We start from the raw sequence: 195,371 nt of genomic DNA on the forward strand, positions 1-195,371 counted from the left end.
GACCGCAGACATCGAGGTCGGCGGCTTGCCCGAGGCTGCTGTCTTCACGCCCGACGGCAAGTACCTTCTCATCGGCAACTATCTGACGCAGGACTTCTCCATTCTGAAGGTCGATGGCAGTAACATCACGGACACAGGCAAGCGCTTCCAGGTGCCCGGACATCCCGCTTCGGCGAGGATGGGACCGTAAAAGCCTTCATCCATCCGTCGAGGGCTCATCGTGGGGCTCAGGTTTCGTTGGCAATGATAATTAGCTGTTGAACTGGGCAGTTTGCGGTCGACCCACGATCCGGCCCTCGGACGCGAACTCCCGGCCTGTCCCTGTGAACGGACTCCTAGCTACACCGCGTCAAAGGATGCAATGGGCCGTATCCGGACCCTTGCACGTGCCATTCCGAAGGATGGAAATTCACTGGATTTCCGCTATTTTGTGTTGAGCCGCAGTTCTGTAACGGCGATCTCGAAACGAGGTTCGCGATGACCTCCAGGTCCTCGATCAGGCGGCTCGGCGCGCCGCTCGTCGTTTTTTTTCTGACCATCTGGTCGTTGGTTCCTCCGGTCCATGCGATTGCGGACGCTGGAAAGGTTGGCGTGGTGTCCTTTGGCCTGTACGGGGATCAAGGCGTGTTTAGATCCGAGGCGACCGGCGCGGCTCAGGTCGTGGCCGGCCGTTTCGAGACGGGACCGATCAACGTGGAGTACAATTCCAAGAAAGGGGGAAATGCAACGATCGAAGCTCTGGCCAAGTCGTTGCAGACGGCAGCCAACCGCTTGGATGCCGAGAAAGATGTTCTCTTTTTGATTCTCACCTCGCATGGCTCTCCTGATGGCCTTGCAATCAAGGCGGGGCGGCTCACACAAACGCTCACACCATCTCATCTCCGCGACATGCTCGCGAAGACAGGTGTGCGACACAAGGTGGTGGTGATCTCGGCTTGTTATTCCGGGGTTTTTATCCCGCGCCTGGCGACTCCCGATGTGCTGGTCATCACCGCGGCCGATGACAAGCATTCGTCGTTCGGCTGCCAGGACAAGGCCAAGTGGACCTATTTTGGCGACGCTTTTTTCAACGTCGCGCTCCGGAAAGCCGTCAGCCTGAAGGATGCGTTTCTCGATGCGCGCTCACTCGTCCGGAAGCGAGAATTGCGGGAACATTTCGAGCCGTCGAATCCGCTCATGGCGGGCGGTGCAGACGTGCTGCCATTGCTTGTCGGACGTCCTTGAACAACCGGCCGCGAGCGCAAAGGCTATCGCTCGCGGGCGCATCGCCATTTCCGGTCACCCCCGACAAGCAGACTGTTTGGCGCTTAGACTTCGCATTCGGGCCAGTAGGCGACATGGCGCGGGTGGCCTGATATGAACGAGGCCGCCAACTGAGGCGGCCTTCGCGATGACGAGTGCGCGGGGCAGTGCCAAGCGATGCCGGACCACTCCGCCACCCTGAAAATTGGCGAGACCTTTACAGGCGCCCCCGACAAGTCTCGCGGTACCTGCGGCAATTTCCTGCGCCTTGTTCGCCCAGCTCGTTCTTGTAGAGGCAGGCCTGTCTCAATTCGGCGCACACATCCCTGCGTACTGGTCTTTGGCAGGTCTCCCGATACCTGCGGCAATTTCCTTCGCCCCGTTCCCCTAGCGCGTCCTTGTTTTCGCAGGCAAGCCGCAATTGCTCGCATTGCCCGCCCCCTCGACGGTCGTACCCTCGGACGCCTCCCGGTCCAATCTCAAAGGATTGGGAAAAGGCCGAGATCGGGATTACAAAAAGCGCAGTTGCCGCTGCGGCGCTGAATGCATACTTGCGCATTCCTTTCAACATGGCTGATCCTCCAGTTGGTATGTTCCGATGAATAGAGGGGGCCACTTCGGCGGCCTCTCTCTTGTCGATGGGAGCGGACGGAGTGGGAGTCATCGCTTCTCGCCACCGCTCCCTTAGTGCGCGCAGACCTTGATGGTCTTCATCCCGGTCTCAGCTTCAGTGCGTGTCTTGAACACCTTGCCGTCGCCAACAATGACGGCGGTTGTGGTGGTCGGCTTCTTGTCCATGATCGTGCATTTCTTCGTGGAGGTGTCTTGCACTACATAAAATTCCGTCTGGGCGGAGGCAGCGCCGGTCATGATTGCAGCGGCAGCAGCCGAAATGAGAAGCTTCTTCATTGTGTCTCCTCCATTGTGAGTATGTCCCTGCGCAAATTATCGAGCGCGTGATTCGGTTCCACGGCTGCAAACTACGGCTGGGGTTCACTACTGTGTGGAGATCCTAAAGGGATGATATGAACGCCGGCCGAACGGGCAGTTCAGAGATCGTTTATCTCGAGGTTACCGATCTTCGCCTCCGCAAGCGCACCACCCCCCAGGGGCCGACTTCGGGTTTGGGGTCACATGCTGAAGCGAAGAGACTTCACGGCCCTAATCCGCTCTCCACCTGAAAGCAGACGGTCGTTGGATGGTTGGGCGAGGCAGCTACGGGCCAACATGAGACGCTGTTCTGCTTGCGAAAGGAACTTGCGACATCTGTTCTTTGCGCGCTGAGGTAGAGGCTCTGGAGGCTGCATAGTGTGACTGATATTGATGATCCATCACGAGATACGAAAGGCCTCGACGGCCGATGCAAGTGCACTGAGCACGCTCATTCAAGATGCGGTGCGCGTATCGAATTCGCGCGACTACAATCAGGCGATCATTGAATTGATTTGTGCGAATTTCGCGCTCGACAGGGTCATCGAAAAAATGGAGCAGCGGGACGTATTCGTAGCCGCGAGTGATTGCGTCGTTGTCGGGACGGTCAGCCTTGGCCAGGGAAAGCTGCACTCTTTGTTCGTCGCTCCGGAACACCAAGGTGGAGGCATCGGAAGACGCTCAGTCGAGTATCTGGAGAGACATGCTGTCGGCAAGGGCTTGTCTGAGCTCTGGTTATCGTCCTCGATTACGGCAAAACCGTTCTATACAAAGCTCGGATACGAACTTGTTCACTTCGAAGAACGTCCGGACGGATCGACTTTTCTGATGAAGAAGCCATTGCTCTGATTACGCCCGCTTCGGGTCAACAGCGCAGGTCACGCGAATGGCTTGTCATTTCCGGTTTTCCCTGATGAGCGGACCCTTGAACGTTGCGTCCGGAATTCGCATTCGGGCCAACACCAGATCTCAGCCGATAACTTCGTGCGGCTGTCCGGCGGTGGCCGAATGATCGCACCAAGTGCTTTGGCCGTCTTGAGACTGATAGCGAGAGCGAGTCAGTCCTCTATTCCACAGGTACGTCCGCGCACGTTGGCTTCGCAGGGAGCCTCGCAAACTGTCAACCATACCGTCGATTGATTCTACTCGGGCCATAGGCAATCAGCGAGCGTTCTCTGCTCCCTGCGGGCCACTCCGACATTGGCTCAGCGCGCCCAATTGCGCTGTGCGGTCCAGTAGCCTGAACAGCGCGCGTTTCCTGAATGGCCGCTCCACGTCCCGCGGCCAACATTGCTCGAGAGTCTACCTGAGCCGGAGGCGAATTTGTCCTGAACTGTCACCGAGGCCCGAACCGCGCCGGAACGCGCCACGTGGCCTCTGAACCTGACTAGATTCGGATGTGTAACTATTCCGTCGGTGATGTTGACGGTGAAATTATAGGTCGCATCGCAAGGTCCTCTTTGCGTCACGAAAATGAGGTCCCAGGATCCGTCGAATGCAGAGCGGGCTTGCGCGACGGAGTGGAAGGTGACCAGGCAGCCCACGGTCGCCACACAGGTGAAAAGCTGCTTCATTGTTTGCTCCAAGCTGTCTCCCACACATGGCGAGCGGAGCTGGAGAGTTCAATGCGGCTCGCCGGAGGCCGGAGGAGTGTTGTCGGCTGCGGGTCGCGAGGCGACGGTCCCGGAGGCGGGACCGCGTATCCGCTTTACCTCGCAAGTGGATATCGCGGACCCCGAGTCCGCGCCTTAGTTCAGACTGCACGCTAGCAGGCGCAGGACGATCGCAAACAGCTCGCTCTGCGAGGAGATGCCGAGCCGCTCATAGGCACGCTTGCGATAGGTCAGGGTCGAATGCAGGCTGACGCCGAGGTCTTTCGAGATCGCCTCGGAGCTGAAGCCGGCGAGGATGCGCCGGCAGACCTCCTGCTCGCGCGGCGTGAGGGCGGCAAGCGGCGCGCAGCTCGCGAACAACCCGGCGAGCGTCCGGTCTGGCGTTGCAGTGTGCTGAAAATGGCGGGCAACGCTCGCGGCGATCGCCGGCGCGATCGCCTCAAGGCGCTCTCGCTGCAGGGCGCTGAAGCGACCTTGCGCGGCGATGCGGTAGAAGTTGACGTAGAAGCAGGTGTCGCCAGTCCAGATCGCAGTCGCGCATTTGTCGACGATGCCCGAATCCTGGAAGAAGATTTTCCGGTAGCGCGCGCCATACATGCGCGGCGCGAACGCAGGCAGCATGATCGGCGCGCCGCCCTCGCGCTCGAACAGCGCATCGCGGTTGGGATCGGATTCGTGGAACTGTCCGGCATAGGCCGCGCCGAGATCGCCGCCGATCGGGATGTTGCCGGCATCGAGCAGGCAGCGCGCAGCGCCGGCACGGGTCAGCGCAAACACCATGCAATGGCCGACATCGGCCTGCCGCCGCAGCGTATCGATCAGGACATTTGGGAAATCGGGGCGTCCGATGGCGAGCACCGCCGACGTTGTATCGCCAGCCGCTGGATATGCGGGCACCGGCTGAGACCGCATCGTTTTCCTCCGCAAGATGTTCTTTTGTTGGAGGATAGCAGGAACGGGATTTCGCCGGAAGTTGGAGAGCGGAACACGGCCGGTATTGCACCAGCAGCTGCTGCCTCATCCTCGCGATCAGATGGAGCGGTATCCGCCCGTTGGGCCGATGGGTTCGCAAAGAGCTCAATCAGGCGCTCGAGAATCACTCCTTTCGCAAAATCTTGTCCATCGTTTTTCCCCGGGCCAGCTCATCGACCAGCTTATCGAGATACCGGATCTCTCGCATCGTTGGTTCTTTGATATCCTCCACTCGGACGCCGCAAATCACGCCTTTGATCAGGGATCGGGAAGGATTGATCTTGGGGGCCTTTGCAAAGAAGGTCTCGAAGTCCGTCTGTTTTTCCAGTTCAGCTTCCAGCTCCTTCTGACCATAGCCCGTCAGCCAGGAGATGATCTGATCGATCTCGGCTTTGCTGCGTCCTTTCTTCTCTGCTTTCGCGACGTAAAGTGGGTAAACGCTTGCGAAGCTCGTTGTGTAGATCCGATGTTTTGCCATGGCCATTCCAGGAGTTCGCTTGTTGCAGGACTGAGACTCGAGACGATCAGGTGCTCGGCGGCGCCCCAGGTCATACGGAGGCTTGGGTCAAGAAACGCAATTCCGGCGATGCACATTTTTATTTCAGCTCGAGAATCGCCACCTTCCCGCTTCTCCGTACAGGTCCTGCGCCGCCGCCGCGTCCGGTAATCTAGCGTCGGCGCGGCGACCCTCTCATATCGATGGCGACGCAACATCTGCGGCAAGGGCGGTCGCGACAAGGCGCTGTCTGCACCAAACTCACCTGTTCCGCCGCGAGGAACCATTACATCAGCCCTGCTTTATTCGTCTGCGCCTTCAGAATTGATCAGCGGTTTGCGTTCCCCGGGGCGACCAATTGAGGGACCAGTCGATGCGCATCCTGCTCGTTGGGGGGACGGGGCTTATTGGATCGGCAATCCACGCCAGGCTCTCCGCCGACGGGCATGAATGCGTATTGGTGTCGCGTCATCCGGCGGCACCCAATGCGCACCACATCACCCTCGATGTTGCCCGGACCACCGACGCTTCGAAGTGGAAGGGCATTCTTGCGGGCGTCGATGCCGTCATCAATGCGGCGGGTGCCCTGCAGGGGCAGGACATGCAAGGCGTTCATGTCGCCGGCAGCGCGGCACTTTATGCTGCGTGTGAAAGCGCCGGCGTCCGCCGTGTCATCCTCTTCTCGGCGATCGGCAGCAATCGCGATGCCCGGACCGATTTTTCGCGCACCAAACGCGACGGCGAAGCCGCCTTGATGGCGCGGGACCTCGATTGGGTCGTGCTGCGGCCTTCAGTCGTTGTAGGGCGGCCCGCCTATGGTGGCAGCGCATTGTTGCGAGGACTGGCCTCCCTGCCGGTCCTACCGATCATGCCCGATACGGCAGCTATTCAACCTGTGCATCTCGACGACGTCGTCGACACGGTCCTGTTCTTCCTGCAACCCGGCGCGCCTTCTCGTCTCGCACTCGATCTGGCCGGTCCGCAGCGGATGGCCTTCAGCGACGCGGTCGCGCTGTTTCGCTCGTGGCTGCGCTGGAGGCCGGCTTACCGGCTGCACCTGCCTTCCTGGGCGGCTTCGGCAGCTTACCGCGCCGGGGACGTTGCCCAGATGCTGGGCTGGGCAACGCCCGTCAACTCGACGGCGCAGGCCGAGATGCGGCGCGGCGCGACCGGCGATCCCGAGCCCTGGCGTCAGGCCACGGGCATCGTGCCGCGTGACCTTGCAGCCGCGCTCGCAAGCGAGCCCGCCTCGGTGCAGGAGCGTTGGTTTGCGCGGCTGTATGCGCTGAAGCCGCTGATATTCGGCGTTTTCGGTCTGTTCTGGATCGTCACCGGCATCATCTCCCTGGGACCGGGCTGGGAGATCGGCATGTCGTACGTCCGGGAAGGCGGATTGGGAGAAAGGTTCGCTGCCCTCACCGTCATTGCGGGAGCCCTCGCCGACATCGTCATCGGTCTCGCCATTCTGTGGCGGCCGGCTAGCCTTTACGGGCTCCGGGCAGCACTGATCATCTCGCTGACCTATGTCATGATCGGTACGGCGCTGGTGCCGCGGCTGTGGGCCGATCCGCTCGGACCGATGCTGAAGATCTGGCCGGTGCTGATGCTCAATCTGGTCGCCATGGCGATCCGAGAGGATCGCTGATGCTCTATTTTCTGGTCAAGATGGTGCACATCATCGGTGCTGCGGTCCTGCTCGGCACGGGTGCCGGCATCGCTTTCTTCATGTTGGTGGCGCATCTGCGCGGCGACCTGCGCGAGATCGCGGGGGTGGCGCGGACGGTCGTGCTGGCCGACTTCCTGTTCACGGCGAGCGCCGTGGTCCTGCAGCCGATCACCGGCACATGGCTCGCTTGGTCGAGCGGGTATTCTCTTCGCGAGGGGTGGATTGCGGCGTCCATCGCACTCTATGTGGTGACCGGCGCTTTCTGGCTGCCGGTGGTGTGGATGCAGATGCGAATGCGCGATCTCGCCGTGCGTGCGGTCGAGACCGACGCCAAGCTGCCTGCCGAGTATGACCGTCTCTTCCGGTGGTGGTTCGCCTTTGGATTTCCGGCGTTCGCAGCCGTGCTGGCTATCTTTTGGCTGATGATCGCCCGCCCGGCTATTCCATATTGGGATTGAACTGACGCGGCGCCAGCTCGATTGGCCGCTCATCACGCCCGCTTCTGTTTCGCCTGCACCGGCTCCGGCGAGCTGCGAATGCACGCCTAGGAACAGAACCGGACTGGCCGAGTTCGAGCTGTCTAACCTTATCACGGAGTTACAAGATGAGCCGCGGAATGCCGTCCATGACCGCACTGCTCGGACTGCTAGCCATCGCCGGGTATCAGAACCGCGACAAGCTGGCGGAGTTGCTCAGAGGACCGGGATCTGGCTCGCTTGAACCCGCCAACACCCGCCAGCCGCTGGGCGGCCTGCTCGGCAATCTCACGGGCATGCTGAGCGGGGCGGGTGTCGGAGGATTACTGCAGGGCGGAATTGGCGAGCTGCTGGAGAAATTCGACCAAAACGGCCACGGGGACGCGGCTCGGTCTTGGGTCAGTTCAGGTCCCAACAAGGACATCTCGCCCTCGCAGTTGCGGGAAGCAATCGGCCCCGACGTGCTGGACAAGCTGGAGCGGGAAACCGGGCTGTCTCACGAGGAGATCCTCGCAAGGTTATCGCGCGAGCTTCCCCAGGCAATCGACAAGTACACGCCTGAGGGGCGTTTACCCACCTCATAGCCTTCGCACTGCCATCGTCGTTGTTTGTTCAGGAGGAGTGGAGAATGAGCATTATTTGGACCATCATTATCGGCTTTATCGCGGGGGTGATCGCAAAGTTCATCATGCCAGGTGACAACGAACCCTCCGGGTTCATCCTTACGACCATCCTCGGGATCGTTGGCGCCTTCGTAGCCACCTACCTCGGCCAAGCCCTTGGCTGGTACCGTCCTGGAGAGGGTGCCGGACTCATCGGCGCCGTGGTCGGGGCCATCATCGTGCTCTTTGTGTATGGCCTCATCGCCGGACGACAACGGCGCACGATTTGAAGAACAAAAGGCCGGGCTTTTCTCGCAGCGACCTGCGTGCGAAGCATCCTGCCTGATCAAGCTTGAGCAAAGGGCGCGCGCCGTTGACGGCCAGCGCGCCCCCTTTCTGGTCTCATCAAAGAGACTTCACCTCGGCACGGGCAGCTGCCGCAGCGTCCGTGCCGGCCTGCTTAACTCGGTCCACAACTTCGGCGCTGGTGTCGCTGATTTCTGCGACAACCGTGTCCGAGGCCTCACGCATGGCCTGCGACACCGCGCCGGCGCGCCGGTTCAGGTCGGCTTTCACATCGTCGCTGACCTCGCCGATATACTTGTTCTCGATCTCGGAGGCGCGAAACGCGCCCGCAACCGCCGCACCGATCGCGATGCCCACGAGCCCAAGCACGAGCGGCTGCCGTTCGAGCATATTGGCGAGTGATGACTTCGCGTTGTTTATGGCCTCCCTGTCCGGAAACGCATTGCCGAGCCTGCTGAATTTCTCCTGCGCGAAAGCGACGCCCTCGTCGAAACGATCTCGGACGTTGTCGGCCGCTCCCGAGACCGCATCGGAAGCGGCAGCGGTCGCGCCTCCCAAGGTTTCTCCGACGCCCGTCGACCGATCGTTGTCCATTTCAGGTGCGGTTGGGGGAGCCTCGGTCTGCTTGATCGCGGATGCCGCCGACCTGAGACCGCTCGTCCCAAGGTCGACGACAGGCGCGACGGCATCCGCAGCCGAACGCGCCGCAGTCTTAAGCTGCCGGTCGCCGGCCAACAGCCAGAGCGCTCCACCTCCGATCAGCGCGGCGGCAAGCGGGTTTTCCCGGGCAGCGGCCACCAAATTGTCCATAAAGCTGGTTTTTGTGCTGCTCATCGCACCATTCCCTTCACAGTGTCCTTATCCTTTTCGAGCTGGCCGATCGTTTCCCTGGGGGCCAGATGACGCGCATCAAGCCGGTTGATGCCAACGGCGACCAGCACGGCGGCGATGGCCGCCGCGATAATTGCCGACGTCAGATAAGAGACCGGCTCCGACCATCCCGCGGAGATCAATGCGGCGGACAGGGCGAACAGTGCCATGACGATCGCCGGGATCACCAGAACGGCACCGCCTACGATCAAGCCTAGCGCGCTGCCGATCTTTTGAAGCTTTTCGCCAACCTCCGCCTTTGCCAGCTCTATCTCGTTCTGGAAGAGCTTGGCGAACTGCGACATGGCATCGCCGAGCAGGGTCGAGATCGCCCTGAACTCGCTTTGACTGGTTTTGATATCGCGCTCGATGCTCATGGTACTGTGTTGCCCTGCGTGGATGAGGTTTGTTGGGGATTAGGGCCACGCCGCACGGACCCCTGAGACCAGGTCTGTTCTCCCGCCGAAAACGAGGTCCCGCCCGGCTTCTGACCGCTTCCCGGCGACGATCTGTTCGTCGTGTCGCGCTGCCCTGGGGATGACGAGTGTCCGCCCGATGCCTTCAGGAAGCGGACGGCCGCAAAGCCTGCCAGCACCGATATTCCGAGGAAGGCCGCAGGCTGACGTTTGGCGAAGTCGGTTGCGCCTTCGACGAGATCCCGGAAGCTCCCTTCCCGGATCTTCTGGGCGGCGTCCTCGACATAGTCGGCAGCGGAATCGATGCCACGTGCCGCGAACGGTACGTCGGTCTCGAAAGCTCGGCCGGCTTCGCGGATATTGCCCGCCAGGCGCTCGATGAAATCGGCGCCGGACCGCTGCTGCTCACGGGCCTGGCTCTGGATCTGGTCCACGGTTCCCTCCGCGACCCCCTTTGCTGCATCCGCGGCCTCACTGAATTTGTCACGCGCAAGATCAGCCGATGCCTGGAGAGCATCACCGGCGCGCTGCTTCATCTCCGCTCCGGCATCGCCGATCTGTCCTTTCAGATCCTTCGCGGTGCCTTTGTCCTGGTCCTTTGCGAACTGCGTTACGTTGTGCGGGTCCAAATCGCTCATGATGGTTTTCCTTCAAGTGTTGGTTTGAGAGGGACTAAAGGCAGCTTTGACCACGTCGCCGGCAGCCTCTTTCAATGTGTCCGCCATGTTCTGCGTCATACGGCTGGCGTGGGCGCCGAGATCAGCCTCGCCGACCTTTTGCGCCGCAACATCGGCTGCCGATGTGGTCGCGTCTTTCGCTGCCTCGAATCCGGATTGCGCCGCAGCCGCCGCGGCCTGCTTCACTCCGTCGCTTGCTCTCCCCATGACCTTGGCTTCAGCCCTGGTCTCGGGAAGAGCCGCAGCAATGATGGCGCCGACCGCGATCCCCAAGCCTCCGATGAGGGCGGCATTGTCGCCAATGGTCTGACGGGCCTGGTCAGGCGCGCTGGCAGCGGCATCCTTGGTTGCATCCATGCCGCTCTTGAGCTTTTCACCCGCGAAACTGGCGGCCCGAGCCGCGCCCGCCCGCAGATCAGCGGCAATTCCAGCGGCCTTGTCCTGCGCGTCACCAGCCATCTCGGCGGCTCGGCTTTGAGCGGAGGATAGCGTCTCCTTGGCATCGCCCTGCATGGCCCGGGCGCCCTCCGTCACCTCCTCTAGCATTCGCCCCGCATTATCCATGACCGGACCGGCGGCGTCTGCAGCGCGATCCCGCACTGTCTTCGAAGTCAGGGCAAGCCCGGCGCCGATCATCAGAAGTGGCAACGGCACACCTCGCGCCAACCGCAGCAACGGAACTCCCACTGCGGCGCCCGCGGCCACTGCGCGCATCGGATTGTCCATAATCTGTTGCTTGAGCCCTTCGACCCAACTCTGGGTCTTGTGGCTGACGTATTCGGTGACTTCGGATTTGATGTGCTGCGGCGAGACCTTGTGGCGAATGTCGTCGGCGGTGTCCGATATCTGCTCCTTTAGTCGCCCTACCGTAGCCGCCAGTTCTGCACGGTTGCGCTCGGACTCGCGTCTCAACTCCTCCACAGATCGTGTCATCGCCTTTACCCTCTTGCTTTATTTCTTGGATTTAGGGTCGAACTCACGCTTTGTTGAATCGTTCCTCGCGCTGCCTGGCGCTTGCTGGTGACGACGAGAGCGGGGAGACCAGCGCGATAAGGAGCGACGTTGACCGTCGGAGACGCGCATTGCGTTAGGGCTAGGCGCTCGTGCGTGCCGCTTTGCTCTCGATCGACAGCACGCGCCACGCGCGCCGATATCGGCCGACGCTCGAATTGCTAAACAAGGATGACGTGCGCCAACCGAGCTCGCCGCTAGAGGCAGCGCGTTGGCTCGCGAAGCTGATCGCGGCCGTCTGACGGGCCGATTGCGTCAGGCGCCGCAGTGGGCATCGCCATTTCCGCAACAACCCAAAGGGGACAAAGTTGCAATGATCGCCATCTAGCCATGATTGGATACGAAACGGGCTGCGAGGTCTGCTCCGGGTCAAAACGCCGCGCTTGTGCACTGATCACCGCATACCGGTTCAGCTGCACAGGCCCGCTAACCCGCCGCCGCCTTCCCCGCCGCGACGTTGATCGCGAGCTTGCCGCAGCGGCCGGTGAAGGACCTGCGTATCGACTTCCTCCAGCTTGATCTCGCCGTTCCTTGCGGCCTGTTTCCACGCCGCCTGCGCCGGACGTTCTGGAGCTCCGGCATCACCTCGCGGCCGAACAGCTCGAGCGATTGGCAGATGTGCTCGTGGCTCATCTTGCCGGCCTGCTTGAGCAGGGTGATCTGGTCGATATGCGTAGACTTTAGACCGTCAAGGCGGCCCCGCCGTCCCGGGACGTGCACTGCCTCTTCCAACTTGGATTCTCAGCCCACCGGTCCCAGTGTCCAATTGTCCCCTGAAAGCGGACTAACTTTTACGTCCTTAATGACTCCGAGCTCCAGGCTTGGATCGAAATGGCGCATCGTCCGCTCGTTGAAGTCAATGATGCGGCCGGGCCTGAGTGGTCCGACGTCATTTATCTTGACGATGATCTTCTTGCCGACGGCCTCGACGAGGGCAAACTTTGGCCTCACGCCAAATGGGACCCCGCCAAATCTCCGACGCAAACTCGTCTTGATGGCAGCCGTCCAGGCAGAGGGATCATAACGCTCGCCGGAGGCTGTGCGCGGACCGCCCTCCTCCTTGCCGGGCTTAAAGGGATTGTACATGGAGGCAGCGCCGACGAGCGCATTCTCGGAGCTAGCATCGACGACGGTGCTTGAGTGAACTCCCCGCGTTTCACCACGAGCAACGGTAACAGAAACGGCAAGCGCAACCAGGGCGCCGCAAAGTGCGGCGCTCGAGCGGAACAGCATCATAACTCCTATGATTTTTTCGATCGCCGGTTCCCGGCACCGCAAACAGAGCAAGCAAACGCGGAAGCGTTCATAAAGCTTGCGCCGATGTTTTGCGGATTCGTGCCAACCCCTTGGCTATGGAACCGTCGTGGGGAACCAGAGCGGTTCCCACGCAGTGTTTTAGGTTGTCGCCGACTAAGACAGAGATTGCGTCAGCAGCATGACTTACAGCCTAGCCCGCCGCGGCCCTCACCGGGGCGACGTTGATCGCGAGCTTGCCGTAGCGGTCGGTGAAGGCCTGCGTGTCGATTTCCTCCAGCTTGATCTCGCCGCTCATGACGCCCTGCTTCCAGGCCGCCTGCGCCGGATCGTTCTGGAACTCCGGCATCACCTCGCGGCCGAACAGCTCGAGCGATTCGCAGATGTGCTCGTGGCTGTTCTTGCCGGCCTGATTGAGCAGGATGACCTGATCGATATGCGAAGACTGGAATCGCTTCAGCTTCCTGCGGATGGTCTCGGGCGAGCCGATCAGGCCGCCGCGCAACGCCGCCTCCTGGGCTTGCGGATTGTCGCGCTTCCACTTGTTGTACTCGTCCCACATGTTGACCGTGCCGGGCGCGGGCCGCTGGCGGTTCTGCGCGGCGCCGTAGAAGCGCAGCGCGAACTGGAAGAAGGTGGCGCCGTCGGCGCGGGCACGCGCCTCCTCGTCGGTCTTGGCGCACATGAAGAACGAGACCAGCGCCATGTTCGGGTTGATCTCGTAATCGGCAAGCTTGGTGAGCCGCTTGGTCATCGCATTGTAGTAGGCGTGCACCCAGGCGTGGGCGGCATCGGCGCTGACGAACTGAAAGCCGAGCGCGCCGAAGCCGTGGCGGCCGGCGCGCTCGATGGTCGGCAGTTGCGAGCATGCCATCCACAGCGGCGGATGCGGCTTCTGCACCGGCTTCGGGACGACGTTGCGCAAGGGGATGTCGAAGTACTTGCCGTGATGCTCGCTGCCGCCGTCTTTGAACATCGGGAAGATCGCGGCCACGGCCTCGTCGAACACCTCCTTCTTGCTTTCCATGTCGCGCCCGAACGGCTCGAGCTCGGTGATCGACGCGCTCTCGCCCATGCCGAATTCGCAGCGGCCGTTGCTGAGCAGGTCGAGCACCGCGACGCGCTCGGCGACGCGTGCCGGGTGGTTGGTGGTGAGCTGAAGGATGCCATGGCCGAGCCTGATCTTCTGCGTGCGTTGGCTTGCAGCGGCCAGGAAGGATTCCGGCGAGGGCGAGTGCGAATATTCCTCGAGGAAGTGATGCTCGACCACCCAGGCATGGTCGTAGCCGAGCCTGTCGGCGAGCTCCATCTGCGAGAGCGCGTTCTGGTAGAGCCTGAGCTCGTCACCGGCCACCCAGGGCCGCGGCAATTGCAGCTCGTAGAAGATGCCGAACTTCATGGCGTCGCTCTCCCACATTGTTCTTGTTGGCCTCATCTTAGTGCGTGAGGCAACGCTGTCTACGGAGCAGCAATTCCGCCGTGCGGGAGAATGACTTGATTGCAGCGAACGAACGGTTAGTTTGCCAGTGGCGACTCATTTAAGTGTGGCGCCCGCTCTTCCTGGAAAGCCATGCCGACATTCACCCCGCATCAAGACGCCGCGCTCAAGGCCGTTGGCGATTGGCTGAAAGCAAAACCCGGCCGCGGCGGCACGCCGCCGGTGTTCCGCCTGTTCGGCTTTGCCGGCACCGGCAAGACCACGCTGGCGCGGCACATCGCCGAGGGCGTCGACGGTGAGGTGAAGTTTGCCGCTTTCACCGGCAAGGCGGCGCTGGTGATGCGCAACAAGGGTTGCGACGATGCCTCCACCATTCACTCCCTGATCTATCGCGCCCGCGAATCCGGCGAGGAGCAGCCGAGCTTCGAGCTGTGGGACGACGCGCCGGCCTCAAAAGCCAAGCTGATCGTGATCGACGAATGCTCGATGGTCGACGCCGAATTGGGGCGGGACCTAATGTCGTTCGATTGCCCGCTGCTGGTGCTGGGCGATCCCGCGCAGCTTCCTCCGATCCAGGGCGGCGGCTTCTTCACCAATTCGGAGCCCGACGCGATGCTGACCGAGGTACATCGCCAGGCCCAGGACGATCCGATCGTGCGGATGTCGATGGATGTGCGCGAAGGCCGCGAGCTCGACATCGGCCGTTACGGCGAGAGCGAGGTGGTGTCGCGCAAGGAGCTCGATCCCGACCGGGTCATGGGCGCCGACCAGGTGCTGGTCGGCCGCAACAACACCCGACGCGCCTACAACATGCGGGTGCGCCAGCGCCAGAACATCGAGGACGCCTTTCCGGTCGCCGGCGACAAGCTGGTGTGCCTGCGCAACAACCGCAAGAAGGGCCTGTTCAACGGCGGCCTGTGGCGCGTGAAGTCGCGCAACACGTCGCGCTCGAAATCGCGCATTCTCAGCATGCGGCTGTCGCCGGACGAGGATTTCGGCCACAAGGTGACGAAGGTCTCGGTGCGCGCCGACTGCTTCGAGGGCGGCGTCGAGCAGATCGCCTGGGAGCAGCGCAAGCCCTATGACGAGTTCGACTACGGCTACGTGCTCACGGTGCACAAGTCGCAAGGCTCGCAATGGGACGACGTCGTGCTGTTCGACGAGAGCTTTGCGTTCCAGGACTCCAGGGCGCGTTGGCTATATACGGGGATCACGCGCGCGGCGAAGCGGCTCTCCATCGTCGTTTAAGGTTCGGGGCCGAAGCGTCGTGACACTGGCCATTCCGAGCAGCTCGAACTATGGCGTGCACTTGCGCAGCTGAGAATCTCGAGCCGCCCGGAATGACGAGTTGCTCACTTCACGGACTCGTGTCCGGCATTAAGTAATAATGGCCCGGCCGGCCCGTATCTCGGGTAACGAACTGCCGCCAAGCGGGCTGTTCGCTTGACGCCAATCGCCCTACACTAACGCCTTCGAACGAGGATGCGCCATGAGCCGAATTCCTTTCCGTACCCTGTCCCTGTTTGCCGCGACCGCCGCATTGGCGTTTTCGTTCACCGTGCCGTCGATGGCCGCGGAGGATGCGGTCGTGATCCCCGCTCCCGCTATGGATGCAGCGCCCGCGAGCGGAATCCAGACCGCCGTCGTCGCCGGCGGCTGCTTCTGGGGCGTTCAGGGCGTCTTCCAGCACACCGCGGGCGTCGTCAACGCCGTCTCCGGCTATGCCGGCGGCACCAAGGCGACTGCCGACTACCAGACCGTCTCGAGCGGCCGCACCGGTCACGCCGAGTCCGTCGAGATCAAGTACGACCCGAAGAAGATTACGTACGGAAAGATTCTCCAGATCTACTTCTCGGTGGTGCACGATCCGACCCAGCTCAACCGGCAGGGCCCTGACGTGGGCCCGCAATACCGCTCGGCGATCTTCACCACCTCCGACGAGCAGAAGAAGGTGGCGGAGGCCTATATCGCCCAGCTCAACGCGGCCCGGGTCTTCAACAAGCCGATCGTAACCAAGGTCGGCGCGCTGGAGGCGTTCTATCCGGCCGAGGCCTATCACCAGGATTATCTGACGCTGCACCCGAACCAGCCTTACATCGCCTATAACGACATCCCCAAGGTCGAGAACCTGAAAAAACTGTTCGCGGATAATTACATTGAAAAGCCGACGCTGGTGAATGCCAGCAAGGCCACCAACTGATCACGACATGACGCGAGAAACGGGAGACCCATGCCCGATCCCAAGACGAAAACAACTGACGACAAGCTCATCAAGAGCGAAGAGCAGTGGCGGCGCGAGCTGACGCCGATGCAGTACGCGGTGCTGCGCGAGAAGGCGACTGAACGTCCCTTCTCCGGCGAATATGAGCACGACGAGCGCGCCGGCACCTATGTCTGCGCCGGCTGCGGCAACGAGCTGTTCTCTTCGGATGCCAAGTTCGATTCCGGCTGCGGCTGGCCGAGCTTCACCCAGCCCGCCGTCGAGAGCCATATCGACGAGGAGCGCGACACCAGCCACGGCATGATCCGCACCGAGGTGCTGTGCGCCAAGTGCAGCGGCCATCTCGGCCATGTCTTCCCCGACGGCCCTGGGCCAACCGGCCTGCGTTACTGCATCAACTCCGCCGCGCTGAAGCTCGAGCCGAAATAAACTCGGGGCATCACCGGTTCCGTTACGGAACCCGGCGAACGCAATGGGCTTTTCTTTCGTGGCGGTGCGGCCATCGCATTTGGCGCCTGTCAGGGGAGAATGCCATGTCACTCGGGACCATCCTGATCATCCTGGTGATCATCTACCTGCTGGGCGGGCTCTCCGGCCGGATCGGCGGTTATGGCTATGGCCTCGGCCATTCCGGCATGGGGATCGGCGGCGTCGTGCTCGTGGTGCTGGTCGTGCTGTTGCTTCTCGGCAAGTTGTAAATCATGCAACGCTTTGAAATTGTTTGATTTATCGCGCGCGCGGGGCTGCCATGCGCGGATTCATCATCTCGCATCGCGGGGGTCGCATTTTTGTCAAATCGGCCTATATTAGTGGACGAAAATGCCATGTGCGGCGGGCCCGCTCGATTGCGGCCTCTGCCCTCCCCAACCCCACGCGCTTAAAGCCCCAGAGAAGATCACGAGGTCTTTGACCATGCGTCCACTGCGTCCGTTCAACTTCAACACCTCCGCCGAACTCTTCCCCGCCGCGATCCGCAAGAAGAAGCGCGCGGGCTTCACCTATCGCCGGTTCGGCACCGCGGCCGAAGCCGTGCAGTTCGCGATGGAGCAGTTGCCGACGGATTCGCTGAACGGCGCCTATCTCCAGGTCGAGGAAGCGCGCTTCGACCAGAACGGCATCCGCTCGCTCTATGAGAGTGAGGCCTTCCCGTTGCCCCGCCGTCGCAAGCCGGCGGAGACCGATGCCGACGCGGCGTAAGCTTTCGTAAAGCCATGTGACGCGGCGTAAGCTTTCGTAAAGCCATGTAATGTGCGCTGAAAGTAATGTGCGCTGAAAGCGCGATGGCCGAAGGGCCGTCGCGCTTTTTGCGTTTCCCCCCGCCCCGCTTGCGGGGATGGGCGAAGAATGCGCGCGACGCTTAAATCCGCGGCTGCTTCTCCAGCCAGCGGCGGAGCAGCCGCACGTTGCGCATGTTGGCGCGGAACATGACGTCGAAGGCGTCGCCCGCGAACGGGACCAGGCCGAACACGCCGTCAACCGCGACATTGCCGAGCATGCGCGCCGTGATGTACCAGGGCGCGCCCAACGCCCTCGCCTCGCGCACCAGCCACAACGAGATCGCGGTGGTGATGATGTCGCCGACGACCGGGATCAGCCCGATCAGCCCGTCGATACCGTAGCGGATATTGGTGCCGGGCAGGATGAAGGCAACGTCGAGCAACTTTGCGATCGCCTCGAGCCGCGCGATCCGCTGCTCGCGCGTCAGATTGCCGAACGGATTGCCTTGCCCGAATTCGAAGCGAAACTCGCGAAATCCCTGCTCCAGCGTCTCAGGGCGGATCTCGTGACCCTCCTGGTCGATGATCGGCCCGCGCGCTTGCTTAGCCGCAAAGGTCGCATGCGAGCCGCTTCCCGAACGGGATCGGCGCGGAGCAAGGATGTCGTCGTCGGACATGGACATGGCTTCCAAAGAACGCGCCGCGGCGGCGGAGGTTGCTGGGCCGCGCCCGAAGGTCGCGCACTCAGGTTGGTGCGGTCACTGCCTGCGGCTCCTCGACATATCTATGCACGAACCAGGATGAAATCACTGCCGGTACGAACCCGACGAGGCCGTACAGGATGAACTGCACGGCGCCCGAATCCGGCCCGCGCGAGCTGTAGGTCATCGAGGCCAGGACGAAGGCGAACAGACCGACCAGCAGCATCCGCAGGACCGGGCCGATCCGTCTGATGTGGATTAGGATGTCGTCGACCGCGCCGATCATCAGCGAGGGCAGGAAGCCGAACAGATAGCTGTATTGCAGGGTCTTGAAGAAGACTGCGAACAGCTTGCCGACCTCGCCGAGGCTGGTCTGGGTCCAATAGCCGGACTGATAGGTCGTCGTGAGCAGCAGCAGGAACCCGCCGACGAACGGACCGACCAGCGCAAACACCAGATAGCGTTTCATCGAGCACCCTCTTAACTTCGACAGCCTTATAGCAGCGCCGGCGGGAACCTTGAATAGCGGGGCGCAGGCTGCGCCTGAAGGGAACAAGTGGCAAAGCGACGAGTTCATGCAGGACCTGAATTGTCCCTGTCAGATTGGAGCCCCGATGCCCCGTAGACTTGTTCTGGCGACATTCGCGCTGGCAGCCCTGACGGGTCTGTCGAACGCACCTGCTCTCGCCCAAGGCCACATGGGCACGCCGCAGGAGCAGAAGGCCTGCTCGCGGGATGCATCGCGCCTGTGCCGCAAGGACCTCGGCAATGACGGTGCGGTTCAGAGTTGCCTGCAAGCCAACCGGGCCAAGCTGTCGAAGTCTTGCAGCAAGGTGTTTCAGAGTCACGGAATGTGAGGACCGGAACCCGCGAACGGAGTGTGAAGCCATGCTGCGCGATGAACAACTCTCGATCCTGCGGGACATCAGCCAGTCCGTTGCCTTCGCCGACGATCGCCACGGCAAGATCGGCGAACTGATCGCCGATGGTTATGTGATGAAGGACGGCGATCTGTTCGAACTCACGGCCAAGGGCGTCAGCGCGGTCGAAGAACACGCCGCATCACTCGGCACGAGCGATGCGGCGCAAGCGAGCCCTCGCCCTGATCGGTTGATCTGACCGCGCGCGCCGGCTTTGCGTGACTCGCGCGCAACAATTGCAAATTCCTTCACGCAGACCATTGCAGCTCCGTGACAATGGCGCATACTTCGCTCGGGCGGCGCAGCACTTTCGATTCGAACATCAAGTAATCGAGCGACCACATGCGGGACCAAAGTTCCCGACGTGAAGGCTGTGACATGCGGCAGATCAAGCCGCGTGCGGCGCCCCAAAATCAAGTGGCTCAAGCCCACGAACTCGGGGACCCATTCCGCATGACACGCTATCAGACGATCGCAACTCTCTTCGCCGTCGCCGCCACCGCCATCGCATTCCAGACATCACCTGGTCTCGCCTTCTCGTCCGAAGCGCAGCAGATGTGCTCGGGCGATGCGATGCGGCTGTGCTCCAGTGAAATTCCCGACATCCCCCGGATCAGGGCCTGCATGGTGCGGAACAAGGCACATGTCAGTCCCGGCTGCCGCGCCGTAATGGACCGCGAGCACGCCGCATCGCGCAAGCGGGAAGCCGCCGCGCAGTAAGGCCGTTCAATTTCGATTGCACCGCTGACCGCGAGAGAGCTCGCTTCACCTCCCGTAGGGAGAGGTCGGAGCGCATCGCAGATGCGATCCGGGTGAGTGGTTGCAGTCTCACAAAATGGCGCGGCCCCTCACCCGGATTGCTGCAATCCGAGATCTCCCTGCTGGGGAGAGGTGAAGAGCTCAATCGCCCCACTGCGCGAACGCGTCGTTGAAGACGCGCTCGCCGGGGGCGCCCTTCTCGATCGCGATGATGGCGCGGCGCTGATTGGCGTAGACCAGCGGCACGTCGAACCAGGAGCGCTCCTTCAGGAGCTGGACGTTGCGGGCGCGGTCGGCGTCGACATTGGAAAGGCCGACCAGGAAGAAGCCATCGGTGACCTTGACGGCGAGGCCGGCGAGCGGCGTACCGCGCGCCTGCTCGTTCGACTTCATCAGGATGCCCGGCACGTTGGAGACGCTGCCGCCCGGAAAGTCCTGCGGAAGGATGAAGGTCAATTCCGCGGTGTGGCTCGCCGGCAGCGAGGAATCGGTGTTACGGCGGAACGACATCGTCATCTTGAACTTGCGGTCGGGGATCTCGATGTCGGCGCGCACGGCGATGTCGGCCTTCTGGTTGCCGGACGCCTTGATCGGCTCCAGCCGCCATACCACCGAGCCGACATATTGCTTGCCCTTCGGATCGGACGGATCCTCGTCGTAGAGCACGACCTTCTGCGCCACCGGCGCGACCGGCTGGTCGCTCGCCGAAGGCTGGCCGACCCGATCCGGGATCTTCGGCTTGGTCTGCGGCTGGGCCGGATTCGGCGCCTCCACCACCTGGGTCGCGGACGGCTTGAGAAAGCCGTTGACGATCTGGACCAGCTGCTTGCCCCAGAGGATGCCGGCCCCAACCAGGATCAGCACGATGCCGACCGCGATCGCGCTCTTGAACGGGAAGGCGGAGCCGGTGCGGACGCGCTTCTTGGCGTCGCGCTCGGCTGCAATGCGCGCACGCTGCGACGGCGGCTGCGGCGTGTAGCGCTCGGCCTCCTCGACCGACTCGTCGTAGGAATAGGGCGCCTCGGACTCGCCGGTGCGGTCTTCCAGGCTCGGCTCCAGCCGGTCGAACTCCGGCGAGGGCGAGGGCACGTTGGCGTAGGTGCGGCGCGCGGCGCGGCTCGCCTGCGCGGCGGCGCCGCCGAGATCGTTGGCATCGGCCGTGATGTCGCGGAAGCCGCGCACGCCCGGTGCGGGTGGTAGCGGTGGCGGCGGGCCCATGTCCGGCGGGCGGCGCGCACCCGCGCGATCGCGTCCGGCCGGTGGAGGCGTCTGCGGCTCCGCCGTCGGCGGCGGAGCGGACGGGCCGGGCTGGCGCGGGGCGTCGAAACGCGGCGCACGCGGCGGCCGCGGCGCGTCGCCCTGATCGTCAGCACCAAAGGACGGGCGGTCGGCACGCGGCGGCGTCGGGGCCGGACGCGCGCGCGGCGGGGCCGGCTGAGATGCGGGAGCGTTGCCTTCGGCCGCGCGGGCGCTAGCCCGGCGGAAGGCATCGCCGCTGCCGCCAGGGCGAGTGCCCCCACCGGGGCGCGAGGCCTCGCGGGCGCGCTGGGCGGCCTCCGATTCGACCTTGCGGACGGCCTCTTCCAGCGACAGCCGTTCGCGGGTGATCTCGGATTCGGAGAGCGGCGGCTGCACGCTGCGGAGCTGCGCGATCAGCGCCGTGCGCGCCCGCTCATAGAGCGCGCGACGGCTTTCGCCGGGAGCGTTGGGGTCCAGGGCGGCAATAGCGCGGGCGATCAGCGGATAGTAATCAGCCATTTCAACTCAACTATACGCGCGTCCTGGTAAGATATCGTTAAGCTTCAAACGGATTTTGCACCAGGATAGTATCTTCGCGTTCGGGGCTGGTGGAAAGCAGCGCGACCGGGCACCCCACCAATTCCTCGATCCGGCGGACATATTTGATGGCCTGGGCCGGCAGGTCGGCCCAGGACCGTGCGCTGGCGGTCGGCTCCTTCCAGCCCTCGATCGTCTCGTAGATCGGCTCGACCCGGCTTTGCGCGCCCTCACCGGCGGGGAAATGGTCGATCTCCTTGCCGTCGAGCCTGTAGCCGGTGCAGACCTCGATCGTGTCGAAGCCGTCGAGGATGTCGAGCTTGGTCAGCGCCAGGCCGTTGATGCCGCAGGTCCGGACCGCCTGGCGGACCAGCACGGCGTCGAACCAACCGCAACGGCGGGGCCGACCGGTATTGGTGCCGAACTCGCGGCCGCGCTCGCCAATCTTGCGGCCGGTCTCGTTGTCCTGCTCGGTCGGGAACGGGCCCTGGCCGACGCGGGTCGTATAGGCCTTGCACAGGCCAAGCACGTAACCGACCGCGGCCGGCCCGAGGCCGGCGCCGGTCGCCGCCTGCGCCGCCACCGTGTTGGACGAGGTGACGTAGGGATAAGTGCCGTGATCGACGTCGAGCAGCGCGCCTTGCGCGCCCTCGAACAGCATGCGCTTGCCTTCGCGCCGCTTGATATCGAGCAGCCGCCAGACCGTCTCGGCATAGGGCAGCAGCTGCGGCGCCATCGCCATCAGTTCTTTCAGGATCACCGCGCTGTCGAATTCCGGCAGGTTGAGGCCGCGGCGCAGCGCGTTGTGATGCGCCAGCAGGCGATCGATCTTGTGCGGCAGCGTCTGATGATCAGCAAGATCCATCAGGCGGATGGCGCGGCGGCCGACCTTGTCCTCATAGGCAGGTCCAATGCCGCGGCGCGTGGTGCCGATCGCGGTCGCTGCGCTGGCGGATTCGCGGTGCGCATCGAGCTCGCGGTGCAGCGGCAGGATCAGCGTGACGTTTTCCGCGACGCGCAGATTGTCAGGGCTGACATCGACCCCCTGCGCCCTGAGCTTGGCGACCTCGTCGAGGAAGGCGGCGGGATCGAACACCACGCCGTTGCCGATCACGGACAGCTTGCCCTCGCGCAGTACGCCGGAGGGCAGCAGCGCGAGCTTGTAGGTCTTGCCGTTGATCACGAGCGTGTGGCCGGCGTTATGGCCGCCCTGGAAGCGGACGACGATGTCCGCCTGCTCCGACAACCAGTCGACGATCTTGCCCTTCCCTTCGTCGCCCCACTGGGCGCCGACGACGACAACATTGGCCATTCGCGGGTAATCCCTGTTCAATCTGTCTCTAGGAGGCATGATCCTCGCGGAAAACCGGTGCCCACTCTTCCGGGATCATGCCTGCGCCCAGCCCAATCGGCGGCCGGAGCCGCCCGCACGCAAGGCAGCCAACCGGATAAAGGAAGCAGCCCCTCTAAGCAAGCAAGAACGGGGCTTTTTCGGGGCTCGGAAGGCCATCCAAGCCTTTGATATCCCCCGAAAATCCAGAGACCTTCCAGAGCCGAGCCAAAGCCTCGACCAAAGCGCTAGACGCGATCTCGGCCGCTGCATGGTCGCGATGCATCCGTCCCCCATTGATGCAACCTCGATTTCCGTGTCTTTGAACGGCGCCGGGCTATGAACCGGCCCGGATCTCGCCGGGCCGGACGCCTCGGCGCATGACGCGGGGCCATAGCCATCACAATGTCTGCCACGGGCCAGAGCACAGGCGCCGAAACCGCCGGCCAAACCTGGATTGCCAACCAGCCTTATCTGCTGCTCAGCATCACCGCGCTGTGCTGGGCCGGCAATGCCATCGTCGGTCGGCTCGCCGCCGGCCACATCCCGCCGGTGACGCTGTCATTCCTGCGCTGGTCCTTCGCCTTCCTGCTGGTGCTGCCGTTCGCCTGGAAACATCTTGCGCAGGACTGGCCCGCGATCCGCGGCCGGCTCGGCCTGATGATCACGCTCTCGATCACCGGCATCGGCGCCTTCAACACGCTGCAATATTGGGCGCTGGAGCATACCCAGGCCCTGAACACGCTGCTGCTCCAGTCTGCCGCCCCGCTGATCGTGGCGCTGTGGTCGCTGGCCATTCTGGGGATCAGGCTCACCGCGGCGCAGGCATTCGGCGTGCTGCTGTCGATGTGCGGCGTGCTCACGATCCTGCTGCATGGCGATTTCACCACGCTGTCGAACATCGAGTTCAACAAGGGCGACCTCATCTTCATCGTCGCGCTGGTCATTTTCGCGCTCTATTCGGTACTGACCCTGAAGCGTCCGCCGATGCACGGCCTGTCCTTCCTCGCCTTCACCTTCGGCTGCGGCGCCGCCTGCCTCATTCCGCTGGAGATCTGGGAATTGATCGAGCGCCCCGTGATGAAGCTCGACGGGCCGAACCTGCTGACCCTATTCTACGTCGCAGTGTTCCCCTCGGCGCTCGCCTATCTCTGCTTCAATCGCGGCGTCCGCCTGATTGGCGCCAATCGCGCCGCGCCGTTCTTCCATGTCGTGCCAGTGTTCGGCTCGATCATGGCGATCGTGTTCCTGGGCGAACACCCGCAGGTCTTCCATTTCCTCGGCTTCGCGCTGGTGCTGGCGGGCGTGTTCGTGGCGTCACGCAAGCAGGCGAGTTAGCAACGTATCCAAGCGGAGCGCTGCCATCACCTCTCCTCTTGTGGGAGAGCGGATGAGCACATTGCGTCCAACATATTAACCGCCAATGACGCGTCCCCGGGTCATGCCTGCATTGTAGCATTGCGGCCGCGTGACTTGTGTCATGACGGCAATCCGGCGCAAGCTCGTATCCGACGCCAATGACGATCGCTTCCCCCGCGCCAGCGGCCTCCAATACGGCCAGTTGGCTCAACAACCAGCCTTATCTGCTGCTGAGCCTGAGCTCGTTGTTCTGGGCCGGCAACATCGTGCTCGCGCGTCATGTCGGCGCGCATGTGCCGCCACTGACCGTGACCACGATCCGCTGGTTCGGCGTGTTCCTGATCCTGTTGCCGTTCGCCTGGCCGCATCTGAAGCGCGACTGGCCTGCCTTGCGCAACAGCCTGCCCCTGATGCTGTTCCTGTCGCTGGTGGGATTTGCCTTCAACAACGCGATCTCGTACTGGGCAATGCAATACACGGAGGCGCTGAACGCGTTGCTGATCCAGTCGGCAGGTCCGCTGTTCGTGGCGCTGTGGTCGCTGGTGCTGTTTGGGGTGCGGCTGACCGGTGCGCAGTTCGCGGGCATCGCGATCTCGCTTCTCGGCGTGCTGATCATCATCCTACGCGGCGATCTCGCCGCACTCGCGAGCATCAGCTTCAACAGAGGCGACATCATGTTCGCCTCCTCCCTGGTAGCGTTCGGTCTCTATTCGGCCTTCATCCCGCGCCGGCCAAAAATTCACCAGCTCTCCTTCCTGTCCTTCACCACCTGCTGCGGCGCGACGATGCTGCTGCCGACTGCGATCTGGGAGGCTCTAAGCGGCCGCGTGCTGCAGTTCGACGGCACGACGCTGGCAACGCTCGGCTATATCCTGATCTTCCCCTCGACGCTGGCCTATCTCTTCTTCAACCGCGGCGTCGCGCTGATCGGCCCGAACCGCGCCGCGCCGTTCTTCCATCTAGTGCCGGTGTTCGGCTCGGCGATGGCGATCCTGCTGCTCGGCGAAAAGCTCCAGCCGTTCCACCTGATCGGCTACGCGCTGGTGCTCGCCGGCGTCGTGATCGCCTCGCGCCAGGGTTCGGCGGCGAAGTAAATTCCGCGGCGCGGAGACACGGCGACAAACTCACCGCTTCCGATTTCAACGAGGAGACGCTAGGTTCCCCGCCAACGACAAAGAGGGAACGTCCAGACATGATTTCAGCGTTGACTCGAAACCTGCGTGCCATCGGCGCGGCCGCATTGTGCCTCGCCGCCGCATCCACGGCCGAGGCCGACAATTATCCGAGCCGCAACATCACGCTGGTGTTGCCGTTCGCGGCCGGCAGCGGCACCGACACCACGACGCGGCTGATCTCGCAGCATCTGTCGCAGGCGCTCGGCGTCGGCATCGTGATCGAGAACAAGGCGGGCGCCAATGGTATGCTCGCCGCAACCTACGTCGCGAAGGCCGCTCCCGACGGCTACACGCTGCTGGTGACGACCAACACCACGCATTCGGCCAATCCCTATCTGCTCAAGAGCCTCACTTACGATCCGGTCAAGGATTTCACGCCGATCGCGCGCACCGGCGACCTGCCTTTCATGCTGGTCGTCAACCCGGAAGTGCCGGCCAAGACTGTCGGCGAGCTGGTCGCCTATGGCAAGGCCAATCCGGGCAAGCTGAGCTACGCTTCGGGCTCGTCCTCGGCGATCGTGTCCGGCGCGACCTTTGCCCACAATGCCGGGCTCGACCTGTTGCACGTGCCCTACAAGAGCTCGCCGCCGGCGCTCAACGACGTCATGGGTGGCCGCGTCTCGATGATGTTCGTCGACATCCTGACCGGCCTGCCGCATGTCAACGGCAACGCGCTGCGCGCGCTCGCGGTCACCACCAAGGAGCGCTCGCCGCTGGTGCCGCATCTGCCCTCGATGCAGGAGGCCGGCGTGCCGGACTTCGACATCTCGTCATGGCAGGGCTATTTCGGCCCGGCCGGCATGCCCAAGGAGATCGTGACGCGGCTCAATACCGAGATCAGGAAGATCGTCGAGAATCCGGAGATCAAGGCGAAGCTCGCCACCCTCGGCATGGACGCCTTCTCGGGCACACCGGAGCAGCTCGGCACCTTCGTGAACGAGCAGCTCGTGCTGTGGGAGAAGCTGATCACGAACGCGAAGATCGAGAAGCAGTAGGCGTGCTCCTCGGACGATGTCATCGTCCGCGGAGGCGGACGATCCAGTATTCCGGAGGTGCCTGTATTTGAACCGAGAGGCCGCGGCGTACTGGATGCCCCGCCTTCGCGCGGCATGACAGTCGAGAGAAAAGGGTGGGCACGACGCTTTGCGTCTTTGCCCACTCTACGAGTTCAGCGCACGGGCTTACGCCGCGCGCACCTTGACGAGGAAGCTGTCCACGGCGCTGCGCAGCGCGCCGGACTGGTTGTCCAGCTCGCGGGCGTTGGTGAGCACGTCGCTGGCTGCACTGCCGGTCGCTTCCGCGGCCGACGTGACGCTGCCGATATGGGCGTTGATCTCGCTCGAGCCGGCCGCAACCGACTGGATGTTGCGGGCGATCTCGCGGGTCGCTTCGCCCTGCTGCTCGATCGATGCCGAAATGCCCGCGGTGATTTCGCTCATCTCGGCGATCGTCTGGGTGATGCCGGTGATGGCCGTGACCGCGTCGCTGGTCGAGGTCTGCATCGCCGCGACCTGCGCGGAGATCTCCTCGGTCGCCTTCGCAGTCTGGTTGGCGAGCGCCTTGACCTCAGAGGCGACGACCGCGAATCCGCGGCCGGATTCACCGGCGCGTGCCGCTTCGATGGTGGCGTTGAGCGCGAGCAGGTTGGTCTGCGCGGCGATCGAATGGATCAGCTTGACGACCTCGCCGATCTTCTCGGCGCCGGTCGAGAGCACCTGCACGGTGGCGTTGGTCCGCTCGGCGTCGCTGACGGCGCGGCTGGCGACTTCGGTCGAGCGGGTGACCTGGCGGGAGATTTCCGCAACCGAGCTCGACAGCTCTTCGGCGGCAGCGGCAACCGTGCCGACATTGCCGGAGGCCTTTTGCGAGGCAGCGCCGACCGTTGCGGCACGCGAGGAGGCATCGGTCGCGGTCGCGGTCATCGACTGCGCCGTGCTCTGCATGCCGGCGGCGGCCGAGGAGACCGAGCGGACGATGCCGTTGACGCTGCGTTCGAAGTCGTTGGCGATGTCTTCCATCGCGCTGCGACGTTCCGCCGCGGCACGCTCCTTGGCGTCCGCCTCGGTCTTCTCGAGGTCGCGGATGCGGACCGCATTGTCCTTGAAGATCTGCACGGTCGAGGCCATCGCGCCGACTTCGTCGCCGCGGCCGACGCCGGGAATGTCGCCCTCGAGCTTGCCATCCGCGAGGTCCTTCATACGGGCGCCGAGCAGCGCCAGCGGACGGCTGATGCCGCGGCCGATCAGCCAAGCGACGCTGCCGGCAACGATGACGATGCCGAGCAAGGCCAGGCCGAGCAGCCAATAGACCGGGCCCATTCTCGCGTCGATGTCGTCGAGATAGGCGCCGGTGCCGAGATACATGTCGAAGCCAGGCACGGCGACTGCATATCCGATCTTGCGGATCGGCTTCTCCTGGCCGGGCTTCACATATTCATAATACAGCAGGATCGAACCCTTCGCCTTGACGCCGTCCATCAGCTCGAGCGACAGCTTGCGGCCGTTGGTCACGACGTCCATGCGGTTGGTGCCGATCTGCTTCGGATCGGGCGCAAGCTGGGTGATGCCGTCGTACGACGTGCCGAACAGGTAGCCCGCGCCGTTGTCATAGGTCATCGCGTTGCCATAGCGGCGAAGTTCGGCCAGGGCCGCATCCTTGGTCAGCTCGCCGGCATCGACGCGCTTCTTCAGAGCGCCCGCGTAGTTGCATGCCAGCTCGACGATAGCCTTGGCCTGATCGATGCGTGCATTCACCATCTCCTGCTTCATCAGGTAGCCGGCAAGGACACCGGAGATGCACAGGCCCAACAAGGTGACCCCGACAAGAATGCCGAGCTTCGGGGCGATCTTCAGATTGCTCAATTTCACGGGGTGGCTCCGGCAATGACGGGATACGGGCACGCGACCAGTTCGATCAAAATCGAATCAACTTTTATGTGTGAGCCCTTATCAAGTTACTTACGGTCATCCGTAGAAGCCCGGACGCAGCCGCACAAAGCGGCAATTTATCTCCGCGCCAACAACCGGGAATTGTACGCGGCCGCGTCGATTTCGCGTAAAAGACGCAAAGGTCAGCCACGAAGGCAGGCCACAACAAGAAACCAAATCGGGAGCAGAAAATGCCGAAATACAGGGTGGTGACGCCGAAGGGCGCGAGCTTCACGGTCGCGGGCAGCGATTACTCCTATGAGCGCGAGGCGCTCGATCCGATCGATGCAGAGATCGTCGAGGCGCCGGCCGACGAGGCCGGGTTCGTCGCCGCCGCGAAAAACGCCGACGCCATCTATGCCAAGGGCATCCCGATCACCAAGAGCATCATCGACAGCTTAGAAAACTGCAAGGTCATTACGCTCGGCTCGGTCGGCGTCGACAGCGTCGACGTCAAGGCCGCCACCGCCCGCGGAATTCCCGTCACCAACATCCCCGACACCTTCATCGAGGAGGTCGCCGACCACGCCATGATGCTGTTGCTCGCGGGCTTCCGTCGCCTGGTCGAGCAGGATCGCATGGTGCGCGACGGCCGCTGGGCCGAGGGCCGGCCGGCGCTGCTCAAGATCCCGCGGCTGATGGGCCAGACGCTCGGCTTCATCTCGTTCGGCCGCGTCGCGCGCGCGGTTGCGAAACGCGCAGCGCCCTTCGGCCTGCGCATGATGGCCTATGATCCCTTCATCCAGGAAACGCTGATGTACGACCACGGCGTGATCCCGGCGACGCTGAACGAGGTGCTGTCGCAATCCGACTTCGTCTCGATGCACGCCCCCGCCCGGCCCGAGGTCCATCACATGCTGACCGAGAAGCACTTCCGGCAGATGAAGAAGGGCTCGATCTTCATCAACACCGGGCGCGGTGCCACGGTGGACGAGGAGAGCCTGATCAAGGCGCTCCAGGAGGGCTGGATCGCGCATGCCGCCCTCGACGTGCTGGAGAAAGAGCCGCCCTCGCACAACAATCCCCTGCTCGGCATGGAGAACGTGACCCTGACCGCCCACGTCGCTTCGGCCTCGGCACGGTTCGACGAGGCGCGCAAGCGCCGCGTGGGCTACGAATTGTCACTGGTGCTTCAGGGCATGTGGCCAGTAAGCTGCGTCAATCCGTCGGTGCTGCAAAGCACCGCGCTCCGCCGCTGGCAACCGATCAGCATGGATCGCGGGCCGAACAGCTAGGCGGCCGGCGCAAAGGCGCCGGAAACCGGAACGGCCCTTCACCGGCGATCAACGCCGGGGAGGGAGACATCAAGGGAGGAACTGATGAGGAACGACATCACGCGTCGTGATGCCTTGGCGCTGGGCCTGTCTGCTGCAACGCTCGCGGCCACCGGTGCTGCAGCGCAAACAACGCCATCAACGATCAAGGCTGCCGATGTGGCGGCACCGAAACTCGCGATCGAGAAGGGCGCGTCCTTGCGCATGCTGCGCCCGGTACGCTTCGTCCAGGCCGACGAGGACGTGTTCCGCGCCAATGCGGCAAAGTTCACCAAGGATACCGGGGTCGAGGTCAAGGTCGACTTCGTCGGCTGGGAAGATATCAATCAGCAGACCGCAGTGACCGCCAATTCCGGCGCCGGCCCCGACATCATTATCGGCTTCTCCGATGCTCCGCACATCTATATCGACAAGTTGATCGAGCTGACTGATGTCGCCGACTATCTCGGCAAGCGTTATGGCGGCTGGCTGCCGCTGGCGCAGCGCTACGGCAAGAAGAACAAGAGCGATACGTGGATCGGGCTGCCGTTCGGCGCCACCGCCGGCCCCCTCATCTACCGCAAGTCGGTCCTGCAATCGGTCGGCTTCGACAAAGTGCCGGAGGACCATGCCGGCGTCCTCGACCTGTGCCAGAAGCTGCACAAGGCCGGCAAGCCGGCCGGCTTCGCGCTCGGCAATGCCAAGGGCGATGGCAACGGTTTTGCGAGCTGGGCGCTGTGGTCGCACAACGGATCCCTGCTCGACGAAGAGGGCAACGTCACGATCAACAGCAAGGAGACCATCGCCGCGTTGAACTGGGTCAAGCAGCTCTACCCGACCTTCATCGCCGGCACGACGTCGTGGAACGACGTCAGCAACAACCGCGCCTATTCCTCGCAGGAGATCTCCCTGACCGCCAATGGCGTTTCGCTGTACTTCTCGCTGAAGAACGATCCTGCCACCAAGGCGATCGCCGAGGACAGCGAGCATCAGCTGCTGCCGAAGGGCCTGGCCAAGGTCTCTCCGATGGCGGGCCTGACGCTGAACGCAATGGTGTTCAAGCACAGCCAGTACCCCAACGCGGCGAAGGCATTCCTGCAATACATGCTGGAAAAGGACCAGTACGAGCCGTGGCTCAATGCCAACTCCGGCTACTGGTCGCAGCCGCTGGCCGCCTACGCCGAGTCCGCCGTGTGGTCGCAGGATCCCAAGGTGAAGCTGTTCAAGGACACGATGAACAGCACCTATTACGACGGCTACAAGGGCCCGATCTCGACAGCGACGGGAGCCGTCAGCGCCGACTACGTGCTGATCCAGATGTTCGCGTCCGTTGCGACCGGCGCTGCCACGCCGGAGGCGGCTGCCGCAGAAGCCGAGCAGCGGTGCAAGCGGTACTTCCGGCGGCAGGGGCGGTAAAAACTCACGACAAGGCAGCCGTCATTGCGAGGAGCGAAGCGACGACGCAATCCAGACCGTAACCGCGGAGACAGACTGGATTGCCTCGCTTCGCTCGCAATGATTGCGGTAGCGACAGCCCAAGACAGGACGCCGAACCGATGTCCGTGACCACCTTCTCCTCCCCCGTTCTCGCGCAGCGGCAGCCGAACTGGCTGGTGCGGCTGTTCGACTACAAGCCGTTCCTGATCATGATGTGTCTGGCGCCTGCGATTGGGCTGCTCGCGGTGTTCCTGACTTATCCGCTCGGCCTGGGCATCTGGCTCGCCTTCACCGACACCACGATCGGCCGGCGTGGCATCTACGTCGGCTTCGAAAATTTCCAGTATCTCCTCACCGATTCCCTTTGGTGGAACGCGGTGTTCTACAGCGTGGTCTACACGGCCGTCGCGACCTTCGGAAAGTTCGCACTCGGTTTCTGGCTCGCGCTGCTGCTCAACAACCATTTTCCGTTCAAGAGCGTGCTGCGTGCGATCATCCTGCTGCCCTGGATCGTGCCGACCGTGCTGTCGGCGCTGGCGTTCTGGTGGATCTACGATCCGCAATTCTCGATCATCTCGTATCTGCTGGTCGACGTGCTGCATTGGCGCTCCAGCAACATCGACTTCCTCGGCTCGGCCTGGCCGGCCCGTTTCTCGCTGATCGCCGCCAATATCTGGCGCGGCATTCCCTTCGTCGCGATCTCGCTGCTGGCGGGGCTCCAGACCATCTCGCCCTCGCTCTACGAGGCTGCGATGCTCGACGGCGCCAGCGCCTGGCAGCGTTTCCGCTACATCACGTTCCCGATGATGATGCCGATCCTCGCCATCGTCATGACCTTCTCGATCATCTTCACCTTCACCGACTTCCAGCTGGTCTACGCCATCACCCGTGGCGGGCCCGGCAACTCGACCCATCTGCTGGCAACGCTTGCCTTCCAGCGCGGCATCGCCGGTGGCGAGCTCGGCGAGGGTGCCGCGATCGCGGTGTCGATGATCCCGTTCCTGGTGTTCGCGACGCTGTTCTCTTATTTCGGACTGGCGCGTCGCAAATGGCAGCAGGGAGAGAGCAATGACTGATACAGTCGCCCAACCGGCTGTCGCCGACGCGAAGGCAGCGCCCGACACGATGGCGTGGGATTCCGGGCTGCGGCGGCTGATGATGATCTATCTGCCGCTCGGCTGCTTCGTACTTATCCTGCTGTTCCCGTTCTACTGGATGGCGATCACCTCGTTCAAGCCGAACGCGGAGCTGATGAATTACAAGGAGCACAATCCGTTCTGGATCTCGTCGCCCACGCTGGCGCACATCAAGCACCTCTTGTTCAACACCGCTTATCCGCATTGGTTGTGGACGACGATGCTGGTCGCGATCGGCTCGACCACGCTGTCGCTGATCGCGAGCACGCTTGCCGCTTACGCCATCGAACGCCTGCGCTTCCGCGGCAGTCCCTATGTCGGTCTCGGCATTTATCTCGCTTATCTCGTGCCGCCGTCGATCCTGTTCATTCCGCTCGCCACCGTCGTCGTGCAGTTCGGCCTGTTCGACTCACCGCTTGCGCTGATCCTGGTCTATCCGACCTTCCTGGTGCCGTTCTGCACCTGGCTCCTGATCGGCTATTTCAAGTCGATTCCCTACGAGCTCGAGGAATGCGCGCTGGTCGACGGCGCCACGCGGCTGCAGATCCTGAGGCGGATCACGCTGCCGCTGGCGGTACCCGGCTTGATCTCGGCCGGCATCTTCTCCTTCACGCTGTCCTGGAACGAGTTCATCTACGCGCTCGCCTTCATCCAGAGCGGCGCCAACAAGACCGTGCCGGTCGCGATCCTGACCGAGCTCGTCACCGGCGACGTCTATCAGTGGGGTGCGCTGATGGCCGGCTCGCTGCTCGGCTCGCTGCCGGTTGCGATCTTCTACTCCCTGTTCGTGGATTATTACGTGTCGTCGCTGACGGGCGCGGTAAAGGAGTAGATGGGCAACTGCGGCGTTTGGCCCGGCTTCACAAAACTGCAATGTGCCGTCCGCATAAGGCGTGCGTCCGCCAACAGGAGACGTACATGCGCGCGACTTTTCTCGGCACCGTCGCAACGATCATTCTCACCGCGAGCGCCGCGCTCGCGCAGAGCGAAGGTGAATTCCCCGCCAAACTCGTCGGCCACGTGGTGATGCCGGCCGAATCGTTCATCGACGCACCCGCCGATGCGCCAGCCGATCTCAAGACCTCGGGCAAATACACGACGGGCAAGCGCGTCGACGCGCTCGGCACCGTGATGGGCAAGTCCTATGAGCGGGCGACGGGCGTGTCGCTGCCGTTCAGGGGCCAGCCGCTGCAGGGTCATTCCGGCATCAAGACCATGCCGGACGGCACGTTCTGGGTGATCACCGACAACGGTATGGGCGCGCGTGCCAACTCGCCGGATTCGATGCTATACCTGAACCACTACAAGATGGATTGGACGAGCGGCAAGATCGAGCGGCTGGAGACCATCTTCCTGCACGATCCCGACAGACGCGTGCCGTTCCGCATCGTTCATGAGGATACCCAGAAGCGCTATCTCACCGGCTCGGACTTCGACACCGAGGGCTTCCAGATCATCGCCGACAGCTTCTGGATCGGCGACGAGTTCGGCCCCTATATCCTGAAAGGCCGACAAAACCGGCAAGATCTTGGCCGTGTTCGAGACGGTCGCCGATGGCAAGCCGGTGCGCTCGCCGGACAATTGGGCAGTGGGAACGCCGGCCGCGCCGGGCGCGACCTACACTAATGTCAACCTCCGCCGTTCCAAGGGTTTTGAGGGCTTTGCATCGTCCAAGGACGGCAAATTCCTCTACGGCCTGCTCGAAGGACCGCTGTGGGACGCCGACAAGAAGGACTGGGAAAAGGTCGACGGCAAGGAAGCCTCCCGCATCCTCGAATTCGACGTCGCTGCCGAGAAATTCACCGGACGCTACTGGCAGTATGTGTTCGAACAGAACGGCAATGCCATCGGCGACTTCAACATGGTCGACCCGACCAGCGGCCTCGTCATCGAGCGCGACAACGGCGAAGGCACCGCGGACAAGTCTTGCCCGCAAGGCACCCGCGGCGAGAACTGCTTTCCTGACCTCGCCAAATTCAAGCGCATCTACAAGATCGAGCTCACCGATGCCAATGTCGGCAAGCCCGTGCGCAAGATCGGCTATATCGACCTCTTGAAGATCAGGGATCCCGACAAGAAGGCGAGGAAGCCGCTCAATGACGGCGTCTACACCTTCCCGTTCTTCACCATCGAGAACGTCGATCGCGTCGACGACACTCACATCATCGTCGGCAACGACAACAATCTGCCGTTCTCGTCCAGCCGCGACCCCAACAAGGCCGACGATAACGAGTTCATGCTGCTGGAGGTCGCGGATTTCCTGAAGGCGAAGTGAGGCGACGCTCTCTCGATACGGCCATCGCCGGGCTCGACCGGGCGGTCCAGTCCGCCGCGGCGGCGGTGTGATACGGAAATGCCGCGGCGTACTGGATGCCCCGCCTTCGCGGGGCACGACAACGGAGACTTATCGCACCGTAAACTCCACCGGAATCGTAAAGCTCATCGCGCCGTTCTTGACCTCGTCCGGGATCGGCGGAAACGGCGAGGCCTGGCGGATCATCGCCATGGCCTGAGCGTCGAAAGCGGCGACGCCGGACGAACCACTGAGGCGGCTGGATGTGACCTGCCCGCTACGGGCAATCGTAAAGCTCAGCCTCGCGATGCCACGCTGACCGCCGCCAGAGGACGGATATTGGTGGAAGCGCATCAGATGCGCGCGGATTCGCTGATTGTAGGATGCGATCACGGAGGCCACCGCGCCGGCGCTCTGGGCTGATGCCATCGCCGCCTCGCGCTCCGCGCGCGGGGCTGCGCTGGTGCGCGGCGCCGGCGGCGCCTCAGACGGCTTTTTCGCCTCGCGGCGAACCACCTTCGGCTTCGCCGGCGCCGGCTTTTCGACCGGGACGATCTTCGCCGGCTCGGGCTTGGCCGGGGTCGGCTCCAATCTCTGCTCGGGTGGCGCGACAACGTCCGGCTTTTCCTGCGGCGGCGTCGGCGCGATCGTCTCCTCGGCCATCTGCTGCTGCACGGGCTGCGGCGGCGAAGCATCGGCCTCCTGCATCACGGGCCCTGGCGCGATGTCGTCCTGCATCGATTGCGGCGCCGAAGTCACCGGTGCCATGTCGATCATGATCGCCGGCAGGCTCACACCTTGCTCGGGCTGCGACTTGAGCCAGCTCATCGCAAGCAGTGCCGCGGCCATGTGAAGCGCCACGATTACGGCCGCCGATAGGCTCCAGCGCATGGTTTCCCTTTCGCCGAGCGGCTCGTGCAGGGCAAACGCGTTTGCGGAGGTCATCAGCTGCGCCCGTCGAGGCCGACCAGCGCGACCTTCAGGTAGCCGGCATTGCGCAAGCTGTTCATCACCTCCATCAAGTCGCCATAGGAGACCGCCTTGTCGGCGCGCAGATAAATGCGCTCGTCCTTGCGGCCCTTGGTGGCGGCAGCGAGCGAGGTGCCGAGCGCATCGCGGGACACAAGATCCTCACCGACGGCAATCGAAAGATCCGGCTTCACGGTGACGAAGATCGGCTTGTCCGGCCGCGGCGCGGGCTCGGCGGCGCTCGCCGGCAGATCGACCCCGATGTCGACGGTGGCAAGTGGCGCCGCCACCATGAAAATGATCAGAAGCACCAGCATCACGTCGATGAATGGCGTGACGTTAATCTCGTGGGTCACGTCGAGATCACCCGGGTCACCGCGCGACCTGACCGAGGAGCTTGCGCCGAGCTTTGCGGACATGGCCCTACTCCGCCGCCCGCGCCAGGCGGAATTCTCTGTGGTCGCGCTGGCGGCTCACCAGCAGCGTAAGCTGTGCCGAGGCATCGCTGAGCAGCGCGCGGTAATTGGCGATGCCGCGAACGAGATGATTGTAGATCACGACCGCCGGGATCGCGGCGACGAGGCCGAGCGCGGTGGCAAGCAATGCCTCCGCGATGCCGGGCGCGACCACCGCAAGACTCGTGGTGTGGCTCTCGGAGATGCCGATGAAGGAATTCATGATGCCCCAGACCGTGCCGAACAAGCCGACGAACGGCGCGGTGGCGCCGATGGTCGCGAGCACGCCGGTGCCGCGCGCGATCTGCCGGGACATGGCCGCCTCGACCCGCTCCAACCGCAGCGCCACCCGCTCCTCAAGGCCGTTATCGAGCACGCCGCCGGAGAGCTCCGCCTCCTTGGCGCAGGACTGGATAAGCTGGGCGACCGCATCATGCGCATCGCCGGCCCGTGCCGCGGCCTCGGCCAGCGTCATGTTGCCTTCGAGCGCGCGCGTCCGGTGCAAAGCCAGCGCGCCCTTGCGGCGCAGCTCGATGGTCTTCGCAAGCCACACCGTCCATGTCACCAGCGAAGCCACGGCGAGGCCGACCATCACCGTCTTCACGATGATGTCGGCGCTGACGAACATGCCCCAGGGCGACAGATTGCGCGGTAACAGCGCTTCGTCGATCGCGAAGGCCGGTGTCGGCGCGAGCGCCAGCACGGATGTTACGATCATGTGCCGAAGCCTGGAATTGCTTTGCATCCTGATCTCCCGTCAGACAGAAGAAGCTACGCGGTTGGCTGCGGCGCGATCCGGTCCGCGAGCTGCCTGAACCGCGCCAGTTGGTCCGCACGCAGCGCACGGGTCTCGTCGCGGCCGACGAAGACCTTGAACATGATGCCGCCATCGGCATTGACGAAGGCGACGAAGGCGGACGTCTTGCCCATGAAGGGACGCTCGACGAAGACGACGGCCGCGCATCGCTCGTGACGGAGATGGCCGTGCAATCCCTTCGGCTGCATCAGGTTGAAGTAACCGCGGCCGATCTCCCCCGCGGGAAGCGCCCCGGTGAACTCGAAGATCCCATCGTCCGTGTGGACGATCAGCGTGACCTCGCCCCATTCGGCGATATCCTGCATGGCGGCGGCGAAATGCTCACCGCCGCCCATGCGCACCATGGACGGCGGCAGCGCCTCGATCACAGCGCGCGGGGTGACCTTGCGCTCGCGCGCAACGTCCTCGATCACGGCGTCGGGATTGTCGGCCATATACGCCTTGAGATCGGCGAGATCGGTGCTCAACATGTCCAGCTCCCTTCATGATCGGCCGGCTCAGGCGGCCGCGTTCGCCTTGCGCTCAGTCATGATGACCTCGAACCCCTCGAACTTGGGATGGCCGAGATAGAGGCTTGCGCCGGTCTTGTTGTCGGCACGCGCATGTGCGCGGCGGAATTCCTCTGAGCGCGTCCAGGCCTCGAAAGCGGACTTGTCGACCCACACGGTGTGCGAGGAATACAGCGTGTGGTCCTCCAGCACCGGTCCTTTGAGCAAATGAAATTCGACGAAACCGGGCATGCTGCCGAGATAGGACTCCCGGCTGCGCCAGACGGTCTCGAACGCGGCTTCCGAGCCGAGCTTCACCTGAAAACGATTCATAGCGATGAACATGAAAGTCTCCTCTTCTGATCTAGACGAAAACGCGCCGAAGCCGCGCTGGAGCATCAGCGCGGCCCGGCGGAAGTTGTGGTGTTGCGGTGCCCTGCGGCTCACGCACCCCCAAAGTGGATCTTCAGGCCGGCCTTGTAGACCCTGCCCGGTCCCGGGCTCGTCCACAGCACGTCGTTCTGCGAGGTGCCATCGGTGGAGCTGCCGGGAATGGCATAAGGCCGGTAATACTGGTTCAGAAGATTGTCGATCGAGGCCGAGAACACGATATCCCTGGTCGCATTGTAGGTCAGATACAGATTGACGAGATCGTAGCCGGTCGAGCGAATATAGTTGGCCGGCACGTCGTTGTTCGGACCGAACGAAGCCCACTGCGCCGACACGATCAGGGTGCGATCAAGCAGGCGGACACCGCCGGTGGTGACGACCTTGGTCGGGCTGATGGTCGCAAGCCCGATATTGGTGGCGACGTTCTTGCCCTGGATGTAGTGACCGGCGACACCGATGAACCAGCTGCCCGCATCGTACATCGTCTCCGCCTCGAAGCCCTGGATGCGGGCATTGGCGATGTTCTGATACTGGTAGTATTGGCTGAACGAGCCGAATGGCGGCACCAGGACCGCCGCCGAAGCGACGAGGTCGATATAGTCGCTGACATCGTTGCGGAACAGGTTGATCTTTCCCCTGAACGAGTCAGACGCGCTGAAGATGTTGTCGTACTTCAGGTTGATACCGACTTCCTTGTTCTTGCCGACCTCGGGACGAAGGTTTGGGTTGGGGAGGAAGCAGAACAGGCCGACGGTGCCGTCGGGGCAGGGAAAGAACGCTGGTCCGCCCCCGGTCGCGTGCGCGCCGGAAATCACCGTCTCGGTGATCGACGGGGCGCGATAGCCTTCGGCATAGCTGACATAAGGCTGGAAGCCCGCGATCGGCGTGACGCCCAGGGTGATCTTGGGTGAGAAGCGGTCGCCGCCGGCGCTAGTCCTGCCGGAATCGAGGTCGTAGCGGTCATAGCGGATCGCGCTCACCGCCTCGAACCAGGTGCCGTAGTTCTGCTTCAACTGAACGAAACCGCCCGACACAGTACGGATGCCACTCGGCGTGGTGATGTTGGAGTTGCCGCGGCTGTCGGTCGTGATGACGTCGTCCTGAAACGCGTCGACGCCCCAGGTGACGGCGTTGCGCCAGTCGCCGACGTTGAAGCGCGTGGTGTTGTTGACGTCGATGCCGTAGGTGTTGAGGACATAGCCGCGTTTGTCGCCGACGCAGCCCGAGATGTTGTTGCCGAAATTGCCCGCGCCGCAATAGGTCGCGCCTCCGGTTGAATAGTGATAGGTCTTGGTCTGGTCGTTGTCGACGCGGTTGCCGTAGACCGACATGTGCCAATCGAACAGATTGTCGCTCGGCAGCGAATAATTCCAGGTAATCGTGCCGGTGTAATTCTTGGCGTCGGAAGCGTAAACCGAGGAGCCCTGATAAAGCGCGCGCTGCGCCGCAGTTAGCACCGGGCCCCGGTTGAACTGACCAATATCGTACTGATAATCCTGGAAGATGGCACCGAACTTGACCTCGTGACCGAGGGCCGGCCGCACCGTGAGCTTCATCAGCCCGCTTTCGACCTGGTTACCGGTGTTGCCGATCTCGGTGCCATTGCCGTCCTTGTAATTGCCCTGCGTGCGATAGACCGCGCCGCCGAAGACATCGATATCGGGCGTGGCGCGCACGCCGCCGAAGACCGAAGCGAGGCCGCGATTGTTATTGGAGCCGTAGGAGCCGGAGAGATCGACGCCCCAGCGCTCGCCGGGGCGTAACACGTCGTTGATGTCCTTGGTGCGGAAGGAGACCAAGCCGCCAATCGCACCGGAGCCGTAGATATTGGCAGTCGGTCCCCGCACGACATCGACCCCGCCGATCAATTCAGGGTCGAGGAAGAAGGAGCCGTTGGCGTTGTGGCCGGTGCGCTGGTAGTTCTGCCGCGCACCGTCGACCACGACCGCGACGCGGCCGAAATCCTGCAAGCCGCGGATGTTGATGACGGTTGCGGGATCGTCGCCGCGCTCCTGGAACGACACGCCGGGCACGGCATAGAAGATGCCCGACAAACGGTTGGGCTGAAGCCCCTGGATCTGGTCGAGCGAAATCGAGCTGACTGGCGCGAGCGCATCGATCGTCCGCTGCGGTGTCTTGGTCGCGGCGACCGTAATCGTGTCGAGCGTCTGAACAGGCGCCGCGCCTCCAGCCTGGGCGCGGGCGTTCATGACGTCGGGCGCTGCCGGCTGCGCAACTGGCGGCTTCACCGGCTTGCGCTTCGCTTGCTTCGGCCATTCCGACGACGCACTTTCGGCCTGCGGCTGGGCGGCCTGTGCAAGCCCCCTCTCCGCCGTCATTGCCGCGATTGAAACCACCGACGCGCCCAAAATCAGGGCGCGCGAATACCTAGCCCCGTCAGCCATATCAGCCCCAGCCTGCACTTCACTTTAGTTTTGGAGTTTTATTGGCTGGCGTGCGTTCGCAACGCGAACGACTGGCTGGCTGTCTTTCGAAAGCACGCGGGGCACTCCCCACTGCCATAATCGGTTACGTGGCAACACTCTGACCGTCAATGACATCCGGTTACAGTTTATATCGATTGTAAATTGCTGCCGTTGGAATGCGCCTCGCGCCCCTTATACAAAGCAAGACGCATCTGAATTTCGAAAGCGCATCACACCAACAATGTCAGCAACATCAGGAGACAGCAGCAGCGGCGCGGCGGGGGCGGCAGGAGGCCCTTCTGCAGCAACGAGAACCCTCACCATGCGAGGAAGCCGGATCGACAGCCGCGAGCTGTTTGCGGCCGAGCGCGAGATCATCATTGCGCATGGCGAGGACAGCTATCGCCTGCGCCTGACCTCGCAGAACAAGCTGATCCTGACCAAGTGAACGCAATGACATTTTGTCGCACGCTTGCAAGCCTCCTGCTCTCCGGCACGTTCGCGCTCGTGTCCGGCGCGCACGCCGCCGGTATCACGGTGCACGACGCGCGCAATCGCGACGTCGCCATCACCGATTTCGCACGCACGGTCTCGATCGGCGGCGCCATCACCGAAATCCTCTATGCACTCGGCCTGGAGAGCCGGCTGGTTGGCGTCGACACGACGAGCCTCTATCCGGCGGCGGCGCTGCACGACAAACCCAATGTCGGCTACATGCGCCAGATTTCCGCCGAAGGTGTGCTGGGCCTCAACCCGACGCTGATCCTGGCGATCCAGGGATCGGGCCCGCGCGAGACCATGAACATCCTGGAGGCGGCGAAGGTGCCGCTGGTGCTGGTGCCCGAGACCTTCTCCGAGGAAGGTCTGATCGAGAAGATCAAGCTGGTCGGCCACGCCATGGGCGTCGATGCGCGCGCCGAATGCCTGAGCGCTGCGGTCGGCACCGATCTCGCGCAGCTCCGCGCGTTGCGTGCCAAGGTGACGAAGCCGGCGCGCGTGATGTTCGTGATGTCGCTCCAGAACGGACGCGCCATGGTCGCCGGCCGCAAGACCGCGGCCGACGAGATCATCCAGCTCGCCGGCGCCGCCAACGCCGTGGACGATTATGATGGCTACAAGATCATCGGCGACGAGGCGATCGTGGCAGCCAAACCCGATGTCGTGCTGTCGATCGAGCGCGGCAACGATTCGCTCCAGGCCGAAGCGGTCTATGCCCATCCCGGCTTTGCGCTGACGCCGGTTGCGTCCAACAAGAGTTTCATCACCATGGACGGACTCTATCTGCTCGGGTTCGGGCCGCGCACGGCCGCGGCCGCTCGCGATCTCTCCGTCAAGCTCTATCCGACGTTGGCCGAACAGGGCGGCGCGTTCACGTCGGCCCTGTCGGCGGCGAATTGCCGGCAATGAGTGTGGCGGTCGGGACGGATGCGCAAAGCCGGCGACGACGCGCCGCACGACGACGTGCCGCATCGTTCGCGCTTCCCCTTCTGGTCGTGCTACTCGTGCTCACCGCCATCGTTGCGCTGACGGTTGGCGCGGCCGGTATTCCTCTCTCGCGACTGCCTGCTGCGCTCGGCTTTGCCGGCAATACGATCGCCGACGCCATGACGGCGCGTGACCAGCTCGTGCTGTGGTCGATCCGCATTCCCCGGATCGCAGCGAGCGCGATGGTTGGCGGTCTGCTCGCCGCGGCCGGCGCGATCATGCAGGGGCTGTTTCGCAATCCGCTCGCCGATCCCGCGCTGGTCGGCGTTTCCAGCGGCGGCGCGCTCGCGGCGGCGAGTGCGATCGTCTTCACCGATTCACGCTTCGGCGAAGCGCTGCGCTTCCTCCAGACCGAGCTGTTGCCGCTCGCGGCCTTTACAGGTTCGCTGACGACGACCGCGATCCTCTACGGCATCTCCAGCCGTGCCGGGCGAACCTCCATCGCGATCTTCCTGCTCGCCGGCGTCGCCATTGCCAATGCCGGCATCGGGCTGCTGGTGTTCGTCGCCGACGACCGCCAGCTCCGCGACATCACGTTCTGGCTGCTGGGCTCGATGGGCGGCGCGACCTGGACCAAGGCCGCCGTGCTCACGCCGATCCTGGCCGTCGGGCTTGCGGCCTGCGCCTTCATCGCGCGCGGGCTCGATCTCCTGGTGCTCGGCGAAGCCGACGCTTTTCACGGCGGGGTCGACGTCGAGCGCCTGAAACGGATCTCGATCGTCGTGGTTTCCGCCATGACCGGCGTTGCCGTGTCGATCAGCGGTGTCATCGGCTTCGTGGGCATCGTCGTGCCGCATCTGCTCCGCCTCGTCGTCGGACCGGCGCATCGCCTGCTGCTGCCCGCCTCGGTGCTGCTTGGCGCTATTCTGATGGTCGGCGCCGACACGCTGGCGCGCACCATCGTGGCGCCTGCGGAGATGCCGATCGGCATTTTGACCGCGGCCGTCGGTGCGCCGGTCTTCCTGGCCATCCTGCTGCGGCAGCGTGGGCTCGCCTCGCTATGAGCGCCGTGATCGAGGCGCGATCCTTAAGCAAGCACGCCGGCCGCGCGACGCTGCTCGATGGGGTTGGCCTGCATGTCGCGGCCGGCGAGATGGTCGCCATCATTGGCCCGAACGGCGCCGGAAAGTCGACGCTGCTGCGGCTGCTCTCCGGCGATCTCCGCCCGAGCGAGGGCGAGGTGCGGCTGAAGCAGCGCGACATCAGCAGCTTCACGCCGCGCGCCGCGCGCCGCGCCATGCTGTCCCAGCACATCAACGTCACCTTTCCCTTCACCGTCGAGGAGATCGTGCTGATGGGCGCGGGCGATCGCAGCTCGCGCGAGGCGAGCGCGCTCGTCGATGCCGCGCTGGACGAGGTTAGCCTCGCCCATTTCAGAGACCGGCAATTGCCGACACTGTCTGGCGGCGAGCAGCAGAGAGCCCATTTCGCCCGCGTGCTGGTGCAACTCGCCTGCGGCGAGGCCGAGCACGGCCCGGGACTTCTGCTGCTGGACGAGCCGACCTCGAGCCTCGACCTGCGCCACCAGATCGACCTCGTGGAAGCCGCGCGCCGCCGCGCGGCAGGCGGCACGGCCGTGGTCGCAATCCTGCACGACCTTAACCTCGCAATCCGCTTCGCGGACCGACTGATCGTGCTGAACCGCGGTAAGCTCGCCGTCGACGGCCCGCGGGCCGATGTCGTCACGCGCGAGATCATCCGCGACATCTTCGAGATCGATGCCGCCGTGCACCAAGGCGACGACGGCGTACCGTACGTGCTGCCGCAATCGATGCGAGCGGCTGGGCCTGCGCGATGATGCCCAGTTGGTTGGCGCAGAGCTTGCGGCGCACTTCACCTGTCCCTACGGGAGAGGTGAAGAGACACCGTCTAGCCGGCCGGTGCGATCACCATGCTCTTGTCCTTCGGCCAGCGGATGCGCCAGGCGAAGTTGATGTCCTTGGACTCGCCGGGCTTGGCGTCGAACGACCATTCCAGCACGCCGCGCTTGTCGCGAATGTTGCTCGCGGTGGGCGGCGTGCTCGCGGGCAGCATCTCGACCACTATGTCCTCGTTCTCGCTGACCGGAAGCTGATCCTCGATCGCAATCTTAATCGGGAAGTCGTGTCCATTGCGGATCGTCGTCTTGAACGCGCGCTCGTCGGTCTTCGACGTCGTGACAAGGAGACCCGCCGACCCCTCGTTGCGCTTGAGCACCGCGCGCTCGATCTTAACCTTGTCGTCGGCGCCGAAGCCGAGCCGCACGATGTCGTCCTTGGCCGACGCCGTGATCTTGCCGCGGCCGACGAAGACGCCGTCGCGGTAGATCGCGACCTTGCCCGGCAATAGAGTCGCCTCGTCGCTCTGCCTGAAGCTGGCTTCGAGGAAGGCGGTCGGGTCCATCACCGGGGCGGCCCGCACCGCCAGATCGGCGGGCACATTCACCGAAGCGATACGGAGGCTCTTGGCGCCTTCGGCGGCGCCGAGGCTGACGCGCCCGGGAATCTTGAAGGTGGCCTGGAAGTCACCGATCTCGGCAACCGCCTGCTGCTCGTCAGCGCGTTCACGCGGCTCGGCCGATTCGGCCATTTTCGAAAGATGGGGTTGCATCTGACGTGCAACCGGCGCGGGCCGCGCCGGATCTGAGACCGTTCCTGCAGCCACCGGTCTCGCCACCTGCGGATATTGCGCGACCAGCGAATTAAGCTCCGGGGCGCTGCCGCCGCGGCTGATGCGAACGGTAGAGACGCCGAGCGTGACGTTGGACCAATCCTCGCCGGTTGATTGCGTGACCTCGGCGCGGCGCACCAGCTCGAGCTGCGGCTTGCGGTCCTTGGCGCCGGTGTCGAGCCGGGCGTCATAAAGCGGCAGCCAGCGCGCATTGCGCACGGTATAGGTCACCCGCAGCGTCGCCTTGGTCGCGGCTGCCGAGGCGACGTCGATCCGCACCTCCAGCTTGCTCGGCGGCTTGGCCGAACGCTCGGCCTCGAGCTGCGCGATCTGCCGATCGATCTCGCGCTGTTTTCGCGCGGCCTCGCGGATCGCAGTGTCGGCGGTCGCGATCTCCTCGGCGACGGCGGCAAAGGCCGCGCGCCATTCGGTGATCGGCCGGGCGTCGCCCTTGTCGCCGAGACCGGCAGGCGAGGCTTCGGCAAAGTGCTGCGCAAATTTGCGCCGGGCGGTGGCCGAGTCGATGACACCTTGCAGATCGGCGCGCTGATCCTTCAGCGCCTCTATGCGCTTGTCGAGCTCCGGCAGGTTCACCGGCGGCGCCGCACGCGGCGGTCGCGCGTCGATGGTGCCGATGGTCAGCTTGGCGCCCGCCTCGCCTTCGACGCGGAGGGAGGACGGATCGAGCGAGAGCGGAAAGTCCTTCGCGACCAGCGTATTGTCACCAGAGGCCAGATCCAGCGCGATGACCCGGGTCACGGTGGCACCATCGGGATAGACGGTGACGGTGTCGATAGCCGATGTGGCGTCCACGTCGGCGGCCCATGACGGCAACGCCGCCGCCGTGGCCACCAGGACCAGACTCGTCGTCGCCAGATATTTCGCGATGGTACGCATAAATTTCCTCCCTGCCGATATCGACGCGTCACCAGCCGGACGCGCGAAAAGATGCCTCGCCATCGTGATGAGACGCGGCAGGGAAGGAACCGGTTCGATTGGGGTTTCCGTGGGACGCTGCGGCGGCGGCAGGGTGGCCGCGGAACGCGTTGTGGTCCCGCCAAGCCTCGGACATGGGCAGCCGAGCCCTGACCGAACATGCGGCGAAGCAGATCGGCCGGGTTGCGGGCGGCTTTCGGCAACACGCTGGCGCCGTAGCCCTCGATCGTCCGCGCGCTCAGATGCGTGCGCCGACGGTTTTTGTTGGTGAGGCGCGCAGCGAGATGTTCGAGCCGTCGCCTGCGCGCTTGGTCGGCGGTTCGCAGCCGGCCAGCCAGCGCTGGCGGTTCGCGCCGGGCTTGCGCGAACTCGTCAACGGCAGCATCGATCCGATCGACCATGTCGCGGGCGCGGAACGGCTTTCCGATGAAATCGGCCGCGCCGCAGGCTAGATTGTCTGCATGAACATGCGAAAGCCGGGCGCGCCGATCAGCGCCTCGAAATCGGGATCCCGCTTCTCCTCCGCGAACACGAATCCGGCCTTACTATAGGCACGTTCGGCGGGCTCGTTGCCGATCAGAAACGATATCGTCGCCCGGCCAAATCCAGCCGCCCGCCCTTTATCCAGCGCGTGCCGGATCAGCGCCTGCACCAGCCCGCGACCGCGATAGGCGGGATCGGTTGCGATATATTCTATCATCCAGTCGCCCTCGCCGCCCTGAACCCAGCAGGCGCGCGTATAGGCGCCGCGTCGACGGATGGCTTCCAGCTCCGGCGCGGCGAGCCCGGTTGCAGCGGCGACTTCCTCGATCGCGCGCCAGGCCGAAGGTCCGGTGCCGGCCGCCGGCAGCGCGGATAGCGCGGCGGCAGGCATGCCATCGATCTCGGCGATCAGGAATTGCGAGACGTGCCACATCGACACCGCGTCTGCGACGGTGATGCGCGCGATGAAATCGAGGCACTGCACTTCGGGCCAGCCGAGCGCGACGTCGAACCAGCCACGCGTGCGGTAGCCGCGCTGCGACGTCAGAATGGTTCGTGCGACAACACCGACGTCGTCGGGACGCGCTGACCGTATCGTCATGCGCGCCTCCATTGCGACGGCCTTACGTATTCTTCAGCGCAACGCGGAATTCGGCTTCGGTCTTGGCCTTGACCTCCTCGAGCGAGACGCCGTCGGCGAGCTCGATCAGGGCCATGCCGCCGTCGCCGTGCTTGTCGATGGTGAAGACGGCGAGATCGGTGACGACCATGTCGACCACGCGCTCGCCGGTGAGCGGCAGGTTGCACTGCTTCAGTAGCTTCGGACCGTCCTTGGCGGAATGCTCCATCACCACGACGACGCGCTTGACGCCGGCGACGAGATCCATCGCGCCGCCCATGCCCTTGACCATCTTGCCCGGGATCATCCAGTTGGCGAGGTCGCCGTTTTGGGCCACCTGCATGGCGCCGAGGATCGACAGATCCATGTGACCACCGCGGATCATGCCGAAGGAATCGGCGCTCGAGAAATAAGACGTGGAGGGCAGTTCGCTCACGGTCTGCTTGCCGGCGTTGATCAGGTCCGCGTCCACCTCGTCTTCATAGGGGAACGGGCCCATGCCGAGCATGCCGTTCTCGCTTTGGAGGCTGACGTCAATGCCGTCGGGGATGTAGTTCGAGACCAGCGTCGGGATGCCGATGCCGAGATTGACGTAATAGCCGTCGCGCAGTTCCTTCGCGGCGCGCGCGGCCATCTGTTCACGGGTCCAGGCCATCTAACTCTCCTGTAGTGCTTCATTGCGCATGATCTTGCCGGAAAATCGGTATCCACTTTTCCGGATCATGCGCGCCTTAAGCGGCGGGGCGCGGGCGGGTGTTGCGGAATTCGATGCGCTTCTTGGCCGTGCCGACCTCGACGATGCGCTTCACGAAGATGCCGGGCGTGTGGATGTGGTCGGGATTGAGCTCACCGGCCGGAACCAGATGCTCGACCTCGGCCACCGTGATCTTGGCGGCGGTCGCCATCATCGGGTTAAAGTTGCGCGCAGTCTTGCGGTAGATGAGATTGCCGGCGGTGTCGCCCTTCCAGGCATGCACGATGGCGAGATCGGCGAACAGGCCACGCTCCATCAGATATTTCTCGCCGTCGAATTCCTTTACTTCCTTGCCTTCGGCGATCAGCGTGCCGACGCCGGTCTTGGTGTAAAAGGCCGGGATGCCGGCGCCGCCGGCGCGAATGCGCTCGGCCAGCGTGCCCTGCGGATTGAATTCGAGTTCCAGCTCGCCGGCGAGGAATTGCTGGGCGAACAGCTTGTTCTCGCCGACATAGGACGAGATCATCTTCTTGATCTGCCGGGTTTCCAAGAGGCGGCTGAGCCCGATACCGTCGACGCCAGCATTGTTAGAGACCACCGTCAGGCCCTTGACGCCGGACTCGCGGATCGCGTCCGACAGCTCCTCGGCGATGCCACAGAGGCCGAAGCCGCCCGACATGATCATCATGTTGTCTTTCAGAATGCCTGACAGAGCCGACTTGGCGTCGGGATAGACCTTGTTCATGCAAATGACCTTCGACTGAACCTTCGGCTTGCGGGCGTCGCGCCTTATTGGCGGCGATTATTAGGCGAAATTCTCCGAAGCCGTCAATGATACGGGGTTCTCCGATCCGTGGCCGGGTGATAGAAGCTGCCCACGCCGTGGGCAGAATCGTCCGCGGCCTTGAAAGCGACAAGAAAACCCATCAAGTTGCGGGACTTAACATAATAAGGCTTGGGCATGGGCACGCAGGTTTCCCGACCCGCCCTTCTGGCTCCAATGACCAACCCGATCAGGACATGCCATTGACCATGGCCCAAGGAATGAAGCGCCTCGGGACGCCGATCGCGGCGCTGCTCGGCCTGGCGCTGATCGCCCTGATCGCGACCTCCTGGCTCATTAACCGTGACGCGCTGCGCCAGGCGGTGGAAGCGCAGATCCGCGACGTGACCGGGCTCGAGCTCAGTGTCGCAGGCAACATCGACATTTCGGTCCTGCCGGCGAGCTACATCTCCTTCCGCGACGTCGGTCTCAAGGGCGGCGGCGCCAACGATCCCGCGCTCCATGTCGACGTCCTCACCGCCAATTTGCGGCTGCTGCCGCTGCTGCTGCAACGGTTCGAAATCGCCGACCTGACGCTGCTGCGGCCGCGCATTCATGTCAGCCTGAAGCCGGACGGCGAGAGCAACTGGACGCCCTTCATCCAGACCATTGCGCGCACCATGAAGCCCGGCGCCGACAATCAAGTGTCGTTCTCCGAGATCAGGATCCAGGACGGCGTGCTCAATTACGAGGACGTTGCCACGCGCGCCACCGAGAAGCTAGAGGACATCGACCTGTCGCTGGCCTGGCCCTCGATCTCGCGCTCCTTCGCCGCGACCGGACAGTTCGACTGGCGCGGCGAGCGCGTCGATGGCTCGATCACCTTTTCCGATTTCGTCGCCGCCCTCTCCGGCGAGCGCTCAGGATTGAAGGCGCGGATCGCGAGCGCGCCGCTCAAGCTCGCCTTCGACGGCAGCGTCGCCAACCGCACCAGCCCGATGATGGAAGGCACGCTCACCATCGACAGCCCGTCGTTGCGCAATGCGCTGCGCTGGACCGGCCAGCCGCAGCCCGCCAGCGGCGGCTTCGGCCGTTTCGCGCTGAAGGCGCGCGCCAATGTCGTGGGTGCCTCGATCGCGCTCACCAACGTCAATGTCGAACTCGACGGCAATGCCGCTGAGGGCGTGATGACCTACGCCAATAACGGCCGGCAGACGCTGCAGGCGACGCTCGCCGCCGACGCGCTCGACTTCACACCCTATATCTCGACCTTCCGCCTGCTCGCGAGCGGCGCGCGCGACTGGAACAGGCAGCTGTTCGATCTTAACGGGCTCTCGACCACTGACCTCGACATGCGCCTGTCAGCGGCAAAGCTGACGGTCGGCCCGTCGAAGCTCGGCCGCACTGCGATCGGCGCCAATTTGCGGAACGGCACGCTGGCGCTCTCGGTTGGCGAGGCCCAGGTCTATGGCGGCATCGCCAAGGGCTCTTTCGGCATCGCGCGCGCCGACAGCGTCGCCGACATCAAGGCGCAATTCCAGTTCACCGACGTCGATCTCCAGGCTTGCGCCTCCGAACTGTTCGGCCTCAACAAGCTGTCCGGCCGCGGCAACATCAACGTGTCGCTCTTCGCCTCCGGCTCGAGCCCGTTCGGCCTCGTGCAGTCGCTCGACGGCAGCGCCACCGTCACCGGGCATGACGGCGCGATCTCCGGCTTCAATGCCGAGCAGCTGCTCAAGCGGCTGGAGCGGCGGCCGCTGTCGGGCGGCGGCAATTTCCGCAACGGCTCGACCCCCTACGACAAGCTCACCATCGCAGTGAAATTCTCCGACGGGATCGCCACCGCCGAGGACATCCGCATCGAAGGACCCGCGGCGAAGATCACGCTGACCGGCACCGCCTCCGTGCCGACACGCGAATACGACATGAAGGGCGTCGCGAGCCTCAACACGACGTCAGGCTTTCAATTGCCCTTCATGGTGCAGGGGCCCTGGGACGATCCCCTGATTTTCCCCGACCCCGAAAGCCTGATCCGGCAGTCGCCCGCAGCATCTCCCTTCCTCGATCTCCTGAAGCAGCGCATTACCGGTGGCGGAAAGCGCCCGGCGCAGGACGGATCGCCGACGGCGGAGAACGCGAAGGAGGGCGCCAAGTCCAACTAGAGTGATCAACCTCGCTCTCTTAGGCTTGGCAGCCTGCGCGCGACAGGCTCGATTTGCCAAATCCAACAGTGCGACGGATTTCATGCAAACGCGGCGTCAAGCGGCCGATTGCGTCGTCGAGATCCAGCTCTTGTCCTCGTGCACCATGGTTGCCCCGTCGATCTTCGTCCCGGCCGCGACCTTGATAGTGCCGCTCTGTCCCAGTTCACGGGCCAGCACCTCGCGGTCACAGGCGTCCTCCCACAGCGAAATGGTGATGGACGCGACACAGTTGCTGATCATGCTGGTCAGCGCCCGCGCCTCCGACATGAAGCGGTCGATGCCAACAAGCAGCGCCAGGCCGGGCACCGGCAAATCCGGCATGACCGAAAGGGTCGCGACAAGCGCGACGAAGCCGCTGCCGGTGACGCCTGCCATTTCAACAGGGCTGAAGGGGAAACGCTGACAGTTTGCCCGCTAAGCGGTGCAAGTCCGTTCCCCGACGAACCTGAGTTCCTGGATCAATCGGCCCGTTTGCTTCAGAGACATTTTGGCTCCCGCAGCCGGAGCGCCGCGTCGCTGCGAGCCGGCTGCGTTGCGTTCAGTCCTCATACCGCTTACAACAGCTGAGTCTTTCGCTGGCGGCGAGCAGGTGTGTGGAGCTGCGCATGGGCAGGCCAAGCCAGAACGCACAAGGCGAATTGATCGCTGCGAATTGATGCGGCGATTGGATCGATACGCGGGTCAAGCATCTCCGCGAGGCTCCATCCCACGACATTGGTCTGACAACATGGCGCTAGATCAGACTTCCGCCATGCGCTAGTGTTTTAGACGGCCGGCTAAAAACACCGGCCGTTTGAGGGAGAAAAACGTGAGATCCAAGGTTATTGGCGCAGTATCATTGGCGGTCGCTGCGGTTGGGCTTTTCGCCGCCACTGCACCCGCCTTTGCGCAGCAGAAGACGATTACGGTCTGGTGGGGCAAGGGCTTCTATCGCTCCGAAGACGACGCGCTGATCGAGACGATCAAGAAGTTCGAAGCCAAGACCGGCATCAAGGTCGAATTGTCGCAGTACGCGATCCAGGACATGATTCCGAAGACGGTCGCGGCGCTCGATGCCGGCACGGTGCCCGACGTTGCCTACTCCGACTCCTATGACGTGCAGGCGCAGGGCAAGTGGGCATACGAGGGCAAGCTCGAGGACCTCACGGATGTCATGGAGCCGATCAAGGGCCGGTTCGTGCAGAACACGCTGGACGCGTCGATCCTCTACAACGACGTGACCAAGAAGAAGGCCTATTACGGCTTCCCGCTGAAGCAGCAGAGCATGCACGTCCAGATCTGGAACGACATGCTGGAGAAGGCCGGCTTCAAGCAGAGCGACATTCCGACCGATTGGACGGGCTACTGGTCGTTCTGGTGCGACAAGGTGCAGCCGGCGATCCGCAAGGCGACCGGCCAGCGCATCTATGCCGTGGGCCAGCCGATGGGCGTGGAATCCACCGATGCCTTCCAGTCGTTCTACACCTTCATGGACGCCTACCACGTCAAGCTGGTCGACGACGACGGCAAGCTGCTGGTCGATGATCCCAAGGTCCGCGAGAACCTGATCAAGGCGATGAAGGACTACACCGACACGTACATCAAGGGCTGCACGCCGCCGTCCTCGACGACGTGGAAGGATCCTGACAACAACGTTGCCTTCCACAACAAGACGATCGTGATGACCCACAACTTCACGATCTCGATCGCGGCGAAGTGGTTCGAGGATTCGCAGAACCAGGCCCTCACCCAGGAACAGCGCGACGCCGGCAAGAAGGCCTATGAACAGGACATCATCACGGCGTCCTTCCCCAAGGCGCCGGATGGTTCGACCATCCGCTACCGCTCCGACGTCAAGACCGGGCTGATCTTCACCGCGGCCAAGAACAAGGCCGAGGCCAAGCAGTTCATCAGCTTCCTGCTCCAGGAAGAGAACGTCCGTCCCTATATCGAGGGCGCGCTCGGCCGCTGGTTCCCGGTGACGAAGGAAAGCCAGGAAAGCCCGTTCTGGCAGGCTGACAAGCACCGCAAGGCAGTCTACACGCAGTTCAAAGGCGGCACCGCCGCGTTCGACTTCACCAAGAACTGGAAATTCACGATTCTCAACAACGAGAACGTGTGGGCGAAGGCGATGAACCGGGTGGTGAGCGAGAAGGTTCCGGTCGACAAGGCCGTCGACGAACTGATTGCCCGCATCAAGCAGGTCGCGGGTTAAGTCGTCCGCCCCTCTCCCCGCGTTGCGGGGAAAGGTATAAGAACAACACCGGCCGCGTTTCGCGGCCGGCTTCTCTTTGAAGAGTTCGAAAAGAATGGCGATCACGCTCTCTGGCGATCAGGCAATTCCCGGCCCGCCTCTGTCGTCGCGGCTGACCCCGGCGCAGGTCTGGGGCATCGTGCTGCTCGCGCCCTACCTGCTCGTTTTCCTGGCCTTCGTCGTTTATCCCGTCTGCTATGGGCTGTGGCTGGCGCGCGCTCCGGCGAACTACGTCGCGCTGTACAACGACCCGATCTTCGCCCGCGCCGCGGTCAACACGCTGATTTTCCTGGTCATCGGCATCAATATCAAGATGCTGATCGCGCTGTTCTTGTCCGGCTTCTTCGCCCAGCAGCGCACCTGGATCAAATGGCTCTCGGTGATCTTCATCCTGCCCTGGGCGGTGCCGTCGATCCCGACCATCCTGTCGGTACGCTTCATGCTCAATCCCGAATGGGGCATGATCAACCACCTCATCTTTTCCTTCACCGGCGATGACGGCCCGAACTGGCTGAACGATCCGACCGTGGCGCTGAGCATGGCGATCGCCGTGCACATCTGGAAGTCGCTGCCGTTCTGGACGCTGATCCTGATCACCGGCCGACTTGCGATCTCGCACGATCTGTTCGAGGCCGCCGAGGTCGACGGCGCGAGCTGGTGGCAGAAATTCCGCTACATCACCTGGCCGTCAATGCAGACGCTGTACGTCACCTGCACGCTGCTCTCGATGATTTGGACGCTCGGCGATTTCAACAGCGTCTATCTGCTCACCGGCGGTGGCCCGGCCGACCTCACGCACGTGCTGTCGACGCTCGGCATCCGCTATCTCCGGCTCGACCAGCTCTCGCTGGCCATGGCGTCGATCGTCTGCGCGATGCCGTTCGTCCTGCCGCTCGTGTACTTCATGATGAAACGGTTGTCGCGATGAAGCTCCCCGGCGTAAGCGAATTTTCTTGGCGTGACGTCGCGACCGAAGCGCGGCTGCTGCTGATCGGCATCCCCGTCTTCCTGTGGACGATGATCCCGATCTATCACATGTTCCTGTTCGCGATCTCCCCGAAGGAGGACGCGTTCTCGGGCAAGCTGTGGCCGGATCATCCGACGCTGCATAACTTCGAGATCGTGTTCAAGCAGCAGCATTACTTTCTGCGCGACTTTTACGTTCAGTTCTGGAATTCGACGGTGATCGCCGTCTCCGTCGGTGTGCTGACGCTGTTCATCGCAACCGCGGCGGCGTTCTCCATCTCACGGCTGAAGGTGCCGGGCGGACGCACCGTGCTGAACCTGGCGCTCTTCACCTATTTCATCCCCGCCGCGTTCCTCGCCGTGCCGATGTACCGCACCATGGGCAATTACGGCCTGCTCAACAATCACTGGTCGCTGATCCTGGCCATGGTGACGATCGCCTCGCCTTACGCGATCTGGGTGCTCAAGCAGGCCTCCGACAAGCTGCCGGTCGAGCTGGACGAAGCCGCCGTGATGGACGGCGCGACGACGCTGCAGATCTTCCGTCTGGTCTACCTGCCGCTGATGATGCCCTCGCTGGTCGCGATCGGCACCTATGCGGTGCTGCTCGCCTGGAACGAATATCTCTACGCGTTCCTGCTGCTCTCCAACGACCGCGAGATCACCCTCCCCGTCGCGCTCGGCAACTTCCTCGCCGCCGACGATTCCCCGTGGGAACTGCTGATGACCACCGGTTTCATCTACGCGCTGCCGCCGGCCGCGGTCTATTACGCCTTCCGCCGCTACATGGTGGGCGGACTGACGGCGGGTGCGGTGAAGTCGTAGGCAAACTGGTCATTCCGGTGCACGCGCAGTGCACCCGGAATGATGCCTTCGCTACAGCGGCGCCGCGCTCTCGCCCTGTGAGCTCGACAGTTTCGAGACGAGCGAGGCAATGACGATGACCACCGCGATCAGGGCGATCACCAGCGTGCAGATCGCGTTGATCTCCGGCTTCACCCCCAACCGCACTTCGGAGTAGATCCGGATCGGCAGCGTCGCCGAGCCGGGACCCGTGGTGAAGCTCGCGATCACGAGATCGTCCAGCGACAGCGTGAATGCCAGCATCCAGCCGGCGACGATCGCCGGCGCGATCAGCGGCAGCGTGACGGCCACGAACGCGCGGACGGGATCGCAGCCGAGATCCATCGCGGCCTCCTCCAGCGAGCGATCGAGCGAGCCGAGGCGGGACTGCACGACCACGGCGACGAAGCACATCGTCAGCGTGGTGTGGGCGATCGTCACCGTCCAGAAACCGCGCTCGGCGTTGAGCGCGACGAACAACAGCAGCAGCGACAATCCGGTGATCACCTCCGGCATCACCAGCGGCGCATAGAGCATGCCGGAGAACAGCGTACGTCCGCGGAAGCGTTCACCGCGCGACAGTGCGACCGCTGCGAGGGTGCCGAGTAGCGTGGCAATGGTTGCAGACGAGACCGCAACCCGCAGGCTCATCCAGGCCGCCTCGATCATGGCGCGGTCATTGAAGAACTCGTGATACCAGCGCAGCGACCAGCCACCCCACACCGTCACCAGACGCGAGGCGTTGAAGGAATAGATGACGAGGATGAGGATCGGCAAATAGAGAAACGCCAGCCCCAGCGCGAGCGAAGCGATGTTGAAGCGGGAGAGACGGGAGAGCTTGCGCATCGTATCAGCGCCCCTGTTCCAGTTGCCGCTTCTGGAGCCGCTCATATAGCAGAAGCGGTAGCAGCAGCATCACCAGCAGCACGATGGCCGCCGCGGACGCGACCGGCCAGTCCTTGTTGGTGAAGAATTCGAGCCAGAGGGTCTGGCCGATCATCAGCGAATTGGAGCCGGCGAGAAGATCCGGGATGACGAACTCGCCGACGATCGGAATGAAGCACAAGAGCACGCCGGCGCCGACGCCGGGCAGCGACAGCGGGAATGTGACGAGCCAGAACACCTGCCACGGCGGCGCGCCGAGATCGCCGGCCGCCTCCTCCAGCGCCCGCTCCATCTTGGCGAGCGTGGCATAGAGCGGCAGGATCATGAACGGCAAATAGGAATAGACGATGCCGATATACATCGCGCTGTCCGTGGAGAGCCACACCACGGGCTGGCTGACCAGATGCAGCGCCAGCAGGATCTGATTGAGCAGGCCATCGTGCTGGAGGATGTTGATCCAGGCATAGATGCGTATCAGGAACGAGGTCCAGAAGGGCACGATCACCAGCACCATCGCCACCGCCTGCCAGCGCTTCGGCAGCCGCGCCATGCCATAGGCGATGGGGTAACCGATCAGGAGCAGGAGCGCGGTCGCCGTGACCGCGACGATGAGACTGCGCGCATAAGCGAATACGTAGATGTCGTCGGAGATCAGCAGCCTGAAATTGTCAATCGACAACGCAGCAAGGGCCGTCTTCAGCGCTTCCCATCCCGCCGTCAGGTCGAACACGGGCTCGTAAGGTGGCTGAGCAATCGCCGTCTGCGACAGGCTGATCTTCAGCACGAAGCCGAACGGCACCAGGAAGAACAGCGCCATCCAGAGGTAAGGCGCGATGGCAGCAAAACGCGCCGGCCGCGCGAAGATACGGCGGGAGCTCATGACGACAGCACCACGCAGTCGTCGGGCGTAAACCAGGCGATGACTCTCTGGTTCACACTGTAGGCATCGACGTCGAGGCGCGCGCTGTTGACGACTGAAGCTTGCACCATTCCGCCGTCGTCGAGCTTCACCTTATAGGTGGTGGTGCCCCCGAGATAGCAGATGTCGGCGATCACGCCGTCCAGACTGTTGATCGCCGTTTCACGGCCGGCCTCAAACACCGGCCCGCGGCGTGAGAGCTTGACCTTCTCGGGCCGGATTGCGACCGACAGTTTCGTCTCGCTCACCGGCTCGCGCGGCTCCGCCGCTACCAGCGTGCCCGCTTCACGGGTGGCGATCACCAGGCGATGCCCGTCGCGCAGCCTGAACTCGCCGTCGAACAAATTGACGTCGCCGACGAACTCGGCGATCCAGCGCGAGCGCGGCGCCTCGTAAAGCTCGCGCGGGGTCGCGACCTGCGCCAGCTTGCCGGCGTTCATCACACCGATCCGGCTCGCCATCGTCATCGCCTCTTCCTGGTCGTGGGTGACGATGATGAAGGTCATGCCGAGCCGGCGCTGCAGCTCCATCAGCTCGGCTTGCGTGCTCTCGCGCAGCTTCTTGTCGAGCGCGGCGAGGGGCTCGTCGAGCAGCAGGAGCTGCGGTCGGCGGGCCAGCGCACGGGCGAGCGCGACGCGCTGGCGCTGGCCGCCGGAGAGCTGGTCGGGCTTGCGTTTCTCCAGCCCCCCGAGCTTCACCAGCGCGACCATCTCCGCAACGCGCGCGGCAATGTCGGCGCGCGCCATACCGGCGCGCTTCAGGCCGAAGGCGATGTTGTCTTGTGACGACAGATGCGGGAACAGCGCGTAGCTCTGGAACATCATGTTGATCGGACGCTCGTGCGGCAAGGCCTGCGCGATATCCTTGCCCCCGAGCAGGATGCGCCCCTCGTCCGGCGCCTCGAAACCGGCGAGCATGCGCAAGAGCGTGGTCTTGCCGCAGCCGCTCGGACCAAGCAGCGCGAAAAACTCGCCGGCCCTGATGTCGAGCGACACGCCGTCCACGGCACGGAACGTCCCGAAGTTCTTGGAGACGCCCTCAATGCGCAGCAACGGCTGCCCGGCCACCGGATGTTGATCTCCGCTGGCCGCATTCGCCGCGGCGTCTGTTCTGGGCAACTCGTCCGTCATGTTCCCTGCCAACCCCGATTCCGCCGCACGCTAGCGGCCGATCCTGCCTAGCTCAACCGGTTCGGGATGAATCGTTCACACCCGCCATGAACGCGGCCAGCGCGTCGCGATCCGCTGCGGGCATGGTCAGACCAAGCTTGGAACGGCGCCACAGGATGTCCTCTGGGAAGCGCGCCCATTCGTGGGTCATGAGATAGCGCACCTCGGCCCCCGTCAGCTCGGGACCGAAGGCGGGACCGAGCTCTTCACGGATCTTGGCCTCGCCGAGCACCGCCGCTAACCGCGAGCCGTAGGCGGCAACCAGCCGCTGGGCCTGCGGCTCCGAGAGAAAGCGCCACCGGTCGCGCGCGAGATCGACCTCGGTGTCAAAACGATTCCAGGCAAAATCCCCGCCGGGCAGCGCTGCGCCGGCGGTCCAGCGCGGCGACATCGGATAGAACCGCGCCAACTTCGTCACCGCCCTCTCCGCGCGCAGGCGCGACGTCGTAATGTCGCCGCCGAACATCGTGATCAACGGCGCCTTGCGCCGGCGCGCGTGGAACAGGGTCGTGCCATCACGTCTGCGTGCGGACGCCAGCGCCAGGTTGACGCCGGAGACCGTCCGGACCACGTCGGACGGGGTAACGCGCTCGCGGAAATAGCGGCTGGCCGCCTCGCAGAGATAGCTGATATCGGCCCCAGGCATCGCCACGATCGCGGGATCGCCGGTGAACTCACGCGTGACCGTGCCGATCAGGGTGAAGTCGCGCTCGAAGGGCCGGGCAAAGATCAGCCGTCCATCGTTGTTCTGCGAGACGTAGACGTTATCGGATTCGAACAGCCGCGGCACGATGATCTGGCTCATCTGCATGGCGGCCATGGCGAGCAACGGCTGCCGCAGCACAGTCTCCGCCACCACCGACGTCCAGGCCCCGGTCGCGTTGGCCAGTGCCCGGGCCGTGATCGTGCGGCGCTGGCCTCGATCGACCACCGCAAGCCGCCAGGCGTCGGTTCGATCGGCGCGGACGCAACGCGCGCCGGTCCGGATCACCGCGCCACGCTCGGCGGCATCGAGCGCCGTGACCACCACCAGGCGGGAATCATCGACGACGCAATCCGAATATTCGAACGCCATGCTGAACGGACGCTTCAGCGCGTTGCCAACCGGATGATGCGTGATGTCGAGGGTTGTCGCGACAGGCAGCCCGCTCCGGCTGGAGAGGCTGTCATAAAGGAATAGGCCGGCGCGCAGCAGCCATGGCGGACGTTCGTCCGAATGGGCGGGAATGACGAACTGCATCGGCCGGACCAGATGCGGCGCGATCCTGAGCCAGGTCCGCCGCTCCATCAGCGCCCGGCGCACCCGCCAGAACCCGCGCCGTTCCAGAACCGACAGATCGCCGTGGATCAGCCGCGGCGTCGCCGACGACGCCCCGGCGCCGAGATCGCCTGCTCGAACAGGACGACCCGCAGACCACGGCCAGCCGCATCGCGCGCGAGGCTGACACCGTTCAGGCCGCCGCCGATGATCGCAAGGTCGTAATCCGCCATGAGCCGACGAGAAGGAGCGAAGCGCCCCATCATCATTAGCCGGTCTTGAGCGCAAGCTCCATGACCTCAGCACGGCCGACGAGGCCGGCATATTTCCCGATCGGCAGGGGCTTGCCGAGCAGATAGCCCTGCACGCCGTCGCAGCCCTCCTTGGCAAGGAAGGCGAGCTGGTCGGTGGTCTCGACGCCCTCGGCGATGATCGACATTTCGAGGCCGTGGCCGAGATCGATCACGGCGCGCACGATTGCCGCCGATTGCGGGTTGCGGCCGAGATTGATGATGAAGGCTCGGTCGATCTTGATCTTGTCGAACGGGAACGCCTGGAGATAGCTCAGCGAGGAATAGCCGCTGCCGAAATCGTCCATGGAGATGCGCACGCCGAGCGCCTTCAGCCGGCGCAGCAGCGCAAGGCCTCGATCAAAGTCCTCGATCAGCACGCCCTCAGTGATCTCCAGCTCGAGCCGGCCGGGTGCAAGGCCGGTCTCGATCAGGATCGAATGGACGAGGCCAACCACGTCACCGTGCATGAACTGCGCCGGCGACAGATTGACGGCGACCTGGAGCGGTTTTGGCCAGGACGCCGCCTCACGGCAGGCCTCGCGCAGGATCCACTGGCCCATCTCGACGATCAGGCCGCTCTCTTCCGCGATCGGGATGAATTCGGCCGGCGAGACCTGGCCACGCACCGGATGCTGCCAGCGCGCCAATGCCTCGAAGCCGATGATCTCGCTCTCGGCGACGCTGTGGCCGGCGGCGCCCTGCGGCTGGAAGGCGAGCGAGAGCTCGCCCTTCTTGATCGCCATCGATAGGTCCTGGTGCAGCACGCGGCGATCGCGGATCTGCTGGTCCATCTCCGGCTGGTAGAGGCTGATCGTGCCGCGCGACTTCTGCTTGGCGCGGAACAGCGCCGCGCCGGCATTGGCAAGCAGCGAAGCGCCGTCGGCGCCATTGTGCGGGAAGACCGACATGCCAGTGGTGATACCGGCGCGAACCGGCCGGCCATCAATCTGGAATTCCCGGGCGACGGCTTCGCCGATCTGCTGCGCCAGCGCCATTCCGGCGTCCGGCTGCTTGCCGTCGATGATGAGACCGAATTCGTCGCCCGACAGGCGCGCCACCACGCCGCCGCGCGCGGAGTCCTGGAGCCGCTGGGCCACCTCGATCAGGAGCTTGTCTCCGAGCGCATGGCCGAAGACGTCGTTGACCTCCTTGAGGCCGTCGAGGTCCACGCACAGGACGGCAAACTCCTCGACCGTGCCTTCGCAGGCCTCGATCATCTGGGTCAGCGCCTGGAGGAAGGCGGCGCGGTTCGGCAGATCGGTGAGGCCGTCGTGATAGGCCATGTGCGCCATGCGCGACTCGGTCTGCCGGCGATCGGTGACGTCCTCATGGGTCTTGATCAGATATTGCGGCTCGCCGGCATCGCTCAACACGGTGGCGCGGCGTGTCAGGAACAGACGCAAGCCGTCCTTAGTGGAGATCGGATGCTCCTCGGTGATCATCCCGCGCTTCTTGATTGCGGCCTCGTCGCGCGCGATGATCAGCTTGGCTTCCTTGGGATTGAAGATATCCGCGGCAGTCAGGCCCGTGGCTTCCTCCCGCCTGCGGTTGAGAATCGTCTCGGCGCTGCGGTTGGCGAGCAAATAGCGGCCGTCCTTGACTTGCTCGACGATCAGCGCGACCGGAATGTTGTCGACCACGAGCTCGAGGAACTTCTTGGTGCTCTCCAGTTCCTGCGACAGCGAGCGGCGGTCGGTGATGTCCTCGAATACCAGCAGCAGGAATCCGGGCCTGTTGCTTTCATTGCGGACCGCGATCCGGATCGAGGCGACCATGCGCTGCTCCCCGCCACGCTCGACCTCGAAGTCGTTGCGGAATTGACCGTCCGGCGAGTTGAGCGCGGCCTGGTCGGTCGCCTCGATAGTGGCCGCCGAGGCGGGCGAAAACAACTCGCGCGCATTCTTGCCGACCACGTGATCCCGCGAGAAGCCCCAGAAGCGCTCATAGGCGGTGTTCGCGAAGATGTAGCGGCCGTCCTCGATGCTCTTCGCGGCAACACAGGCCGGCACATTGTCCAGCACGGTTTCCAGGAACTGCTTGGTGGAGGCGAGCTGTTGCGAAAGCCGCCGCTGTTCGCTGACGTCGAGATGCGTCGCCACCGAGCCGCCGTTCGGCAGCACGTAAAATTTCACCAGGATGGCCCGTCCATCCGGCAGCTCGGTGATCAAACCGTTGCTGCTTGCCGCCTTCTCGTAGAACTCGTCAACGGAGGCGCCGCCGAGCACCCCGCGCTTGCGTCGCAGCTCGAGGAGTTCGGAGCCGTTCATGTTGGCCCGGATATCCGACCGCGTCAGGCCATAGATCTCGAGATAGCGGTCGTTGCAGAAGATGACGCGCCGCTGCGCATCCGTCATCACCACGCCCTGGTTGAGATTGTTCATTGCCGAGGAGACGAAGGCATTGCGCCGCATCTGCGAACGCCTGGTCCGCCGCAGCGAGGAATGGATCCATAGCGCGATCGCGGCGAGGAACGAGCAGACGACGATGCTCGCGATCAGGACTTCCCAGATCACGTTGGGATCGAGCTTGGCGAGATCACTCGGAGCGGTGAAGCTGTCCGACAGCGCAAAGGCGTGCGCAGGGCCGACCGCGCCAGCCAGGCACACGACGGCCTGCACAGCAATCGGAAGCGCACTGCCCACGTGCCAGTTTTTCTCAGCCATCCGCCACCCGCGATTTCAACGCCGGATTGTCTGGCTTCGCGGGTTTGGATCGGGTAAACGCCTGTACGCGCAACGGAAAAATGTGACGCGAAACACGGCAATTGCCCTGACATGATAAATGCTTCCTTAACGGAAAACGGCCGCGCGCCGTCGCCTCAAGGCCCACTGCCACCGGCTCTCCCAACTGACGTCCTGCACGACCATGGATAGGGTCGATTGCGTCGTCATCGGAGCCGGCGTGATCGGGCTCGCGGTGGCTCGAAGGCTCGCTCAGGCCGGGCGCGAGGTCGTCGTGCTCGAGGAAGCCGAGGCCATCGGCACCGTCACCTCCTCGCGCAACAGCGAGGTGATCCATGCCGGCATCTACTACCGCGCCGGGAGCTGGATGGCGCGCATGTGCGTCGGCGGCAAGCAGGCGCTGTACCGCTACTGCGCTGAGCGCGGCATCCCGCACAAGAATTGTGGCAAGCTGATCGTCGCGACCAGCGCGAAAGAGACCGAGAAGCTGCAATCGATCAAGGCGCATGCCGAAGCCAACGGCGTGCTCGACATGCAACTGCTTTCGGGCGAGGCCGCACGCGCGCTGGAGCCGGCGCTCGCCTGCGACGCCGCACTGCTGTCGCCGTCGACCGGCATCATCGACAGCCACGCCTACATGCTCTCGCTACGCGGCGAAGCCGAGGAGGCCGGCGCGGCCTTCGCGTTCCACACGCCGCTGGTCCGTGCCAAGGCCGCCGCCGACGGCATCGAGATCGAGGCCGGCGGTGAGGCGCCGATGACGCTGCAATGCAGCCTTCTCGTCAACGCCGCGGGACTCTCGGCGACGAATGTGGCGCGTAACATCGACGGCATGCCGCTGGACCGGATTCCGCCGGCCTATCTCGCCAAGGGAAATTATTTCAGCTGCAGTGCCAGGGCGCCGTTCTCGCGCCTGATCTACCCGGTGCCCGAGCCCGGCGGGTTGGGGGTGCACCTGACGCTGGACATGGCAGGTCAGGCCCGCTTCGGCCCCGACGTCGAGTGGATCGAGACCATCAATTACGAGGTCGATCCGGCACGCGCCGAGCGCTTCTATCCCGCGATCCGCAAATACTGGCCGACGCTGCCCGACGGGGCGTTGATGCCGAGCTATTCTGGCATTCGCCCGAAGATCGTGCCGCCAGCGGTGGCGACGCAGGATTTTCTGATGCAGGGCCCGCGCGATCACGGCGTGGCAGGCTTGATCAACCTGTTCGGCATCGAATCGCCGGGACTGACGTCGTCGCTCGCAATCGCGGATCACGTCGCTGAGCTCGCGGACATCTAGAGCGTTTCGAGCAAAGCGGATACCGGTTTGCGTCAAGAAAATGCGTCGAAGCAAAAGGCTGACGCCGCACAAATTTGCACGACGCGCGCTCCTTGCAGCAGGGATGAGCGCAAAGGCGCTCATCCCTGCCTAAGGAGTACGATCAACTCTACGCTGTTGCGGGGATCACTAGTGGAGCGTGTCGCCTTGCTTCAGACGCTCGATCTGGTCCTTGACCATCAACTTCCGGCGCTTCAACTCAACAATTTGCAGGTCGTCTGTTGAAAGGTGCACGAGAGCTTCGTGCAATTCGTTTTCGAGAAGTTTGTGCTTCCGTTCCAATTCAACAAGATGTGCCTGAATTGTCATTCGAAACCTCCTCGGTAGGGTTGAACCTCAGGATTCGATCCGGACGAGGGAAGTCTACATCACCGATTCGTTCTGTCGATGGGTATCCGTGGTTGCGCCGTCATTTTTGAAAATTCATATGTAACGAAGCGTGAGTAAGGGAACCACGCAGAAAAAATCCATGATATCAATGCGCTTGCGCAGCGCCGCGGCGACCCGCAGAAATATGTTGCGGAAGATCGGCGGCCGGCGGCCGCAGATCGCTTGCGGTCACGCCGCGCAAGGACGATAATTTCCACAGGGCATCCACAGCCCAGATCTCACGGCTATCGGTTTTCGGCCACCGCAGACATGACCAATGAAGACGAGCGTGAGCTCGAAGCCGAGCTCACCCGGTTGCAGCAGGAACACCGAGACCTCGATGCGGCGATCGATGCACTGCATCAGTCGCCCGCCCCCGACCTGTTGCGGTTACAACGGTTGAAGAAGCGCAAGCTGTTGTTGCGCGACCGCATCGCCTTCATCGAAGACCAGATCACGCCCGACATCATCGCCTGATCCGCAAGGCGGCCTTGCCGCGGCTTGCGGGTGCGTGAATCTGCTTGACTCAACGAGAACAAAATAGGAACATTCTGCCTTCCAACGCCCCAGGAAACGCCAAGGACAACGCAGATGTCGGCAACCGCCCTTCTCGACAACAGCCATTATGAACAGGCCTGCGATCAGGCGATCGCGATGTGCGACGGCAATCTGCGCAGCACCATCAAGGCGCTGATCATGGCCAATGAATATCTGGAAGCCGAGCTGGAGGAATTGCAGGCGGCGATTTCCGCCGGCTGCGTTCCGGAGATCTCGCCCGGCAAGATGCGAAGCAAAAGCAGCGCCGCCTGAGTTCAACATCGGAGCAACGCCATGTCGGATGTAACCTACTACGTTGCAATGCCCTTCCTGATCGATGCTGACGGATCGCCCGTCGCGGGCGCCGCAGAGGAGTGCCAGAGCTCGACGGCCGCGTTGCGGCGCGCCGAAATCCTATCGCGCGGCGCTGGTCACATCGGCGCGATCGCGTTCAGCCGCAGCGGCGATCCCATGACCGGCGAATTCGGCGACGCCACATTGCTGCGCAAGTTCGGCAATGTGCCACAAGATCTCACCGCGCTGTAGGATTAGCTCCCGGCCAACCTGGTCCGCGGCTCGTGCCGCCGGCACGCCTTGCGCACATACATGGCGGCATCGGCTTCCTCGAGGGCGCGGCCAGCGTCGGACTGCGCCCCCAGCAACGCGACGCCGGCGGAGGCGCCCGCAGCCACGTGCTGGCCCCGAAAGGTGAAGGACAATTCGTCGATCGCCTGCTCGAACGAGGCGGCCTTCGCTTTGGCGTCGGTCTCGCTGAGATTCCACAGCAGCAGCGCGAACTCGTCGCCGCCAAGACGGCCGACCACGTCCGAGGCGCGGACCTGCCGCGTCAGGGTCGCGGCAATCGCCTTGAGCACTTCGTCGCCGGCGGCGTGTCCGAAGGAATCGTTGATCGGCTTCAGCCGATCGACGTCGAGCACGATCAGCGCGCCGCTGGCGCGGTAGCGCTTCATGTAGGCGATGGCGCGGTTGAGCTCGCGCTCGAAGCCGCGCCGGTTCGGAATCTCGAGCAGGAAATCGGTGTCAGCGGCCGCTTCGAGCTCCGCGACCCGCCGCTCCGCCGCCTTCAGCTTGCTCCGCAAGCCGCGGATGGTCGCCTTGATGCTTTCCGTGGCGCCATTGGCCTGCGTTCGGCGCCGCGACGGTCTGGCCGGAGGCTTGGCAGCGGCTTTGGAACGGCTGGCGCTGGTCTTCCGGCCCTTTTCGGCCTTCGCAGCACTCGCCCTTTTTGGTTTCTTCATGGGCATCCTGCTCAATGAAGGCTTGCGGGGATTCACCAAGACAGGATAGTGCATTCCCTTCTCCTTGCCACCGCCTTGCGAGCCGCCGGCCGGAACCTTTAATCTGGCCTATCTTTCTGTTTTCCGGGCACAATTGACGTCATGACCGCGCCGATCGCCATCATCATGGGAAGCCAGTCGGACTGGGACACGATGCGGCATGCCGCCGACACGCTTGCCGCGCTCGGCGTCGCCGCCGACACCCGCATCGTTTCGGCCCATCGCACGCCCGATCGCCTGTTTGCCTTCGCCAAAGGCGCCAAGGCGGCGGGATACAAGGTCATCATCGCCGGCGCTGGCGGCGCCGCGCATCTGCCCGGCATGGCGGCGGCGCTGACGGAGCTGCCGGTGTTCGGCGTGCCCGTCGAATCGAAGACGCTCAAAGGCCTCGATTCGCTGTATTCGATCGTTCAGATGCCCGCGGGTATCCCGGTGGGCACCCTCGCCATCGGCAAGGCCGGCGCGATCAACGCCGCGCTGCTGGCAGCTTCCGTGCTGGCGCTGTCCGATCCCGCCCTGTCCGGTCGCCTTGCCGCCTGGCGCAAGGCGCAGACCGAGGCAGTTGCCGAGCGCCCGGAGGACAAGGCGTGACTGACGCAAAGCAGGTGACGCTGAAGCCGGGCGACACCATCGGAATCCTCGGCGGCGGACAATTGGGCCGGATGCTGGCGATGGCTGCGGCGCGGCTCGGGCTGCGCTGCCAGGTCTTCTCGCCCGATCCGGACTCGCCGGCCTTCGACGTTGTCCTCAATGCAACCTGCGCCGAATATGCCGATGTCGAGGCGCTCGAGCTGTTCGCCAACGACGTCGACGTCATCACCTACGAATTCGAGAACGTGCCGGCGGCCGCCGCGATGGTGCTGGACGCGCGCCGCCCGGTGCTGCCCAACCGCAAGATCCTCGAGACCACCCAGGATCGATTGGCCGAGAAGGATTTTGTCACCCGGCTCGGCATCGGCACCGCCGCTTACGCCGACGTCACCTCGGTGGCTTCGTTGCGCGAGGCGATCGTCGGGATCGGCCTTCCAGCCGTGCTTAAAACCCGCCGCTTCGGTTATGACGGCAAGGGCCAAGCCATCATCCGCGAGGGCGACGATATCGCCAAGGTGTGGACCAGTCTCGCCACCAAATCGGCGATCCTGGAGGCATTCGTGCCCTACGAGCGCGAGATTTCCGTGATCGCCGCCCGCGCGGCGACGGGTCAGGTCGAGTGCTTCGACGTCACCGAGAATGAGCACCGCGACCACATTCTCAAGATATCGCGCGCGCCCGCACCGATCGCGGACTCGCTCGCCGAAGAAGCGCGCAGCATCGCCAGCAAGATCGCCAGCGCGCTCGACTATGTCGGCGTGCTCGCCGTCGAGATGTTCGTGCTCACCAATGGCACCGGACCGAAGGTGCTGGTCAACGAGATCGCTCCGCGCGTGCACAATTCCGGACACTGGACGCTGGACGGCGCGTCCGTGTCGCAATTCGAGCAGCACATCCGCGCCATCGCCGGCTGGCCCCTCGGCAAGCCCGTGCGCCACGGCGAATGCGTCACCATGACCAATCTGATTGGCGACGAGATCAATGACTACGACAAGTGGCTGACGGTTCCTGGCGCCACGGTGCACATCTACGGCAAGGGCGCGCCGCGCCCCGGCCGCAAGATGGGACACGTCACCGAAGTCAGGCCGACAAAAGCCAAATGAGGGGACCGCAGCAATCGCTGCGATCCCCTTGCGATCACGCCGTCTTTGCGCCCGCGACGACACCTGTAGGCTCCTCGCTGAGCCAGCGGTAGATCACCCCGCCTAGCGCGCCGCCGATCAATGGCGCGACCCAGAACAGCCAGAGCTGCGACAGCGCCCAGCCGCCGACGAACAGCGCGGGGCCGGTGCTGCGCGCCGGGTTCACCGAGGTGTTGGTGACGGGGATACTGACGAGATGGATCATCACCAGCGCGAGCCCGATCGCGAGCGGCGCGAAGCCCGCGGGCGCACGGCCATGGGTGGCGCCCATGATGATGAACAGGAACATCATGGTCATCACCACTTCGGTGAGGAAGCACACGATCATGCTGTACTGGCCGGGCGAATGCGCGTCATAGCCGTTCGACGCGAAGCCCTTGGTGACGTCAAATCCGGGCGCCCCGCTCGCGATGACATAGAGCAGCGACGCGGCAACGATGGCGCCCGCCACCTGTGCGATCACATAGGGCAGGATCTGGCCGGCCGGAAAACGGCCACCGGCAGCGAGGCCGACCGTGACGGCCGGATTGAGGTGGCAACCCGAGATGTGGCCGATCGCATAGGCCATGGTGACGACGCTCAGCCCGAACGCCAGCGACACACCGACCAGTCCGATGCCGACCTGGGGAAAGCCGGCGGCAATGACGGCGCTGCCGCAGCCTGCGAATGTGAGCCAGAAAGTGCCGATGGCTTCGGCGGCGTATTTTTTCATGTCCATGTGTCGTCCCCTGATTTCAAGTTTCCGGAACAAAGCTCCGGAAACGACCCCGCCATGGACGTCAAATCGCCCAAATCGGGGCCGCACAGAGGTATTTTCGCCGCATTTAGTGGCCGAAATTGGCCCGAAACCCCGCTTGGCCGGTGGACATCTGCAGTTTTGTCTGATACATCCGCGCGCTCAAGGTTAAGGGCTTGCGCGTTTTGCCATCCCCTTAATTCTTACCAGAATTCAAATCCGATCCACCTGAAGAGGATGCCGCGTGCAGGTTCTCGTCCGCGATAACAATGTCGATCAAGCCCTCAAGGCGCTGAAGAAGAAGATGCAGCGCGAGGGAATTTTCCGCGAGATGAAGCTCCGCGGTCATTACGAGAAGCCGTCCGAGAAGAAGGCCCGCGAAAAGGCCGAAGCCGTGCGCCGCGCACGCAAGCTGGCCCGCAAGAAGCTGCAGCGCGAAGGCCTGCTGCCGATGAAGCCGAAGCCGGTGTTCGGCGCAGGTCCGGGCGGTGATCGTGGCGGTCGCGGCCCGGGTGCAGGTCCGCGCGGACCGCGCTGATCTAGCGGATCTTGCAAGACTTTAGTCTTCGATAACGCGGGCCCCTGGCCCGCGTTATTGTTTTGAGCGGTGCCTATTCTGGGACAGGGGCGCCACCGATGCGGCACTAAAGCACGATGAGATTGGGATTGAACGTCATCGCGCTTTGGTTTGTTGTTTGAGCATGATCTCCGCGCAAACGCATTTCCGCGTTTGTCGCGAGGGAGAACCGCTTTACATTTTTTCGGACCATGCTCTAGCGCGAGCGAACCGTAGATGGCCTCCCCTTTCCCCGAGCGCAGCTTGGCGCGGCTACGCCAGATCTGGCAGCAACCGTTCGTGTTGGCTTTGATCGGGATTGCGCTGTGCAGCTGCTCCTTCGATCTGGGATCGCTGATGCCGGAGAAGGAGAAGCCTCAGGAGGCGCCGAAGGCGATCGCGACCGCCGAAAGCGCGGTCAGCGCCGGCAACGTCAGCGAAGCTCAGGCGCACACGGCAAAGGCCCAATCCTTGGCGAAGTCAGGCGAGGCCGCAGCTGCGCTCGACGAATTCAATCGCGCGGTCGGGCTCGATCCCTACAACGCGCAGGCGCTCTATGGCCGTGCCTTGATCTATCAGGGCAATAACCAGCACGATTTCGCAATCGCCGATTTCAGCGCTGCGAGCGGGCTCAACCCGCAGAAGGTCGAGCCACTGCTCGGCCGCGCCACCAGCTATCTCGCGCTCGGCAAGATCAAGGAAGCCGCAGCCGATCTGGACGAGGCCTCCGAGTCCGATCCGCACAACGCCCAGGTCTGGACCACCCGCGGACAGGCCTATGAGCGGCTGGGCGACAGGGCCAAGGCAGCGGCGTCCTACACCAAGGCGGTCTCGCTTCGCCCACGCGACGATGCCGCCCGCAGCGGCCTCGCCCGGGTCGGCGGCTGACAGCGCGGCTCAGATGCCGTCCTAATCGGGAGTGGCGGGTTTTGGCAAAACGGCGTGGAACATCGACTTCACGCCGGACAGCATCTCATCGGCGACATTGGTCTTCGGCCGCCGCATGGTCGTGGTCGCGGCGGCGTCGGCGCGCAGATCGAGCGGCGGTGCGATCACCGGCACGGGAATGTCAGCCGGCGGCGTGATCCGATTCGGGTCGTCATTTCCGACCGAGGCCGTGTAAGGCGGGTTGAGCGGCGACGAGCCGCTATTGCCATAGGCCTCGGGTGACGGCGTCGACACGGTGATCGGCGGCGGCAGCGGACGCACCGTGGACGGCTCCGCGGTGATCACACGCGGCGCCTCCGGGGTACGGGTTGCTTCCCGTATCGCAGGCTCTGCCGGCCTTTCAGCCGGCTTGGTCTCGGAAGACTTGGTCTCGGAAGACTTGGTCTCGATTGATTTGGCCTCAGCGGCTTTGCCCTCAGGCGACTTGCGCAGACGCTCGATCGCGGCACGCACGAGATCGTTGGCGTCGGGGGCCGCGGCCGGGGAAGCCGCAGCCGGCGCCGAATTGGCCTCCACCATCGGGGCGGTGGCGGGAACCGCAGCAGCCGGAGCGGACTTGGCGGCCGCCTTTTCGCGCGCGGCGGTGCGGCCGCGCGGGCTGGTCTCGGCGGGAGCAACGTCTGCGGCCTTGGTCTCGGCAGAAGGCTGATGATCGGCAGGTTTCTCGGCCGCCGGCTTGTCCGCAGCGTTCTTCTCGGAGACGCTCTTCTCGGAGACACCCTTGGCCTTGACGCCGGGCGCGGGAAGGCTGGCGGTATCCGCCGGCTTGCCCTCACTGCCAGCCTGGGCAGGCACCGCCACGGCCGCAGGAGTATCGGGTGCGGGCTTGGCATTGATGTAGTGATTAACGATGTAAGCCCCGATGATCGTCGCGAGCACCGAGGGGAAAATATCCATCGAGATTTTAGCGAGGTATTTCAGCATTTCTCGGCCACTCCCCGCGCGATCTGATGCGGGAACTTTGGGGCATTGTGAGGGATCAACTGCGACGGATCGATGGCAAACAGCAACGCCAACCTACGGTTTTAGCTCGACTTCAAGGAACACGATCTCGGTTGAGGTTTCGTTAAGTACGTCATGCTGGACGCCAGCCTTGCGGAAATAGGATTTCCCGGCCGCAAGCTGCGCCTTGGATCTCTCGCCGCCGGGCGCCACGATGGTCATCTCCCCCGCCACCACGGGTACAATCACATAGTCCATGCCGTGCGTGTGATGCCCGGTGGCGCTCCCCGGCGCAAGTCGCCACTCGGTCACGCGGACCTGCGCGTTGTCGACCTGAACCTCGGACTGGGCGGCAAGCATCGGGAACTCTCCTTGTCGCGCTTCAGGGCACGAAGACCATGAACACGTAGACGGCAAATACCACCATGTGGACCAGACCGAACAGGACATTGGTCCTCCCGGTGCCGAACGTCAGCATGCTCAAGAAGAAGGTGAGGAGCAAGAGCACGCTGCCCTGGGCGTTGAGGCCGAGTTCGAGCTCCTTGTCGAGCGCGTAGGTGGCGACGCCGACGGCCGGGATGGTCAGCCCGATGGTCGCGAGTGACGATCCGAGCGCGAGGTTAATGCTCTTCTGGAGGTCGTTCTTGCGGGCAGCCGCGATGGCCGCGACGCCCTCGGGCAGCAGGATCAGGAGCGCGACCAGAAGGCCGGCGAAGGCCGGCGGCGCGCCGATCCTGGCGCCCACGGCATCGACCACCAGCGAGAATTTCTTGGCGAGCAGCACGACCGCCAGAAGTGAGACCAAGAGCAGCGCCACGGTGAGCGCGAGCGCCCCACTTGACAGGTGCACCTCCCCGCCCTCGCCCTGCGCCCGTTCATGAACGAAGTAATCCTTGTGCAGGACGGTCTGGGTGTAGAGAAACACCGCATAAAGCGCGAGCGTGACCACGTCGACGAAACCGAGCTGAACCGCCGAATAGACCGGCCCGGGCGTGGTGGTGGTGTAGTTCGGCATGATCAGCGTGATGGTGGCAAGCGCAAACAGGACGCTGAGATAGACGTTGGCCCCGGAGAGCTGGAAACCCTGCTCGCGATAACGCAGACCGCCGATGAAGATGCAGAGCCCGACGAGGCCATTGCAGACGATCATGACCACGGCGAACACGGTGTCGCGCGCGAGCGCCGGGGCGGGCTTGTCGCCCAGCATGATCGTGGTGATCAGCGCCACTTCGATGATGGTCACCGAGAGCGTCAGCACCAGCGTGCCATAGGGTTCGCCGACCCGCTCAGCGATCACTTCGGCATGATGAACCGCGGAAAATACGGTGCCGAACAGGATGATCAGAAGGACAATGGCGAAGACGAGCCCGCCGAGCGACAGCGTGAACACGTAGTCCGTCGCGCTAACAGCCGCGAACAACAGCACGGCCAGCGCCGGGAAGGTCCAGGCCGACCGGGGCATCGGGTTATGTGCGCTCATCCACCGCTTCCATTTGCTGGCATGAGCAGTAGCAAATCAGGCGTGAGATTCAATGCCAGTGCAGGATCGGCGCGACCGGCAGCAGCGTCAGCAGCAGGAACAGCGGAATCAGCACGGCGCCGGCGCGCAGCATATAGCCGAAGAAGCTCGGCATCTCGATGCCGTTCTCGCTGGCAATGCTGCTCACCATGAAGTTCGGCGCATTGCCGATATAGGTGAGCGCACCCATGTAGACCGCACCCATGGAGATCGAGGCGAGCGTACCCGAGAGTTCATGCATTAGCACTTGCGGGTCGCCGCCGGCGAGTTCGAAGAACAACAGATAGGTCGGCGCATTGTCGAGGAACGCCGACATCAGGCCGGTGAACCAGAAATAGGCGACTTCGCGCGGCGCACCGTCCGGCGCCGTCACCGCCGACAACAGCCAGGCGAAGGCACCGTGATGGCCGGCATTGAGCATGGCAATGACGGGAATGATCGCGACGAAAATGCCGGCGAACAGTTTCGCGACCTCGCGGATCGGCTCCCAGGTGAAGCCGTTGGCCAGTCTGTGCTCGTCCGGCGTCAGCCAAACCGACAAGGCCGCAATGGCCAGCAGCACCAAATTGCGGACGACGTCCTCCAATTGCAGCTTGGTGCCGAGAATGTCGAAGGCAATGCCGGGCTTCCACATCGCCGACGCCAGCAGGCTCGCGACGATGGCCGCGATCAGCACCAAATTGACAAGGCCGCGGATGCGCAGCGGCTCCCCGCAACCTGTGTCGCCGGGCGGCGACTCGCTGCGGAAGCGCCTGACGTCGATGGCGACGAAGATGGCGAGCAGCAGTCCGGCCACGATTGCGGTCTGCAACCAGATGGTACGCGTGGTCCAGAAGAAATCGACGCCATGCAGGAAGCCGACGAACAGCGGGGGATCGCCGAGCGGGCTCAGCGCGCCGCCGACATTGGCAACCAGGATGACGAAGAAGATGACGACATGGGTATTGTGGCGCCGCAGCCGGTTGGCGCGGATCAAGGGACGGATCAGGATCATCGCGGCCCCCGTGGTGCCGACAATGCTCGCCCCCAATGTGCCGAGCGCGAGGATGCCGAAATTGGTCGCCGGCGTGGCCTTGATGTCGCCGGTGATGAGGATGCCGCCGGCCACGACATAGAGCGAGAACAGCAGCACGATGAAGCCGAGATATTCGGCGAGCATGGCGTGAACGAGCGCCGCCAGCGTTGCCATGCTCCCGGCAAAGATGACGAGCGCGGCGAGTGCCAGCAGCGACCAGGCCGCGGCGATCTTGCCGTAGTGATGATGCCAGATTTTTGGAAACAGCAGCGGACCCAATGCGATCGATAGCAACAGGCCGGCAAAGGGTAGCGCATAGGGCCAGCGCATGGCAGCACCATCGAGCCCGGTCGCTGCCCATGCGTGTTGCGGCGATAACGCGAGGATCGCGGCGAAGGCCAGGCGCCAGGGCCACGTGACGAACTGCTTAGGATTCAATGAAGCGCCTTGCCGTTTCGATCGCACCGAAAGCATCGAGATTGTCGTGTCCGCCGCCCGCGAAGCGAACGAACTGCTTGGGTCCGCGGGCGAGCGCAAACAGACGCTCTCCGAACACGATCGAAATGACAAGGTCATTGGTGCCATGCATGATCAGCAGCGGCACCGTGACGCGCGCGATCCGCTCGTCGGAGCGAAACGGGTCGCGCATCAGGAGGCGCACCGGCACGAACCGGAACGCCGATGCGGCGATATCGACCGCCGAGGTATAGGGCGCCTCCAGGATCAGCTTGCCGATCGGATGCTCGGATGCGAGCGCGACGGCCACGCCGGTGCCGAGCGAAAAGCCCCAGGCGACGATCCGTTCCGCGGCATAGCGCCCCGACGTGAAATCGTAGGCAGCTGCGGCATCGCGCAGCAAACCCTCCTCACTCGGCGCACCGCTCGAGCCGGCATAGCCGCGATAGGACAGCGCGACGAGGCCGGTGCCGTCGGCCGTCATCGCCCTGAAGCGGCTGACGCGACCGGCGAGAAAATCGCCATTGCCCGGAAAATACAGGATCACGGGACGGCCACGCTTCGCCGGCACGTGCCAGACGATGACCTTCTCGCCGTCCGACGTGGTCAGGACATGCTCTTCCGCCTCGGGAAGGCCCGCGGCATCGGGTGCGGTGCGACCGGCGGGCGGGATCGGAAACATCATCTGGCGCTGCCGGACATACAGCACGAGGAGACCGGCGCAATAGACGGCCGCGAGCAGGATGGCGATCCACTTGACGATGGTCATGATACGCGGCCGGCCTTTCGGCTCACGGCTTGCGACGGCTCCGCAGCAATTTCATGACATGGGGCCGGAGGCTGGCCGGAACATCGCGGCAGCGGCACGCCGCCTTGCGGGCGGCCTGCCGGCTGCACGCTGCGCGCGCATCGCTTTGGGAGGCATGCGACGGGACCGGTGCCATTCCTTTGTTGATGGCCACGGTCCGTTTGCTTCCGCCTACATCGCCTTGACGATGTTCTCGGTGACCTTCTTGGCGTCGCCGAGCAGCATCATGGTGTTGTCGCGATAGAACAGCGGATTGTCGATGCCGGCATAGCCGGAGGCGAGCGAGCGCTTGATAAACATCACGGTGCCGGCCTTCCAGACCTGGAGCACGGGCATGCCGTAGATCGGTGAGGTCTTGTCCTCTTCGGCGGCCGGGTTGGTAACGTCGTTGGCGCCGATCACGAAGGCGATGTCGGCCTGCGCGAATTCGGAGTTGATGTCCTCGAGCTCGAACACCTCGTCATAGGGCACGTTGGCTTCGGCGAGCAGCACGTTCATGTGGCCGGGCATGCGGCCGGCGACCGGGTGAATGGCATATTTCACCTCGACACCTTCCTTCTTCAGGATGTCGGCCATCTCGCGCAGCGCGTGCTGGGCCTGCGCCACCGCCATGCCGTAGCCGGGCACGATGATGACCTTGGAGGCGTTCTTCATGATGAAGGCAGCATCGTCGGCCGAGCCGAGCTTGGCGGGCTTCTGCTCGCCCGTACCGCCGCCGGCCGCAGCGGTCTCGCCGCCGAAGCCGCCGAGGATGACCGAGATGAAGGACCGATTCATCGCGTGGCACATGATGTAGGACAGGATCGCGCCCGAGGAGCCGACCAGCGCGCCGGTGATGATCAGCGCGGAATTGCCGAGAGTGAAACCGATGCCGGCAGCGGCCCAGCCGGAGTAGGAGTTCAGCATCGAGATCACGACCGGCATGTCGGCGCCGCCGATCGGGATGATCATGAGCACGCCAAGCACCAGGGCGAGGATGACGATCAGCCAGAAGTCGAGCGCGCTGCCGGTCAGCACGAGGCCGACGATAAAGAACACCAGCGCCACGGCGAGCGCGATGTTGATGACGTGGCGGAACGGCAGGATGATCGGCGCGCCGCTCATGCGTGCGGAGAGCTTCAGGAAGGCGATCACCGAACCGGTGAAGGTCAGCGCGCCGATGGCGACGCCGAGCGACATCTCGACCAGGCTCTGCGGATGGATGTTGCCGGGAGTGCCGATGTCGAAGGCCTCGGGCGCGTAGAACGCGCCGGCGGCGACCAGCACCGCGGCCATGCCGACCAGCGAGTGGAAGGCGGCGACCAGTTCCGGCATCGAGGTCATCGGCACGCGGCGGGCGATCACGGCGCCGATCGCGCCACCGATGGCGATACCGAGGATCACGAGGATCCAGGCGACGCCGTCCGCAGGCGGATGGCTGGCGAGGGTGGTCGCAACCGCGATGCCCATGCCGATCATGCCGAACAAATTACCCTGGCGCGACGTCGCCGGGCTCGACAGCCCGCGCAGCGACAGGATGAACAGCACCCCCGCCACGAGATACAAGAATGCAGAGAGATTGGCGTTCATCTCAGGTCCCCATCTGTCCCTTCAGCCCGAGGTGGCCGCTTACTTCGACTTCTTCTTGTACATCGCAAGCATGCGCTGCGTGACAAGGAAGCCGCCAAAGATGTTCACGCAGGCAAAGATGAGCGCGACGAAGCCGAAGCCGCGCGCCCAGCCCGAGCCGCTCGAGATCATGCCGACGCCGACCGCGAGCAGCGCACCGACCACGATCACCGACGAGATCGCGTTGGTCACGCTCATTAGCGGGGTGTGCAGCGCCGGCGTCACCGACCACACCACGAAATAGCCGACGAAGACGGCGAGAACGAAGATCGACAGCCGGAAGATGAAGGGGTCGACGACCTGTGCAGCATGCTCCATGGCGACTCTCCTTAAACCTTCGGCTGGAAGTTCGGGTGGATGACGGCGCCGTCTTTCGTGAGCGCAGTGGCCTTGACGAGCTCATCGTCCCAGTTGACGGCGAGCTTCTTCTCATTCTTGTCGACCATGGTCTCGATGAAGGAGAACAGATTGCGTGCGTAGAGGCTGGAGGCAGAGGCCGCGACGCGGCCGGCGACGTTGGTGTAGCCGACGATCTTGATGCCATCGAGATCAACGACCTCGCCGGCCCTGGCGCCCTCGACATTGCCGCCGCGCTCGACGGCGAGATCGACTAGCACCGAGCCCGGCTTCATCGACTTGACCATCTCGGCACTGACGAGCTTCGGCGCCGGCCGGCCCGGAAGCAGCGCGGTCGTGATCACGATGTCCTGCTTCTTGATGTGCTCGGCCGTGAGCGCGGCCTGCTTGGCCTGGTATTCTTTCGACATTTCCTTGGCGTAGCCGCCGGCGGTCTGCGCGTTCTTGAACTCCTCGTCCTCGACGGCAAGGAATTTCGCACCGAGCGATTCCACTTGCTCCTTGGTGGCGGGACGCACGTCGGTGGCGGTCACGACGGCGCCGAGACGGCGCGCGGTCGCGATCGCCTGGAGACCGGCAACGCCGACGCCCATCACGAACACCTTGGCCGCGGGTATAGTGCCGGCCGCCGTCATCATCATCGGGAAGGCGCGGCCGAAGGCCTCGGCGCCCTCGATCACGGCACGATAGCCGGCAAGATTGGCTTGCGAGGACAGCACGTCCATCACCTGCGCACGGGTGATGCGCGGCATCAATTCCATCGCGAAGGCGGAGACGCCGGCATCGGCCATCGCCTTCAGCGCCGCCTCGTTGCCATAGGGATCCATGATGGCGATGACGAGCGCGCCGCGCTTGTATTGCGAGAGTTCCGACGCCTCGGGGCGCTTCACCTTGATGATGATGTCGGCGTCCTTCAGCGCATCAGTGCTGACGGCCGCGCCCACGGCGGTGAATTCGGAATCCGGCAGGCCCGACTTGAGGCCGGCGCCCGGCTCGACGGCGATCTCGGCGCCCAGCGCCTTGAATTTCTTCACCGTATCAGGCGAAGCGGCGACCCGCGGCTCGGACGGATCGATTTCCTTGGCAACGGCAATCTTCATGAGGCCTCCGGCGGCGCAGGACAGCGCGCGCGCAAACTAAAGCGTTACTCCCGCGGCGTTCGATACCGGTTCTGGGACCGGTTTGTATGCAAATTTTCTGGGCAGCTGCTGCCGCTGGCGTGTGCAGCTGCCGATCGATCAGGTGAGGAAGATCGCCATCAGGATCACGATGAGCGCGACCGAGGCCGTGCCGTACTTCACCAGCTTGATGAAGCCCTCGTAGGTCTGCTCGTGCGCAACGTAGTCGTTGCCGTCGGCGGTGGTGTACGCCACTTCGCTATGGTCAGCCATGGATGTCCCCAGTCGAAAGTCGAATTGTTGGGCTGGGATACCGCAAACTTTCGGGCAGGGCAACGGCACGCGGGCGCGGTTTTCCCGCAAATGAGGTCATTTGGAATTCCAATTGTCGCGGATCCAGCGCGCCAGGCTCTGCTCGCTGACTTCGCCCGCGGCAAGCGAGAGGATCATCGTTGTCGCTTCCGCGGGAGCGGGACTGAAGGCGACGCCGTTCTTGTGAAGGAAGACCATCATCGCCATGAAGGCGATGCGCTTGTTTCCGTCGACAAATGCATGGTTCTTCGCGAGGCCGAACGCGTATGCTGCAGCGAGTTCTTCCATTGGCGCCTGTTCATAGCGCCATTTGTTGATCGGACGCTCCAGCGCCGAACGCAGCATGCCCTCGTCGCGCAATCCGGGCGCGCCACCGAAGCGCCGGAGCTGTCGGCTATGAATTGCGACAGCCTGCTCGTAGATGACCCAGAGTGGCTCCTGAGGATCACTCATGCGCCGGCCGCTATTTTGCCAGCGCAGCGAGCGTATCGCGATACTTATCCATCACCTCATCGGCAATTTCCATCGTCCGCTCGAAGTCGGGGTCGTAAGGCAGCAATTGAAAACCCCCACCGGGCAATTCCACGACATGCAATTGCTGCCCGCGCTTGAGATCGAGTCGCTGCATAAGCTCGCGGGGCAGCAACAACCCGTCCGAATTGCCGATCTTCTTGATCTCGATCTTCATGGCTAACCTCCAGCGGTTATACGGGTGTATAACATTGCTGGACTCTTGGTTCAACAGACGTTTTACGCCCCGCAAGAAGCCAGCCACTCAGGCCATCTTCTCCAGCTCGTCGATCATTCCGGCGATGACGCTGAGCCCGCCATCCCAGAATTTTGGGTCCTTGGCGTCGAGCCCGAATGGCCGCAGCAGCTCGGAATAGTGCTTGGTGCCGCCGGCGGCAAGCATGTCGAGATAGCGCTCGGCAAAGCCCTCGGCCGCATTCTCGTAGACCGCATAAAGCGAGTTCACGAGACAATCGCCGAACGCATAGGCGTAGACGTAGAACGGCGAGTGGATGAAGTGCGGGATGTACATCCAGTAGTTCTCGTAGCCCGCCTTGATCTCGATCGCGGGCCCCAGGCTCTCGCCCTGCACCGACAGCCAGATCTCGCCGAGCCGGGTCGCGGTGAGCTCGCCGTTCTTGCGCTCGGTATGAACTGCGCGTTCGAACGAATAGAACGCGATCTGCCGCACCACGGTGTTGATCATGTCCTCGACCTTGCCGGCGAGCAGCGCCTGGCGCTGTTTTGCGCTCTTGGTCTGCGCCAGCAGCCGCCGGAAGGTCAGCATCTCGCCGAACACGCTCGCGGTCTCCGCCAGCGTCAGCGGCGTCGGTGCCATCAGCGCGCCGTTCTTCGCGGCGAGCACCTGATGCACGCCATGGCCGAGCTCGTGCGCGAGCGTCATCACGTCGCGCGGCTTGCCCTGGTAGTTCATCAGCACGTAAGGGTGCGCCGACGGTGTGGTCGGATGCGAGAACGCGCCGGGCGCCTTGCCCGGACGCACCGGCGCGTCGATCCAGCGATCGGTGAAGAAGCGCTCCGCAATGTCGGCCATCTTGGGCGAGAAGCCGCGATAGGCCGTCAGCACCATGTTCCGCGCATCGGGCCAGCCGATGACGTCGGTCGCGGCAAAGGGCAGCGGCGCGTTACGGTCCCAATAAGCGAGCCGCTTCTTGCCGAACCACTTCGCCTTCAGCCCGTAGTAGCGATGCGATAATTTTGGATAGGCCGCGCGCACCGAGGCGACAAGCGCATCCACCACCTCGCGCTCGACGCGGTTGTTGAGGTGCCGGGAATCCGCAACATCCTGAAAGCCGCGCCAGCGGTCGGAAATGTCCTTGTCCTTCGCGAGCGTGTTGGTGATCAGCGCAAAGGTGCGCTCATTTGCCTTGAAGGTCTTCGCCAGGGCTTCGGCGGCGGCCTTGCGCTTTGCGCCGTCTCGGTCCTGCAACAGATTGAGCGTCGGCTCGATCGCGAGCTCTTTTGCGCCCACCTTGAAGCGCAGGCCCGAGATGGTCTGGTCGAACAGCCTGTTGAAGGCGGAATAGCTGGTCTGCGCCTTCTCCAGGAAGAGCTGCTCGAGCTTGTCGTCGAGCTGATACGGCTTTTCCTTGCGCAAATCCTCAATCCAGGGGCGATAGTGTGCCAGCTCCGGTGTCTGCATCGCGCGGTTCAAAATATCGTCATCGATCCGATTGAGCTCGAGCGCGAAGAACAGAAGATGTGTCGACGCCGCCGTCAGGCGCTCGGACACGTCGCCGTAAAATTTTGAAATCGCAGGGTCCACGCTGTCGCCGGCGTGGACCAGGCCGGCATAGGAGCCGAGACGGCCGGCGAGGTCGTCGATCGCCTCATAGCGTCGCACGGCTTCAGCGAGCCATTTTCCGCCATCTTCGTTTGCTGTCCCTGTCGCGAGCTTGCCCTTGTAGTCCGTCTCGAACGCGACGCAATCGGCATCCATCTTGTCGAGGTCGCGCGCCACTTCCGGCGCCTCGATCCCCGAAAAGAGATCGGCCAGGTTCCACTCCGGAAGCTTGCCGGTCTTGCTTGCAGGCTTTGCAGGCGGAGACTTTGCGGAAGGCCTGGAGGACTTTGCTTTGGCGGCGGATTTCCTGGTGCTCGGCTTGCGGGGAGCGGACTTGCTGGAAACGGGCTTCTTGAGAGCAGACTTTTTGAGAGCGAGCTTGGAGCGCGAATTCATTGTGCGGGAAACCTGTGTTCAACCGTCGCGACGGCGGGCGTGGGCATCAAGGTTTAAGAGTGCGTTAATCGGCTTCGGCCAGAGTGCCCCGATTCGAGACAGATAGTTGTAGCGTGCAGGGAAAACCATGGCTGCCAGTATTTTGATCGCCGACGACGACGCTGTAGCCCGCCGGCTGGTCGAAAACATGGTGCAGAAATGCGGCTACGAGACGGTCGTCGTGGATTCCGGCGACGCCGCGATCGCTGCCCTCACCGCTCCCGACGCCCCGGCCATCGACGGCGTCATCCTCGATCTCGTGATGCCCGGCCTCGACGGCATGGGTGTGTTGGCGAAAATCCGCGAAGCGGGCCTCAGCATCCCGGTCATCGTGCAGACCGCGCATGGCGGCATCGACAACGTGATCTCGGCGATGCGCGCCGGCGCGGCGGATTTCGTCGTCAAGCCGGTCGGCTTGGAGCGGCTTCAGGTTTCACTGCGCAACGCGCTTAACGCCTCCGCACTGAAGGGCGAATTGCAGCGCATCCGTCACAGCCGCGAGGGCCGTCTGAGCTTCTCCGACATCATCACCCGCTCCGAGGCGATGGCAGGCGTGATGCGCACCGCGCAGAAGGCGGCGAACTCCTCGATTCCCGTGCTGATCGAGGGCGAGTCCGGCGTCGGTAAGGAGATGTTCGCGCGCGCCATTCATGGCAGCGGCGAGCGTAAGGCAAAACCCTTTGTCGCCGTGAATTGCGGCGCGATCCCCGACAACCTCGTCGAGTCCATCCTGTTCGGCCACGAGAAGGGCGCCTTCACCGGCGCCACCGAGCGGCACATGGGCAAGTTCGTCGAGGCCCATGGCGGCACGCTGTTCCTGGACGAGATCAGCGAGTTGCCGCTGACGGCGCAGGTCAAGCTCTTGCGCGCGCTCCAGGAAGGCGCGGTCGAGGCGGTCGGCGGCCGCAAGCCCGTCAAGGTCGACGTGCGCATCATCTCCGCGACCAATCGCAAGCTCCTGGAGCGGGTCAAACAGGGGCACTTCCGGGAAGACCTGTTTTATCGCCTGCACGTGCTGCCGTTGACGATCCCGTCGCTGCGGGCCCGGCGCGAGGACATTCCGCATCTGCTGCGGCATTTCCTGGCGCGCTTTGCCGCCGAGGAGAACCGCACCATCACCGGCATCAGCGGCGAAGCGGTGGCTCACCTCGCCCAGCTCGACTGGCCTGGCAACATCCGCCAGCTCGAAAACGCGGTCTACCGCGCGGTGGTGATGAGCGACGGCGACCAGCTTGGCCTCGGCGATTTTCCCCTGCTCGCTTCGCAGCCGCATCCCGCAACCGACATTCCGACTGCGCCACTGATGCTCGAGCCGATCGCGGCGCCTCCCTTGGTGTCGGGTAACGAAATACCGATTGCTCCCCTCCCGTCGGCGGGAACTCTCTGCATGCTGACCGCGAGCGGCGATGTCCGCCCGCTGGAGGACATGGAGAGCGAAATCATCCGCTTCGCGATCTCGCATTACCGCGGGCAGATGTCCGAAGTCGCCCGCCGCCTCAAAATCGGCCGGTCCACGCTCTACCGCAAACTCGACGAAGCAGGCGTGCCTGGCCATGGCGGGAAAAGCGACGAGGAGACGCACTGAGCCGTATCTGCACAGCGGATTGCCTGTTGCCGCGAAGAGGCCGCAAGCCCTTCGCAACACGGTGAAATTTCGTCGCGACGTGAACCGTGACCTGGAAGTGACAGACACAGGGAAAAGCGCGTGGGGCATGCGCATAATTCGTTGCCAAAAAGGCTGCCTTGACGTCAGTTTGTCGTGAGTTGTCCCGGGTAGCGCTGGCCGCAAAAACGGGGCCCGTATATCGTCTGCGTATGAATCGTTGCGTGCAGGCGTGCGACTCTCGAGAGGCCGGCGCGTTCAGCCGAAGATTTAGCGACGATAACGAAGCTGTTCCACGAGGGACAGTTCACCCGAGGGGTGTGACACAATGCGTGACTGTTTGAACCACCGCGCAGGCTTTGACCGTGTCTTGATGACAGTCGCGGCAACCTTCCTCACGGTGTCCGCCAGCTCAGCCCTGGCGCAGGATCAGGCGCGCAGCAGCGCCGCCGAGCTCGCGATCGAGGCCGCGATCCCGCGCCCCGAGCCGGCCAACGTCCCGCCCCCAACCGCCTCCGACATCAAGCTCGATACCACCGCCACCGTTCAGGCCACTGCGAAGGAGCCCGTGAAGACCGAAGTCGCACCGGCGCCCGACAAAGTCGAGACCAAGCCTTCCGACGTCGCCACCTCGCCCGCCACTGAGGCGCCGACGAGCGAGACGGCCAAGACCGAACCTGCGAAGACCGAACCTGCGAAGACCGAGCCTGCCGCATCTGAGCCCGCCAAGGCAGACACGGCGACGGCAACGCCGGTCGCGCCTGCGGCCCCCGCTGCGGCTCCGGCCGCCGAGCCGGTGAAGGCCGCGAGCAACGTTCCCGCTGCCGACCAGCCGGTCGCCGACAGGCTCAAGGACATCATCGGCGCCAAGACGTCGCGCCATTTCGACCGCAAGAACGAGCGCGCGGCGATCGAGAAGTTTTACGGTGCGCGCGACTTCGCGCCGGTCTGGACTCAAGGCGGCAGCCTGACCGCTGCAGCCAAGGGTGTGATCGCACGGCTGAAGGACGCGGCCTCCGACGGCCTCAATCCGGCCGACTATCCGGTGCCGGATTTCGCCGCCGCGACCACGCCCGATACGCTCGCCGATGCCGAGCTGAAACTCACCGCCAGCATGTTCGACTATGCGCGGCACGCCCAGAGTGGCCGCATGCACTGGTCGCAAGTCAGCGGCGACATCCTCTATCCCGAGCACCCGGTCGACCCGAACGAAGTGCTTGCCAAGGTCACGACCGCGACGGATGCGTCCGCCGCGCTCGACAGCTACAACCCGCCGCACAAGCTCTATAAGGAGCTGAAGGCCAAGCTCGCGGAGCTCCGCGGCCACGGCAGCGGCCCGTTGATCGAGATCGCCGACGGTCCGGCGCTGAAATACACCCCGGCCGGCAAGAAGCAGGCCGAGATCGTCGTGGAAGATGCGCGCGTGCCGCAGCTGCGCGCCAAGCTCGGCATCACCGAGAACGCGAACGACACCCGCTATGACGCGGCGGTCGCCGACGCCGTGCGCAGATTCCAGAGCGGCGCCGAGATGAAGGCGACTGGCATCCTCGACGACAAGACCGTCAAGGCACTCAACACCCCCAAGCGCGACAAGCAGATCGACGTGGTGCTGGTGAACATGGAGCGCTGGCGCTGGCTGCCGCGCGACCTCGGGGCGCCCTCACTCGGCGATGCCTATGTCATCCTCAACATTCCCGACTATACGCTGAAGGTGATGCAGCGGGGCCAGCAGGTCTGGACCACCCGCGTCGTCACCGGCAAACCGGGCACGCATGCGACGCCGCTCCTCACCGAGACGATGAAGTACATCACGGTCAATCCGACCTGGAACGTGCCCCCGTCGATCGTCTACAACGAATATCTGCCGGCGCTTCAGCAGGACCCGACCGTGCTTCAGCGCATGGGCCTCAAGCTCGAGCAGAACCGCGACGGCTCGGTGCACATCTCGCAGCCGCCGGGTGAAGCCAACGCGCTCGGCCGCATCCGCTTCAATTTCCCGAACAAGTTCCTGGTCTATCAGCACGACACGCCGGACAAGCATTTGTTCGCCCGGGACGAGCGCGCCTTCAGCCACGGCTGCATGCGTGTGCAGAATCCGGATCAGTACGCGTCCGTGCTGCTCAATATCACCATGCCGAACGACAAGTACACGCCCGAGCGCGTCCGCAGCATGTACGGCAAGAGCGAGATCGACCTGAAATTCCCGACCCCGATCCCGGTCAACATCACCTATCAGACCGCGTTCGTGGATGACGCCGGCAAGCTCCAGTTTCGCAAGGATATCTATGGCCGCGACGCGACCATGATCAACATCCTGAAGAACAACCGCGGCAAGGACCTCGAGGCCGTCGTGGCGCATTCGCAGCCGAGCTATTCGCGCCCGGCGACGACGCTGCCCTCTGGCGTGGCGGTGGCCAACAATGGCGGTGGCTTCGGCTCGTCCGGACCGAACTTCTTCGAGCGGCTGTTTGGGGCACCAGCCCCGACCGCGCCGCCCGCACCGGTGGGCCGCCGCCCGCAGCGGGTGTTTACCCGCTGAGGCTCAGCTCCCTCTGTAAAATTCTGCAATAAAATCAGCGACCCCGTCCCTGGACGGGGTCGCTTAACGTTAACCACCCTCAACCTCGGCCCGGACAGCGGGCGTTTTTTTGCCACAGTCAACCGTTTAGGATTGTATTCTGACTTGGTTTGGGGGCGGGAAGGTCAACCTCGAATTAACCTTCTCGCTTTAAGAAAGCGTTCATCCTCTTTCGCGCTGCTACGGGGTTGGCGGGAGAGTCCATTTTGAACGCTCGTCGACTGGGTGGGCTCATACGTGCTGACTGGTCTCGCACGCCAATTCGCTGTGCTGTCGTTGTCCCATGCGGGAGTGAAGGCCGGATCCAGGATCGGCCTCGCTGCTGCACTGCTGCTTGCTGCCGCAGGTTCGGTTCATGACGCCGCCGCGCTGAACGAAACCAAGACGCTCTCCTTTCATCACACCCATTCCGGCGAAGACCTCACCGTCACCTTCAAACGAGACGGCCGGTATGACGAAGCCGCGCTGAAGCAGCTCAATCACTTTCTGCGCGACTGGCGCACCCAGGACGAGACGGTCATGGACCGTCGCCTGTTCGACATCCTCTGGGAAGTCTATCGCGACGTCGACGGCAAGCAGCCGATTCAGATCATCTCCTCCTACCGCTCCCCCGCTACCAACGCCATGCTCCGCCGCCGCTCCTCCGGTGTGGCGCGCTTCAGCCAGCATATGCTGGGCCACGCGATGGACTTCTATATCCCCGGCGTGCCGCTGGAGCAGATCCGCTTCGCCGGCCTGCGCCTCCAGCGCGGCGGCGTCGGCTTCTATCCGACCTCCGGCTCGCCCTTCGTGCACCTCGATACCGGCAGCATCCGGCACTGGCCGCGCATGACGCATGACCAGCTCGCCCGCGTTTTCCCGGACGGAAAAACAGTGCATCTGCCGACCGACGGCGTTCCGCTGAAGGGTTATGAGCTCGCCAAGGCCGAGATCGAGCGACGCGGCAGCGGCGACGATTCCGGCAGCAAGACCAATTTCTTCGCCGCCTTGTTCAAGGGCAGGTCGGCGGCTCCGGCCGCCAGCAGCGACGAGGATGACGAGGGCGCACCGGCGCCGGCCGCGAAACCGGCGACGCCGACCGTGGTCGCCGCCGCGGCCAAGTCCGCCGAGCCGGTGCCGACGCCGCGCGCCAAGCCGCAGATCGCTGCAACGCTCCAGCTCGCCTCGGCCGACGCGCAGATCGTTGCGCCACCCAAGCCGAAGCCGGGGGCTGACAAGCCGGCGACCGCCAAATCTGCCGATGCCAAGCCCGAGACCCCGGCCGACATCATCAATGCCCGCGGTTTCTGGGATGATATACCGGCCGCGCCGCAGCAGGCGACGCCGGCACAGGTCGCAGCGTTGAAGGCGCGCCAGGCACTTGCCGCCGCCACCGATCCGCAAGCCACCGCGAGCGTTTCCAGCGCGGCCTATCAGGCGCTGGCCTTTGCCCCCGCTTCCGCCTCGCCGGTCGACCGCGCCAATGTCGTCGCCGCCTCTGCCCCGATCCCGCGCTCCGCTCGTCCCGCTTCCACGACGCGCAGCCTCGCTCAGGCCGAGATCAACACCGTGGTCGGCAAGAGCATCGATGGCAGGATCGCAACCGCGACCCGGCTCTCCGCGGCCAAGGGCGACAGCATCTGGCTCAAGATCGTGATGCTGTCACCGAGCGCCAGCCGTGCGATGTCGGTGACGCTGATGGGCGAGCTCGATACGGCGGCGCTGCGCCGCTATTTCGTCAAGCCGCAGGCCGTGATCGCGATGGGCTTTGTCGAGGACCCGATGCAGGGCCTGTCCTGCGACAGTTTCTCGGGTAGCGCCACCGCCAAGCTCGAGACGACGTCCTTCGTCATGCGCACTGCCGCGCTGCGCTGAGAGCCGCGGCCCAGCCAAGCTCTCGCCTGCCCTGTTCTTCCTGCGCGTATCGATCAAGCCGGCAGGCCAGCCCTGAGGAGGCCGGATTCGTGACGCTCGCGATCGATCTCGCGCTTGTAGTGCAGGGTTGCAAGATAGGCTGCCACCGAGAACCCGGGTTCGCGCTTCAGAACCTCCGCGGCGTGAGCGCCAGCCGCGACGGCATTGTTCATCTGCGCGAATATCGCTGCAAGGAACGCGTGATGGGTATAGTCGGGCCGCGTGATCCTTGAAAACGCCTCGGCGGCCTCGGCGTATTTCTCCGCGCAATAATACGCGCGACCGAGATGGCTCCAGAATCGCTCGGGATGATGAGGGTTGAGCCGCATCGCTTTCCTGATCCAGTCGATGCCCTCCTCAGGCAAGCCCAGCCAGGTCAGGAGCTCTCCTTGCTGCACGACAACCAGATCGTAGTTCGGGTTGAGGGCCAACGCACGCTCCTGATGATAAGTGGCTTTTTCATAGTCGTGGCGCGTCAGATTGAGCGCGGCGAGGATGCGGTGCACATCTGCATCATTGTCGTCGAGTGCCAACGCGATCTCGAGTTCTGCAGCCACCTGCTCGAAAGTCGCGTCGCGGTCAGCGCACCAGCCATAAATCCAGCACTGGCCGAGCACACACGCCTTCCAGGCGTGAGCGTGGGCGTAATTCGGATCCATCGCCAGCGCCCGGTTGAGCAGTATCTGCGCCTGCGCGTTGTCCTCGCGTGTTGAACGGTGATGCAGGAGCTTTGCAGCCAGCACGCATTCGTAGGCGCGCATGTTCTCGGTCGGCTTGCGCTTGGTGCGGTCATGCGCTGCCGCTTCGACGCGACCAGGCAACGTCGCGACGATCGCGCGGGTCATCTCGTCCTGGATGGCGAAAATATCCTGGAGCTCGCGATCGTAACGTTCAGCCCAGATGTGGCGATCGGTTTCCGCGTCGATCAGCTGCACGGTGACGCGGACACGCCCGCCGGCTTTCCGCACGCTGCCCTCGATGACATAGTCGACCCCGAACTCACGGCCGATGTCCTGGACCTTTACGGCCTTGCCCTTGTAGACGAAGGTCGAGTTTCGCGAGATGACGAGCAGGTCGTGGAAGCGCGAGAGCTCGGTGATGATGTCTTCCGTGAGACCGTCGGCGAAGAACTCCTGTTCCGGATCGCCGCTCATGTTGGCGAACGGCAGCACGGCGATGGACGGCTTCTTTGAGACAGTTGGTGACGTAACAGCCTTCGTCGCCTCTGGCAGGCTTGCAGGCCCTTCCGCCAGCCGCATGCGGAAGATGCGGATCGGGCGAGCGATGTTCTTGACGTTCTGCTCGCCGAGATCTTCGAATTGAACTCCGTCGAGCCGGTCGCCCACCTGATCGCGCACCGCGCCTGAAACGCAGATCCCTCCAGGCTCGGCCAGCGCCTCCAGTCGTGCTGCGACGTTGACGCCGTCACCGAAAATGTCGTTTTGATCAACGATGACATCGCCAAGATTGATGCCGATGCGGAATTGTATCCATCGCGGCGGCGGGACATCGGCATTGCGCCGCGCCATGCGGCGCTGAACCTCGGCGGCACAGAGCACGGCATCGACGACGCTGTGGAATTCGGCGAGCATGCCGTCACCCGTCGTCTTGATGATGGTGCCGCGATTCTTGGCAATGGCCGGATCGATGAGCTCGACCCGATGGGTCTTGAGGCGCGCAAGGGTACCCGCCTCGTCGACTTCCATGAGCCGGCTAAAGCCGACCATGTCGGCGGCGAGGACCGCGGCAAGCCTGCGCTCTGGTCCCGGCACATCCATCGCTCGGTCCCTTCACCGGGCACTCTAGCAGATGAAGGGATTTCGCCCAAGCTTGGTGCGCTGCAACGCCCCCGGGCGCCTCAGATCATCCCCAGCGCCTGCATGTAGGTCTCGAGAATGGTCTCGGCGTCAGCGCGCTCGTTAGGGTCCTGCTTGCGCAGGCGCACGATGGTGCGCAGCGCCTTGACGTCGTAGCCGTTGCCCTTGCTCTCGGCATAGACGTCGCGGATGTCGTCCGAGATCGCCTTCTTCTCCTCCTCCAGCCGCTCGATGCGCTCGATGATGGATTTGAGCTGGTCCTTGGCAAATTTCGTCGCGGGCTCGTCGTCGCGGACGGCGGCGGAGGTGGCCATCTTGGTACTCCCAATGGAACTGGCAAAAACAAGGTGACGCCGGCATCCTTACCGCGCGTGCTGGGTAGACCCTTAGGGTTGGCGCTCCCGGCGTTCAAGGCAGCATCGCGCTCGTCCACAGCGCGCCCACACCTTCCTGCGGCTGCTTGAAGAAAGCTGTTGTGTGGCGCGACTCAGCAGGCCGTCGTTCAGTGCCCGTGGCGATGGACTTTCTTCATCGCCTCGATCTGCTCCGGCGTGGCTGTGCCCTGGTATTTCGACTTCCAGGTCTCGTAGGGCATGCCGTAGACGGCCTCCCGGCTCTCGTCCTTACTCAAGGCGACGCCTTGGGCGTCGGCGGCGTCCTTGAGCCAGTTGGACAGGCAGTTGCGGCAAAAGCCGGCGAGGTTCATCAGGTCGATGTTCTGGACGTCCGTGCGTGTCCTCAAATGATCGACCAGGCGGCGGAAAGCGGCCGCCTCGAGCTCCGTTCTGGTTTTGTCGTCGATTGCCATAGCTGGATTCCTTGGCCCTGAATTGTGCTCTGCCGCCCGATGGCGGTCACCCTTACGGGATCAGGTGGGTCCTGTCACAGATTTTGCCATATCACGGCGCAAACGAGCCGGCAGCCGGCCTTACCGCTCCTTGGGGCGGTTCTGCGGCGCCACGCCAAATCGTCAATGATCTGATATAGCTTCCGCGCCAATGATCGCCGAATCTCCCCGCTCCCCCCTTTGCGTGCTCGCCCGGTTGGTCCCGGTGCTGGCGGTCGCGCTGCTGTGCCTCTGGACCAGCCCGGCGTCCGCCGATTTCCGCCTCTGCAACAACACATCGAGCCGGGTCGGAATCGCGCTGGGCTACAAGGACGCCGAGGGCTGGACCACCGAGGGCTGGTGGAACATCTCGTCGCGCACCTGCGAGACGCTGCTGCGGGGAACGCTGGTCGCCCGCTATTATTACATCTATGCCATCGACTACGACCGTGGCGGTGAATGGTCGGGCCAAGCCTTCATGTGCTCGCGCGACAAGGAGTTCACCATCCGCGGCACCGAGGATTGCCTGGCGCGCGGCTACGACCGCACCGGCTATTTCGAGGTCGATACCGGCGAGCAGCGGGCTTGGACGGTCCAGCTCACCGACGCCAACGAACAACCGGCGCAGCAACGCGTACCTGGCCTGCCCGGCACGGTTGGCCCGGGCGGGGTTCCCGGTTTGCCCAACAGCCCGCCCGGTGGTACGCCGCCCGCGACTGGCCTCCCGCCAGCGCCCTCGCCCCCGTCTGGAAGTAAGCAATGAGGCGCCTTCGCCGTATCAAGATTCTCGCGACCCTGGGACCTGCCTCGTCGGACCTCGCGATGATCCGCCGCCTGTTCGAGGCCGGCGCCGACCTGTTTCGCATCAACATGAGCCACACACCGCATGATAAGATGCGGGAGCTGGTGGCGACGATCCGCAACGTCGAATCGAGCTACGGCCGGCCAATCGGCATTCTGGTCGACCTCCAGGGCCCGAAGCTCAGGCTCGGCGCCTTCAGTGACGGCGCGGTCCAGCTCCAGAACGGCCAGACCTTCACCCTCGATTCCGACAAGGCGCCAGGCGATACCACGCGCGTCCACCTGCCGCATCCGGAGATCCTGGCCGCGCTCCGGCCCGGCCATGCGCTGCTGCTCGACGACGGCAAGGTGCGGCTGATCGCGGAGGAGACCACGAAGGAGCACGCGGTGACGCGTGTCGTGGTCGGCGGCAAGATGAGCGACCGCAAGGGCGTCAGCCTGCCCGACACCGACCTGCCGGTCTCGGCGATGACCCCGAAGGACCGCGCCGACCTCGAGGCGGCGCTCGTCACCGGCGTCGACTGGATCGCGCTGTCCTTCGTGCAGCGGGCTGACGACGTGCTCGAAGCCAAGAAGATGATCCGTGGCCGCGCCGCGGTGATGGCCAAGATCGAGAAGCCGCAGGCGATCGATCGCCTCGCCGACATCATCGAGGCTTCCGATGCGCTGATGGTGGCGCGCGGCGATCTCGGCGTCGAGCTACCGCTGGAGCGGGTGCCGAGCCTGCAGAAGCAGATGACGCGGATGGCGCGCCGCGCCGGCAAGCCGGTGGTGATCGCGACCCAGATGCTGGAATCGATGATCCAGTCGCCGGTGCCGACCCGGGCCGAAGTCTCCGACGTCGCCACCGCCGTTTACGAGGGTGCCGACGCCATCATGCTGTCGGCGGAATCGGCGGCCGGCAAGTTCCCGGTCGAAGCGGTCTCGACCATGAACCGCATCGGCGAGGAGGTCGAGCGCGACCCGACCTATCGGTCCGTGATCATGGCGCAGCGCCCCGCGCCGGAATCGACCGCCGGCGATGCCATCGCCGACGCCGCGCGCCAGATCGCCGAGACGCTCGACCTGCCCGCCTTGATCTGCTGGACCAGCTCGGGCTCAACCGCCGTGCGCGTCGCGCGCGAGCGGCCGAAGCCGCCGATCGTGGCGATTACACCGAACATCACGGCCGGCCGCCGCCTCGCCGTCGTCTGGGGCGTGCACTGCGTCGTGGCCGAGGATGCCCGCGACCAGGACGACATGGTCGGCCGCGCCGGCCAGATCGCGTTCCGGGACGGCTTCGTCCGGGCCGGCCAGCGCGTCATCATTGTCGCCGGCGTGCCGCTCGGCATCCCCGGCACCACCAACATGGTGCGCATCGCCTCGGTCGGCCCCGAGGGCGATGCCCATATCTGAGTCCGGCTGCTCAAACAAAAACTGCGAAAACAACCCCATGCACAGTAGAAGGCCCATTCGGCGCCCGTGCTGCGGTCTTTCGAAAAGCCCTGTTCGAGCAACGGCCTGAGCGCAATCAGGCCTCCGCCCCGATCGCGCGGCGGATTTACGCCCCAACCAGCGCCTTCGCGGTCGGCAGCAACGTCTGCTGCACCACCAGCCCCCTGGCCCGGGCGTCCATGACGCCGACCGCACGCAGCGCCAGCAGCGTCACCGTCTGCACCGCGTCGCGCATCTTGACGGGATCCTCGAGATTGTCGGGCGCGAGCGGCCCGACCAGGGCTTCATGCAGCGCGCCGAGCAGCGCGGTGGCAGCGAGCGCGGTTTCCTGCGCCGGCAGATGGCCGGCGCGCACGGCGGCGTCGATCCGTGACGCAATCTCGCCGGCGATCTCGCGGCGGCTGGCAAGGCGCGAGGCACTGACATCGACATCAACGGGCTCGGCCAAGATGCCCCAGGCCAGCCTGCGCTGCGACAGCGTATGGACCGCCACGGTGGTGACCGCGGCCGCCAGCGCCGAGGACGGCCCCGGCGCGCCGTCGGCCGCCCGCCGGATGGCGGCGAGTTCGTCGCGCGAAACCTCCGCAATCAATTCGGAGATCAGCTCGGCCTTGGAGGGGAAGTAGCGGTAGACCGTCCCCGCCGCAACATTGGCCCGGAGCGCGACCGGCGCGATCTGCACAGCCGCCATCCCGCCTTCGGCCGCAGCCTCCCGCGCCGCCGCCAATATCGCACTGCGCCGGGCTGCAAGGCGCTTCACCACTTGATGCGTCCGCCGATAAACCATGGCGCGCTTCCTGTCCCCACGCGCCAGCCACGCCCCGCGGCCGAACGCTTCGTCACGTCGAAAGATGCAAATTGCCCCGCAAGGACTGAACAACTATTCAGGGTGGATGACAAGATACAAATGAGCATACGAGCGCCACGCAACTGGGGCTGCAAGCAAGCAAGTAGTAGTAAAAGCATCCTTGCACCGCTGGGCCGCGGCAAGCCGGTCCAGTTTACCTCAACTTAAAGGCGATCATGTTCAGGTGCTGACGCGCTGTTGTGCGTGGTCATTCAACTCCGAGAGTGCAATGTCGATCTCCATCACGAGCAGCGTTCCCGTCCGCGGCGTTGCGCGCTGGCTCATGCCGTTCTGCATTGGCGCCATTGTCTACGTGTTCTTTCTAGGCATCGGCGACGTCATGCTGCGCGACTCCGATACGCTGTGGCAGATCAAGATCGGGCAGTGGATCCTCGAACACCGCGCACTTCCCTACAACGACATTTATTCCTTCACGCGGGCCGGCGAGGCCTGGATCTCGAGTTCCTGGCTGTCACAAGTGCTGTTCGCGCTTGTTTACGAACCATCGAACTGGTCGGGCGCAGTGATCCTGACATCGCTCGCGATCGGTGTGACTGCGGCGATTTTCGTCTACCTGCTTGAGCCCTATCTGGAACCTGCGCGCGCCTTTCTGCTCCTCACTCCGCTGCTCGCGATGTCGGTCGGCCACTTTCTCGCCCGCCCGCACATGCTGGCCTTGCCTGTCATGCTTGCCTTTGTCGGCGGGTTGCTGGCGGCCGCCGATCGGCGCACTGCGCCCTCCTGGCTGTTGCTGCTCTTGATGGCGTTGTGGGCCAATCTTCACGGCGGTTTCGTCATGGGGCTGGTCCTGATTGGCCCCATTGGCCTCGATGCAATCGTGGCCGCAGATCGCAACGACCGGTTTGCAGTGGCGGCGCGCTGGGCCTTGTTCGGACTTGCTGCGCTTGCCGCGAGCTGCTGCACGCCCTACGGCTGGGACACGCTTCTCGGCGCCACGAAAATCCTCAGCCTCGGTAAGCTGCTCTCGTTGATCTGGGAGTGGATGCCGGCCGACTTCAGCTCGTTCAGCCCGTTTGAAGCCGCCCTGCTCGGTTTGATCGCTATCGGCTATTGCAGCGGACTGACGCTGCCGTGGACCCGCATTCTTCTGCTGCTAGGCCTGACCTGGGCGGCACTCACCCACGTCAGAAACATCGAGGTCTTTGCCCTGTTGACCCCGCTCGTGGTCGCAAAGCCGTTCGCCGAACAATTGGGACTGACGAGAGCTGTGGCGCAAGAACCGCGGTTCTCCTTTACAATGACCGCAATTGCGGCGCTCGTGATCGTCGTCGCCGGCTGGAGCATCACCCGCTCCTATGCGACGCCGCACCGGTATGCTTTTATTGCCAATCAGAGTCCCGCGGCTGCGGTCGACCTGCTCGAACGGCGGCACGCGCAGCGGATCTTCAGCACCGCTCCGATCGGAGGCTATCTGATCACCCGCAACATCAAGAGCTTCATCGATGGCCGCGCCGAGCTGTATGGAGAGCAGTTTGTGCTCGACTACTTCGATGCCGTTGAGGGCAAGAACGTGGAGACTCTGCTGCGTCTGCTCGAGACCTACCGGATCGATGCGACGTTGCTGAACACCAGCATTCCCGCCGCTAGAATTATGGACCATTTGCCGGGGTGGAAGCAGCTCTATGCGGATGATATCGCCGTGGTTCACGTCCGCGATGACGCACCGGTGCAGCTACCTCCCGCGTCACGGTGAGCCAAACAAGGCCGCTGGCTCTCGCGACCTTGCGCGTAAGAAGAAAACCCTGGCGGAAGCTTGCCTTCAGCTCTCCTTCGAAGCGTCCGTCTGGGGCGGACTCTCAAGTGGTTTGCGGCGGGATATTTGAGCCGCATGGTGAGGCGCCTGCCAAGCGGGCGACTTGAACGATACACCTTAGGCGGTCGTCCGACTGCAGCTGCATCGCCCAAAAGAAAAGAGCCCCATCGGGGACGGGGCTCTCGAAATTCTTAAGTCGTCCAGTCTTACTTCAGGCTGGTCGAGATCGAGCCGAACTTGCCGTTCAGCGTGCTGCCGAGGTTGGTGACGACGGTGATGATCGCGAGCGCGATACCGGCGGCGATCAGGCCGTATTCGATGGCGGTGGCGCCGGATTCGTCTTTCACGAAACGCGAAACGAGGTTCTTCATAGACTGCTCCAAAGAGTATACGGGCTATAACTGAATCTGGTCTTCTCGGCTTCCCAGCGCCGCCCGACCATGAAACCCAACTTAGGGGCAAAGAATTTCGCCGCAGTTAATTCGACTGCGCAAACACGGAGCGGTTTGCGTGTATTGGCCGATGGTAAACCGAAATTGAAAACAACCGGTTAAATCGTCGGGAGATGAGACTGACCGGCGCCAGTTTACCCGAAGTTATCACCGCCGTGGTCCAATGCCGCCCGCTCGGACTGAAGCGCGACCAGATGAATCGTTCAGCGCGCTTCAAGTTATTGTTTCGAGCATGATCTTTCCGGAAAACTGCTACACACTTTTTGCGGATCATGCTCGGACCGACAAGAAACAACAGGACGACGAGGCGGCATGTCCCTTTCCTTTGCCAACGGCATCGCGGTGCAGGGCCGCGCACGAGCCCTGACGCCGCTCTGCGTCGGTGCCGGCGCCTATCTCTTCTTCCTCTTCGTCGGCGACACGCTGCTTCAGGACTCCGACTCGTTCTGGCAGATCAAGATCGGGCAATGGATCCTCGATCACGGCGCCGTGCCCACCACCGACTTCTATTCCTTCACGCGGACGGGCGCGCCCTGGATTTCGACGTCGTGGCTGTCGCAGGTGATGTTCGCGTTCTGCTATGCGCAATGGGGCTGGGCCGGGCCCGTGATCCTCACCGCGGTCGGGGTCGCGCTCTCGGCCGCAATCTTCGTCTATCTGCTCGACGCCCAGATCGAGGCACCGCGCGCGGTGCTGTTCGCGATGCTGGCACTGCTGTTGTCGCTGCATCACGTGCTGGCGCGTCCGCACATCCTGGCGTTGCCCGTCATGGTGGCGTGGGTCGGCCTCTTGATGGCCGCTGCCGACCGCAGAAGCGCGCCGTCCTGGGCCTGGCTGCCGCTGATGGCGCTCTGGGCGAATTTGCACGGCGGCTTCGTGCTGGGCCTGGCGCTGATCGGCCCGATCTCGCTCGAGGCGGTCGAGCATGCCGAGAAGGGACGACGACTCCAACTGTTCCTGCGCTGGGTGCTATTCGGCATCGGCGCCCTGGTCGCGAGCTGCTGCACGCCTTACGGCTGGAAGACGTTGATGGGTGCTACCAACATCCTCAGCCTCGGCGAACTGCTGTCACTGATCTTCGAATGGATGCCGGCGAATTTCGCCACGTTCACCTCGTTCGAAGGCGCGCTGCTCGGTCTGATCGCTCTCGGTTACTATCGCGGCCTCGTGCTCTCGGCGCCAAGGATCTTCCTGATTCTGTTCCTGACCTGGAGTGCGCTGACGCATGTCCGGAGCATCGAGGCCTTTGCCTTTCTGGTGCCGCTGGTGTTGGCAAAGCCGCTCGGCGAGATGTTTTCGCGCCCGCAGATCGACGCCACTGATGGCGACCGCTGGCCGGCCCGCTACGTCACCGCGCTCGGCGCGCTGATGATCGTGGCCGCAAGCTGGAGCTCAACCTCGATCTACATGGGGCACCACCGCTTCAGCTTCACGATGACGCAGACGCCGGTGGCAGCGGTCGACCTGCTCGAACAGCGCAAGGTGCAGCGCATCTTCAACGCTTATCAGTTCGGCGGCTATCTGATCTCGCGCGACATCCCCGTCTTCGTCGACGGCCGCGCCGAGCTCTATGGCGAGAAATTCGTCATGGACTTCTTCAAGGCAACGGAGGGCAAGAAGCCGGATCTGCTGCCGCGCCTGCTCGACGAGCACAAGATCGACGCAACGCTATTGGTCGCCGATGCGCCGGGCCCGCAGATCCTCGACCAGCTCAAGGGCTGGAAGCGGATCTACACCGATGACATCGCGGTGATCCACGTGCGGGAGAATGCCGAAGGCTCGGCGGCGGTGCTGACGAAGTGAGGACGTAAGCCGATGGCGTCCGGCCCAGGTGGCTGGCTAGCAGCTACACCGCCCGTTTGCGCATGCAACCTATCGCATTGCAGATAATTCGCGCGACAGTAGTTGCTCCAATATTTTGCAAATCGCGATGCGGGACGAACTCGACCACGTCTAATCCGACGATCGTAGACTTTGACGCAATACCTTGCAGCAGTTCAATAACGTCGAAATAGTGCAGACCGCCCGGCTGAGGGATGAGCACACCCGGGACGACTGACGGATCAAGACCGTCACAATCGATGGTGATGAGGCACTTACCGTCGTCTTCTATTTCTTCGAGAACGCTAGCGATTCCGTGACGTCGGAGCTCTCTGGCAGTGAAAATCTTCGCGCCCCATGCTTTCGCATCGTCAAATTCACCGCGACCAGAGCCGCCAATGCCCCGCAAACCGACTTGGACGATGCGCTTCACCCAAGATAATTCGCTGGCTCGCCGCATTGTGCTGGAGAACGTATAGCCTGATCCGTCTCGCTGATCGCGCCAATCGAGATGGGCGTCAATCTGCAGGATCGTCAGGTCTTTGGTCTTATGGAATGCCTCGAAGAAGGGTATCGGAACCGAATCATCACCGCCCAGCAGGAGCGGGACAGCTCCGACGGAAAGTATTGCTTGTGTAGTTGCTCTGATCGCGTCTCGATTGCTCTCGGGTGTTGTTGGGTCCGTCAGCAGGTTCCCACCGTCGAGGACCTTCATGCTTGCTGATTCGAGCAATTCGGCGTCTTGATCAAAATCCCAACGGGTGAGATCGCTCTCATAGTGGCGCAGGGCACGACGAATGACATCCGGCGCCTTAGCGGCATGGCTCGTCTGACCTGCAAGATGAGGCGTGGCATCTGAAGCGCCAAACAAGATCACGTCGGCAGCCGGAAGCGCGGCGGCCAAGTCGCAGGCCTCAACGCCCAAAAAAGTCGCCATGTCGGGACGCACTCCGAGTATCCCGCGATAAGCTATGATCTCCAACGTAAGTTGCCCGGCTGTGTTCCCATAAGACCAGACGTCCTCGGATTTCCTGAGCTAGAGCCTGGCCGCCGCCACTTGTAATTTGAGGACCGATCGGTCTATATATCACGCATGAGCCGCCAGCCCCTAGCGCAATTGCCTCGCGGCCGCCCGCGAAGCTTCGACGTGGACGCCGCCGTCGAACACGCGATGAACGCGTTCTGGTCGCGCGGCTATCACGCCACCGCGCTGCCGGACCTGCTTCGTGCCACAAAATTGTCGCGTGGTAGCCTTTACGCCGCGTTCGGTGACAAGCACTCGCTGTTCCTTCGCGCGCTCGATCGCTACATTGCCGATGCGGTGGCACGGATGGATGTCGAGCTCAGCCCTCGCAAGGGGCCGATCGACGGCCTGCGAACCTTTCTGGCCGGCTACGTCGAGCGCACCAGCGGTGCCAACGGCCGGCGCGGGTGCCTGCTGGTGGCCACGGCCATGGAGCTAGCCGGGCAGGATTCCGAAGTAAACCGCCGCGTCGCGGGCTTCTTTAGGGCGATGGAGGCCAGGGTGGCGAGCGCACTATCCCGCGCAAAGACAGCAGGCCAGTTGGCGGAGGATGTCGATCCCTCGAGTGCCGCCAAGATTCTCGTCTGTTTCGTCGAGGGGCTGCGCGTCGTTGGCAAAACCGCGCCGGCAAGGACCACGTCGCAAGCCATCGCTGACGCTCTTCTCGATCGCTTCATCAGGTAGACGACTCTTCAGGCACGCACCGCAATTGGTGCGCCTATATTTGAACCAATCGGTCTTGAAAGAAAACACGCCATGTCTGCCATCCAGATCGTCTGCGCGGTAGCCGTCCCCCTGCTCTGGGGCTATCAGTTCGTGGCGATCAAGGTCGGCGTCGCGGAGTTTCCGCCGCTCTTCTTCCTCGCGCTGCGCTTTCTGGCGATCGCGCTGGTGCTCGTTCCGTTCGTCAAAAGACCCATGCGCGAGCAGCTCCGTCCTATCGCGGGCATTTCGATTTTCCTTGGCGCTTTGAACTTCGGCCTCTTCTATGTCGGCCTTGGGCTCGGCTCGGGAAGTATGTCGGCCGTCGCCTATCAGCTCGCCACGCCCTTCACCGTGCTGTTGGCCTGGCCGCTGCTCAGCGAGCGGCCGTCTCTCACCACCTGCGCCGGAGTGCTGCTGGCCTTCGTCGGCGTGGTCGTGCTGGCGGCGGAGCCGGGCCTGTCCACCAATTGGCTTCCTCTGCTGCTCGTGGTCGGGGCAGCCTTGGCGCGACCACTTCGCCAACGAACTGTTCGACTATCTCGTATACTACAACAACCACAGACCCCATCAGGCCTTGGCAGGACAAACTCCCAAGGCCTTCGCCGCTACCAAGACCACCGCGATCCAATCAGCGAATTATTGAACATCGACAGCAATGACGGGCAAGAATGTCCGCTCCCGAACGCGCGCTCGACCAACAAAAAAAACGCGGCGTTGCCGCCGCGTTTTTCGAGTCGATCTGCCGTTCGCAGCTTACGCCTGCGGCTGCGGCTCCAGGCCGGGATCCGGATCGGGGCGCGGGCGCGGCTTGCCGGCCGGAGGCACCGCGGAGGCGCGCGGCGTGGTCGGCTCGAGCACGGATTCGCGGTTCGGCTTCTTGCCCTTGAGCAGGTCGACGATCTCATCGCCGGTCAGCGTCTCGAACTCGAGCAGGCCCTTGGCAAGCGTCTCGAGGTCGGCGCGCTTCTCGGTGAGGATCCGGGTTGCTTCCTTGTAGCCTTCCTCGACCAGGCGCTTGATCTCGGAATCGATCTTCTGGACCGTCGCCTCGGAGGCGTTCTGCGTGCGCGACACCGACATGCCGAGGAACACCTCGTCCTGGTTCTCGCCGTAGGAGACGGTGCCGAGCTCTTCCGACAGGCCCCAGCGCGTCACCATCATGCGGGCAAGGCGCGTCGCCTGCTCGATGTCGGAGGCCGCGCCCGAGGTCACCTTCTCGCGGCCGAAGATCAGCTCTTCGGCGACGCGGCCGCCCATCATGATGGCGAGGCGCGAGGTCATCTGCTCCAGCGACATCGACAGCTTGTCGCGTTCCGGCAGCTGCATGACCATGCCGAGCGCACGGCCGCGCGGGATGATGGTCGCCTTATGAATCGGATCGGTCGCGGGCACGTTGAGGCCGACGATGGCGTGGCCGCCCTCGTGATAGGCCGTGAGCAGCTTCTCTTCCTCGGTCATGACGAGCGACTTGCGCTCGGCGCCCATCATCACCTTGTCCTTGGCCTCCTCGAACTCGGCCTGCGTCACCATCCGCTTGTTGCGGCGGGCGGCGGTCAAGGCGGCTTCGTTGACGAGATTCATGAGGTCGGCGCCGGAGAAGCCGGGCGTGCCGCGCGCGATGGTCTTGAGATTGATGTCCGGCGCCAGCGGAACTTTACGAACATGCACCTTGAGGATCTGCTCGCGGCCGACGACGTCAGGATTGGGCACCACGACCTGGCGGTCGAAGCGGCCGGGACGCAGCAGCGCGGGATCGAGCACGTCGGGACGGTTGGTCGCGGCAATGAGGATCACGCCCTCGTTGGCCTCGAAGCCGTCCATCTCGACCAGCAGCTGGTTCAGCGTCTGCTCGCGCTCGTCATTGCCGCCGCCGAGACCGGCGCCACGGTGACGACCGACGGCGTCGATTTCGTCGATGAAGATGATGCAGGGCGCGTTCTTCTTGGCCTGCTCGAACATGTCGCGCACGCGGGAAGCACCGACGCCGACGAACATCTCGACGAAGTCGGAACCGGAAATGGTGAAGAACGGCACGTTGGCTTCACCCGCGACCGCACGCGCGATCAGGGTCTTGCCGGTGCCGGGCGGGCCGACCAGCAGCACGCCGCGCGGGATGCGGCCGCCGAGGCGCTGGAACTTGCCGGGGTCGCGCAGGAACTCGACGATCTCCTGGAGGTCCTGCTTGGCCTCGTCGACGCCGGCGACGTCCTCGAAGGTGACGCGGCCATGCGCTTCGGTCAGCATCTTCGCACGCGACTTGCCAAAACCCATCGCCTTGCCGGCACCACCCTGCATCTGCCGCGACAGGAAGATCCAGACGCCGATCAGCGCGATGAAGGGCAGCCAGGAGACCAGCAGCGAGACGAACCACGGCACGTTGTCGCCGGGCGGCTTCGCCGTGATCTGCACCTTGCTGTCATAGAGGCGCTTCACCAGCGTCGGGTCGTTCGGCGCATAGGTCTGGAAGCTGGAGCCGTTGGTGAAGGTGCCGTGGATGTCGGGACCCTGGATCACGACGTCGCGCACATTGCCGCGGTCAACCTCGCTCAGCAGCTGGGAGAAGGCGATGTCCTGCGAGGAAGCGCGCTGACCCGGATTCTGGAAGAGCGTGAACAACGCCAACAGCAGCAAGACAATGATGACCCAGAGGGCGAAATTGCGCAGATTGGCGTTCATCGATCTTCCTTCGTGGTCGCGCGGATCGCGGCCGTGATCCTTGGGCAGTTACTTTGGTCAATGCGAGGAAATCCCAAGGAATCCTCTCGGTTAGACGCATACAATTTAGGTGCCGCCCCGGTCGCTGCCAAGGGAACGAGATGGGACTATTTATCCCATCTTAGCGCGATTCCCGCTGAAATAATGGCGCCCGAGCCGGGGTTTTTCCCGCCTGGTTAAGGTCGCCTGAGGCGCAGAGCCGAACCGGCCGGTGTCATGATCCCGACCTCATGCAGCGTTCATACACAGTTCAAGCGCCCTTGCGGCGCCGCGACGGCGCCGGCGCGATGCGGATACGCCCGCCGGCCAGGCTGATCAAGGCTCCCGCGAGCGTTTGCTTCAGAACCGGCCGGCCATTTGCGGCGGCACGGGGACCTGCGGCGATGGCCCGATCGAGCACGGCCATCAGGCTTTCGACCTTGCCGAGTTCCGCCGGCCCCTCGTACCCGAGCGCGTCGATGGCCCGCAGCAGGAGCCGCAGCCGGACCTCCTCCGGCAGGGCGGCAAATGCCGAGGCCTCGAAGCTCCGAACGCCCGCCTGCGGCGCAACGTCGCGATCCCGCAAGCGGAGGAAGCGCTCGGCGCCGTCGGCGAGCACCTCGACCGCCGCATTGGCGCGCGCCAGCCTTGACGCGAGCCGCACCAGCGTGCGGGCATCGCCGCCCTCGGCCGCGAGCTGTGGCAGCAGCGCGCGCAGCCGCGGCCGGGTGAAGGCGGTGTCGCGGTTGGAGGGGTCATCGGCAAAGCCGACCTTCGCCCGCTTCAAGGTCGCGATCAGCTGCGCCTTCGGGACGTCGAGCAGCGGACGCGCCAGCACGATGCCATCGCGCTCGCTGACACCAGCCATCGCCGAGAGCCCGGCAAGTCCGCTGCCGCGGAGCATTCGCATCAACAGGGTCTCGGCCTGATCATCGCGGGTGTGGGCGGTCAGCACATGTCTTGCGCCGACGGCGCGCGCGGCCTGTGCGAGCAGACGGTAGCGGGCCTCGCGCGCCGCGGCAGGCAGTCCCGTCTTCGGCTTTGCACCGCGCCAGCGCAAAGTCCGGTGCGGCAATCCGAGCTCGGCGGCGAGACGCTTGACCTCGCGCGCCTCGCGGGCCGCTTCCGGGCGCAGGCCGTGATCGACGGTGACAACGGTGAGTTGCGGGCCGCGCGCAAGACTGCGCCGCCAGCGGGCCGCGAGCCACATCAGCGCGACCGAGTCGGGCCCGCCCGAGACCGCGAGCACCAGCGCCGACGCAGTTTTGAGGCCGGCGAACAGCCGCCTCGCCTCACGTGCCGAGATCGGAGAATTGTCGTCGTCTGACATGACGCGGCCCAGAAATCGTCAGCGGATGATTGCGATGTTTAGCGCAGCACCATCCGCATTGTCAGGACTCAAACGCCAGGCGTCAGCACTTCACCCGCTTCTGCTCGCGATCGACCGCGGCTTTGACACCGGCCGAGGCGCGCGGATATTTGCGGCCGACCTCGCCGAGGGCGGCGCAGGCGGCCTCCTTCTCCTTCAGCGCGGCGAGCGACTGGCCGAGTCGCAGCAGGGCATCCGGCGCCTTGGCCGATTTTTCGTATTTGGTGGTGACGGCGAGGAAGGCTTCCGCGGAATCGCGATATTGCTGGCGCTGGAAGTAGCTCTCGCCGAGCCAGTATTGCGCATCGCCGAGCAGCGGGTCGCTCGGATATTTCTGCGCAAAATTCTTCATGGTCTGCTCGGCGAGCGCATAGTCCTTGCGCTGCATGTAGCCGATGCCGAGGTCGAACTCGTCGCGCGGCGTTGCCGAGGGCGGCAGCGTCGTCAGGCCAGCGCCGCCTGATGGCGCGGGATAGCCGGATTGGGCCGGCGGATAGCCGGGCTGGGCGGCCGGGGGAGCGGCCTGCTGCTGATAACGGGGGCTGGTGTTGGCAAGATCGAGCGGCTCGCCGGCACCGCGTCCGCCCGGTGCTCCTGCCGGCATAGGCTGCTGCCCACCGCCGAGCGCACGTGGCGCACCGGGCGCGGTCGGGTTCTGGTTCGGATCGAAGGCATCGCCGCGGCGGCGCGTGCCCGGTGCGCCAGGCGCCGGCTGCTCCTGAACGATCGGCGCGGGAGCCGCGATCTGCGGCTGCTCGTAATTCGGCTGCACGGCCGGTTGTTGCGGCTGCTGCTGGCGATAGCCCGGCGCGACTTGGCTGGGTGCGATCTGGGCAGGCGGCATCGCCGCGACGCTGGGCGCCTGTCCGGGCGGGGCTTGCGCGCCGCTTTCGAGCGCCCGCAGCCGCTCCTCGAGCTGGCGGTTGCGATATTGCAGCTGCTCGTTCTGGCCGGTGAGCTGGCGCAGCTGGTTCTCCAGCCGCTCGATCCGCATCTCGGGGTCGGCATCATCCGACTGCGCGAAGACCGACTGCGCAAGTGCGGGCGAGCACAAAGAGAGCAGCGCGGCAATCGCCGCGGTGCCGGTAAAGACCTTAAATCTGGATGACATCTTGCCCTGACGACAAAAGCGAAATGGCCTGCAACGGAACATTCGACGCGCCACACATTGAAGTGGAGTACGCCAAAAATGTGACTGGTACCAAGGGGTTTCCGTCACAGAATGCTGAAACGAAACCGGCGCCCGAGAGGGCGCCGGCATAATCGAGTTCTGAAGCTGAACGGCACCTGACTGAAGCGTCAGGAGCTCGCGTTCAAGACGGTGACGGCGCGCCGGTTCTGCGACCAGCAGGAGATGTCGTTACAGACGGCCACCGGCCGCTCCTTGCCGTAGGAGATCGTGCGCATGCGGTTCGGATCGATGCCGCGTGAGGCGAGGAACGAACGCACCGACTGGGCTCTCCGGGCGCCGAGCGCGATGTTGTATTCGCGGGTGCCGCGCTCGTCGGCATGACCTTCGATGGTGAAGCTGTAGCGCGGATAGGTCTGCAGCCACTGCGCCTGCTTCTCCAGGGTCACGATCGCCTGCGGGGTCAGATCGGTCTGGTCGCTCTCGAAGAACACGCGGTCACCCACGTTGACGACGAAGTCCTGCTGGCTGCCCGGCGTCGCCGCGTTGGCCATCGCATCCGTCGCAGCATTCTTGTTGGCGCAGGCGCCCATCGACAGCGCGACAGCAAGCACCGCGACCAGCTTCAATCCCTGGAGGATACGCATAGGATGTTTCATTCCGGAGCCTCCACGCTCGCGTTAGTCCACTGCTGTCCGGTCTACAGGGGGTTGGTTAAGCGAACGTTCCGTCAACCTTGACGGAACCTTGCCTCAGCCAGTCAAATGCCCCCAACCAGCGAAAAGCACCCGTCATGGTTAATGGGTTGTAAATGTGGCGCAAGGGTGAAGGCAAGCGGTGCTTATGACCAGAACGCGCGCTTGCACCAGGATAGAACCCCCGCTGCCAGCGCCTGAAAACACATGAACCACAAACGAGGCGGAGGGATCAGGCCTGGGCGGCCACAGCGCCGGCAACAAGAACCGGCCTGGGTGCGGCGATCCGGTGGGTGCCCCGTTCAAATAGCATCCGCCGCTCAAACGCGCTCGAGCGCATGATCGGGAAACGCGTCAGGATCTTTTCCCGGACCTTGGGATAATTCGAGGCCATCAGGACGGCTTTCTTCGTCGGCCAGCCCGGAAATGAACGCGGCTCAGTGAGAGTCTCGGACAGGAACACGCGGCGGTAGAACGCCTGATGATCGGTCCGCACCATCGAAAGTCCGACATCGGCATTGAAATGCTCGCAAGCTACGAAAGGCAGCCGCACCGTCAGATAGGGCAGTTCAGGGAACCGCTGCTGCATTTCGGGATCGGCAACAAATCGACACGGATCGACAAAAACCTCGCCCCGGTCCAGGCGAGGATGCAGGACGTCGCCGAACACCTCCGTGGTGTAGGACATCCGCCATTCGGAGGTCAGAACGTGGATGCGCACGGCAGCGCAAAGCTCGTCTGCGACGTAGACGCCGAAATTCCAAACGTTGGGCGCGCTATCAAAACGGTCAGTTACCCGCTGGGACTCGGACGGTGGGATCAGTCCTGCTTGCAGATAGGCGCGGTAGCGCATCCGATACAGGGTTTCATTGTCCTCCGGCGTTTCGAGGAGGCGATAGTCGATGCGATCGAACAGCGCGGCTCCGCGCGGAAGGAGCGCCGTCTGCGGTTCGGCCCCGGACTTCATCTGCAATCTCTACGCTCCGAACAACCTCTGCGAGTAGGTAGAGATTAATGGTTCATTAACGGAATTGCAAAGACTTGAATCGGTTACGGTTAACCCCGTACGACTACGGTGATGCTGAACGAGCGGAAACGAAGGGATATTGAGAACTGGAAGTCAGGCGATCGATCGCGATACGGCGACCACCTGATCCTTGCCGCCGCGAATGCCGTGCGAGGCATTGAGCAATTGGCGCACCCGCACCGCCGGTACCGGCCGGCTGAACAGATAACCCTGTCCCTCGGTCACCGTACCGTCGGCACTGATCAGTTCGAGCTGCTCGTTGGTCTCGATTCCCTCGACCACGACGGACATGCCAAGGTCCGCCGACAGTCTTGCCACGCCGCGCAAAAGCGTCAGCGGCCGGTCGGCGTCGATGCCCTCCAGGAAGGAGCGGTCGATCTTCACCTTCTGCATCGGGAAATTGTGCAGATAGCTGAGGCTGGAGTAGCCGGTACCGAAATCGTCGAGCGAGATGCGCACGCCGAGCGCATGCAGTTGCGACAGGATGTCGTGCGTGAGCTGGGTGTTGCGCAGCAGCGAGGACTCGGTGATCTCGATCTCCAGCCGATGCGCCGGCAGGCCCGACACTTCGAGCGCGTAGCGGATTTCGCTCAGCACGTCCCGCTGGTGGAATTGCTGCGGCGAGAAGTTGACGGCGACGCTGACGCCCTCCGGCCACTTCGCGCATTCCATGCAGGCGCGGCGCAGGATCCAGCGGCCGAGATCGACGATCAGGCCCATGTCTTCGGCAACCGGGATGATGTCGACCGGCGAGACCGTGCCGCGCACCGGATGATTCCAGCGCAGCAGCGCCTCGCAGGTGGTGATCTTGCCGGATTTCAGATTGACCAGCGGCTGATAGAACAGCTCGAACTCCTCGTGAGCGAGCGCCTTGCGCAGGTCGAGCTCGAGGATGCGGCGGGCCTCGACGGTCGCCGCCATCTCGTCGCGGAAGAAGCAGAAGGTGCCGCGGCCGTCGGCCTTGGCGCGGTACAGCGCCATATCGGCGTTCTTGAGCAGCGTATCGGCGCTGGTGCCATCCGGCGAGGTCAGTGCGATGCCGACGCTGGCGCCGATCTCGACCAGATGGTTGTCGATGCGATAGCGCTCGCTCAGCCGCTCGACGATACGGCGGGCCAGCGCAGCTGCGTCCTCGGGCGAGGAGAGGTTCTGCTGGAACACGACGAACTCGTCGCCGCCGAAACGGGCGACGAAATCCTCGGGGCGCAGCATCTCGCGCAGACGGTTGGCCACCGCGCACAGGAGCTGGTCACCGCAGGGATGGCCCAGCGTATCGTTGACTTGCTTGAACTGGTCAAGATCAACGAACAGCAGAGCGGATAGACGCGCTGAATTCCGCGCGACGGCGAGCAACCGCTCGATCTCGTCGCGAAAATTGACACGGTTCGGCAGCGCTGTGAGGTCATCGTAGCGAGCCAGATGGCTGATCCTGGCCTCGGCGTTGCGCCGCTCGGTGATGTCCTCGAGCAGTACCACCGCGCCGCCATCAGCCATCGGCTGGACGGTCCATGACAGCGAACGGTTCCTTCGCGGATCGGGGTCGGTGGTGATGATTTCCTTCGCCTGCGCGGTTTCGATGTCGGCAATAATCAGGTCGCCGCTCGCGGCCGATATCGATCCCGCTTCGACGCATGCGGCGACGACGCCGCGCACGCTCGTGCCGTTCTGGGCGAGATTGTCGGGCAGGTCCATCATCGCGCCAAAGCGGTGGTTCATCACCGCGAGTTGGCCGTCGATGCGAAACATGCAGAGTCCGTGCGGCATGTTGTTGAGGGCCGTGTCGAACTGGCCGGCGAGCGCAGCCTCGCGCTCGCGTGCGATAACCGCGCGCAGAAATATCTTGTGCAGATTGCCGGAGAGCCGCATGACCGAGAGCAGGAACGCGGCGCACACGACGGACATTGCCACGTAATAGGGCGTGCCGCGCAGCGCCAGCGCGACCACAGCCGGGCCGAATATCAAGGTGGCTTGCAGACGAAATATCGACTGCCGTCCGTAAGCTCTCCCCGCTCCTCCGGCCACGATTCCGGTGGTGACCGAGAGGGCAATCATGTGAGCGATGGCGTCGTCATTGCTCAGCAGGGTCGTGGAGCACCATAGACCAATCACGACGGCCTGGATGAGCGCTCCGACTTGGTAGCGCATTTGCAGATTTGCCGCTTGTTCCGCGCTCAGGACCGATTTTCGGGCCTGGTACCGGCTCAAATCGAAGGCCCGTATAGCTCCTGCGAGAATGAGAAGAGGAACAAATCCCCAAATCAGCGTCTGTCCCGTCTTCAGCGCCGTCAAGGATGCCGCGAACGCCGAGAAGATGATGCCGGTAAGCACCGTGCCAGGAGCCTCGAACAGCGAATCGGTCAGCGCCGCCGAAATCGTCGGCGAGGCCTGCTCCTCAGGTTCTCCGCTCTGGCTTGCGAACTGCATTTGTATCTGTACGCGCGTCCTGTTTGGCGCGTAGTTTTACTCAACCCAGATGAAGCCTTTCTGAGGGAACATCGTTAAAGTGGAGTTGTTTTTCGGCAATGGCGGACCTATTTCTGCTGATATTTCAAGCTACTAGGCAAGCCTTGCCGAGCGCAAGGCGAAGGAAAGCTTGCTTTCCTCAGCGAAGCCGAAAAAATCTGCCCGCATTTTCGACAACGTTGCGCGTCTGACCGCGTAACTCTTTATTGGCCCGCCGTCGAAGACAATAGCGGCGACCACGCCGGGTCTGAGGCGAAGCCTGGCGTCGGCACCTTCAGCTCGTTGCGCCCCGAAATGTCGACGCTGTACAGCGACGGTCCGCTGTTGCCGCCGGGGTCGCGAAAGAACATCAGCACGCGGCCGTTCGGCGAGAAGGTCGGGCCTTCGTTGTGGAAGCCGGAGGTGAGCAGCCGCTCGCCGGAGCCGTCCGGCTTCATGACGCCAATCGCGAACTGCCCGCCGCCTTGCCTGGTGAAGGCGATGTAATCGCCCTTCGGCGACCACACGGGTGTCGAATAGCTGGCGTTGGTGTCGTCCTTGGAGAAGGAGATGCGCTGCGCCTGCCCACCGCCCGCCGCCATCACATAGATCTGCGACCTGCCGCCGCGATCGGATTCGAAGCAGATCCGGCTGCCATCTGGAGAATAAGAAGGAGAAGTGTCGATCGCCGGCGTGTCGGTGAGGCGCGTGGTCGAGCGCGAGCGCAGATCCATCACGAACAGGTTGGAATTGCCGCCCTGCTGCAGGCTCATGATGACGCGCTGGCCGTCCGGCGAGAAGCGCGGCGCAAAGGTCATGCCGGGGAAATTGCCGACGATCTCGCGCTGGCCGGTCTCGATGTTGAAGAGATAGACCTTCGGATCGCCCTGGCCGAACTCCATGTAGGTGATCTCTTGCGAGTTGGGCGAGAACCGCGGCGTCAGCACGAGGTCGGAGCCGCGGGTCAGGTAGCGGACATTGGCGCCGTCCTGATCCATCATCGCAAGTCGCTTGACGCGGCGCTCCTTCGGCCCGGTTTCGTCCACGAACACCACGCGGCTGTCGAAATAGCCCTTCTCGCCAGTCATCCGCTCGTAGATCTGATCGGAGATGATGTGGGCGATGCGGCGCCAATATTCCGGCGAGGTGAAATATTGCTGGCCGGCGAGCTGTTGGCCGGAGACGACGTCCCACAGGCGGAATTCGGCCTTGAGCCTTCCGTCGGGCTGCCGCGTCATGCGGCCGGTGACGAGGGCCTGCGCGTTGATGGTCTTCCAGTTCTGGAATTGCGGCGCGACGTCGATGTTGCTGATGCGCTCGATGAAGGCGGCCTGGTCGATCGGCGCGAACAGCCCCGAGCGCTTCAGGTTGTTGGTGATCACCTGCGTGACGCCGTTGCCGACGTCGCCGTCGGCGGGCGAGCCCGGCACGAAGTTGGTGATCGCGATCGGGATCGGCTGGAACGCCGTGGGATCGATGCGAAGGCGGGGCTCCTGGCCCTGCGCGCAGGCCCGGCCGCCCCCGAGCATCGCGAGCGTCGATCCGGTCAGGGTCATGAAGCGGCGGCGGTTCATCGATCGGACGTCATTCATTGCAAAATTCTTTTGTTCGGATGTCACAACATATCTTTCAGGCCGAAAGTCATGGGAATGAGCTTCCAGCTCTCGTACTGCTGCTTCGGCATGAACGAGTAGACCTGACACTGCACGATGGCGCGCTTGGCGCTCTCCGCCACCGCCTGGGCGATCGACCGCGACGGTCCCCTCACCGCGACGACGATCGGCTCGGAGGCGAGCGATCCATCGATCTTCATGGGAATGTCGATGTCGGCCTCATACTGCTCGGCATCCTGCCCGTTATAGGTCGGCGTGAAGCAGCGCTTGACTGCGCCTTGGAATGCACCACGCCAGGTCGCGACGTTGTTGGCGGCCGTCCCCGTCGCCGCTCCTAGCGAGGCCGACGCGTTCAACGTCGAGCCGGCGAGCTCGTGCCGGGTGGCAGCGCGCTTGTCGAGGTCGCGCTGGATCTGGGCGGGATCGAAGGTGCGCTCCTTGGGCTTCGGCTGCTGCTGCGGCTGCACCGCCGCGACCTTTTGCTCAACCGGCTTTGGCGGCGGCTTCTTGGTCTCCAGCTTCTTCTGGAGCTCGGCGATCGGATCTTCCTTGGCCGGATCAGGCTTCTTTTCCTGCGGCTTCGGCTCTTCCTTCGGCTTTGCCTCGGCAACGGGCTTCGGCGGCTCGGGCTTCTTTTCGACCGGCTTCTCGACGGGTTTTGGCGGCGGCTCGGGCGTCGAGTTGGTCTTGATCAGCTCTTTCTTCTCGGTGACCTTGCCGACAGCGTCTTCCTCGGGCTTGGGCTCCGCGATCTTCTCCACCTTCGGCTTCGGCTTGTCCTTGTCGCCGGTCTTCTGCCCTGCCATCATCTTCGCGAGCTGATCCGAGGAGATGATGTCGATCGGAAGCGACTCTTCCGGCGCCACATAGGCCTTGCTGCTAAAGGTGACGAGCCCCCATCCCAGCACAAGGACGTGGAGAGCAATCGACGCAACGAGTGTCTTGTCGACCTTCACCTTCACGGCCTACCCCTGATCCGCTTCCGTGACGAGCGCCAGCTTCTTGAAGCCCGCGCCGGATAACAGGCCCATCACCCTGGCAACCGTTCCGTAATCGGCCTTCTTGTCGGCGCGCAGATAGATGCGTTCCTCGAGCCCTCCGCGGGCGTCCGTGATCGCCTTGAGCTTCGGCACCAGCTCGTTGATCGCGATCTCGGCGTCGTTGATGAACACCTTGCCCTTGATGTCGACTGACATCTGGATCGGCTTCTGGTCGTTCTGCTCGAGGCTTTTCGCCTGGGTCTGCGGCAGATCGAGCGGCACGCCGACGGTGAGCAGTGGTGCCGACACCATGAAGATGATGAGCAGCACCAGCATGACGTCGACCATGGGAGTGACGTTGATCTCGGCCATGACCGGCTTGCGCCGGCTGCGGCGCCCGCCGCCTCCGGACGAACTCGCGACGTTCATGCCCATGGTCTGGTGCCCAATTTGCCCTTCACACTATACATGCCGTCGGTCAGCCCCGCTCGTCGATCTGACGCGACAGGATGGCGGAAAATTCATCCGCGAAGCCCTCGAGCCGCTGGGCCTGCCGGTTCACCTCGGAGGTGAACTTATTGTAGAAAATAGTGGCAGGAATGGCGGCGATAAGGCCGACGGCGGTCGCAAACAGCGCCTCGGCAATACCGGGAGCCACCACCGCCAGAGAGGTATTTTTCGACGCCGCGATCGACTGGAAGCTCGACATGATGCCCCAGACCGTGCCGAACAGGCCGACGAAGGGGCCGGCGGAGCCGACCGTCGCGAGCACCAAGAGCCGGCGTTCCAGCCGCTCGACCTCGCGCGCGATCGACACGTTCATCACCTTGTCGATGCGCATCTGGAGGCCCGCGACCGAGCGGGCATGGCTCTCGAAGGAACGCTTCCATTCGCGCATCGCCGCGACGAAACAGGCCGCCATGGAATGGGTCGGCTTGGCCGAGAGCGTGCGATAGAGCTCCTCGATCGATTCGCCGGACCAGAAGGCCTGCTCAAATCGGTCCATCGAGCGCCGCGTGCGCGCGTAAAGAAAGATCTTGTCGATGGCGATCGCCCAGACCCAGACCGAACAGGACAGAAGTCCCAGCATCACCGCCTTCACGATCCAGTGAGCCTGCCAGAACAGCGCAATCAGCGACACGTCGGCGGAGGCAGCAACCGGAAGGGCTGACTGAGCCACGTCGGCCGGATTCATAAGCAGTATCCTCTCAAGGCGATCGTTACCTGACGTCCTTCGGCCAGCAAATGGCTGCCGGTGTTCCCCAACAGCCGCGCTAGAACCGGCGCGGCTGGCAAGCCCGCTCAAAGCCTTGTCTTTTTGGGGTGCAGGGCTCGTCCAAAGGCTCTTCCAAAGCCGGTCGCCTGCATTCCCCGCCAAGATGTCAAAACTATGGGCTTCGACACGGCTTCGGGCGCGACTGTCCGCAATTACCAGAGCCCGGCGTTGGTTAATGCCGGGTTACCGCCAGCGAGTTTGGCTACGGGAAAGGCAGGCAACGCAGGGGGATGGAGGCAGGCAGGGTCCGCGGCGTCGGGACAGGGGAGTTCCGCCTCCTCCGTCCCGTGCCTGCAGGAACCAGCTCTCGCCCGGAAAAGTTGTCCCAGAAATTCATTTTTGCGAGGTTTTCCATGAGCATCAACCCCAAAACGACCGCCGCAGTCGGCGACCACCCTCTGCACCCCATGCTGATTCCATTCCCCGTCGCGTTCCTGGTCGGCGCGCCCATCGCCGATCTGGCATTCATCGGAACCGGCGATACTTTCTGGGCGCGCGCCGCGATCTGGCTGATCGGAGCCGGCATCGTCATGGCGCTCGTTGCTGCTGCGGCCGGCTTTACGGACTTCTTCAGCGAGCCCCGGATCCGCCGCCTGAATGATGCCTGGTACCACATGGTCGGCAATCTCGCGGCGGTCGTGCTGGCGCTGGTGAACTTCTATCTCCGCTACGCGCAAGGCACTGAAGCTGCGGTCAAGCCGTGGGGCGTGGTGCTGTCGCTCATCGTCGTCGGTATCCTCCTGTTCACGGGATGGAAGGGCTGGGAAATGGTGTATCGGCATCACGTCGCGGTGCTGGACGCGCCAGGCCAGACCAGTTCGGAGCCGGTCACGCCACATCGTGGCGGCGAGAGCCACCGGCGGGCCGCCTGACGCCGTGCCGATGCTGATGTTCTGAAAGGCTTGTGACCTCCGCCGATCGCCACATTGGCGCCGATCATCATGCCGGTGGCACGGTCGAAATCCTCGGCGATCGGCCGCTGCGCTCGACCTGGCGTGCGCTCGGTGCCGTTTCCGTGAGACTACGTGCTTGCATAGCAGGCATTCAGGACCATATGTTCGTCGAGCTTCGGCCGACTGCTTTGGCCGAATGTACCAGCAAAGCATCTCGTTCGCGACCCCGCGGTGGCACGCCATCAGCGGGGTTTTTCAGGCGGCCGACTTTGGCGCCGCCGGAGCGAAACGCATCATCTTCGTTCAAGGTCACTCTGAAAACATGTCGCCCAACACCGCCGCCGACGACCAGCATGAGGACATCATGTATCCCTCCGCCCTGCCGTTTCTGCTGGTCCATCTCGGCTGCGTTGCAGCGATCTGGTCAGGCATCGATTGGCAGGCACTCGTGATCTGCGTCTTACTGTATTGCGTGCGGATGTTTGCGATCGGAGCCGGCTACCACCGCTACTTCTCACATCGGGCGTTTGCGACCGGCCGAGTGTTTCAGTTTATCCTGGCCTGCCTCGCGCAGAGCAGCGCGCAGAAGAGCGTCCTGTGGTGGGCGGCCAAGCATCGGCACCATCACCTGCATTCCGATACGGAAACCGACGTGCACTCGCCGCGTCACCGCGGCTTCCTCTACAGCCATCTCGGCTGGATTTTTTCCCGGCAGCACGACGCCACCGACCTCGTCAAGATCGCCGATTTCGCCGCTTATCCGGAGCTGATGTGGCTGCATCGGCTCGAGCTGCTGCCGGCCTTTGTGCTTGCAGCGCTTTGCTTCCTGGTGGCGGGCTGGTCAGGTCTGGTCGTCGGCTTCCTCTGGAGCACGGTGCTGGTCTATCACGCGACCTTCTGCATCAATTCCCTCGCCCATGTGCATGGACGCAAGCGGTACGTGACGGGTGATGATTCCCGCAACAATTGGCTGCTGGCGTTGTTCACCCTGGGCGAGGGCTGGCACAACAATCACCACGCCTACCAGAGCAGCGTGCGACAAGGCTTTCGCTGGTGGGAGATCGACGTGACCTATTACGTCCTGAAGGTCTTGTCGTGGGTCGGCGTCGTCTGGAACATGAAGGCGCCGCCCGAACAGGTGCTGCGCAACGAGCAACCGCTCGGCTCGCGGGTCATCAATCGGGCGGCCCGCGAACTTGCCGGACGTTTCGATGCGCAGACCTTGGCGCATGCGATCTCGTCGGCGCGGCGCCGGGCCGACCTCGCCCAGCTGCAACTGCCGACGCTGCACGACATCCTCAACCGCGCGCACGAAGGCGTCGATGCGCTGACGCATCTGCATCTGCCGAAGATCCCGAGCCGGGACGAGTTTCTCGCCGAGGCCAAGGCGATGTTCGCGCGAACACGATCGCTCAACGAAATCGTGGACCACGCCTACGAACACTTCCTGGCGTCGGTCCGCGCGCAGCTCGCGACCACGACCTGAACGTTGCGGCTGACCGCCGCGCTTCCCTGAAAACCAAACCGCCCGCCTGCGGGTTGCGCAGGCGGGCGGCTCGGGGCCATCAGGACTTTGGGGGCATGCGCCTGAAGGCTTTGAGAGGTGTCAACCCTGCTGCTGGTCTGTCGGCGGCGGGGTCGGACGCGTCTTGTGCTGCGCCATGAACTGGTCGAACTCTTCCTTGTCCTTGGCGTGACGCAGCCGGGTCAGAAAATCCTTGAACTCGCGCTGCTCTTCCTCGAGCCGCTGCAGCGTCTCGGCGCGATATTCGTCGAAGGCGCGGTTGCCGGATGACGGCGGGCCGAAGCCAAAGCCGAAGCCACGGCGCTCCATGCGATCGCGCATGCGGTCCATCCTGTACTGCATCTTCTCCATCTTGTTCTGCCAGCGATCCTGGTGGCTCCAGCACGACATTCTTCTGCTCCCGAGTGTGAAAAAGAGAAGGGCAAGTCCGATCGGCCACCAGATGATGAAGCCGAGAATGGTCACGGCGATCCAGCCGGGATGCCAGGGCGTCTCCAGCATGTGAGGACGCTGGTACTGTTGGTATTGGTCCGAGGGGCCGCGCCATCGATTGACATCAGCGGTGTAGGCCATTTCCATCTCCATGACGGCATCAGCGCCGTTGTGAATGTAAATAACATTTACATAGCTAGACCATCCCGCGATTTTGTCAAGCCAGCCGCCAGACAGGGGCGCCGAATTATTTGCGCAATTTTATTTCGGCTTGCCCCAGGGGCCGCCGGGCGGCACGCCTGAACCGGAGGACGCCTCCGGTGGCACCGGCGGCGGCTCGGCGCTCTTCTTCTGCGGGCGGCGATCGGTTGGGAAGCCGAGACCGCGCAGATAGATCAGCACCTCGGCTTCGAGCAGTTCATCCGGCGACATCGGCAGTTTTCGTCGCGCGGCATCGCCGCGGGAAAACAAGGAGGCCACGCCATGCGCCATCGACCAGATGTGCAGCGCCATCATCATCGCCGGCGGCCGCGGCGTGCCAGGAGGCGCCAATGCCGCGAGCCGCTCCGCGGCGGCGCGAATGATGTTGAAGGCGCGCTCGCTGGCGGCCTGTAGCGCCGGATTGGCATCGACCGGCAGGCCGGACTCGAACATCGCGTTATAGAAAGCGGGCTCATCGCGGGCGAAGGCAAGGTAGGCCTTGCCGACGCGCTCGAACGCGGTGACCGTGTCGGGACGCCCATCGTCCCAGGCCGAAGTCAGGCGCGCCTCGAACTGCTCGAAGCCGCGCTGGGCGATCGAGGACAACAGCTCGTCGCGGTCACGAAAATGCCGATAGGGCGCCGCCGCGCTGACCCCGGCCATGCGCGCAGCATCGGCAAAGGTGAAGCCGGCCGCGCCCTTCTCGGCAATCAGCCCGAGAGCGGCCTGCAACAGGGCCTCCTTCAGATTGCCGTGGTGATAGCCGCGCTCGGCGCGGCGTTGCTCCTTGCGCCAGCTCATGTGAACGACTTTTACATGAGCCGGGCGTGAAGGTCACTAGCGGCGATGAGGCATCATTAACCCGTATTTCGCACGTCCAGGCCGGTCCGATGCGTCAGTATCGGGCCCCGGAAGGAAGTTCGGCCGAAAGCTACATCTGCGGAATGGGCAGCACGGGCATGACTTCGATCGCCTCGCCCGGGAAGATCGCAAAATGCGGATGGTTCTCGAACAGCCTGGCAGCTTCCTCTTGCGAGGCAGCCCGCACGACCGTGAAGCCGGTCAGGGCATTGCTGACCTCGGTGATGCCGCTCGCGTCGATCCTGCGGGTCTTGCCAAGCGGGCCGCCCATCTCGACGATGACGGCTTGGTGCTTCTCGACCCAGCCGTGCCAGGCGGCCATGCCCTCCTGCTCCCTTGCTTTCCGTTCGGCCTCGGGCAGCGCGCGCCAGGCCGCCATTTTCGTACCCGTCATGCTGCCGAGATAGACAGCGAGAAATTTCTGTTCGGTGCTCATCGGTTCTCTCCTTGTTGATCGATTGACGCTAGCCGCGATTCATCGCGACCCGCTGTGGCTACTTCTTCAGGTCGTCGAATCCGGCGGCGGCGTGCTGCACGTCGGGGGGAAAGTCGCTCATCTCCTGCACCTGCCGGATCTCGATGATTTCGTTCGGCGAGGCCGGACACTTCTTGGCCCATGCGATCGCTTCCTCGCGCGAGGCGACCTCGATCATCCAGTAACCACCCAGGACCTCCTTGGCCTCAGTGAAAGGCCCGTCGGTCACGACAGGCACGCCGGTCGCAAACGAGACCCGTGCGCCCATCGAGGGCGGATGCAGGCCGTCGAGCGTGATCAGCACGCCGGCATCCTTCAGCGCCTCGTTGTAGCGCATCATCGCAGCAACGCGTTCTGGATCGAGCTGCACGTCCGGCGGAGCGCTCTCGTAACCGAGCGGGATCATGAGCATCATAAATCGCATGAGAGTTCCTCGTTATTCGCTATCATTTCCGCGGCGCGACGAAGTCACGAGCCCGGAATCCATTCATCCACCATTGCTGCCGCGCAACGGATTCCGGACCGCGCTATCCGCGCCCCGGAATGACGGCGGCGGAGAGCTATTTTTTCGCCGCATGGGCGCGCGTGCGCTCTTCCTGCTCGCGCAGTTCGGGGGTGAAGGCTTCGCCAAAATCGTCGGCCGAAAACACTTGGCGGATCTCGATCTCGGAGCCGGAGTCGAACGGCGCACGCTTCATCCAGGCGATAGCCTCGTCGAGCGATGCAGTCTTGATCAGCCAGAAGCCGGCGATCAGATCGGGGGAGAGATCGAACGGACCGCGGGTGACGCTCGCCTCCGACCGCGCTGAATATCTGACCCGGGCGCCCTTCACCGTCGGATGCAGGCCCTCGCCGGCCTCGATCACGCCGGCCTTGGCCATCTCCTCGTTGAACCTGCCCATGGCCGCCAGCATCTCCGTGCTCGGCATCTTGCCGGCCTCGGTATCCTGGTTTGCCTTGACGATCACCATGAAACGCATCGACGTGCTCCGTGATATGCATGGAAGGGGGCCGGTCCGGCCCCTGCTCCCAAGTAAGACGAATGCGATCTCCTCGAGCCGACACCGAGCTGGAGATAATTTGGTCGCTCTGGAAGCCAGTCGCCGCGGCTTCGGCGAAAACGGCTGTCGATGCGGCCGAGCCCCAGTTTCCGACGTGAAGAACTCGACCTTGCGAAGCCTCGATCCGCCACGCGGGGAAACTTGACAAGACCTGATGCCGGTGAACCGAGGCCAGGCGCGGCATCGGCGGCACCAAGTGATCCCCCGTCCCCCCCCCCCGGCAACCGCGAGGTGACGGGGATTGACTGTCGGTTGCCCTTCTTGTCGGAACGAAAGCAAAGTAAAAGGCATGGGCCGCCGTGCGGCTTACGTTTCCGACAGAAAGACAGATCGGCCAATGCCGCAAGCCCCACAAAAAGTCGCCCTCGTCACCGGAGCCGCGCGCGGCATCGGGCTTGCGACCGCGAAGAAGTTCCTCGCCGAGGGCTGGCGCGTGGCGCTGCTCGACGTCGAGAGCGAACTGCTCGGCCGCGCGGTCGCCGAGATCGGCCAGAGCGAGGCGACGCTGGCGCTGACCTGCGATGTCTCAGACAAAGCTGCGGTCGGCACTGCAATGGCCGCGCTCGAACGGCAATTCGGCCGGCTGGATGCGCTCGTCAACAATGCCGGCATCGCGGTGTTCGCGCCGCTGATGGAGACGTCGGAGGCTGACTGGCGCCGCGTGCTCGAAGTCAACCTCACCGGCCCGTTCCTCTGCACGAAGGCGGCGGTGCCCTTGATGCGCGACGGCATTGGCGGCGCCATCGTCAACATCACCTCGATCTCGGCGGTGCGCGCCTCAACGCTGCGCTCGGCCTACGGCACCAGCAAGGCGGGGCTGGCGCACCTCACCAAGCAGCTCGCGGTCGAGCTCGCCTCCTTCAATATCCGCGTCAACGCGGTCGCTCCGGGGCCTGTCGACACCGCAATGGCGAAGCAGGTGCACACCAAGGAGATCCGCGCCGACTATCACGACGCCATTCCGCTCAATCGTTACGGCCTGGAACAGGAGCTCGCGGACGCGATCTACTTCCTGTGCTCGGCAAATGCGAGCTACATCACCGGCCAAATTTTAGCCGTTGATGGCGGCTTCGATGCGGCGGGTATCGGCCTGCCGACACTGCGCGGCCAGCGGCGCAACGGGTAGGCACAGGATATGTAAGGTGGGCAAAGGCGTACGCGCCGTGCCCACCCTCGTTCCGGACTAGCGGTGCCAATGCTGGCACGCGGAGCCTGTCATCGGGCGCGCATTCGCGCGACCCGGTGGCTTTGCCACCCTATGATGTCGAGAGTTCGGAGAGTGCCATGCGACGCGTCACTTTCAAAACCTGGCTGCTCGCGACAGCTCTGCTCGCCTCTGCGCCCGCGGCCGCGGAGATCCGCATCATCCAATCGCCGGGCGGACAGGTCGGGCCGTTCCTCGACCTGTTCGAGCAGGTGCGCGAGAGCGGCGAGCGCGTGGTGATCGACGGTCCTTGCCTGTCCGCCTGCACCCTGGTGCTGAGCATCGTGCCAGGCGAGCGCATCTGTGTCACCAAGCGCGCGGTGCTCGGCTTCCATGCCGCGCGTTCGGTCGACCGGCGGGGGCACATCTATGCCGAGCCGGAGGCATCGGTCGCGGTGCTTGCCGCCTATCCCGGCCCGGTGCGCGACTGGATCAGCCGCCGTGGCGGCCTCACTTCGCGGTTGCTCTTGCTCAAGGGGCGTGATCTCGCCGCGATCTATCCGCGCTGCCGCTGACGAATTTGGCAGCCGCCGCTCTAACGGCCCTTGGCTCGGCTGGTCCGAGGCCATACGGCCGGTTCCCTGTGCTCGCACGCTATGTGCGCACCGGGGTCGTTCGCCATCACGCGCTGGCCGGCTTCAAAAGAGAGTCTGAATCACCGGCACCAGCTTCATGCTGACGCAGATGAGCATCCCCCAAAGAGCAAAATTGATCTGTAGCGCCGCCGCCATCGGTCGCTCCCCTTCCAAGTGACGTCCATCCCAGTTTGTAGATTTTATGACTCACAAATAGCGATTCTGGCGTGCAGATCACAGCCCAATATTGCGTCAATTGTTGTGCGATGCAGTCCGCATCGTTTCACGAAGCGGCCTCACTGCTCGCGCAAAGTGATGCGAATCGTCAATTCATTCCTCGGCCATGCCGGCCAACTGGTTTGCCTTAAGTTCCATTTGACCGACGCGATGCAAGTTTTCCCGCGCGGATCTTGCGCATCGCGCACCGAACTTCGGGTCCGGCATGATACGACATGGCTTCATCTTGCTCACTTCCTGCACAACGCTGCTTGGATGCGCAGTCGCACCGGCGCAGGAGCGTCGCCCGATCGCGTGGGATGGCCTCGGCCAAGACCCCAACAGACGCCCGAACCGCCCTCACATCGCGAAACGGCACGCAACGAATCCCGTCCCCGCGGCAAATGATCCCAATCGGGAGCGGGAACGCGTGCTCGGCACCCTGCGGCCATACTCCGAGGCGTGGTGGGCGGTCCATGACGAGATCGAAGCGGAGAATGACAGGCAGCTCGGCACGAAGCTCGTGATCTGCCCTCGCTGCGTGCAAGCGTCGCCGGCGGGCGCGGACGTGACCGGATCAATCCGATGAGAGGGAACGGCCGATCCGCGCGTGACGGAGCGGCTCCGCGCTCCGTACGATCCATTATGTGTATGTGTCCCCTCTCCCGCGGCTTTGGAGAGAGGGGATCACATTCAATCGATCATGTGGGCGATCGCGCCTGTCACATTCCTTCCGCCGGGCAGTTCACCATCCAGGGAATGCCGAACTTGTCGACGCACATGCCAAAACCCTTGGCCCAGAACGTCTTGCTGTATGGCATGGTGACGCTGCCGCCGTCGGCGAGCGCGTTGAACTTGCGCTCGCCATCCCCGGGGTCCTTGACCGTGAGCGAGATCGAGAAGCCCTGTGGCTTTTGAAAATGCTCGGGCGGCGCGTCGGAGGCCATTAATATGCTGCCGTCGGGCAGCGACATCCGCGCATGCATGATCATCTTCTCGCGCCCGGGCGAGGCGGGCACCTCCGGCGGCGCGTCCGAGGCGCGCATCATCGCATCGATCTTGCCGCCGAGAACCTTGACGTAATAGTTGAACGCAGCTTCGCAGGTGTCCTGATAGAACAGATAGGGATTGAGCATCGTTTCTCTCCTCTTCGCTTCCAGTGAGACTTATTGTTTCTCCGTGAGCTTCTTCAGGCTGACGAGGCCGACCTCGAAATCCTTGCCGATCATGCTGTCCATGTTGATGAACACCTGCATCAGCTTGGACAGGAACGGGGCCGGACCATACATCGCCCATGTGATCAGTGTGGCATCACCTTGCGGCACAAAGGTGAACTCGGCGCTGTTGTGGCCTTCGAACGGGCGCTCGAAATCAAGCTTGATGCGGAGCCTCAAAGGCGCGTTCGCCTCGAGGATCTCCATGTGGCCGGCGCCGACATTGTTGTTCCCGTCCCAGGCATAGGTCGCGCCCTTGCCTTCCGCGGCTCCGCCGAAGGTCCGCCTCATGGCGGGATCGCGGCTCTCGTAGGGCGACCAGGCGGTCCAGCGGTGGAAATCGGCCACCTGCGGATAGATCGCGTCGGCCGGCGCTTTCACGGTGAGAGTGCGCTCGACACGGAATGTGTCGGGTTTCGTCAGGGCAAAGACGAGCACGGCCGCAATTCCGGCCGCGAGGACGATTGCGATGACGGCAATGGCTTTCAGCATGGAATGGCTCCCGGGGTACAGGTATAGGACGAACGAGCGAGGCCCCGGCCGACAAGATCGAAACGAAATTTTTGGCACGCTGCCCGCCCCACGTCATGGCCGGGCCATCCACGTTCTTCGACGCCGATGGCAAGACAGGGATGCCCGGGACAAGCCGGGCATGACGACCGCGACGGTTTGCGCCCTATTTCGCCTTGGCGCTTTCCTTCGGCTTCGGCTGGCTGTCCCGGATCAGGCGATCGAGATGCATGCGGATGTGGGCGGCTTCCGCGGAGGTGTTGGCGAGTGCGATGGCGCGGTCGAAGGCGATGCGGGCCTCGTCGTTGCGGCCGAGCTGCATCAGGAAGGCACCGCGCACGCCGTAGAAATGGAAGTAATTGGCAAGCTTCGGCGCCAGCGGCTCGATCAGGTCCAGCGCGGCCTGCGGTCCGCGCACCTTGGAGACCGCGACGGACCGGTTGAGCGTCACCACCGGCGAGGGCTGCAGCACTTCGAGCGCGCCGTAGAGCAGGTCGATCTGCGTCCAGTCGGTCTCCTCTGGCGTCGGTGCCCGCGCATGCAGCGCGGCGATCGCGGCCTGGATCTGATAGGGCCCGCTGTGGCGGTGGCGCATCGCCTTGTCGATCAGGGCAAGGCCCTCCGCGATCATGGTGCCGTTCCACAGCGAACGGTCCTGGTCCTCCAGCAGGATCAGCGACCCGTCCGGGGCAAAGCGGGCGGCGCTGCGCGCATGTTGCAACAGGATCAGCGCCGTCAGGCCCATGATCTCCGGCTCGCTCTGGAACAGCCGCAGCAGCAGCCGCGCCAGCCGGATCGCCTCTTCACACAGCGGCTTGCGGAGCTCCGCGGTTTCGCCGCTCGCCGAATAGCCCTCGTTGAAGATCAGGTAGATCATTGCCGCGACGCCGGCGAGCCGCTCGGAACGCTCGACCGCGCCGGGCGCTTCGAAGGGTACGCCGGCGTCGGCGACCTTTGCCTTGGCGCGGGTGATGCGCTGCTCCATTGCGGCTTCCGAAACCAGGAAGGCGCGCGCGATCTGCTTCACGGTGAGACCGGAGACGATGCGCAGCGCCAGCGCGATCTGCTGCGTCGCCGGCAACTGCGGATGGCAGCAGATGAACATCAGGCGCAAAATATCGTCGCGGTAGTGCGAGCCGTCGAGCCGCTCCGCGAGCGCGCCCTCGGCGTCGTCGAGATCGGAGATCGCTTGGTCGTCCTCTGGCAGCGGTTGCTGCTTGCGGGCGCGGCGGACCTCGTCCATCGCGACGTTGCGGCCGACCATGATCAGCCAGGCTGCGGGATCGCGCGGCGGCCCATTCTGCGGCCAGGTTTTCAGCGCGCGCAAGCAGGCGTTCTGAAAGGCCTCTTCGGCGGTGTCGAGATCGCGGAAATAGCGCAGCAGGGCGCCGACCGCCTGAGGGCGCGCCGAGGTCAGCGCAGTCTCGATCCAGCCGGTGTCGGCCTCGCTCACGTCAGATCCCTCCGGGCCTGAACACGCCGACGGGGCGCACCTCATAGGCGCCGCCGGGATTGGCAGCGCCGAGGTCGCGGGCGACATCGAGCGCGTCGTCGAGGTTCTTGCAGTCGACGATGTAGAAGCCGAGGAGTTGCTCCTTGGTTTCCGCATAGGGGCCGTCGAGCACCAGCGGCGGGTCTTCCTTGCGCAGCGTCGCCGCCGCGGTGGTCGGCAACAGCCGCGCCACCGGCCCGAGCCGGCCCTGCTTGGTGAGCTTCTCCTGCACCACGGCGAGCTTCTTCATCACGGCCTCGTCCTGGTCCTTGCTCCAGGAGCCGACGAAGTCCTCATCGTGGTAGCAAAGAATGGCATAAAGCATAGGCGACACTTCCCTCGTCTGTTCTAAAGACGCGCCAATATGCCTCGCCCCGACAGGGCTGCGGAAAAAATTTGCAAGAAAAATCCGGCAGATCGTGCCAAGGAGGGCCTTCTCAAGCGGAACTCGACGAGGCACTTCGAATGACCCTGGGCACACTGGCCGTCCTGATCAACAGCACGCAGCAGAACTGGCTGCCGGAGCGCTGGAAGACCCGGTTCGAGACGGTCTGCGGCGGCCGTCCCGTGGTGCTGCTGCCTGATGCGGGGCTCGATCCGGCCGAGGTGCACTATGCCGCCGTGTGGAAACCGGTGCCGGGCGATCTCGGTGCCTTCCCCAATCTGCGTGCGATCTTCAATCTGGGCGCCGGCGTGGACGCGCTGATGGCCGACAGGAGCCTGCCCGATGTGCCGCTGGTGCGCGTCGCAGTGCCCGACCTGACCAACCGCATGACTGAATATGTCGTGCTACATGTGCTGATGCACCATCGCCAGGAACTCTATTTGCGCCAGTGCCAGCGCGAGAAGCGCTGGGAGCCGATTTATCAATGGCCTGCAAGCGCGGTCACAGTGGGCATCATGGGGCTCGGCACGCTGGGCAGTGATGCGGCCGACGTGGTGCGCCGGCTCGGCTTCCGCGTCACCGGCTGGAGCCGCAGCCCGCGCGCGATCGAGGGCGTGGAATGCTTCCACGGCGCAGCCGGAATCGACGCGTTCCTGCGCGCGACCGACATCCTGGTCTGCCTGCTGCCGCTGACGCCTGACACGCACGGCATCCTCAACGGCGACGTCTTCACAAAGCTCAACCGCAGCAGCCCGCTCGGCGCGCCGGTGCTGATCAACGCCGGCCGCGGCGGCTTGCAGAACGAAGCCGACATCCTGGCCTGCCTCGATGACGGCACGCTGGGCGCCGCCTCGCTCGACGTTTTCGTCCAGGAGCCGCAGCCAGCGGATAGCCGGTTCTGGGCCCATCCCAAGGTGCTGCTGACGCCGCACAATGCGGCCGACACTGACGCGGATGCGATCTCGGCCTACGTCGCCGAGCAGATCGCGCGGTTCGAAGCGGGCGGCGTGCTGGAGAACGTGGTGCATCGGGCGAGAGGGTATTAGCGCTCCGTCCGGTTTGGCAAGACGCACGACCGCGCCTCACCCTCGATCCGGCCTGCACCGGACGGCTCAGTTTTTGGCCCCAGTCCCCACCATCACGTCGATCGCGCCGCTTACGATCGCCTCCAGCTCCTTGCGCGGAACGTGGGCGCGGGAGCGGATGGCGATCGTGTGCACGGTCGCGGATGCGACCTGCGCCAGCACCGCCGGCTCGGCGCTATCAGGCAGTTCGCCCTTCTCCTTGGCGCGGCGGAAGCAACTGGCAAAGGCCTTGTCGAGTTCAGTGAGACCGTCGAGCACCATGGCGCGGATCTCGGGATCACTCACTGCCTCGGATGCCGCAGTCACCACCGTGAAGCAGCCTCGCGGACCAGTGTCGCCCGAAAGATAGATGTTTAGCGCGGAGGCGAAGATGCGCTCGAGGCGCTGACGCACCGGCATTTCCTGACGAAAGATCTCCGCCATCGACGCGCGCGCTTCCTCCCGGTAGCGCTGGTAGCTCTTGATGTAGAGCTCGCGCTTGTCGCCGAACGCCCCATAGAGGCTCGGCCGGTTCATGCCGGTGGCTTCGCTGAGATCGTCCAGCGAGGTTGCGGCAAAGCCCTGCTTGCGGAACAGGTCGAGCGCCCTGCCAAGCGCGACGCCGGGCTCATAGGCACGCGGCCGGCCGCGGCGCCTGGGTCCACTGGCAGAAACTGGCGGCTTCGATTTTTGTACCATTTCGCAAGATAATCCTTGACCGGCCTTATATTATGCAAGACAGTATAAAAATCAATCTGGCCAGGTTGAGCAACACCCCAGAACGAATTGCCCCAGGAGGCTACAGATGGATCTCTATTTCTCGCCGCTCGCCTGCTCGATGGCGACCCGCGTCGCGCTGTACGAAGCTGGCGCTGAAGCGAACTATCTCGAAGTCGATCCGCCGACCAAGACAGTGCTGAGCGACGGCTCCGACTTCCGCACCGTGAACCCGATTGGCCTCGTGCCGACTCTGCGCACGGACGAGGGCGTGGTGCTGACCGAGAACGCCGCGATCCTGCAATATGTCGCCGATCGTTTTCCGCAATCCGGCCTCGGCGCCGCCGCCGGTATCGAGCGCACGCGGCTGCATCAATGGCTCTGCTTTGTCGGCACCGAGCTGCACAAAGCCCTGTTCGTCCCGTTGCTCGACCGCAAGGCGCCGCAGGAGGCCAAGGCCTATGCGCTGGAGAAGAACCTGTCGCGGCTCGACTATCTCGACAATCATCTCAAGGGACGTGAATTCCTGCTCGACCATTTCAGTGTCGCCGACGCCTATCTCGTCACGGTCATCAACTGGACCATGGCGACGCCGCCGATCGAGCTCGCGAAATGGCCGAACCTGAAGGCCTATTACGAGGGCCTGCGCCAGCGGCCCTCGATCGCACGCGCGATCGCGGAGGAGTTCGAGCTGTACAAGGCCGAGCTCGCGCGGAAGAAGGCCGCGGCGTAAGCCTGAGGCATCGAAATGCCGTCCCGACAGCTGCCGGGACGGCGCGAATCTATCCGTAGAGCACCCGCGGCAGCAGCGTGACAATGCCGGGCCACAGCGTCAGCAGCAGCACGAAGCCGATCATGATCATCAGATAGGGCATCGTCACGCGGGCGATGTAGCCGAGACCATCTTCGGTCAGGCCCTGGATCACGAACAGGTTGAAGCCGACCGGCGGGGTGATCTGCGCCATCTCGACGGCCAGCACCAGGAAGACGCCGAACCAGATCTCGTCGAAGCCCGCCGCCTTCACGATCGGCAGCACGATCGGCAGCGTCATCACGATCATCGAGAAGCCGTCGAGGAAGCAGCCGAGGACGAGATAGAAGACGACCAGCACCACGATCAGCATGAAGGGCGACAGGCCCAAGCCCTTCACGAAGGCGGCAATCGCCTGTGGGATTCCGAGGAAGGCAGCCGCGTTGCCGAGGATCGAGGCGCCGAGCACGATCAGCGCGATCATCGAGCAGGTGACCACCGAGCCGATCAGCACGTCCCGCATCACCTGCTGCGACATCGCTCCTTGCGCCCATGCGACAAGCGCGGCGCCGAGGACGCCGACAGCCGCAGCTTCCGACGGGGTCGCGAGACCGCCATACATGGAGCCGAGCACACAGACGATGAGGAACAGGGCCGGCGCAAGATCCTTCAGCGCCGCAAAGCGCTCGCTCCAGGGCAACTGCGAAAGCTTTGCTTCCGTCTCCGGCACCATGCTGCGGTTGAGGCTCGTGTGCAGCATCACCCAGGCCATGAAGGCGGCGGCGAGCAAGAAGCCGGGCAGCACGCCGGCGGTGAACAGTTTCAAAATCGAGACGTCGCCGAGCACGCCGTAGATGATCATGATGTTGGACGGCGGGATCAGGAAGCCGAGCGTGCCGGCGCCGGCGAGCGAGCCGATCGCGATGTCGCGCGAATAGCCGCGGCGCAGCAGCTCGTTGAGCGACATGCGGCCGATCACCTGCGTAGTCGCGGCCGACGAGCCTGAGATCGCGGCGAAGATGGTACAGCCGATCACGTTCACATGCAGCAGGCGACCGGGCAAAAGCCCAGCCCACGGCGCGAGTCCCTGAAACAGCGAACGCGACAAGCGGGTACGAAACAACAGCTCGCCCATCAGGATGAACAGCGGCAGCGCCAGCAGCTCCTGCGTGGTCAGGATGTTCCAGGCATATTGCGGCAGCAGCTTGTCGAGCGGGATCGAGCGGAACATCGCGAGCAGCAGCGTCGCGGTGAGCGCCAACGTCAGGCCGATCCAAACGCCGCAGGCCAGCAACGCGAACAGGATCACGAAAAGGGCAACGACTTCGATGGTCATGGGATCCGCTGTCCGGAGGCTGGCGCGTGGGCGATCATTCGACGGGCGAGGCCTTCATGCGGTGATCCTCCAGCGGCAGGCCGAGCACGGCCTGGATCGCGCGCGCCAGGAACTGAAGCGTCAAGAGCAGCATGCCGAACGTAACGACGGCTTGTGGAAACCATAGCGGCGTATCGCTCGAGGTCGAGACCTGGCCGCGCACATAGGCGCCGAAGGCAAACTTCGCCATGGCTGAGGTCAGGAACGCCATGAAAGCGAAGCCGGCAGCCGCCGACAGGACCTCGAGTACGCGCTGCACCGAGGCCGGCGCGTTCTTGAGCAGCAGGACGACTCGGATATGACCGCCGACACGCAGCGTCATCGCGGCGCCAAAAGTGAAGGACGCCGCCATCAGATAGGACGAGTATTCCCAGGCGATCGAGATCGACGGCGGGAAGAATGAAAAGAAGTTCGAGAGGAAGCGCGTTGCGACCTCGCACAGCATCAGCAGTGCCAGCATCAACAGACAGCCGCCGCCGATCCAGCCGTCGAGCCGGCCGAGGCGGTCGATGCCGTCGAGCAGGATGCGCAGCGGCGCCGGCGCCGCTGCATTGAGGCTCTGCGGAGCTTCGGGCGAGACGCTCACGACGCCTTCACCATCAGCCACGCTTCATTTCGGCGAGATAAGCCCGCACCGGCTTGTCGGCTGCCGGCACGCGTTTGAGGAACGCGTCGAGCTGCGGCGCGGTCTTGGCCCGAATGTCGGTCATCATCGCGTCCGAGACCGGCACCACCTCCATGCCGCCCTCCTTCAGACGATTGAGGCTGTCTACATCGGCCTTGAGCGAGTTGGCCCAGAAGCCCGGCTCCATCTTGCCGGCGATGCCGGCGATGAGCTGCTGCTGATCGGCGCTGAGCGCCTTCCAGGAATCGAGATTGACGGTGAGCATCTGCGACGACCAGACGTGGTTGGTTGGGTAGACGTATTTCAGGAACTCCCAGAATTTTCCGTCGACACCCGACACCGACGACGTCGAGACGCCGGCCACCGCGCCGGAAGCGAGCGCAGGGATGGTCTCGCCCCAGGGAATCATGACCGCGGCCATGCCGATCGCGTTCAGCATGTCGACGGCGTTCTTGTCGGGGACGCGGATCTTGATGTTCTTCAGGCCCTCGACGTTGGCGACCTTGACCTTGAGATGCAGATATTGCGTCGGCCACGGCACGATGTAGAGGATCTTCTGGTTGTTGCGGGCGACGACCTTCTCGTATTCGGGCCGCACATATTTGTGCAGCACCTTCAGCTCGTCCATCGAGCCGCACAGGAAGGGGATGCTCTCGACGCCCATGAAGGGCTCGTCGCCGACCTGCTGGATGTTGAGGACGTCGGCGAGTGGCACCAGGCCATCGCGCACGGCGCGCAGATGCTCGGGGCCCTTGAAGCCGAGCTGGCCGCCGGCCTTCACCGTGATGTTGACCGTGCCGCCGCTCTGCTTCTTCACCTCCTCGGCGAAGGCAAAAGCGTTCTGGGTGTGGAAATTGCCGTCAGGCCAGACCGTCGACATGTCCCAGCTCACGCCCGCCGCCCGGGCGCGAGTGGAGATGTGGCCGGCCGCAAGCAGCGTGGCTGCGCCCGCGGTGAAGCTTCGTCGCGTGATCATTGCACCCCTCCGTTCGCTACGCGCGCGACGCCTGACGCGTCACCGCGTGTACCCGTAAACTGCAACCGCGTTGTCGGCAGACACGAGGCCGCTCTCGACATCGTCCTTGACGGCCGCTCGATCGCGTTCGATGGGCGCGCCGATCCCGGCACCGCCCGGTGTCAGCACCACCAGTCGATCCTCGGGCGGCACCTGCTGAAAGCCCTTGCCCCGCAGCTTCTTTCCAGACTTCAGGCCGACATAGCCGGCCTCGCCGTCCTTGCCGCCATCACGACCGCGCGGCGGATGATCGATACGGTCGAACGCGGCGAGAATGTCGAACGGGGCATCGACGCCGCTGCCGACCTCGATGATCTGACCGAGCCCGCCGCGGGTGCGCCCTGCTCCGCCGGAATCCGGACGCAGCTCCTTGCGCCAGAAGATCAAAGGCGTCTGCGTCTCTGCGATCTCGACCGGCGTGCCGCGCACACCGCTGGGATAGGCGGTGGCCGACAGCCCGTCCTTGTCGAAGCGCGCACCGGTGCCGCCATTGGAGGTCACCGCCATCGAGAACCCGTAATTGCCGCCGGCGCCGCTTCGCGTCTGTCCGCGGACGTTGAGATTCCACAGGCACGAGGTGCCTTCGGCCGGCACGCGCTCGGGGATGATCTGGCGCAGGCAGCCGAACACGACGTCGGGCAACATCTGGCCGATGATGTGGCGCGAGGCCACCGGCGCCGGCTTCGGCGCATTGAGGATCGCACCCGCCGGCGCCGACACCGTCAGCGGCGAGAGCGAGCCGGCGTTGTTCGGGATCTGCGAGGCAACGACGCAGCCGAGGCCGAACACCGTGTAGGCCGTGGTATAGGACAAGGGCACGTTGATGCCGAACTTGGAGGCGGCCGAGGTGCCGTCGAAATCGACGTGAATGCCTTTGTCCGAAATCGTCAAGGTCGCGGCAAGCGTGACCGGCGCGTCATAGCCGTCGACAACCATGGTGTTGCGCCAGCTTCCTTTCGGAAGTTTCGCGACCTCGGCCAGCACGGCCTCGCGCGAGCGTTCGCAGATGTAGTCGCCGAGCTCGTCGAGCGTATCGATGCCGAACTCCGTCATCATCTCGACCAGGCGCTCGCAGCCAACGTCGTTGCAGCCCGCGAGCGAATAGGTGTCGCCCTCGGTGTCTATAGGCAGCCGCGTGTTGGTGCGGATCATCGCCATCAGCGTCTCGTTGACGACGCCCTGATCGATCAGCTTCAGCATGGGGATGTAGAGCCCCTCCATGAACACGTCGGTGGCATCGGGACCGAAACCGATGCCACCGATGTCCATGAGATGGCTGGTGCAAGAGAAGAGTGCGACGACCTTGCCATCCTTGAAGCACGGCGTGGTGACGACGAAGTCGTTGAGATGGCCGGTGCCCATCCACGGATCGTTGGTGATGTAGGCGTCGCCTTCCTTCATCGTCTGAAGCGGGAAGTGGGCGATGAAGTGCTTGACAGATTCTGCCATCGAATTGACGTGGCCGGGCGTGCCGGTCACCGCCTGCGCCAGCATGCGGCCCTTGAGGTCAAACACGCCGGCAGAGAGGTCGCCGCATTCGCGCACGATTGGACTGAAGGCGGTACGGAGCAGGACCTGCGCCTGCTCCTCGACCACGGCGATCAGCCGGTGCCACATGATCTGGAGGTCGATCAGGCTCGCGCCGCTTGCCTTGTTCATGATCAGGCCGCCTTTCGTTCCATGACGATGCTCCCGGCACCATCGATATGGGCGTCAAAACTGGTCGAGACGAAGGTGGAGGTCTCGTCCTCCGCGATCACGGCAGGGCCTGCAATGGTCGCGCCGGGCGCCATGTCTTCGCGGCGATAGAGCGGGATCTCGATCACCTCGCCTGCGCGGCCATCGAAGAACTTGCGGCTGCCGGCTGCCTTTCCGGCGGGCTTGAGCGCGACGGCCGCGACCGCGGCTGGATTGCGCGCCTCGGTGGTCGCGAGCACCGACCAGCTCAACACCTCGATCGCCGCCCCCGGGATCGGCCGCTCGAACATCGCAGCATAATCCGCCTCGAATTTCTGGCGCAGGCCGGCGAGATCTGCGGTCGTCAGCCGCCGGTTCGGCAGCTCGACCGAGATCTCGTGGCCCTGGCCGACATAGCGCATGAAAGCGGCGCGCCGCTCCCGCACGGGCGCACCGGCGGCGCCGGGTTCGACCAGCGCACGCGCTTCGGTCGCCGTCTCCTGCAAGAGATCGGAGACCGCCTCGGTGTCGAAATCATCGAGTCGGACATGACGACTGCGCACCAGCTCGTAAGCGATGGGCGCCGCGAGGAATCCGACGGCCGATCCGACCCCGGCATTCGAGGGCACGATCACCCGGGAGACGCCGATCTTCTCGGCGACGCGCGCCGCATGCAACGGTGCAGCGCCACCGAACGCGATCAGCGTGTGCTGGCCGACCACGGCGCCGCGCTCGACCGCATGCACGCGCGCCGCGCTCGCCATGTTCTCGCAGACGACCTCGTGCACGGCATAAGCGGCGGTTTCCGCAGACAGGCCGAGCGGCTCGCCGACATCGCGCAGCAGCGCCTGTTTGGAAAGCTCCGGGTCGAGCTTGATAGTACCCGCCGCAAAGGCGTCGGGATCGATCAAGCCGAGCGCAACGTCCGCATCGGTCACGGCCGGACGCTGGCCACCGCGGCCGTAGCAGGCCGGCCCCGGCTCCGATGACGCACTTTCCGGACCCACGGTGACGCGCTTCATCGCGTCGACATGGGCAATCGAGCCGCCGCCGGCGCCGATCTCGACCATCTCGATCACGGGGATGCGCACCGGCAGGCCGGAGCCTTTGAGGAAGCGCGCTGCGCGATCGACCTCAAACACGCGCGAGGTCTCAGGCTGATACTTCTCGATGAGGCAGATCTTTGCGGTGGTGCCGCCCATGTCGAAGGACAGCACCTTGGTCTCGCCAAGACGCGCCGCAATCTGCGCCGCGAAAATCGCTCCGCCAGCCGGACCGGACTCGACGAGACGCACTGGAAAGCGCCGCGCCGTCTCGATCGAGGTGACGCCCCCGCCGGAGGTGACGAGATAGATGGCGCCGCGGAACTGCTCGACCTGCAAGGCGTCCGCCATGCGGGCCAGATAGCCGTCGATAAGGGGTTGCACATAGGCGTTCGCAACCGCGGTGGAGGTGCGCTCATACTCGCGAATTTCCGGACACACGGCCGACGACACGGTCACGGAGATGCCGGGCATCTCCTCGCCCAGGATCGCGGCAGCGCGGCGTTCGTGCTCGGGATTGGCGTAGGAGTGCAGGAAGGCGATCGCGACGCTCTCGACGCCTCGCTCGCGCAATTTCGGCGCGAGTGCGCGCACAGCAGTCTCGTCCAGCGGGAGCCGAACGGCACCGTGCGCGTCGATACGCTCGGGGACGGTGAAGCGCAGACTGCGCGGCGCCAGCGGCTTCGGCTTGTCGATGCTGAGGTCATATTGGTCGTAGCGGCTCTCGGTGCCGATATCGAGCACGTCGCGAAAGCCCTCCGTCGCAATCAGCGCGGTTTTCGCGCCGCGCCGCTCGATGATGGCATTGGTCGCGAGCGTGGTGCCGTGAATGAAGACGTCGATGTCGCTGATATGCGCGCGCGCGTCAGCGAGGATGAGGCGCATGCCGTCCAGCACCGCCTGCTCGGGCCGCTGCGGCGTCGTCAGCACCTTGCGCGTCTTGCGCGCCTCGCCCACGTCCAGCACGATATCGGTGAATGTGCCACCGATATCGACGGCAAGCCGCACCTCGGCTCCCTCAAGCATTCCAAATTCTCCGCGCTGATCGTCAAGACTGAGGTCGAAAGCGCAGCAATTTCCATGCCATGGACGACGAGGACAACGCCGCGCCTGACTATTCTGCTTGGCACCTATGCAATAGGCAAGACGTGTTCGACGCCTGCGCGATCAGAGCAGGAATGCAAGCGCCGACTCGCAGCGCTCCTCGACCTTCAGCGTCAGGAGATCGTCGGCGCGGGTGCGGCCGAGATTGACTGCTGCAATCGGAATTTTGCGTTCCGCGGCAGCCTGCACGAAGCGGAATCCGGAATAGACCATCAGCGAGGAGCCGACAATCAGCATGGCGTCGGCCTGCGCCAGATGATCGTGCGCGGTGGCGACAATATCGCGGGGGACGTTCTCGCCGAAGAACACGACGTCGGGCTTGAGGATGCCGCCGCAGGCTTCGCAGGCCGGCACTTCGAAGGACGAAAACTCCTCGTGCTCCAGATCGGCGTCGCCATCAGGTGCATCGGCGGCATCGAGCCTCAGCCAGGCCGTATTCGCGCGACCAAGCGCGTGCTGAAACTCATCGCGCGGCGTCTTGCAGCCGCAGCCCATGCAGCGGACCAGATCGAGTCGGCCGTGCAGGTCGATCACCTGCCGGTGGCCGGCAGACTGATGCAGCCGGTCGACGTTCTGGGTCAGCAGCATCCCGCACCGGCCGTTCGCCTCGAGCCGGGCCAGCGCATGATGCGCATCATTCGGCTTGGCCTGGCCGAACCGCCGCCATCCGATCAGACTGCGCGCCCAATAGCGCCGGCGCGTATGCTCGTCCGACATGAAGGCCTGGAAATTCACCGGCTGGGTGCGCTTCCAATTGCCGTGGCTGTCGCGATAGTCGGGAATGCCCGAATTGGTGCTACAGCCCGCGCCGGTCAGCACGAACAGACGTTCGTGTCGGCCGATGAAATCCTGGAGCGGAAGGTTTGGCAGCGGAGCATTTATCATGGCGCAGATGTAGTTCGTGCGGGCGGGCTTTGCCAGATGATGATAGTCCGCAGCGCCCGGCCGCCTGCAGAGGTGGCTATCTCGGGGACCGGCGCACTGTGCTATCGAGGAGACGAGTTTTCTCTTCTGCTGCAATGCGGGCGGCTTGCTGCAATGTCAGCCGAAATTCGTCCCGTTTCTCGTGCACCGAGGCGATCGCAGGCCCGACCGCGACTCCGAGGCCGATCAGTGCGGCTTCGGAAAGTTGCAGGCTTGCCTCGATGGTTTCCGGCACCGCATCGGTTGCGCCGATCGCATAGAGGTGGCGGGCATGATCGGCGTCCCGCGCACGTGAGACGATCAACACGTCCGGCCGCACTGCGCGGATCCGCTCAACGACAGCATCGATTGCTGGTCGCGACTGAATGGTGATGATCACACCGGTCGTCTGCATCAGGCCGCAGGCTTCGAGAAAGCCCGGTTCTGTCGCATCACCAAAATAGACCTTATGACCATCGCGGCGGTCGCGCGCCACGGCGACGGCTTCGTTGTCGACCGCGATGTAGTTTAGGCCGTGGCTGGTCAGCAGCGAACAGACGACTTTTCCAACGCGGCCGTAGCCGACCACGATGGCCTGCGCCCGGTCCCCGGGTGGCCGAACCGTCAGTTCGGGATCGAGGGTTCGCTCGCCACCCAGTTTCGCGGCCAATCGTCGCCCGAGCATGCCCAAAAACGGCGTCAATGCCATCGTTACGGCGGTGATGGCGATGGCAAAGCTCGACACGCGCGGTTCAATCAGGCCGAGGGCCGCCGCCATCCCGATGCTTACGAAAGCGAATTCGCCAACTGGAGCCAGCAGGCAGCCGACCTCGATCGCCGACGGCCACGAGAGCCTGAAGAGGCGGCCCAGGATGATGAGCACGATCGCCTTGCCGGTCAGAACCCCGATGACGGCGGCCAGCAACCAACCAGGCTCGCGCATGAACACGCGGACGTCGATGGCCATGCCGACGGTGAAGAAGAAGATGCCTAGCAGCAGGCCCTTGAACGGCTCGACGGTGGCCTCAATGGCCTTGCCATACTCCGTTTCAGCCAGCATCAGCCCTGCAACGAATGCTCCGAGCGCCATCGATAGGCCGGCTTGGTGCGCGGCAAGGCCTGCGCCGACGATGACGAACAAGGTTGCCGCGACGAACAACTCCGTCGAATGAGTGCCCGCAACCATCTGGAACAGCGGACGCATCAGCAGCCGTCCGATCAGAATGAGAAAAGCGACCGCCACTACAGCCTTCAAGGTCGCACTGGAGATGTGCGTCACGACGGAGCCGTCGCTGCCCGCGCCGAGCACCGAGACGAACACGAGAATGGGAACCACTGCAAGATCCTGGGCCAGCAGCACCGAGAAGCTGGCGCGCCCCGCAACGGTCGCGAGCCGCCTGTCGCTGGACAGAAGCTCAAGCACGATAGCCGTCGAGGACAGCGCAAGGCTTGCGCCGAGGATCACGGCGGTATGGGAATTCTTCCCCGCGAGAAGCGTCGCGCCGAAAATGATCGCGGACGTCGCCAGCACCTGCAGGCCGCCAAGCCCGAACACCAGGCGCCGCATCGTCACGAGCCGCCTGAAGGACAGCTCGAGCCCAATCAGGAATAGCAGGAACACGACGCCGAGATTGGCGATACCTTCGACGTTCTGCGCGTCCACCACGGTGAACCAGTACAGGAACGGGAGGTCCTGAACGAGCGAGCCGAGTCCGAGAGGGCCGAGGATGGCGCCGGCACCAAGATAGCCCAACACCGGATTGATGCCCCAGTGGCGGACGATCGGCACCACGACGCCGGCAGTGCCGAGGACCACCAGCGCGTCACTGTAGGCATTGATGTTTATGGTTGTGGTCACGAAGCCTTCATGTGTCGGCGCTTACCACTAGCGGCAGCGTCGTCCACGATCGATAGCACACGGCGCCGCAGACCCCTACCGGGCTCCGACGGCCTTTGCCGCGCGGGCGTTGGTGGCCAGCACGCCCAGCGAGAAGGCTTGCCTCGCGACCACGATCTAATCGTTGCAACCGGTCGGGCCGTCGCAGATGCGCACGCTCCCAAGCTGACGTTCAGCTCGCCCAATTCTCCCGGAATTCGGGGAACAGCGTCAGGCCTCCGCAGGCATAGATGGTCTGTCCGGTGATGTAGCTCGCATCATCCGAGGCGAGGAAGGCGAACACCGCGGCGATCTCTTCCGGCGTGCCGACACGTCCGAGCGGAATGTGGGAGGTGACGATGCCGCGCTTCTCGGGATCACCGGTCCAGGCCGCGTTGATCGGCGTATCGATCGCGCCGGGTCCAACCGCATTGACGCGAATGCCGCGGCCGGCGAATTCGAGGGCCAGCGTACGCGTCAGATTGGCCATGCCGCCCTTGCTGATCGAATAAGCGAGATAGCCGGGCTTTGGGATGATCTGGTGGACGCTGGAGCAATTGATGATACTGCCACCTCCGCCGCGGGCGACGAAATGCGCGAGCGCCTTCTGGGCGCAAAGCACGGCGCCATTGAGATTGACGTCAATGATGCGACGATAGGTTTCGACGTCGAGCGCATCGCTCGGCGATTCCCGCTGGAAGCCGGCATTGTTGACCAAGCAGTCGAGGCGCTTCCAGCGCGCCAGGACCGTCTCGAACATCGCGGCGATGTCCTGCTCGTTGCCGACATCGGCCTTGACGATGATGTGATCGAGCCTGCCATGACCCCGATCGCCCGATGCCGTCCGCGCCAGCGCAAGCGTCTCCTCGGCTCTTTCAGGATGATCGAAATAATTGATGGCGACGGTCGCGCCTTCCTGGGCGAGCCGGATGGCGACGGCGCGGCCGATGCCTTGCGAGGCGCCGGTCACCAGCGCGTATTGGCCCACGAGGCGCGAGGGAAAGGAGGTTGAGGTTTGTGGCATGAGTTCTCTCCGGGATGCTTGATCATCGGCGGAACTGGCTTTTTGTTCCATCCCTCAGCGCATTGCTTCGATTCGCTCGGCGCCGCGTGCGAGTGGCGAGGTCAGAATCTGATGCAGGATGATGGCGCCAAAGGTCGCGGTGCCGATTCCGCCGATGGTGAACGCACCGAATTTGAGCGTGAGATCGCCGGCGCCTGCCGTGAGCGCCACCGCGACGGTAATCAGGTTCGCGGGATTTGCAAAGTCGACCTTGTTCTCGACCCAGATCCGTCCCGCCATCGCCGCGATCAACCCGAACAGCACGATCGAGAGCCCGCCGATGACGGGACCTGGGATCGACAGGATGAGCGCGCCGAATTTCGGCGAGAAGCCGAGCAGGATCGACACCGTGGCCGCGAAGGCGAACAACAAGGTGGAATAGACCTTCGTCGCCGCCATGACGCCGATATTCTCGGCATAGGTGGTGACACCGGTGCCGCCGCCGCAGGCGGCCACGATGGTCGCGAGGCTGTCGGCAAACAGGGCGCGGCCGAGATAGCGATCGAGGCTCCGGCCCGTCATGGCGCCGACCGCCTTGATGTGACCGAGGTTCTCGGCGACGAGAACTATCGCAACCGGCGCGATCAGGAAGATTGCATCGGCATGGAAGCTCGGCGCGGTGAAGTTGGGCAGGCCGAACCACGGCGCGGCCGAGAGTTGCGCGAAGTCGATCGGTTTGCCGAAACCGAGTCCGTTCGCGAACAGCAAGTACAAAAGATATCCGCCGATGGCGCCGGCAATGATCGGCAGGCGGCGCCACAGGCTTGGCGCGGCAACGGCGACCACGCCGATCATCAGAACGGTCGCAAGCCCGATCCAGGTGTCGAACGTGCCGGCGCTCACCGCCTTGACCGCCACCGGCGCAAGGTTGAGCCCGATCGCGGCGACCACGGCGCCGGTGACCGCCGGCGGCAGCAGCTTCTCGACCCAGCCAACCCCCGACCACATCACGATCAGCGCAATCACGCCGTACAGCACGCCGGCTCCGACAATGCCGCCGAGCGCAACTGACAGGTTCGGGTTCGGCCCCTGCCCCACATAGCCGGTGGCAGCGATGACGACGGCGATGAATGCAAAGCTCGAGCCGAGATAGCTCGGCACGCGCCCTGCGACGATGACGAAGAAGATCAGCGTGCCAATGCCGGAGAACAGGACCGCAACATTGGGATCGAACCCCATCAGTAGCGGCGCGATGATCGTTGATCCCGACATTGCGACGCAATGCTGGAGACCGGAGACAACGGTCTGGCCCCAAGACAGCCGCTCCTCCGGCATGATCACGCCCGAGGTCTTGAGTTTCCATCGCGGAAAATAGCCTTGCACGCGTTCTTCGGAGCCTGTTGTCGACATGTTTCCCCCGACTTGCGGTGCAGCAGTCGATCTTCGTGCGATCCGACAAAAATGTGATTGTCGCTTCCGCGGCGGCCATCACATGATGCAAATCAAGCAAGATCGATACATTCCCGGCCTACAATATGACACAAGTCGCGGTCCAGCCAGCCGTCCTCCGCCGGCACCAGCCCTGGTACAAGATCCTCTACGTCCAGGTCCTGATCGCGATCGCGCTCGGCGTGCTGATCGGTTATTTCTTTCCCGATCTCGGCAAGGCCTTGAAGCCGCTCGGCGACGGTTTCATTGCGCTGATCAAGATGATGATCGCACCGGTGATCTTCTGCACCGTGGTGCACGGCATCTCCTCGATGGGCGATCTCAAGCGTGTCGGCCGGGTCGGGCTGAAGTCCCTGATCTACTTCGAGACGGTCTCGACCGTCGCGCTCGCGGTCGGTCTGCTCGTCGGGGAGATTCTCCAGCCCGGGCACGGCTTCAACATCGATCCCGCCACGATCGATCCGAAATCGGTGGCCACCTACGTCACCAAGGCCAAGGAAGAGGGCATCGTCGCCCATCTGATGGCGATTATCCCCGACAGCTATCTGGGCGCCATCGCGCGGGGCGACCTGCTTCAGGTGCTGTTGATCTCGATCCTGTCGGGCTTCGCCATCGCCTTCCTGGGCAAGGCCGGTGAACCAATAGCGGACGCGATCGACAAGGCCGCAAAAATGTTCTTCGGTATTATCCGCATCATCGTGCGCGTGGCGCCAATCGGCGCTTTCGGCGCGATGGCATTCACCGTCGGCGCCTACGGTCTCGGCTCGCTGCTCAACCTCGCCGCCCTGATCGGCGCGTTCTACCTGACCAGCATCCTGTTCGTGCTGATCGTGCTCGGTGCGATCGCCCGGCTCGCCGGTTTTTCGATCCTGCGCTTCATCGCCTACATCAAGGACGAGTTGCTTATCGTGCTCGGCACCTCGTCCTCGGAGACTGTGCTGCCGCAGATGATCCAGAAGATGGAGCATCTCGGTGCCTCGCGCTCGGTCGTCGGCCTGGTCATCCCCACCGGCTACAGTTTCAACCTCGACGGCACCAACATCTACATGACACTGGCAACGCTGTTCCTGGCGCAGGCGACCAACACCCATCTGACGATCTGGCAGGAGCTCGGCATTCTCGGCATCGCCATGATCACCTCGAAGGGCGCCTCGGGCGTCACCGGCGCCGGCTTCATCACGCTCGCCGCGACGCTCTCGATCGTGCCCGACATCCCGATCCAGTCGATCGCGATCCTGGTCGGCATCGACAAGTTCATGAGCGAGTGCCGCGCATTGACCAACCTGATCGGCAATGGCGTTGCCTGCGTCGTCATCAGCATCTCCGAAGGCGAGCTCGATCGCGACGCGCTGCACGAGACCATGGCCCACCCGCTGGAGATCGGCGAGGCGTTGGAACCGGTCGGCAGGGCGTAGCGGTTCCGACGCGGTAGTTTCCCGGAATGGAAAAGCGGTGAGATACGCGTCACAACAATGGCATTGGGATCACCGATTGATAGTCAATCTTTCCGCCCGACGCGCTGGGGGCAGGGCGTCGGGCTTTTGGAGATCTTCACCATGATCAGCCGCCGTGTCGGGAGGTAAGGCGGGATCAGATGATCCCGTCTTTGACGCGAATCTCCTTGCCGGCAAGTTCGAGCCGGCGCGTGATCCCGATCGCCTGCAGGAATGCCTCGTCGTGACTGACGACGAGCAGTGCGCCGTCATAGGCCCTCAGGCCAGCTTCAACGGCTTCGATAGACTCGATATCGAGATGAGTGGTCGGCTCGTCCATGATCAGCAGGGACGGCGGCGGCGTCCCACCCAGCACGCAGGCGAGGCCAGCGCGAAACATTTGCCCGCCGCTCAGGCCTCCGACCAGCTGCAAGGCAGCATCGGCGCGAAACATGAAGCGAGCCAGGGCTGCATGGCAGGCGTTAGGATCCGCTTTCGGATTGAGACGCCTGAAATTCTCAAAGATAGAGATCGCAGGATCAAGCAGGCTGACCTTCTGGTCGAACAGCGCGAAGTCGGGCCTGACCCGGACCGTACCCGCGACAGGGTGCAACTCGCCTGCAATGAGTTTCAGCAGCGTTGTCTTGCCCGAGCCATTCGGTCCGACGACCGCAACGCGCTCCGGACCGACGATCGTGAGCGAGAGATCGCGCAAGACGGGCTGCTCCGGCCGATAGCCGGCGCTGACCCCGTCGAGCCAAACCATCTCCCTGCCCGCCGGCAGGCCGGTCGCGGGCAGCTTGACCGACAGCGGTTGAAGAACCTCGATGCGTCGGCGTGCCGTATCGACGGCCTCGACCGCTTCCGCGCGCCGCCGCTCGGCGATTTGTGCATTCTTGCCCCCGCTGTCCTCGCTGCGGTCCTTGCGCGCGCCGGCCAGGATACGCGGCATGTCACCCTTGGCGCGCTTCTTCCTGCCGCCGCTATCCTTGCGCGCCTTCCGTTCAGCTGTTTCCTGCGCCTTGCCGTCAATCTCGGACAGGTATCTCTCGGCATGCGCGAGGTCGTGCCTGACCGCAGCGAGCTCGACGGCCTTCTGCGCGCGAAAACTGCTCCAGTTGCCGCCGTATCGGGTTGACCCGAGCGATGTCAGCTCGACGATCGCATCCATCGTTTCGAGCAAGTTCCGGTCGTGGCTGACGACGATCGCGCCGCCGCGCCAGGCAGCAAGGAGATCAGTCACCGCCCCGCGTCCATCCTGGTCGAGATTATTGGTGGGCTCATCCAGCAGCAGGAAGTCGGGCTCGGCAAACACCAATGCGGCGAGACGCACGCGCGTGATCTGGCCGCCGGACAGGCGGGCGAGCTCCGTATCGGGACAGGGATCGAAGCCGAGGCGCCCCAGGGCCTTCTCAAGCCGCCCTTCGAGCGTCCAGTCGATCGCGGCGATCTCGTCGGCCGAGGCGTCGCCCCGCTCAGCGCGGCTAAGCAGCTCCAGAGCCCGCCGCGCGCCGAACACATCGGCCACCGTCGCATCTGCAAGCGGTTGGACGTTCTGGCGCAACAGGCCGACGGTCCCGTTGACAAGAATGCGCCCGGACTGGGGAACATGCTCGCCCAAAATCGACGCGAGCAGCGTCGTCTTCCCGACACCATTGCGGCCGACGAGACCGGTCCGTTCGGCCGCGAAAGTCAGATCGATGTTGGAGAGAAGAGAACGGCCGTCAGGCGTGGACAGCGACAGATTCGACAGGATGATCGAAGCAGGCATGGAATTCCCCGTGAGCAAGGCGGATGGGCTTTGCGGTTGGGGTAAAATCCATGGCTGCGAAGTTCCTGATTGAGAGCTCCCTAGTAGTCCCGCAGAAGCGCAAGATCAAGCGCAGCTCGAAGGGCGCGACAGCGCGAGGAAAGCGCTGACGTCCCTATCGGTCTGCACGATCAGCCCTTCACGGCGGTGACCACCACCTCGATCAGCGCGCCGCCGCCGAGATCGGCGACGCCGACCGTGGCGCGGGTCGGCAGATCGTCGCCGAAGAACTCGGTCCAGGCCGCGTCCATCTCCTTCTTCTTGGACAGATCGGTGACGAAGATCGAGGCGCTGACCACTCGGCTCTTGTCGGTTCCCGCTTCCTTCAGATAGCCGGCGATCTTGCCGAGGATGTTGCGGGTCTGGTCGCCCATCGAGACCGAGGTGTCGTCGGCGATGGTGCCGCCGAGGAAGACGAATCCATTGGCTTCGACGGCGCGGTGCATGATGGGCGTGCGGATGCTGCGGGTGATGCTCATGATGTCCTCTTGTTCTAGAGCGTGGAAGGATGGAAGCGGTCGATGCCGAGATCGCCGACGCGGGTCTGGGTGCCGCCGTTGACGATCAGCTCCGCCATCACGGCGCCGGCGCCGGGGCCGAGCTGGAAGCCATGCAGCGAAAAGCCGAACTGGTGATAGAGGCCCACGTGACGTGAGCTCGGGCCAAATACGGGGATGTCGTCCTTCATCCTGGCCTCGATGCCGGCCCAGGCCCGCACGATCATCGCGCTGCGCATCACCGGAAACAGCTCGAACACGGTGCGGGCGCTGATGGCGAGGCTCTTCCAGTCGAGCACCGTCTCGTTGCGATCCTGGTTCGGCGTTGCCAGATGGCCGCCGCCGATCAGCACGGTGCCGTTCGAGAATTGCTTGAAGGACAATTTGCGGCCGCGCAGGATCACGACGGGATCGATGAAGTGCGGCACGCGCGAGGTGATCATCAGCATCGGCGCCACGGTTTCGACCGGAACGGGTTCGCCGAGGGCGGCGGCGATCTTCCCGGCCCAGGCGCCCGCCGCGTTGACCAGCACCGGTGCGGCATAGGTGTCCGGGCCGACATCGACGTGCCAGAGACCGCCGCTGTGACGGATGTTGCCGGCCGCCTCGCCCTCGCGCACGATGGCGCCGAGCTGCTCGGCCTTGCGGCGGAAGGCGGTCGTCGTCTGCGCCGGATTGGCTGCGCCGTCACGACGCGACACGACGCCGCCGGGACAGGTCTCGGCCACGGCCGGCACCAAACGTCGCAACTCGGCCGCATCGATCAGCTCTTCATGGGTGAAGCCGAGCGCGTTGAGCTCGGCCACGCGCGCGCGGCAGACGGCCAGCTCCTCTTCGTTCTCCGCGACGAGGACCTGGCCGTAGCTTTCAAAGCTGCAATCGTCGTCGACGAGCTCCGAGATCCTCTCCCAAATTCCCATCGAACGGACTGAGAGCGGAATCTCTGGGATGTGCCGGGCGAGTTGGCGCACGCCGCCGGCGTTGACGCCGGAAGCGTGGCGGCCGGCATAATCCTTCTCGATCAGCACCGGCTTCATGCCGGCAAGGCACAGATGCAGCGCGGTCGAGCATCCGTGGATGCCGCCGCCGACGACGATTGCATCCACGTTTCTGGTCATCCGCGCACCACCGCCTTGACGTCGGCCTCGCTCTTGGGAACGGCGGCGAGCTCGGCGAGCGTGATCGGCTTCACCGGCGCGCGCAGCCGGTAATAGCCGATCTCCTGCGGGGTCTTCCCGCGGGCCTGCGCCATCAGCTCGGTGACGGTGAGACCGCAGAGCCGGCCCTGGCACGGACCCATGCCGGTGCGGCGATAGGCCTTGAGCTGGTTCGGCCCAGTCGCGCCGATCGCGACTGAGTCGAGAACGTCCCTTGCGGTGACCTCCTCGCAGCGGCAGACGATGGTATCGCCCGAGGGAATGCGGAACTGCGGCGACGGGCGGAACAGCGTATCGAGGAAGATGCGGCCGCGCTCGGCCTTAGCGAGATCGGCACGAAGCGCCGACATTGGCGCGAGCTTCGCGGCAGCCGCGGGCGCCAGTGCTTCCACTGCCGCGCGCGCCGCGATGCGGCCGCGCGCCACGGCCGCGCTCGCGCCGCCGATGCCAGCGCCGTCGCCGGCAATCGCGATGCCGGCGACCGACGAATCCCCGTTAGCATCGAGCACCGGCGACCAGCACAATTGCAGCTCGTCCCAACGATGCTCGACGCCGGCCGACATCGCCAGATTGACGTTGGGCACAACGCCCTGATGCAGCAGCAACAGATCCGAAGGAATGGTCTCGCGCTTGCCGCCGGCGACATAGCTCACGCTCGCGAGCTGACCGTCGCCGGATGCAGAGAGCTCGGTAACGCCGGAGACGACCTGCACTTTCGCCTTCACCTCGCGCATCATGGATAGCCCCTTGGTGAAATAGGGCGAGGTCAGAAAGGCGAAGGCGTGCGGCAGCGCGGCGAAATAATTGCCGCGCTCGGTCGTGTCGAGGATGCAGTCGATGCGGCCGCCGAGGCGCAGGATCTGCGCGGCGAGCAGCCAGAGCAGCGGCCCCTGCCCTGCGATCAAGGTGCGTCCGTCAGGCACCAGCGCCGACGATTTCAGCATCGTCTGCGCGGCGCCCGCGGTCATCACACCGGGCAGCGTCCAGCCGGGAATTGGAAACGGCCGCTCCAGCGCGCCGGTCGCGACGATCACGCGCTGCGCCGTAACGAAGGCAGAGGCGCCGCCGATCGAGACGGCGATCTCGAGGTTGCGATCGAGGCTCCAGACCGTCGCGCGATGGATGACCTCGGCATTGCTGGCGCGCAGCGCCTGCACGAGATCGGCGCCCGCCCAATAATCGGCGCCGAGCTGATTGCGCTCTGTCAGGGGCGTCGAGCCAATGGCGCGGAAAACCTGACCGCCCGGACCGATATTCTCATCGAGCAGCAGCGTCGACAGGCCGGCTTCGGCTGAGGTCGCAGCGGCCGCGAGGCCGGCGGGACCTGCGCCGATCACCACGATGTCGTAGGCTTCGCGCTTGGGAGCCACAGTCATTTGCCGATCTCCCGCTTGCCCTTTTGGATCTCGATTCTCATGCCCTCTGCGACGGGCACGAGACACCCCTGGCGATTGCCGATGCCATCGATGGTGACGAGGCAATCGAAGCACACCCCCATCATGCAATAGGGCAGGCGCAGCGCGCCGCTCACTGCGGTGGACCGCCGCGCATCAACGCCGGAGGCCAATAGCGCCGCAGAGACAGTGTCGCCCTGACGTGCTGCAACGGCAGCGCCATCGACGAAAATCTGCACTTGTGGCCGTTTGTCCTGTTCGGATCGCCTAAACATGGGGAATGCCTCTTGGCTCCTTAAGAAGTTCTAGAGCGTGATGGAATCTTGTTCGGCTGCGCGAGGGTTCACCTCTGCCCAACGGGGAGAGGTGATTTGAGCTCTGGGCCAGCATCGATTCAAATCGAGCCTCCTATTTCTAATAACCGCTGTGGTTCGCAGCGCCCGCACCGCCAAAACGACTCGCCGAGAACGCGCCGACCAGCTCCGGCTCGAGCGCGCCCTGCGCCACCATGCGCGCGATCTCGAACGCGTGGTTGGAGGCGAGCGTCACGCCGGAATGACAGCAAGCGACGAAGGCGCCGGGATGCGTCTCCGACTGGTCGTAGATCGGAAAGCCGTCTTGCGGCATGACGCGGATTCCGGCCCAGCTCCTGATAACGTTGAGCCGCGACAGATGCGGAAACATCCGCTGGGCGCGATCGGTCATCACGGCGCTGACGGAATGCTTCAGCGCGCGGTCGTCGAGCTCGTCCTCCTTGCTGTCGCCGATCATCACCGTGCCCTCGTCGGTCTGGCGGATCGTGGTCAGCGGATGTGGCAGGAACGGCATGGTGCGCTCGGTCACCACGATCTGGCCGCGGGTTGGGCCCATCGGCGCGTAGAGCCCGACCATCGGCGCCAGCGTCTGGTTGGCATTGCCGGCGGCAAGCACGACCTTCGCGGCGCGCAGCTCGCCGTTCGGCGTGGTCAGGCGGAATTCGCCGCCGCTCTTGCTGATCGCCGACACCGGACGTTCCGGAAAATAATCGATGCCGAACGCCCTGAAACCGGTGTGGAAGGCGCGGAACGTGCGCAGCGAATTGACGTGGCCGTCGAGCGGGCAATAGCTGCCGCCGGAAACTTCGGGGCCGATCAGCGGCAGCGACTTCTTCACTTCGGATGCGGAGAGCATCTCCATCTTGTAGTCGGCCGCGCCGACCTGGTTGTGCATGCGTTTGACCAGCTCGGTGCGCTGGCCGAGTTCGTCCTCGCCGAGGGTGAGATGGAAGCCGCCATTCTGCTGAAGAGAGACGTCGAGCCCGGTCTGCTGCTTCAGCTCCGACGCAAGTCGGCTCCACGCCTGCGACGCCTGCACGGTCCACACCGTATAGGCGGGCATGCCGAGCCCCTTGCTCTGCACCCAGACCAGCGCGAAGTTCGCGCGCGAGGCGCGCTTGGCGATGTCGCCTTCGTCGAGCACCGCGACTTTTTTGCCGAGCCGGCCGAGGCCCCAGGCAATGGCGGAGCCGAGCAGCCCGCCGCCGACGACGGCGACGTCGTATTCAGATTTTTGCTTTGACGCGTTGTCTCTACGCGAGCCGGCGTCCACTTCGCTCGAAAACGCTTTAGACATAGATTTTCCTATCGTCCCGTATCGCCCTTGCCGGCGAGCACACGGTCGAGCCCGTAGAAGCGGTCGAGCAGAATGAGGGCGGTCATGGTGATCGCGATCACGCAGGCCGAGACCGACGTCACCAGCGGATCGATGTTGTCCTGGATATAAAGGAACATGCGCACCGGCAACGTCTCGGTACCGGGCGCCGCGAGGAAGACGGTCATGGTGAGATCGTCGAAGGACTGGATGAAGGCGAGCGCCCAGCCGCTGATGACGCCGGGCAGGATCAAGGGCAGCGTCACGCGGCGGAACAACGTCCAGCCGTTGGCACCGAGCGAAATCGCGGCCATCTCGACAGAAAGATCCATGCCGGTGGCCGCCGCCAGTGTTAGTCGCAGCGCGAACGGAAACACGATGATGACATGCGCGATGATGAGCGCCGCGAAGCTGCCACTCATGCCGGCGGAGGTGAAGAAACGCAGAAAGGCGATGCCGAGCACGACATGCGGAATCATCAGCGGCGACAGGAACAGCGCGGCGAGCGCATCGCGGCCGCGGAAGCGGTAGCGCGCGATCGCCAGCGCCGCCGGCACCGCGAACAGCAGCGCCACCAAGGACGACAACGCGCCGAGCCCAAGGCTGACCCAGAACGCATGGACGAATTCGGGGTAGTTGGCGATCGTCCTGAACCAGCGTAGCGAAAATCCGTTGGTCGGCAGCGACAGGAAGCCCTCGGGTGTAAACGCGACGAGGCAGACCACCAGGATCGGTGCCACCATGACGATGACGAAGATGGTGTGGAAGATCAACGCCAGCGGCCCGTTCCGTCTCATCGGAACACCTCCGCATAGCGGCGCTCGATCAGCGCATTGCTGCCGACCACGATCAGCACCAGCGCGACGAGAAGGAGCGTCGCGACCGCTGCACCGAGGGGCCAATTCAGCGTGTTGAGAAACTCGTCATAGGCGAGCGTCGCGGCGACCTTGAGCCGGCGGCCGCCGATGATCGCAGGCGTCGCAAAGGCGCTGGCCGAGAGCGAGAACACGATGATGGCGCCCGACAGCACGCCCGGCATGATCTGGGGCATGATGATGCGGCGGATGATGGTCGCGGGTCCCGCGCCAAGCGACGTCGCGGCGTTCTCGATCTGCGGATCGAGCCGCTGCAGCGCGGCCCATACCGACAGCACCATGAACGGCATCATCACATGCGCGAGCGCAACGACCATGCCGGTTTCAGTGAACATGAAGGGAATGGGGGAGCGGATCACCCCGAGCGACATCAAGAGCTTGTTGACCAGTCCGTTATTGCCGCCGAACAGCAGCGCCCAGCCGAGCGTGCGCGCCACCACCGAGATCAGCAGCGGCCCGAGGATGATCAGCAGGAAGAAGCTCTTCCAGCCACCGCTCATGCGGTTGAGGATGTAGGCTTCAGGCGCGCCGAGGACGGCGGTGAGTAATGTGGTCAGGATCGCGATTCGAAAGGTCCGCCAGAACATTTCGGCGTAATAGGGATCGGTCGCGATCTCGTGCCAGTTCTTGAGGATGAAGACCGGTTCGATGCCTTTGTACTGGCCCCAATCGTGGAACGACAGCATCACGGTCATCGCCAGCGGAATCAGCAGCACGCCGACGAACAGCATCAGGGCGGGCGCAGTCAGAGCCCACGGCGCACGCGCGTTACGTTCCTCGGCGGCCGCGCTCATGCGACGCCCCTCGCACGCACACTCATGTCCTCGGGACGCCAAGCCAGACGCACCGCCTCACCTTCGGCCGGCTGCGCCTTGCCGTCATTCTGGCGGATCACGATCGCCGGACCGCATTCGCTCTCGCACTGGAACAGCCAGTGATTACCTTGGAAGATGCGGGTGACGATCTTGGCGCTGAGGCCGGCATCGCCGAAGCCGATCCTTTCAGGGCGAATGCTGACAGTGACAGGGCCGCTGAGACCCGCCGGCGCCGGCGCGCTCCAGGAGCCCGCGGTCAGCCGCGCCGGCGTGACGGTCCGATCGATCGCCGCCGCAAAGTCGTTGGTCTTGCCGAGGAACTGCGAGACGAAGGCCGAGGACGGCTTCTCATAGGTCTCCTGCGGCGTGCCGATCTGCTCGATGCGGCCCTGGCTCATCACCACGATGCGGTCGGACAGCGACATCGCCTCGTTCTGGTCGTGAGTGACCAGGATCGTGGTGGTGCCGATCGTGCGCTGGATCTGGCGCAGCTCGATCTGCATCTCCTCGCGCAGCTTTGCGTCGAGGTTGGACAGCGGCTCGTCGAGCAGGAGGACGCTCGGCTTGATCACCAGCGCGCGCGCCAGCGCCACGCGCTGCTGCTGGCCGCCGGACATGCGGCGCGGATGACGGTCCTCATAGCCGGCGAGGCCGACCATCGCCAGCGCGGCACGGACGCGCTCGGCTTTTTCAGCGCGCGACACCTTGCGCATCTCGAGGCCGAAGGCGACGTTCTCCGCCACGGTCATGTGCGGAAACAGCGCGTAGCTCTGGAACACGATGCCGAGGCCGCGCTTGGCCGGATGGATCGCGGTGAGGTCCTTGCCCTCCAGCCGGATCGCACCGCGGGTGGGATCGAGGAAGCCCGCGATCATCTGCAACGTCGTGGTCTTGCCGCAGCCGGAAGGCCCGAGGAAGGAGATGAACTCCCCCTTCCTCACCGACAGACTGAAGTCATCGACCACGGTCTGCGCGCCGAACTGTTTTGCGACCCGATCAAGCTCGAGATAGGCCATGCGCTGTCTCCGCTACGGACGATCAGATCAGCGCTCGACCTCGCGATTCCAGCGCTTGGTCCACTCCTCGCGCTTCTCGTTGATGACGGTCCAGTCCGGATTATAGAGCTTCGCCGCGCGCTCGCCGATCGGCGCCATCTTGCCGAGCTCGGGCGGGATCACCAGCGATTTCAGCACCGGGCCGTAGCCATAGTCCTTCAGCATCACCAGCTGGATCTTGGGATCGAGCAGCATCTTGACGAAGCTCGCGGCCAGAGGAGAAGCGTTGGGCTTGGCGATTGGACATGCCGTCGTCAGCAGCGTCGCGGCGCCTTCCTTCGGATAGACGAAGTCGACGGGAAAGCCGGTATTGGCGAAGCTCTGCACGCGGCCGGTACCCCACACCGCGATCACGGCCTGGCCGGACTGGAACAGCTCGGTCATCTTGCCGGGCGACGGCTCATAGGCGAGCACGTTCGGATTGATCTGCTCCTTGAAGATCTTGAAGCCTGAATCGACGTTGGTCTCGCCGCCGCCATTCATCTTCGACAGCATCACCAGGGCTTCGAGGCCGTAGGTGTTGTTGATCGGGGGGATGACGAGTTGCTTCGCGTATTTCGGGTCCTTCAGATCGTTCCACGAGGTCGGCGGCGCCCAACCTTTCTCTTTGAACACCTTGGTGTTGTACATCAGGCCGGTCGCGACGATGCCGATCGCGACCGCACGATCATCCTTGAAGCGGGCGGTGTCGTAGAGATCGGCCGGCAATCCGTCGAGCTTGCCGCAGAAGCCGAGCTGCATCGCCTGGTACATCGGGCCGTCATCGACGATGGCGACGTCGATCTGCTGGTTGCCCTTCTGCGCCTGGAGCTTTGCCAGTGTGTCGGTCGAGTTGCCGGCGACGTACTCGACCTTGACGCCGTTCTCCTTCTCGAAAGCGGGGATCACCTCGTCGCGGATCGTCTTCTCGAACGAGCCGCCATAGCCGGCGACATAGAGCGTCTTTTGCTGGGCCGAGGCGGCCGACGGGGCGGCAATCAGCGCCGCGATGCTGACCGCGGTCAGAAGGCGAAAAGTCTTCATGTGGACCGATCTCCGTACCGGAATGAGGTGACGTGCCGACAAGTCTCCGGCCGAAGCACCTTCCGCATTTCCTTCCGCGCAAATTCCTCTCCGACCAGGGCTCCGGCCCCTGCTCGGCGGGTTTTGGCGCGATTTGGAGGTTTGAACGTCTCCAATCTGCCGAAAAAGCGGGCTGGCTCCAGCTCTGATGAAAAAGATCGCAAAACCAAGCTTCCATCGTCCAATGAATAATGGCACCCTCTGCATGCCGAAATGTTATGAGTGGAATTCGAGATGGCGCGGATCAATTCGCGGCAGGTTGAGGCCTTTCGGGCGACCATGCTGACCGGCAGCGTCACCGAGGCGGCAAAGCTGATGGTGGTGACGCAGCCCGCCGTCAGCCGGTTGCTGCGCGACTTCCAGGCGCTGCTGAAGATGGAGTTGTTCGAACGACGCGGCACCGGTCTCGTGCCGACCGCGGCGGCCATGGCGCTCTACACCGAAGTCGAGCGCTCGTTCGTCGGTCTCGAACGCATCACCGCGGCGGCCGAAGAAATCCGCGGCCGGCGCACCGGCTCGCTGCGCATCGCCGCGCTGCCGGCGCTCGCGAACGGCTATCTGCCGCGGCTCGCCGGGCAGTTCTTGAAGGAGCGGCCCAACCTCAACCTCGCCTTCTTCGGCGTGATCTCGCCGATCGTGGTCGACTGGGTGCTGAACAATCAATGCGACATCGGCTTTGCCGAGGTGCCGATCGCCCATTCCGGGCTGCCGAGCCTGCGGCTGCCGGCGTTGGCGCGTGTCGCGGTGCTGCCGACCGGACATCGTTTGGCGGAGAAGGAAGTGCTGGAGCCGGGCGATTTCGAGGGCGAGACGTTCATCTCGCTGTCGGCGGGATCATCGAGCCGGCACCTGGTCGACCAGGTCTTCCATCGCAGCGACGTTCGCCGCGTGCTGCGGGTGGAGACCACGCTGTCGGAGATCATGTGCGGCATGGTGTCGTCGGGGCTTGGCGTGTCGATCTGCGATCCCTTCACCGCACAGGAATTTGCAACGCGCGGCGTCGTCGTGCGCCGCTTCCTGCCGCGCATCGACTTCGAGTTCTCGGCCGTCTTCCCGGCCCAGCGCAGCCCCTCGCCGGTGGCGCTGGATCTGGTCGAGACCATGCGCAAGGCGCTCACTGAGCTCGAGGACAAGTCCGCACATGGTTTTGCGCCTGGTTGATTTGGACGCCGTGCGGGTCCTGTTGTATGCTGCCTGCCTCCGCAGGTAGCATATGGCACGCATCACCATCGTCGAGACCGGGCTCGTTCCTCAAGAGCATCGCGAGCGGCACGGCTCGTTTCCGGACATGTTCGAGCGCATGATCCTCGCCGAGGACCCTATGGCTACAATCGACATCGTCAGCATTCCGAATGGGGATGCGCTGCCCGATCCGCGCGGCTTGGAGGCCATCCTGATCACCGGCGCGGCGGCCGGCGTCTATGACAGGCTCGACTGGATCGCGCCGCTGGAAGATTTCGTGCGCACGGCTTACGCCAACAAGACGCCGATGGTGGGCGTCTGCTTCGGCCATCAACTGATCGCACAAGCGCTCGGCGGCACTGTACGCAAGTCGGAGAAGGGTTGGGGCATCGGCCGGCACGTTTATCAGGTGCTGCCGGAGAATGGCGTCGTCGACGGCGAAGCCATCGCAATCGCCGCCTCGCATCAGGACCAGGTGATCGAGCCGCCGAACGAGGCGCTGACGATCCTGTCGTCGGACTTCACGCCGCATGCCGGCCTGCTCTACGCCAACGGCACCACGCTGACCGTGCAGCCGCATCCGGAGTTCGACGTGGCGTTCGCACAGGTGTGTTGCGACCTGCGCGACGGCAAGGCGCCGGATGATGTCGTCGCAACGGCGCGAGCGTCACTGACGCAGCCGATGGACAACGCGAAGCTCGGTGGGGCGATCACAAGGTTCTTGACGCGCAAATCCATCCCCTCATCCTGAGGAGCGCGCTCTCGCGCGCGTCTCGAAGAATCGAGGCCCCCACCGCAACGGCGAGGCCTGCATGGTTCGAGACGCCGCTTCGCGGCTCCTCACCATGAGGGTTGAGGGCTCAGAACGGACTCTCGCCCAGCCCCGGCACATCTGCCGGCCGCGGCCCCGGCGCGGGCCAGTGAAAGCGGCGGTCCTTCTCGGCGATCGCAATGTCGTTGATCGAGGCCTCGCGCCGCTTCATCAGGCCGTGCTCGTCGAATTCCCACTGCTCGTTGCCGTAGGAGCGATACCACTGACCTTTGCCATCATGCCATTCGTACTGGAAGCGCACCGCGATACGATTGCCGTCGAAAGCCCAGAGGTCCTTGATCAGTCGGTAGTCGTGCTCCCTCTCCCATTTGCGGGTGAGGAATGCAACGATTGCCTCACGGCCCTGAAAGACTTCAGAACGATTGCGCCAGCGGCTGTCCTCGGTATAGGCGAGCGCGACGCGCGCCGGATCGCGCGAATTCCAGGCGTCCTCGGCCATGCGCGCCTTTTGCGCAGCGGTCTCTCTCGTGAAGGGCGGAAGCGGCGGGCGCGACATGATGGCCTCATCGGTTGGTTGGGGCCGCAATCTATCGCTGCAATTGGTGGAGTCGATAGGCCACTGCAAATCGGGCGATCACGAAATCAGATCGGCCTTCATCAAGGTCCGGATCGATTTCGGAATCGGCTGCGCGCGACCGCCGCTGATGAAGGCGACGCGCACTTCCGCTTTCACCAGCACGTCCTCAGCCCGGCGCACCTCCTGCGCCAGCATGATGGAAGCGCCCTTCACCGCGATCGGCCAGGTCACGACATCGAGCACGTCGTCCATCCGCGCGGGCTTCAAAAAGTCCAGATGCATCGAGCGCACCACGAAGGCGAAGCCGGCGCCGTCGGTCTCGGGCTGCTCGAACAGCGCCTGCTGCTCGGCGCCCATCAGCCGCAGATGATTGGTCCGCCCGCGCTCCATATAGCGCAGATAATTGGCATGATAGACGATGCCGGAGAACTCTGGCTTGCCAACATCGCAACACAGCGCCTTGATTTCATTGGGGCGTTGGAGGGCTATAGCGTGAACAAGCGTAGATTTATCCATGCCCTTCCATGGCGAGCCGCAGTGACTTCGGGATGCGCTGTGCTTTTCCGCCCGAGATAAATGCCACGCGTACGCGGGCCGTGACTAAAAGATCGTCTCCGCGCCTACATTCCTGGAGCAAGGCAATCGATGCGCCCCTCACCTCTTCTGGAACTGTGACAACCTCAAGCAGGTCGTCCAAGATTGCCGGTTTTAGAAAATCGATGGTCATCGAACGGACCACAAAGGCAAAGCCTGGCGCATCGTTCTGCGCTTCTTTGAGGAGCTCTCGCTGATTCGTTCCGAGCAAACGCAAGTAGTTTGTTCTGCCGCGTTCCATGAAGCGCAAGAAATTCGCGTGATAAACAATCTGGCCGGAGTCCGTATCTTCGAAATAGACGCGGACCTGCATATGATGGTGACCGCCGCGAATTTCGCCATCAAGAGAAGCTGTCACGGTACGATCCCCCCAATTGTGGTCCCGAGAACCAATTGTCTTGCATACAGGCAATTTACTGAGCAATCGTCAAAGCTCTTGGGCTCGGCTCCTGCAATCTGAAAATTCAGCGCCTACCGTGTGAATGCTGCCTGCACTTTGGGGATCTACAGCGGCGCCGGGCTGCCATCGTGCCAACCCAACCGGACTGAAAATCCAACGCTCTTGCCGACCGGCAAGAGCGCAACGTCTGCGATCCAACTGCGGCTTCGAATGTTCCCAGGGAAGTCCAAATCCCGGGCTTGCAACACTCAATTCCTTCGGTTGGCCGAAGGGCAGATACCGCGGCTCGCGGCGTAGATAAAGTACGCTATCGCCCGACTGAGCACAAAGCCCCAAGACGCATGCGGGCATGTGGTAGGGATGCTTTGTCGATTCCAGGGCGTTCTGCCTGTACATATGGAATGGCGCAGCTCCGTCCCACTACTCAATGGTTGCGGCGCGCCGGTTCGGGCTAGCGACCGCAGATTGTAACAGTGTATGCTTTAGCCTCTTCGTTAATCTTATTTGAGTCCTTCCGTGGCCCGCATCCGCGTCGTCGACATTCGCAACTTTCGTTGCCTCAAGTCCTTCACCTGGCGACCGTCGAGCGGCATCAACTGCCTGATCGGTTCCGGCGATGCGGGCAAGTCGTCAGTTCTTGACGCGGTCGATCTCTGCCTTGGCGCGAGACGCAGCCTTTCGTTCTCAGACGCGGATTTCCACGGGCTGGACGTTTCAGCGCCGATATCTATCTCGATCACGCTGGGCGAACTGGATGACAGCCTCAAGAGCATGGAGGTGTACGGCAACTATCTTCGGTCCTTCGACGCGGCGGCGGGCGAAATCGACGATGAGCCCGAAAGCGGTAAGGAGACGGTGCTGACCCTGAACCTTTCCGTGAAAAATGATCTCGAGCCGGTATGGACGCTCATTTCGGAGCGCTCCGAAGCACAGGGACAGACTCGGTATCTTACCTGGAGCGACCGCAACCGGCTTTGCCCAACGCGCATCGGCGCGTTTGCCGAGAACGATCTGGCATGGCGGCGCGGCTCGGTGCTGACGAAGCTTTCCGACGAGAAGGCCGAAACCTCGGGCGCGATGGCCGAGGCGGCGCGCCAAGCGCGGGCCGCCTTCGGCGATATCGCAGAACAGCAACTCTCCGCCACGCTCGGTATCGTCGGAACGACCGCGCGCGAACTTGGCATCGACATCGGCACACAGCCCAAGGCGCTTTTGGACGCGCATTCCGTATCGTTCAGCGGCGGCATGATCGCGCTTCACAACGAGGCCGGAATTCCGCTTCGTGGCCTCGGCACGGGCTCTGCCCGCCTGTTGGTCGCGGGTCTTCAGCGGAAAGCCGCTAAGGAAGCGACGGTCATTCTGATTGACGAGGTTGAGCATGGCCTCGAACCGCACCGGCTCGTCAGGCTGTTGCAGTCGATCGGATCGAAGGAGACCCCGCCGCCGCTGCAAGGCTTCCTGACAACGCACTCGCCCGTCGTCGTGCGTGAGTTGTCGGCGGAGCAACTCACGGTGTTGAGACGCGGCAAGGATGGGCACCATGCGAGGGTTGTTGGCACTAAGGCCGAAATCCAGGGCACGTTGCGGTTATTTCCTGAAGCCTTCCTGAGTTCGTCCGTTCTGATCTGCGAGGGTGCAAGCGAAGTCGGGTTGGTGCGCGGTATCGACCAGTTTCGAACGGCTGGCGGTAAAGTGCCGATGCAGGCGGTGGGCGTGACGCTGGTGGATGCCAACGGGTGCGATAATCTTTATCGCCGCGCGAACGCATTCCACAGCCTCGGCTACCGCACCAATGTTCTGCGCGACGATGACAAGCAGCCTGACAGGGGTATCGAAGAGACATTCAGTAAAGCCGTGGGGGCTATTTTCCGGTGGCGGGAAGGCTGTGCGCTCGAAGATGAGCTGTTCGCCTCCCTCCCGGCCGACGCCGTAACCGCGCTTCTCGCGCATGCCGTCAAGCTTCATGGTGAAGAACTCGTTGGTGCCCACATCACCTCGGCCTCCGGCGGCAAGATCGCGCTCGCCGCATGCCGCAAGGCTGTCACACCGGAAACCCGCACCTGTCTTGCTAAGGCGTGTGCCACAAAGAACAATCCGTGGTTCAAATCCGTGACCGCGATGGAGCATTGCGGCCGTGAAATCGTGGGGCCGGCTCTCGCGCAATGCGATGCGGGCTTCCGCGCTATCGTCGAGCGCATTTTCGCGTGGATCGACGATGGTCGCGCCTGAAATCGACCTGCTGGAAATCGAGCGCGGCGCGATCACGGCTCCCGCCGGCTGCGGAAAGACGCAGTTGATCGCCGGCGCGCTATCGCGCCACTCCAAGTCCAAACCGATTCTGGTCCTGACGCACACAAACGCGGGCGTGGCCGCCTTGCGCGGACGCCTCGACCGCGCGCGCGTTGCGTCGTCGCGTTATCGCCTTGCGACGCTCGATGGCTTTGCTATGCGGATCATTTCAATGTTTCCGGCGCGCAGCGGACACAACCCGGCAATCTTGCAACTGGCGAGCCCTGGATCGGACTATCCCGCGATACGCAAAGCGGCGGTCGCCCTCTTAGAAGCGGGACATCTCAGCGACGTCCTGCGGGCGACCTACGACAGACTCTTTGTCGATGAATATCAGGATTGCTCGGCTGTGCAGCATGCGCTGGCGAAGGTTATGGGAGATGCGCTTCCGTCCTGCGTCCTTGGCGATCCGATGCAGGCAATTTTCGGATTCAAGGGAGACACGCTCGTCGATTGGGATAACGACGTGCATGCGACTTTCGGAAGTGCGGGTGAGTTGGGCACGCCCTGGCGATGGAAAAACGCAGGAGAAGAGGCATTCGGTCACTGGCTGCTGGAAGCCCGCAAGACGCTTCTTGCCGATGGGAGCATCGACCTTACCTCGGCGCCCAAGAACGTAGTTCACGTTCTTCTCGATGGATCTAACGATCATGCCATAAGGCTCAAGGCGTGCCTGACCAAGGCACCCACGGCGGACGGTTGCGTGCTGATCGTCGCGGATGCGACGAAGCCAGCGGAGCAGCGGCGTTTTGCCAGCCAGACGCCGGGCGCCGTCGCGGCGGAAAGCGTTGACATGCGCGATCTCGTGGAATTCGCGAACGCATTCGATCTTGGCCACGCGCAAGCCTTGGATCGCCTTGTTAATTTCGCCGCCCTCGTGATGACGAATGTGGGGCCGGACGACCTTCTCACGCGCGTCAAGACGCTTCGGGCTGGGCGCGCCCGGAAGGAGCCATCGGAAGTTAAACGTGCGGCAATGGAATTCGCGGGCAAGCCGAGTTACGCGGGTGCGTCTGCGGTCTTGGCCGCCATCAGCAAGGACGCGGGCGTTCGAACACACCGGCCACCTGTGCTGCGTGGTTGCCACCGGATGTTTCAAGCTTGCGGATCGCACGACGGGCTTTCGCTCCTCGATGCCGCGGTGCAGGTTCGAGAACAATCTCGCCTGATCGGCAGGCCCCTTGCTAGGCGGACGGTTGGCAGCACGCTCCTGCTTAAGGGGCTGGAAGCCGATGTCTGCGTAATCCTCAATCCTGATGTGATGGACAGCCGGCATCTTTATGTTGCGATGACGCGCGGCTCGCGCCGTCTTGTGATCTGCTCGGATAAAGCGACGATCAACCGCTAGCGCGGGTTTCCTGGTTCGCGAGGCGGTGCGTTTAGCTTTGGTTAGTCGCAATGAAGCACTGGGGCATCAGCACCAAGAGCTTGATGGATCATGCTCTTGCTCTTCTGCCACTGCGCACGACGGCTCGGTGGCGGTGCAGCATCCGCCTGCAATCGCCATCGACGAATAACTGAATGATTCTTCCACTGTGGCGAGATGTTGTCGGCACAAACATGCGCGTGACAAATATTCGGTGACTTGCTGGCAAGGTGCCCTACCGATCAACAACTCTCACCGCTGATATTGTCGGGCTTGGACGCTTCAAGATCGACCTCCTCCACAACGAGGATAGTCGGCAAGCTTTCTGTCAGTTTTGGAAAAGCTTCGTAGATGCTCTTTGCAATCTGAGCAAGAATGCGTCGCGTCGGCTTATCGATTGCCAAAGTGCGGTGCTTGCTTTCAAACGTGACGGTATAAACACGGTCTTTGATCGTGCCGAAAATGAAGGTTCCGTCCTCGGAATGTTTATTAAGAGATTGGATTGATGCCGTGCTCTCGGCGCGATGTCCGGCTCCATGCCTGATCAGCGCATAATCCGGAAAGGATCGGTGGAACTGCTTGCTGGCCGCGCGCAATCGGTCATGATCGACACCGTTCAAGATTGTCGGCAATTTGCGCATGCCACTGCGAATAGCGTCGATGGTTTTTCCAAAATGAAAAATGGTAGCGGCGGCATCCCTCCCTGCCATTTCGCTCCATATCTTATACATGTGCAGCGCGCGGTTGAATAAGACCGACTGTGTCGTCCTCAAGACCTGAATTTTCTTTACCTCGATCTCGACGTGATCGAGAAGCGCGACGGCACCACCGAAATCGTTGACCAGGCGGTGAAGCTGCACAAGATTGAACAGCACGACCATTCCGCTGCGCTGTTCCTCTTCAGGCAGAGCATCCACGAACGGCTGCAGGATGCCGACGTCGTACACACCGGGTGAGTCGGCCGGCAAATCAGACATTACAGATCACTTTCCAGCCGGCCAGGCTCTATAACCCGTCAAGAAAGGCCAGTTATGTTGGGGGCCAGACGTCATCGCCTTGCGAAAGCCGTTGCTTGACCGTCGCGAACTGCGCATTTGCCTGCCGCCGTAGACGTGCACGAGCGCGATCTTGTGCGAAGCCCGTCTTGGGCCGGATCTCGGCATCAAGATCGTCGATCACGGACTTCGACATATTGAAGGTCGTGTTGGGCGTGTCGTACCCGAGATCGTCAACATGCTCCTTACAGTTGAAGCCCAGATGCACGGCGGCAGCGATAAGCATGCCATTCGGCACGTAGTGGGGTCCGAGCTTGCTTCCTTCCGGATACGAGCATTCGTAATTTTCCGCGACATGTTTCAACCTGTAACTGCCGGTGCCGGACCTTATCGTCTTTATTGGCTTGACCCGTGCGAGCAGCGCCAGCGACAACAAGAATGCGCGTGTCGCATGTGGACCCAGGCATTCCTTCCGACGCTCGACGAATTCGGCGTATTGCTGTTCGGGTGTTTGCCGTGAACAGTCGGCGTTGCGCTGCGGCCGCCCGAACCCAATTCCATGGACCTACAATCGCGGCATGGCATCGAGAACACCACGAATTGCAACCCGCGCGGCTGCCGCGTAGAACTCGGCCGGATCGGCGTCGAAGCTGTGATTTTCCAGATAATGGACGAATGCCTTCCCGGAGACAGTAACAACAGGCGGCTCCGGCGACCGCGACGCGGAGAGCAGCGCCGCATAAGTCTGAAATCCGAGGCCTCTCCCCAAGGCCTCGACACGATGCAAGGACTTGACCGCGGCGAGTACCTTTGTGAGGTCTGATTTAATCTGCTCGACAGCAGAAGGCGAGACGGGAATACGAAGCACAAACATGTGCATCCTCCTGAACGGGCATCGCTGTTCGCCGATTACGCAGCAGCCCACAGGGTGAGATGCCAAGATATGCTATGTTCCGAAATGAGTGAGACGTTTGACCCGGCGACAGGTCGAAGGTGTCCAGCCCTACGTTAGGGTAGGACTGATTCGGGTATTCTTACAAGCATGGCACCGGCTTCGGCCCGAACCGGGCACGACGGGTCGAATAGAGCAGGATAGCCCTTGGCTTGGCGGCGGATAGGTCACGCATGACAATCGAGGACGTCGTTTTCCGGATCGAAAAATTGAACAGCGGATTGGCGACCTTTTGGGCCGCAAGCAACGGCTGGGCGCCTGTTGAAGCCGCGGGTCTGCTAACCAAGAGCCGCCTCGACTGGCAGGCGTCGCTGTCAAAGACATTGCGCTTGTGGCTACGCGAACCCTCCACTGCGCTGTCGGACGGAGAACTCATTCTCGCCTGGTCGAACCTCGGCAGTCTGGTCGAAGGAACGCTGAAACTCCTCCTGTCGGTGTTTTACATGGACTATAAAGCCGACCTGGATATGCTCAAGAAGGCAAACGCGTTCGATCACAAAAAGCAAAAGGCTCTCAGTCCTGACGGACTTACGCTCCAGCCTCTGAAGATCTTCGTGAAAGAGCACGACCTCATCGGCGCCGACGGAAATGCACTCGTTGATCTGGTGCAGGAGCGGCGCAACACCATTCATGCCTTCAAAGACAAGCCCCTGGGTGATGGCGCCGAATTCCAACTGGCCGTGCGGGCCTATCTCGTGCTCCTACGGCGCGTCAACGAAAGGCTTCCCTATCCGGACAACTTGTACGCACCGCGCGAAATCTAACGATTTCACGAGCTGCGAAAGACCTATTTGTAGTCGAAGTCGTTTGGCCCGATCGCGACCCAGACGAAATCATCGTCATCGAAAGAGAACTCGGCAACCGATGTCGGCTTGCCGTGCTGGTCGACGGTCAGGGTCATACTGAAATTCGCTTCCACATCTATGTTCTTCTCGCCTTCCACCGTGCGGTGCGGTAGCAGTACCTTGTCTTCGCTGTCGTAAGTGGCGGTGTCCCAATCGGGATGGTGGTAGGTGACTTTGACATCCATCTCGATGCGCCCGACCACGAGAATCTCCTTGCCTGGGCCGGCCGTCCGAAATGTCTGGAAGTCGACAAAGCTCACGCTTTCCACGTCCGCTTCGTCGATTTCTGCATCGTCAACATCGCTGACCTGCAATCCCCACTGATTGAGTTCTTCATGAACGATCCCGACGATCGCATCTCGATTATCATCGACAAAATCATTGACGTCCGGGGCCGCTTCGATTGTTAGTCCGAGCTTGGCGAAGAGATGCGCGATCGATCTCAGCCCGGTGATATGCTCGGCGTTCTTGATGACCGCTGCAAAGTCCTTGTCGTCCGAGACGATCGTCAGCGGATCGCTTTTCGTGGCGGCCGCCTTTAGGGCTTCGAAGATGAAGGCATCCGGAAATTGATCCTTCTTGGCGTCGTCGCCAAACAGGCCGGTCCTGCGCGCGTATGCGTCGAAGACGACGGACGGCTTCACGCTATCGATCGAGAGCGTCTCGGCTCGCAGCGAAGTAAACATGCTCTCGACCCCAGCATGATATTTCTCGATCAGCTTTCGGTGCAGCTCAGCCGGAGAAATCTCGGGTAGTTTAACGGCGAGAATCTCATCGGCTAGGTCGCGGACTCGTCTCTTGGTCAGGTCGCCGATGACCTCGAAATCGTTGGCCGCGTGCTTTTTTGCGATCTCCATCTTTGTGAGATCGGTCGTGACTACTTTGATATAGCCCGCGTCTACCAGGTCAGCGACCCGCGGGATCAGCGGACCGCCGGGCGGCTTGCCGGCCCGGATCACGACGTTTGCATCAAGGAAAACCCGACGGGGGCGTTCACCAGCCATTTCAGAAATCCTTGCGAGAAAAGCTCTCACATGTTTGGTGCGCGTCGCGGATAAGAATCCGTATTGCCGATTGCCTCATCGTCCACGCTATCGCAGACGTCTCAGTCCAACTTCTCCGCCGGAAGGTTGGCGCTCGCCAGCATCTGATCATAGAGCCGACGCTTCAAACGCAGCTCGCGAAGGTCCGTTGCCACAGCTTCAGCGAATTTGTTGATCGCCGCTGACGCCTCATCAATTCGGGCCGGCAGATCTTCGCGTGCTTTGTTCTCGGCTGCGTCAATCTTCGCCCGGTCGCCGTCGGAGAGATCGTACTCTGGATCGTCGGTATAGACAGACCCATTGTAGTCTGACATGCACTTGCTGAGCCGCCCGAGGATGTCGATGAGGTTTTGACGGGCGACTGTTATCTCGGGAGGCCCGAAGTTTCTGTCCTGCCGTCGAATTAAACGGTCGCGGGCGTTGTTGACCGTTTGGTTCATATCCCATACCCAGTGAGGAAGCACCCCATGGTCATCCTCGCGTTCGTAGTAGCCACGCGCCAGTTCTTCGGACAGTTTTTCCAGCGCGGCCAATTCTGGTTTGAGCCAATTCTCCAGCCGTTTTTCACGATCTGCGTGAACTTGCTGCAAAGCAACGGCGGTGTGCACCGAGGAGAGCCTGAGCTGCTTCAGAACAGGTTGGACGCTAAGCCAAGCAACGAAAATCGCGCCAAACATTGCGATCAATGTCTGATAGCGGGAAAACCACCATTCGAGACAACCAAATTGGGCATCTTTGATTTGCTCGCAACCACCGTTAAAGGTGGCGCCATAGGCAAACCCCAACACAAGGGCCAGGGTGGCTGCGGCTGCGACAAGTGCGAGTGTATTCCGATTGTCAGCCATTCGGGGCGCCAATCATCATGCGATCACGATGGCGCGCGTCATTTCTTCTCTCTCCTGCTTTGACTATCAAAGAAGATCGGAAAGAAACTGCGCTGCTGTTTCAAGCGCAGGATGTCGCTGATCTTGATCGTGTTGGCTTTGCGGCGCTCCCCGCCGCCTTGTTCGGTGATGACCTCCAGGTCAGGGTTCTCGATGATCGCTGAATTGATGTCGAGCATGTGGGCCGGCGTCGCGTTGTAGATACTCGCGTAAAAATCTCCGACTGGAAGCGCATCGCCGTAATTTGTGATGAGCCGTGGAATATCATCGTGAAGCTGCTTTCTCGCTTGCGCCCTTCCCGCCGCATCGAACACGTAGAGCATGCTATCGGCTTCACTTGGGTCGTAGGACAGCATGTGCAAACCGGACCGTCCGTAGTGCGCCTGGGTGCTGCTGTTCTGATGGAGAATGTTATTGTATTCTTGGCGGGCACGAACCGAATTTGCGAAGTGGATAAGCCAATAACGCCATCCGTCCGGGTTGTGGATGGAAAACGGGCTGACATAGTTCGCGCAGCGCCGGAACGACTCAAACACGATGCGTTCCGCGGCGCCAAGCCAGGCGTCCTTGGTCATCAAACCATCGAGCTGCGATAGATCATCTGGACTGACGCCAAACGGCGCAAGCTGCTTGGCCAGCGCGGCCCGATCCGTCTGATGCAAGAACGTCAGCAACGTCTGGATGCCGAATGTGTAGAAGATCTCAACCGATGTGAACGACGCAACGATGTCGCCGATCGTGTTGATTTCAACACTGCCTGTTCCGCATTGATCCAGGTTGAAGAGGACATTGTGATAACTGCCGCGTTCCAGCAGTTGCTTCACCTCGGGATAGAGTTCGTCGAACTTCTCATTACGATACTCGACGCGAAGGTGGAGCTTCGGCACGTTCTCCTTGATTTCGGCGACGAGCGAAGCGGCATTCGTTTTCAGCAACTCGACAGTCTCTTTGTCGAAGTCATTCAGGATGAGCAGGCATTCGATGTCGAGCGGCGACATCCCCTCGGCCCGACGCTTGATGTTGAATTGCTCCGTCGCGACACGAAGCTCGTTTATAAAGATCAGTGGAGAACCTGGACTGCCGCACTTGTATCGGCCGCCGCCCGCAAAACCATCGACGATGGCAAGACGAAACCGGGACTGCTGAGGAAGCTGGCAGCGCACAGCCAGGTATCGCGCGACGTATTCGGCGATGACCTTGTGCTTGCGTTTTGAGTGCTCCTCAAGAATTGCGCCCGTGACCCATGAATACGGTTTTTTCGACATTCGCCCCCAAATGAATCCTGCTATCCAGAGGCGTCATTCTCATAGCGCGAGCGAAGCCTTCGGCATTTCGTCCCAGACCTGATCGCGATATACGCGCCCATTGGCCTTTTTGGAACGACGCTTGTTGTCTTTCCCCCATGTCCCCCACTGCTTAAAGAAGAACGCGGTGTTGTGCATCGCACACCGATCGAAGATTTCATCGATCCATTCTTCACGGATCGGGCGAGCCGATCTTCCGCTTTCTCCGCCGACGATGGCCCAATGGATGTCGCGAAGATCGACTGACCCTACCGGGCCGATCAGCGGCTCAAATGAGATGAAACGGATCGCAGCCGGGATGGTGCGCAAATGATCGATGCGACCCGCGACGTTGGCGCTCTCGACGCTGGTGCCGAGCCATACGTTCGGCAGAACTTCGCCGATCTTGGAGCGAACCAGCGCCCCCATCCGCTCCGGACGCTTGGTAAGGATCTGATAGTGATGGTGGGGCGTGGCACGCATGACGGCCCACACTCTCAGGATGAAGGCGTCCGTCACCAGATCATGAAACAGGTCAGACATCGAGTTAACGAAGATTTTTCGCGGCTTCTTCCAGCGCAGCGGAATGTCCAAGGCGGCCTTGTCTTCACGGACCACGCCGTTCCAAACGGTTCGTTTTCCGCTGCGGCGCGTGAGTCCTTTATATTTCGGGACATTCATCGCCTGAAGTCGTCTCGCCATTTCCATGGCATAGCAATTCGTGCAGCCGGCGCTGACGATGGAGCAGCCAGCAACTGGATTCCAGGTGGCGTCGGTCCATTCAATTTGCGTCTCGGCCATGACCGTCCCCATATTGTGCTGTCGATGACGTCGTCTGTCGATCACAGCCAATATCAGCTTAACCGTTAATACCGAGTTGGAAGGCGCCGGTCGCGGACGGTTACCCGCTGCAGCACTTGAAGCGTCCGTATTGGACGCCCCTGATGAAACCTTGCGAGACTTTCGCCTCCAATCGCCACTGCACTATAAGCAGGCTCCGGGTCGTACGTCGCGGATCGCCATCCTGCGCCGCAATCGCCTGGTCCACGGCCATATCAAGCCATTTCGATTCCGACATGGAATCGGCTTCCGCCGCTTCTGACATTTCGAGTTCCTGATTGACCTCGCTCGGTCTATGTTCTTATTTTGTTCTCATGTCAAGCAACAAAAAACGCAGATTTACACCCTGGCGGGTCGAAGAGGAAAATGCCGAAACATTCGTCGTCACTGACGCCAACGGAACGAAGGTCGTGTAGGTTCATCATCGCGAGGCCTCGTCACGCTACTAGCTGGGCACGTTGGCCACGGCGCTGACACCGACGAGACCGATCGGGATCCAGCAATGCTGATCGAAGCTGTCGTTGAAGAACGATCGAACCATCGCGCCGACGAAAATCGTGAAATCACACAGACGTGCCCACCGCGACAGGAATGATTTATCCAGAAGCATGCGGCGCAAATCGTAACTGCCGCCCGCCCATAGCGCGGCGCGAAAATTTCCATTAACCCGTGCGGCTGTGTAGTGCGCGCCCCGATACGATCGTCTCGGGAACAGAAGGCGATCATCCGACCGCGTGGCCTTCTCCGCCGTCAGAGCTGGGACAATCCCGACAATAAGGACGTTTGGCTTGAGTTAGCGCGCGCCATAGGACGGCAAATTGCACGGAGATGAAAAAGACGGTTCGGGACAGCCGATAAGGGGGAACGGCATGACGACAGTATCACCGAAAATGAGGGCCGCACTCTATGCCCGTTATTCCAGCGACATGCAAAAGGCCAGCTCAATTGATGGTCAGCTATTGCTTTGCCGAAAGGTCGCCGAACGCAACAACCTGGATGTTATCGGTGAATTCGTCGACGCCGCGAAGTCTGGTCTTACCGAGGATGCGCGGGATGGCTACCACCGACTTCTCAACGGTGTGCGAAATCATGACTTTGACGTGATTGTCGTCGAGCACTTCGATCGACTATCGCGCGATCCCGCTACGATCCAACGCCTAAAGCAAATTTTCGAGTTCAACGGCGTTGACCTGATGGATCAGAAAGGCATTTACGCGACCGCCACCAATATCAGCATCGCGAGCCTCTACAACACCATCTACAAGCCGCAACTCGCTGAAAAGGTTCGACGCGGGCACGACAACGCCGTGGCGGATGGAAAAATTCCCGGCTCGTATGCGTACGGTTATCGGATGAAGCCTGGCGCACCTGGTGAGCGCTTGATCGACAAGAAGGAGGCGAAGATCGTATTCCGCATTTTCAGGGAATATGTTGCGGGCCGTTCAACCCGAGTGATTGCCGCCGACCTCACCAGCGAAGGGGTGCCCTCGCCCGGTGCCACCCGCCACAAGAACAAGGCCGGGCGCACTACCTGGAATCATCAGTGCATTACGGCCGGTCGTCATGGTCGCGGAATTCTCAGCAATGAGCTGTATATCGGCGAAATACATTGGAATGTTCGTTCGACCATTCTCAATCCGGAGACACAGAAGAAACAAAAGCGCCGCAATCCTGATGAACGCCACCTCTTGGTCAAGAACCCCAAGATGCAGATCGTTCCGCAAGAGCTTTGGGACGCAGCGCAGAAAGTTCGCGGAGAACGTGCAATCCGTAAGTTTGGCCCGACCGGCAAGCCACAGCGCCGGCCACTGATGCCGCGCAATAACGAGCATCCTCTTGCCGGCGTCCTCCGATGCGGCGTTTGTAATGGCCACATGCGAATCGCGCAGTCGTCCCGGAACGGCGCACCACGTGCCGCATGCGCCACCGCGCATAAGCGAGGCGCCTGCGAGCATAGCCGTAGCTTTAACATGGACGTTCTCCTTCGGACCAATGTCGGGGGTCGTCAAGCATGTCGAGAATTGCTTCATCCCGCGAAAACGCACCCGACAGTCGTTCTCTTCCGCGTGCCAGGTTGCGGGACACGGCAGCTGCTTTGGCGGTTTTCAAAATCCAGCGTTCGAGGTCATGCCCGGATAGAATGGCGTGTCGCGACCCGGCATCGTGTTCGAGATAAGATTTGAGGGAGGCGAAGAAGTAATGTGCAGAGGCTTCGAGCGGGCTCAGCGCGCTGTTGTGCTTGGTACAGAGGCATTTTGTCTGGAGAGGCGGCATGATCTTCGTTTCGCCCGCTTCCAGCCAGGGAACGCCTGAGATCGAGAACTCACCGTCGCCCATCAATACGCGGCAGACGGAATCCGAAATGATATGCTCGGCCGAGATGGGGGGAACGCATTATCCCAGCTCCTTCATGTAACATTTTTCGACACGTCCCGTGGCAGGCAGCGCTTTGAGTCCAAGGACTGCGGACGGCTTGTGCCAGCCCTGCCCGTTGAAGCAACAAAGGCGCGCGGTCTTCCCCGAGCTGCATGGACACGGCCCGTCTAAGACGGCTTCCCTTTTTCGCCTCGCTTCACCCATGGCTGCGCATTGGAGATCGAAATGTGATTGGGCGTGCCCCCGCAAGCCGGGTTTTGATCATGAGATTTCTGCATAGTCAGCCTTAGCAAATTTGCAAATCTATAAACTTGCCATTGGTTTGAAATGTTGCTATATTGCTTAATATGACTGAGCATTCAGGCGGTAAACTAAACCACCTTGAACGTACCCTCCCGGAAGGCCTATTGGTCGATGCTGGGTGGATGACGAAACATGGCTATTCGACAGGTCTGCGCAGCCAGTATGTCTCGGCTGGCTGGCTGGTTCAGCCGACGCGTGGAACTTTCAAGCGTCCGCTTGGCACTCTGACATGGCAGAAGGCCGTCATATCGCTTCAGACGCTGCTTGAGCGCCCCCTGATCGTCGGAGGGCGAACCGCGCTCGAATTGCAGGGCTTCTCGCACTACCTCCGGGCTGAAGGGCCGACCGTCGTTTATCTATATGGTCCCACTGCTCCGCCCAGCTGGCTGTCCAAGCTTCCGCTCAAGGAACGCTTCACATTCCGCAAGAGCACAACGCTCTTCAAAGCCGATCCGGTGACGAAGGGGCTCAAGAACTTCGCCTGGAATGTCCAGAACAATACCGGCGCAGCCGCCGATGAATTCCAGGCAGGCCCATTCAAGCAGATATGGGGCCAGGGCGAATGGCCGCTCACCGTCTCATCGCCCGAGCGCGCGTTGCTCGAACTGCTCGACGAGCTGCCGAATAGCGAGAGCTTCCACCAGGCTGACATGCTTGTTGAGGGCTTGCGCAACCTCAGTCCCCGCAAGCTGCAAAAGCTGCTGGACGATTGCCGAAGCGTGAAAGTCAAAAGGCTGTTCTTCTGGTTTGCCGACCGGCACAACCATTCATGGCTGAAGCAAATAGACCGTGACAAGGTCGATTTGGGGAAAGGAAAGCGCATGCTGGTGAAAGGCGGAAGGCTCGATCCGAAATATTTGATCACCGTGCCGGAGGATCTCAGTGCCCCTGTCTGAACGCTATCGGCATCAGGTTGCGCTGCTAATCGAGACCTTGCCATTCGTTGCGGCGGAAAAGGATTTTGCTCTCAAAGGCGGGACTGCGATCAATCTATTCGTGCGCGATATGCCGCGTTTGTCAGTCGATATCGACTTAACCTACCTGCCTGTCGCCGGCCGGCCGGAATCGCTGGCCGCGATCGATGCGGGCATGAAAAGAATGGCTGTCGCCATTGGCAAGGGAATTCCGGGCGTCAAGTTGAATGAGGTCGTGAACCGCGCGGAAGGCATCGTTACCAAGCTGACACTTCAAAGGGCTGGCGCTCAGATCAAGATCGAAGTCACTCCCGTCCTTCGTGGTTGCGTCTTCGATCCCGAGATGCGATCCGTACGTCCCAACGTCGAGGAGAGCTTTGGTTTTGCGGAGACACAAGTCGTCTCGTTTTTCGACCTCTACGCGGGAAAAATCGTCGCGGCCCTTGACCGTCAACATCCTCGCGATCTTTTTGACATCCACGATCTTCTGGCGAATGAGGGAATCAGCGACGACCTGAGGCGCGCTTTCATCGTGTATCTCATCAGCCATGATCGGCCTATTTCGGAGGTTGTGGCGCCGCGGCGAAAGGATATCCGCCAGGAATTCGAGCACGGCTTCGAGGGTATGACCTCAGATCCGGTCTCGCTGGATGAGCTATTGAGAGCCCGCGAGAACTTGATCGCCGAGGTATCTGGAAAGATGCCGAAGGAGCATCGGGAATTTCTGATCGGATTCAAGCTCGGGAAGCCAGATTGGACTCTGCTGGGCGTCGATGGAGCGGCAGAGCTTCCCGCAGTCCGATGGAAGCAGATCAATCTTGATAAGCTGCGTGCCGCAGATCGCGAAAAGCTTGTGGGTCAGTTGATCGCAGTTCTTAAGTGACTGCATTGTGCTGCATTCGGGTCGTAAGCGGATGGGCATGCAGTAGGGATGTGGAGTAGGCTCGGTCGCTATAGGATAAAGCAGGAGCCCTCATCGTATAATAGCGTAGAGAACTCTGGCTTGCCAACATCGCAACACAGCGCCTTGATTTCATTGGGACGTTGGAGGGCTATAGCGTAAACAAGCGTCGATTTTTCTACGCTCCTCCTATGGCGAACCGCAGCGCCTTCGGGATACGTTGCGCTTTTCCGCCTGAGATAAACGCCGCGCGCACGCGGGCCGTGACCAAAAGATCGTCCCCGCGCCTGCATTCCTGCAGCAGGGTAATCGACGCACCCCTTACCTCTTCTGGAACCGTGACAACTTCAAGTAGGTCGTCCAGGATTGCTGGCTTTAGAAAATCGATACTCATCGAACGGACTACGAAAGCAAAGCCTGGCGCATCTTCCTGCGCTTCTTTGAGGAGCTCTTGCTGATTCGTTCCGAGCAGACGCAAGTAATTTGTTCTGCCGCGTTCCATGAAGCGCAAGAAATTCGCGTGATAAACAATCTGGCCGGCGTCCGTATCTTCGAAATAGATACGGACCTGCATATGATGGCGGCCATCGCGAATTTCGCCGTCAAGAGATACTGGCACAGGGGGATTTCTCTTATTGCACTTCTCGCACTTCGGGGCCGATTGTCTTGCATAGAGGCACCTTCCTCAGCAAGCGCCATCGCTTTGGGTTTGAACTTTGCTTGGGATGCACCTAGAACCACAGTCGCCGGCGAACTTCATCAGAAATGAGTCAGAGCCCAACATTGACCCCACGCTCGATGTATTTTCGGCAATTGTTCAACGGCTTCGCCATTGCCCGCCGGGGTCAACCTTCTTCGGCGCCGACAAGGGGTCAATCAGCGCGCCGAATGACAGGCAGAGCTCGTATGCCATACGCATGTGCCTAAGATAAGCGATCCGGCAGGACATTGCGACTGTTCCCCTGGGAACAACTCGGGCTGGCCAATGGCGGGCTAGTAAGTAGGGGCGTCTAATGAGTACCCGCAGTCGAGCAGTCATTCCTGCTGCTGCTATTCGCAAACGTCTTCAGAGCATCGTTTCTGCACTCGTTGAATTAGAGGAAGTCCGAGCCCGAGTTCTCGCGGCTGAGAAGAGCGCAAAACCAACGAGGCTCAAACAGAAAAGCAAGCGTCCACGCCGAGCCAAGCTTACCGGCCGAAGGCGCTAGTGGCCATCGGCATTGCTTGCGGCCCCCGCGGCCGGCTTCAGGAACGATTGAGTTCGCACTCGGTTCGACTGTTTGTCTTGCGTGCCATCGTCTTGCAAGACCTGTTGCGAACCTTAGCTCCAGCGCGTTCTTTCGCATCGGATTCACAACTTTGAATCCCTGGAATAATTTCTGGGTGCTGTCCTAGTCAGACACCCCTCGTTTGGAGCGATTAATCGTAAGCGTGGCGTTGAGGCCCTTGAGAATTTTTGTACTCAATCCTGAGAGCACCGCTAGAAGAGTCATCTTCTGCAAGGGTGCTCACAATGGACGACCATTCGGACGACATAAGACGACCGTTGTCACCGCGTATCGAAGTGTACGCAGGCGCAGGTCGAAAGCGCTGGCCGGACGATTTGAAGGCACAGATTGCCGCGGAAAGCCTTGAGCCGGGGGCGATTGTCACAGATGTCGCGCGTCGCCATGGGTGCCGGCCCCAGCAGGTGCACGACTGGCGGCGCCGGGCGCGTTTGGGCCAGTTGGTACTGCCGGCTTCGGCGGACACGCTGTCGTTCGTGCCGGTGGTATCGGAATCAGCGCTACCGGCGGCCGCAGAGCCCACCGGGTCGCCGGAAGCAGCTGTAGTGACGGTTGAACTCCAGGGGGCACGCGTGGAGGTGCGAGGGACGCCTGGCCTTGCTGTGTTGAGTGATGTGTTCTTGGCGCTTCGACGGACACGTTCATGCTGACGCCGCCCGCGAGCCTCATGATTTACGTGGCGACGCAACCTGTGGACTTCAGAAAAGGTGCGGAGGGCTTGGCGCTGTTGGCGAAGGAGACGCTGGGCCATGACCCGATGAAGGGCGTGGCGGTGGTGTTCCGTGCGAAGCGCGCCGATCGGGTGAAGATTGTCGTCTGGGATGGCAGCGGCCTTGTGATGTATTGGAAGCGGCTCGATGGCAGCGGCTTCAAATGGCCTCCCATCGTGGCCGGCGTGATGCGGATGAATGCCGCCCAGCTGTCCGCGCTTCTGGCCGGCATGGATTGGACGCGGATGCACGCGCCTCGAATCCCGCAGCCGAAAGCACTTGCATAGGACATAAAATCTTCGCTGCATCGGGCCGCGAAGCATGGCAGACTCGGGCCAATGAGTGATTTGCCTGATGTGCTGCCGAGCGATCCAGCCGAGTTGCGTGCCTTTGCCGCGGCTCTGCTGGATCGTTGCGCCAGGCTCGAGCGGTTGCTCAAGCTTGCGAAAGATGCGCAGTTCGGTCGATCATCGGAAAAGCTGGACGCTGATCAGCTACAGCTTGTTCTGGAGGATATCGAAGAGGCCGTCGCGGCTCTCGAAGCAGCTGAGGATCGCGCCAATCCCAGAGCCCGCGAGAAGAGAACTGCCAAGCGCAGAGCCAACCGTGGTCAGCTTCCGGAGCATTTGCCGCGCATCGTCGAAACCCTGATGCCGGCTGCAACCTGCTGCCCGTGCTGCAAAGGCGATCTCGTTGAGATTGGTCACGATGAGAGCCAGAGGCTCGACGTCGTTCCGGTACAATACAGAGTGATCGTCACCCGCCGGCCCAAGCTGGCCTGCCGCGCCTGTCATGGCGTCGTCCTCCAGCACGCTGCGCCCGAGCGATTGATCAAGGGGGGACTGCCCACCGAGCGTCTCGTCGCGCATGTCATTGACGCCAAGTATCATTGGCATTTGCCGCTCTATCGTCAGGCGCAGATGCTGGCGACCCACGGTATCGCCATCGACCGTTCCACGCTCGCCTTCTGGGTCGGCTACGCCGCCCAGGAATTGAAGCCCTTGTGGCATCGTCTGCGCCAGCTTCTGCTCGCTTCTTCGAAGCTCTGTGTCGATGAGACCCCGGCACCGGTGCTAGATCCGGGGCGCGGCAGGACCAAAACCGGCTACTTCTGGGCGCTGTCACGCGATGACAGTCCCTGGGCCGGACCTGACCCACCTGGCGTGGTTTACGCCTATGCACCGGGCCGTGGGGCGGTTCATGGCTTGAGGCTGCTCGAGGGCTATCGCGGCATCATCCACTGCGACGGCTATCAGGCTTACAAGACTATGACCCGAGAGACGCGTGCGGACGCCTTGTCCGGAACGCTCGCCTTCTGCTGGTCGCATCTGAGGCGCCAGTTTGTGAAGATCGAGCGCGAGGCTGCTCCGGCGCCAGCTCCGGTTGCCCGCGAGGCTCTTGAGCGCATCGCCCAACTTTACGCGGTCGAGAAAGCGCTCCGCGGCCGATCGGATGCCGAGCGCCGTGCTGGCAGGCAGGCGCATGCCCGACCTCTGGCTACAGCCTTGAAGCAGTGGTTTGAGGCCAAGCTTGATTACCTTGCACAAAAGAGCGACACGGCGAAGGCCTTGCGTTACGCGTTGCGTCATTGGGACGGCCTGACGCTCTACCTTGATGACGGGCGCATCGAGATGGACACGAATGCTGTCGAGCGTGCGATGCGGCCCATCAAGCTCAACGCCAAGAACTCCCTTTTTGCCGGTTGCGACGAGGGCGCCGAGAATTGGGCAGTTCTGGCTTCGTTAATCGAGACCTGTAAGCTCAATGGCGTCAGTGCCGAGCACTGGCTCGCTGATGTTCTCGCGAAGCTCGTCAATGGTTGGCCTGCGGCGCGACTGGACGAACTGCTCCCTTGGGCGTCGATCTACACGATGCATGCACACGATCCGAGGCTGGCGGCATGAGCCTGAACACGACCGCGGTCCGGATCAAGGTGACCCTCAAGGACGTGAAACCGGAGGTGATGCGATGCCTTGTCGTGCCGCTTACGCTGCGCCTTGATCGGCTGCATCTGACGCTTCAGGCGGCGTTTGGCTGGACGAACAGGCATCTCTTCGAGTTCCTGGCCGGCGAAGGAAGTTGGGGTATCCCTGATCCCGATGGAGATTTTGGCCCTCAGCCCATCGATGCCCGCAAGACGCGGCTCTCTAATATCGTTCAGGAGACCGGCGCGAAGACGATCCATTATCTCTACGACTTCGGCGACAGCTGGGATCACGTGATCAAGCTTGAAAAGTGGTTCGACAACACGACAACGGAGGGACTTCCGTTCTTGCTCGAGGCCGCCGGCCGTTGTCCTCCGGAAGATGTCGGCGGTGCGCCAGGCTATGCCGAATACCTCGACGCCATCAGCGACCCCACCCATCCGGAGCACGAACATATGCGCCTCTGGGGCCCGGAGCAGTTCGATCCCAACGTCGTCGACCGGAAGGTGCTTGAGGCCGCTGTCAATGCGTTGTCCGACATATGGAAGCCGCGCCGGCGCACCACGCGCTCAAAATAGACGTCAAGCGCCAATCAAATGGGCCTCAGAGCTACGCTTACGATTAATCCCCCAGCACCTGCCGAACAACAGGTGCTCCCTAACGTTCGCAGAATCCGCAGAAAGCCGCCCGCCTCCCCCGCAAGCGGCGCCAAGAAAGATACGATCGCGACTATGTCAGCCCACGTCGCGAGTTGACTGAATGATCGAACCGGGTGCCGGTCGACGAGGAGGCGTGCTGAAAAGTCAGCAAATATCATTCGCCGAATAGTACATCGAGCGTCTCCATGATCTCACTGGGGTGCAGGAATGAGGTCGCGATGATGAACAGCAATCGAGGACGAGTTTCAATTGATGCTTGAAACCGCCATCGATCTTGCGATGCAAGGTTTCGATCCGACCAACGTGCTTCGCGCGTTCGCCTAAGTTGCGGAATTTCATGCCCTGTTCGGAGAGCTATCCCATGCGTTGCGCGTTTACGAAAGCGTTATCAGCCGATCGCTGGAGCCGAACACTATTACGTTCGCAGAGTTGCCCGAGAACTACCGTGGCGGCTGAACACTCGGTTCACAGGGATCGGCTGCGTTAAGGTAATGAGAAAACAGTGATCTGCCCTCCCAGCGTCGTAAAATCGCGTAGCCCAGCGTAGCCCCCAACAGCACCCAAACCCGCAGTTGGCTCGGTAAGACCGGCTGCAAGGCCGATACCGGCCCAGCCGCCGACGCCCGATAGAACGGCAATGTACTGCTTGCCTGCATACTCGTACGTCGTCACGTTTCCAATGATTCCTGAGGGCGTCTTGAACTTGTAAAGCTCGTTGCCCGTCTTCGCGTCGACAGCTTTGAGATACCCTTCGAGTGTGCCGTAGAACACAACGTTTCCCGCCGTTGCTAGTGCGCCGGACCACACTGAGAACTGCTCTTTGTTCGACCAAACGATTTTGCCAGTACGTGCGTCCCAAGCAATGAAGTTGCCCATATGATTCTCGCCACGAGGCGGATACATTGACAGTGTAGCGCCGACATAAGGCTGCCCTGCTGTGTAGCTCACCTTGAATGGCTCGTAGTCCATGCAGACGTGGTTCGTCGGGACGTAGAACAGGCCCGTATCAGGCGAGAATGCGGCCGGCTGTTGGTCTTTGGTTCCAAGTGCAGCTGGGCAGATCCCAGTCACATTCACATCCTCCTGCCGCGTACTAAATTTCGGATCCACGAGCGGACGACCGTAAGTCTGCGACCGCTTGTCCATGTCGATCTTCGTCGCCCAGTTTACCACGGGATCATATTTTTCCGCGACCAGGAGCTCGCCGCTGCCGCGATCGAGGGTGTAGGCGAATCCATTTCTGTCGAAGTGAACGAGCAGATTCCGAGGTGTACCCCCGATGGTCTGGTCAACAAGGATCATTTCGTTGACACCATCGTAGTCCCACTCGTCGTGGGGTGTCATCTGATACACCCATTTTGCCACTCCGGTGTCGACATCTCGCGCGAAGATGGTCATTGACCATTTGTTGTCACCTGGTCGTTGGCTTGGATTCCACGTTCCTGGATTGGCGGAGCCGTAATAAATTAGGTTGAGCTCAGGATCGTATGAGTACCATCCCCAAGTGGTCGATCCGCCGAGCTTCCACTGTTCACCTTGCCAGGTCTTGAGGCTCGAGTCCGGGCCGACCGGTTTGCCGAGCTCTGTTGTTTTTTGCGGGTCGATGAGAATCTCATTGTCCGGACCGATCGAGTACGCACGCCACGCCTGTTTCCCAGTTTTTACGTCGTACGCGGTTTAGCGAACCACGAACCGCAAACTCGCCGCCAGAGATGCCGACGAATACCTTGTCCTTGATCACCATGGGAGCCGATGTTCCGGTCTCACCCTTTGACGGATCACCATTTTTGACCGACCAAACCGGCTGGCCGCTCTTTGCGTCTAGGGCCACCAGCGTCGTATCGGCTTGGTACAAGAATATCTTCCCGTCGCCGTATGCCGCTCCGCGATTGACGGTGTCGCAGCACATAACGGGAATCACGTTTGGGTCCTGTTTTGGCTCGTATTTCCAGAGAATTTTGGCGTCGTTGTCGAGATCAAGCGCATACAGTGGATTCGGAAATGGTCCATGCACATACATGACATTGCCGATCACCAGCGGTCCGCCCTCATGCCCGCGCAGGACACCAGTCGAAAACGTCCACGCAACCTTTAGCTTGGCCACATTGTCAGAGGTAATCTGCTTGAGTTGGGAATAGCGGTGGTTGGCGTAGTTGCCAGTCGGCATCACCCAGTCTTTCGGGTTCTGCGACATCCTAAGAAGTTCGTCGCTGGCAACTGCCGCGCCGGCGGCCAATATCGCCGCTGTGCCTACGCAGAGCTTAAGGAGCAAATCGCGCATTAGAGACCCTCCCTATTGCACTTGTCAGGTCTGCCGGCCGCTGCAGCCGTACCGTAGCGGCAACGCCGAGTGCCGCACGTCGGGGGGTGTACTGCCATTTTTCGCACTCCGGCAGGCGCATTTTTGTCGCGCGACAAAGTTTCTTCAAACAATAAGAACGAGTCGTCAGTCATTGGTACCCTCCGAGAAAGGACACGGCATCATCGCATCGAGGCGGCTGTAGAGGGCATTGCATTCCTCCGAACCCGTTCGGCAAACGCCGGCTAGTCCGCCGAAGGTATCCAGAAAGAGGAAATGGCAATCCCCCTGGCCAATCCACGACGCGCTGCTCGTTTGGGTGTTTGCCATCGGCCTGATGGGCGTCGGAGCGTGTCCGGCCTCGTCGACAAGCGTCAATGGTCCCGTTCGTCAGCGTTGTCTGCTAAGTTCTATGTCTCGTCCCCGCGCGACGATCATGCCTCGAATTGCGGGCGAGGGCAGCCGATCTGACCCTGATAGCGCAGTAGAGGTGCAGGCGGACCCTCCATCGAAGTCGCGCGCCCGCCAAGTGGATCGTGGTCTGCGGCAGCCCCGTCTGGAGGCTTCTGAACTACTCGCCTGGGCGACCTCCTATCCCGAATCGAGCCGAGTGGAGGCGCTTTCGCCCGGCATATTTCGGCCGCAGCCCCAGCGTGCCGAAACTCAGTTGTAAAAGATCAGTGGCAAGCAGCTGTAGGTCCAGCAAGAACGATGATGTCTTCAGTCATGTCGAGTGCTGCCATTTCCGGGTATCGATCGACAGAATTTGCGAAGGCTAAGATCAGGACCAGAGGACGAGCACAACGGCAACGCGCCGGACACGAAGGCGGCGACACGCTCGGTTGTGCCGAAGCAACCGTTCTACCGAGGCTTAGGCGCGCGCCAGCCTTCATTTCTAATCTGAGGACCTGGTAGATCACAGTCGGTGTGATTGGAGCCGAGCGCTAAGAATCGGAGCAGGGGAAGACGTTGTTTTGGAGGAGCTAGCCCAAATCGGCGCACCACTCAATCTCCAAGCATAGGCCCAGCCCACTGGCTCTGGCCAAACGGCCTAGTCCTGGTGGGGAGCGAGGGTGAACTGGAAGACGGCCCCCCGAGGCTTATTCCTCGTGACCCACAACTGGCCGCCATGAGCTGCGATGATCGACCGACAAATGGCCAGGCCCAGAACGCTTCGAAAACGAGTTCTTCACTCGTCGGGTCGAGCCCCGGGCCCGAGTCTCGCACGGAGACGCGTACATCACCCGCAACATCCCTTTCGGTACTGATCTGCAGCTCCCGCCAGCCATCCTCAACGCTGTTCACGGCGTCGATGGCATTGAGGATCAGATTCAGGAGCACCTGCTGCAGCTGAATGCGCTCACCTTCGATCTGCGGCAGGTCCTCCGCCAGTTGCGTCTGTAGCGAAATCTCATGCCTCACCGCCTCGCTTCGGACCATAGCGACGACGTCCAGGACGGCTTCGTTGAGGTCGAGGCGGCTTTTGGGTACCGGCGCTTTCCTGACCATAGAGCGGATACGGTCGACGATCTCGCCAGCTCGTCGGCTATCTGCGACAATGTGCTCGAGGGACTCGCGGGTCTTATTTAGATTGGGCGGGTTAGCGCCGAGCCAGTTCAAGGCGGCGTCCGCATTGGTGAGCACAGCCGAGATCGGCTGATTGACTTCATGGGCAATCGAAGCCGTCAGCTGCCCAATCGTCGCGACACGACTGACATGAGCGAGTTCGACCTGGGTCTTTTGCCGTTCCATGACAGCCTTCTTGAAAACTTCGACCGCACCCGCCATCGCGCCGATTTCGTCACGCCGATCAATCCCGGGCACGTCGATGCTAGTGTCGCCCTTTGCGAGTGCGGTCATGGCGCCGGTCATTCGGGTGATCGGCGTCGCGATAACGCGCGTCAGTAGGATGCCCATCAATACCGCAATCAGGAGCGAGGCTGCGGCGCCCAGCGCGGTCGCCGTGTATGCAGTGGCGTACGCCTGCTTCTGCACGGCGTCACGCCTGGCCAACAGATCGCGCTCAGCCTTCTCGATTTCATTTGCCTTGGCACGGATTGCATCCATGGCAGCTTTGCCGGTCGCCCCCTCCAACGTGCGCGCCTCCTCGCGAGTCGCGGGATTCGCCATCAGCGCGATCTCGCGCTCGGCGGTCTCGATGCGCCACATAGTCGCCAACTTGTTCAATTCATCAAGCCGGTGTTGCTGGTCCTGGTTATCCGATGTCTGTGCTCTAAGTTTCCGGATCGCCGCGATGAACTTGTCGCCGCCCTCGCGGTATGGATCCAAGAATTTCTCATCGCCGCTGATCAAATAACCGCGCAAACTCGTTTCTTGATCAAGCGCTGCGGCCACCGCCATCTCTAGCGTGTCCAACACGTCAGTGGTATGGACACGCCAGTTTTTGGCCTCTTCGATCACGCCAAGTCTGTCATATACGATTGCGCCACTCACAAATATGACGGCTATCACGGCTGCAAACGCGGCCATCAATTTGTGCAAGATCAGTAAATTCGAGAAAGGGGACACGTGACCCTCAACGCCGAAATCCGCGACCAACCAGCTGGCTAACTCAAGATTGCTCCCAAGCGGTGGCATTCGCAAGAATTTGGCATGGGGCTGTGATAGGGGCAAAGCAGTGCAGCCTTCCCCTGAGTGGAGCATACAGCATCTCGTCGGACAACTGGGAAATTCTAGGCATGCGGTGCCGTCAGACACAACAGGGCCCTCATACCGATGCGACCTTCATGATCTCCAATGTTCCGCGCCAGATCATCTCCACTGCCACATAGAGAATGACGGCCAGTCCGACGTAAGCGAGCCATCGATGAGTTTGCAGAAGGCCGGCAATGAAAGAAGCGGCCAGGCCCATCATCGCGATGGAAAGCCCCAAGCCGAAAATCAAGACTACTGGATGATCGCGTGCCGCCCCTGCGACGGCAAGGACATTGTCGAGAGACATGGAAGCGTCGGCCACGATAATCTGCCAACTCGCTTGGAAGAGCGTTTTGCGAGGTTTGCTTTCTGCAATGGCCCCTATGGCCCCCTTCCAAACAGTTGACCCTGCGGGAGACGTGCGCAACTCTCGCCACATTTTCCAACATACCCACAGCAACAGGATCCCGCCAGCGAGCAGAAGGCCGACGATCTGCAGGATTTGCGCGGCTATCCCCGCTAAGAGAAGACGCAGTATCGTCGCGGCGACGATCCCGATCAAAATGGCCTTGGCTCGTTGCGCTTGAGGAAGTCCCGCTGCAGCAAGGCCGATGACGATGGCGTTATCACCAGCGAGCACAAGGTCAATCAGAACGACCTGCACGAGTGCGCTAAGAACATCCGTATGAAGATGGTCTATCAAGGGTCATGGTCCCGAGTTTGGCTCCGAGCGAGGCGCGTATTTGTCTGCCAGCTCGAGCCATACGAGTTATCTCCAAAGCCCTAATACAGATTCAGTTCTAGTCGATCGCGGCTCGATCGCTAAGGTAACTATCTCCGGCAGCGGCGTCCGAATGCGGTCCAGCGGTCTGCCCGAAAAGCAGTGCTACCTGATCTGGCTCGCCAAAAATCGCTGCGGCGCAACCGATCATTGTGAACGCACCTGCGATATCCCAGAGAGAAATTTTGCCTGCCGTTGCAGTCCCTGACTTTGCCAACGCCAAGAGCGCGGTAATTATCGCGTCGGAGAAAAACAGAAGACTCAGCGCTGGTAAGACGAGTTGCCATTCCAGCAGGAATATTATCAAAAGGGCCGGAGCCGCGACCAGCATGCTCAACAGCACGAAGATGCAGAATGTTTCTCGCCAAGGAGCATTCCAACTTGCATGAGAAGCGATCATTTGATCCTCCTGCATACGAGCATCTTATAGGGCCACTTACTTTGCGGAACGACCTTGTTCCATTTGGCCGTTCTTTTGGTTCTTGCAGCTAATGTTTTTTGGTCCTACTGCGCCGCCCCTCAATCAGCGTAAGAACGCCAGCGGTCATTACGGCAACAACGACGATGGCTGCCAGCCCCTCGACCGAGGCCAGGGACTCAAACCACTTGATCCAAAGCTCAATCATGTGCTGGCCCCTCTGAAGAGCGCACCCACGATCGATAAAATCGCCTCTCTAAAAACGACCAGTGCAATCAGGAAGACAATGCTACGCATTGTCGCGCGCGTTTTAACCGCGCGGCAAGATGACCGCGAGCCGTTAGCACGCACACCCCCCCTTCTATTGGAACGTGGCGGCGCGAGTGCAGGTGGGTGGTTCGACGCCCTCAAAACCGAGAAGTTCGGTGGCGTTGCGGCCTGATCACCCACAGGACGCGCGCCCGTCAAAACATCGCCGGCGACGGCTGAGCCCGGAAGTGTCGAGGTGCCGCTGCATCGCTGTTCGCTACGCTAATGTCCTTACCTGATGCCGACCACCGATTAGAAGCCGCCGGGCACGTCGGACACCTCCAAGCGCGGCGATCGCGCATGCCGCCGCCGGAACGTCGCTCTAAACAGGCTGTTGAAAAAGGCGCTCGTCGTGGACCAACGATCGTGATTCATTGGCTCCGACGAGATTCGTGGATGGTGTGTGCGCGGCGGCGACAATCGAACGGGTGAGCTGTTTAGCTACGTTGATCTGGAGGCGCGGGTGCGGCGTGATCATCCGCTGCGAGCGATCCGGACGATCGTGAACGAGGCGCTGGCGGTGCTGGAGCGCGAGTTTGCCGCGCTCTATTCGCCGATTGGGCGGCCGTCGATCCCGCCGGAGAAGCTGCTGCGGTCGATCCTGTTGCAGGCGTTTTATTCGATCCGCTCCGAGCGGCTTCTGATGGAGCGGCTAGAATACGACCTCCTGTTCCGCTGGTTCGTCGGAATCGGCGTTGACGACGCGGCCTGGGACCATTCGGTGTTCTCGAAGAACCGCGACCGGCTGCTGGAAGGCGACATCGCGGCGAAGTTCCTGGCAGCGGTGCTGGCGCAGCCCAGGGTGAAGAAGCTTCTATCGAGCGATCACTTCTCGGTCGATGGCACGCTGATCGAGGCCTGGGCCTCGATGAAGAGCGTCAGGCCGAAGGACAGCTCTGGCGAGCCGCCGGCGCAAGGCGGTGGCCGCAATGCCGAGGCGGACTTCCATGGCCAGAAACGCTCGAACGCCACCCATGCTTCGACTACCGATCCCCGATGCCAGGCTCTACCGCAAGGGCAACGGCAAGGAGACAAAGCTGTGCTTCATCGGGCACGGGCTGATGGAGAACCGCCACGGCCTGCTCATCGACGCCTGCCTCACGCTGGCGGACGGGCATGCCGAACGGGTGGCGGCGCTGCACATGATCGAGCCTTATGCCGACCGGCCGACGGCGATCACGCTCGGCGCCGACAAAGCCTACGATGCAGAAGACTTCGTCAATGAGTTGCGCTCGATGAACGTCACGCCGCATGTTGCGCAGAACACCAGCGGCCGCAGCTCGGCGATTGACGGCGAACGACCCGGCACGGCGGCTATGCCGTCAGCCAGCGCATCCGCAAGCGGATCGAGGAGGCATTCGGCTGGATCAAGACGGTCGCCGGGCAAGAGAAGACCAGCTTCCGTGGCCATGATCGCGTCGCATGGGCCTTTACCTTCGCTGCCACCGCCTACAATCTGGTGCGACTGCCCAAGCTGATCGCGGAGACCGGCTGATGGCCAAGGTGCCCGGCTTCGCCAAGGCCTTTGCCGGCCGCTGGCGCATCGTCGAGATGGACGTCTGGGACAGCGACTTCCTCGATCTTGTCGAAGAGGCGCATCTCACCTTCGAGGGCAAGTCCGATGGCGAAATCGCCTTTGGGGCTCTCAAGGGCTTCCTCGACGTCCGCTACGGCGCGCGAGACGGTTCGGCCTGTGCGGAGTTCTCATGGGAAGGGCACGACGAGAATGACCCTGCCTGCGGTCGCGGATGGGTCATGATCGGCACTGCGGGCAGGCTCGTCGGCCACTTCTACATCCACAATGGCGACGACTCAGCCTTCGTTTGCGAACGCGGATGAGTTCTTCAACAGCCTGCTAAAGCCGGGTCTGCTCGCCCCCCTTGTGCGGTATCGCCTTTTCGCAAATACGGCTGATGAGCGAGGAAACTTTTGCGGGCCGGTGCGTTCGTTGTCGTACAAAGTGCGCGCTGCGATGGGGAGGACTGCTATGCGAACCACAATCGTTGCGATGCTTGTATCTGTTGGAATTACGTTCGCCTTACCGGGGCTGGCCCAGCAGCCGACGGCACCGAACCCGCAGATGCAGGAGGAGGCGGACAAGGGCATCAAGACCCGCCAGTCCGGCGAGTCCGGCTATGTCGGCGAGCAGGAAAAGCCAGGTGCTTCTGCTCATCCTCCTGGAAAGACTGACACTGCTCCGCCGACAACCGGCTCGACCAGTGGCACCTCCACGGGGGCGCCAGGTAGCGGCGAAAAGCAGCGGTGAGCTGAGCCTCGCCAAGGCAGGCGCGACCGCGCGCCTGGCGTGTAGTCCATTGCTCTTGCGTCTCGCTCGAGAAGACACACGTGCCTGACTTCGAGGCTCTACAGTGGGGCTAGAGACGGACCAATGCGAAGTCCGAAGCAAACGCGACGGTCGCTTTTTTTCGCCACGCTCGGAGCGTTTCTGACGGCGAGGAGGTTCGCTGCGGCGCAGGAAGACCAGCCCGGCAGCAGCGATCGGCCGAGGAAAGGCGACCTTCTTGTGGTCTCAGAAGGTGACTTGTGGTCTCAGAAGGTGACCGCGCCGGCGCCCTCATCGTGCCCGATGACGTGAAGCTCGGTGAGGGGCCGCTGCATGCCTGGCCAAAGGACGCAAGGACTTCGGTCGTCCGCAACGGCTCGCGGCTCAACGAAATCCTCCTCATAAGGCTTGATCCCGGGGACATGGATGAGGAGACCCGCTCGCGCTCCGCGGAGGGCATTGTAGCCTATTCGGCGATCTGTACTCATGCCGGATGTTCTGTCACCGGCTGGCTGAAGTCCGAGGCAGGCGACAAAGACGTTCTCAAATGTTTTTGTCACAATTCCGAGTTCAATCCCCGGGAAAGCGCGCAGGTCGTGTTCGGGCCCGCGCCTCGACGTCTGGCGGCATTGCCGCTGGCAATAGCCGACGGCTCGCTCACCATCGCTGCAACATTCGTTGGAAAGGTAGGTGCTCAACAAGGAGGGTGACGAGTAGTCGCATCGGATTCCCGTGCCACAGCTGATCGCATTAATTATGGTCGGCAAGAGAAAGAGCTTAGGGAGATGACGTCCATGACCAAAAGGCAATGGCTATTGTCAGGTTGTGTTGCGTGCACGACCTTTTTCTCGACCGCCGCATTCGGTGGTCCGATCGAAAATTACAGCCCGGTAACCCAGGCCCGTCTGGAAAATCCCGAACCCGGCAACTGGATGCTGTATCGGCGGACCTATGACGGACAGGGCTACAGTCCGCTCGAGCAGATCAACACCTCCAACGTCAAGAATCTCAGGCCGGTGTGGACCTTCTCCACCGGTGTGATCGAGGGCCACGAGGCGCCCCCGATCGTTAACAACGGTGTGATGTTCGTCACCACCCCGATGGGGCAGGTGATCGCGCTAAACGCCAAAACAGGCGAAGAGTATTGGCGCTACAAACGCCAGCTACCAGATGATTTGTTCCAGCTGCATCCGACCAATCGGGGGGTCGGTCTGTGGCAGGACAAGCTCTATCTGGCCACGACCGATGATCACGTGGTTGCCCTCGATGCGAAGACCGGCAAGGTGGTCTGGGACACCAAAGTCCAGGACTATAAGAAAGGTCAGTATCTCACCCTGATGCCTCTCGTCGTCGACGGCAAAGTCATTGTCGGCGGCTCTGGCGGTGAGCTCGGCGTCCGTGGTTACGTCGTGGCCTTTGACGCCAATAGCGGCAAGGAGCTGTGGCGCACCTTCACCATTCCAGCGCCCGGTGAACCCGGCAGCGAAACCTGGACGGGCGACGACTGGAAGACCGGCGGCGGATCGGCTTGGATGACCGGCAATTACGACAAGGACACCGAGACCATCTACTGGGGCATTGGCAATGCTGCGCCGTGGCCCGGGGACGCACACCCGGGTGACAATCTCTATACGAGCTCCGTGCTCGGCCTTGATCCCGATACCGGTAAGATCAAGACACATTTCCAGTACCATCAGAACGACTCCTGGGATTGGGACGAAGTAGAGGCGCCGATACTGGTGGACCTGCAAAGAGATGGCCGCACGGTCAAGAGCCTGATTCATCCGGGTCGCAACGCGATCTTCTGGATCCTGGAGCGTCAGCCGGACAAGATCAGCTACGTAGCCGGCTGGCCCTATGTTCATACCGACGTCTGGAAAGGCATCGAGCCCGAGACCGGCAAGCCGATTGTCGACCCCGCGCACAAGCCGGTGATCGGCAAGCGGGTCGAGTTCTGTCCGTCACTGTGGGGCGGCAAGGACTGGCCTTCGGCGGCCTATAGCCAGAGGACCAAGTACGTCTATGTGCCGGCCAACGAGAACACCTGCGGCGGCTTCACCGGCGAGAAGGTTGCGCTGAAGCCTGGCGAACTATGGCTTGGCACCAAGCCTGAGGACATCGGTCTGACGCTCCGTCCCGGCGCCACACACATTGGCGAATTGCAGGCTTGGGATCCCGCAACCGGCAAGAAAGTCTGGTCTCACAAGTTCCCGAAATCGCAACTGTTCGGTTCGGTACTGGCGACCGCGGGCGATCTCGTCTTTGTCGGCGGGACCAACGATCGCAACTTCCGCGCGTTCGATGCGAAGAGCGGCGAACTCTTGTGGGAGCTGAAGACCAACTCAGGCATCATGGGCATGCCGGTATCCTATGAGGTGGATGGCACCCAGTATATCGCGATCCAGTCCGGCTGGGGCGTTGACGCGCAACGCATCCAGGATGCGCTCGCCACCCAGAACGTCGGGGTTGAAAACAACGTGCCGCAAGGCGGGGTGGTCTGGGTATTCGCTGTGCAGAAATAGCCGCGCCACGACGCGATGAGCGGCGGACAGAAACGTCCGTCGCTTCCGTGGCGAGCAGCCACTTTGCTGAGCCGGAATGGCAAGCGGTATGACAAACAGGCGAGCGTTACGTGCTGACGCCCGAAGCGAACCGGTTGTTGCTTTAATGCGCTTCTCGGAAGCTCCAGCTCCCATGCCAACGGCAAGCAGCGTCACCACCTGCGCTGCCCTTGAATGTCGCTCCGCAGTTAAAAGTCCTTGATCTTCATGCGTGGGCCCTTCTTGCCAAGAGACTGTTAAACCTGGCGCGGGCGCCCGCGATATAAATATCAGCGCCAAGGTATGCATCATGAATGACCATCCCGCAGTCGCGATTTGTTTTGCGAGGCGCCCCGGACATCAAAATGGGAAGGATGTAGGGGCTGAGATAGCCGCCTATGCTTCCCTAGGCGGCCAATTTCGGCCGACACTCGACATCTGAGATATAGCTATGAGGCGACCAATTCGACGCGAATGACCCGTAGAAAATCAGGACGAAAAGAACAAAAATAAAAATGGGAGCGGCGGCAACGGCGGTGATGATGGGCTTGGCGAGCTTGGGCTCGATCGGTTGCTTATCGCGCTGTTGAAAAAGATACCGACATCCGGTGACTGGCCTGCCGCCCAACGCGTCCGCTGGTTTCGAACGTTCGCAATGAACGTCTCTCAGGTCTATGATCTGGATAGCGACCCGGTCGAAATGAAGATTGAGCTAGAGGCCGCCAACTGAGGCGCCTTACTCTTGGGTCTCGCGCCACATCTGCTGGCCACACTGGCATCTATAGATGCGCACGGTGCCGCCAGTTCGGGGATTCAGGAGTTTTTGCAGCAGTGGGGGGTTGACTGCACAGCGGTCACACTTGATCTGACTGTCTGTGGGAGAAGGCAGGTCTCGCGCCGACTGGAGGGACATAGCTCTCGCTCCGAACCAAGGCGGGAGCGCTGTGATGTCTCTCGGTCACCGATAGCTGCCATTAAGGGATCGCGCGGTGATGCAATACCTGTACGCCTACAATCCGGTCCTGGCTATAGGAAAGCGCCAAATTGGGCCACCCCCCAAATCAAATTAGGCCACTGAGCCCGGAAACAGGCCACAACCCTCCCTCGAAAGACGAGACGGCCGAGGCGGAACCACCGCCACAGAGTCGAGACGGCGATTTGGCGCGCCGGTCCGCTGGGACTGCGAAGGCACGAATTGCTCAGCCGAGTCAGCAGCACAACCAGAGCTTCGCTGCAGCCTGAGCTGCACCGTGAGGCCGGTAGGCTGGTGTGCGTGATGGGAAGAAAGCTTGGGTGCAAGCTGTCGTCGGCCGGCTGCGTTGGGATCATCGGGCAGTCGCGCTGCTACAGCATGCTCCGCAAAAGCGCGAAGCAGTTTACCGAAAGATCGCGCATAAGCAACAATCTCAAGCGCGATGACGATTCAATCCGAATCGCCTCGCGCTTTAGTCGCGTGTTCGCGGTGGCAGCGACGGTCGGGACACTCACCGCCCCTTTCGCCACCCAGAGCGCGTGAATCGCGTCAACGCCTACTTCGAGGCTTTCCGCTCCGGCGACGAGTACGACGTGGATGCGATCACTCACGTGATGGCCTGCACCTCGCATTTTCCTGGGACGTTCCTGGCGAACTGGGAGTCACCCGAGAACGAGGTGCATATTTGATACTCGGATCAGTGCGGCGGTCTTCGACCGGTTCGCCGCAGCGGCGTCACCGCTGCCGGCTCATCCTTGGCGACGCCATTAGCAAACGAAGCGACGAGACTTGCGTGGGCCCGCTCGATCCATGGGATGAGGCCCGCCTCGGTCTTGCGTCGGATCATCAGGTGGAATTCGGCAATGATCTCGCGTGCCTCGACCAGGGTTGGTACCCCGGCTTCGATTGCCGCTACCGTGACGGTCTCCGCTTTCGTTAGCAAGTCCCGGCCGATTGTCATTAGCCGCGCGATCGTCCTGGCAGACGGAATCCTCTGAAGATTTCGCGCGTCGGCCTTTTCAGCCTGTCGTCTGCGAGTTGCCCATTCGCTGATGACGCGGAGCGAGCCTCGGAAGCCACGCGCTGCTAAGCGGCGCCAAAGTTCAGCTCCATTTGCGGCAGCCGGACGCCCATTGATCGTCGAACCACGGCAAGTGCATATCCAACGAACTTTTCCGGGTTCGGAAGTCGTCGTGACGTTCGCCGCGGACCACCTGTCGCACCAGCTTCCTGCTATGGCCGGTTTGACGCACGATCTGCTTGATAGGTAGCCATTATTCGACAGAGTCAGGGTAGCCGCGTTGGTCTCCTCGCGGCGCAGATAGCCCTCATACTGGAGGCGCTCAGCGGCCGTGAGCAGCTTGGGACCGATCGTGGTCGCACCGATGACGATGCGTATCTGGCGCATCGACTTGCGCACGGAATCGAGGAAAGCCCGACTGGCGTTCTCCATCAGATGCCAACGATCGGCGACCTGCACCGTGCGGCAGGGCCTTTGCTGCTGCTTCGCCATATCCCCCGCCACGATCGCGGGCGACGATTGCGACGTGGGATGAGCCCAGGCTTGAGCGGTCGCTGGTTCACGATCCGGCAGCAGGGTGACCACCCGGCGCCTTTCCAGGTTGCAGATGATGCTCGCGTATCGGTGATTGCGCCGCCAAGCCCAGTCATCAATGCCGATAACCCTTAGCGGGCCAGCTGGGGGATGGCTACGGCGCCGAACTACCCGAAGAAGCGTATCTTTGCTCACCGGCAGCATTAGCCGCTTTGCAAAGCCTGCTGCCGGTCGACCGCCAAGCGCCAGACCGAGGTGATGGACTAGAAGCTGGACCGGTAATGTGCCTCAGCGCAAGCGGCAAAATCACTCATTCCTTCAGGACAGCGGGACACCGCATCCGCGCGGCGTCCTGCTCATCATGAATTGAGCCAGTCAATGCGCCGGCTCGACAAGCGGCTTGCCTTTCTCGACGATGTGGACAGTCAGCATTTTGAGGGTTTTGTCCCCTGCGATCTTGAACCCGGCGTGAGGGACATCCCGTTTGTTGATGGAGACCCTGCCGGCGGGGAACGACACTTCTTTGCCGTCAGGAAGCGATAATGTGGCGCCGTCGAGAACGTACACGGCCTCTTCTCCATGGTGAGTATGTCTAGGCAGCTCGTTTCCCGGCGGCACGTCGACCACGCTGACGATAATCTCCATATCGGTGCCTGTCAGATCGGCGCGCTTCAGCTCTTGGCCGTTTGACTGTGCGGATGCGGAGACGGTGAGAGCGAAGATCAATGCAGTCACTAGACGAGTCCTATTCTCCCGCTGAAATGGCGCTCGAGGGCGCCTGTTCAAAGGGGGTATTTGATACGCACGCGCAAAGCTGTGCAAGCTGCGGAGCAGAAATGGGTGGTCAATCCACTTCCCCATGCGCTCCACGTCCACTCGCTTCAAGGGCGGATTGCTGTAGTGGCCCGGTTTGGGTCACGAGCCGCCGATCACGCTCAAGCGGGGTGACCTCCGCTTTGGCATGTGGAGCCCGTTTGTGAGTACAGACCTTAGCCCACGCTATGCCAGAGGCTGTCCTAGTCGCGTCGCCTCCAAGTGCACCTGATCGACACATCGCTGCACCGGACCGGGGTAGTCTTGCTCGATCCAGGGCTCATCGGCAAAGCGAACGTGCTCGATCTTCGACAGCCGAAGGCAGATCCACTTGGCCTGGACCGGACGCTTCGTGCGCGAACTTCCATCCACCAGGAGGACGAATGCGCGCTCCTCGCCGGTGGCGTGGCCCAGAATGTAAGGGCAGACCGTCTGGCACTTGCCGTCACGGCTTACCTGAACGGGCCGGCGTTCAAGCAGCGCTTCTCTGAGCGCCACGAAGACTTCGCTGTGGCCGTCGCTAAGGATCTGGAAGGGGCGCTTGCGACCGCGGTGGGGTCGGTACGCTGGGAAGCCCGGGTTGAAGGTCGCTGCTCGCGTGATCCCCATGCGCTCCATCAGGGCAAAACTCGTTCGGTCGATGAAGGAAAAGCTCTCGTTCGGGAAGCGCGCCCCTATCTCCGAAGCCGCGTCCAGATCGGCGCGGACGATGGGTTCGATCCGAACCCCGGTGCCGCGCAGCCGCTCCCAGAAGACTTCCGCCGCGCCGCGGCCAAATTGGGCTTTTAAAAGCTGGCACGTCTCGACCAGCACCAAGTCCGTCGTGAGGTATTGGTCGATGCTCTGAAGGATCGACTTGGCGCGCTCATTCTGGGCGTCCCGCTTGGCGGCCGCAGCGAACCACACCGAGCTGTCAACGAACGTACTCATGCGCGTCACTCCTGGACCGGGTACTGCCAAATGTCGCGCTTTGGCTCGTTCTCCTCAAGCCATTTTTGCGCGCGCTCTTTCGAGGCAAAGAGCTTGATCCAATCGGGCTCACCGATCGCTCTGGACGCCGATCGGGCAAGCAGAGCCACACCGATCCCTCGACTGGACCGCCTTCCACTTCATATTCCCAGGCAACGCCTTGGGGATCGTTGTCCTGGAGCCAGGCGTCGGCCGCACCCCCCGATGCAAATACCTTCACCCATTCGGAATCGCCCATCGTGCGCGACTCGCCGTTCTCGTAGTCATCAAGGTAGAGCCATATGGTCCTGCCCTCGCGGCGAGCCGTGTCATGGCGGCGAACCGCCTCGTTCACCCTCTGCCGGTCCGATCGATCGGTTTCAGGCAGTGACATCACCGCGCCGTAGAGACCGGCAGGAATGCTGCGCCTGTCGCCCAGAGGCTTGCAGCGCCATTCCACCCATTGATCGAATGCGTCCGACATATCGGTCACCTCCTCGAGTTGGCGCGGAATGGACTGTCGATGGTGAAGGCGTCCGGCGCGATCCCGCTCTCGATGCGCTTCCAGGTCACGGGCGCTGCGATCGGAAATCCCTCTCGGGCTCTCGGGGAATAGGTGCCGATGGCGGTGGTGCCGCGGCCATTGCGCAGATAGTCCAGGAAGATGCGATCACGACGCTTTGCCTGGGCAGACAGGAGGTAGCGATCTGGATGGCGCGCTGCGAGCGCGGAGACCAGCTGATGCGCGACCCGATGCGCCTTGTCGTGCAGCACCGGCTGATCCAGTGGCGCCATCAGATGAATTCCTTTGCCGCCGGTGAGCTTTGGCCAGGTCTGGAAACCCTCTCGTTTCATCAGCGCGCGCAGATCGAGCGCGGTCTCCACCACGGCATCCCAGTCGACGCCCTCGCCGGGATCGAGATCGATCACGATGCGGTCGGCATGTTCGAAGTCCTCGACGGTCGCATTCCACGGGTGCAACTCGACGGCGCCGATCTCGACGAGCCCAAGGAAACCATCCAGGCTGTCGATCCACAGGCGCGTTCCCTGGCCGCCCTCGCGTTTCTGAACACGAAGCTGATGCACGGCCGCCGGAATGTCCTTCGGCAGCGGCCCCTTGTGATAGAAGGTCGTGCCGTGCACGTGACGCACGAGCTTCAGCGGACGATGCCCGAGGTGCGGCAGCGCCTTCTTCCAGACCCTGGTCCAATAGTCTGCGAGTTCTTCTTTCGACGGAGCAACTGCTTCGGGCAGAAGCTGCAGGATGTTCTCTCGGGGGACGCTCAGCTTCGGCCGGCCGGCGACGGACGGTACCAGCCGCGGCGCCTTGACCTTGCGCACCGCAAGATCATCGCAAAAGCCCTTGAACACGGCTTCGCGGAGCAGGCCATCATCTGTCAGCGCGCCATATTGGACCTCGATCTCAAGGGTCGGCTCGACCCAAGTCGCCTTCGGCTTTTTGACCGCCAGATCGAGCGGAGAAGTCTTGCGGATCAACGGATCCAGGCGCTCGCGCAATTCGCGCGCCGTCGTCTCGGTGTAACCGGTACGCACCTTGCCGGCGTAGAGCAGCTTGCCGTGATCTTGCCGGCCGATGTAGAGAGATGCGACTTTGCGCGGGCGCGCCCCAAGCTTCTCCACGAAGGCGACGATCGGAAAGGTCTCGCTCTTCTTGCACTTGAGCTTGATCCAGCTCTCCTGCCTGCCCGAGCGGTACGGCTCGCCCAGCCGCTTGGCGACCAAGCCTTCCAGCCCCAGCTTGCACCCCTTGTCGAAGATCACGTTGCCGTCGGCCGCAAGCGCCTCGACATAGATGAAGGTTTTTGGCGCGTCCTTCAGAAGGCCCTGCAGCAGGCGCTTGCGATCCTCATACGCGACGGCACGCAAGTCATAGCCGCCGAGGTACAGGAGATCGAACGCGTGGTAGCGCACACGCTCGCTGCGCTTGGTGCCGAGCTCCCGCCTGAGCTGCTGGAAGTCCGGCAGGCCGCCACTGCCGTACACCACGGCCTCGCCGTCGATGATCGCACTGTTTGCCTTGAGCAGGTCGGCGCTCGCGGCGATCGAGGAGAATTGTTCGGTCCAGTCCAGGCCTGTGCGTGAATAGACCTTGGCGTCCCCATCTCGCAGGTGCAGCTGCGCGCGGTAGCCGTCGGCCTTGATTTCGTAGACCCAGTCTTCGCCGCGCGGCGGCCTCTCGCGTAACGTGGGATCACACGGCTCGACGAAACCAGGAATAGCAGCTTTGACGGCGCCATGGACACGCGATACTCCCGAACGAGACTGACGCAACGCCACAGCACACATGCCGATTCAACACCGGCCTGAGAATTCGTTCCCTCCAGAGCCGGGGCAAGTGCCGACGCGAAGGGAACGAACCTTGACGGCCGCCGTTGGTCGCGATTGTTCTGCGAGACAGTCATGACAGCCGTGTTCGCGCCACGTCAGCATTCGCACGGGAATGCCGAAATCTCGGCGGGATGGTTCTTGTTCGCGGTTCTCTTGGGCATCCTGCTGGTGTGCGGCACCTCACGCACCTCCGAAGGCTGATGGCGGCCCGGTCGATGCGGATCGCCCAACTCGCGCCGCTTGCCGAGAGTGTCCCTCCCAAGCTCTACGGCGGGACCGAACGCGTCGTCGCCTGGTTGGTGGACGAACTTGTCGAACTCGGCCATGACGTGACGCTGTTCGCCAGCGGCGACTCGAGGACGCGCGGACAGCTGCATGCGGTCTGGCCCCGCGCCCTGCGCCTAGGCCGCCCGCATCCCGACCCGAACGCGGTCTGCGCGATGTTGCTAGAGGCGGTCGCCGGTCGCGCCCGAGAATTCGACATCATCCATGCTCATCTCGACTGGGCTCACTTGCCCGTGCTGGCGCGATCCGGAACGCCGTTTCTGACCACCCTACACGGGCGGCTCGACATCCCCTGTATAGACGAGGTGGTTCGGCAGTTTCGGGCCGCATGCTTCGTCTCGATCTCCGACAGCCAGCGGGCTCCGCTCGCCACCGCGAATTGGTGCGGCACCGTGCATCACGGCTTGCCGGCCGATCTGTTTCGCGCCTCGTATGAACCCGGCTCCTACCTGGCCTTTCTTGGACGCCTCACGCCCGACAAGGGGCCCGACGATGCCATTCGCATCGCGCGTGCGGTCGGAATGCCGCTGCGGATCGCGGCGAAGGTTCCGAGAGGAGAAAGGGGCTATTTCAAGAAGCATCTCGAGCCGGAGATCGACGGCGGAAACGTCGATCTCGTCGGCGAGGTCGACGAGCGGGGGAAACAGCCGTTTCTGGCCGAAGCGGCGGCCTTGCTGTTTCCGATCAAATGGCCGGAGCCGTTCGGTCTCGTGATGATCGAGGCGATGGCCTGCGGCACGCCCGTGATCGCCTACCGGGCGGGTTCGGTGCCCGAGGTGGTCGAGCACGGGGTCACCGGCTTTATCGTGGAGAGCGAGGAGGAGGCGGTCCGGGCCCTGAATCACCTGGACAGAATTGACCGCCGCACGGTTCGGGCCCGCTTCGAGGAGCGCTTCACGGCGGAGCGGATGGCCCGCGCGTACGAAGGTCACTACCGCAAGCTGCTCCAGGCGAGTGCAGACGCCAACTGCTGGCCGTGATCGACACTCCTGACATCGGAACCGCGGCATTTCTTCCTGCGCTGGCGAAGCAGGAGGACTCTACTGATGCCAAAAAGCGAAGAAGCAGACGAGCCGGGCCGCAACCAGGATCGCGCCCGCGTGGCGGGCGGACAGGACTACGAAGTCCGCTACGAAGCCGCGAAAATTGGGCGCTCGAAGGCGGCAGTGAAGAAGGCGGTGAAGAAGTTCGGCAGCAGCCCCAAGAAGGTCCAGGGGCGGCTCGGTCGTTGACCGATCCGGCTCCCAACGTAACCGGCCCGGCGGCAATCGGCCGCTGCAGGGTTTGTCATTCCAGGACACGCACTGATGCCGCTCAGTACGTCAACTCTACGCCGCCGGGGCCATGCGCCTAGCAGAATCCTTCCGATACCAAACGACGCGTTTAGAGGAGCTGCAACCGCGGCGGGACTGCACGTTTGTCGGTACGCCTGCCCGCATCGAGGGGCGTCTAGGAAAACAGAAAGGTGTACAGCATGCGGCAAAGCCAGCACGGACCCGAGCGACATCCGCGGTTCTTCGCCTCGATTGCCAATACAGCCTCGCAGGCGGCTGGACGCGCATCCACGTTTGTCCTGGCTTGCGCGGCCATCGTCATCTGGGCGGTTACCGGACCTCTCTTCCGGTTCTCCGACACCTGGCAGCTCGTCATCAACACCGGCACGACTATCGTAACGTTTCTGATGGTGTTCCTGATCCAAAACTCGCAGAACCGGGACAGCGCAGCCATACAGGTGAAGCTGGACGAACTCATCCGGACCGGTACCGCCCAGAATTCCTTCGTCGGTATTGAGCATCTCTCCGCCGACGAACTGGAGGACTTGCGGGCGCGATGCGAGGCGAGGGCTAAGGTTGTCGCGGCCCCAAGAGGGTGAGCGCAGAGTCACGCGCGGCGAAGCGCTCCGCTCACCGCGACTGCCGGGCTCAGATCCGCATCTTTATGCCCGGTAGCCCGACGATGGATTAAGGACGCGATCGCATCAGCCAGAGTCGATCCGAAACCAACGATAGCCATAGCCGTCGAGTTCGATCTCGCCGGCAGGGGTGCCTTTCGCGGGGTAGACTCGATTTCCGAAAAGATCGATCAGCTTGTGGCCGCCCGAAAGCTCGTGAAGTACCGTCGTGCATTCGCCCGGCCCAAGGTTGTGCAGGACAAGCACGGATTTTCCTTCCAGCATATAATGCTGCACCAGGACTGACGAGGAGGCGGCTTGCGGCAAGTTGCAATCGCCCCAACCTATCTCCGGGCAAGTTTTCCGCATCTCGGTGAGCCGACGCAGCCAGTTGAACAGTGAATTCGGATCGCGCTGCTGCGCGGCGGCGTTGACTTGCTTCGAACCGAACTCGCCATCGGTGATCGCCGAGTGCAGCAAACGGTCGTTCGGTGCCGTCGAGAATCCGCCGTTGGGATCGTCGGTCCATTGCATGCACGTTCGAACCGGCCACCGTTCGGGCAGGCTGAGATCGTCCCCCATTCCCAATTCATCGCCGTAATAGATGACCGGCGTGCCCGGAAGACTGAACAGGAGGCTGAATGCCAGCTCGATCCGCCGGCGATCATTGCCCAGCATGCCCGCGAGGCGGCGGCGAATGCCGCGTCCGTACAGTTGCATTTTCGGTTCTGGCGCAAACGCCGCATACACTTGATCGCGCTGCTCGGGTGGCAGGCGGCTCAGGTCCAACTCATCATGGTTGCGCAGAAACTGGGCCCACTGGGCGGACTGCGGCAGCTTCGGAAGTGTGGTCAGACATTGCCGCAGCGGCTCGGCTCGCTCTTCCGCAAGCGACAGAAACAGGTGCTGATTGACCAGGAAGGCGAACAGCATGTGGATGCGCGAGCCGTCGCCGAAATATCTCGGGAGTTCGGAGGCGCGCACGTTGGCTTCCGCCAGCAGCACCGAGTCGCCCTTGCGCCACGACAGGAAGTCGCGCATTTCGCCAAAGAACTCGTAGTGACGTTTCGGCGATCGGTTCGGACGGACCTCTTCGACGACGAACGGGGCGGCATCGATCCGGAAACCGGATACACCGAGCTCCAGCCAGAAGCCGAGAATCTTGAAGATTTCCTCGCGAACGGCGGGGCAGGTGATGTCGAGGTCGGGCTGATATTGATAGAAGCGATGATAGTACCAGGCTCGGGCGCGCAGGTCGTAGGTCCAGACACTGGATTGAAAGCCAGGGAACACAATCCCGTCTGCGCTGTTCTCCGGCTCCGTGTTCGCCCATACATAGTATTTGCGATAGGGCGACGCAGGGTCGGCTCGCGCCTGCTGAAACCACGGGTGCTGCTCCGACGTATGGTTGATCGGCAAGTCGACGATCAGCCGCAATCCGCGGAGTCTCGCCTGATGGCTGAACTCGACAAAGTCACCAAGCGTGCCGAGGGCCGGCGCCACATTGTAGTAATCAGTGACGTCGTAGCCGTGATCCAGCCCCGGGCTGGGATAGAACGGAAGCAGCCACAGGCAAGTTACCCCCAGCTGGGCGATATGATCCAATTGCTCGATCAGCCCTGCGAAGTCGCCGATGCCGTCGCCGTTGCCGTCCTTGTAGGTGGCGACGTTCAGGCTGTAGATGACGGCATTTTTGTACCAGAGATCGAGCAATCTTCCCGTCCACAGCTGCGGCGGCACCTTATGCAAAAAGGCGTCAGGGAGTAAGCTGACGCCCGCGGATCACAACCGGCATGATTGCCGCTTGTTCCCGGCGAGGGCGTGCGTTCCGTCCAGCCACGAAACGCATCGAATTGCTAGGGTAATGACGCTTCCGCGTGATGGCTTTGCAGCTCGCTGTGAGGGCGATAGGTGATGCCGATGAAAGGCTCCAGGCGCGGCTCGACGACCCTGCTCAGGTTTTCGAACGCGGTCGCTGATCTGGGGGTCACGGCCGGAGTGGTCGGGAAGGCAGCCGACCTGAAGGAGCAGGCCGAACGACCTCGAGACGCTACCAGTGACGACGCGCCCGAGGCCGCCGGCGGATAGTCCATTTCGGGTTGTTTTCGGAGCCGTGCGTGACCGATGCCATTCCATTCTGGTGTCGAGGACGAATCCACGATCCAGCAACCTGTGCAGGGAGCTCTATCGGATGGCGCGTTCGAAGGCGGACGTCACGCACTCGGGGCAAGAGGCGCTTTCTCGGTTTCGCGACGACCGCTCCAGATATCGTGCAGTGCTGACGGACGTCGGCATCGGCGCCGGGGCTGGAGGGCCGGCTCCTCGCCCGGGATCCGCGAGATCGATCCCGATTTTCCGGTGATCTACATGATCGGCGGACACGCCGAGCAGTGGAAGTCCTAAGGCGTGCCGAACAGCATCCTCATCGGAAAGCCGTTCGCGCCGTCGCAACTGGTTACGGCGATCTCGCAGCTTCTGAAGCCGACTGCCTGAGTGCCCATCGAGCCTGGTCGACCTAGGCGTCAGCCAACGCTTGGCCGCTGCGGGCGGGGTGCCTGGTCGCAGTCTGCGACACCTGGCTGCGTGCGAGAGAGGCGGGAGCCCTGCAAAAGCAGCAACTCGCTAAAGCTCAAAAGGCGGAAATTCTTACCCGCGCCCTCGCGCATACTGCGGTCGTTGCGCTGATCGATGAGGCAACTGGCTACGAGAAAGTTCGCCCGCAAAATGCTCTGCAAGAATACTTGGCAATCATTGTCCGAAAAGAGCTTGCCGCATGGGTGAAGAAGTTCCCGGATGAGTTCTACGAGAACATTTACAAACTAAAGGGCTGGAAGTGGCCCCGCATGTCTAAAAACCGCTATAGCGTTGTTGGACATACACAAACAATCTTCTGTTCGAGCGCCTAGCCCGGGGCTACTGAGGGAATTGCGCGTCAAGACTCCGAACAATGAAAAAGGACATCGCCCGAATAAAATGCATCAATGGCTTACGGAGGATGTTGGCGACCCCATGCTGGCGCAGCACCTGCACAGTTTGATGATGTTTCAGCGGCTCGCCATTGCGAACGGTTTCGGTTGGCAGCGATTCCTGCACATGGTGGATCAGGTATTGCCGCGTCGGGGTGACACGTTGCAGCTTCCGTTTGAGGAACCTGATTTAGATAAGAAAAGAGGCCGCCAACTGAGGCGGCCCTACTCTGCTAGGTCCTGCACGGGTCGGATTTCTCGGCGCGGCTAGCGAGGACTTCGTAAGTCTTGGCGACCTTACGGAGGCTCTCCCTCGTCTCTGGAAACTCGCAGTTATCAGCCTTGGTACGAAACTCCTCCGCTCGCATTCGCCAGTACTTCGGCGGTCGCATACGCTCGATGCCCATGGCCAACCTCCCGAATTGGTCCATCCTTTCCCAATCCATTAATGTACATGCCGCCCCGGATGTTCCGCTGGAACATACACGTCAAAAGTCGCATAGAACAAAACAGGCCACTGCGAAATTCAAATCAGGCCACTAGGGGTTAAAACAGGCCAGCGCCGGGCAACGAGTGAGAACAAGTCGGTAACCGAGAACGGATTGCGAACCGCGGCTGCGCTGATGAAAGTGAGTGTCAATGACTGTTTTCTCGAGAACTTCCGGGAAGCGCTCGAGTTGTGCAAAGAGGACTGGGTTCGTGATGACTTGACCACGATTACATCGAACGGCCTCCCACTTTGCTCCTCGACCGCCAAGTTGACAGTTCGCAGAGCTGACGAAGCCGAGATTGTCATCTATGGAAACGGAGCTATCCAAGCTCAGACCGGAGACTTGGTCCATATCTTGTCGATTTAGATCGAGCGTAGCGACCCTCTCTGTGAGCTGCTGCCGGTTTGATGGACACCAGGATTAGGTGTTTCATGAAGCCGGAGGTGGGCGATGAAGAGACGGAAGTTCAGTCGCGAGTTCAAGATCGAGGCGGTCAAGCTGGTTAGGGAGCGTGGGGTGTCGGTGGCGCAGGCCGGGCGCGACCTGGATGTTCATGAGAACGTTCTGCGCAAATGGGTGAAAGAGTTCGGCTCCGATCCGGTGCAGGCGTTTCCCGGCCACGGGCAAATGAAGCCCGAGCAGCAAGAGATCGAGCGGCTGCGCCGTGAGGTCGCCAAGCTGAAGGCCGAGCGGGATATCCTAAAAAACTGTCCAGCGTTGTGGCGCGCCTGCGCGGGGTAGAAACAGCCTTGTGCTATCTTCTTGGCTAGGAGGGTAGCGGCCGTCAGCTTATTGGAGGCAGAATCCCCGTTAAAAAACGTGGTCCATGGGTGCATGCGGACTTGGGAGTGGTGACGCTGCTCCGGCGGCGATCCCGATTAGGAAGATGACGATTGGCATAACCCTGACCCTCCTGCCCATTTTTAAATGGAGGACCCGCTTATGCCCAAGAGGACGACTGGTGACCGCCCGGAGCTGAAGCCGGTCAATGTCGGCGCGGCCGCCATCGACATCGGATCAAAGATGCACATGGCTGCGGTGAACCCAGCCTGCACTGAT

General features: G+C 62.8%; 183 protein-coding genes and 11 pseudogenes. 79 read left to right on the top strand and 115 right to left on the bottom strand.

The features are described from left to right. Together IVA92_RS02030 and IVA92_RS02035 are read left to right on the top strand one after the other, a co-directional pair. A pseudogene (locus IVA92_RS02030) lies at positions 1-190 on the top strand (YncE family protein); the annotation flags it as partial. A gap of 287 nt (positions 191-477) precedes the next feature. Then, positions 478-1,224 (top strand): C13 family peptidase, encoded by a 747-nt coding sequence (locus tag IVA92_RS02035; RefSeq protein WP_247280111.1) that lies wholly within the window; start codon positions 478-480, stop codon positions 1,222-1,224. Between the two features lie 702 nt (positions 1,225-1,926). On the opposite strand, the gene IVA92_RS02040 is transcribed toward IVA92_RS02035, so the two are convergent. Beyond that, on the bottom strand, positions 1,927-2,151 hold the full coding sequence (locus tag IVA92_RS02040; protein ID WP_247280112.1) for a hypothetical protein: 225 nt from the start codon (positions 2,149-2,151) through the stop codon (positions 1,927-1,929). A 414-nt stretch (positions 2,152-2,565) separates the two neighbouring features. On the opposite strand from IVA92_RS02040, the gene IVA92_RS02045 reads away from it, so the two are divergent. Continuing rightward, positions 2,566-3,021, top strand: coding sequence for a GNAT family N-acetyltransferase (locus IVA92_RS02045; RefSeq protein ID WP_247280113.1), 456 nt, complete (start codon positions 2,566-2,568; stop codon positions 3,019-3,021). A gap of 899 nt (positions 3,022-3,920) precedes the next feature. Here IVA92_RS02045 and IVA92_RS02050 read toward each other — a convergent pair. Beyond that, the gene (locus tag IVA92_RS02050; RefSeq protein WP_247280114.1) at positions 3,921-4,697 is read right to left on the bottom strand and encodes a helix-turn-helix transcriptional regulator; all 777 of its coding nucleotides are present in this window, start codon (positions 4,695-4,697) and stop codon (positions 3,921-3,923) included. 184 nt (positions 4,698-4,881) lie between these two features. Then, complete coding sequence (locus tag IVA92_RS02055) at positions 4,882-5,235, bottom strand: DUF2200 domain-containing protein (protein WP_247280276.1); 354 nt, start codon at positions 5,233-5,235, stop codon at positions 4,882-4,884. Positions 5,236-5,626: 391 nt separating this feature from the next. Between IVA92_RS02055 and IVA92_RS02060 the strand changes: the two genes are divergently transcribed. From IVA92_RS02060 to IVA92_RS02075, 4 genes are all read left to right on the top strand, one after another. Further along, positions 5,627-6,898, top strand: coding sequence for an SDR family oxidoreductase (locus tag IVA92_RS02060; RefSeq protein WP_247280115.1), 1,272 nt, complete (start codon positions 5,627-5,629; stop codon positions 6,896-6,898). Beyond that, positions 6,898-7,377 (top strand): DUF2269 domain-containing protein, encoded by a 480-nt coding sequence (locus tag IVA92_RS02065; protein ID WP_247280116.1) that lies wholly within the window; start codon positions 6,898-6,900, stop codon positions 7,375-7,377. The genes IVA92_RS02060 and IVA92_RS02065 overlap by 1 nt, the downstream gene beginning before the upstream one ends. Positions 7,378-7,523: 146 nt before the next feature. Next, positions 7,524-7,979 (top strand): YidB family protein, encoded by a 456-nt coding sequence (locus IVA92_RS02070; protein WP_247280117.1) that lies wholly within the window; start codon positions 7,524-7,526, stop codon positions 7,977-7,979. Between the two features lie 44 nt (positions 7,980-8,023). After that, complete coding sequence (locus IVA92_RS02075; RefSeq protein ID WP_247280118.1) at positions 8,024-8,287, top strand: GlsB/YeaQ/YmgE family stress response membrane protein; 264 nt, start codon at positions 8,024-8,026, stop codon at positions 8,285-8,287. 115 nt (positions 8,288-8,402) lie between these two features. Here the strand turns inward: IVA92_RS02075 and IVA92_RS02080 are convergent, their stop codons facing one another. The 7 genes from IVA92_RS02080 to IVA92_RS02110 all read right to left on the bottom strand — a co-directional run bounded on the left by IVA92_RS02080 (position 8,403) and on the right by IVA92_RS02110 (position 13,930). Next, positions 8,403-9,137 carry a hypothetical protein gene (locus IVA92_RS02080; RefSeq protein ID WP_247280119.1) on the bottom strand — a complete coding sequence of 245 codons (735 nt, stop codon included), beginning with the start codon at positions 9,135-9,137 and terminating at the stop codon, positions 8,403-8,405. Then, entirely contained in the window at positions 9,134-9,550 is a 417-nt protein-coding gene (locus IVA92_RS02085) for a phage holin family protein (RefSeq protein WP_247280120.1), read from the bottom strand. The genes IVA92_RS02080 and IVA92_RS02085 overlap by 4 nt, the downstream gene beginning before the upstream one ends. Further along, the gene (locus tag IVA92_RS02090; RefSeq protein ID WP_247280121.1) at positions 9,547-10,227 is read right to left on the bottom strand and encodes a hypothetical protein; all 681 of its coding nucleotides are present in this window, start codon (positions 10,225-10,227) and stop codon (positions 9,547-9,549) included. The genes IVA92_RS02085 and IVA92_RS02090 overlap by 4 nt, the downstream gene beginning before the upstream one ends. 12 nt (positions 10,228-10,239) lie before the next feature. Further along, on the bottom strand, positions 10,240-11,187 hold the full coding sequence (locus IVA92_RS02095) for a DUF3618 domain-containing protein (RefSeq protein WP_346015533.1): 948 nt from the start codon (positions 11,185-11,187) through the stop codon (positions 10,240-10,242). Positions 11,188-11,703: 516 nt separating this feature from the next. Continuing rightward, on the bottom strand, positions 11,704-11,997 hold the full coding sequence (locus IVA92_RS02100; RefSeq protein WP_247280123.1) for a hypothetical protein: 294 nt from the start codon (positions 11,995-11,997) through the stop codon (positions 11,704-11,706). Between the two features lie 21 nt (positions 11,998-12,018). Next, the gene (locus IVA92_RS02105; protein ID WP_247280124.1) at positions 12,019-12,513 is read right to left on the bottom strand and encodes a septal ring lytic transglycosylase RlpA family protein; all 495 of its coding nucleotides are present in this window, start codon (positions 12,511-12,513) and stop codon (positions 12,019-12,021) included. A 211-nt stretch (positions 12,514-12,724) separates the two neighbouring features. Next, positions 12,725-13,930, bottom strand: a complete 1,206-nt coding sequence (locus IVA92_RS02110) for an LLM class flavin-dependent oxidoreductase (RefSeq protein ID WP_247280125.1) — start codon at positions 13,928-13,930, stop codon at positions 12,725-12,727. 171 nt (positions 13,931-14,101) lie between these two features. Here IVA92_RS02110 and IVA92_RS02115 point away from each other — a divergent pair, with 171 nt between their 5' ends. The 5 genes from IVA92_RS02115 (at position 14,102) to IVA92_RS02135 (ending at position 17,387) form a co-directional block, all read left to right on the top strand. Continuing rightward, complete coding sequence (locus IVA92_RS02115) at positions 14,102-15,217, top strand: ATP-dependent RecD-like DNA helicase (protein WP_247280126.1); 1,116 nt, start codon at positions 14,102-14,104, stop codon at positions 15,215-15,217. A gap of 241 nt (positions 15,218-15,458) precedes the next feature. Then, on the top strand, positions 15,459-16,169 hold the full coding sequence (gene msrA / locus IVA92_RS02120) for a peptide-methionine (S)-S-oxide reductase MsrA (protein WP_247280127.1): 711 nt from the start codon (positions 15,459-15,461) through the stop codon (positions 16,167-16,169). 30 nt (positions 16,170-16,199) lie between these two features. After that, positions 16,200-16,619: a peptide-methionine (R)-S-oxide reductase MsrB gene (gene msrB, locus IVA92_RS02125; protein WP_247280128.1), complete on the top strand. Its 420-nt coding sequence runs from the start codon at positions 16,200-16,202 to the stop codon at positions 16,617-16,619. A 104-nt stretch (positions 16,620-16,723) separates the two neighbouring features. Beyond that, a complete protein-coding gene (locus IVA92_RS02130) occupies positions 16,724-16,888 on the top strand; it encodes a DUF3309 family protein (protein ID WP_060737078.1) in 165 nt (54 codons plus the stop codon). A 214-nt stretch (positions 16,889-17,102) separates the two neighbouring features. Next, positions 17,103-17,387, top strand: a complete 285-nt coding sequence (locus IVA92_RS02135; RefSeq protein ID WP_247280129.1) for a hypothetical protein — start codon at positions 17,103-17,105, stop codon at positions 17,385-17,387. A gap of 160 nt (positions 17,388-17,547) precedes the next feature. On the opposite strand, the gene IVA92_RS02140 is transcribed toward IVA92_RS02135, so the two are convergent. Both IVA92_RS02140 and IVA92_RS02145 read right to left on the bottom strand, forming a co-directional pair. Further along, on the bottom strand, positions 17,548-18,090 hold the full coding sequence (locus tag IVA92_RS02140; protein ID WP_247280130.1) for a DUF4112 domain-containing protein: 543 nt from the start codon (positions 18,088-18,090) through the stop codon (positions 17,548-17,550). 61 nt (positions 18,091-18,151) lie between these two features. Beyond that, positions 18,152-18,577, bottom strand: a complete 426-nt coding sequence (locus IVA92_RS02145) for a DUF5413 family protein (RefSeq protein ID WP_247280131.1) — start codon at positions 18,575-18,577, stop codon at positions 18,152-18,154. 145 nt (positions 18,578-18,722) lie between these two features. Between IVA92_RS02145 and IVA92_RS02150 the strand changes: the two genes are divergently transcribed. From IVA92_RS02150 to IVA92_RS02160, 3 genes are all read left to right on the top strand, one after another. Next, positions 18,723-18,965: a hypothetical protein gene (locus tag IVA92_RS02150; RefSeq protein ID WP_247280132.1), complete on the top strand. Its 243-nt coding sequence runs from the start codon at positions 18,723-18,725 to the stop codon at positions 18,963-18,965. A 31-nt stretch (positions 18,966-18,996) separates the two neighbouring features. Then, entirely contained in the window at positions 18,997-19,227 is a 231-nt protein-coding gene (locus IVA92_RS02155) for a hypothetical protein (protein WP_247280133.1), read from the top strand. A gap of 179 nt (positions 19,228-19,406) precedes the next feature. Then, on the top strand, positions 19,407-19,748 hold the full coding sequence (locus IVA92_RS02160; RefSeq protein WP_247280134.1) for a hypothetical protein: 342 nt from the start codon (positions 19,407-19,409) through the stop codon (positions 19,746-19,748). Positions 19,749-19,928: 180 nt separating this feature from the next. Here the strand turns inward: IVA92_RS02160 and IVA92_RS02165 are convergent, their stop codons facing one another. Next, positions 19,929-21,545 carry a hypothetical protein gene (locus tag IVA92_RS02165; protein WP_247280135.1) on the bottom strand — a complete coding sequence of 539 codons (1,617 nt, stop codon included), beginning with the start codon at positions 21,543-21,545 and terminating at the stop codon, positions 19,929-19,931. Positions 21,546-21,582: 37 nt separating this feature from the next. Continuing rightward, positions 21,583-22,875, bottom strand: a complete 1,293-nt coding sequence (locus IVA92_RS02170; RefSeq protein ID WP_247280136.1) for an adenylosuccinate synthase — start codon at positions 22,873-22,875, stop codon at positions 21,583-21,585. 423 nt (positions 22,876-23,298) lie between these two features. On the opposite strand from IVA92_RS02170, the gene IVA92_RS02175 reads away from it, so the two are divergent. The 3 genes from IVA92_RS02175 to IVA92_RS02185 all read left to right on the top strand — a co-directional run bounded on the left by IVA92_RS02175 (position 23,299) and on the right by IVA92_RS02185 (position 26,422). After that, positions 23,299-24,231, top strand: coding sequence for a DMT family transporter (locus IVA92_RS02175; RefSeq protein ID WP_247280137.1), 933 nt, complete (start codon positions 23,299-23,301; stop codon positions 24,229-24,231). A gap of 179 nt (positions 24,232-24,410) precedes the next feature. Beyond that, entirely contained in the window at positions 24,411-25,346 is a 936-nt protein-coding gene (locus IVA92_RS02180; RefSeq protein WP_247280138.1) for a DMT family transporter, read from the top strand. A gap of 98 nt (positions 25,347-25,444) precedes the next feature. Continuing rightward, positions 25,445-26,422 (top strand): tripartite tricarboxylate transporter substrate binding protein, encoded by a 978-nt coding sequence (locus IVA92_RS02185; protein ID WP_247280139.1) that lies wholly within the window; start codon positions 25,445-25,447, stop codon positions 26,420-26,422. Positions 26,423-26,608: 186 nt separating this feature from the next. On the opposite strand, the gene IVA92_RS02190 is transcribed toward IVA92_RS02185, so the two are convergent. Beyond that, a complete protein-coding gene (locus tag IVA92_RS02190) occupies positions 26,609-28,294 on the bottom strand; it encodes a methyl-accepting chemotaxis protein (RefSeq protein ID WP_247280140.1) in 1,686 nt (561 codons plus the stop codon). Positions 28,295-28,545: 251 nt separating this feature from the next. Here IVA92_RS02190 and IVA92_RS02195 point away from each other — a divergent pair, with 251 nt between their 5' ends. The 5 genes and pseudogenes from IVA92_RS02195 to IVA92_RS02215 all read left to right on the top strand — a co-directional run bounded on the left by IVA92_RS02195 (position 28,546) and on the right by IVA92_RS02215 (position 34,455). After that, entirely contained in the window at positions 28,546-29,589 is a 1,044-nt protein-coding gene (locus IVA92_RS02195) for a C-terminal binding protein (protein WP_247280141.1), read from the top strand. Between the two features lie 84 nt (positions 29,590-29,673). Next, a complete protein-coding gene (locus tag IVA92_RS02200) occupies positions 29,674-31,023 on the top strand; it encodes an extracellular solute-binding protein (protein ID WP_247280142.1) in 1,350 nt (449 codons plus the stop codon). A gap of 140 nt (positions 31,024-31,163) precedes the next feature. Further along, positions 31,164-32,120, top strand: a complete 957-nt coding sequence (locus tag IVA92_RS02205) for a sugar ABC transporter permease (protein WP_247280143.1) — start codon at positions 31,164-31,166, stop codon at positions 32,118-32,120. Next, the gene (locus IVA92_RS02210; protein WP_091888289.1) at positions 32,113-33,012 is read left to right on the top strand and encodes a carbohydrate ABC transporter permease; all 900 of its coding nucleotides are present in this window, start codon (positions 32,113-32,115) and stop codon (positions 33,010-33,012) included. The genes IVA92_RS02205 and IVA92_RS02210 overlap by 8 nt, the downstream gene beginning before the upstream one ends. A gap of 86 nt (positions 33,013-33,098) precedes the next feature. Continuing rightward, a pseudogene (locus IVA92_RS02215) lies at positions 33,099-34,455 on the top strand (esterase-like activity of phytase family protein). A gap of 129 nt (positions 34,456-34,584) precedes the next feature. Here IVA92_RS02215 and IVA92_RS02220 read toward each other — a convergent pair. The 6 genes from IVA92_RS02220 to IVA92_RS02245 all read right to left on the bottom strand — a co-directional run bounded on the left by IVA92_RS02220 (position 34,585) and on the right by IVA92_RS02245 (position 39,997). Continuing rightward, on the bottom strand, positions 34,585-35,418 hold the full coding sequence (locus IVA92_RS02220) for an energy transducer TonB (protein ID WP_247280144.1): 834 nt from the start codon (positions 35,416-35,418) through the stop codon (positions 34,585-34,587). Then, a complete protein-coding gene (gene exbD, locus IVA92_RS02225; RefSeq protein ID WP_247280145.1) occupies positions 35,418-35,861 on the bottom strand; it encodes a TonB system transport protein ExbD in 444 nt (147 codons plus the stop codon). The genes IVA92_RS02220 and exbD overlap by 1 nt, the downstream gene beginning before the upstream one ends. Before the next feature lie 4 nt (positions 35,862-35,865). Continuing rightward, complete coding sequence (exbB, locus tag IVA92_RS02230; protein ID WP_247280146.1) at positions 35,866-36,642, bottom strand: tonB-system energizer ExbB; 777 nt, start codon at positions 36,640-36,642, stop codon at positions 35,866-35,868. A gap of 26 nt (positions 36,643-36,668) precedes the next feature. Further along, the gene (gene hutX, locus IVA92_RS02235) at positions 36,669-37,184 is read right to left on the bottom strand and encodes a heme utilization cystosolic carrier protein HutX (protein WP_247280147.1); all 516 of its coding nucleotides are present in this window, start codon (positions 37,182-37,184) and stop codon (positions 36,669-36,671) included. A gap of 27 nt (positions 37,185-37,211) precedes the next feature. After that, positions 37,212-37,547: an antibiotic biosynthesis monooxygenase gene (locus IVA92_RS02240; RefSeq protein WP_247280148.1), complete on the bottom strand. Its 336-nt coding sequence runs from the start codon at positions 37,545-37,547 to the stop codon at positions 37,212-37,214. Positions 37,548-37,645: 98 nt separating this feature from the next. Further along, entirely contained in the window at positions 37,646-39,997 is a 2,352-nt protein-coding gene (locus IVA92_RS02245) for a TonB-dependent hemoglobin/transferrin/lactoferrin family receptor (protein ID WP_247280149.1), read from the bottom strand. A 262-nt stretch (positions 39,998-40,259) separates the two neighbouring features. Here IVA92_RS02245 and IVA92_RS02250 point away from each other — a divergent pair, with 262 nt between their 5' ends. The 4 genes from IVA92_RS02250 to IVA92_RS02265 are packed head-to-tail and all read left to right on the top strand — an operon-like array spanning position 40,260 to position 43,301. After that, complete coding sequence (locus IVA92_RS02250) at positions 40,260-40,466, top strand: hemin uptake protein HemP (protein WP_247280150.1); 207 nt, start codon at positions 40,260-40,262, stop codon at positions 40,464-40,466. Between the two features lie 5 nt (positions 40,467-40,471). Then, positions 40,472-41,425, top strand: a complete 954-nt coding sequence (locus IVA92_RS02255; RefSeq protein ID WP_247280151.1) for a hemin ABC transporter substrate-binding protein — start codon at positions 40,472-40,474, stop codon at positions 41,423-41,425. Beyond that, the gene (locus IVA92_RS02260; protein WP_247280152.1) at positions 41,422-42,507 is read left to right on the top strand and encodes an iron ABC transporter permease; all 1,086 of its coding nucleotides are present in this window, start codon (positions 41,422-41,424) and stop codon (positions 42,505-42,507) included. The genes IVA92_RS02255 and IVA92_RS02260 overlap by 4 nt, the downstream gene beginning before the upstream one ends. Next, positions 42,504-43,301, top strand: coding sequence for a heme ABC transporter ATP-binding protein (locus IVA92_RS02265; protein WP_247280153.1), 798 nt, complete (start codon positions 42,504-42,506; stop codon positions 43,299-43,301). Before IVA92_RS02260 ends, IVA92_RS02265 begins: the two co-directional genes overlap by 4 nt. A gap of 71 nt (positions 43,302-43,372) precedes the next feature. Here the strand turns inward: IVA92_RS02265 and IVA92_RS02270 are convergent, their stop codons facing one another. The 5 genes and pseudogenes from IVA92_RS02270 to IVA92_RS02290 all read right to left on the bottom strand — a co-directional run bounded on the left by IVA92_RS02270 (position 43,373) and on the right by IVA92_RS02290 (position 47,629). Then, positions 43,373-45,049, bottom strand: a complete 1,677-nt coding sequence (locus IVA92_RS02270) for a mucoidy inhibitor MuiA family protein (protein ID WP_247280154.1) — start codon at positions 45,047-45,049, stop codon at positions 43,373-43,375. Positions 45,050-45,231: 182 nt separating this feature from the next. Continuing rightward, positions 45,232-45,531: pseudogene (locus IVA92_RS02275) on the bottom strand (DNA-binding response regulator); the annotation flags it as partial. A 5-nt stretch (positions 45,532-45,536) separates the two neighbouring features. Beyond that, the gene (locus tag IVA92_RS02280) at positions 45,537-46,172 is read right to left on the bottom strand and encodes a GNAT family N-acetyltransferase (protein ID WP_247280155.1); all 636 of its coding nucleotides are present in this window, start codon (positions 46,170-46,172) and stop codon (positions 45,537-45,539) included. Positions 46,173-46,194: 22 nt separating this feature from the next. Next, positions 46,195-46,845 carry a CoA transferase subunit B gene (locus IVA92_RS02285; RefSeq protein WP_247280156.1) on the bottom strand — a complete coding sequence of 217 codons (651 nt, stop codon included), beginning with the start codon at positions 46,843-46,845 and terminating at the stop codon, positions 46,195-46,197. A gap of 76 nt (positions 46,846-46,921) precedes the next feature. Continuing rightward, positions 46,922-47,629, bottom strand: a complete 708-nt coding sequence (locus IVA92_RS02290; protein WP_008546160.1) for a CoA transferase subunit A — start codon at positions 47,627-47,629, stop codon at positions 46,922-46,924. A gap of 287 nt (positions 47,630-47,916) precedes the next feature. Between IVA92_RS02290 and IVA92_RS02295 the strand changes: the two genes are divergently transcribed. Then, on the top strand, positions 47,917-49,809 hold the full coding sequence (locus tag IVA92_RS02295) for an AsmA family protein (RefSeq protein ID WP_247280277.1): 1,893 nt from the start codon (positions 47,917-47,919) through the stop codon (positions 49,807-49,809). A gap of 96 nt (positions 49,810-49,905) precedes the next feature. Here IVA92_RS02295 and IVA92_RS02300 read toward each other — a convergent pair. After that, positions 49,906-50,223, bottom strand: a pseudogene (locus IVA92_RS02300) (cation:dicarboxylase symporter family transporter); the annotation flags it as partial. A gap of 436 nt (positions 50,224-50,659) precedes the next feature. Between IVA92_RS02300 and IVA92_RS02305 the strand changes: the two are divergent. The 3 genes from IVA92_RS02305 (at position 50,660) to IVA92_RS02315 (ending at position 53,875) form a co-directional block, all read left to right on the top strand. Then, on the top strand, positions 50,660-52,045 hold the full coding sequence (locus IVA92_RS02305; RefSeq protein WP_247280157.1) for an ABC transporter substrate-binding protein: 1,386 nt from the start codon (positions 50,660-50,662) through the stop codon (positions 52,043-52,045). Between the two features lie 94 nt (positions 52,046-52,139). Next, the gene (locus tag IVA92_RS02310) at positions 52,140-53,012 is read left to right on the top strand and encodes a sugar ABC transporter permease (RefSeq protein WP_247280158.1); all 873 of its coding nucleotides are present in this window, start codon (positions 52,140-52,142) and stop codon (positions 53,010-53,012) included. Beyond that, positions 53,009-53,875, top strand: a complete 867-nt coding sequence (locus IVA92_RS02315) for a carbohydrate ABC transporter permease (protein WP_247280159.1) — start codon at positions 53,009-53,011, stop codon at positions 53,873-53,875. Before IVA92_RS02310 ends, IVA92_RS02315 begins: the two co-directional genes overlap by 4 nt. A gap of 51 nt (positions 53,876-53,926) precedes the next feature. On the opposite strand, the gene IVA92_RS02320 is transcribed toward IVA92_RS02315, so the two are convergent. From IVA92_RS02320 to IVA92_RS02340, 5 genes and pseudogenes are all read right to left on the bottom strand, one after another. After that, positions 53,927-54,739, bottom strand: a complete 813-nt coding sequence (locus tag IVA92_RS02320) for an ABC transporter permease subunit (RefSeq protein ID WP_247280160.1) — start codon at positions 54,737-54,739, stop codon at positions 53,927-53,929. Between the two features lie 4 nt (positions 54,740-54,743). Then, a complete protein-coding gene (locus IVA92_RS02325; RefSeq protein ID WP_247280161.1) occupies positions 54,744-55,658 on the bottom strand; it encodes an ABC transporter permease in 915 nt (304 codons plus the stop codon). Next, positions 55,655-56,827 carry an ABC transporter ATP-binding protein gene (locus IVA92_RS02330; protein WP_247280162.1) on the bottom strand — a complete coding sequence of 391 codons (1,173 nt, stop codon included), beginning with the start codon at positions 56,825-56,827 and terminating at the stop codon, positions 55,655-55,657. Before IVA92_RS02330 ends, IVA92_RS02325 begins: the two co-directional genes overlap by 4 nt. Positions 56,828-56,879: 52 nt before the next feature. Further along, positions 56,880-58,357 (bottom strand): annotated as a pseudogene (locus IVA92_RS02335) (glycerol-3-phosphate dehydrogenase). Between the two features lie 35 nt (positions 58,358-58,392). Then, a complete protein-coding gene (locus tag IVA92_RS02340) occupies positions 58,393-61,080 on the bottom strand; it encodes an EAL domain-containing protein (protein ID WP_247280163.1) in 2,688 nt (895 codons plus the stop codon). A 202-nt stretch (positions 61,081-61,282) separates the two neighbouring features. Between IVA92_RS02340 and IVA92_RS02345 the strand changes: the two genes are divergently transcribed. Further along, entirely contained in the window at positions 61,283-62,386 is a 1,104-nt protein-coding gene (locus tag IVA92_RS02345; RefSeq protein ID WP_247280164.1) for an NAD(P)/FAD-dependent oxidoreductase, read from the top strand. A gap of 168 nt (positions 62,387-62,554) precedes the next feature. Here the strand turns inward: IVA92_RS02345 and IVA92_RS02350 are convergent, their stop codons facing one another. Then, positions 62,555-62,734 carry a DUF465 domain-containing protein gene (locus tag IVA92_RS02350; protein WP_025034152.1) on the bottom strand — a complete coding sequence of 60 codons (180 nt, stop codon included), beginning with the start codon at positions 62,732-62,734 and terminating at the stop codon, positions 62,555-62,557. Between the two features lie 330 nt (positions 62,735-63,064). Between IVA92_RS02350 and IVA92_RS02355 the strand changes: the two genes are divergently transcribed. From IVA92_RS02355 to IVA92_RS02365, 3 genes are all read left to right on the top strand, one after another. Continuing rightward, complete coding sequence (locus tag IVA92_RS02355) at positions 63,065-63,271, top strand: DUF465 domain-containing protein (RefSeq protein WP_008546179.1); 207 nt, start codon at positions 63,065-63,067, stop codon at positions 63,269-63,271. Positions 63,272-63,385: 114 nt separating this feature from the next. After that, complete coding sequence (locus tag IVA92_RS02360) at positions 63,386-63,604, top strand: hypothetical protein (protein ID WP_247280165.1); 219 nt, start codon at positions 63,386-63,388, stop codon at positions 63,602-63,604. A gap of 21 nt (positions 63,605-63,625) precedes the next feature. Next, complete coding sequence (locus IVA92_RS02365; protein WP_247280166.1) at positions 63,626-63,877, top strand: hypothetical protein; 252 nt, start codon at positions 63,626-63,628, stop codon at positions 63,875-63,877. 2 nt (positions 63,878-63,879) lie between these two features. Here the strand turns inward: IVA92_RS02365 and IVA92_RS02370 are convergent, their stop codons facing one another. Beyond that, positions 63,880-64,590, bottom strand: coding sequence for a GGDEF domain-containing protein (locus IVA92_RS02370; protein WP_247280167.1), 711 nt, complete (start codon positions 64,588-64,590; stop codon positions 63,880-63,882). Between the two features lie 141 nt (positions 64,591-64,731). Here IVA92_RS02370 and purE point away from each other — a divergent pair, with 141 nt between their 5' ends. Continuing rightward, entirely contained in the window at positions 64,732-65,220 is a 489-nt protein-coding gene (purE, locus tag IVA92_RS02375) for a 5-(carboxyamino)imidazole ribonucleotide mutase (protein ID WP_247280168.1), read from the top strand. Then, positions 65,217-66,323 (top strand): 5-(carboxyamino)imidazole ribonucleotide synthase, encoded by a 1,107-nt coding sequence (locus IVA92_RS02380; protein WP_247280169.1) that lies wholly within the window; start codon positions 65,217-65,219, stop codon positions 66,321-66,323. The genes purE and IVA92_RS02380 overlap by 4 nt, the downstream gene beginning before the upstream one ends. Positions 66,324-66,357: 34 nt before the next feature. Here IVA92_RS02380 and aqpZ read toward each other — a convergent pair whose 3' ends face one another. Beyond that, on the bottom strand, positions 66,358-67,080 hold the full coding sequence (aqpZ, locus tag IVA92_RS02385) for an aquaporin Z (protein WP_247280170.1): 723 nt from the start codon (positions 67,078-67,080) through the stop codon (positions 66,358-66,360). Between the two features lie 262 nt (positions 67,081-67,342). On the opposite strand from aqpZ, the gene rpsU reads away from it, so the two are divergent. After that, complete coding sequence (gene rpsU, locus IVA92_RS02390) at positions 67,343-67,636, top strand: 30S ribosomal protein S21 (protein ID WP_247280171.1); 294 nt, start codon at positions 67,343-67,345, stop codon at positions 67,634-67,636. 255 nt (positions 67,637-67,891) lie between these two features. Beyond that, entirely contained in the window at positions 67,892-68,542 is a 651-nt protein-coding gene (locus IVA92_RS02395) for a tetratricopeptide repeat protein (protein ID WP_247280172.1), read from the top strand. A gap of 21 nt (positions 68,543-68,563) precedes the next feature. Here IVA92_RS02395 and IVA92_RS02400 read toward each other — a convergent pair whose 3' ends face one another. The 12 genes from IVA92_RS02400 to IVA92_RS02455 form a co-directional block, all read right to left on the bottom strand. Then, positions 68,564-69,526: a hypothetical protein gene (locus IVA92_RS02400; protein ID WP_247280173.1), complete on the bottom strand. Its 963-nt coding sequence runs from the start codon at positions 69,524-69,526 to the stop codon at positions 68,564-68,566. A gap of 93 nt (positions 69,527-69,619) precedes the next feature. After that, positions 69,620-69,904 carry a cupin domain-containing protein gene (locus IVA92_RS02405; RefSeq protein ID WP_247280174.1) on the bottom strand — a complete coding sequence of 95 codons (285 nt, stop codon included), beginning with the start codon at positions 69,902-69,904 and terminating at the stop codon, positions 69,620-69,622. A gap of 22 nt (positions 69,905-69,926) precedes the next feature. Next, positions 69,927-71,024, bottom strand: a complete 1,098-nt coding sequence (locus IVA92_RS02410; protein WP_247280175.1) for an ionic transporter y4hA — start codon at positions 71,022-71,024, stop codon at positions 69,927-69,929. Between the two features lie 49 nt (positions 71,025-71,073). Beyond that, positions 71,074-72,552, bottom strand: coding sequence for a sodium:proton antiporter (locus IVA92_RS02415; protein ID WP_247280176.1), 1,479 nt, complete (start codon positions 72,550-72,552; stop codon positions 71,074-71,076). Further along, complete coding sequence (locus tag IVA92_RS02420; protein ID WP_247280177.1) at positions 72,506-73,303, bottom strand: alpha/beta hydrolase; 798 nt, start codon at positions 73,301-73,303, stop codon at positions 72,506-72,508. Before IVA92_RS02420 ends, IVA92_RS02415 begins: the two co-directional genes overlap by 47 nt. A 210-nt stretch (positions 73,304-73,513) precedes the next feature. Beyond that, a complete protein-coding gene (locus IVA92_RS02425; RefSeq protein ID WP_247280178.1) occupies positions 73,514-74,911 on the bottom strand; it encodes an NAD(P)(+) transhydrogenase (Re/Si-specific) subunit beta in 1,398 nt (465 codons plus the stop codon). 39 nt (positions 74,912-74,950) lie between these two features. After that, positions 74,951-75,268, bottom strand: a complete 318-nt coding sequence (locus IVA92_RS02430; protein ID WP_235543528.1) for a proton-translocating transhydrogenase family protein — start codon at positions 75,266-75,268, stop codon at positions 74,951-74,953. A gap of 11 nt (positions 75,269-75,279) precedes the next feature. Beyond that, entirely contained in the window at positions 75,280-76,407 is a 1,128-nt protein-coding gene (locus IVA92_RS02435; protein WP_247280179.1) for a Re/Si-specific NAD(P)(+) transhydrogenase subunit alpha, read from the bottom strand. Positions 76,408-76,545: 138 nt separating this feature from the next. Further along, the gene (locus tag IVA92_RS02440; protein WP_008136857.1) at positions 76,546-76,698 is read right to left on the bottom strand and encodes an aa3-type cytochrome c oxidase subunit IV; all 153 of its coding nucleotides are present in this window, start codon (positions 76,696-76,698) and stop codon (positions 76,546-76,548) included. A 96-nt stretch (positions 76,699-76,794) separates the two neighbouring features. Beyond that, a complete protein-coding gene (locus IVA92_RS02445; protein ID WP_247280180.1) occupies positions 76,795-77,190 on the bottom strand; it encodes a type II toxin-antitoxin system death-on-curing family toxin in 396 nt (131 codons plus the stop codon). A 10-nt stretch (positions 77,191-77,200) separates the two neighbouring features. Continuing rightward, complete coding sequence (locus tag IVA92_RS02450) at positions 77,201-77,425, bottom strand: AbrB family transcriptional regulator (protein WP_124162834.1); 225 nt, start codon at positions 77,423-77,425, stop codon at positions 77,201-77,203. A gap of 87 nt (positions 77,426-77,512) precedes the next feature. Beyond that, on the bottom strand, positions 77,513-79,447 hold the full coding sequence (locus tag IVA92_RS02455; RefSeq protein WP_247280181.1) for a M3 family oligoendopeptidase: 1,935 nt from the start codon (positions 79,445-79,447) through the stop codon (positions 77,513-77,515). Positions 79,448-79,574: 127 nt separating this feature from the next. Between IVA92_RS02455 and IVA92_RS02460 the strand changes: the two genes are divergently transcribed. From IVA92_RS02460 to IVA92_RS02470, 3 genes are all read left to right on the top strand, one after another. Continuing rightward, on the top strand, positions 79,575-81,071 hold the full coding sequence (locus IVA92_RS02460; RefSeq protein ID WP_247280182.1) for a sigma-54 dependent transcriptional regulator: 1,497 nt from the start codon (positions 79,575-79,577) through the stop codon (positions 81,069-81,071). Between the two features lie 346 nt (positions 81,072-81,417). Beyond that, the gene (locus IVA92_RS02465) at positions 81,418-83,628 is read left to right on the top strand and encodes a L,D-transpeptidase family protein (RefSeq protein WP_247280183.1); all 2,211 of its coding nucleotides are present in this window, start codon (positions 81,418-81,420) and stop codon (positions 83,626-83,628) included. A gap of 276 nt (positions 83,629-83,904) precedes the next feature. Further along, a complete protein-coding gene (locus IVA92_RS02470; protein WP_247280184.1) occupies positions 83,905-85,521 on the top strand; it encodes a DUF882 domain-containing protein in 1,617 nt (538 codons plus the stop codon). 53 nt (positions 85,522-85,574) lie between these two features. Here IVA92_RS02470 and IVA92_RS02475 read toward each other — a convergent pair whose 3' ends face one another. From IVA92_RS02475 to IVA92_RS02485, 3 genes are all read right to left on the bottom strand, one after another. Continuing rightward, a complete protein-coding gene (locus IVA92_RS02475) occupies positions 85,575-87,338 on the bottom strand; it encodes an adenylate/guanylate cyclase domain-containing protein (RefSeq protein ID WP_247280185.1) in 1,764 nt (587 codons plus the stop codon). A gap of 80 nt (positions 87,339-87,418) precedes the next feature. Beyond that, the gene (locus IVA92_RS02480; RefSeq protein ID WP_247280186.1) at positions 87,419-87,691 is read right to left on the bottom strand and encodes a DUF2312 domain-containing protein; all 273 of its coding nucleotides are present in this window, start codon (positions 87,689-87,691) and stop codon (positions 87,419-87,421) included. Positions 87,692-87,879: 188 nt separating this feature from the next. Beyond that, entirely contained in the window at positions 87,880-88,185 is a 306-nt protein-coding gene (locus tag IVA92_RS02485; protein WP_247280187.1) for a DUF1244 domain-containing protein, read from the bottom strand. A 190-nt stretch (positions 88,186-88,375) separates the two neighbouring features. On the opposite strand from IVA92_RS02485, the gene IVA92_RS02490 reads away from it, so the two are divergent. Further along, positions 88,376-88,966: a DUF1036 domain-containing protein gene (locus tag IVA92_RS02490; protein ID WP_247280188.1), complete on the top strand. Its 591-nt coding sequence runs from the start codon at positions 88,376-88,378 to the stop codon at positions 88,964-88,966. Further along, positions 88,963-90,399, top strand: a complete 1,437-nt coding sequence (gene pyk / locus IVA92_RS02495; RefSeq protein ID WP_247280189.1) for a pyruvate kinase — start codon at positions 88,963-88,965, stop codon at positions 90,397-90,399. The genes IVA92_RS02490 and pyk overlap by 4 nt, the downstream gene beginning before the upstream one ends. Positions 90,400-90,544: 145 nt before the next feature. Here the strand turns inward: pyk and IVA92_RS02500 are convergent, their stop codons facing one another. After that, a complete protein-coding gene (locus IVA92_RS02500; protein ID WP_247280190.1) occupies positions 90,545-91,225 on the bottom strand; it encodes a TetR/AcrR family transcriptional regulator in 681 nt (226 codons plus the stop codon). Between the two features lie 289 nt (positions 91,226-91,514). On the opposite strand from IVA92_RS02500, the gene IVA92_RS02505 reads away from it, so the two are divergent. Further along, positions 91,515-92,999, top strand: a complete 1,485-nt coding sequence (locus IVA92_RS02505) for a hypothetical protein (RefSeq protein WP_247280191.1) — start codon at positions 91,515-91,517, stop codon at positions 92,997-92,999. Between the two features lie 266 nt (positions 93,000-93,265). On the opposite strand, the gene IVA92_RS02510 is transcribed toward IVA92_RS02505, so the two are convergent. After that, the gene (locus tag IVA92_RS02510) at positions 93,266-93,430 is read right to left on the bottom strand and encodes a Flp family type IVb pilin (protein ID WP_247280192.1); all 165 of its coding nucleotides are present in this window, start codon (positions 93,428-93,430) and stop codon (positions 93,266-93,268) included. Between the two features lie 393 nt (positions 93,431-93,823). Between IVA92_RS02510 and IVA92_RS02515 the strand changes: the two genes are divergently transcribed. Continuing rightward, positions 93,824-95,314: a hypothetical protein gene (locus tag IVA92_RS02515; RefSeq protein WP_247280193.1), complete on the top strand. Its 1,491-nt coding sequence runs from the start codon at positions 93,824-93,826 to the stop codon at positions 95,312-95,314. A 43-nt stretch (positions 95,315-95,357) separates the two neighbouring features. On the opposite strand, the gene IVA92_RS02520 is transcribed toward IVA92_RS02515, so the two are convergent. After that, entirely contained in the window at positions 95,358-96,269 is a 912-nt protein-coding gene (locus IVA92_RS02520; RefSeq protein ID WP_247280194.1) for an arginase family protein, read from the bottom strand. Between the two features lie 156 nt (positions 96,270-96,425). Between IVA92_RS02520 and IVA92_RS02525 the strand changes: the two genes are divergently transcribed. Continuing rightward, positions 96,426-97,040, top strand: coding sequence for a TetR/AcrR family transcriptional regulator (locus tag IVA92_RS02525; protein WP_247280195.1), 615 nt, complete (start codon positions 96,426-96,428; stop codon positions 97,038-97,040). Positions 97,041-97,112: 72 nt separating this feature from the next. Beyond that, positions 97,113-97,562: pseudogene (locus IVA92_RS02530) on the top strand (DMT family transporter); the annotation flags it as partial. 252 nt (positions 97,563-97,814) lie between these two features. On the opposite strand, the gene ftsH reads toward IVA92_RS02530, so the two are convergent. The 10 genes from ftsH to tolQ form a co-directional block, all read right to left on the bottom strand. Beyond that, on the bottom strand, positions 97,815-99,737 hold the full coding sequence (gene ftsH / locus IVA92_RS02535; protein ID WP_035998585.1) for an ATP-dependent zinc metalloprotease FtsH: 1,923 nt from the start codon (positions 99,735-99,737) through the stop codon (positions 97,815-97,817). Between the two features lie 289 nt (positions 99,738-100,026). Further along, positions 100,027-101,085 (bottom strand): tRNA lysidine(34) synthetase TilS, encoded by a 1,059-nt coding sequence (gene tilS, locus IVA92_RS02540; protein ID WP_247280196.1) that lies wholly within the window; start codon positions 101,083-101,085, stop codon positions 100,027-100,029. An 82-nt stretch (positions 101,086-101,167) separates the two neighbouring features. Then, on the bottom strand, positions 101,168-102,235 hold the full coding sequence (gene ybgF, locus IVA92_RS02545) for a tol-pal system protein YbgF (protein ID WP_247280197.1): 1,068 nt from the start codon (positions 102,233-102,235) through the stop codon (positions 101,168-101,170). 188 nt (positions 102,236-102,423) lie between these two features. Then, entirely contained in the window at positions 102,424-102,912 is a 489-nt protein-coding gene (gene pal / locus IVA92_RS02550) for a peptidoglycan-associated lipoprotein Pal (protein ID WP_035704649.1), read from the bottom strand. 268 nt (positions 102,913-103,180) lie between these two features. After that, the gene (locus tag IVA92_RS02555) at positions 103,181-103,915 is read right to left on the bottom strand and encodes a hypothetical protein (protein WP_247280278.1); all 735 of its coding nucleotides are present in this window, start codon (positions 103,913-103,915) and stop codon (positions 103,181-103,183) included. Between the two features lie 153 nt (positions 103,916-104,068). Beyond that, positions 104,069-106,399 carry an EAL domain-containing protein gene (locus IVA92_RS02560; protein ID WP_247280198.1) on the bottom strand — a complete coding sequence of 777 codons (2,331 nt, stop codon included), beginning with the start codon at positions 106,397-106,399 and terminating at the stop codon, positions 104,069-104,071. A gap of 242 nt (positions 106,400-106,641) precedes the next feature. Continuing rightward, on the bottom strand, positions 106,642-108,009 hold the full coding sequence (tolB, locus tag IVA92_RS02565) for a Tol-Pal system beta propeller repeat protein TolB (protein WP_247280199.1): 1,368 nt from the start codon (positions 108,007-108,009) through the stop codon (positions 106,642-106,644). A gap of 23 nt (positions 108,010-108,032) precedes the next feature. After that, positions 108,033-108,992 (bottom strand): protein TolA, encoded by a 960-nt coding sequence (locus IVA92_RS02570; protein ID WP_247280200.1) that lies wholly within the window; start codon positions 108,990-108,992, stop codon positions 108,033-108,035. A gap of 3 nt (positions 108,993-108,995) precedes the next feature. Next, positions 108,996-109,445: a protein TolR gene (gene tolR / locus IVA92_RS02575; protein ID WP_028173005.1), complete on the bottom strand. Its 450-nt coding sequence runs from the start codon at positions 109,443-109,445 to the stop codon at positions 108,996-108,998. 43 nt (positions 109,446-109,488) lie between these two features. Next, on the bottom strand, positions 109,489-110,205 hold the full coding sequence (gene tolQ, locus IVA92_RS02580; RefSeq protein WP_028180156.1) for a protein TolQ: 717 nt from the start codon (positions 110,203-110,205) through the stop codon (positions 109,489-109,491). A gap of 434 nt (positions 110,206-110,639) precedes the next feature. On the opposite strand from tolQ, the gene IVA92_RS02585 reads away from it, so the two are divergent. Then, on the top strand, positions 110,640-111,158 hold the full coding sequence (locus tag IVA92_RS02585; protein ID WP_247280201.1) for a DUF2231 domain-containing protein: 519 nt from the start codon (positions 110,640-110,642) through the stop codon (positions 111,156-111,158). Between the two features lie 343 nt (positions 111,159-111,501). Beyond that, positions 111,502-112,665, top strand: a complete 1,164-nt coding sequence (locus tag IVA92_RS02590; protein ID WP_247280202.1) for a fatty acid desaturase — start codon at positions 111,502-111,504, stop codon at positions 112,663-112,665. A gap of 120 nt (positions 112,666-112,785) precedes the next feature. Here IVA92_RS02590 and IVA92_RS02595 read toward each other — a convergent pair whose 3' ends face one another. The 5 genes from IVA92_RS02595 to IVA92_RS02615 form a co-directional block, all read right to left on the bottom strand. Beyond that, positions 112,786-113,277: a DUF2852 domain-containing protein gene (locus IVA92_RS02595; protein ID WP_247280203.1), complete on the bottom strand. Its 492-nt coding sequence runs from the start codon at positions 113,275-113,277 to the stop codon at positions 112,786-112,788. Between the two features lie 120 nt (positions 113,278-113,397). After that, positions 113,398-114,138, bottom strand: a complete 741-nt coding sequence (locus tag IVA92_RS02600; protein WP_247280204.1) for a TetR/AcrR family transcriptional regulator — start codon at positions 114,136-114,138, stop codon at positions 113,398-113,400. A gap of 130 nt (positions 114,139-114,268) precedes the next feature. Next, positions 114,269-114,634, bottom strand: coding sequence for a hypothetical protein (locus IVA92_RS02605; RefSeq protein WP_247280205.1), 366 nt, complete (start codon positions 114,632-114,634; stop codon positions 114,269-114,271). Positions 114,635-114,692: 58 nt separating this feature from the next. Then, positions 114,693-115,097: a YciI family protein gene (locus IVA92_RS02610; protein WP_247280206.1), complete on the bottom strand. Its 405-nt coding sequence runs from the start codon at positions 115,095-115,097 to the stop codon at positions 114,693-114,695. Positions 115,098-115,233: 136 nt separating this feature from the next. After that, positions 115,234-115,653: a YciI family protein gene (locus IVA92_RS02615; protein ID WP_247280207.1), complete on the bottom strand. Its 420-nt coding sequence runs from the start codon at positions 115,651-115,653 to the stop codon at positions 115,234-115,236. Positions 115,654-116,071: 418 nt separating this feature from the next. Between IVA92_RS02615 and IVA92_RS02620 the strand changes: the two genes are divergently transcribed. From IVA92_RS02620 to IVA92_RS02630, 3 genes are all read left to right on the top strand, one after another. Continuing rightward, positions 116,072-116,860 (top strand): SDR family oxidoreductase, encoded by a 789-nt coding sequence (locus tag IVA92_RS02620; RefSeq protein WP_247280208.1) that lies wholly within the window; start codon positions 116,072-116,074, stop codon positions 116,858-116,860. A 158-nt stretch (positions 116,861-117,018) separates the two neighbouring features. Further along, entirely contained in the window at positions 117,019-117,453 is a 435-nt protein-coding gene (locus IVA92_RS02625; protein WP_247280209.1) for a hypothetical protein, read from the top strand. A gap of 502 nt (positions 117,454-117,955) precedes the next feature. Further along, positions 117,956-118,318, top strand: a complete 363-nt coding sequence (locus IVA92_RS02630; protein WP_247280210.1) for a hypothetical protein — start codon at positions 117,956-117,958, stop codon at positions 118,316-118,318. A 133-nt stretch (positions 118,319-118,451) separates the two neighbouring features. Here the strand turns inward: IVA92_RS02630 and IVA92_RS02635 are convergent, their stop codons facing one another. The 4 genes from IVA92_RS02635 to IVA92_RS02650 form a co-directional block, all read right to left on the bottom strand. Next, complete coding sequence (locus IVA92_RS02635) at positions 118,452-118,865, bottom strand: VOC family protein (protein ID WP_247280211.1); 414 nt, start codon at positions 118,863-118,865, stop codon at positions 118,452-118,454. Positions 118,866-118,895: 30 nt separating this feature from the next. After that, positions 118,896-119,435 carry an SRPBCC family protein gene (locus IVA92_RS02640; RefSeq protein WP_247280212.1) on the bottom strand — a complete coding sequence of 180 codons (540 nt, stop codon included), beginning with the start codon at positions 119,433-119,435 and terminating at the stop codon, positions 118,896-118,898. Between the two features lie 184 nt (positions 119,436-119,619). Continuing rightward, a complete protein-coding gene (locus IVA92_RS02645; protein WP_247280213.1) occupies positions 119,620-120,906 on the bottom strand; it encodes an RNA polymerase sigma factor in 1,287 nt (428 codons plus the stop codon). Position 120,907: 1 nt separating this feature from the next. After that, positions 120,908-121,270 (bottom strand): YciI family protein, encoded by a 363-nt coding sequence (locus IVA92_RS02650; protein WP_247280214.1) that lies wholly within the window; start codon positions 121,268-121,270, stop codon positions 120,908-120,910. Between the two features lie 140 nt (positions 121,271-121,410). On the opposite strand from IVA92_RS02650, the gene IVA92_RS02655 reads away from it, so the two are divergent. After that, positions 121,411-122,376 carry a glyoxylate/hydroxypyruvate reductase A gene (locus tag IVA92_RS02655; RefSeq protein ID WP_247280215.1) on the top strand — a complete coding sequence of 322 codons (966 nt, stop codon included), beginning with the start codon at positions 121,411-121,413 and terminating at the stop codon, positions 122,374-122,376. A gap of 66 nt (positions 122,377-122,442) precedes the next feature. Here IVA92_RS02655 and IVA92_RS02660 read toward each other — a convergent pair whose 3' ends face one another. After that, entirely contained in the window at positions 122,443-123,093 is a 651-nt protein-coding gene (locus tag IVA92_RS02660) for a TetR/AcrR family transcriptional regulator (RefSeq protein WP_247280216.1), read from the bottom strand. Between the two features lie 106 nt (positions 123,094-123,199). Here IVA92_RS02660 and IVA92_RS02665 point away from each other — a divergent pair, with 106 nt between their 5' ends. Next, complete coding sequence (locus tag IVA92_RS02665) at positions 123,200-123,844, top strand: glutathione binding-like protein (protein ID WP_247280217.1); 645 nt, start codon at positions 123,200-123,202, stop codon at positions 123,842-123,844. 49 nt (positions 123,845-123,893) lie between these two features. Here IVA92_RS02665 and IVA92_RS02670 read toward each other — a convergent pair whose 3' ends face one another. The 9 genes from IVA92_RS02670 to IVA92_RS02710 form a co-directional block, all read right to left on the bottom strand. Further along, positions 123,894-125,198, bottom strand: coding sequence for a TRAP transporter large permease subunit (locus IVA92_RS02670; RefSeq protein WP_247280218.1), 1,305 nt, complete (start codon positions 125,196-125,198; stop codon positions 123,894-123,896). Positions 125,199-125,232: 34 nt separating this feature from the next. After that, positions 125,233-125,844: a TRAP transporter small permease gene (locus IVA92_RS02675; protein WP_247280219.1), complete on the bottom strand. Its 612-nt coding sequence runs from the start codon at positions 125,842-125,844 to the stop codon at positions 125,233-125,235. Further along, positions 125,837-126,838, bottom strand: coding sequence for a TRAP transporter substrate-binding protein (locus IVA92_RS02680; protein ID WP_247280220.1), 1,002 nt, complete (start codon positions 126,836-126,838; stop codon positions 125,837-125,839). The genes IVA92_RS02675 and IVA92_RS02680 overlap by 8 nt, the downstream gene beginning before the upstream one ends. A gap of 39 nt (positions 126,839-126,877) precedes the next feature. Further along, positions 126,878-128,536, bottom strand: coding sequence for a hydantoinase B/oxoprolinase family protein (locus IVA92_RS02685; protein ID WP_247280221.1), 1,659 nt, complete (start codon positions 128,534-128,536; stop codon positions 126,878-126,880). Positions 128,537-128,538: 2 nt separating this feature from the next. Continuing rightward, positions 128,539-130,623, bottom strand: coding sequence for a hydantoinase/oxoprolinase family protein (locus tag IVA92_RS02690; protein ID WP_247280222.1), 2,085 nt, complete (start codon positions 130,621-130,623; stop codon positions 128,539-128,541). A 141-nt stretch (positions 130,624-130,764) separates the two neighbouring features. Then, positions 130,765-131,586, bottom strand: coding sequence for an NAD-dependent protein deacetylase (locus IVA92_RS02695; protein WP_247280223.1), 822 nt, complete (start codon positions 131,584-131,586; stop codon positions 130,765-130,767). 76 nt (positions 131,587-131,662) lie between these two features. Further along, a complete protein-coding gene (locus tag IVA92_RS02700) occupies positions 131,663-133,462 on the bottom strand; it encodes a cation:proton antiporter (protein ID WP_247280224.1) in 1,800 nt (599 codons plus the stop codon). Positions 133,463-133,673: 211 nt separating this feature from the next. After that, a complete protein-coding gene (locus IVA92_RS02705) occupies positions 133,674-134,504 on the bottom strand; it encodes an SDR family oxidoreductase (RefSeq protein WP_247280225.1) in 831 nt (276 codons plus the stop codon). 54 nt (positions 134,505-134,558) lie between these two features. After that, on the bottom strand, positions 134,559-135,893 hold the full coding sequence (locus IVA92_RS02710) for a solute carrier family 23 protein (protein ID WP_247280226.1): 1,335 nt from the start codon (positions 135,891-135,893) through the stop codon (positions 134,559-134,561). Positions 135,894-136,018: 125 nt separating this feature from the next. Here IVA92_RS02710 and IVA92_RS02715 point away from each other — a divergent pair, with 125 nt between their 5' ends. After that, positions 136,019-137,347, top strand: a complete 1,329-nt coding sequence (locus tag IVA92_RS02715) for a dicarboxylate/amino acid:cation symporter (protein WP_247280227.1) — start codon at positions 136,019-136,021, stop codon at positions 137,345-137,347. Positions 137,348-137,522: 175 nt separating this feature from the next. Here the strand turns inward: IVA92_RS02715 and IVA92_RS02720 are convergent, their stop codons facing one another. The 10 genes from IVA92_RS02720 to IVA92_RS02765 all read right to left on the bottom strand — a co-directional run bounded on the left by IVA92_RS02720 (position 137,523) and on the right by IVA92_RS02765 (position 147,620). Next, complete coding sequence (locus tag IVA92_RS02720; RefSeq protein WP_247280228.1) at positions 137,523-139,136, bottom strand: ABC-F family ATP-binding cassette domain-containing protein; 1,614 nt, start codon at positions 139,134-139,136, stop codon at positions 137,523-137,525. Between the two features lie 170 nt (positions 139,137-139,306). Continuing rightward, positions 139,307-139,654, bottom strand: a complete 348-nt coding sequence (locus tag IVA92_RS02725; RefSeq protein ID WP_247280229.1) for a RidA family protein — start codon at positions 139,652-139,654, stop codon at positions 139,307-139,309. A 14-nt stretch (positions 139,655-139,668) separates the two neighbouring features. Next, a complete protein-coding gene (locus IVA92_RS02730; RefSeq protein WP_247280230.1) occupies positions 139,669-140,790 on the bottom strand; it encodes an FAD-dependent oxidoreductase in 1,122 nt (373 codons plus the stop codon). Further along, positions 140,787-142,205: an NAD(P)/FAD-dependent oxidoreductase gene (locus IVA92_RS02735; RefSeq protein WP_247280231.1), complete on the bottom strand. Its 1,419-nt coding sequence runs from the start codon at positions 142,203-142,205 to the stop codon at positions 140,787-140,789. Before IVA92_RS02735 ends, IVA92_RS02730 begins: the two co-directional genes overlap by 4 nt. Further along, a complete protein-coding gene (locus IVA92_RS02740; RefSeq protein WP_247280232.1) occupies positions 142,202-142,498 on the bottom strand; it encodes a (2Fe-2S)-binding protein in 297 nt (98 codons plus the stop codon). Before IVA92_RS02740 ends, IVA92_RS02735 begins: the two co-directional genes overlap by 4 nt. Positions 142,499-142,637: 139 nt before the next feature. Further along, positions 142,638-143,834 (bottom strand): FAD-dependent oxidoreductase, encoded by a 1,197-nt coding sequence (locus tag IVA92_RS02745; protein ID WP_247280233.1) that lies wholly within the window; start codon positions 143,832-143,834, stop codon positions 142,638-142,640. An 8-nt stretch (positions 143,835-143,842) separates the two neighbouring features. After that, entirely contained in the window at positions 143,843-144,649 is an 807-nt protein-coding gene (locus IVA92_RS02750) for an ABC transporter permease (protein ID WP_247280234.1), read from the bottom strand. Next, on the bottom strand, positions 144,646-145,521 hold the full coding sequence (locus IVA92_RS02755) for an ABC transporter permease (RefSeq protein ID WP_247280235.1): 876 nt from the start codon (positions 145,519-145,521) through the stop codon (positions 144,646-144,648). The genes IVA92_RS02750 and IVA92_RS02755 overlap by 4 nt, the downstream gene beginning before the upstream one ends. Then, positions 145,518-146,558, bottom strand: a complete 1,041-nt coding sequence (locus IVA92_RS02760; protein WP_247280236.1) for an ABC transporter ATP-binding protein — start codon at positions 146,556-146,558, stop codon at positions 145,518-145,520. The genes IVA92_RS02755 and IVA92_RS02760 overlap by 4 nt, the downstream gene beginning before the upstream one ends. Before the next feature lie 27 nt (positions 146,559-146,585). Then, entirely contained in the window at positions 146,586-147,620 is a 1,035-nt protein-coding gene (locus IVA92_RS02765) for an ABC transporter substrate-binding protein (RefSeq protein ID WP_247280237.1), read from the bottom strand. Between the two features lie 273 nt (positions 147,621-147,893). Between IVA92_RS02765 and IVA92_RS02770 the strand changes: the two genes are divergently transcribed. After that, complete coding sequence (locus tag IVA92_RS02770) at positions 147,894-148,820, top strand: LysR substrate-binding domain-containing protein (RefSeq protein ID WP_247280238.1); 927 nt, start codon at positions 147,894-147,896, stop codon at positions 148,818-148,820. A 52-nt stretch (positions 148,821-148,872) separates the two neighbouring features. Further along, positions 148,873-149,592: a type 1 glutamine amidotransferase gene (locus tag IVA92_RS02775; RefSeq protein WP_247280239.1), complete on the top strand. Its 720-nt coding sequence runs from the start codon at positions 148,873-148,875 to the stop codon at positions 149,590-149,592. Positions 149,593-149,701: 109 nt separating this feature from the next. On the opposite strand, the gene IVA92_RS02780 is transcribed toward IVA92_RS02775, so the two are convergent. From IVA92_RS02780 to ybgC (IVA92_RS02790), 3 genes are all read right to left on the bottom strand, one after another. Next, complete coding sequence (locus tag IVA92_RS02780; protein WP_247280240.1) at positions 149,702-150,169, bottom strand: nuclear transport factor 2 family protein; 468 nt, start codon at positions 150,167-150,169, stop codon at positions 149,702-149,704. A gap of 78 nt (positions 150,170-150,247) precedes the next feature. Continuing rightward, positions 150,248-150,706 (bottom strand): YbgC/FadM family acyl-CoA thioesterase, encoded by a 459-nt coding sequence (locus IVA92_RS02785; protein ID WP_247280241.1) that lies wholly within the window; start codon positions 150,704-150,706, stop codon positions 150,248-150,250. Next, a complete protein-coding gene (gene ybgC / locus IVA92_RS02790; protein WP_247280242.1) occupies positions 150,699-151,142 on the bottom strand; it encodes a tol-pal system-associated acyl-CoA thioesterase in 444 nt (147 codons plus the stop codon). The genes IVA92_RS02785 and ybgC (IVA92_RS02790) overlap by 8 nt, the downstream gene beginning before the upstream one ends. 558 nt (positions 151,143-151,700) lie before the next feature. Here ybgC (IVA92_RS02790) and IVA92_RS02795 point away from each other — a divergent pair. Next, on the top strand, positions 151,701-153,413 hold the full coding sequence (locus tag IVA92_RS02795) for an ATP-binding protein (RefSeq protein ID WP_247280243.1): 1,713 nt from the start codon (positions 151,701-151,703) through the stop codon (positions 153,411-153,413). After that, entirely contained in the window at positions 153,400-154,821 is a 1,422-nt protein-coding gene (locus IVA92_RS02800) for a UvrD-helicase domain-containing protein (protein WP_247280244.1), read from the top strand. The genes IVA92_RS02795 and IVA92_RS02800 overlap by 14 nt, the downstream gene beginning before the upstream one ends. 260 nt (positions 154,822-155,081) lie before the next feature. On the opposite strand, the gene IVA92_RS02805 is transcribed toward IVA92_RS02800, so the two are convergent. The 3 genes from IVA92_RS02805 to IVA92_RS02815 form a co-directional block, all read right to left on the bottom strand. Continuing rightward, positions 155,082-155,816, bottom strand: a complete 735-nt coding sequence (locus IVA92_RS02805) for a hypothetical protein (RefSeq protein WP_247280245.1) — start codon at positions 155,814-155,816, stop codon at positions 155,082-155,084. A 52-nt stretch (positions 155,817-155,868) separates the two neighbouring features. Beyond that, positions 155,869-156,267, bottom strand: coding sequence for a hypothetical protein (locus IVA92_RS02810; RefSeq protein WP_247280246.1), 399 nt, complete (start codon positions 156,265-156,267; stop codon positions 155,869-155,871). A gap of 132 nt (positions 156,268-156,399) precedes the next feature. Beyond that, on the bottom strand, positions 156,400-156,708 hold the full coding sequence (locus IVA92_RS02815; protein ID WP_247280247.1) for a hypothetical protein: 309 nt from the start codon (positions 156,706-156,708) through the stop codon (positions 156,400-156,402). A 251-nt stretch (positions 156,709-156,959) separates the two neighbouring features. Between IVA92_RS02815 and IVA92_RS02820 the strand changes: the two genes are divergently transcribed. Further along, positions 156,960-157,550 (top strand): hypothetical protein, encoded by a 591-nt coding sequence (locus IVA92_RS02820; protein ID WP_247280248.1) that lies wholly within the window; start codon positions 156,960-156,962, stop codon positions 157,548-157,550. Positions 157,551-157,573: 23 nt separating this feature from the next. Here the strand turns inward: IVA92_RS02820 and IVA92_RS02825 are convergent, their stop codons facing one another. The 5 genes from IVA92_RS02825 to IVA92_RS02845 form a co-directional block, all read right to left on the bottom strand. Further along, complete coding sequence (locus IVA92_RS02825) at positions 157,574-158,635, bottom strand: PIN domain-containing protein (RefSeq protein WP_247280249.1); 1,062 nt, start codon at positions 158,633-158,635, stop codon at positions 157,574-157,576. 101 nt (positions 158,636-158,736) lie between these two features. After that, the gene (locus IVA92_RS02830) at positions 158,737-159,519 is read right to left on the bottom strand and encodes a hypothetical protein (protein ID WP_247280250.1); all 783 of its coding nucleotides are present in this window, start codon (positions 159,517-159,519) and stop codon (positions 158,737-158,739) included. Between the two features lie 38 nt (positions 159,520-159,557). Continuing rightward, a complete protein-coding gene (locus tag IVA92_RS02835; RefSeq protein WP_247280251.1) occupies positions 159,558-160,823 on the bottom strand; it encodes a three-Cys-motif partner protein TcmP in 1,266 nt (421 codons plus the stop codon). A 39-nt stretch (positions 160,824-160,862) separates the two neighbouring features. After that, positions 160,863-161,642: a DUF5131 family protein gene (locus IVA92_RS02840; protein WP_247280252.1), complete on the bottom strand. Its 780-nt coding sequence runs from the start codon at positions 161,640-161,642 to the stop codon at positions 160,863-160,865. A 484-nt stretch (positions 161,643-162,126) separates the two neighbouring features. Beyond that, positions 162,127-162,300 carry a hypothetical protein gene (locus IVA92_RS02845; protein WP_247280253.1) on the bottom strand — a complete coding sequence of 58 codons (174 nt, stop codon included), beginning with the start codon at positions 162,298-162,300 and terminating at the stop codon, positions 162,127-162,129. A 250-nt stretch (positions 162,301-162,550) separates the two neighbouring features. On the opposite strand from IVA92_RS02845, the gene IVA92_RS02850 reads away from it, so the two are divergent. From IVA92_RS02850 to IVA92_RS02860, 3 genes are all read left to right on the top strand, one after another. After that, the gene (locus tag IVA92_RS02850; RefSeq protein ID WP_247280254.1) at positions 162,551-163,864 is read left to right on the top strand and encodes a recombinase family protein; all 1,314 of its coding nucleotides are present in this window, start codon (positions 162,551-162,553) and stop codon (positions 163,862-163,864) included. Positions 163,865-164,404: 540 nt separating this feature from the next. Beyond that, a complete protein-coding gene (locus IVA92_RS02855) occupies positions 164,405-165,256 on the top strand; it encodes a type IV toxin-antitoxin system AbiEi family antitoxin (RefSeq protein ID WP_247280255.1) in 852 nt (283 codons plus the stop codon). After that, complete coding sequence (locus IVA92_RS02860; protein ID WP_247280256.1) at positions 165,243-166,157, top strand: nucleotidyl transferase AbiEii/AbiGii toxin family protein; 915 nt, start codon at positions 165,243-165,245, stop codon at positions 166,155-166,157. The genes IVA92_RS02855 and IVA92_RS02860 overlap by 14 nt, the downstream gene beginning before the upstream one ends. A 196-nt stretch (positions 166,158-166,353) precedes the next feature. Here IVA92_RS02860 and ybgC (IVA92_RS02865) read toward each other — a convergent pair whose 3' ends face one another. Continuing rightward, positions 166,354-166,794, bottom strand: a complete 441-nt coding sequence (ybgC, locus tag IVA92_RS02865) for a tol-pal system-associated acyl-CoA thioesterase (protein WP_247280257.1) — start codon at positions 166,792-166,794, stop codon at positions 166,354-166,356. Between the two features lie 894 nt (positions 166,795-167,688). Between ybgC (IVA92_RS02865) and IVA92_RS02870 the strand changes: the two genes are divergently transcribed. From IVA92_RS02870 to IVA92_RS02885, 4 genes are read left to right on the top strand one after another with little or no spacing between them, the layout of a single operon-like run. Beyond that, positions 167,689-168,111, top strand: coding sequence for a transposase (locus tag IVA92_RS02870; protein ID WP_247280258.1), 423 nt, complete (start codon positions 167,689-167,691; stop codon positions 168,109-168,111). Next, the gene (tnpB, locus tag IVA92_RS02875; RefSeq protein WP_011931031.1) at positions 168,105-168,458 is read left to right on the top strand and encodes an IS66 family insertion sequence element accessory protein TnpB; all 354 of its coding nucleotides are present in this window, start codon (positions 168,105-168,107) and stop codon (positions 168,456-168,458) included. The genes IVA92_RS02870 and tnpB overlap by 7 nt, the downstream gene beginning before the upstream one ends. Before the next feature lie 51 nt (positions 168,459-168,509). Further along, on the top strand, positions 168,510-170,075 hold the full coding sequence (locus tag IVA92_RS02880; protein WP_247280259.1) for an IS66 family transposase: 1,566 nt from the start codon (positions 168,510-168,512) through the stop codon (positions 170,073-170,075). Next, positions 170,072-170,674, top strand: coding sequence for a plasmid pRiA4b ORF-3 family protein (locus IVA92_RS02885; protein WP_247280260.1), 603 nt, complete (start codon positions 170,072-170,074; stop codon positions 170,672-170,674). The genes IVA92_RS02880 and IVA92_RS02885 overlap by 4 nt, the downstream gene beginning before the upstream one ends. A gap of 80 nt (positions 170,675-170,754) precedes the next feature. Here IVA92_RS02885 and IVA92_RS02890 read toward each other — a convergent pair. From IVA92_RS02890 to IVA92_RS02910, 5 genes and pseudogenes are all read right to left on the bottom strand, one after another. Beyond that, a pseudogene (locus tag IVA92_RS02890) lies at positions 170,755-170,987 on the bottom strand (ion transporter); the annotation flags it as partial. A gap of 251 nt (positions 170,988-171,238) precedes the next feature. Further along, a pseudogene (gene xoxF5, locus IVA92_RS02895) lies at positions 171,239-173,036 on the bottom strand (lanthanide-dependent methanol dehydrogenase XoxF5). Positions 173,037-174,105: 1,069 nt separating this feature from the next. Next, positions 174,106-175,718, bottom strand: a pseudogene (locus IVA92_RS02900) (CHASE3 domain-containing protein). 64 nt (positions 175,719-175,782) lie between these two features. After that, positions 175,783-176,412, bottom strand: coding sequence for a TerC family protein (locus IVA92_RS02905; RefSeq protein ID WP_247280261.1), 630 nt, complete (start codon positions 176,410-176,412; stop codon positions 175,783-175,785). A gap of 97 nt (positions 176,413-176,509) precedes the next feature. Then, positions 176,510-176,890, bottom strand: coding sequence for a hypothetical protein (locus IVA92_RS02910; RefSeq protein WP_247280262.1), 381 nt, complete (start codon positions 176,888-176,890; stop codon positions 176,510-176,512). Positions 176,891-177,620: 730 nt separating this feature from the next. On the opposite strand from IVA92_RS02910, the pseudogene IVA92_RS02915 reads away from it, so the two are divergent. From IVA92_RS02915 to IVA92_RS02940, 6 genes and pseudogenes are all read left to right on the top strand, one after another. Further along, positions 177,621-178,712, top strand: a pseudogene (locus IVA92_RS02915) (IS5 family transposase). Then, on the top strand, positions 178,712-179,056 hold the full coding sequence (locus IVA92_RS02920; protein ID WP_247280263.1) for a hypothetical protein: 345 nt from the start codon (positions 178,712-178,714) through the stop codon (positions 179,054-179,056). Before IVA92_RS02915 ends, IVA92_RS02920 begins: the two are co-directional and overlap by 1 nt. Before the next feature lie 148 nt (positions 179,057-179,204). Further along, on the top strand, positions 179,205-179,483 hold the full coding sequence (locus IVA92_RS02925) for a hypothetical protein (protein WP_247280264.1): 279 nt from the start codon (positions 179,205-179,207) through the stop codon (positions 179,481-179,483). A gap of 314 nt (positions 179,484-179,797) precedes the next feature. After that, positions 179,798-180,211, top strand: a complete 414-nt coding sequence (locus tag IVA92_RS02930; protein WP_346658112.1) for a ubiquinol-cytochrome c reductase iron-sulfur subunit — start codon at positions 179,798-179,800, stop codon at positions 180,209-180,211. An 84-nt stretch (positions 180,212-180,295) separates the two neighbouring features. Next, complete coding sequence (locus tag IVA92_RS02935) at positions 180,296-182,023, top strand: methanol/ethanol family PQQ-dependent dehydrogenase (RefSeq protein ID WP_247280265.1); 1,728 nt, start codon at positions 180,296-180,298, stop codon at positions 182,021-182,023. Between the two features lie 1,530 nt (positions 182,024-183,553). Beyond that, the gene (locus IVA92_RS02940) at positions 183,554-183,703 is read left to right on the top strand and encodes a hypothetical protein (protein ID WP_247280266.1); all 150 of its coding nucleotides are present in this window, start codon (positions 183,554-183,556) and stop codon (positions 183,701-183,703) included. Between the two features lie 8 nt (positions 183,704-183,711). Here the strand turns inward: IVA92_RS02940 and IVA92_RS02945 are convergent, their stop codons facing one another. From IVA92_RS02945 to ligD, 5 genes are all read right to left on the bottom strand, one after another. Next, positions 183,712-184,773 (bottom strand): transposase, encoded by a 1,062-nt coding sequence (locus IVA92_RS02945; protein ID WP_247280267.1) that lies wholly within the window; start codon positions 184,771-184,773, stop codon positions 183,712-183,714. Between the two features lie 171 nt (positions 184,774-184,944). Continuing rightward, on the bottom strand, positions 184,945-185,304 hold the full coding sequence (locus tag IVA92_RS02950; protein WP_247280268.1) for a cupin domain-containing protein: 360 nt from the start codon (positions 185,302-185,304) through the stop codon (positions 184,945-184,947). 264 nt (positions 185,305-185,568) lie between these two features. Beyond that, on the bottom strand, positions 185,569-186,312 hold the full coding sequence (locus tag IVA92_RS02955) for a PIN domain-containing protein (RefSeq protein ID WP_247280269.1): 744 nt from the start codon (positions 186,310-186,312) through the stop codon (positions 185,569-185,571). Then, positions 186,296-186,814 (bottom strand): hypothetical protein, encoded by a 519-nt coding sequence (locus IVA92_RS02960; protein WP_247280270.1) that lies wholly within the window; start codon positions 186,812-186,814, stop codon positions 186,296-186,298. The genes IVA92_RS02955 and IVA92_RS02960 overlap by 17 nt, the downstream gene beginning before the upstream one ends. Before the next feature lie 5 nt (positions 186,815-186,819). Next, positions 186,820-188,637, bottom strand: a complete 1,818-nt coding sequence (gene ligD / locus IVA92_RS02965) for a DNA ligase D (protein WP_247280271.1) — start codon at positions 188,635-188,637, stop codon at positions 186,820-186,822. A gap of 114 nt (positions 188,638-188,751) precedes the next feature. Here ligD and IVA92_RS35720 point away from each other — a divergent pair, with 114 nt between their 5' ends. From IVA92_RS35720 to IVA92_RS02980, 4 genes are all read left to right on the top strand, one after another. Then, entirely contained in the window at positions 188,752-188,880 is a 129-nt protein-coding gene (locus IVA92_RS35720; RefSeq protein WP_256464978.1) for a hypothetical protein, read from the top strand. Positions 188,881-188,894: 14 nt separating this feature from the next. Beyond that, the gene (locus IVA92_RS02970) at positions 188,895-189,944 is read left to right on the top strand and encodes a glycosyltransferase family 4 protein (RefSeq protein WP_247280272.1); all 1,050 of its coding nucleotides are present in this window, start codon (positions 188,895-188,897) and stop codon (positions 189,942-189,944) included. Between the two features lie 66 nt (positions 189,945-190,010). Beyond that, positions 190,011-190,196: a DUF3606 domain-containing protein gene (locus tag IVA92_RS02975; RefSeq protein WP_247280273.1), complete on the top strand. Its 186-nt coding sequence runs from the start codon at positions 190,011-190,013 to the stop codon at positions 190,194-190,196. Between the two features lie 242 nt (positions 190,197-190,438). Further along, positions 190,439-190,837, top strand: a complete 399-nt coding sequence (locus IVA92_RS02980) for a low affinity iron permease family protein (RefSeq protein ID WP_247280274.1) — start codon at positions 190,439-190,441, stop codon at positions 190,835-190,837. A 105-nt stretch (positions 190,838-190,942) separates the two neighbouring features. Here IVA92_RS02980 and IVA92_RS02985 read toward each other — a convergent pair whose 3' ends face one another. Continuing rightward, on the bottom strand, positions 190,943-192,568 hold the full coding sequence (locus tag IVA92_RS02985) for an alpha-amylase family protein (RefSeq protein ID WP_247280275.1): 1,626 nt from the start codon (positions 192,566-192,568) through the stop codon (positions 190,943-190,945). Positions 192,569-194,762: 2,194 nt separating this feature from the next. On the opposite strand from IVA92_RS02985, the pseudogene IVA92_RS02995 reads away from it, so the two are divergent. Then, positions 194,763-195,017: pseudogene (locus IVA92_RS02995) on the top strand (transposase); the annotation flags it as partial. Between the last annotated feature and the right edge of the window lie 354 nt (positions 195,018-195,371).

The sequence above is a fragment of the Bradyrhizobium sp. 154 genome, from assembly GCF_023073875.1.
Lineage (GTDB): Bacteria > Pseudomonadota > Alphaproteobacteria > Rhizobiales > Xanthobacteraceae > Bradyrhizobium.

Coding starts and splice junctions, on each gene's coding strand:
- hutX (WP_247280147.1), bottom strand. CDS start 37,184: ATGTTGAGCACCGATCTCGCCGATCTCAAGGCGTATATGGCCGACAAT.
- IVA92_RS02340 (WP_247280163.1), bottom strand. CDS start 61,080: ATGGCTGAGAAAAACTGGCACGTGGGCAGTGCGCTTCCGATTGCTGTG.
- IVA92_RS02770 (WP_247280238.1), top strand. CDS start 147,894: ATGGCGCGGATCAATTCGCGGCAGGTTGAGGCCTTTCGGGCGACCATG.
- IVA92_RS02820 (WP_247280248.1), top strand. CDS start 156,960: ATGACAATCGAGGACGTCGTTTTCCGGATCGAAAAATTGAACAGCGGA.
- IVA92_RS02910 (WP_247280262.1), bottom strand. CDS start 176,890: ATGATCGCTTCTCATGCAAGTTGGAATGCTCCTTGGCGAGAAACATTC.
- tolR (WP_028173005.1), bottom strand. CDS start 109,445: ATGGGCATGAACGTCGCGAGTTCGTCCGGAGGCGGCGGGCGCCGCAGC.
- IVA92_RS02430 (WP_235543528.1), bottom strand. CDS start 75,268: ATGGAGCATGCTGCACAGGTCGTCGACCCCTTCATCTTCCGGCTGTCG.
- IVA92_RS02465 (WP_247280183.1), top strand. CDS start 81,418: ATGCGTGACTGTTTGAACCACCGCGCAGGCTTTGACCGTGTCTTGATG.
- IVA92_RS02755 (WP_247280235.1), bottom strand. CDS start 145,521: ATGAGCGCGGCCGCCGAGGAACGTAACGCGCGTGCGCCGTGGGCTCTG.
- IVA92_RS02065 (WP_247280116.1), top strand. CDS start 6,898: ATGCTCTATTTTCTGGTCAAGATGGTGCACATCATCGGTGCTGCGGTC.
- IVA92_RS02650 (WP_247280214.1), bottom strand. CDS start 121,270: ATGCTTTATGCCATTCTTTGCTACCACGATGAGGACTTCGTCGGCTCC.
- IVA92_RS02115 (WP_247280126.1), top strand. CDS start 14,102: ATGCCGACATTCACCCCGCATCAAGACGCCGCGCTCAAGGCCGTTGGC.
- IVA92_RS02445 (WP_247280180.1), bottom strand. CDS start 77,190: ATGAGTGATCCTCAGGAGCCACTCTGGGTCATCTACGAGCAGGCTGTC.
- IVA92_RS02800 (WP_247280244.1), top strand. CDS start 153,400: ATGGTCGCGCCTGAAATCGACCTGCTGGAAATCGAGCGCGGCGCGATC.
- IVA92_RS02155 (WP_247280133.1), top strand. CDS start 18,997: ATGCTGCGCGATGAACAACTCTCGATCCTGCGGGACATCAGCCAGTCC.
- IVA92_RS02615 (WP_247280207.1), bottom strand. CDS start 115,653: ATGCGTTTCATGGTGATCGTCAAGGCAAACCAGGATACCGAGGCCGGC.
- IVA92_RS02600 (WP_247280204.1), bottom strand. CDS start 114,138: ATGAGCTGGCGCAAGGAGCAACGCCGCGCCGAGCGCGGCTATCACCAC.
- IVA92_RS02280 (WP_247280155.1), bottom strand. CDS start 46,172: ATGACGATACGGTCAGCGCGTCCCGACGACGTCGGTGTTGTCGCACGA.
- IVA92_RS02670 (WP_247280218.1), bottom strand. CDS start 125,198: ATGACCATCGAAGTCGTTGCCCTTTTCGTGATCCTGTTCGCGTTGCTG.
- exbB (WP_247280146.1), bottom strand. CDS start 36,642: ATGCAAAGCAATTCCAGGCTTCGGCACATGATCGTAACATCCGTGCTG.
- ftsH (WP_035998585.1), bottom strand. CDS start 99,737: ATGAACGCCAATCTGCGCAATTTCGCCCTCTGGGTCATCATTGTCTTG.
- IVA92_RS02525 (WP_247280195.1), top strand. CDS start 96,426: ATGAGCCGCCAGCCCCTAGCGCAATTGCCTCGCGGCCGCCCGCGAAGC.
- IVA92_RS02925 (WP_247280264.1), top strand. CDS start 179,205: ATGCGAACCACAATCGTTGCGATGCTTGTATCTGTTGGAATTACGTTC.
- IVA92_RS02140 (WP_247280130.1), bottom strand. CDS start 18,090: ATGTCCATGTCCGACGACGACATCCTTGCTCCGCGCCGATCCCGTTCG.
- IVA92_RS02355 (WP_008546179.1), top strand. CDS start 63,065: ATGACCAATGAAGACGAGCGTGAGCTCGAAGCCGAGCTCACCCGGTTG.
- IVA92_RS02170 (WP_247280136.1), bottom strand. CDS start 22,875: ATGGCCAATGTTGTCGTCGTCGGCGCCCAGTGGGGCGACGAAGGGAAG.
- IVA92_RS02750 (WP_247280234.1), bottom strand. CDS start 144,649: ATGAGACGGAACGGGCCGCTGGCGTTGATCTTCCACACCATCTTCGTC.
- IVA92_RS02460 (WP_247280182.1), top strand. CDS start 79,575: ATGGCTGCCAGTATTTTGATCGCCGACGACGACGCTGTAGCCCGCCGG.
- IVA92_RS02405 (WP_247280174.1), bottom strand. CDS start 69,904: ATGCTTGCCGCCCAGTCCGAGGTTCAGGTCGACAACGCGCAGGTCCGC.
- IVA92_RS02165 (WP_247280135.1), bottom strand. CDS start 21,545: ATGGCTGATTACTATCCGCTGATCGCCCGCGCTATTGCCGCCCTGGAC.
- IVA92_RS02090 (WP_247280121.1), bottom strand. CDS start 10,227: ATGAGCGATTTGGACCCGCACAACGTAACGCAGTTCGCAAAGGACCAG.
- IVA92_RS02690 (WP_247280222.1), bottom strand. CDS start 130,623: ATGCTTGAGGGAGCCGAGGTGCGGCTTGCCGTCGATATCGGTGGCACA.
- IVA92_RS02945 (WP_247280267.1), bottom strand. CDS start 184,773: ATGCTGCCGGTGAGCAAAGATACGCTTCTTCGGGTAGTTCGGCGCCGT.
- IVA92_RS02640 (WP_247280212.1), bottom strand. CDS start 119,435: ATGCTGAAAGCCATTGCCGTCATCGCAATCGTCCTCGCGGCCGGAATT.
- IVA92_RS02425 (WP_247280178.1), bottom strand. CDS start 74,911: ATGAACGCCAATCTCTCTGCATTCTTGTATCTCGTGGCGGGGGTGCTG.
- IVA92_RS02740 (WP_247280232.1), bottom strand. CDS start 142,498: ATGTTTAGGCGATCCGAACAGGACAAACGGCCACAAGTGCAGATTTTC.
- IVA92_RS02625 (WP_247280209.1), top strand. CDS start 117,019: ATGCGACGCGTCACTTTCAAAACCTGGCTGCTCGCGACAGCTCTGCTC.
- IVA92_RS02265 (WP_247280153.1), top strand. CDS start 42,504: ATGAGCGCCGTGATCGAGGCGCGATCCTTAAGCAAGCACGCCGGCCGC.
- exbD (WP_247280145.1), bottom strand. CDS start 35,861: ATGTCCGCAAAGCTCGGCGCAAGCTCCTCGGTCAGGTCGCGCGGTGAC.
- IVA92_RS02560 (WP_247280198.1), bottom strand. CDS start 106,399: ATGCAGTTCGCAAGCCAGAGCGGAGAACCTGAGGAGCAGGCCTCGCCG.
- IVA92_RS02665 (WP_247280217.1), top strand. CDS start 123,200: ATGGATCTCTATTTCTCGCCGCTCGCCTGCTCGATGGCGACCCGCGTC.
- IVA92_RS02605 (WP_247280205.1), bottom strand. CDS start 114,634: ATGAGCACCGAACAGAAATTTCTCGCTGTCTATCTCGGCAGCATGACG.
- IVA92_RS02250 (WP_247280150.1), top strand. CDS start 40,260: ATGTCAGCAACATCAGGAGACAGCAGCAGCGGCGCGGCGGGGGCGGCA.
- IVA92_RS02835 (WP_247280251.1), bottom strand. CDS start 160,823: ATGTCGAAAAAACCGTATTCATGGGTCACGGGCGCAATTCTTGAGGAG.
- IVA92_RS02630 (WP_247280210.1), top strand. CDS start 117,956: ATGATACGACATGGCTTCATCTTGCTCACTTCCTGCACAACGCTGCTT.
- IVA92_RS02145 (WP_247280131.1), bottom strand. CDS start 18,577: ATGAAACGCTATCTGGTGTTTGCGCTGGTCGGTCCGTTCGTCGGCGGG.
- IVA92_RS02735 (WP_247280231.1), bottom strand. CDS start 142,205: ATGACTGTGGCTCCCAAGCGCGAAGCCTACGACATCGTGGTGATCGGC.
- IVA92_RS02110 (WP_247280125.1), bottom strand. CDS start 13,930: ATGAAGTTCGGCATCTTCTACGAGCTGCAATTGCCGCGGCCCTGGGTG.
- IVA92_RS02325 (WP_247280161.1), bottom strand. CDS start 55,658: ATGAGCTCCCGCCGTATCTTCGCGCGGCCGGCGCGTTTTGCTGCCATC.
- IVA92_RS02815 (WP_247280247.1), bottom strand. CDS start 156,708: ATGTTTGTGCTTCGTATTCCCGTCTCGCCTTCTGCTGTCGAGCAGATT.
- pyk (WP_247280189.1), top strand. CDS start 88,963: ATGAGGCGCCTTCGCCGTATCAAGATTCTCGCGACCCTGGGACCTGCC.
- IVA92_RS02935 (WP_247280265.1), top strand. CDS start 180,296: ATGACCAAAAGGCAATGGCTATTGTCAGGTTGTGTTGCGTGCACGACC.
- IVA92_RS02035 (WP_247280111.1), top strand. CDS start 478: ATGACCTCCAGGTCCTCGATCAGGCGGCTCGGCGCGCCGCTCGTCGTT.
- IVA92_RS02085 (WP_247280120.1), bottom strand. CDS start 9,550: ATGAGCATCGAGCGCGATATCAAAACCAGTCAAAGCGAGTTCAGGGCG.
- IVA92_RS02105 (WP_247280124.1), bottom strand. CDS start 12,513: ATGATGCTGTTCCGCTCGAGCGCCGCACTTTGCGGCGCCCTGGTTGCG.
- IVA92_RS02825 (WP_247280249.1), bottom strand. CDS start 158,635: ATGGCTGGTGAACGCCCCCGTCGGGTTTTCCTTGATGCAAACGTCGTG.
- IVA92_RS02475 (WP_247280185.1), bottom strand. CDS start 87,338: ATGGATGTGCCGGGACCAGAGCGCAGGCTTGCCGCGGTCCTCGCCGCC.
- IVA92_RS02760 (WP_247280236.1), bottom strand. CDS start 146,558: ATGGCCTATCTCGAGCTTGATCGGGTCGCAAAACAGTTCGGCGCGCAG.
- ligD (WP_247280271.1), bottom strand. CDS start 188,637: ATGTGTGCTGTGGCGTTGCGTCAGTCTCGTTCGGGAGTATCGCGTGTC.
- IVA92_RS02590 (WP_247280202.1), top strand. CDS start 111,502: ATGTCGCCCAACACCGCCGCCGACGACCAGCATGAGGACATCATGTAT.
- IVA92_RS02960 (WP_247280270.1), bottom strand. CDS start 186,814: ATGTCGGACGCATTCGATCAATGGGTGGAATGGCGCTGCAAGCCTCTG.
- IVA92_RS02075 (WP_247280118.1), top strand. CDS start 8,024: ATGAGCATTATTTGGACCATCATTATCGGCTTTATCGCGGGGGTGATC.
- IVA92_RS02080 (WP_247280119.1), bottom strand. CDS start 9,137: ATGAGCAGCACAAAAACCAGCTTTATGGACAATTTGGTGGCCGCTGCC.
- IVA92_RS02200 (WP_247280142.1), top strand. CDS start 29,674: ATGAGGAACGACATCACGCGTCGTGATGCCTTGGCGCTGGGCCTGTCT.
- tnpB (WP_011931031.1), top strand. CDS start 168,105: ATGCTGACGCCGCCCGCGAGCCTCATGATTTACGTGGCGACGCAACCT.
- IVA92_RS02510 (WP_247280192.1), bottom strand. CDS start 93,430: ATGAAGAACCTCGTTTCGCGTTTCGTGAAAGACGAATCCGGCGCCACC.
- IVA92_RS02050 (WP_247280114.1), bottom strand. CDS start 4,697: ATGCGGTCTCAGCCGGTGCCCGCATATCCAGCGGCTGGCGATACAACG.
- IVA92_RS02220 (WP_247280144.1), bottom strand. CDS start 35,418: ATGACCTCCGCAAACGCGTTTGCCCTGCACGAGCCGCTCGGCGAAAGG.
- IVA92_RS35720 (WP_256464978.1), top strand. CDS start 188,752: ATGACAGCCGTGTTCGCGCCACGTCAGCATTCGCACGGGAATGCCGAA.
- IVA92_RS02360 (WP_247280165.1), top strand. CDS start 63,386: ATGTCGGCAACCGCCCTTCTCGACAACAGCCATTATGAACAGGCCTGC.
- IVA92_RS02680 (WP_247280220.1), bottom strand. CDS start 126,838: ATGATCACGCGACGAAGCTTCACCGCGGGCGCAGCCACGCTGCTTGCG.
- IVA92_RS02295 (WP_247280277.1), top strand. CDS start 47,917: ATGGCCCAAGGAATGAAGCGCCTCGGGACGCCGATCGCGGCGCTGCTC.
- IVA92_RS02415 (WP_247280176.1), bottom strand. CDS start 72,552: ATGCTTTCGGTGCGATCGAAACGGCAAGGCGCTTCATTGAATCCTAAG.
- IVA92_RS02885 (WP_247280260.1), top strand. CDS start 170,072: ATGAGCCTGAACACGACCGCGGTCCGGATCAAGGTGACCCTCAAGGAC.
- IVA92_RS02775 (WP_247280239.1), top strand. CDS start 148,873: ATGGCACGCATCACCATCGTCGAGACCGGGCTCGTTCCTCAAGAGCAT.
- IVA92_RS02505 (WP_247280191.1), top strand. CDS start 91,515: ATGTCGATCTCCATCACGAGCAGCGTTCCCGTCCGCGGCGTTGCGCGC.
- IVA92_RS02710 (WP_247280226.1), bottom strand. CDS start 135,893: ATGTCGACAACAGGCTCCGAAGAACGCGTGCAAGGCTATTTTCCGCGA.
- IVA92_RS02980 (WP_247280274.1), top strand. CDS start 190,439: ATGCGGCAAAGCCAGCACGGACCCGAGCGACATCCGCGGTTCTTCGCC.
- IVA92_RS02160 (WP_247280134.1), top strand. CDS start 19,407: ATGCGGCAGATCAAGCCGCGTGCGGCGCCCCAAAATCAAGTGGCTCAA.
- IVA92_RS02135 (WP_247280129.1), top strand. CDS start 17,103: ATGCGTCCACTGCGTCCGTTCAACTTCAACACCTCCGCCGAACTCTTC.
- IVA92_RS02515 (WP_247280193.1), top strand. CDS start 93,824: ATGTCCCTTTCCTTTGCCAACGGCATCGCGGTGCAGGGCCGCGCACGA.
- IVA92_RS02840 (WP_247280252.1), bottom strand. CDS start 161,642: ATGGCCGAGACGCAAATTGAATGGACCGACGCCACCTGGAATCCAGTT.
- ybgF (WP_247280197.1), bottom strand. CDS start 102,235: ATGTCATCCAGATTTAAGGTCTTTACCGGCACCGCGGCGATTGCCGCG.
- IVA92_RS02285 (WP_247280156.1), bottom strand. CDS start 46,845: ATGGCCTGGACCCGTGAACAGATGGCCGCGCGCGCCGCGAAGGAACTG.
- IVA92_RS02320 (WP_247280160.1), bottom strand. CDS start 54,739: ATGCGCAAGCTCTCCCGTCTCTCCCGCTTCAACATCGCTTCGCTCGCG.
- IVA92_RS02695 (WP_247280223.1), bottom strand. CDS start 131,586: ATGATAAATGCTCCGCTGCCAAACCTTCCGCTCCAGGATTTCATCGGC.
- IVA92_RS02705 (WP_247280225.1), bottom strand. CDS start 134,504: ATGCCACAAACCTCAACCTCCTTTCCCTCGCGCCTCGTGGGCCAATAC.
- IVA92_RS02290 (WP_008546160.1), bottom strand. CDS start 47,629: ATGAACAAGGTCTATCCCGACGCCAAGTCGGCTCTGTCAGGCATTCTG.
- IVA92_RS02310 (WP_247280158.1), top strand. CDS start 52,140: ATGGCGATCACGCTCTCTGGCGATCAGGCAATTCCCGGCCCGCCTCTG.
- IVA92_RS02350 (WP_025034152.1), bottom strand. CDS start 62,734: ATGACAATTCAGGCACATCTTGTTGAATTGGAACGGAAGCACAAACTT.
- IVA92_RS02685 (WP_247280221.1), bottom strand. CDS start 128,536: ATGAACAAGGCAAGCGGCGCGAGCCTGATCGACCTCCAGATCATGTGG.
- msrB (WP_247280128.1), top strand. CDS start 16,200: ATGCCCGATCCCAAGACGAAAACAACTGACGACAAGCTCATCAAGAGC.
- IVA92_RS02585 (WP_247280201.1), top strand. CDS start 110,640: ATGAGCATCAACCCCAAAACGACCGCCGCAGTCGGCGACCACCCTCTG.
- IVA92_RS02150 (WP_247280132.1), top strand. CDS start 18,723: ATGCCCCGTAGACTTGTTCTGGCGACATTCGCGCTGGCAGCCCTGACG.
- IVA92_RS02130 (WP_060737078.1), top strand. CDS start 16,724: ATGTCACTCGGGACCATCCTGATCATCCTGGTGATCATCTACCTGCTG.
- msrA (WP_247280127.1), top strand. CDS start 15,459: ATGAGCCGAATTCCTTTCCGTACCCTGTCCCTGTTTGCCGCGACCGCC.
- IVA92_RS02830 (WP_247280250.1), bottom strand. CDS start 159,519: ATGGCTGACAATCGGAATACACTCGCACTTGTCGCAGCCGCAGCCACC.
- IVA92_RS02635 (WP_247280211.1), bottom strand. CDS start 118,865: ATGCTCAATCCCTATCTGTTCTATCAGGACACCTGCGAAGCTGCGTTC.
- IVA92_RS02435 (WP_247280179.1), bottom strand. CDS start 76,407: ATGAAGATTGCCGTTGCCAAGGAAATCGATCCGTCCGAGCCGCGGGTC.
- IVA92_RS02975 (WP_247280273.1), top strand. CDS start 190,011: ATGCCAAAAAGCGAAGAAGCAGACGAGCCGGGCCGCAACCAGGATCGC.
- IVA92_RS02395 (WP_247280172.1), top strand. CDS start 67,892: ATGGCCTCCCCTTTCCCCGAGCGCAGCTTGGCGCGGCTACGCCAGATC.
- IVA92_RS02195 (WP_247280141.1), top strand. CDS start 28,546: ATGCCGAAATACAGGGTGGTGACGCCGAAGGGCGCGAGCTTCACGGTC.
- IVA92_RS02660 (WP_247280216.1), bottom strand. CDS start 123,093: ATGGTACAAAAATCGAAGCCGCCAGTTTCTGCCAGTGGACCCAGGCGC.
- IVA92_RS02420 (WP_247280177.1), bottom strand. CDS start 73,303: ATGACCATCGTCAAGTGGATCGCCATCCTGCTCGCGGCCGTCTATTGC.
- IVA92_RS02730 (WP_247280230.1), bottom strand. CDS start 140,790: ATGACCAGAAACGTGGATGCAATCGTCGTCGGCGGCGGCATCCACGGA.
- tolQ (WP_028180156.1), bottom strand. CDS start 110,205: ATGAATCCGGCCGACGTGGCTCAGTCAGCCCTTCCGGTTGCTGCCTCC.
- IVA92_RS02205 (WP_247280143.1), top strand. CDS start 31,164: ATGTCCGTGACCACCTTCTCCTCCCCCGTTCTCGCGCAGCGGCAGCCG.
- IVA92_RS02745 (WP_247280233.1), bottom strand. CDS start 143,834: ATGTCTAAAGCGTTTTCGAGCGAAGTGGACGCCGGCTCGCGTAGAGAC.
- IVA92_RS02805 (WP_247280245.1), bottom strand. CDS start 155,816: ATGTCTGATTTGCCGGCCGACTCACCCGGTGTGTACGACGTCGGCATC.
- IVA92_RS02520 (WP_247280194.1), bottom strand. CDS start 96,269: ATGGCGACTTTTTTGGGCGTTGAGGCCTGCGACTTGGCCGCCGCGCTT.
- IVA92_RS02055 (WP_247280276.1), bottom strand. CDS start 5,235: ATGGCAAAACATCGGATCTACACAACGAGCTTCGCAAGCGTTTACCCA.
- IVA92_RS02185 (WP_247280139.1), top strand. CDS start 25,445: ATGATTTCAGCGTTGACTCGAAACCTGCGTGCCATCGGCGCGGCCGCA.
- IVA92_RS02210 (WP_091888289.1), top strand. CDS start 32,113: ATGACTGATACAGTCGCCCAACCGGCTGTCGCCGACGCGAAGGCAGCG.
- IVA92_RS02040 (WP_247280112.1), bottom strand. CDS start 2,151: ATGAAGAAGCTTCTCATTTCGGCTGCTGCCGCTGCAATCATGACCGGC.
- IVA92_RS02345 (WP_247280164.1), top strand. CDS start 61,283: ATGGATAGGGTCGATTGCGTCGTCATCGGAGCCGGCGTGATCGGGCTC.
- IVA92_RS02880 (WP_247280259.1), top strand. CDS start 168,510: ATGAGTGATTTGCCTGATGTGCTGCCGAGCGATCCAGCCGAGTTGCGT.
- IVA92_RS02555 (WP_247280278.1), bottom strand. CDS start 103,915: ATGAAGTCCGGGGCCGAACCGCAGACGGCGCTCCTTCCGCGCGGAGCC.
- IVA92_RS02785 (WP_247280241.1), bottom strand. CDS start 150,706: ATGGATAAATCTACGCTTGTTCACGCTATAGCCCTCCAACGCCCCAAT.
- IVA92_RS02070 (WP_247280117.1), top strand. CDS start 7,524: ATGAGCCGCGGAATGCCGTCCATGACCGCACTGCTCGGACTGCTAGCC.
- IVA92_RS02315 (WP_247280159.1), top strand. CDS start 53,009: ATGAAGCTCCCCGGCGTAAGCGAATTTTCTTGGCGTGACGTCGCGACC.
- IVA92_RS02175 (WP_247280137.1), top strand. CDS start 23,299: ATGTCTGCCACGGGCCAGAGCACAGGCGCCGAAACCGCCGGCCAAACC.
- IVA92_RS02400 (WP_247280173.1), bottom strand. CDS start 69,526: ATGCTGAAATACCTCGCTAAAATCTCGATGGATATTTTCCCCTCGGTG.
- IVA92_RS02365 (WP_247280166.1), top strand. CDS start 63,626: ATGTCGGATGTAACCTACTACGTTGCAATGCCCTTCCTGATCGATGCT.
- IVA92_RS02500 (WP_247280190.1), bottom strand. CDS start 91,225: ATGGTTTATCGGCGGACGCATCAAGTGGTGAAGCGCCTTGCAGCCCGG.
- IVA92_RS02955 (WP_247280269.1), bottom strand. CDS start 186,312: ATGAGTACGTTCGTTGACAGCTCGGTGTGGTTCGCTGCGGCCGCCAAG.
- IVA92_RS02260 (WP_247280152.1), top strand. CDS start 41,422: ATGAGTGTGGCGGTCGGGACGGATGCGCAAAGCCGGCGACGACGCGCC.
- aqpZ (WP_247280170.1), bottom strand. CDS start 67,080: ATGGACATGAAAAAATACGCCGCCGAAGCCATCGGCACTTTCTGGCTC.
- IVA92_RS02410 (WP_247280175.1), bottom strand. CDS start 71,024: ATGAGCGCACATAACCCGATGCCCCGGTCGGCCTGGACCTTCCCGGCG.
- IVA92_RS02450 (WP_124162834.1), bottom strand. CDS start 77,425: ATGAAGATCGAGATCAAGAAGATCGGCAATTCGGACGGGTTGTTGCTG.
- purE (WP_247280168.1), top strand. CDS start 64,732: ATGACCGCGCCGATCGCCATCATCATGGGAAGCCAGTCGGACTGGGAC.
- tilS (WP_247280196.1), bottom strand. CDS start 101,085: ATGTCAGACGACGACAATTCTCCGATCTCGGCACGTGAGGCGAGGCGG.
- IVA92_RS02720 (WP_247280228.1), bottom strand. CDS start 139,136: ATGCCTGCTTCGATCATCCTGTCGAATCTGTCGCTGTCCACGCCTGAC.
- IVA92_RS02485 (WP_247280187.1), bottom strand. CDS start 88,185: ATGGCAATCGACGACAAAACCAGAACGGAGCTCGAGGCGGCCGCTTTC.
- IVA92_RS02715 (WP_247280227.1), top strand. CDS start 136,019: ATGACACAAGTCGCGGTCCAGCCAGCCGTCCTCCGCCGGCACCAGCCC.
- IVA92_RS02440 (WP_008136857.1), bottom strand. CDS start 76,698: ATGGCTGACCATAGCGAAGTGGCGTACACCACCGCCGACGGCAACGAC.
- IVA92_RS02245 (WP_247280149.1), bottom strand. CDS start 39,997: ATGGCTGACGGGGCTAGGTATTCGCGCGCCCTGATTTTGGGCGCGTCG.
- IVA92_RS02045 (WP_247280113.1), top strand. CDS start 2,566: ATGATCCATCACGAGATACGAAAGGCCTCGACGGCCGATGCAAGTGCA.
- IVA92_RS02595 (WP_247280203.1), bottom strand. CDS start 113,277: ATGGCCTACACCGCTGATGTCAATCGATGGCGCGGCCCCTCGGACCAA.
- IVA92_RS02725 (WP_247280229.1), bottom strand. CDS start 139,654: ATGAGCATCACCCGCAGCATCCGCACGCCCATCATGCACCGCGCCGTC.
- IVA92_RS02970 (WP_247280272.1), top strand. CDS start 188,895: ATGCGGATCGCCCAACTCGCGCCGCTTGCCGAGAGTGTCCCTCCCAAG.
- tolB (WP_247280199.1), bottom strand. CDS start 108,009: ATGAATGACGTCCGATCGATGAACCGCCGCCGCTTCATGACCCTGACC.
- IVA92_RS02255 (WP_247280151.1), top strand. CDS start 40,472: ATGACATTTTGTCGCACGCTTGCAAGCCTCCTGCTCTCCGGCACGTTC.
- IVA92_RS02330 (WP_247280162.1), bottom strand. CDS start 56,827: ATGACGGACGAGTTGCCCAGAACAGACGCCGCGGCGAATGCGGCCAGC.
- IVA92_RS02920 (WP_247280263.1), top strand. CDS start 178,712: ATGGCCAAGGTGCCCGGCTTCGCCAAGGCCTTTGCCGGCCGCTGGCGC.
- IVA92_RS02480 (WP_247280186.1), bottom strand. CDS start 87,691: ATGGCCACCTCCGCCGCCGTCCGCGACGACGAGCCCGCGACGAAATTT.
- IVA92_RS02370 (WP_247280167.1), bottom strand. CDS start 64,590: ATGAAGAAACCAAAAAGGGCGAGTGCTGCGAAGGCCGAAAAGGGCCGG.
- IVA92_RS02620 (WP_247280208.1), top strand. CDS start 116,072: ATGCCGCAAGCCCCACAAAAAGTCGCCCTCGTCACCGGAGCCGCGCGC.
- IVA92_RS02455 (WP_247280181.1), bottom strand. CDS start 79,447: ATGAATTCGCGCTCCAAGCTCGCTCTCAAAAAGTCTGCTCTCAAGAAG.
- IVA92_RS02180 (WP_247280138.1), top strand. CDS start 24,411: ATGACGATCGCTTCCCCCGCGCCAGCGGCCTCCAATACGGCCAGTTGG.
- IVA92_RS02240 (WP_247280148.1), bottom strand. CDS start 37,547: ATGTTCATCGCTATGAATCGTTTTCAGGTGAAGCTCGGCTCGGAAGCC.
- IVA92_RS02270 (WP_247280154.1), bottom strand. CDS start 45,049: ATGCGTACCATCGCGAAATATCTGGCGACGACGAGTCTGGTCCTGGTG.
- IVA92_RS02655 (WP_247280215.1), top strand. CDS start 121,411: ATGACCCTGGGCACACTGGCCGTCCTGATCAACAGCACGCAGCAGAAC.
- pal (WP_035704649.1), bottom strand. CDS start 102,912: ATGAAACATCCTATGCGTATCCTCCAGGGATTGAAGCTGGTCGCGGTG.
- IVA92_RS02780 (WP_247280240.1), bottom strand. CDS start 150,169: ATGTCGCGCCCGCCGCTTCCGCCCTTCACGAGAGAGACCGCTGCGCAA.
- IVA92_RS02610 (WP_247280206.1), bottom strand. CDS start 115,097: ATGCGATTTATGATGCTCATGATCCCGCTCGGTTACGAGAGCGCTCCG.
- IVA92_RS02870 (WP_247280258.1), top strand. CDS start 167,689: ATGGACGACCATTCGGACGACATAAGACGACCGTTGTCACCGCGTATC.
- IVA92_RS02490 (WP_247280188.1), top strand. CDS start 88,376: ATGATCGCCGAATCTCCCCGCTCCCCCCTTTGCGTGCTCGCCCGGTTG.
- IVA92_RS02855 (WP_247280255.1), top strand. CDS start 164,405: ATGACTGAGCATTCAGGCGGTAAACTAAACCACCTTGAACGTACCCTC.
- IVA92_RS02060 (WP_247280115.1), top strand. CDS start 5,627: ATGCGCATCCTGCTCGTTGGGGGGACGGGGCTTATTGGATCGGCAATC.
- IVA92_RS02850 (WP_247280254.1), top strand. CDS start 162,551: ATGACGACAGTATCACCGAAAATGAGGGCCGCACTCTATGCCCGTTAT.
- IVA92_RS02765 (WP_247280237.1), bottom strand. CDS start 147,620: ATGAAGACTTTTCGCCTTCTGACCGCGGTCAGCATCGCGGCGCTGATT.